Source organism: Streptomyces sp. NBC_00726, from assembly GCF_045161735.1.
Lineage (GTDB): Bacteria > Actinomycetota > Actinomycetes > Streptomycetales > Streptomycetaceae > Streptomyces.
Genome location: NZ_CP108983.1, coordinates 1,761,078 through 1,991,763 on the forward strand (window position 1 = coordinate 1,761,078; position 230,686 = coordinate 1,991,763).

At 72.0% G+C, this 230,686-nt stretch carries 177 protein-coding genes, 5 tRNA genes and 1 pseudogene (2 of these 183 only partly in view); 64 read left to right on the top strand and 119 right to left on the bottom strand.

Translation table 11 applies throughout. The features are described from left to right. The 5 genes from dnaG to OG338_RS07925 all read right to left on the bottom strand — a co-directional run. A protein-coding gene (gene dnaG / locus OG338_RS07905; protein ID WP_405936638.1) for a DNA primase crosses the window boundary here: on the bottom strand, window positions 1-946 show its 5' portion. 959 nt of this gene lie to the left of the window's left edge; 946 of the gene's 1,905 nt are visible here — the first part of the coding sequence; its start codon is at window positions 944-946; its stop codon lies off the left edge, out of view. 106 nt (window positions 947-1,052) lie between these two features. After that, window positions 1,053-2,312, bottom strand: a complete 1,260-nt coding sequence (locus OG338_RS07910; protein WP_405936639.1) for an NAD(P)/FAD-dependent oxidoreductase — start codon at window positions 2,310-2,312, stop codon at window positions 1,053-1,055. Between the two features lie 89 nt (window positions 2,313-2,401). Further along, complete coding sequence (locus tag OG338_RS07915; protein ID WP_405936640.1) at window positions 2,402-3,724, bottom strand: deoxyguanosinetriphosphate triphosphohydrolase; 1,323 nt, start codon at window positions 3,722-3,724, stop codon at window positions 2,402-2,404. Window positions 3,725-3,762: 38 nt separating this feature from the next. Then, window positions 3,763-4,542, bottom strand: a complete 780-nt coding sequence (locus OG338_RS07920; RefSeq protein ID WP_405936641.1) for a sirohydrochlorin chelatase — start codon at window positions 4,540-4,542, stop codon at window positions 3,763-3,765. A gap of 98 nt (window positions 4,543-4,640) precedes the next feature. Further along, window positions 4,641-5,444 carry a Cof-type HAD-IIB family hydrolase gene (locus tag OG338_RS07925; RefSeq protein WP_405940352.1) on the bottom strand — a complete coding sequence of 268 codons (804 nt, stop codon included), beginning with the start codon at window positions 5,442-5,444 and terminating at the stop codon, window positions 4,641-4,643. 132 nt (window positions 5,445-5,576) lie between these two features. On the opposite strand from OG338_RS07925, the gene OG338_RS07930 reads away from it, so the two are divergent. After that, window positions 5,577-6,350: a vancomycin high temperature exclusion protein gene (locus OG338_RS07930; protein ID WP_405936642.1), complete on the top strand. Its 774-nt coding sequence runs from the start codon at window positions 5,577-5,579 to the stop codon at window positions 6,348-6,350. Between the two features lie 95 nt (window positions 6,351-6,445). Here OG338_RS07930 and OG338_RS07935 read toward each other — a convergent pair whose 3' ends face one another. Next, the gene (locus OG338_RS07935; RefSeq protein ID WP_405936643.1) at window positions 6,446-7,069 is read right to left on the bottom strand and encodes an NADPH-dependent FMN reductase; all 624 of its coding nucleotides are present in this window, start codon (window positions 7,067-7,069) and stop codon (window positions 6,446-6,448) included. Between the two features lie 83 nt (window positions 7,070-7,152). Here OG338_RS07935 and OG338_RS07940 point away from each other — a divergent pair, with 83 nt between their 5' ends. The 4 genes from OG338_RS07940 (at window position 7,153) to OG338_RS07955 (ending at window position 10,333) form a co-directional block, all read left to right on the top strand. Next, entirely contained in the window at window positions 7,153-7,953 is an 801-nt protein-coding gene (locus tag OG338_RS07940) for an aminotransferase class IV (protein WP_405936644.1), read from the top strand. 2 nt (window positions 7,954-7,955) lie between these two features. After that, on the top strand, window positions 7,956-8,429 hold the full coding sequence (locus OG338_RS07945; protein ID WP_405936645.1) for a DUF5990 family protein: 474 nt from the start codon (window positions 7,956-7,958) through the stop codon (window positions 8,427-8,429). A gap of 360 nt (window positions 8,430-8,789) precedes the next feature. Further along, window positions 8,790-9,608: a hypothetical protein gene (locus OG338_RS07950; RefSeq protein WP_405936646.1), complete on the top strand. Its 819-nt coding sequence runs from the start codon at window positions 8,790-8,792 to the stop codon at window positions 9,606-9,608. A gap of 101 nt (window positions 9,609-9,709) precedes the next feature. Beyond that, on the top strand, window positions 9,710-10,333 hold the full coding sequence (locus OG338_RS07955) for a class F sortase (protein ID WP_405936647.1): 624 nt from the start codon (window positions 9,710-9,712) through the stop codon (window positions 10,331-10,333). Window positions 10,334-10,336: 3 nt separating this feature from the next. On the opposite strand, the gene OG338_RS07960 is transcribed toward OG338_RS07955, so the two are convergent. Then, complete coding sequence (locus OG338_RS07960) at window positions 10,337-11,125, bottom strand: sulfite exporter TauE/SafE family protein (RefSeq protein ID WP_405936648.1); 789 nt, start codon at window positions 11,123-11,125, stop codon at window positions 10,337-10,339. Window positions 11,126-11,407: 282 nt separating this feature from the next. On the opposite strand from OG338_RS07960, the gene nirB reads away from it, so the two are divergent. The 3 genes from nirB (at window position 11,408) to OG338_RS07975 (ending at window position 15,376) form a co-directional block, all read left to right on the top strand. Next, window positions 11,408-14,002 (top strand): nitrite reductase large subunit NirB, encoded by a 2,595-nt coding sequence (gene nirB / locus OG338_RS07965; RefSeq protein WP_405940353.1) that lies wholly within the window; start codon window positions 11,408-11,410, stop codon window positions 14,000-14,002. A 5-nt stretch (window positions 14,003-14,007) separates the two neighbouring features. Then, the gene (nirD, locus tag OG338_RS07970; protein ID WP_405940354.1) at window positions 14,008-14,367 is read left to right on the top strand and encodes a nitrite reductase small subunit NirD; all 360 of its coding nucleotides are present in this window, start codon (window positions 14,008-14,010) and stop codon (window positions 14,365-14,367) included. 85 nt (window positions 14,368-14,452) lie between these two features. After that, window positions 14,453-15,376, top strand: a complete 924-nt coding sequence (locus OG338_RS07975) for an oxidoreductase (RefSeq protein ID WP_405936649.1) — start codon at window positions 14,453-14,455, stop codon at window positions 15,374-15,376. A 36-nt stretch (window positions 15,377-15,412) separates the two neighbouring features. On the opposite strand, the gene OG338_RS07980 is transcribed toward OG338_RS07975, so the two are convergent. The 3 genes from OG338_RS07980 to dusB all read right to left on the bottom strand — a co-directional run bounded on the left by OG338_RS07980 (window position 15,413) and on the right by dusB (window position 21,185). Beyond that, window positions 15,413-16,399, bottom strand: a complete 987-nt coding sequence (locus tag OG338_RS07980) for an ArsR/SmtB family transcription factor (RefSeq protein ID WP_405936650.1) — start codon at window positions 16,397-16,399, stop codon at window positions 15,413-15,415. 506 nt (window positions 16,400-16,905) lie between these two features. Next, window positions 16,906-19,617 carry a pyruvate, phosphate dikinase gene (gene ppdK / locus OG338_RS07985; RefSeq protein ID WP_405936651.1) on the bottom strand — a complete coding sequence of 904 codons (2,712 nt, stop codon included), beginning with the start codon at window positions 19,615-19,617 and terminating at the stop codon, window positions 16,906-16,908. Between the two features lie 419 nt (window positions 19,618-20,036). Then, complete coding sequence (gene dusB, locus OG338_RS07990) at window positions 20,037-21,185, bottom strand: tRNA dihydrouridine synthase DusB (protein ID WP_405936652.1); 1,149 nt, start codon at window positions 21,183-21,185, stop codon at window positions 20,037-20,039. A 70-nt stretch (window positions 21,186-21,255) separates the two neighbouring features. On the opposite strand from dusB, the gene OG338_RS07995 reads away from it, so the two are divergent. Then, window positions 21,256-22,743 (top strand): MFS transporter, encoded by a 1,488-nt coding sequence (locus OG338_RS07995; RefSeq protein ID WP_405936653.1) that lies wholly within the window; start codon window positions 21,256-21,258, stop codon window positions 22,741-22,743. On the opposite strand, the gene OG338_RS08000 is transcribed toward OG338_RS07995, so the two are convergent. Beyond that, complete coding sequence (locus tag OG338_RS08000) at window positions 22,713-23,603, bottom strand: helix-turn-helix domain-containing protein (protein ID WP_405936654.1); 891 nt, start codon at window positions 23,601-23,603, stop codon at window positions 22,713-22,715. The two genes, OG338_RS07995 and OG338_RS08000, sit on opposite strands and share 31 nt — an antisense overlap. Before the next feature lie 164 nt (window positions 23,604-23,767). Here OG338_RS08000 and OG338_RS08005 point away from each other — a divergent pair, with 164 nt between their 5' ends. Beyond that, a complete protein-coding gene (locus OG338_RS08005; protein WP_405940355.1) occupies window positions 23,768-25,189 on the top strand; it encodes an MFS transporter in 1,422 nt (473 codons plus the stop codon). A 91-nt stretch (window positions 25,190-25,280) separates the two neighbouring features. On the opposite strand, the gene OG338_RS08010 is transcribed toward OG338_RS08005, so the two are convergent. Then, window positions 25,281-25,508, bottom strand: a complete 228-nt coding sequence (locus tag OG338_RS08010; RefSeq protein ID WP_405936655.1) for a DUF6243 family protein — start codon at window positions 25,506-25,508, stop codon at window positions 25,281-25,283. Between the two features lie 250 nt (window positions 25,509-25,758). Next, window positions 25,759-27,141 (bottom strand): glycine--tRNA ligase, encoded by a 1,383-nt coding sequence (locus OG338_RS08015; RefSeq protein WP_018103277.1) that lies wholly within the window; start codon window positions 27,139-27,141, stop codon window positions 25,759-25,761. A 143-nt stretch (window positions 27,142-27,284) separates the two neighbouring features. Between OG338_RS08015 and OG338_RS08020 the strand changes: the two genes are divergently transcribed. The 4 genes from OG338_RS08020 (at window position 27,285) to OG338_RS08035 (ending at window position 30,482) form a co-directional block, all read left to right on the top strand. Then, complete coding sequence (locus tag OG338_RS08020) at window positions 27,285-28,238, top strand: metal ABC transporter substrate-binding protein (protein WP_405936656.1); 954 nt, start codon at window positions 27,285-27,287, stop codon at window positions 28,236-28,238. 65 nt (window positions 28,239-28,303) lie between these two features. After that, window positions 28,304-29,086 (top strand): metal ABC transporter ATP-binding protein, encoded by a 783-nt coding sequence (locus tag OG338_RS08025; protein ID WP_405936657.1) that lies wholly within the window; start codon window positions 28,304-28,306, stop codon window positions 29,084-29,086. A gap of 2 nt (window positions 29,087-29,088) precedes the next feature. Next, window positions 29,089-29,982, top strand: a complete 894-nt coding sequence (locus tag OG338_RS08030; protein WP_405936658.1) for a metal ABC transporter permease — start codon at window positions 29,089-29,091, stop codon at window positions 29,980-29,982. A gap of 65 nt (window positions 29,983-30,047) precedes the next feature. Beyond that, window positions 30,048-30,482: a Fur family transcriptional regulator gene (locus OG338_RS08035; RefSeq protein ID WP_405936659.1), complete on the top strand. Its 435-nt coding sequence runs from the start codon at window positions 30,048-30,050 to the stop codon at window positions 30,480-30,482. 39 nt (window positions 30,483-30,521) lie between these two features. Here the strand turns inward: OG338_RS08035 and OG338_RS08040 are convergent, their stop codons facing one another. The 4 genes from OG338_RS08040 to leuA all read right to left on the bottom strand — a co-directional run bounded on the left by OG338_RS08040 (window position 30,522) and on the right by leuA (window position 34,852). Then, a complete protein-coding gene (locus OG338_RS08040) occupies window positions 30,522-31,340 on the bottom strand; it encodes an isoprenyl transferase (RefSeq protein ID WP_405936660.1) in 819 nt (272 codons plus the stop codon). A 21-nt stretch (window positions 31,341-31,361) separates the two neighbouring features. Then, entirely contained in the window at window positions 31,362-32,108 is a 747-nt protein-coding gene (gene recO / locus OG338_RS08045; RefSeq protein WP_073965270.1) for a DNA repair protein RecO, read from the bottom strand. Window positions 32,109-32,177: 69 nt separating this feature from the next. After that, window positions 32,178-32,855 (bottom strand): TerB family tellurite resistance protein, encoded by a 678-nt coding sequence (locus OG338_RS08050; RefSeq protein ID WP_405936661.1) that lies wholly within the window; start codon window positions 32,853-32,855, stop codon window positions 32,178-32,180. A 209-nt stretch (window positions 32,856-33,064) separates the two neighbouring features. Then, a complete protein-coding gene (gene leuA, locus OG338_RS08055) occupies window positions 33,065-34,852 on the bottom strand; it encodes a 2-isopropylmalate synthase (RefSeq protein ID WP_405936662.1) in 1,788 nt (595 codons plus the stop codon). A 315-nt stretch (window positions 34,853-35,167) separates the two neighbouring features. Here leuA and OG338_RS08060 point away from each other — a divergent pair, with 315 nt between their 5' ends. Next, window positions 35,168-36,244 carry a M4 family metallopeptidase gene (locus tag OG338_RS08060; RefSeq protein ID WP_405936663.1) on the top strand — a complete coding sequence of 359 codons (1,077 nt, stop codon included), beginning with the start codon at window positions 35,168-35,170 and terminating at the stop codon, window positions 36,242-36,244. Window positions 36,245-36,258: 14 nt separating this feature from the next. Next, window positions 36,259-36,525 carry a protealysin inhibitor emfourin gene (locus OG338_RS08065; RefSeq protein WP_405936664.1) on the top strand — a complete coding sequence of 89 codons (267 nt, stop codon included), beginning with the start codon at window positions 36,259-36,261 and terminating at the stop codon, window positions 36,523-36,525. Between the two features lie 18 nt (window positions 36,526-36,543). Here the strand turns inward: OG338_RS08065 and era are convergent, their stop codons facing one another. The 7 genes from era to OG338_RS08100 all read right to left on the bottom strand — a co-directional run bounded on the left by era (window position 36,544) and on the right by OG338_RS08100 (window position 43,555). Then, window positions 36,544-37,518, bottom strand: a complete 975-nt coding sequence (gene era / locus OG338_RS08070) for a GTPase Era (RefSeq protein WP_405936665.1) — start codon at window positions 37,516-37,518, stop codon at window positions 36,544-36,546. Window positions 37,519-37,592: 74 nt separating this feature from the next. Then, window positions 37,593-37,955, bottom strand: coding sequence for a cytidine deaminase (locus OG338_RS08075; protein WP_405936666.1), 363 nt, complete (start codon window positions 37,953-37,955; stop codon window positions 37,593-37,595). A 93-nt stretch (window positions 37,956-38,048) separates the two neighbouring features. After that, on the bottom strand, window positions 38,049-38,402 hold the full coding sequence (locus OG338_RS08080; protein WP_405936667.1) for an MmcQ/YjbR family DNA-binding protein: 354 nt from the start codon (window positions 38,400-38,402) through the stop codon (window positions 38,049-38,051). Continuing rightward, complete coding sequence (locus OG338_RS08085) at window positions 38,399-39,691, bottom strand: hemolysin family protein (RefSeq protein WP_405936668.1); 1,293 nt, start codon at window positions 39,689-39,691, stop codon at window positions 38,399-38,401. Before OG338_RS08085 ends, OG338_RS08080 begins: the two co-directional genes overlap by 4 nt. Beyond that, a complete protein-coding gene (ybeY, locus tag OG338_RS08090) occupies window positions 39,688-40,185 on the bottom strand; it encodes an rRNA maturation RNase YbeY (protein ID WP_405936669.1) in 498 nt (165 codons plus the stop codon). Before ybeY ends, OG338_RS08085 begins: the two co-directional genes overlap by 4 nt. A gap of 9 nt (window positions 40,186-40,194) precedes the next feature. Continuing rightward, complete coding sequence (locus OG338_RS08095; RefSeq protein WP_405936670.1) at window positions 40,195-42,327, bottom strand: PhoH family protein; 2,133 nt, start codon at window positions 42,325-42,327, stop codon at window positions 40,195-40,197. Window positions 42,328-42,448: 121 nt separating this feature from the next. Continuing rightward, a complete protein-coding gene (locus OG338_RS08100) occupies window positions 42,449-43,555 on the bottom strand; it encodes a PfkB family carbohydrate kinase (RefSeq protein WP_405936671.1) in 1,107 nt (368 codons plus the stop codon). 348 nt (window positions 43,556-43,903) lie between these two features. On the opposite strand from OG338_RS08100, the gene OG338_RS08105 reads away from it, so the two are divergent. Further along, complete coding sequence (locus OG338_RS08105; RefSeq protein ID WP_405936672.1) at window positions 43,904-45,265, top strand: MFS transporter; 1,362 nt, start codon at window positions 43,904-43,906, stop codon at window positions 45,263-45,265. Here the strand turns inward: OG338_RS08105 and OG338_RS08110 are convergent. The 9 genes from OG338_RS08110 to hrcA all read right to left on the bottom strand — a co-directional run bounded on the left by OG338_RS08110 (window position 45,229) and on the right by hrcA (window position 55,628). Continuing rightward, window positions 45,229-46,221, bottom strand: coding sequence for an adenosine deaminase (locus tag OG338_RS08110; protein WP_405936673.1), 993 nt, complete (start codon window positions 46,219-46,221; stop codon window positions 45,229-45,231). The genes OG338_RS08105 and OG338_RS08110 overlap by 37 nt on opposite strands. 30 nt (window positions 46,222-46,251) lie before the next feature. Further along, complete coding sequence (locus OG338_RS08115) at window positions 46,252-47,160, bottom strand: ribonuclease Z (protein WP_405940356.1); 909 nt, start codon at window positions 47,158-47,160, stop codon at window positions 46,252-46,254. Beyond that, entirely contained in the window at window positions 47,160-47,519 is a 360-nt protein-coding gene (locus OG338_RS08120; protein ID WP_143615728.1) for a histidine triad nucleotide-binding protein, read from the bottom strand. The genes OG338_RS08115 and OG338_RS08120 overlap by 1 nt, the downstream gene beginning before the upstream one ends. A 77-nt stretch (window positions 47,520-47,596) precedes the next feature. Beyond that, complete coding sequence (locus OG338_RS08125) at window positions 47,597-50,836, bottom strand: PDZ domain-containing protein (protein ID WP_405936674.1); 3,240 nt, start codon at window positions 50,834-50,836, stop codon at window positions 47,597-47,599. A 110-nt stretch (window positions 50,837-50,946) separates the two neighbouring features. After that, window positions 50,947-51,474 (bottom strand): hypothetical protein, encoded by a 528-nt coding sequence (locus OG338_RS08130; protein ID WP_405936675.1) that lies wholly within the window; start codon window positions 51,472-51,474, stop codon window positions 50,947-50,949. A 72-nt stretch (window positions 51,475-51,546) separates the two neighbouring features. Then, a complete protein-coding gene (locus OG338_RS08135) occupies window positions 51,547-52,293 on the bottom strand; it encodes a 16S rRNA (uracil(1498)-N(3))-methyltransferase (RefSeq protein ID WP_405936676.1) in 747 nt (248 codons plus the stop codon). After that, the gene (locus OG338_RS08140; protein WP_405936677.1) at window positions 52,290-53,363 is read right to left on the bottom strand and encodes a nitronate monooxygenase; all 1,074 of its coding nucleotides are present in this window, start codon (window positions 53,361-53,363) and stop codon (window positions 52,290-52,292) included. The genes OG338_RS08135 and OG338_RS08140 overlap by 4 nt, the downstream gene beginning before the upstream one ends. A gap of 111 nt (window positions 53,364-53,474) precedes the next feature. Further along, window positions 53,475-54,611, bottom strand: a complete 1,137-nt coding sequence (dnaJ, locus tag OG338_RS08145; RefSeq protein WP_018103248.1) for a molecular chaperone DnaJ — start codon at window positions 54,609-54,611, stop codon at window positions 53,475-53,477. Then, a complete protein-coding gene (hrcA, locus tag OG338_RS08150) occupies window positions 54,612-55,628 on the bottom strand; it encodes a heat-inducible transcriptional repressor HrcA (RefSeq protein WP_405936678.1) in 1,017 nt (338 codons plus the stop codon). Between the two features lie 183 nt (window positions 55,629-55,811). Between hrcA and OG338_RS08155 the strand changes: the two genes are divergently transcribed. From OG338_RS08155 to OG338_RS08165, 3 genes are all read left to right on the top strand, one after another. After that, window positions 55,812-56,534 carry an MBL fold metallo-hydrolase gene (locus OG338_RS08155; RefSeq protein ID WP_405936679.1) on the top strand — a complete coding sequence of 241 codons (723 nt, stop codon included), beginning with the start codon at window positions 55,812-55,814 and terminating at the stop codon, window positions 56,532-56,534. 24 nt (window positions 56,535-56,558) lie between these two features. Beyond that, window positions 56,559-57,377, top strand: a complete 819-nt coding sequence (locus OG338_RS08160; protein WP_405936680.1) for a DUF3097 domain-containing protein — start codon at window positions 56,559-56,561, stop codon at window positions 57,375-57,377. A gap of 117 nt (window positions 57,378-57,494) precedes the next feature. Next, window positions 57,495-60,365, top strand: a complete 2,871-nt coding sequence (locus OG338_RS08165) for a hypothetical protein (protein WP_405936681.1) — start codon at window positions 57,495-57,497, stop codon at window positions 60,363-60,365. A gap of 60 nt (window positions 60,366-60,425) precedes the next feature. On the opposite strand, the gene hemW is transcribed toward OG338_RS08165, so the two are convergent. From hemW to lepA, 4 genes are all read right to left on the bottom strand, one after another. Then, entirely contained in the window at window positions 60,426-61,658 is a 1,233-nt protein-coding gene (gene hemW, locus OG338_RS08170) for a radical SAM family heme chaperone HemW (RefSeq protein ID WP_405936682.1), read from the bottom strand. Between the two features lie 64 nt (window positions 61,659-61,722). Continuing rightward, window positions 61,723-63,615: a SpoIIE family protein phosphatase gene (locus OG338_RS08175; protein WP_405940357.1), complete on the bottom strand. Its 1,893-nt coding sequence runs from the start codon at window positions 63,613-63,615 to the stop codon at window positions 61,723-61,725. Window positions 63,616-63,836: 221 nt separating this feature from the next. Then, entirely contained in the window at window positions 63,837-65,726 is a 1,890-nt protein-coding gene (locus OG338_RS08180) for an AMP-dependent synthetase/ligase (protein WP_405936683.1), read from the bottom strand. Between the two features lie 215 nt (window positions 65,727-65,941). Then, a complete protein-coding gene (gene lepA, locus OG338_RS08185) occupies window positions 65,942-67,816 on the bottom strand; it encodes a translation elongation factor 4 (RefSeq protein ID WP_405936684.1) in 1,875 nt (624 codons plus the stop codon). A 214-nt stretch (window positions 67,817-68,030) separates the two neighbouring features. On the opposite strand from lepA, the gene rpsT reads away from it, so the two are divergent. Continuing rightward, on the top strand, window positions 68,031-68,297 hold the full coding sequence (gene rpsT / locus OG338_RS08190) for a 30S ribosomal protein S20 (RefSeq protein ID WP_018103239.1): 267 nt from the start codon (window positions 68,031-68,033) through the stop codon (window positions 68,295-68,297). Window positions 68,298-68,572: 275 nt separating this feature from the next. On the opposite strand, the gene holA is transcribed toward rpsT, so the two are convergent. Continuing rightward, complete coding sequence (holA, locus tag OG338_RS08195) at window positions 68,573-69,568, bottom strand: DNA polymerase III subunit delta (protein ID WP_405936685.1); 996 nt, start codon at window positions 69,566-69,568, stop codon at window positions 68,573-68,575. Window positions 69,569-69,651: 83 nt separating this feature from the next. Between holA and OG338_RS08200 the strand changes: the two genes are divergently transcribed. Then, the gene (locus tag OG338_RS08200; protein ID WP_198957026.1) at window positions 69,652-69,897 is read left to right on the top strand and encodes a hypothetical protein; all 246 of its coding nucleotides are present in this window, start codon (window positions 69,652-69,654) and stop codon (window positions 69,895-69,897) included. 38 nt (window positions 69,898-69,935) lie between these two features. Here the strand turns inward: OG338_RS08200 and OG338_RS08205 are convergent, their stop codons facing one another. Continuing rightward, the gene (locus OG338_RS08205) at window positions 69,936-70,820 is read right to left on the bottom strand and encodes a YceI family protein (RefSeq protein ID WP_405936686.1); all 885 of its coding nucleotides are present in this window, start codon (window positions 70,818-70,820) and stop codon (window positions 69,936-69,938) included. 146 nt (window positions 70,821-70,966) lie between these two features. Further along, window positions 70,967-71,776: an arylamine N-acetyltransferase gene (locus tag OG338_RS08210; RefSeq protein WP_405936687.1), complete on the bottom strand. Its 810-nt coding sequence runs from the start codon at window positions 71,774-71,776 to the stop codon at window positions 70,967-70,969. A gap of 122 nt (window positions 71,777-71,898) precedes the next feature. Between OG338_RS08210 and OG338_RS08215 the strand changes: the two genes are divergently transcribed. After that, window positions 71,899-72,354 (top strand): pyridoxamine 5'-phosphate oxidase family protein, encoded by a 456-nt coding sequence (locus OG338_RS08215; RefSeq protein WP_405936688.1) that lies wholly within the window; start codon window positions 71,899-71,901, stop codon window positions 72,352-72,354. 80 nt (window positions 72,355-72,434) lie between these two features. Here the strand turns inward: OG338_RS08215 and OG338_RS08220 are convergent, their stop codons facing one another. From OG338_RS08220 to OG338_RS08255, 8 genes are all read right to left on the bottom strand, one after another. Next, on the bottom strand, window positions 72,435-74,708 hold the full coding sequence (locus OG338_RS08220) for a ComEC/Rec2 family competence protein (RefSeq protein ID WP_405940358.1): 2,274 nt from the start codon (window positions 74,706-74,708) through the stop codon (window positions 72,435-72,437). A 305-nt stretch (window positions 74,709-75,013) separates the two neighbouring features. Continuing rightward, a complete protein-coding gene (locus OG338_RS08225) occupies window positions 75,014-75,775 on the bottom strand; it encodes a helix-hairpin-helix domain-containing protein (RefSeq protein ID WP_405936689.1) in 762 nt (253 codons plus the stop codon). Window positions 75,776-76,199: 424 nt separating this feature from the next. Next, window positions 76,200-77,045: a DegV family protein gene (locus tag OG338_RS08230; RefSeq protein ID WP_405936690.1), complete on the bottom strand. Its 846-nt coding sequence runs from the start codon at window positions 77,043-77,045 to the stop codon at window positions 76,200-76,202. 153 nt (window positions 77,046-77,198) lie between these two features. Next, entirely contained in the window at window positions 77,199-77,933 is a 735-nt protein-coding gene (locus tag OG338_RS08235; RefSeq protein ID WP_405936691.1) for a hypothetical protein, read from the bottom strand. A 137-nt stretch (window positions 77,934-78,070) separates the two neighbouring features. Continuing rightward, window positions 78,071-80,938 (bottom strand): leucine--tRNA ligase, encoded by a 2,868-nt coding sequence (leuS, locus tag OG338_RS08240; RefSeq protein ID WP_405936692.1) that lies wholly within the window; start codon window positions 80,936-80,938, stop codon window positions 78,071-78,073. A gap of 312 nt (window positions 80,939-81,250) precedes the next feature. Then, window positions 81,251-81,323, bottom strand: a tRNA-Ala gene (locus OG338_RS08245). Between the two features lie 114 nt (window positions 81,324-81,437). Further along, on the bottom strand, window positions 81,438-81,671 hold the full coding sequence (locus OG338_RS08250; protein WP_018103228.1) for a hypothetical protein: 234 nt from the start codon (window positions 81,669-81,671) through the stop codon (window positions 81,438-81,440). Between the two features lie 133 nt (window positions 81,672-81,804). Beyond that, window positions 81,805-83,196, bottom strand: coding sequence for an MFS transporter (locus OG338_RS08255; RefSeq protein WP_405940359.1), 1,392 nt, complete (start codon window positions 83,194-83,196; stop codon window positions 81,805-81,807). Between the two features lie 303 nt (window positions 83,197-83,499). Here OG338_RS08255 and OG338_RS08260 point away from each other — a divergent pair, with 303 nt between their 5' ends. After that, window positions 83,500-84,291, top strand: a complete 792-nt coding sequence (locus OG338_RS08260; protein WP_405940360.1) for a helix-turn-helix transcriptional regulator — start codon at window positions 83,500-83,502, stop codon at window positions 84,289-84,291. A gap of 75 nt (window positions 84,292-84,366) precedes the next feature. On the opposite strand, the gene OG338_RS08265 is transcribed toward OG338_RS08260, so the two are convergent. The 7 genes from OG338_RS08265 to OG338_RS08295 form a co-directional block, all read right to left on the bottom strand. After that, window positions 84,367-84,439: transfer RNA gene (locus OG338_RS08265), tRNA-Ala, on the bottom strand. Window positions 84,440-84,560: 121 nt separating this feature from the next. Further along, window positions 84,561-85,214: a histidine phosphatase family protein gene (locus OG338_RS08270; RefSeq protein ID WP_405940361.1), complete on the bottom strand. Its 654-nt coding sequence runs from the start codon at window positions 85,212-85,214 to the stop codon at window positions 84,561-84,563. Continuing rightward, window positions 85,211-85,642, bottom strand: coding sequence for a ribosome silencing factor (gene rsfS / locus OG338_RS08275; protein ID WP_405936693.1), 432 nt, complete (start codon window positions 85,640-85,642; stop codon window positions 85,211-85,213). The genes OG338_RS08270 and rsfS overlap by 4 nt, the downstream gene beginning before the upstream one ends. A 147-nt stretch (window positions 85,643-85,789) precedes the next feature. Beyond that, a complete protein-coding gene (locus tag OG338_RS08280) occupies window positions 85,790-87,526 on the bottom strand; it encodes an LCP family protein (protein WP_405936694.1) in 1,737 nt (578 codons plus the stop codon). Window positions 87,527-87,545: 19 nt separating this feature from the next. Continuing rightward, the gene (gene nadD / locus OG338_RS08285) at window positions 87,546-88,163 is read right to left on the bottom strand and encodes a nicotinate-nucleotide adenylyltransferase (RefSeq protein ID WP_405936695.1); all 618 of its coding nucleotides are present in this window, start codon (window positions 88,161-88,163) and stop codon (window positions 87,546-87,548) included. A 38-nt stretch (window positions 88,164-88,201) separates the two neighbouring features. After that, the gene (locus OG338_RS08290; RefSeq protein ID WP_266778681.1) at window positions 88,202-88,363 is read right to left on the bottom strand and encodes a hypothetical protein; all 162 of its coding nucleotides are present in this window, start codon (window positions 88,361-88,363) and stop codon (window positions 88,202-88,204) included. 83 nt (window positions 88,364-88,446) lie between these two features. Further along, a complete protein-coding gene (locus OG338_RS08295) occupies window positions 88,447-88,599 on the bottom strand; it encodes a hypothetical protein (RefSeq protein WP_018103219.1) in 153 nt (50 codons plus the stop codon). Between the two features lie 113 nt (window positions 88,600-88,712). On the opposite strand from OG338_RS08295, the gene OG338_RS08300 reads away from it, so the two are divergent. Next, window positions 88,713-89,831, top strand: a complete 1,119-nt coding sequence (locus OG338_RS08300) for a M48 family metallopeptidase (RefSeq protein ID WP_405936696.1) — start codon at window positions 88,713-88,715, stop codon at window positions 89,829-89,831. Here the strand turns inward: OG338_RS08300 and OG338_RS08305 are convergent. The 5 genes from OG338_RS08305 to proB all read right to left on the bottom strand — a co-directional run bounded on the left by OG338_RS08305 (window position 89,782) and on the right by proB (window position 94,873). Then, entirely contained in the window at window positions 89,782-90,885 is a 1,104-nt protein-coding gene (locus OG338_RS08305; protein ID WP_405936697.1) for a hypothetical protein, read from the bottom strand. The genes OG338_RS08300 and OG338_RS08305 overlap by 50 nt on opposite strands. Before the next feature lie 216 nt (window positions 90,886-91,101). Continuing rightward, window positions 91,102-91,695, bottom strand: coding sequence for a hypothetical protein (locus OG338_RS08310; protein WP_405936698.1), 594 nt, complete (start codon window positions 91,693-91,695; stop codon window positions 91,102-91,104). A 64-nt stretch (window positions 91,696-91,759) separates the two neighbouring features. Beyond that, window positions 91,760-93,043 carry a glutamate-5-semialdehyde dehydrogenase gene (locus OG338_RS08315; protein WP_405936699.1) on the bottom strand — a complete coding sequence of 428 codons (1,284 nt, stop codon included), beginning with the start codon at window positions 93,041-93,043 and terminating at the stop codon, window positions 91,760-91,762. A gap of 81 nt (window positions 93,044-93,124) precedes the next feature. Further along, window positions 93,125-93,625: a hypothetical protein gene (locus tag OG338_RS08320; protein ID WP_405936700.1), complete on the bottom strand. Its 501-nt coding sequence runs from the start codon at window positions 93,623-93,625 to the stop codon at window positions 93,125-93,127. A gap of 141 nt (window positions 93,626-93,766) precedes the next feature. After that, window positions 93,767-94,873 carry a glutamate 5-kinase gene (proB, locus tag OG338_RS08325; protein WP_405936701.1) on the bottom strand — a complete coding sequence of 369 codons (1,107 nt, stop codon included), beginning with the start codon at window positions 94,871-94,873 and terminating at the stop codon, window positions 93,767-93,769. A gap of 225 nt (window positions 94,874-95,098) precedes the next feature. On the opposite strand from proB, the gene rfbC reads away from it, so the two are divergent. Next, window positions 95,099-95,752 (top strand): dTDP-4-dehydrorhamnose 3,5-epimerase, encoded by a 654-nt coding sequence (rfbC, locus tag OG338_RS08330; protein WP_405936702.1) that lies wholly within the window; start codon window positions 95,099-95,101, stop codon window positions 95,750-95,752. Here the strand turns inward: rfbC and rfbD are convergent. The 5 genes from rfbD to galE all read right to left on the bottom strand — a co-directional run bounded on the left by rfbD (window position 95,671) and on the right by galE (window position 100,611). Then, window positions 95,671-96,636 (bottom strand): dTDP-4-dehydrorhamnose reductase, encoded by a 966-nt coding sequence (gene rfbD, locus OG338_RS08335; protein WP_405936703.1) that lies wholly within the window; start codon window positions 96,634-96,636, stop codon window positions 95,671-95,673. The genes rfbC and rfbD overlap by 82 nt on opposite strands. After that, entirely contained in the window at window positions 96,633-97,622 is a 990-nt protein-coding gene (gene rfbB, locus OG338_RS08340) for a dTDP-glucose 4,6-dehydratase (RefSeq protein WP_405936704.1), read from the bottom strand. Before rfbB ends, rfbD begins: the two co-directional genes overlap by 4 nt. Continuing rightward, window positions 97,619-98,689 carry a glucose-1-phosphate thymidylyltransferase gene (locus tag OG338_RS08345; protein ID WP_405936705.1) on the bottom strand — a complete coding sequence of 357 codons (1,071 nt, stop codon included), beginning with the start codon at window positions 98,687-98,689 and terminating at the stop codon, window positions 97,619-97,621. Before OG338_RS08345 ends, rfbB begins: the two co-directional genes overlap by 4 nt. Window positions 98,690-99,003: 314 nt before the next feature. Then, window positions 99,004-99,183 carry a hypothetical protein gene (locus tag OG338_RS08350; RefSeq protein WP_405936706.1) on the bottom strand — a complete coding sequence of 60 codons (180 nt, stop codon included), beginning with the start codon at window positions 99,181-99,183 and terminating at the stop codon, window positions 99,004-99,006. Between the two features lie 456 nt (window positions 99,184-99,639). Then, complete coding sequence (gene galE, locus OG338_RS08355; RefSeq protein ID WP_405936707.1) at window positions 99,640-100,611, bottom strand: UDP-glucose 4-epimerase GalE; 972 nt, start codon at window positions 100,609-100,611, stop codon at window positions 99,640-99,642. A 191-nt stretch (window positions 100,612-100,802) separates the two neighbouring features. On the opposite strand from galE, the gene OG338_RS08360 reads away from it, so the two are divergent. Next, the gene (locus OG338_RS08360) at window positions 100,803-103,025 is read left to right on the top strand and encodes a CDP-glycerol glycerophosphotransferase family protein (RefSeq protein WP_405936708.1); all 2,223 of its coding nucleotides are present in this window, start codon (window positions 100,803-100,805) and stop codon (window positions 103,023-103,025) included. 76 nt (window positions 103,026-103,101) lie between these two features. Here OG338_RS08360 and obgE read toward each other — a convergent pair whose 3' ends face one another. The 19 genes from obgE to OG338_RS08455 form a co-directional block, all read right to left on the bottom strand. Beyond that, window positions 103,102-104,541 carry a GTPase ObgE gene (gene obgE, locus OG338_RS08365; protein WP_405936709.1) on the bottom strand — a complete coding sequence of 480 codons (1,440 nt, stop codon included), beginning with the start codon at window positions 104,539-104,541 and terminating at the stop codon, window positions 103,102-103,104. A gap of 138 nt (window positions 104,542-104,679) precedes the next feature. Beyond that, the gene (gene rpmA / locus OG338_RS08370) at window positions 104,680-104,937 is read right to left on the bottom strand and encodes a 50S ribosomal protein L27 (RefSeq protein WP_018103204.1); all 258 of its coding nucleotides are present in this window, start codon (window positions 104,935-104,937) and stop codon (window positions 104,680-104,682) included. 14 nt (window positions 104,938-104,951) lie between these two features. After that, entirely contained in the window at window positions 104,952-105,272 is a 321-nt protein-coding gene (gene rplU, locus OG338_RS08375) for a 50S ribosomal protein L21 (protein WP_014045903.1), read from the bottom strand. Window positions 105,273-105,468: 196 nt separating this feature from the next. Continuing rightward, a complete protein-coding gene (locus tag OG338_RS08380; protein ID WP_405936710.1) occupies window positions 105,469-106,530 on the bottom strand; it encodes an iron-containing alcohol dehydrogenase family protein in 1,062 nt (353 codons plus the stop codon). Beyond that, the gene (locus tag OG338_RS08385; protein ID WP_405936711.1) at window positions 106,518-107,270 is read right to left on the bottom strand and encodes a sugar phosphate nucleotidyltransferase; all 753 of its coding nucleotides are present in this window, start codon (window positions 107,268-107,270) and stop codon (window positions 106,518-106,520) included. The genes OG338_RS08380 and OG338_RS08385 overlap by 13 nt, the downstream gene beginning before the upstream one ends. 65 nt (window positions 107,271-107,335) lie before the next feature. Continuing rightward, window positions 107,336-108,226, bottom strand: coding sequence for a UTP--glucose-1-phosphate uridylyltransferase GalU (gene galU / locus OG338_RS08390; RefSeq protein ID WP_405936712.1), 891 nt, complete (start codon window positions 108,224-108,226; stop codon window positions 107,336-107,338). A gap of 97 nt (window positions 108,227-108,323) precedes the next feature. Then, window positions 108,324-112,526, bottom strand: coding sequence for an Rne/Rng family ribonuclease (locus tag OG338_RS08395; protein ID WP_405936713.1), 4,203 nt, complete (start codon window positions 112,524-112,526; stop codon window positions 108,324-108,326). A 230-nt stretch (window positions 112,527-112,756) separates the two neighbouring features. Then, on the bottom strand, window positions 112,757-113,539 hold the full coding sequence (locus OG338_RS08400) for a TIGR03936 family radical SAM-associated protein (RefSeq protein ID WP_405936714.1): 783 nt from the start codon (window positions 113,537-113,539) through the stop codon (window positions 112,757-112,759). A 121-nt stretch (window positions 113,540-113,660) separates the two neighbouring features. Beyond that, window positions 113,661-114,770, bottom strand: a complete 1,110-nt coding sequence (locus tag OG338_RS08405) for a hypothetical protein (protein ID WP_405936715.1) — start codon at window positions 114,768-114,770, stop codon at window positions 113,661-113,663. An 89-nt stretch (window positions 114,771-114,859) separates the two neighbouring features. Further along, window positions 114,860-116,785 (bottom strand): TIGR03960 family B12-binding radical SAM protein, encoded by a 1,926-nt coding sequence (locus OG338_RS08410; RefSeq protein WP_405936716.1) that lies wholly within the window; start codon window positions 116,783-116,785, stop codon window positions 114,860-114,862. A 106-nt stretch (window positions 116,786-116,891) separates the two neighbouring features. Then, a complete protein-coding gene (gene rodA, locus OG338_RS08415; RefSeq protein ID WP_405936717.1) occupies window positions 116,892-118,082 on the bottom strand; it encodes a rod shape-determining protein RodA in 1,191 nt (396 codons plus the stop codon). Then, window positions 118,082-120,247: a penicillin-binding protein 2 gene (gene mrdA, locus OG338_RS08420; RefSeq protein WP_405936718.1), complete on the bottom strand. Its 2,166-nt coding sequence runs from the start codon at window positions 120,245-120,247 to the stop codon at window positions 118,082-118,084. Before mrdA ends, rodA begins: the two co-directional genes overlap by 1 nt. 49 nt (window positions 120,248-120,296) lie before the next feature. Further along, window positions 120,297-120,962, bottom strand: coding sequence for a rod shape-determining protein MreD (gene mreD / locus OG338_RS08425; RefSeq protein WP_405936719.1), 666 nt, complete (start codon window positions 120,960-120,962; stop codon window positions 120,297-120,299). 11 nt (window positions 120,963-120,973) lie between these two features. Continuing rightward, on the bottom strand, window positions 120,974-122,008 hold the full coding sequence (mreC, locus tag OG338_RS08430; RefSeq protein ID WP_405936720.1) for a rod shape-determining protein MreC: 1,035 nt from the start codon (window positions 122,006-122,008) through the stop codon (window positions 120,974-120,976). Between the two features lie 100 nt (window positions 122,009-122,108). Then, on the bottom strand, window positions 122,109-123,128 hold the full coding sequence (locus OG338_RS08435; protein WP_018103191.1) for a rod shape-determining protein: 1,020 nt from the start codon (window positions 123,126-123,128) through the stop codon (window positions 122,109-122,111). A gap of 293 nt (window positions 123,129-123,421) precedes the next feature. After that, window positions 123,422-123,835 (bottom strand): nucleoside-diphosphate kinase, encoded by a 414-nt coding sequence (gene ndk / locus OG338_RS08440; RefSeq protein WP_359142651.1) that lies wholly within the window; start codon window positions 123,833-123,835, stop codon window positions 123,422-123,424. 93 nt (window positions 123,836-123,928) lie between these two features. Beyond that, window positions 123,929-124,276 carry a DUF4233 domain-containing protein gene (locus OG338_RS08445; protein ID WP_405936721.1) on the bottom strand — a complete coding sequence of 116 codons (348 nt, stop codon included), beginning with the start codon at window positions 124,274-124,276 and terminating at the stop codon, window positions 123,929-123,931. A 2-nt stretch (window positions 124,277-124,278) separates the two neighbouring features. Next, the gene (gene folC / locus OG338_RS08450) at window positions 124,279-125,799 is read right to left on the bottom strand and encodes a bifunctional tetrahydrofolate synthase/dihydrofolate synthase (protein WP_405936722.1); all 1,521 of its coding nucleotides are present in this window, start codon (window positions 125,797-125,799) and stop codon (window positions 124,279-124,281) included. 130 nt (window positions 125,800-125,929) lie between these two features. Next, on the bottom strand, window positions 125,930-128,551 hold the full coding sequence (locus tag OG338_RS08455; RefSeq protein ID WP_405936723.1) for a valine--tRNA ligase: 2,622 nt from the start codon (window positions 128,549-128,551) through the stop codon (window positions 125,930-125,932). Window positions 128,552-128,690: 139 nt separating this feature from the next. Between OG338_RS08455 and OG338_RS08460 the strand changes: the two genes are divergently transcribed. Further along, window positions 128,691-129,674 carry a hypothetical protein gene (locus OG338_RS08460; protein ID WP_405936724.1) on the top strand — a complete coding sequence of 328 codons (984 nt, stop codon included), beginning with the start codon at window positions 128,691-128,693 and terminating at the stop codon, window positions 129,672-129,674. Window positions 129,675-129,741: 67 nt separating this feature from the next. On the opposite strand, the gene clpX is transcribed toward OG338_RS08460, so the two are convergent. The 5 genes from clpX to OG338_RS08485 form a co-directional block, all read right to left on the bottom strand. After that, on the bottom strand, window positions 129,742-131,040 hold the full coding sequence (gene clpX / locus OG338_RS08465) for an ATP-dependent Clp protease ATP-binding subunit ClpX (RefSeq protein WP_405936725.1): 1,299 nt from the start codon (window positions 131,038-131,040) through the stop codon (window positions 129,742-129,744). Window positions 131,041-131,403: 363 nt separating this feature from the next. After that, on the bottom strand, window positions 131,404-132,087 hold the full coding sequence (locus tag OG338_RS08470; protein ID WP_018518168.1) for an ATP-dependent Clp protease proteolytic subunit: 684 nt from the start codon (window positions 132,085-132,087) through the stop codon (window positions 131,404-131,406). Window positions 132,088-132,165: 78 nt separating this feature from the next. Further along, the gene (locus OG338_RS08475; RefSeq protein WP_203601903.1) at window positions 132,166-132,771 is read right to left on the bottom strand and encodes an ATP-dependent Clp protease proteolytic subunit; all 606 of its coding nucleotides are present in this window, start codon (window positions 132,769-132,771) and stop codon (window positions 132,166-132,168) included. Between the two features lie 266 nt (window positions 132,772-133,037). Then, a complete protein-coding gene (gene tig, locus OG338_RS08480) occupies window positions 133,038-134,411 on the bottom strand; it encodes a trigger factor (RefSeq protein WP_405936726.1) in 1,374 nt (457 codons plus the stop codon). A 166-nt stretch (window positions 134,412-134,577) separates the two neighbouring features. Beyond that, window positions 134,578-134,654: transfer RNA gene (locus tag OG338_RS08485), tRNA-Pro, on the bottom strand. 156 nt (window positions 134,655-134,810) lie between these two features. Between OG338_RS08485 and OG338_RS08490 the strand changes: the two genes are divergently transcribed. Continuing rightward, a tRNA-Gly gene (locus OG338_RS08490) sits at window positions 134,811-134,884 on the top strand. An 81-nt stretch (window positions 134,885-134,965) separates the two neighbouring features. Here OG338_RS08490 and OG338_RS08495 read toward each other — a convergent pair. Then, window positions 134,966-135,160 carry a hypothetical protein gene (locus OG338_RS08495; protein ID WP_018103181.1) on the bottom strand — a complete coding sequence of 65 codons (195 nt, stop codon included), beginning with the start codon at window positions 135,158-135,160 and terminating at the stop codon, window positions 134,966-134,968. 445 nt (window positions 135,161-135,605) lie between these two features. On the opposite strand from OG338_RS08495, the gene OG338_RS08500 reads away from it, so the two are divergent. Beyond that, window positions 135,606-136,757, top strand: a complete 1,152-nt coding sequence (locus tag OG338_RS08500; RefSeq protein WP_405936727.1) for an acyltransferase family protein — start codon at window positions 135,606-135,608, stop codon at window positions 136,755-136,757. Window positions 136,758-136,829: 72 nt separating this feature from the next. On the opposite strand, the pseudogene OG338_RS08505 reads toward OG338_RS08500, so the two are convergent. After that, window positions 136,830-136,979 (bottom strand): annotated as a pseudogene (locus OG338_RS08505) (phosphohydrolase); the annotation flags it as partial. Window positions 136,980-137,086: 107 nt separating this feature from the next. On the opposite strand from OG338_RS08505, the gene OG338_RS08510 reads away from it, so the two are divergent. Continuing rightward, window positions 137,087-138,277, top strand: a complete 1,191-nt coding sequence (locus OG338_RS08510) for a cation:proton antiporter (protein ID WP_405936728.1) — start codon at window positions 137,087-137,089, stop codon at window positions 138,275-138,277. Here OG338_RS08510 and OG338_RS08515 read toward each other — a convergent pair. The 4 genes from OG338_RS08515 to OG338_RS08530 all read right to left on the bottom strand — a co-directional run bounded on the left by OG338_RS08515 (window position 138,263) and on the right by OG338_RS08530 (window position 141,624). Further along, window positions 138,263-139,408 (bottom strand): PP2C family protein-serine/threonine phosphatase, encoded by a 1,146-nt coding sequence (locus OG338_RS08515; protein ID WP_405936729.1) that lies wholly within the window; start codon window positions 139,406-139,408, stop codon window positions 138,263-138,265. The genes OG338_RS08510 and OG338_RS08515 overlap by 15 nt on opposite strands. Before the next feature lie 105 nt (window positions 139,409-139,513). Beyond that, window positions 139,514-140,323 carry an Fpg/Nei family DNA glycosylase gene (locus OG338_RS08520; RefSeq protein WP_405936730.1) on the bottom strand — a complete coding sequence of 270 codons (810 nt, stop codon included), beginning with the start codon at window positions 140,321-140,323 and terminating at the stop codon, window positions 139,514-139,516. A 91-nt stretch (window positions 140,324-140,414) separates the two neighbouring features. Then, window positions 140,415-140,903 (bottom strand): ribose-5-phosphate isomerase, encoded by a 489-nt coding sequence (locus tag OG338_RS08525; RefSeq protein ID WP_405936731.1) that lies wholly within the window; start codon window positions 140,901-140,903, stop codon window positions 140,415-140,417. Window positions 140,904-141,030: 127 nt separating this feature from the next. Further along, window positions 141,031-141,624: a biotin transporter BioY gene (locus OG338_RS08530; RefSeq protein ID WP_405936732.1), complete on the bottom strand. Its 594-nt coding sequence runs from the start codon at window positions 141,622-141,624 to the stop codon at window positions 141,031-141,033. Between the two features lie 387 nt (window positions 141,625-142,011). On the opposite strand from OG338_RS08530, the gene OG338_RS08535 reads away from it, so the two are divergent. From OG338_RS08535 to OG338_RS08550, 4 genes are all read left to right on the top strand, one after another. Further along, window positions 142,012-143,424 carry an amino acid permease gene (locus tag OG338_RS08535; protein WP_405936733.1) on the top strand — a complete coding sequence of 471 codons (1,413 nt, stop codon included), beginning with the start codon at window positions 142,012-142,014 and terminating at the stop codon, window positions 143,422-143,424. Window positions 143,425-143,563: 139 nt separating this feature from the next. Further along, window positions 143,564-144,205, top strand: coding sequence for a superoxide dismutase (locus OG338_RS08540; protein WP_018103172.1), 642 nt, complete (start codon window positions 143,564-143,566; stop codon window positions 144,203-144,205). Window positions 144,206-144,371: 166 nt separating this feature from the next. Continuing rightward, window positions 144,372-145,211, top strand: a complete 840-nt coding sequence (locus OG338_RS08545; RefSeq protein ID WP_405936734.1) for an MOSC domain-containing protein — start codon at window positions 144,372-144,374, stop codon at window positions 145,209-145,211. A 90-nt stretch (window positions 145,212-145,301) separates the two neighbouring features. Next, window positions 145,302-146,267, top strand: a complete 966-nt coding sequence (locus tag OG338_RS08550) for an aldo/keto reductase (RefSeq protein ID WP_405940362.1) — start codon at window positions 145,302-145,304, stop codon at window positions 146,265-146,267. Here OG338_RS08550 and OG338_RS08555 read toward each other — a convergent pair. The 3 genes from OG338_RS08555 to OG338_RS08565 all read right to left on the bottom strand — a co-directional run bounded on the left by OG338_RS08555 (window position 146,258) and on the right by OG338_RS08565 (window position 148,882). After that, complete coding sequence (locus OG338_RS08555; protein ID WP_405936735.1) at window positions 146,258-147,166, bottom strand: DUF4232 domain-containing protein; 909 nt, start codon at window positions 147,164-147,166, stop codon at window positions 146,258-146,260. The two genes, OG338_RS08550 and OG338_RS08555, sit on opposite strands and share 10 nt — an antisense overlap. Before the next feature lie 89 nt (window positions 147,167-147,255). Beyond that, window positions 147,256-148,101, bottom strand: a complete 846-nt coding sequence (locus tag OG338_RS08560) for a hypothetical protein (protein WP_405936736.1) — start codon at window positions 148,099-148,101, stop codon at window positions 147,256-147,258. A 130-nt stretch (window positions 148,102-148,231) separates the two neighbouring features. Beyond that, window positions 148,232-148,882 carry a DsbA family protein gene (locus OG338_RS08565; protein WP_405936737.1) on the bottom strand — a complete coding sequence of 217 codons (651 nt, stop codon included), beginning with the start codon at window positions 148,880-148,882 and terminating at the stop codon, window positions 148,232-148,234. 133 nt (window positions 148,883-149,015) lie between these two features. Between OG338_RS08565 and pepN (OG338_RS08570) the strand changes: the two genes are divergently transcribed. From pepN (OG338_RS08570) to pepN (OG338_RS08590), 5 genes are all read left to right on the top strand, one after another. Continuing rightward, window positions 149,016-151,607, top strand: coding sequence for an aminopeptidase N (gene pepN, locus OG338_RS08570; RefSeq protein WP_405936738.1), 2,592 nt, complete (start codon window positions 149,016-149,018; stop codon window positions 151,605-151,607). Between the two features lie 104 nt (window positions 151,608-151,711). Beyond that, the gene (locus OG338_RS08575; protein ID WP_405936739.1) at window positions 151,712-152,755 is read left to right on the top strand and encodes a hypothetical protein; all 1,044 of its coding nucleotides are present in this window, start codon (window positions 151,712-151,714) and stop codon (window positions 152,753-152,755) included. Between the two features lie 219 nt (window positions 152,756-152,974). Beyond that, entirely contained in the window at window positions 152,975-156,283 is a 3,309-nt protein-coding gene (locus OG338_RS08580; RefSeq protein WP_405936740.1) for a S8 family serine peptidase, read from the top strand. A 178-nt stretch (window positions 156,284-156,461) separates the two neighbouring features. Further along, on the top strand, window positions 156,462-157,490 hold the full coding sequence (locus tag OG338_RS08585; protein WP_405936741.1) for an aspartate-semialdehyde dehydrogenase: 1,029 nt from the start codon (window positions 156,462-156,464) through the stop codon (window positions 157,488-157,490). 99 nt (window positions 157,491-157,589) lie between these two features. Next, the gene (gene pepN / locus OG338_RS08590) at window positions 157,590-160,163 is read left to right on the top strand and encodes an aminopeptidase N (protein ID WP_405936742.1); all 2,574 of its coding nucleotides are present in this window, start codon (window positions 157,590-157,592) and stop codon (window positions 160,161-160,163) included. A gap of 67 nt (window positions 160,164-160,230) precedes the next feature. Here pepN (OG338_RS08590) and alc read toward each other — a convergent pair whose 3' ends face one another. The 5 genes from alc to OG338_RS08615 form a co-directional block, all read right to left on the bottom strand. Further along, window positions 160,231-161,370, bottom strand: a complete 1,140-nt coding sequence (gene alc, locus OG338_RS08595) for an allantoicase (RefSeq protein ID WP_405936743.1) — start codon at window positions 161,368-161,370, stop codon at window positions 160,231-160,233. 59 nt (window positions 161,371-161,429) lie between these two features. Continuing rightward, the gene (locus tag OG338_RS08600) at window positions 161,430-162,368 is read right to left on the bottom strand and encodes a LysR substrate-binding domain-containing protein (protein ID WP_405936744.1); all 939 of its coding nucleotides are present in this window, start codon (window positions 162,366-162,368) and stop codon (window positions 161,430-161,432) included. A gap of 47 nt (window positions 162,369-162,415) precedes the next feature. Continuing rightward, entirely contained in the window at window positions 162,416-162,646 is a 231-nt protein-coding gene (locus OG338_RS08605) for a hypothetical protein (RefSeq protein ID WP_026171913.1), read from the bottom strand. Between the two features lie 62 nt (window positions 162,647-162,708). Beyond that, entirely contained in the window at window positions 162,709-164,853 is a 2,145-nt protein-coding gene (gene malQ, locus OG338_RS08610; RefSeq protein ID WP_405936745.1) for a 4-alpha-glucanotransferase, read from the bottom strand. Continuing rightward, window positions 164,854-165,120: a hypothetical protein gene (locus tag OG338_RS08615; RefSeq protein ID WP_405936746.1), complete on the bottom strand. Its 267-nt coding sequence runs from the start codon at window positions 165,118-165,120 to the stop codon at window positions 164,854-164,856. Between the two features lie 314 nt (window positions 165,121-165,434). Between OG338_RS08615 and OG338_RS08620 the strand changes: the two genes are divergently transcribed. Continuing rightward, a complete protein-coding gene (locus tag OG338_RS08620) occupies window positions 165,435-168,473 on the top strand; it encodes a beta-N-acetylglucosaminidase domain-containing protein (protein ID WP_405936747.1) in 3,039 nt (1,012 codons plus the stop codon). Window positions 168,474-168,557: 84 nt separating this feature from the next. On the opposite strand, the gene OG338_RS08625 is transcribed toward OG338_RS08620, so the two are convergent. After that, complete coding sequence (locus OG338_RS08625) at window positions 168,558-169,094, bottom strand: HNH endonuclease (RefSeq protein WP_405936748.1); 537 nt, start codon at window positions 169,092-169,094, stop codon at window positions 168,558-168,560. A gap of 193 nt (window positions 169,095-169,287) precedes the next feature. Between OG338_RS08625 and OG338_RS08630 the strand changes: the two genes are divergently transcribed. From OG338_RS08630 to OG338_RS08720, 19 genes are all read left to right on the top strand, one after another. Further along, entirely contained in the window at window positions 169,288-170,343 is a 1,056-nt protein-coding gene (locus tag OG338_RS08630) for a mechanosensitive ion channel family protein (protein ID WP_405936749.1), read from the top strand. A 127-nt stretch (window positions 170,344-170,470) separates the two neighbouring features. Continuing rightward, a complete protein-coding gene (locus OG338_RS08635) occupies window positions 170,471-171,688 on the top strand; it encodes an ROK family transcriptional regulator (RefSeq protein ID WP_405936750.1) in 1,218 nt (405 codons plus the stop codon). Between the two features lie 53 nt (window positions 171,689-171,741). Then, window positions 171,742-173,079: an ABC transporter substrate-binding protein gene (locus OG338_RS08640; RefSeq protein WP_405936751.1), complete on the top strand. Its 1,338-nt coding sequence runs from the start codon at window positions 171,742-171,744 to the stop codon at window positions 173,077-173,079. A 10-nt stretch (window positions 173,080-173,089) separates the two neighbouring features. Further along, entirely contained in the window at window positions 173,090-174,031 is a 942-nt protein-coding gene (locus OG338_RS08645; RefSeq protein ID WP_405936752.1) for a carbohydrate ABC transporter permease, read from the top strand. Window position 174,032: 1 nt separating this feature from the next. Beyond that, window positions 174,033-174,935: a carbohydrate ABC transporter permease gene (locus OG338_RS08650; RefSeq protein WP_405936753.1), complete on the top strand. Its 903-nt coding sequence runs from the start codon at window positions 174,033-174,035 to the stop codon at window positions 174,933-174,935. Between the two features lie 3 nt (window positions 174,936-174,938). Next, window positions 174,939-176,204 (top strand): 6-phospho-beta-glucosidase, encoded by a 1,266-nt coding sequence (locus tag OG338_RS08655; protein ID WP_405936754.1) that lies wholly within the window; start codon window positions 174,939-174,941, stop codon window positions 176,202-176,204. Then, window positions 176,195-177,169: an N-acetylglucosamine kinase gene (locus tag OG338_RS08660; RefSeq protein WP_405936755.1), complete on the top strand. Its 975-nt coding sequence runs from the start codon at window positions 176,195-176,197 to the stop codon at window positions 177,167-177,169. The genes OG338_RS08655 and OG338_RS08660 overlap by 10 nt, the downstream gene beginning before the upstream one ends. 403 nt (window positions 177,170-177,572) lie before the next feature. Then, window positions 177,573-178,898, top strand: coding sequence for a hypothetical protein (locus OG338_RS08665; protein ID WP_405936756.1), 1,326 nt, complete (start codon window positions 177,573-177,575; stop codon window positions 178,896-178,898). Between the two features lie 11 nt (window positions 178,899-178,909). Further along, the gene (locus tag OG338_RS08670; protein ID WP_405936757.1) at window positions 178,910-179,941 is read left to right on the top strand and encodes a glutamate ABC transporter substrate-binding protein; all 1,032 of its coding nucleotides are present in this window, start codon (window positions 178,910-178,912) and stop codon (window positions 179,939-179,941) included. Between the two features lie 79 nt (window positions 179,942-180,020). Further along, window positions 180,021-181,361 (top strand): hypothetical protein, encoded by a 1,341-nt coding sequence (locus tag OG338_RS08675; protein WP_405936758.1) that lies wholly within the window; start codon window positions 180,021-180,023, stop codon window positions 181,359-181,361. Beyond that, window positions 181,358-184,105, top strand: coding sequence for a tetratricopeptide repeat protein (locus tag OG338_RS08680; protein ID WP_405936759.1), 2,748 nt, complete (start codon window positions 181,358-181,360; stop codon window positions 184,103-184,105). Before OG338_RS08675 ends, OG338_RS08680 begins: the two co-directional genes overlap by 4 nt. A 2-nt stretch (window positions 184,106-184,107) precedes the next feature. After that, window positions 184,108-185,304 carry a protein phosphatase 2C domain-containing protein gene (locus OG338_RS08685; protein WP_405936760.1) on the top strand — a complete coding sequence of 399 codons (1,197 nt, stop codon included), beginning with the start codon at window positions 184,108-184,110 and terminating at the stop codon, window positions 185,302-185,304. 139 nt (window positions 185,305-185,443) lie between these two features. Next, entirely contained in the window at window positions 185,444-186,772 is a 1,329-nt protein-coding gene (locus OG338_RS08690) for a vWA domain-containing protein (RefSeq protein ID WP_405936761.1), read from the top strand. 106 nt (window positions 186,773-186,878) lie between these two features. Then, window positions 186,879-188,123 carry an FHA domain-containing protein gene (locus tag OG338_RS08695; protein WP_405936762.1) on the top strand — a complete coding sequence of 415 codons (1,245 nt, stop codon included), beginning with the start codon at window positions 186,879-186,881 and terminating at the stop codon, window positions 188,121-188,123. 86 nt (window positions 188,124-188,209) lie between these two features. Further along, on the top strand, window positions 188,210-188,614 hold the full coding sequence (locus OG338_RS08700; protein WP_405936763.1) for a globin: 405 nt from the start codon (window positions 188,210-188,212) through the stop codon (window positions 188,612-188,614). 172 nt (window positions 188,615-188,786) lie between these two features. Next, window positions 188,787-192,110, top strand: coding sequence for an FtsX-like permease family protein (locus tag OG338_RS08705; RefSeq protein ID WP_405936764.1), 3,324 nt, complete (start codon window positions 188,787-188,789; stop codon window positions 192,108-192,110). A gap of 1 nt (window position 192,111) precedes the next feature. Beyond that, a complete protein-coding gene (locus OG338_RS08710) occupies window positions 192,112-194,919 on the top strand; it encodes an FtsX-like permease family protein (protein WP_405936765.1) in 2,808 nt (935 codons plus the stop codon). Beyond that, a complete protein-coding gene (locus tag OG338_RS08715) occupies window positions 194,916-195,878 on the top strand; it encodes an ABC transporter ATP-binding protein (protein ID WP_405936766.1) in 963 nt (320 codons plus the stop codon). Before OG338_RS08710 ends, OG338_RS08715 begins: the two co-directional genes overlap by 4 nt. Before the next feature lie 42 nt (window positions 195,879-195,920). Then, window positions 195,921-196,970 carry a DUF2804 domain-containing protein gene (locus tag OG338_RS08720; protein WP_405936767.1) on the top strand — a complete coding sequence of 350 codons (1,050 nt, stop codon included), beginning with the start codon at window positions 195,921-195,923 and terminating at the stop codon, window positions 196,968-196,970. Between the two features lie 30 nt (window positions 196,971-197,000). Here the strand turns inward: OG338_RS08720 and OG338_RS08725 are convergent, their stop codons facing one another. The 7 genes from OG338_RS08725 to OG338_RS08755 form a co-directional block, all read right to left on the bottom strand. After that, window positions 197,001-197,687: a hypothetical protein gene (locus tag OG338_RS08725; RefSeq protein ID WP_405936768.1), complete on the bottom strand. Its 687-nt coding sequence runs from the start codon at window positions 197,685-197,687 to the stop codon at window positions 197,001-197,003. Then, complete coding sequence (locus tag OG338_RS08730) at window positions 197,684-198,106, bottom strand: thioesterase family protein (protein WP_026171908.1); 423 nt, start codon at window positions 198,104-198,106, stop codon at window positions 197,684-197,686. Before OG338_RS08730 ends, OG338_RS08725 begins: the two co-directional genes overlap by 4 nt. Window positions 198,107-198,111: 5 nt before the next feature. Then, entirely contained in the window at window positions 198,112-199,776 is a 1,665-nt protein-coding gene (gene ettA, locus OG338_RS08735) for an energy-dependent translational throttle protein EttA (RefSeq protein WP_405936769.1), read from the bottom strand. A gap of 216 nt (window positions 199,777-199,992) precedes the next feature. Next, the gene (locus tag OG338_RS08740) at window positions 199,993-201,441 is read right to left on the bottom strand and encodes an LAETG motif-containing sortase-dependent surface protein (RefSeq protein WP_405936770.1); all 1,449 of its coding nucleotides are present in this window, start codon (window positions 201,439-201,441) and stop codon (window positions 199,993-199,995) included. A 211-nt stretch (window positions 201,442-201,652) separates the two neighbouring features. Continuing rightward, on the bottom strand, window positions 201,653-202,276 hold the full coding sequence (locus tag OG338_RS08745) for a single-stranded DNA-binding protein (protein WP_405936771.1): 624 nt from the start codon (window positions 202,274-202,276) through the stop codon (window positions 201,653-201,655). 100 nt (window positions 202,277-202,376) lie between these two features. Then, on the bottom strand, window positions 202,377-204,290 hold the full coding sequence (locus tag OG338_RS08750; protein WP_405936772.1) for a GTPase: 1,914 nt from the start codon (window positions 204,288-204,290) through the stop codon (window positions 202,377-202,379). Beyond that, a complete protein-coding gene (locus OG338_RS08755; RefSeq protein WP_405940363.1) occupies window positions 204,287-205,939 on the bottom strand; it encodes a dynamin family protein in 1,653 nt (550 codons plus the stop codon). Before OG338_RS08755 ends, OG338_RS08750 begins: the two co-directional genes overlap by 4 nt. 318 nt (window positions 205,940-206,257) lie before the next feature. Here OG338_RS08755 and OG338_RS08760 point away from each other — a divergent pair. After that, window positions 206,258-206,330, top strand: a tRNA-Arg gene (locus tag OG338_RS08760). A gap of 409 nt (window positions 206,331-206,739) precedes the next feature. On the opposite strand, the gene OG338_RS08765 is transcribed toward OG338_RS08760, so the two are convergent. From OG338_RS08765 to OG338_RS08780, 4 genes are all read right to left on the bottom strand, one after another. Beyond that, on the bottom strand, window positions 206,740-209,808 hold the full coding sequence (locus tag OG338_RS08765) for a pPIWI_RE module domain-containing protein (protein ID WP_405936773.1): 3,069 nt from the start codon (window positions 209,806-209,808) through the stop codon (window positions 206,740-206,742). Between the two features lie 82 nt (window positions 209,809-209,890). Beyond that, a complete protein-coding gene (locus tag OG338_RS08770; RefSeq protein WP_405936774.1) occupies window positions 209,891-213,652 on the bottom strand; it encodes a hypothetical protein in 3,762 nt (1,253 codons plus the stop codon). Continuing rightward, window positions 213,645-214,916: a hypothetical protein gene (locus OG338_RS08775; RefSeq protein ID WP_405936775.1), complete on the bottom strand. Its 1,272-nt coding sequence runs from the start codon at window positions 214,914-214,916 to the stop codon at window positions 213,645-213,647. The genes OG338_RS08770 and OG338_RS08775 overlap by 8 nt, the downstream gene beginning before the upstream one ends. Further along, on the bottom strand, window positions 214,909-216,705 hold the full coding sequence (locus tag OG338_RS08780) for a PD-(D/E)XK nuclease family protein (RefSeq protein ID WP_405936776.1): 1,797 nt from the start codon (window positions 216,703-216,705) through the stop codon (window positions 214,909-214,911). The genes OG338_RS08775 and OG338_RS08780 overlap by 8 nt, the downstream gene beginning before the upstream one ends. A gap of 197 nt (window positions 216,706-216,902) precedes the next feature. Between OG338_RS08780 and OG338_RS08785 the strand changes: the two genes are divergently transcribed. Beyond that, entirely contained in the window at window positions 216,903-218,468 is a 1,566-nt protein-coding gene (locus OG338_RS08785) for a serine/threonine-protein kinase (RefSeq protein ID WP_405936777.1), read from the top strand. 31 nt (window positions 218,469-218,499) lie between these two features. Here the strand turns inward: OG338_RS08785 and OG338_RS08790 are convergent, their stop codons facing one another. Together OG338_RS08790 and OG338_RS08795 are read right to left on the bottom strand one after the other, a co-directional pair. Further along, entirely contained in the window at window positions 218,500-220,521 is a 2,022-nt protein-coding gene (locus tag OG338_RS08790; protein WP_405936778.1) for an N-6 DNA methylase, read from the bottom strand. 125 nt (window positions 220,522-220,646) lie between these two features. Further along, the gene (locus OG338_RS08795; protein ID WP_240799011.1) at window positions 220,647-220,964 is read right to left on the bottom strand and encodes a 3'-5' exonuclease; all 318 of its coding nucleotides are present in this window, start codon (window positions 220,962-220,964) and stop codon (window positions 220,647-220,649) included. Between the two features lie 304 nt (window positions 220,965-221,268). On the opposite strand from OG338_RS08795, the gene OG338_RS08800 reads away from it, so the two are divergent. Beyond that, window positions 221,269-223,326: a GNAT family N-acetyltransferase gene (locus tag OG338_RS08800; protein WP_405936779.1), complete on the top strand. Its 2,058-nt coding sequence runs from the start codon at window positions 221,269-221,271 to the stop codon at window positions 223,324-223,326. Beyond that, window positions 223,323-223,802, top strand: a complete 480-nt coding sequence (locus OG338_RS08805; protein WP_405936780.1) for an ASCH domain-containing protein — start codon at window positions 223,323-223,325, stop codon at window positions 223,800-223,802. The genes OG338_RS08800 and OG338_RS08805 overlap by 4 nt, the downstream gene beginning before the upstream one ends. 372 nt (window positions 223,803-224,174) lie before the next feature. Here the strand turns inward: OG338_RS08805 and OG338_RS08810 are convergent, their stop codons facing one another. After that, window positions 224,175-228,332, bottom strand: coding sequence for an Eco57I restriction-modification methylase domain-containing protein (locus OG338_RS08810; protein ID WP_405936781.1), 4,158 nt, complete (start codon window positions 228,330-228,332; stop codon window positions 224,175-224,177). Continuing rightward, window positions 228,329-230,686, bottom strand: the 3' portion of a protein-coding gene (locus OG338_RS08815) for a helicase-related protein (RefSeq protein WP_405936782.1). It continues 606 nt past the right edge of the window; 2,358 of the gene's 2,964 nt are visible here — the last part of the coding sequence; the start codon falls outside the window, past its right edge — the gene reads right to left on this strand; the stop codon is at window positions 228,329-228,331. The genes OG338_RS08810 and OG338_RS08815 overlap by 4 nt, the downstream gene beginning before the upstream one ends.

Genomic DNA, 230,686 nt, shown 5'->3' on the forward strand with positions numbered 1-230,686 from the left:
CGAAGGTGAAGATCACGCGGGCGCTGCCGTTGTCCATGAGGAGGCGGCGGAGGATCTTGATGTGGTCGCCGCCGAAGGCGGTGCCGCAGGTGGCGATGGCGGTGGTGACCCCGGCGAGATGGCAGGCCATCACGTCGGTGTACCCCTCGACGACGACGGCCCGGCTGGACTTGGCGATCTCCTTCTTGGCCAGGTCGATGCCGTACAGCACCTGGGACTTCTTGTAGATCGGGGTCTCGGGGGTGTTGAGGTACTTCGGGCCGTTGTCGTCGTCGCGGAGCTTGCGGGCGCCGAAGCCGACGACGTCCCCGGCGGTGTCGCGGATGGGCCACATCAGGCGGCCCCGGAAGCGGTCGATGGGGCCGCGCCTGCCGTCCTGGGAGAGGCCGGAGGTGATCAGCTCCTTGTCACTGAAGCCCTTGCCGCGCAGGAAGCGGGTGAGGTGGTCCCAGCCGGCCGGGCTGTAGCCGACGCCGAAGTGGGCGGCGGCGGCCTGGTCGAAGCCCCGGTCCGCGAGGAACTTGCGGCCGATCTCGGCCTCGGGGCCGTTCAGCTGGTCCACGTAGAACTGGGCGGCCGCCTTGTGCGCCTCGACCAGCCTGATCCGCTCGCCGCGCTGGTGGGAGGGGTTGTAGCCGCCCTCCTCGTAGCGCAGGGTGATGCCGGCCTTGGCGGCCAGCCGCTCGACCACCTCCGCGAAGGTGAGGTGGTCGATCTTCTGCACGAAGGCGATCGTGTCGCCGCCCTCCTGGCAGCCGAAGCAGTGGAAGAGGCCCTTGCTCGGACTGACCTGGAAGGAGGGGGACTTCTCGTCGTGGAAGGGGCAGAGGCCCTTGAGGTTGCCCCCGCCCGCGTTGCGCAGCTGGAGGTACTCGGAAACGACGGCGTCGATCGGGACCGCGTCCCGTACCGCCTTCACATCGTCGTCATTGATCCTGCCTGCCACGCGTTGAAGTCTACGGGTGGGCTCGGACAGGAACGGCCGGGGCGGGGGTCGGGCCCGGGCCGGCGCGGAGGCGGGAGCGGGGTCCCGCCGCCGCGCCGGGGGCGGCTCAGACCAGGGTTTCCAGGGGGACCGAGGGGTCGGCCAGGGCGTCCGGGTCGACGGGGCGGCCGGCCCGGATCAGCTTCTGGACGGGCTCCGTGACGTCCCACACGTTGACGTTCATTCCGGCCAGTACGGTGCGGTCCTTCAGCCAGAACGCGATGAACCGGCGCTTGCCCGCGTCGCCCCGGATGACGACCTGGTCGTAGGAGCCGGGCGGGGCCCAGCCGGAGTATTCGAGGCCCAGGTCGTACTGGTCGGAGAAGAAGTACGGCACCCGGTCGTAGGCGACGTCCTGGCCGAGCATGGCGCGGGCCGCGGCCGGGCCGCCGTTCAGCGCGTTGGCCCAGTGCTCGACCCGCAGCCGGGTGCCGAGCAGCGGATGGGCGGCGTTCGCCACGTCACCGGCGGCGTAGATGTGCGGGTCGCTGGTGCGCAGCGAGGCGTCGACGGCGATGCCGCCGCCCTGCTCGCGCGGGGCGATGTCCAGACCGGCCGCCTCGGCGAGCGCGGTGCGCGGGGCGGCGCCGATGGCGGCGAGGACGTCGTGGGCGGGGTGCTCCTCGCCGTCGTCGGTGCGCACCGCGAGGACCATGCCGTCCTGGCCGACGATCTCGGTGAGCCGGCCGCCGAAGTGGAAGCGGACGCCGTGGTCGCTGTGGAGCTCGGTGAAGATCTGGCCGACCTCCGGTCCGACGGCCCGGAGCAGCGGGGTCGCCTCCGGTTCGACCACGGTGACCTCGGCGCCGTAGCCGCGGGCGGCGGCCGCGACCTCCAGGCCGATCCAGCCGGCCCCGGCGATGACCAGGTGGCCGTTGTCGCGGCCGAGGGCGGCGAGGACGTTGCGCAGCCGGTCGGCGTGGGCGAGGCGGCGCAGGTGGTGGACGCCGGCCAGGTCGGTGCCCGGGACGTCGAGGCGGCGGGGTTCGGCGCCGGTGGCGAGGAGCAGCTTGTCGTAGTGGATGACGGTGCCGTCGCCCGTCTCGACGGTGCGCGCCTCGCGGTTCAGGCAGGTGACGGACTGGCCGAGGTGGAGCTCGATCTCGGCGCCCGCGTACCAGGCGGTCTCGTGGACGAAGACGCTGTCGCGGTCCTCCTTCCCGGTCAGGTAGCCCTTGGACAGTGGCGGGCGTTCGTACGGATGGTCGCGCTCGTCGCCGATCAGGATGACCCGGCCGCTGAATCCCTCCGACCGGAGCGTCTGGGCTGCCTTCGCCCCGGCCAGCCCTCCGCCGACGATGACGAACGTCCGATGTGCGTCGACCACGTGATGCCTCCTCGGTGCTTGCTGCGCGGCGCCAACTGCGAGCGTCCCGCACGCAGCGTAGTGGGGGAAGGGGGTGTGGCCCGATCAGGTCACTCCGGGTGGCGGACGCCCCCTCGGGTGAGGTGGGCGTGGAGGGTGCGGGCGGAGGCGTCGGTGAGGGCGGCGATCTGGTCCACGAGGACCCGCTTGCGGGCGCGGTCGTCGGGCGCCGCCTCGTACAGCGCGCGCAGCTGCGGTTCGAGCCCTTCGGGGGCGCGGGCGGTGAGCGCGGCGGCCAGCTCGGCGATGACGACGCGCTGGTCGGCGCGGATCTCCTCCTGCTCGGCGCGCTGCATCACGTAACGGTCGGCGATGGCCTTGAGCACCGCGCACTCGTTGCGCGCGTCGCGCGGGACGACCAGCTCGGCGGCGTAACGGGTGAGGCGTCCGGTGCCGTATCCCTGGCGGGTGGCGGTCTCGGCGGCGAGGCAGAAGCGGCCGATGAGCTGGCTGGTGGCGTCCTTCAGGCGGGCCTGGGCGACGGCGGACCCGTCGTAGCCGTGCGGCCACCACTCCTGGGCGATGAGCCGGTCGAGCGCGTCGGCCAGCTCCTGCGGGTCGGTGTCCGCGGGGACGTAGCGGCCGATGGCGACGTCCCAGATGTCGCGGCGCTCCGGCTCGGCCTCCAGGCAGTTGGGGTCGATGTGGCCCGCGTGCAGCCCGTCCTCGAAGTCGTGCACGGAGTACGCCACGTCGTCGGACCAGTCCATGACCTGGGCCTCGAAGCACTTGCGGTCGCGGGGCGCGCCCTCGCGGAACCACCGGAAGACCGGCAGGTCGTCCTCGTAGACCCCGAATTTGGGCGAGCCGGGGTCGGTGGGGTGGGCGCCCCGGGGCCAGGGGTACTTGGTGGCGGCGTCCAGCGCGGCGCGGGTGAGGTTGAGGCCGACGCTGACCAGGTCGCCGGTGCGGGTGTCGGGGACGAAGCGCTTGGGTTCGAGGCGGGTGAGCAGCCGCAGCGACTGGGCGTTGCCCTCGAAGCCGCCGCAGTCGGACGCGAAGTCGTTGAGCGCCTGTTCGCCGTTGTGGCCGAAAGGTGGGTGTCCCATGTCGTGGGACAGGCAGGCCGCCTCCACCAGATCGGGGTCGCAGCCGAGGGCGGCGCCGAGCTCGCGGCCGACCTGGGCGCACTCCAGGGAGTGGGTGAGCCGGGTGCGCGGGCTGGCGTCCCAGGCGGGGCCGCGGGTGCCGGGCGTGACGACCTGGGTCTTCCCGGCGAGCCTGCGCAGCGCCGCGGAGTGCAGCACGCGGGCCCGGTCGCGCTGGAAGGCGGTGCGACCGGGCCGTTTGTCCGGCTCGGGATCCCACCGCTCGGCGTCGGCCGGGCCGTAGGGGGCGGTGCCGGGGTGCTGCGTGCCGTTCGTGCCGTTCATGCGTCCGAGATTAGACCGACCGGCGAATGGGGGTCGGGTCAGGCGGAGGCCGCGAAGTGTGAGTTCACAGGTATGCCGTACGCGACCGCCCGTGCCTGGTCGTAGCGGTGCAGGAGCAGCCGGGCCAGTGCGGGGTGGGCGCCGAGCGGGGCGGCCGCGATCCACGGCGCGTGGGCGGCGGCGGCCGAGGCGAACCGCCCGGGCGCGGTGAAGTACGAGGCGACGGCGATCCGGCGGTGGCCCCGGGCGGCGAGTGCGCGTACGGCGGCGGGCACGGTGGGCGAGGCGGCGGAGGCGTACGCGGGCACGACGGGCACGCCGCCGAGCCGTTCCCCGAGGAGCCGTGCGGTATGCCGGGCGTCGGCGGCCGATTCGGGGTCGCGCGACCCGGCGGCGGCGAGGACGACGGCGGTGCCGCCGTCCGACTCCTTCCAGCCGGCCTCGGTGAGCCGGTCGTGCAGCGCCTCCACCAGCAGCGGATGCGGCCCGAGCGGCGCGGCGACCCGGGCCCGCAGCGCGGGGGCGGCGGCGACGGACGCGGGGATGTCGTGCTTGACGTGGTGCCCGCGCCCGAGCAGCAGCGGTACGAGAACGGCCTCGCCGGCACCGAGGGCGTCCAGGGCGTCCGGCAGGAGCGGCGCGTTGAGCTCTATGTGCCCGAGCCGGACATCGAGCCCGGGCCGCAGTTCACGGACCCGGTCCAGGAGTGCGGCCACGGCCTGCGGGGTACGCGGGTCCCGGCTGCCGTGCGCGACGGCGACCAGAGCGGGGGCGGCGGACGCCGGACGGTTCGCGGGAAGGTGCCGGATGCGGTGCATGGGGTGATGGTGGCGGACGCACGTTGCCGGGGCGTTGCATGGCGGTGACGGGGGTTTTCGGGCGGCTCACGGGGGAAGCGCGGCGGCCGGGAGAGCTCTCAGCCCCTTCCCCGCCCCGCGAACACGCGCTCGATGACCTGGGCCACCCCGTCCTCCTCGTTGGTCCGGGCGTGTGCCGGCACGGCGGCCAGGACCGCTGGGTGGGCGTTGGCCATGGCGTAGCCGGTGCCGGCCCAGGCGAGGACCGTGAGGTCGTTGGGCATGTCGCCGAAGGCGATGACGTCCGCCGCCTCGATGCCCCGCTCCGCGCAGAGGAGGGAGAGGGCGCCGGCCTTGGTGACGCCGGGGGCGCTGATCTCCAGCAGCCCGTGGCCGCCGGAGTGGGTGAGCTGGACGGTGTCGCCGGCGCCCTGCCGGGCGGCGGCGAGCAGGGTGTCCGCGTCGAGCTGTTCGGTCCAGGCGAGGAGCTTGGTGACGGGGGCCTCGGTGAGCCACAGGTCGGCCAGGGACGCGACGGGGAGTTCGGCGCCCTCGTCCTCGGACAGGCGCAGCCGGTAGGCCGGTTCGTAGAAGACCTGGTTGCCGGTCTCCAGGGCGAAGCCGACGCCGGGGACGGCGGCGGCGAGCGCGGTGGCGACCTGTCGGGCGACGGTGAGGGACAGCACCTGCGAGGAGACGACGCTGCGGCTCGCTATGTCGTAGACGAGGGCCCCGTTGCTGCACACCGCCGTGCCCACGAGGCCGGTGGCCTCGGCCAGCCGGTCCACGAAGCGGGGCGGCCGGGCGGTCACGATGACGATCTCCGCCCCGGCCTCCTCGGCGGTGCGCAGGGCGCGCAGGGTGCGGGGCGAGAGCGAACCGTCCCCGCGCAGAAGGGTGCCGTCGAGATCGGAGGCGATCAACCGTGGAAGCGACATCGCCCGATGGTACGCGGACCACCCGGGCCGGTCCGAGAACCCTTTGGGCCGCCGGATCGTCCAGTGGGGCAGGGGCGGTCGGGCCCCGGAGGCGGGGGCGGGCGTGTGAGGGTACGGATGCGGCGGACGCCGGCGGGTGAACGGGCGCGGGGCGCCCGGCTGCTGAGGGCCGTACGCCGGCTGCGGCCGGGGCGGCGGCGGGCCGTGCAGGGGGTGATGGCCGCGTGTGTGCTGGCCCTCGCGCCGGCGACCTGGCTGCATGTGGTGGCCGATGCCCGGATCAGGACCGTCGCGGACGTGCCCGCGCGGCAGGTCGCGGTGGTGTTCGGGGCGGGGCTGTGGGACGGGAAGCCGTCCCCGTACCTCACGAACCGGCTGCGGACGGCCGCCGCGCTCTACCGGGACGGGAAGGTCAAGGTCGTCCTGGTGACCGGGGACAACAGCCGCGTGGAGTACGACGAGCCGGACGCGATGCGGGCGTTCCTGGTCGGGAAGGGCGTGCCGGACGACCGGATCGTCAGCGACTTCGCGGGCTTCGACACCTGGGACTCCTGCGTGCGGGCGAAGAAGATCTTCGGCGTCGACCGGGCGGTGCTGGTGAGCCAGGGCTTCCACATCCGCCGGGCCATCGCGCTGTGCCGGGCGGCGGGCATCGACGCGTACGGGGTCGGGGTGGACGCCGAGCACGACGTCACCTGGTACTACGGCGGTACGCGGGAGGTGTTCGCGGCGGGGAAGGCGGCGTTCGACGCCCTGTTCGAGCCGGACCCGCACTTCCTGGGCCCCCGGGAACACGGCGTGGACGACGCGCTGGCGGCGGCCTCCCGCGACCGCGCCGGTCCTCGGACCGAGGTGACCGGGGCGGTCTCGGCCGAGACCCGGCCCAGGTAGCGGGCGCTGCCCCGGAGGATCGGCAGGGCGATGATTCGGGTTCTCCTCGGTCGGCGGTTCCCCACGATTGTGGGGTCCCGCCTCCCGTCGCGCCATCAGCCGCCGTACGGGTGGACCCTCTTCGCGTCCCGCAGGGCGCGGCCCCACCAGACGAGCTGGTCGAGCAGCGTCTTCACGGCGGCGTCCGGTCCGGCCGGGTCGCGGTGCCTGCCCGCGTCGTCGAACTGGGCGCCGGCGTTGTGGAAGGAGACGGTGTCGCGGATCGAGACGGAGTGCAGCTCGGCGAAGACCTGGCGCAGGTGTTCGACCGCGCGCAGTCCGCCGGAGACCCCGCCGTAGGAGACGAAGGCGACGGGCTTGGCCTGCCACTCGTCGCGGTGCCAGTCGATGAGGTTCTTCAGGGGCGCCGGGTAGGAGTGGTTGTACTCGGGGGTGACGACGACGAAGGCGTCCGCCTCGGCCAGCCGGGCCGAGACGCCGGCCAGCAGCTCCCGGGCGTCGCCCTCCAGGCGGTAGGAGAGGGCGGTGGGCAGATCGAGGCCGGCGACGTCGACCACGTCCGTGCCGATCGCGGTATGGGCGTCGGCGTGGGCGAGGAACCAGTCGGCGATGACGGGGGCGAACCGGCCCTCGCGGTTGCTGGCGAGGATGACGGCCACCTTCAGGGGGGCGGTCCGGGGCAGGGCGGATGCGGTGGAATCCATGGTGTTGAGGTCCATGGCGAAGACGTTCGTACATCAACCATGGTTGAGGTCAAGCGCGGCGGGGAACGCGCCTCCCGGCGGCCGCATACTGTGGCCGTATGACGACTCCAGCAGCGGCGGCCCTCCCGTACGCAGAGTTCGACGGCCGGCCCGCCACCGCGGACGATCTGGGCCGGGCGCTGTTCTTCAACTACGGCCACTTCACGGCGATGCAGGTACGCGAGGGCCGGGTGCGCGGTCTCGGTCTGCACCTGGCCCGGCTGGACGCGGCCAACCGCGAGCTGTTCGGACTCCCGCTGGCCGGGGAGCTGGTGCGCCGGCTGGTCCGGCACGCGCTGGAGGGCGCGGGCACGGCGGACGCCTCGGTGCGGGTGCACGCGTATCTGCCGCCGGGGAACGCCGCGACGACCGTCATGGTGACGGTACGGGGACCGGGCGGGATGGACCCCGGGCCGAAGAGCCTGAAGTCCGTCCCGTTCGCCCGGACCGCCGCGCACCTCAAGCGGCCCGGCGAGTTCGGCCAGACCTACTACGCGGACCTGGCCCGCCGCGCCGGTCACGACGACGCGCTGCTGACCCTGCCCGACGGCTCGGTGACCGAGGGGGCGTTCACCAACATCGGCTTCTGGGACGGCACTGCGGTCACCTGGCCGCAGGCCCCGGCCCTGTCCGGCGTGACCATGGGCGTCCTGGACCGCGAACTCCCGGGCGCGGGCCTGAAGTCACTGCGCCGGCCGGTGACCCTGGACGGCCTCGGGGCGTTCCGCTCGGCGTTCCTCACCAACTCGCTGGGCATGGCCCCGGTCGCCCGCATCGACGACACCGCGTTCACGGTGGACGCGGAGCTGATGCGACGGCTGGCGGCGGCCTACGAGGCGGCACCGGGCGAGGAGGTCTGAGCATGGGGGCTCCTCTGCTGCTCCGCATCGAGGGATCGCGCCTGCCGGGGCGCTCCTGCCCGGCCGGGCCCGGCTTCCCCGGCTACGAGAACATCCACGTGGGCGTCCAGCGCAAGGACCGCCCCGGTGAGATCCTCGGCCCGACCCCGGGGGACGCGCCGGGCGCCCACTGGCCCCTGGAGTGCACGGCGGCCGAGGACGCGGACGGGATCGCGGTCCGGGGGCCGTATGTGCAGAACCGGCTCGGCGGGCGCTTCGTGTACCTGTCCTGGGGGACGGTCGACGCGGGCGGCCTGTTCACGATGTTCCGGCGGGCCAAGCTGATGTTCGCCGACGTCGACCCGGCCGTGCTTGCGGCGGCCGTGCGCTCGGGGTGTCTCACCGCCCGGCTGCCGCTCTCGGACGCCGAGGCGCGGCCGCTCTGCGCGCGCGTCCGGCCGCCGGTGGTCGAGTGGTCGGCCTCGGGGCGCCCCTGAAGCGGTCCGCCCCCTCCGGGCCCAGGGGGGAGAGGTCCGGAGGGGGCGTCGGCCGGGGGCGGCTGCGTGCACCGTCCCGTGGGGGGTTGAGATGCGTTTTCCCGCTCAGCGGCGGCTCACGCATGTGATGTACGCCACACTGCCCGACGGGTCCGTCACCCGAACGGCACCGGTGCGCGACGGAGCGCGCATCCCACCCGCCGCCACCGCCGTGACCTGCGACGACGTCGTTCGGCAAGGGGGCCACGCCGGGCCGGACGGGTGAGAGCTGACTCGGTGTCAGCAGGCATGGGGGCCGGTCCGGCTGTTGGCTCGGAGCCAGGACACACCCGCCAGCGCCCCCGCCTCGGAGGAAACCCCATGCGCCGTCCTGCCCGACTCGTGACCGGCACCGCCGCCGCGGCCCTGGCCGCCGCCGCGCTCGGCCTCAGCGCCGCCGCCCCGTCCGCGTACGGGGACCAGCCGGCGCCACTGAGGATCACCCCCGCCAGCGCGGCGCCGGGCGCCACGGTCACCGTGGACACCACCGCCTGCGGCGGCGACAGCACCGCCACCGGCGACGCGAGCGCACTGGACGCGCCGGAGTTCCCGCTGGCGCCCGTCTCCCTCGAAGAGGCCCTGGCCGGCTCCTTCCGGGTGCCCGGCGGCGTCGCGCCCGGTTCGTACGGCATCGGCGTGGACTGCGCGAACGGCGCCAGGGCCACCGGCGAGATCGAGGTGAAGCCCGCGGACCGGGCGGCCGGCGCCGAGGACCCCGCCGCCCCCGCCGGGGCCTCCGACTCACCCACGTACGACTTCTCCGACCTCGACGGCCTGGGCGGCGACGAGGACACGGAGGGCCTGGACGGTCTCGGCGCCGCGTCCGCCGGGTCCGCCCGCGTCCCGGACGCCCCCGCCGAGGCCGGCCGCTCCACGCCCACCGAGCGGCCGAGCGGGTCCGGACGGGACGAGACGGGGTCCGGCCGTGACCAGACCGGGTCCGGCCGGGAGACGCCCTCCGGGCACTGGGCCTCGGCCGCGCCCACCGCCCCCTCGGGGCACGTGAAGACCGGAGTCGGCGGCAGCGTCGGCCCGGACACCACCCAGATCGCGGCGGGAGCCGGCGTACTCGCCGCTGCCGCCGTCGGCGGAGCCTGGCTCCTGCGTCGCCGGGCGAGCGGCACGCGGGACGCCGGCTGACGGAGGCATCCACCCCTCCGTACCGCCCGGTGTCCGTCCCGGTGGCCCCGCGCCACCGGGACGGGACCGTTCCCCCCTCTTCCGCACCCCGGAGGACCACCGTGTCCCAGAAGGCCAAGGGCTGGCTGCTCGTCGTCGTGGCGCTGGCCGGTGTCTGGCTGATCCAGAACGGCGCGGGCACCCTGCTCACCCCGCCCGGACCGGCCGCCGCCCAGGCGTTCGCCGCCGGGCCCGCCCTGCTGCCCGGCTCCCCGGTCGCCGAACCGCTGCGCCCCTCCGCACCGGTCCGCATCCGGATTCCCGCCATCCGGGTCGATGCGCCGATGATGCGGCTCGGGCTGGGGTCCGACGGCAGCCTGGACGTGCCGCCGGCCGGGAACACGGACATCGTCGGCTGGTACAAGGACGGCACGCCGCCGGGCGCCAAGGGCACCGCGATCGTCGCCGGCCACGTCGACAACGCGGAGGGCCCTTCGGTCTTCTACGACCTGGGCTCGCTGAAGAAGGGCAGCACCGTCGAGGTGGACCGGCAGGACGGCCGTACCGCCGTCTTCACGCTCGACGCGATCGAGGTGTACGAGAACGACGACTTCCCCGACCAGCGGGTCTACGGCGCCTCCGAGCACGCCTCGCTGCGCCTGATCACCTGCGGCGGCGGCTACTCCGAGGCGACCGGCTACCGGGGGAACGTGGTGGCGTACGCCCACCTCACAAGTGTCCGCTGACGCTCAGCCCTGCCACTGGTCGAACCCGAGCTTCGCCACCAGCGAGAACACCACCACCAGCAGCACCCCGCGGACGAACTCGCTGCCCTTGCGCAGCGCCATCCGCGCGCCCAGCAGACCGCCCGCCAGATTGAACACAGCCATCAGGGCCGCCAGCTGCCACAGCACATTGCCCTGGTGGGCGAACATCGCGAGCGCCCCGGCGTTGGTGCAGACGTTGACGATCTTCGCGGTGGCCGAGGCGGTCACCAGGTCGAGGTGGAGCACGGCGGTCAGGGCGAGGACCAGGAAGGTGCCCGTACCGGGTCCGAACAGTCCGTCGTACAGGCCGATCCCGCCGCCCACCAGGACGATCGCGGTGACCGTGCGGGCCCGGGTGACCCGCGGCGGGACGCCTTCCCCGGCGGCGCGGCCGAACTGCGGCCGCAGCATCACGAACGCGGCGACCGCCAGCAGCACCACCATGATCACCGGCCGCAGCACCTCGCTGCTGATCCCGGCCGCGAAGAACGCGCCGGTCATCGACCCGGCCAGGGCCGCGAGCCCGATCCGGACCGCCGTGCCCACCTTCACGGGCGCCTTGCGCGCGTAGGTGACGGCGGCGCCCGAGGTGCCGACGATGGCGACCGCCTTGTTGGTGCCGAGGATCTGCGCGGCCGGCAGCTGAGGCAGGCCGAGCAGCAGCGCGGGCAGCAGAAGCAGTCCGCCGCCCCCGACCACCGCGTCGACCCAGCCCGCCGCGGCGGCGGCGAGGCACAGCACGACCAGGGTGGTCAGGGTGATGTCCGGCATGAGCACGACCCTACGAAGCGGATACGTGCACCGTCCAACCGTTCCGGGGCAGCACCGGGAAAGTTGAGCCAACTCTGAGGTTTCCGCAGGACAACGCCCCCTTTCCGGCCTCCGGCGGCCGCCTCACAGACCTTTCCGGCGGGTGCTGAGCGCAAGGTTCCTCCCGGGAAACAGCGGGGAACCGGCCGGGTAACACCGCCCGGACACGCTTGTGGTCATGAGCACACAGGCCCGGCGCCTGTGGCCCTGCCGAATCTGCTCACCGACGACGGAGGCCCCGAGATGCCGGTGTCCACTCCCCCGACCGCCCCCACCTCAGGCCCTGCCGCCCTGCCGACGCTCGTGGTCGTCGGGCACGGCATGGTCGGCCAGCGCTTCCTGGAGGCCCTGGCCGAGCGCGGACTGACCGGCGCCGCCGGGACCGCCCGGGTCGTCGTCCTGTGCGAGGAGCCCCGCGCCGCCTACGACCGGGTCCAGCTGACCTCGTACTTCGCCGGGAAGACCCCGGACGGCCTGTCGCTGGTCGAGGACGGCTTCATGGAGCGGCACGGCTTCGAACTGCGGCTCGGCGACCCGGCGGTGGCCGTGGACCGCGCCGCCCGTACGGTCACCGCACGGTCCGGCGAGGTCTTCGCGTACGACACGCTGGTCCTCGCGACCGGGTCCTACCCGTTCGTGCCGCCGGTCCCCGGCAAGGACAGCACCGGCTGCTTCGTCTACCGGACGATCGAGGACCTGCTCGCCATCGAGGAGTACGCGAAGAACGCGACGACCGGCGCGGTGGTCGGCGGCGGACTGCTCGGCCTGGAGGCGGCCGGTGCGCTGAAGGGCCTCGGCCTGGACACCCACGTCGTGGAGTTCGCGCCCCGGCTGATGCCCGTCCAGGTGGACGAGGGCGGCGGCGCGGCGCTGCTGCGCACCATCGAGGACATGGGCCTGACCGTGCACACCGGGGTCGGTACGCAGGAGGTGACCGCGGGCAAGGACGGCGCGGTGACCGGGATGGCGCTCTCCGACGGGTCCGCGCTCGCCACGGACCTGGTGGTGTTCTCGGCCGGGGTGCGTCCGCGCGACCAGCTGGCCCGGGACTGCGGGCTCGCGGTCGGCGAGCGCGGCGGGATCGTGGTGGACGAGGAGTGCCGGACCTCCGACCCGGCGGTCTTCGCCATCGGCGAGTGCGCGCTCGCCTCGGACGGCCGGGTGTACGGGCTGGTGGCGCCGGGTTACGAGATGGCGCTGACGGCCGCCGAGGTGATCGCCGGCAAGGCGGCCGCGTTCACCGGCGCCGACCTGTCGACCAAGCTGAAGCTGCTCGGCGTGGACGTGGCCTCGTTCGGCGACGCGCACGGCACCGCCGAGGGCTGCCTCGACGTCGTCTACTCGGACGCCCGCTCCGGTGTGTACAAGAAGCTGGTGATGGCGGCGGACGGCACCCTGCTGGGCGGGGTCCTGGTGGGCGACGCCGACCAGTACGGCACGCTGCGCCCGATGACCGGGAGCGTGCTGCCGGTCGCCCCCGAGCAGCTGGTGCTGCCGGCCGGAGCGGGCGGCCCGGTGGCGCTCGGCCCGTCCGCGCTGCCCGACGAGGCGGTGATCTGCTCCTGCCACAACGTCACCAAGGGCGCGATCTGCGAGCACACCACGCTCCCCGAGGTGAAGAAGTGCACCAAGGCCGGCACCGGCTGCGGCAGTTGCGTCAAGGTGATCGGCCAGCTGCTCCCGCAGAGCCAGGACGCGGGCCTGTGCGGCTGCTTCGCGTACACCCGCAGCGAGCTGTACGAGATCGTCCGCACCCTGCGCATCACCTCGTACGCGGACCTCCTCGACTCCCACGGACGGGAGGAGGCCCGGGGCGGCGACGGCTGCGAGGTCTGCAAGCCGACGGTCGGCTCGGTCATCGCCTCGCTCGCCCCGACGGTCGGCGCCAGCGGCTATGTCCTGGACGGCGAGCAGGCGGCCCTCCAGGACACCAACGACCACTTCCTCGCCAACCTCCAGCGCAACGGCTCGTACTCCATCGTGCCGCGCATACCCGGCGGCGAGATCACCCCGGACAAGCTGGTCGTGATCGGCGAGGTGGCCCGCGACTTCGGGCTCTACACCAAGATCACCGGAGCTCAGCGCATCGACCTCCTCGGCGCCCGGGTCGACCAGCTGCCGCTGATCTGGACCCGGCTCGTCGACGCGGGCTTCGAGTCCGGGCACGCGTACGGGAAGTCGCTGCGCACGGTCAAGTCCTGTGTCGGGCAGACCTGGTGCCGCTACGGGGTGCAGGACTCCGTGAAGATGGCGATCGACCTGGAACTGCGCTACCGGGGCCTGCGCGCCCCGCACAAGCTGAAGTCGGCGGTCTCGGGGTGCGCCCGGGAGTGCGCGGAGGCCCGGGGCAAGGACTTCGGGATCATCGCCACGGCCGGCGGCTGGAACCTCTACGTGGGCGGCAACGGCGGCGCCACCCCGCGCCACGCCGACCTGCTCGCCCAGGACCTGTCCGACGCCGAACTGATCCGGCTGATCGACCGGTTCCTGATGTTCTACATCCGCACCGCGGACCGGCTGGAGCGCACCTCGGCCTGGCTGGAGCGCGTCGAGGGCGGCCTGGAGCACGTCCGGGACGTCGTCGTGCACGACAAGCTCGGGCTCTGCGAGGAGCTGGAGCGGCTGATGGCCGACCACGTCCGCGGCTACCGCGACGAGTGGGCCGAGACCATCAACGACCCGGAGCGGCTGCGCCGGTTCGTCACCTTCGTCAACGCGCCCGACGCGCCCGACCCGTCCGTGAAGTTCGTCCCGGAACGCGACCAGGTCAAGCCGGACCTGGACATCCTCGCGGGCCCGGTTCTCGCCATCCGCACTCTTGAAGGGACCGCCTCCTGATGACCATGACCACGCAGACGCCGGCGACCGCACAGGACACCCGGACCGTCCGGCTCGCCGCCGGGAACGGCTGGCTCACGGTGTGCGACCGCTCGCTGCTGACCCCCGGCCGCGGGGTCGCCGCCCTCCTCCCGGACGGCCGGCAGGTCGCGCTCTTCCTGGACCGGGCGGGGCGGACGTACGCCATCGACAACCGCGACCCGTTCACCGGGGCCTATGTCCTCTCGCGCGGCCTGATCGGCTCGGACGGCGGGCAGCCCTTCGTCGCCTCGCCCCTGCTCAAGCAGCGCTTCGACCTGGCGACGGGGGCCTGCCTGGACGACGACGAGGTCTCCGTACCCGTCTTCGAGGTACGCGCGGACTGAGCGCCTCCGCTCACGCGGCGACGGCCGGAGGCACCCCCGAACGGGTGCTTCCGGCCATTCGTATGGCCGGTCGTAGGCTTGATCCATGACCCAGGGCTGGAGCGCGCGCGACATACCCGACCAGAGCGGACGGACGGCCGTGGTGACGGGGGCCAACAGCGGGATCGGCCTCGTCACCGCCCGCGAGCTGGCCCGTTGCGGGGCCAGGGTGCTGCTCGCCTGCCGCGACGAACGGCGCGGCGAGGAGGCGGCGGCCCGCATCCGGCACGCGGTGCGCGGCGCGGACGTGGAGTTCGCCCCGCTCGATCTGGCCGACCTGTCCTCGGTGCGCGCGTTCGCCAAGGGCCTCCGGGCGGACCGGCTCGACCTGCTGATCAACAACGCCGGGGTGATGGCCCTGCCGTACGGGCGGACCGCCGACGGCTTCGAGACCCAGTTCGGCGTCAACCACCTCGGGCACTTCGCGCTCACCGGGCTGCTGCTGCCGAGGCTGCGGGCCACCGGGGGCGCCCGGGTGGTGACCGTCTCCAGCGGGCTGCACGCCCTGGGCAACATCGACATGGGCGATCTCAACAGCGAGCGGAACTACCGCCGCTGGACCGCCTACGGCCGCTCGAAGACCGCGAACCTGCTCTTCGTCCACGAGCTGGCCCGGCGGCTCGCGGCGGCCGGCAGCGCGCTGGTCGCCGCCGCCGCGCACCCGGGCTACGCCTCGACCAACCTCCAGACGGCGGCGGCCCGGATGGAGGGCCGCAGGGCGGCGGAGCGGGTCATGGGCCTCGCCAACCGCGTCGTCGCCCAGTCCGCGTCGGCCGGGGCCCTGCCCACGCTGTACGCGGCGACCGCGCCGGGCGTGCGGCCCGACTCGTTCACCGGCCCCCGGGTGCTGGGCTGGCGCGGCGCGCCCGGCCCGTCCTGGCGGGCGGGCTGGACGCGCGGCGATGTGGCGGGCGAACGGCTGTGGGTGGCCTCGGAGCAGCTGACCGGGGTGACGTACGCGGGGCTGTAGCGTCTCTCGTCCGGCCCGGGCCCGGCGGCGGACGGGTCACGGCACCGCGACCGGCGCCCCGCCCCTCAGCAGCGAGCCGCCCAGCGGGGTCAGGGTGTGCTGGACGGAGCTGCCGTGCCGCAGGGTGTGGACGAGCCCCGCCTCGCGCAGGACGCAGGCGTGCTGGCTGGCCGAGGCGAGGGAGATCCCGGCGCGCCGGGCCAGTTCGCTGGTGGTGCAGCCGTCGCCGATGGCCCGCAGGACCGTGGAGCGGGTCTGCCCGAGGAGCCGGCCGAGCGAGGGGCCCGGGTCGGCGAAGGCGGGCGCCGCCCGGTGGGCGACCGGGTAGACCAGGACCGGCGGGAGCAGGGGGTCGCGCAGCACCACGGGGGCGCCCCGGCAGAAGTAGGAGGGCTGGAGGAGCAGTCCGCGCCCGTCCAGGCGGAGGTCGCGGTCGACGGGGTAGTCCGCCTCCAGGACGGGAGCGCGCCAGCGGATGACCGGGGGCAGCGAGGCGAGCAGTTCGTCGGTGCCGCCGTCCAGGAGGGCGCGGCCGCGGATCGCCCGGTCGGCCTCGACGGCGGAGCGGATGTGCGGCCAGTATGGCTCGACGGCGGCGCGGTGGTAGTCCCGTAAGGCGGCGACGAGGCGGCCCACGGGTTCGGCGCCGCCCTCGCGCAGTGCGTCGAGGCGGGCGGCGTGCCGGGCGCCGGGGTCCCCGAGGAGGGCGATCTCGGCGCTCAGGCGCTCTGGCGGAGTGGCGCGCACGGCTTCCATTCCGGCGTCGGCTCCGAGCGGTTCGGCGCTTTCCTGAGAAGGCGTCAGGAAGTCGGGAAAATATCCGCGCTGCGGGACCACCGCGGACAGCAGACGTACTTCACCGCTCAACCGTGGGCGGGTTTCGGTACGCCATTTCCCGAAGACCGCGGAAGCCCTCCGGTCCCTCAGCCGGTGAAAGCTGAGAATGGTCTCCCACAGCGCGTCCGGCCCGGAGGCCATCCGCACCCTGGAAAGGTCCCATCCGGAGACATGGATACGCAGCACCGAACTCCCACCCCTTGCACCTGCAATTTCCCCCCTCGCAAGAGTATGCGAATCGTAACAGCACGTCACCACGGGGTTTCGGCCAGAGGTGAAACGCCTCGCCGGGACCGCCCGCCGGACGAAAAGCTGTACGGCGTCGGGTGCGATTCCGGAGCCACCGGAAGAGCGAGTGAAGGCCGTGGGGGGTTTTGCTCGTTCGGCGGCGGTTGGCAAAGGTGCGGCTCCGCACTCGATGGGGGTAAGCCGGGTGCGGCCCGTGGATGGGGATCCACGGGCCGCACCCCGGTCCGTTCAACTCGATTTCTTTGCGCATTAAACGAAGCAATGGACCCCGGTCATCTTATTTACCGGGACATGACAACGTTGTGTGCCGCCCGGCCGCGTACGACAAGACGGCGGCACCCCCGCACAGGGTGCCGCCGCCTCCGGAATTCCGCCTCCGCCGCCGGTTCGGGTGAGGGTGGGATCACCGGCGGGCGTAAGCGGAATCGGTAAGGGGTGGTGCGTCAGCGGCTGTCGCTCGCCCGCGCCCCGGCCGCCGCCCGGCCCGCCTCAAGCCGCGCCACCGGAATGCGGAACGGCGAGCAGGAGACGTAGTCGAGACCGGCCTCGTGGAAGAAGTGCACCGATTCGGGGTCGCCGCCGTGCTCCCCGCAGATGCCCAGCTTCAGGTCCGGGCGGGTGGCCCGGCCGGCCGCCACGGCGCTCTTGACCAGCGAGCCGACGCCGTCCTTGTCGATCGTCTCGAACGGCGACACCCCGAAGATGCCCTTCTCCAGGTAGGCCGTGAAGAAGGACGCCTCCACGTCGTCGCGGGAGAAGCCCCACACCGTCTGGGTCAGGTCGTTGGTGCCGAAGGAGAAGAACTCCGCCGCCTCCGCGATCTGCCCGGCGGTCAGCGCGGCGCGCGGCAGCTCGATCATGGTGCCGATCTTCAGCTTGAGGTCGGTGCCGGTGGCGGCCTGGACCTCGGCGATGACCCGGTCCGCCTCCTCGCGGACGATCTCCAGCTCCTGGACCGTGCCGACGAGCGGGATCATGATCTCGGCGCGGGGGTCGCCCTTGGCGTTCTTGCGGGCGGCGGCCGCCTCGGCGATGGCCCGCACCTGCATGGCGAACAGGCCGGGGATGACCAGGCCGAGGCGCACCCCGCGCAGCCCCAGCATCGGGTTCTGCTCGTGCAGCTTGTGCACGGCCTGGAGGAGCCTGAGGTCGTTCTCGTTGGCGTCCTTGCGGGCCTCGGCGAGGGCCACGCGTACCGAGAGCTCCGTGATGTCCGGCAGGAACTCGTGCAGCGGCGGGTCGAGCAGCCGCACGGTGACCGGCAGTCCGTCCATCGCCTCGAACAGCTCGATGAAGTCCGCCTTCTGGAGCGGCAGCAGCTGCTCCAGGGCCGTCTCGCGCTCCTGGTCGGTGTCGGCCAGGATCAGCTTCTCGACCATCTCGCGGCGCTCGCCGAGGAACATGTGCTCGGTGCGGCACAGCCCGATGCCCTGGGCGCCGAAGCGGCGGGCGCGCAGGGCGTCCTCCGCGCTGTCCGCGTTGGCCCGCACCCGCAGCCGGCGCACCCGGTCCGCGTACGCCATGATCCGGTGCACGGCGGCGACCAGCTCGTCGGCGTCGTCGGCGCCCGCGTGCATCCGGCCCTCGAAGTACTCGACCACGGGGGACGGCACGACGGGGACCTCGCCGAGGTACACCTTGCCGGTGGAGCCGTCGACGGAGACGATGTCGCCCTCCTCCACGACGATGTCCCCGACCGTCAGGCGGCGGCGCTTGGTGTCGACCTCGATCTCCTCGGCGCCGCAGACACAGGTCTTGCCCATGCCCCGGGCGACGACGGCGGCGTGCGAGGTCTTCCCGCCGCGCGAGGTCAGGATGCCCTCGGCGGCGATCATGCCGTCCAGGTCGTCCGGGTTGGTCTCGCGGCGGATCAGGATGACCTTCTCGCCGGACCGGGACCACTTGACGGCGGTGTACGAGTCGAAGACCGCCTTGCCGACCGCCGCGCCGGGCGAGGCGGCGATGCCCCGGCCGAGCCGCTGGGTCCTCGCGGTGTCGTCGAAGCGCGGGAACATCAGCTGCGCGAGCTGGGCGCCGTTGACCCGCTGAAGGGCCTCGGCCTCGTCGATCAGCCCCTGGTCCACCAGCTGGGTCGCGATGCGGAAGGCGGCACCGGCGGTGCGCTTGCCGACCCGGGTCTGGAGCATCCACAGGTGGCCGCGCTCGATGGTGAACTCGATGTCGCAGAGGTCCTTGTAGTGGGTCTCCAGCGTCTCCATGATCGCCAGCAGCTGGTCGTACGACTGCTTGTCGATCGACTCCAGCTCGGCGAGCGGGACGGTGTTGCGGATGCCCGCGACGACGTCCTCGCCCTGCGCGTTCTGGAGGTAGTCGCCGTAGACGCCCTGGTGGCCGCTGGCCGGGTCGCGGGTGAAGGCGACGCCCGTGCCGGAGTCGGGGCCGAGGTTGCCGAAGACCATCGAGCAGACGTTGACGGCGGTGCCGAGGTCGCCGGGGATGCGCTCCTGGCGGCGGTAGAGCTTGGCCCGGTCGGTGTTCCACGAGTCGAAGACCGCGTTTATGGCCAGGTCCATCTGCTCGCGCGCGTCCTGCGGGAAGTCTCGGCCCGCGTCCCGCGCGACGATCTTCTTGAACTCCTCGACCAGCTTCTTCAGGTCGCCCGCGTCGAGGTCCACGTCGACCTTGACGCCCTTGGCGTCCTTCGCGGCCTCCAGCGCCTCCTCGAAGAGCTCGCCGTCCACCCCGAGCACGGTCTTGCCGAACATCTGGATCAGCCGGCGGTAGGAGTCCCACGCGAACCGCTCGTCGCCGGCCTGGGCGGCGAGGCCCACCACGGAGGCGTCGGAGAGGCCGATGTTGAGGACGGTGTCCATCATCCCGGGCATCGAGAACTTGGCGCCGGAGCGCACGGAGACCAGCAGCGGGTCGTCGGCCTGGCCGAGCTTCTTGCCCATCCGCGTCTCCAGGGCGCCGAGGTGCGCACTCACCTCGTCGCGGAGGGCGGCCGGCTCCGCGCCGCTGTCCAGGTAGACCTTGCACGCCTCGGTGGTGATCGTGAAGCCGGGCGGGACGGGGAGCCCGAGGTTGGTCATCTCGGCGAGGTTGGCCCCCTTCCCGCCGAGGAGGTCCTTCAGCTCCTTGTTGCCTTCGGTGAAGTCGTAGACGAACTTCTGCACATCTTTGTTTTCCGACACGGTCTCGACTCCTCGAAGACGCGGTGGCTGCCCTGACGGCGAGGAACATACCCAGATCGAAGGTGCCTGGGTACGTCCACTTGCGCGTCGTACGGCCGTAACCACCCGTCCGCCAGCAGATCGAAAGTCGGCCGCCCGGAAGCCATCCGGAACGGTGCGTTCAGGAGTCGTACGCAGAATGACGCAGCGCACACCGGAACCCCTGGTTCGGTGGCTGAAAGTGATCGAAGCGTCGATCGATCAAAGTACGGCCAGGTGGCACCCAGTGCCACCCTTTGAGAAGTGCAGCCCTCGATTTTGCGCTCATCTGAGCGCACTGCTTCTCAAGGTGGCGAGAATCACTCGATGGAGGGGCCGCTCGGATGAGCGAAAACGACGTGTGGGGGCACTCAGTGCCCCCACACGTCGGTCGCTTTTGCTCAGCCCCCCGAGGTGTCCAGCTCCGCGTCGGCGCTCACGCCCGCGCAGTCGTACGGGTCCTTCAGCCAGCCGTCCGGGAGGGCCACCCGGTTGTTGCCCGAGGTGCGGCCGCGCGGGCCGTCGGCGCCGTCCGGCCAGGGCTGGTCGAGGTCCAGCTCCTGGAGCTGGGAGCCCAGCTCCTCCAGCGAGGAGGTGATCGCCAGCTTCTTGCGCATCTCGGAGCCGACCGCGAAGCCCTTGAGGTACCAGGCGACGTGCTTGCGGAAGTCGATCACGCCCCGTGCCTCGTCGCCGATCCACTCCCCCAGCAGCGTCGCGTGCCGCAGCATCACGCCGGCGACGGTGCGCAGGGTGGGCGCCTGCCTCGTCCCCGTACCCTCGAACGCGCTCACCAGGTCGCCGAAGAGCCAGGGGCGGCCCAGGCAGCCGCGCCCCACGACCACGCCGTCGCAGCCGGTCTCGCGCATCATGCGCAGGGCGTCGTCCGCGCACCAGATGTCGCCGTTGCCGAGCACCGGGATCTCCGGGACGTGCTCCTTGAGCCGGGCGATGGCGTCCCAGTCGGCGGTGCCGCCGTAGTGCTGGGCGGTGGTCCTGCCGTGCAGGGCGACCGCCGTGACGCCCTCCTCGACGGCGATCCGGCCGGCGTCGAGATAGGTCAGGTGGTCGTCGTCGATGCCCTTGCGCATCTTGATCGTGACGGGCAGGTCCCCGGCCCGGGAGACCGCCTCGTGCAGGATCGCGCGCAGCAGCGGCCGCTTGTACGGGAGGGCCGAGCCGCCGCCCTTGCGGGTGACCTTGGGGACCGGGCAGCCGAAGTTGAGGTCGATGTGGTCGGCGAGGTTCTCGTCCACGATCATGCTGACGGCCTTGCCGACCGTGTCCGGGTCCACTCCGTACAGCTGGATCGAGCGCGGGGTCTCGGTCGCGTCGAAGTGGATGAGCTGCATGGTCTTCTCGTTGCGCTCGACCAGGGCCCTCGTCGTGATCATCTCGCTGACGAACAGCCCCTTGCCGCCCGAGAACTCCCGGCACAGGGTGCGGAAGGGAGCGTTGGTGATGCCGGCCATGGGCGCGAGGACCACCGGCGGCTGCACGGTGTGCGGGCCGATGCGGAGCAGCGAGGGCGAGGGGGCGAGCGTGGTCATGGCCCCATTGTCCCGTACCCGGCGACCGGCCCCGGCGACGGCGGTCGTTAGTTAGCCGTACTATCGATGGATGCCTGAGCTCAGCCACCGACGGCGGATGCTGGTGCTGGCGATCTGCTGCATGAGTCTGCTGATCGTCAGCCTCGACACCACCGCCCTGAATGTCGCCCTGCCCGCCATGCGCCGGGAGCTGGACGCGAGCGTCGCGGGGATGCAGTGGACGATCGACGCGTACACGCTCGTCCTCGCCGCCCTGCTGATGCTCGCCGGTTCGACCGCCGACCGGATCGGCCGGCGCAAGGTCTTCATGGCCGGGCTGGTCCTGTTCACCCTGGGTTCGGCGCTCTGCTCGCTGGCACCGAACCTGGAGGCCCTCATCGCCTTCCGGATGGTGCAGGCCGTGGGCGGTTCGATGCTCAACCCGGTCGCGATGTCGATCATCACCAACACCTTCACCGATCCGCGCGAGCGCGCCCGGGCGATCGGGGTCTGGGGCGGGGTCGTCGGCATCTCGATGGCGGCCGGTCCGGTGGTCGGCGGCGGTCTGGTCGACTCGGTCGGCTGGCGGTCGATCTTCTGGGTCAACCTCCCGGTGGGCCTCGCCGCCCTGCTGCTGACCTGGCGTTACGTCCCCGAGTCGCGCGCCCACCGGGCCCGCCGCCCGGACCCGGTGGGCCAGCTCCTGGTGATCACGCTGCTGGGCTCGCTGACGTACGCGATCATCGAGGCCCCGCAGAAGGGGTGGACCTCCGCGGAGATCCTGGTCTTCGCCGGGCTCGCGGCGGCCGCCCTGGCGGGGCTGCTGGTGTACGAGCCCCGGCGCGCCGATCCGCTGATCGATCTGCGGTTCTTCCACAGCGTTCCGTTCAGCGGCGCCACGGTCATCGCGGTCAGCGCCTTCGCCGCGCTCGGCGGCTTCCTCTTCCTCAACACCCTCTATCTCCAGGACGTCCGGGGGCTGAGCGCGCTGGAGGCCGGTCTGTACACGCTGCCGATGGCGGCCATGGTCTGCGTTCTGGCGCCGCTCTCGGGGCGGCTCGTGGCCGCGCGCGGGCCGCGCGTCCCGCTGCTGGTCGCGGGCTGCGCGATGGCGGTGAGCGGGCTGATGCTGGCGGCGTTCGACGCGGAGACCGGGACGGTCTCGATGTTCGCCGCGTATGTGCTGTTCGGCCTGGGCTTCGGCTCGGTGAACGCGCCCATCACCAACACCGCGGTCTCCGGCATGCCCCGCTCCCAGGCGGGCGTGGCGGCCGCCGTCGCCTCCACCAGCCGGCAGATCGGGCAGACCCTCGGGGTCGCCGTGATCGGCGCGGTCCTGGCGGCGGGGATGGCGGACCCGGGCGGCTCTGACGGCCTCGGCGGCTCGGGCGGCTTCGTGGCGGCCAGCCGGCCCGGCTGGTGGATCGTCACCGGCTGCGGGCTCGCCGTCCTGCTGATCGGCGCCCTGAGCAGCGGCCGCTGGGCCCGGTCCACCGCCCGCCGGACGGCGGAGCGGCTGGCGGAACCGGTGGCCGGGCAGCCGGCCGTTCAGCCCTCGGAAGCCCGCACCAGTTCCTGAAGGCGGGCCAGCCGCTCGTACGTCTCGCCGTCCCGGGGCGCGTAGCTGACCAGGCGCGGTCCGGCCGAGGGGCCGAGCCAGAGGTCGGTGGCCTCCACCCGGAGCAGCCCCACCCAGGCGTTGCGGAAGACCTTGGACCGGCTGCCCGCCCCGACGACCTCGTGCCGGGCCCAGTTCTCGCGGAACTCCCCGGACGCCGCCTCCAGCCGCCCCAGCAGCTCCTTCCAGGCGGGCTCCGCGAGGTGTTCCGCCATCTCGGCGCGGAATTTGGCGGTGATGTAGCGGGTCACCTCGGCGGTGTCCATGACGGAGCCCCGCCACTGCTCGTTGGTGTGGGCGAGCAGCATGAGATTGCGGTCCTCGGGCGCGACCTCCTCCAGGTCGCAGAGCAGCCGCCCGTACGTGCGGTTGTGGGCGAGGATGTCGTACCGGCTGTTCTGCACGCAGGCGGGGATCGGCTCCAGCTGCCGCAGCATGGTCCGCAGCGCCGGGGTGACGTGCGGGCAGTCCGTACCGGGCGCCGGGTCGACGGCCGCGGCGAGCGAGAAGAGGTGGCTGCGCTCGCTGCGGTCGAGCAGCAGGGCGCGGGCGAGGGCGTCGAGGACCTGGGGCGAGACCTGGATGTCCCGGGCCTGTTCGAGCCAGGTGTACCAGGTGACGCCGACGGCGGAGAGCTGGGCGACCTCCTCGCGGCGCAGCCCCGGGGTGCGCCGGCGGCGGCCCCGGACAAGGCCGACCTGCTCGGGGGTGATCCGTTCGCGGCGGCTACGCAGGAAGTTCGCCAGCTCGTGCCGCCGGATGTCGGGCTCGCTCACACCGGGGGCGGCCGGCTGCGTCAGGGGCGTCGCCATCGTCGTCATTCCTCCAGAGTGCGGGCCCGGGTACCGGCACCGGGCGGCCGGTGCCTGGTGGTCCTTGTACCAGGATAAGGACACTCTGGTACCAGGCTGCGGGCGGAGAGATCGTCGGTGCCGTGAGTGAATCCTCTGTACGTACGTCAACGGCGGGCGCCACCACCTCCCCGGTGGTGCGGCACGACCATCCCGCCCCGGTGCTCGGCACACTGGGGCTGTTCACCGTGCTGCTGGGCGCGGCCCTTCCCCTGATCGACTTCTTCATCGTCAACGTGGCCCTGCCCGCCATCGACCACGACCTGGCGGCCGGCCCGGCCCTGCTGGAGCTGGTCGTCGCGGGCTACGGCCTCGCCTACGCCGTGCTGCTGGTCCTCGGCGGGCGGCTCGGTGACATGGCGGGCCGGCGCCGGCTCTTCCTGACCGGCATCGCGGCCTTCGGGCTCACCTCGCTGGCCTGCGGGCTCGCCCCGACCGCCTGGACCCTGGTCGGGGCGCGGGTGGCGCAGGGCGCGTCGGCCGCGCTGATGCTGCCGCAGGTGCTGGCCACCATCCAGGCGGCCACCTCCGGCCACCGCAGGGCCCGGGCGATGAGCCTGTACGGGGCGACGGCCGGGCTCTCCATGGTCGCGGGCCAGATCCTGGGCGGGGCGCTGGTCGCCGCCGCGCCGCTGTCCTCGGTGTTCGGCGAGGGCGCGGGCTGGCGGTCGGTGTTCCTGGTCAACGTGCCCGTCGCGGCGCTCGGTCTGGTGCTGGCGGCGCGCGCGGTCCCGGAGACGCGGGCGGACCGGCCCGCGCCCGTCGACGTACCGGGCACGCTGCTGCTCGCGGTGTCGCTGCTGACGCTGCTGGCCCCGCTCACCGAGGGCCGGGCTGCGGGCTGGCCGCTGTGGACCTGGGTGTCCCTCGCGCTGTTCCCGTTCTCGGCGGCGGCCTTCTGCCGGGTGGAGCGGCGGGCGGACCGGCGCGGGCTGATCCCGCTGGTGCCGCCGAGCCTGCTGCGCCTGGAGTCGCTGCGGCGCGGGCTCGCCCTGGTGGTGCCGTTCTCGGTGGGCTTCGGCGGCTTCATGTTCGTCATCGCGGTCGCCCTCCAGCAGGGCCTGGAGCTGGGCCCGGCGCGGTCCGGACTGTCGATCGCCCCGATGGCGGTGGCCTTCTTCGCGGCCTCGCTGGCCGGTCCCCGGCTGGTGCGGCGGTACGGCAGCCGGGTCGTGACGGCGGGCGGGGTGATCCAGGCGGTGGGCGTGGCGGTGCTCGCGTTCACCGTGTGGCGGGGCTGGCCGGACCTGGGCATGGCGGGGCTGCTGCCCGGGATGGCGGTCGCCGGTTTCGGTCAGGGCCTCCAGCTGCCCGTCATCTTCCGCATCATCCTGTCGGACGTACCGCCGGAGCGGGCCGGGGTGGGCGGCGGGGTGATGACGACGACCCAGCAGGCGACGCTGACCCTGGGCGTGGCGACGCTCGGCTCGCTGTTCCTGGCCCTGGTGCCGGGGTCGGGGATGCGGGACGCCCTGATCGTGACGTTGCTCGTCCAGCTGGCGGCGGTCGCCCTGACGACCGCGCTGAGCCTGCGGCTGCCGCGCGCGGTGGGGTGAGGGGCGCCCGGCGGGCGCGGGGTGGACGGAGAGGCCCCGGCGGGCGGACCCGGTGGTCCGCCCGCCGGGGCCTCGGTGTGTGCGCGGGCGGTCAGCTCTGCGCCGGGGCCTCCGGGGCCTGCGCCTCGGCGTCCGCGGCGTCCGGCTGCTCGGTGCCTGCGGCCCGCTCCCGCATCTTGCGGAGCAGCTCCTGCTTCTGGTCGGCGGCCGTCCTGCGGTCGGCGGCCTCTCCGGCGGGGCCGGCCCCCTGGGCCCCGGAGCGGGACAGCTTCTTGCGCTGTCCGCCGACGCCGAGGAGGTTGTTGCGGCTCTTGGCCATGGGGTTCTCCCAATTGTGTGGTCTCGGTGAGGTCTCTCGCGACCTCGGATCGATCCGGGGGGGGGCGGCGGGTGGTCGGGCCCGCCGCGCTCTCACTCGTAGATCTGGAAGAACGAATACATGGGCAGGACGGTACCCATACCGGGCGCCCGGCTCACCCGTTTTTCCATCCTCCGGTCCCCCGGACGCACGAGGCCCCCGGTTCCGCGGCGGGCGCGGAAGCGGGGGTCTCGTGCGGCGGGTGCGGGCGTCAGCAGCCGAGCAGGCGGGAGGCGAGGTAGCCCTGGATCTGGTCCAGGGAGACGCGCTCCTGCTTCATCGTGTCGCGCTCGCGGACGGTGACCGCGTTGTCGTCCAGGGTGTCGAAGTCGACGGTGACGCAGAACGGCGTACCGATCTCGTCCTGGCGGCGGTAGCGGCGGCCGATGGCACCGGCGTCGTCGAACTCGATGTTCCAGTTCTGCCGGAGGTCGGCGGCGAGGCCCTTGGCCTTCGGCGAGAGCTGCGGGTTGCGGGAGAGCGGGAGGACCGCGACCTTGACGGGCGCCAGGCGCGGGTCGAGGCGCATCACGGCGCGCTTCTCCATGACGCCCTTGGCGTTCGGCGCCTCGTCCTCGCTGTACGCGTCGAGGAGGAAGGCCAGCATCGCGCGGCCGACACCGGCCGCGGGCTCGATGACGAACGGGGTGTAGCGCTCGCTCTTCTCCTGGTCGAAGAAGGAGAGGTCCGTGCCCGACGCCTTGGAGTGGGCGTTGAGGTCGTAGTCGGTGCGGTTGGCGACGCCCTCCAGCTCGCCCCACTCGCTGCCGCCGAAGCGGAAGCGGTACTCGATGTCAGCGGTGCGCTTGGAGTAGTGGGAGAGCTTCTCCTGCGGGTGCTCGAACCACCGCATGTTCTCCTCGCGCAGGCCGAGACCGGTGTACCAGTTCCAGCGCTGCTCCATCCAGTACTCCTGCCACTGCTCGTCCTCGCCCGGCTTGACGAAGAACTCCATCTCCATCTGCTCGAACTCGCGCGTGCGGAAGATGAAGTTGCCCGGAGTGATCTCGTTGCGGAAGGACTTGCCCATCTGCGCGATGCCGAACGGGGGCTTCTTGCGCGCGGTGGTCAGCACCTGGGAGAAGTTGGTGAAGATGCCCTGGGCCGTCTCGGGGCGCAGATAGGCGACCGAGCCGGAGTCCTGGGTCGGGCCGAGGTGCGTGGAGAGCAGGCCGGAGAACTGCTTGGGCTCGGTGAAGGTGCCCTTGTTGCCGCAGTTGGGGCAGTTGAGGTCGGCGAGGCCGTTCGCGGGCGCCTTGCCGTGCTTCTCCTCGTACGCCTCCTCCAGGTGGTCCGCGCGGTAGCGCTTGTGGCAGGAGGTGCACTCGGTCAGCGGGTCCGAGAACGTGGCGACGTGGCCGGAGGCCACCCACACCTCGGGGGCCAGGATGACCGACGAGTCGATGCCGACGACGTCCTCGCGGGAGGTGACCATGTAGCGCCACCACTGGCGCTTGAGGTTCTCCTTGAGCTCGACGCCCAGCGGTCCGTAGTCCCAGGCGGCCTTCTGACCACCGTAGATCTCGCTACAGGGATAGACGAAGCCACGGCGCTTGCTCAGGCTGACGATGGTGTCGATCTTGTCGGCGGCCACGGTGCTCTCTTCATTACGACGGAACGGGCGGGCGAAGAGCCCAGATTACCGGCGGCGGCGCCCCTTCGATCAAATCGGTACCGGTCCCGGTCGCGAACCCCGCTTGTTGACAATCGTTTCCACTTTTGTTGAAAATGAGTGTCATGAACATACGCCGCCTCATACCGGCCGCCGCCGTCACCGGCGCGGTCGCGCTCGGTCTCACCGCCGTCACCGCCTGCTCCTCGTCCGACAGCTCCGACCACAAGAGCGACGGCCGGCTGGACGTGGTGGCGTCCTTCTATCCGATGCAGTTCCTGGCCGAGCGCATAGGCGGCGACCACGTCTCGGTCACCAGCCTCACCAAGCCCGGCGTGGAGCCCCACGACCTGGAGCTCAGCCCCCGGCAGACCGGCCGGCTCGCCGACGCGGACTTCATCCTCTACCTCAAGGGCCTCCAGCCCGCCGTCGACGAGGCGATCAAGCAGTCCGGCGCCTCCCACACCCTCGACGCCGCGACGCTGACCACGCTGGAGGACCACGGCACCGAGGCCGGCGGCGAGGAGCACGGCCACGAGCACGAGGGCGACGAGCCCGGCGCCGACCCCCACATCTGGCTCGACCCGGTGAAGTACACCGAGGTCGCCAAGGGCGTCGGCAAGTCCCTGGAGAAGACCGACCCGGACCACGCGGCGGACTACCGCAAGAACACCGACACCCTGGTCAAGGAGCTCGGCGCGCTCGACACCGCGTACCGGACCGGGCTGAAGAACACCGGGACGAAGACCTTCATCACCACGCACTCCGCCTTCGGCTATCTCGCCGAGCGCTACGGCCTCGTCCAGGAGGGCATCGCCGGCATCGACCCCGAGGCCGAGCCCAGCCCCGCCCGCATCAGCGCCCTGCACTCCATCGCCGAGGAGAAGAAGGTCACCACCGTCTTCTTCGAGACGCTGGCCAGCGACAAGACCGCGAAGACCGTCGCCCGCGACACCGGCCTGAAGACCGGCGTCCTGGACCCGCTGGAGGGAATCACCGACAGCTCCAAGGGCGATGACTACATCGAGGTCATGAAGTCCAACCTCACCGCCCTGCGCTCGGCGCTCGGCGCGAAGTGAGCGACGACCCCACCGGCCCCACCGCACCCCTCGGCCCGAACCCCGCAGCAGCACCGGAGGCGCTCATGCCCGAGCCCCAGCACCCCACCCGCGAACCCGTGATCGCCGTACGCGAAGCGACCGCCACGCTGGGCGCGCGCCCCGTGCTGCGCGGCGTCGACCTGACCGTGCGCCGGGGCGAGGTCGTCGCCCTGCTCGGCGCCAACGGCTCCGGCAAGTCCACCGCCGTCCGCTCGGTCATCGGCCAGGTCCCGCTGACCGGCGGCACCGTCGAGCTCTTCGGCACCCCGCTGCGCCGCTTCCGCGACTGGGCCCGGGTCGGCTACGTACCGCAGCGCACCACGGCGGCCGGCGGCGTGCCCGCCACGATCCGCGAGGTCGTCTCCGCCGGGCGGCTCTCCCGCACCCGGCTCGGCCTGCTCCGTAAGGCCGACCGCGCCGCCGTAGACCGGGCCATCGCGCTCGTCGGCCTCGCCGACCGCGCCAAGGACTCGGTGAACGCCCTCTCCGGCGGCCAGCACCAGCGCGTGCTGATCGCCCGCGCGCTCGCCGCCGAACCGGAGCTCCTGATCATGGACGAGCCGATGGCGGGCGTGGACCTGGCCAGCCAGGAGATCCTGGCCGCCACCCTGCGCGAGCAGGTCGCCGCCGGCACCACCGTGCTCCTCGTCCTGCACGAGCTGGGCCCGCTGGAGCCCCTGATCGACCGGGCGGTCGTGCTGCGCGACGGCTGCGTCCTGCACGACGGACCGCCCCCGAAGGCCGTCGGGCAGCACGCCCTGCCCGGCCACGACCACGTACACCCCCACGCGGCTTCCGAGCCCGTCCGGACGGGACTGCTGAGCTGATCATGGAATTCCTCCACCCCGCCTTCATGCAGCGGGCCCTGCTCGCCGCCGTGCTGGTCGGCGTCATCGCGCCCGCCGTCGGCGTCTACCTCGTGCAGCGCCGGCAGGCCCTGATGGGCGACGGCATCGGCCACATCGCGATGACCGGCGTCGGCCTCGGCTTCCTGCTCTCCACCAGCCCGGTCTGGATGGCCACCGCCGTCGCCGTCGTGGGCGCGGTCGTCATGGAGCTGATCCGCTGGTACGGCCGCACCCGCGGCGACATCGCGCTGGCCATGCTCTTCTACGGGGGCATGGCGGGCGGTGTCCTGCTGATCAACCTCTCCGACACCGGCTCGAACGCCAACCTGACCTCGTACCTCTTCGGCTCGCTGTCCACGGTCTCCTCCGAGGACATCACCGCGATCTCGCTGCTCGCCGCGTTCGTGCTGCTGGTGACGGTGGGGCTGCGGCGGCAGCTGTTCGCGGTCAGCCAGGACGAGGAGTTCGCCCGGGTGACCGGGCTGCCGGTGCGGATGCTGAATCTGCTCGTCGCGGTCACCGCCGCCGTGACCGTGACGGTCGCGATGCGGGTCGTGGGGCTGCTGCTGGTCAGTGCCCTGATGGTGGTCCCGGTCGCCGCCGCGCAGCAGATCACCCGGTCCTTCAAGGTGACGTTCGTGCTCGCCGTCGTCATCGGCGTCGGCGTCACCCTGTCCGGCACCATCACCTCGTACTACCAGGACGTCCCGCCCGGCGCGACGATCGTGCTGCTGGCCATCGGCGTCTTCGTCGTCCTGACGCTGCTCGCCGCCCCGCTCGCCCGCGGCCGCGCCCGGCGCGGCGAGACCGAGGCGGAGCGGTGCACCCTGGAGGTACCGGGGGCCCGTCCGGCACCGGACGACGTCCGAGTCTGAACCCCCGGAAGGGGCGGGCTGGCACAATGGCCCGACAGATGTACGGGCGACACGAGGAGGCTCCTGTGGCGACGGCGCCGATCAGCGGTACGAATGCGGCTCCGGTACGCGGCCGCTCGACCCGGCAGCGGGCGGCCGTCGCGGCGGCGCTCGACGAGGTGGACGAGTTCCGCAGCGCCCAGGAGCTGCACGACGTCCTCAAGCACCGGGGGGACTCGGTCGGCCTGACGACGGTCTACCGCACCCTCCAGTCCCTCGCGGACGCCGGTGAGGTGGACGTCCTGCGCACCACGGAGGGCGAGTCCGTCTACCGGCGCTGCTCGACCGGCGAGCACCACCACCACTTGGTCTGCCGCATGTGCGGCAAGGCGGTCGAGGTCGAGGGCCCCGTGGTCGAGCAGTGGGCGGAGACCATCGCCAGCCAGCACGGCTTCGTCAACGTGGCGCACACCGTCGAGGTCTTCGGCACCTGCGCGGACTGCGCGGGCGGCGAGAGCTGAGCGGCGGGCCGGCGGGAACACCCCGGCCGGCCCTTCCGCTCACTTCCCCGGGGCCGCGATCTCCTCGGCACCGCCGAACCGGCGGTCGCGCTGGGCGAATTCCAGACAGGCTCGCCACAGGTCGCGGCGGTCGAAGTCCGGCCACAGCACGTCCTGGAAGACCATCTCGGCGTACGCGCTCTGCCAGATCAGGTAGTTCGAGGTGCGCTGCTCACCGCTGGGCCGCACGAACAGGTCCACGTCCGGCATGTCCGGGTAGTAGATGTACTTCGCGAACGTCTTCTCGTTGACCTTCGACGGGTCGAGCCGGCCGGCGGCGACGTCCTGCGCGATCCGCTGCGCGGCGTCCGCGATCTCGGCCCGCCCGCCGTAGTTGACGCAGAAGTACAGCGTCATCCTGTCGTTGTCCCTGGTCTGCTCCTGGGCGACCTGGAGCTCCTGGACGACGGACTTCCACAGCTTGGGCATGCGGCCCACCCAGCGGATGCGGATGCCCAGCTCGTCCATCTCGTCGCGGCGGCGGCGGATGACATCCCGGTTGAAGTTCATCAGGAACTTCACCTCCTCCGGGGACCGCTTCCAGTTCTCCGTCGAGAAGGCGTACAGCGAGAGGTTCTTGACGCCCATCTCGATGCAGCCCTTGAGCACGTCCATGACGACGCCCTCGCCGACCTTGTGGCCCTCGGTGCGCGGCAGGCCGCGCTCCTTCGCCCAGCGGCCGTTGCCGTCCATCACGATGGCGACGTGCTTGGGCACCAGCTCACCGGGGATCTTCGGGGGCACGGCACCGGACGGGTGCGGCTCCGGGGTCTTGTAGTCGCGCCGGTTACGGCCGCCGAGCATCCCGCGTACTGCCATGAGCTTCTCAGTCTCCCTGTGTCACTTCTCTACGTACCGCAGTGAACGCAGCCCGCGCTCCAGATGCCAGTGGAGATACGCGGACACCAGCCCGCTCCCCTCCCTGACATGACGCGCCTCGCACGCGTCCGCCGTCTCCCAGTCGCCGGTGAGCAGGGCACTCAGCAGGGCGACGGCCTCAGCCGAGGGTACGACGCTGCCGGGCACCCGGCAGTCGCCGCATACGACTCCGCCCGCCGCCACCGAGAAGAATCGGTTCGGGCCCGGCAGCCCGCAGCGGGCGCAGTCGTCGAAGCTCGGGGCGTAGCCGTTGACCGCGAGGGAGCGCAGCAGGAAGGCGTCCAGGATCAGATGGGGCTCGTGCTCGCCCCGGGCCAGCGTGCGCAGCCCGCCCACCAGCAGCAGATACTGCTGGACCGCGGGCTCACCCTCGTGGTCGGTGAAGCGCTCGGCGGTCTCCAGCATCGCGGTCCCCGCCGTGTAGCGCCCGTAGTCGGTGACGATCCCGCCGCCGTACGGGGCGATCGTCTCGCTCTGGGTGCACAGCGGCAGCCCGCGTCCGACCAGCTCGCTGCCGCGCGCGAAGAACTGCACGTCCACATGGGAGAACGGCTCAAGCCGGGCCCCGAACTTCGACTTGGTGCGCCGCACCCCGCGCGCGACGGCGCGCACCCGACCGTGGCCCCGGGTCAGTATCGTGATGATCCGGTCGGCCTCGCCCAGCTTCTGCGTGCGCAGCACCACGCCGTCGTCCCGGAACAAGCTCATGCGTCCCATTGTCGGGTACGCCACCGACACCCGGGGCCCGCCCCCGTTCGAGGGGCCGTTCCTCCCGGCTCAGGAGGGCGTACGCGCCGCCTCGGCGAGCAGCCGGGCGGTGTCCTCGGCGCGCAGCCGCAGCGCCCCGCCGACGGTGGTCAGCACCTCGCGCTCAGCGGTGCTGTACGCGCCGTCGGCGAGGGCGATCCGGGCGCCCTGGAGCAGAATCGATTCACGCCCGGTGGGGGCGAGGTGCGGGGCGAGCGGTTCCAGCGCCTCGTGGAGCTCGATGGCGAGGGCCGCGCCGCACGCCTCGGCCGCCGGGTCGAAGGCGGAGCCGTGGCCGATGTCGGCGGACAGCACCTCGACCACGGTGGCGAGCTGTTCGGGCGTGCAGTCCTCGATCCCGGCGCCGCGCACGGTCTCGGCGGCGCTCTCCAGGACCGTACGGGAGGTGCTGCCGCCCGCCGCGAGGACGCCGAGGGCCACGGTGTGCACGGCGTCCCTGAGCATCGCGGAGAACCGGGTGGTGGTGGGGTGGTCGAGCGTTTCCGGGTCGAAGTGCTGATGGCAGGCGGCGCATTCCACCACCGGGCCCGTGGTGCCGCGCCGCAGCAGCGGCACGCCCAGCACGGCGAAGCGGCGGCGGCCGGTGAGGCGGCGGTAGTTGCGGTCACCGCCGCAGCCGGGGCAGAAGAACTCCCCGTCCCCGGTGGTGTCCCACAGCGTACGGATGCCGCAGATACGCAGCTTCATGGCGCGTTGTCCCAGGGCTGACCGCACGTCGCACACCTCCGTAACACTCCGGCAACACTGCCGTGTCGACGTGATGTTAACCACATCCCCGTTGCGCCGTCAGCACCCTGCCGGTCACAACCCCCCGGAGAATGGCCGAACCCCGCCCCCCGGAAGCGGGTGGGCGGGGTGTGCGGACCGTACGGCTGCGGGCCCTTTCGGGCGCCGGGTCAGCGGGTGGCGCGGTTGACGGCCGAGACGACCGCCTTCAGCGAGGCGCGGGTGGTGTTGGCGTCGATGCCGATGCCCCACAGCACCTTTCCGTCGATGGCGCACTCGATGTACGAGGCGGCCTGCGCGCTCGCGCCCTCGCTCATGGTGTGCTCGGTGTAGTCCAGCAGCCGGGCGTCGATGCCGATGGCCTGCAGCGCTTCGAAGAACGCGGAGATCGGACCGTTACCGGTGCCGGTCAGCACGGTGTCGGCGCCGTCCACGGTCGCCTCGACGGTGATCATGTCGCGGCCGTCGGAGCCGGTCGTGCTCTGGCCGGAGCGGATCTGCACACGGCCCCACGCGTTGTCCGGGTTGGGCAGGTACTCGTCCTGGAAGACGCTCCAGATCTGCGTCGGCGTGACCTCGCCGCCCTCGGCGTCGGTCTTGGCCTGAATGATCCGGGAGAACTCGATCTGCATCCGGCGGGGCAGGTCCAGCTTGTGGTCGTTCTTCAGGACGTACGCGATGCCGCCCTTGCCGGACTGCGAGTTGACGCGGATGACCGCCTCGTAGGAGCGGCCGACGTCCTTCGGGTCGATCGGCAGATACGGCACCGCCCACTCGATGTCGTCCACCGTCCTGCCCTGGGCGGCCGCGTCGGCCTCCATGGCGTCGAAGCCCTTCTTGATGGCGTCCTGGTGGGAGCCGGAGAAGGCGGTGTAGACCAGGTCGCCCGCGTAGGGGTGGCGCGGATGGACCTCCATCTGGTTGCAGTACTCGCTGGTGCGGCGGATCTCATCGATCTGCGAGAAGTCGATCTGCGGGTCGACACCCTGCGAGAACAGGTTCATGCCCAGCGTCACCAGGTCGACGTTGCCGGTGCGCTCGCCCTGGCCGAACAGGCAGCCCTCGATCCGGTCCGCCCCGGCCATCAGGGCCAGTTCGGCGGCGGCGACGGCGGTGCCGCGGTCGTTGTGCGGGTGGACGGACAGGCAGACGAACTCGCGGCGCGACAGGTTGCGCGACATCCACTCGAACCGGTCCGCGTGCGTGGACGGCGTCGAACGCTCCACGGTGGCGGGCAGGTTGAGGATGATCTCGCGGCCCTCCTCGGGCTGCCAGACGTCACAGACCGCCTCGCAGACCTCCAGGGCGAAGTCCAGCTCGGTGTCGGTGAAGATCTCGGGGCTGTACTGGTAGCCGAAGATCGTCTCGTCGCCCAGGATCTTCTCGGCGTACTCCATGACCAGTCGGGTGCCGTCCACCGCGATCTGCTTGACCTCCTCGCGGGAGCCGCGGAAGACCACGCGGCGGAAGGTCGGGGCGGTCGCGTTGTACAGGTGGACGGTGGCGCGGTGCGCGCCGCGCAGTGATTCGACGGTCCGCTCGATCAGTTCCTCGCGGGCCTGCGTCAGGACGGAGATCGTCACGTCCTCGGGGATCGCGCCCTCTTCGATGATGGACCGGACGAACGCGAAGTCGGTCTCGCCGGAGGACGGGAAGCCGACCTCGATCTCCTTGTAGCCCATGCGTACGAGCAGGTCGAACATCTCGCGCTTACGGGCCGGCGACATGGGGTCGATCAGGGCCTGGTTGCCGTCGCGCAGGTCGGTGGAGAGCCAGCGGGGCGCCTTGGTGATCCGCTTCTCGGGCCAGGTGCGGTCGGGGATGTCGACGGCCTCGTAGCGGCCGTACTTGTGGACCGGCATCCCGGACGGCTTCTGGAGCACCGTGGCGTTGGTGATCGGCGTGGGGCGGCCGACGGCGTGCGAGGCGGGGGTCTGGGCGGGATTCACTTCGGTCATGGCGCAGGGCTCCTCGGGTGTCCTTCTCCGGGACGGCCGACTGTGTTACTGCAACACCAGACTCCGCGGGGAGGGGGTCGGCCTCGACTACAGGCCCTCGCCGCGGCAGCTAAGAAGAAGCAGCCCGAAACGCATGATGCGTCGAGACTAGCCGAGGGGCGCCCGAGACGTGGGTGCTGTTCCAGTATGCGGGATCGGCGTCCACTCTTACCCGTACAGGACGACCTAAACGCCCAACAGTGACCAACCACTCCATTTCATCAACCACGGTTGCGAGCAGTGACATTGCGCTCACGGAGTGCCACAGTCGTGAGTATGCAGCCTCATTCACAGCAGGGGTTCCACCCCGTCTTCTGCACCATCGTCCCGCCCCACGTCCTCGACAAGCTGTCCCAGTCCGACGATCCCGCGCTCGCCGATCCGGCCCGCCGCACCCTGGAGTCCGACGCGGCCCGCCGCACCCGTCGCCAGATGACGGCCGTCGTCCGGCCCACCACCCCCGCCGAGCCGGACGACGAGGGCACCGCCAAGCCCCGCCGCACGCTCTACGACTGCCGCCACGGCACGCGCCTGCCGGGCACCAAGGTCCGCGGCGAGGGCGAGAAGCCCACCCAGGACGCCAGCGTCAACCGCGCGTACGCGGGCCTGGGCGCCACCTTCGACCTGCTGCTCACCGCCTACGGCCGGCGTTCCATCGACGGCCACGGCCTGCCGCTCATCGGGTCCGTCCACTACGACGAGAAGTACAACAACGCCTTCTTCGACGGCGAGCAGATGGTCTTCGGCGACGGGGACGGGGAGATCTTCCTCGACTTCACCGTCGCCATCGACGTGATCGCCCACGAGCTGGCCCACGGGCTCACCCAGTACACGGCCAATCTGAGCTACTACGGCCAGTCCGGCGCGCTCAACGAGTCGGTCTCGGACGTCTTCGGCTCCCTCGTGAAGCAGTACGCACTCGGCCAGACCGCCGACCAGGCGGACTGGCTGATCGGCGAGGGGCTGCTCGCGCCCCGGGTGCAGGGCGTGGCGCTGCGCTCGATGAAGGCGCCCGGCACGGCGTACGACGACGACGTGCTCGGCAAGGACCCGCAGCCGGCGTCCATGGACGACTACATCCACACCGGCGACGACAACGGCGGCGTCCACCTCAACTCCGGCATCCCCAACCGCGCGTTCTACCTGCTGGCGACCGCGCTCGGCGGCAGCTCCTGGGAGCGGGCGGGCCGGCTCTGGTTCGATGTGCTCACAGGTGGTGAACTGGCGGTGGACGCGGACTTCGCGGACTTCGCCCGGCTGACCGTGGCGGCGGCGCGCAGCCGCTTCGGTGAGGGCGACGAGGTGGAGGCCGTCCTCAAGGCGTGGTCGGAGGTGGGCGTTCCGACCGACTAGGAGGGACACACCGCATGCGGATTCAGGTGAGCAGGACCGGCGGCTTCGCCGGCATCGCGCGCCACCGCGAGATCGACACCTCCGGACGGGCCGACGCCCAGGAGTGGGAGGCCCTGGCCGGCTCGGCACTCGCCGACGGCCGGGCCACCGCGCCCCGGGGCGTCCCGGACGGCTTCAACTACCGGATAACGGTCGACGGCACGACCGTGCACTGCGCGGACCCGCGCCTGACCGACGCCCAGCGCGCCCTGATCTCACGCGTCCTGAAGGAGGGCGCGTGAGACGGGGCGCGGCGCGCCTCAGAAGCCGAGCTTGCGCAGCTGCTTCGGGTCGCGCTGCCAGTCCTTGGCGACCTTGACGTGCAGGTCGAGGAAGACGGGGGTGCCGAGCAGGGCCTCGATGTGCTTGCGGGACTTGGTGCCGACGTCCTTCAGGCGCTTGCCCTTCGGGCCGATGATGATGCCCTTCTGGCTGGGGCGCTCGATGTAGACGTTGGCGTGGATGTCCAGCAGCGGCTTGTCCGCCGGCCGGTCCTCGCGCGGCAGCATCTCCTCCACGACGACCGCGATGGAGTGCGGCAGCTCGTCGCGTACGCCTTCGAGCGCGGCCTCGCGGATCAGCTCCGCGACCATCACCATCTCCGGCTCGTCGGTGAGGTCGCCCTCGGGGTAGAGCGGCGGGCTCTCCGGCAGGAGCGGGGCGATCAGGTCGGAGAGCAGGTCGACCTGCTGGTCCTTGACGGCCGAGACTGGGATGATCTCCGCCCACTCGAAGCCCAGCTCCTCGCCGAGCCGGGAGACGGCCAGCAGCTGTTCGGCGAGCTGCTTGGAGTCGACCAGGTCGGTCTTGGTGATGATCGCGATCTTGGGCGTCTTCCGGATACCCGCGAGCTCCTTGACGATGTACTTGTCGCCGGGGCCGAGCTTCTGGTCGGCGGGCAGGCAGAAGCCGATCACGTCGACCTCGGCCCAGGTGGTGCGCACGACGTCGTTCAGCCGCTCGCCCAGCAGGGTGCGCGGCTTGTGGAGCCCGGGAGTGTCGACCAGGATCAGCTGGGCGTCCGGCCGGTGCACGATGCCGCGCACGGTGTGCCGGGTCGTCTGCGGCCGGTTGGAGGTGATGGCCACCTTCCGCCCGACCAGAGCGTTCGTCAGGGTGGACTTGCCCGCGTTGGGGCGGCCCACGAAGCAGGCGAAGCCGGCCCGGTGGGGGGCGGGGTTCTCGGCCTGCCGCGCGGCGGCTTCAGGGTTAGGTCGAACGCTCATGGCGCCCATTGTCCCCGATCCCGGGGGCGGCGGGGCACCGAGGCCGTGTCCGGCGGATCAGGACCCCTCCCCCGTACGGGGGGTCAGCCGGCGGTGACGCTGAGCCGCAGCTGTCCGTCCGGCCCGGCGAGCAGCACCGGCGTGCCGGCCCCGCCCAGGTCCCGTACGGCGGCCCGGTCCTCGTCGGAGGGGGCGTCCGCCTCCGAGACGACCGCGGCGGCCTCCAGGGACTTCGCCCCGCTGGCCACCGCCATCGCGACGGCCGTCCGCAGCGCGCTGAGCTTCAGCGACTCCAGCTCCACGGTCCCGGCCACATAGGTGCGCCCGGTCTCGTCGCGGACGGCCGCGCCCTCGGGGACGCCGTTGCGGGCGCGGGCGCTGCGCGCCAGGGTGACGATCTTGCGGTCCTCGGCGCCGAGGTCGGTGGTGCCGGTGCTCTCAGTCATGTGCCGAGCATACGAAGCCCGGCGCGGACCGGGTCGGGCGGGAGCCTCCGGCCGGTGCGGTCCAGGGACAGCCGAGCCCCGGCCCGGTGCGCCTCAGGGGCGGTCGAGCCGCAGCCGGTCCGCCTTCGGCAGGCCCGCCACCACCAGGTCGTAGCTGTCCTCGATCAGCTCGCGCAGCTTCGCGTCGGGCAGCCCGGCGACCGTGACGGTGTTCCAGTGGCGCTTGTTCATGTGCCAGCCGGGCACCACCGCCTCGTACTCCTCGCGCAGCCGCACCGCCTCGTCCGGGTCGCACTTGAGGTTCACCGTGAGCGGCCTGCCGTCCAGCGCGCTGAGCGCGAACATCTTGCCGAGCACCTTGAAGACGGACGCCTCGGGCCCGAACGGGAACTCCTCGGCACTCGCGTTGAAGCTCAGGCAGAAGGCCCTCAGCTGCTGCGGGGTCATTCCGGCGTCTCCTCCCCGGGAGCCACCGGCTCCACCAGCACCGTGACGATCTTGTTGCGCCGGCCCGCCGGGGACTCCGCGGTCAGCCGCAGCCGCCGCCCGTCGGGCAGTCCGACCTCCGAGGACGCGCCGGCGATCGGGACCCGGCCCAGCGCCTTCGCGAGGAGCCCGCCGACCGTCTCGACGTCCTCGTCGTCGTACTCGTCGAGGCCGAACAGCTCGCCGAGGTCGCCGATGTCGAGCCGGGCGGTGACCCGGAAGCAGCCGTTCTCCAGCGCCTGGACGGGTGGCAGCTCGCGGTCGTACTCGTCGGTGATCTCGCCGACGATCTCTTCCAGGATGTCCTCGATGGTGACGATGCCCGCCGTGCCGCCGTACTCGTCGATGACGACGGCGACGTGACTGCGCTCTTGCTGCATCTCGCGCAGCAGGTCGCCGGCGTTCTTCGTGTCGGGCACGAACGACGCCGGGCGCATCGCGGTGGAGACCGGGTCGGCCTCCGATTCCCGGTTGATGTGCGTCTTGCGGACGAGGTCCTTGAGGTAGACGATCCCGACGATGTCGTCCTCGTTCTCGCCGGTGACCGGGATGCGGGAGAAGCCGGAGCGCAGGGCGAGGGTGAGTGCCTGGCGGATCGTCTTGTAGCGCTCGATGCAGACGAGGTCGGTGCGCGGGACCATCACCTCGCGCACCAGCGTGTCGCCGAGCTCGAAGACGGAGTGCACCATGCGGCGCTCCTCGTCCTCGATCAGCGACTCCTGCTCGGCGAGGTCCACCATGGCCCGCAGCTCGGCCTCGCTGGCGAACGGGCCCTTGCGGAATCCCTTGCCGGGGGTCAGCGCGTTGCCGAGGAGGATCAGCAGCTGCGGGATCGGGCCCATGATCCGGGCCAGCGGCAGCAGCACGTACGCCGAGGCGGTCGCCGTGTTCAGCGGGTGCTGGCGGCCGATGGTGCGCGGGGAGACGCCGATCGCGACGTACGAGACGAGGACCATCACGCCGATGGCGACGGCCAGCGCTTCCCAGGTCTCCGGGAACTCCTTCAGACAGGCGTACGTGACGAGCACCCCGGCGGCCATCTCGCAGGCGACCCGAACCAGCAGGGCGACATTGAGATAGCGCGTCGGGTCCGCCGCGACCTGCTCCAGCCTGGCGCTGCCACGCCGGCCCGAGCGGACCGCCTCGGCGGCCCGGAAGCTCGACGTACGGGCGATGCCCGCCTCGGCGCAGGCGGCCAGCCAGCCGACGACGACCAGCAGGACGACGCCGAAGATCAGGGGCAGGCTCACGAGACGGTCGGGGCGGGGGACGGCCCGGTCAGCCCGCGCTCACCGCGCCAGCCGTCCACGATGGCCGCCTGGAGGCCGAACATCTCGGCCTTCTCGTCCGGCTCCTCGTGGTCGTAGCCCAGCAGGTGCAGCACCCCGTGGACGGTGAGCAGCTGAAGTTCCTCGTCCATGGAGTGCCGGGTCTCGGCCTCCTCGCCCTGCCGCTTGGCGACCTCGGGGCAGAGCACGATGTCACCGAGGAGCCCCTGCGGAGGCTCCTCGTCGTCCTTGGCCGGCGGACGCAGCTCGTCCATCGGGAAGGACATGACATCGGTCGGGCCCGGGAGGTCCATCCACTGGATGTGCAGCTGCTCCATGGCCGCGGAGTCCACCACGATCACCGAGAGCTCGGAGAGCGGGTGAATCCGCATGCGCGCGAGCGCGTAGCGGGCGATGTCGAGGATCGCCTGCTCGTCGACCTCGGTTCCGGACTCGTTGTTGACGTCGATCGACATGGTGCGCTGCTACTGCTTCCCGTTGTGACGGCCGCGGCCCCGATGGCCCCCGCCGTCCTGCTCGCCCTTGCTGTTGTCGTACTTCTCGTACGCGTCGACAATACGGCCGACCAGCTTGTGCCGGACGACATCCTGCGAGGTGAGCCGGGAGAAGTGCACGTCGTCGATGCCCTCCAGGATGTCCTGCACCTGACGCAGACCGCTCTTGGTCCCCGTCGGCAGGTCGACCTGGGTGATGTCACCGGTGACAACGATCTTCGAGTCGAAGCCGAGCCGGGTGAGGAACATCTTCATCTGCTCGGCACTGGTGTTCTGCGCCTCGTCCAGGATGATGAAGGCGTCGTTCAGGGTGTTGTGCGTCAGCAGGTAGTCCTGCGTCACGTACAGCGAGTCCTCCGCCGCGACCTGAATGCACACCGCTTCCTCACGGCCCGCCGGTTCGATGCTGTCGATGAAGCGCATGGGCCGTCCGCCGCCACCGGCGGCCCGGTACTTCTCGGCCTTGCGAGTGAGACGGAAGGGCTCGATGCCCTCCGGCAGGCGGATGTCGACCACGTGGGCGTCATAGCGGTGATGGACATCGCGGCCGCGAGCGCGTCCCGGCGTACGCCCTTCGGCAGCCCGGCGGCGTGTGTAGGCGACCCCGCCCAGCGACTGCACCAGGGCGATGACGTCGTCACGCAACATGACCGACGCCGTCGTGTACTGGACACGGCATGTGCGGTCCTTCTGGGTGACCGGGCCCCCATCGGCGTCGAGCAGCCCTTGAAGGACAGCGAGACGGACGTCGGCGGAGTTGAAGAGGTACGCGTCTGGAACGAACTTGGAGTGGGAGCGCGTGCCCACCAGATCGAGTTCACGCAGCGCACGCGTGACCGGGTTCTCCAGCGTCACCACGTCGCCCGGGGCCTTCACCCGGTTCAGGATGTAGTCGGGCCCGCCCTTGTGACGTACGGAAACGCCCGGCAGCGAGCCTTCCAGGGCCTCGGCCAACTCGGGGTCCTGGGTGGCGAACGACGGGGTCGTCGTCCCCGTCAGGCACCCGTCGCCCAGCAGCAGCCCCAGCGCATACGGGTCCATCGGAACCTCGCGCTCGGGAAAGCTGACCGGGGCGGTGAGCATCGGCAGTTCGTAACGGCGCGCGTGGGCCGCGCGGAGGTTGCCGATCATCTCCTTGGTCTCCAGGACCCGCCACGGCTTGTCCCGCCGTTTGTCCGACGCGGTACGAACTGTCCACAGGTGGTCACCACAGCACAGGGTCCAGGAGCCGTCCTGGGCGCTGACTCGGTAGATGTCCTTCTCGCCCTGCGGGTACACACCGAGTACGGGCGTGGGGGCTCCATCGGAGCCGATGACGAGGTCACCGACCTCCAGAGTGCCGATGGGGCGCCAGCCGTCCGGCGTCAGCACGTTGGTGAAGACAGGTTGGGCGCGACCCCTCATATAAGCCAGAGGCGCGACCTCGATCGTGCCCGCTGCCATCAGGCGGGGGATCGAGTCGGGGTCGAGCATGTCGTGCAGGGCGTCGTAGAGCGGGCGCAGGTATGGGTCGATCTTGTCGAACAGGGTGCCGGGGAGGAAGCCCAGGCGCTCGCCCGCCTCGACGGCGGGGCGGGTCAGGATGATCCGGCTGACCTGCTTGGACTGGAGGGCCTGAACCGCCTTGGCCATGGCCAGGTAGGTCTTGCCGGTGCCGGCGGGGCCGATGCCGAAGACGATGGTGTGCTGGTCGATCGCGTCGACGTACCGCTTCTGGTTGAGCGTCTTGGGGCGGATCGTGCGACCGCGGCTGGAGAGGATGTTCTGCGTCAGCACCTCGGCCGGGGTCTCCGTGCCGTCCGCCTGGCCGTTGTCGGTGGCCTTGAGCATCGCGATCGACCGTTCCACGGCGTCCTCCGTCATCGGCTGCCCGGTGCGGAGCACCAGCACCATCTCGTCGAACAGGCGCTGGATCAGGGCGATGTCCACCGCATCGCCCGTCGCGCTTATGTCATTGCCCCGGACGTGGATGTCGGCCGCCGGGAACGCCGCTTCGATCACGCGCAGCAGCGAGTCGCCCGCTCCCAGGAGCATCACCATCGGGTGAGCGGCCGGGATGCTGATGTGGGCACGCGCCTGCGGCTGTGTGGGTGACTGAGTCATGGGTCGGCCCTCGGGCCTGCGCATACCTCCTGTTGCAGGGTTCTCGCTGCTCGAAAACCTCGTGTGACTCAAGCCTACGACTCCGCACCGACAACACCAGAGGTTTTACGGAGCGGTGGGCTCAGGCGCGGAATCCGATCGTGGGCAGGGCCCGGCGCAGCGGCCAGGGCCGGGCGGCGGCCGGCAGCAGGTCGTCCAGGAAGGCGTAGCGCCGCAGCGCGGCCGGGTCCTGTCCGGCGCAGGTGCGCACCCGCTGCCACCAGGCGGCGACCTCCGCCCAGCCGGGGGCCGAGAGGGAGCCGCCGAACTCCTGGACGGAGAGGGCCGCGGTCAGCCCGGCGAACGCCAGGCGGTCGGCGAGCGGCCAGCCGGCCAGGGTGCCGGTGACGAAGCCGGCCACGAAGACGTCGCCGGCGCCGGTCGGGTCCAGCGCCTCGACCTCGATGGCGGGGACCTCGGCGGTGGTGCCGGTGGCGGCGTCGACCGCGTAGGCGCCCTCGGCGCCCAGGGTGACGACGGCGAGCGGTACGCGTTCGGCGAGGGCGTGCGCGGCGGCGCGGGGGCAGTCGGTGCGGGTGTAGCGGGTCGCCTCGTCGGCGTTGGGCAGGAAGGCGTGGCAGTGCTCCAGGCCGCTGAGGGCGTCCAGGTCCCAGCGCCCGGTGTCGTCCCAGCCGACGTCCCCGAAGATCAGGGCCCCCCGGTGGGCGGCCTCGGCGACCCAGGGTTCGGTGCGGCCGGGCACCAGCGAGGTGACGGCGGCCCGGGCCCTGGGCGGGCAGCGGGGGAAGGCGGGGGCCTCGGGCGAGGCGGTGGCGGGGAGCGACGGGGCCTCGTGGCCGTGCGAGACCATCGTCCGCTCGCCCTCGTACGCCATGGAGACGGTCACCGGGGAGTGCCAGCCCCGGACCGTGTGCGAGCGGGAGAGGTCGATGCCCTCGCCCTGTTCGAGCGCGTCCCAGCAGTATTCGCCGTAGTGGTCGTCGCCGAACGCGGCGGCCAGGGAGGTGCGCAGGCCGAGGCGGGCCAGCGCGGTGGCCATGTTGGCGACGCCGCCGGGGCTGGAGCCCATGCCGCGCGCCCAGGACTCGGTGCCCCGCACGGGGGCGCTGTCCAGGCCGGTGAAGATGATGTCCAGGAAGACCGTGCCGGTGAGGAAGACGTCGCAGTCGGGGTCCTGCGGGACGCGCAGCCCGTCCAGCGGGTCGATCTGCGGAATGTCAGCGCTCACCTTGCACTCCCCGGTCGCGTCGGTTGCGGCCAGTGTGCCCGAAACGCGGCGGTGATGGACGGGTGCGCGCCGCGCGTGTGTTCACGGTCGCTGACCTGCGTAAACATGCGCAGTTACCCATCCACGGGCCGGGTAAACACAGAAGTGGTCCAGATCACAGAACTCCGGCTTTCGGCGGGCCGGGAGCACTTGATACAAATTGGCCCGCGAGCACCGTTGGAGACGTACCCGACGGAAGCGCTGATTTCTCGTATTTCCTGCATTTCCCCCCTGCTCAGCCCTCTGCTCAGCCCTCTGTTCGGCCCCCTCCGCCTTCTGCCGTATCCCGGCATGTCTTCAGGAACGCCCATGTCCTCGCGCCCTCGCGCCGCGTGGCCCCTGGTCGCCGTGTTCACCGCCGGTTACCTCGCCGCCTATCTCCTCCCCACCATCGTGGGACGGCTCTCCGTCTATCTGGGCCTGAGCACTGCTCAGGCCGGGCTCGTGGGCAGCGCGCTGCTGCTCAGCTCGGCCTCCGCCGGCTTCTCCCTGGCGGGACGCGTGGAGGCGTACGGGCCGTGCAGACCGGCCCGGGTGGGGTTGGTCCTGTGCGTGGTGGGGTACGGCTGTGCGGCGCTGGCCGGCACCGTGCCGCTGGTGGTCGCGGGCGCGGTGGTCGGCGGCTTCGGTTCCGGTACGGCGACCGCCGTCGCGGCGGCGGGCATCGCCGCCCAGAGCGACCCGCACCGCACCTCGTCCCTGGGCCTGTTGAGCGTCTCGGCGACCGCGGGCGCCCTGTATCTGACGGTCCCGCACCTGGGCGGCGGCCACCGGCTGCCGTTCGCCTCGATCGCCCTGGTCGCGCTGCTGGTCTGGCCGGCCGCCTCCCGGCTCGGCGGCTCCGCACGCGAGGATCAGGCCGGACCGGCCGTCCCGGCGCAGGGCCGGCTGCCGCACCGCCGCTCCGGGCTGGTGCTCGCGGGCGGCATGCTGATCTGGTCGATGGCGCAGAACGCGCTGTGGGGCGTCAGCAGCCGGATCGGCGTGGATCAGGTCGGGCTGTCCGAGGTGACGATCGGCGCCGTCTTCGCCGCCGCGCTCGGGGCCGGGCTGCTCGGTGTGATGGGCGCCGGGGTGCTCGGCTCGAAGCTGGGGCGCGCGGTGCCGATCGGGGTGGGGACCGCGGTCATCGCGGGGAGCATCGTGCTCAGCTCGTCCGCCGGAAGCCTCGGCTCCTTCGCGACCGGCGAGATCCTGTGGAACACCGTCTACCCGGTGGTCCTGTCGTATCTGATCGGTCTGGCCGCCTCGCTCGATGTACGCGGCCGCTGGGCGGTCCTCGCGGGGTCCGCCTCGTCGGTGGGCGTCGCCTGCGGGCCGGTGCTCGGGAGTGTGCTGTCGGAGGAGGCCGGGTTCGCGGGGATGGGCCTGGTGCTGGGCGCGGCGACGCTGCTGGTCGCGCTGCCGGTGACGGCCGTGGCCCTGCACATCGGCGGCCGTCCGCTGGTGCCCGGTTCGGTACGCCGCCGGGGCGGTGCGCCGGCGGCCCTCCTCGCGGTCACCACGGGCGCGGTGCCGGGGGCGGTGCCCAAGGTGGGCGCGCCCGAGCAGGCCGTCGCGGAGATCAGCATCCCGGCCCTGCGCCGCAGGCGCCTCGGCAGGAACGCGTTCCGGGCGGCCGGCCCGGAGAGCGGTCAGTCGAACGCGTACGCCTCGACCTCGGACAGATAGCGCGCTCTGCGCTCCTCGTCGTGGTCGAGGAAGGCCGCCTCGAAGGAGTTGCGGGCGAGGGTGCGCAGCTGTTCGTGGTCCAGGCCGAGCGCTTCGTGAACGGCGTGGAAGGTGTCTCCGACGTATCCGCCGAAGTAGGCGGGGTCGTCGGAGTTGACCGTGCAGAGGAGCCCGGCCTCCAGCATCGCGGGCAGCGGGTGCTGTTCCAGGGTGTCGACCGCGCGCAGCCGTACGTTGGACAGCGGGCAGAGCGTGAGCGGGACGCGCTCCGCGACGAGCCGTTTCACCAGGTCCGGGTCCTCCATGCAGCGCAGCCCGTGGTCGACGCGCTCCACGCCGAGGACGTCGAGCGCCTCGCGGATGTACGCGGGCGGCCCTTCCTCGCCCGCGTGGGCGACCTTGCGCAGACCGAGTTCCCCGGCCCGTTCGTACACCTCGCGGAACTTCGCGGGCGGGTGGCCGACCTCGGCGGAGTCCAGGCCGACGGCGCTGATCCGGTGCAGGTGCGGCCGGGCCGCCTCCAGGGTCTCCAGGGCGGATTCGGCGGACTGGTCGCGCAGGAAGCACATGATCAGCCGGGTCGAGATGCCGTGCTTCTCCTCGCTGCGCTCCAGCGCCCGGCTCAGGCCCTCGATCACGGTGGCGATGGGTACGCCGCGCGCGGTGTGGGCCTGCGGGTCGAAGAAGATCTCGGCGTGACGGACGCCCTGGGTCGCGGCGCGGGCGAGGTAGGCGTCGGCGAGTTCCGCGAAGTCGTCCTCGGTGCGCAGCACGGTCATCAGCGCGTAGTAGAGGTCAAGGAAGCTCTGGAGGTCTTCGAAGAGGTACGCGGTGCGCAGGGCTTCGGTGTCCGCGTGGGGCAGGGTCACGCCGTTGCGTGCGGCGAGCGCGAAGGCCAGTTCCGGTTCGAGGGTTCCCTCGATGTGAAGGTGGAGTTCGGCTTTGGGGAGGTGCACGGTGATCTCAATCGTGTGGGGAGGGTGGTGCTACGGGTGCCGGCTGGGGACCGGTACGCGTGTGAGGTCCTGGGCGACGGTCAGTTCGCCCTCGTAACCGGCGGCCCGGGCCTCGGCCTCGAACGCCTCCGGTTCCGGATAGCGCTGGGAGAAGTGCGTCAGGACGAGGTGCCGTACGTCCGACTCCCGGGCGGCCCGGGCCGCCTGGGCGGCGGTCAGGTGGCCGTGGTCGGCGGCCAGCTTCCGGTCGGCGTCGAGGAACGTCGACTCGATGACCAGCAGGTCACAGCCCTCGGCGAGGGTGTACACCCCGTCGCAGAGCCTGGTGTCCATGATGAACGCGAACCGCTGTCCGCGCCTGTGCTCGGACACGTCGGCGAGCGTGATCCCGCCGAGGGCGCCCTCGCGCTGGAGGCGTCCGACGTCCGGCCCCCTGATGCCGTGCTCGGCGAGCTTGGCGGGCAGCATCCGCCGCCCGTCGGGTTCGATGAGCCGGTAGCCGTACGACTCGACGGGGTGCGAGAGCCGGTGGCTGTCGAGGGTGTACGCGGCGGTGGTGGCGAGCGGTCCGTCGGCGGCGACGGGGGCCTCGGTCAGCCGCACGGTCTCGCGGTAGGCGGTGGCGTACCGCAGCCGGTCGAAGAAGCGCTGCCCGCTCGCCGGGTAGTGGGCGGTCACCGGGTGCGGGACCTGGTCGAGGTTGATCCGCTGGATCACCCCGGCCAGGCCCAGCGAGTGGTCGCCGTGGAAGTGCGTGACGCAGATCCGGTTGATGTCGTGCGCGGCGACCCCGGCCCGCAGCATCTGGCGCTGGGTGCCCTCGCCGGGGTCGAAGAGGATGCCCTCGCCGTCCCAGCGCAGCAGATAGCCGTTGTGGTTCCGGTGCCGTGTCGGGACCTGGCTGGCGGTCCCGAGCACGACGAGTTCGCGGGCGGACATTATCCGGGCGGCCATTCCAGACCCCGGCCGCCCAGGACGTGTGCGTGTGCGTGGAACACGGTCTGGCCGGCGCCGGCACCGGTGTTGAACACGACCCGGTACCCGGTCCCGTCGATCTTCTCGTCGGCGGCGACGTTGCCCGCCTCGCACAGCACGTCGGCGAGCACCTGCGGTTCGGCGGCGCCGAGCGAGGCGGCGTCCGGGTGGTGCAGGCGCGGGATGACGAGTACGTGGGTGGGGGCCTGGGGGTTGATGTCGCGGAACGCGACGGTGGTGTCGGTCTCGCGGACGATGGTGGCCGGGATCTCCCCCGAGACGATCTTGCAGAACAGGCAGTCGGGCTGCGGTTCTCCTGCCATTCGCTTACGCGCTCCTTGGTCTGGGTGATCCGTTGCGGGCCAGCCTATCGGGGGCTCTGCCCCCGTACCCCCGCTCCTCAATCGCCGGAGGGGCTTGATTTCGCCGGCAGGCCCGGCAGTTCCGGTGCCGCCTTCGCCGGGACCCGGTCCAGCGACTCCAGCCCGATCCGGATCGCCTCGTCCAGCTGAGGGTCACGCCCCTCCGCGTGGTCCCGGGGCGTCATCACGACCTCCACATCCGGGTCCACGCCGTGGTTCTCGACGCCCCACCCGTATCCCTCCATCCAGAACGCGAACTTCGGCTGCGTGACCAGCGTCCCGTCGACCAGCCGGTACCGGCTGTCGATGCCGACCACGCCGCCCCATGTCCGTACTCCAACCACGGGACCGATCTTCAGGGCTTTGATCGCCGCGTTCACGATGTCGCCGTCCGAGCCGGAGAACTCGTTCGCGACGGCGACCACCGGGCCGCGCGGCGCGTCGCCCGGGTAGCTCGCGGGGCGCATGCCGCGCGGCAGGTCCCAGCCGACGATGCGGCGGGCCAGCTTCTCGATCACGAGCTGGGAGGTGTGGCCGCCCCGGTTCTCCCGGATGTCCACCACCAGGCCCTCGCGCACCATCTCGGTGCGCAGGTCGCGGTGGATCTGGGCCCAGCCGCCGACCCCCATGTCGGGGACGTGGAAGTAGCCGAGCCGGCCGCCCGACCGCTCGTGGACGTACGCCCGCCGGCCGGCGACCCACGCGTGGTAGCGCAGGGCCTCCTCGTCGCCGACGGGCACGACGACGACATGGCGCCGGTCGCCCCCGTCGGCCGGTGACACGGTCAGCTCGACGGGCTTGCCGGCCGAGCCGGTGAGCAGCGGCGCGGGCCCGGCCAGCGGATCGACCGGGTGCCCGTCGACGGCCACGATCGCGTCGCCGGCCCGGACCGCGACGCCGGGCGCGGCGAGCGGCGAGCGGGCGGCCGGGTCCGAGGTCTCGGAGGGCAGCACGCGGTCGATGCGCCAGCTGCCGTCGTCCGCCCGGGAGAGGTCCGCCCCGAGCAGCCCCTGCCGGGCCGCGTCGTCGCGCCACCCGCCGGGCGGGGTGACATAGGCGTGCGAGGTGCCCAGCTCGCCCTGGACCTCCCAGAGCAGGTCCATGAGGTCGTCGTGGGTCGCGACGCGCTCCAGGACCGGGCGGTAGCGGTCGAGGACCCCGGCCCAGTCGACGCCGCCCATGTCGGGCCGCCAGAAGTTGTCCCGCATGATGCGCCCGGCCTCGTCGTACATCTGGCGCCACTCGGCGGCCGGGTCGAGGGTGCGGCGGACGCGCGAGAGGTCGACGGTGACGGCGTCGTCGTGGTCGTCGTCACCGGCGGGCACCCGGCTGTCGGAGGGGACGACGGACAGCTTGCCGTGGTGGACGATCGCCAGCCGCTTCCCGTCCCCGCTGACCGCGAAACGGCTGACATCCGACGACAGCTCCTCGCAGCGCAGCTTCTCCAGGTCGTACCGCTCCAGGACGGTGTCCGGCCGGCGGGCGTCCGGGCCGGCACCGCTGGTGCCGAGGACCCCGGTGAGCGGGTGGCGCAGCCAGAGCAGCCCGTCCCGCGCGGTGCGCAGCGAGGAGTAGACGGCGGCCTCGACGGGAAGGGGCACGATCCGGTCGGCGAGGCCGTCCAGGTCGATGCGGGTGATGGGGAGCGCGGTGGGGTTGTCCTCGCCGTCGCCGCCCTTCTCCTTCTCGGTGGGCCGGCCGTGCAGCTGCGGTCCGAACGGGGAAGGCGTGGTCGCCGCGAGGGTGAGCAGGTGCGGCCGGCAGGAGCCGATGAACGCCAGGTCGAAGACGTGGGCGTCGTAGACCGGGTCGAAGGCGCGCTCGGAGAGGAAGGCCAGGTGCTTTCCGTCGGCGGTGAAGGCGGGCGCGAAGTCCCGGAACCGCAGGGGCGTCGCCTCGGAGACCGACAGGTCGGCGATGTGGGCCAGCTTGAGCTGGCTGAGCGGCTCGGGGCCGGGGTGCGACCAGGCGAGCCAGGCGGAGTCGGGCGACCAGGCGAGGCCGGAGGCGTCGCCGTTCTCGCTGCGGTCCACCTCGTGGATCTCGCCGCTCTCCCGCTCGACGATCAGGACCCGCCCGTCGTGCGCGGCGACCGCGAACCGGCTGCCGTCCGGGGCGGGGGCGAGGGCCAGGACGCGGCCCAGCCGGCCGGCCGCGAGGCGGCGGGGCGCGGCGCCGGGGGCGGTGCCGGTGGCGGGGGCGATCTCCAGCGCGTCGTCTCCCTCGGCGTCGGTGACCCAGACGACGTGCTGGTCGCCGTCGGCCTGGAAGGTGCGCGGCAGCCTGGCCCGTACACCGGGCTCGGCGGCGAGGGCTCGGGCCGGGCCCTCGCGGTGGGTGACCCAGTGCACGGCGCCCCGCGACAGGACGGCGCTGCCCCGGCCGGTGCGGTCGGGCGAGGCGCTGGTCAGGTGGCTGTCGGCGTGCAGCGGGTAGGGCTGGAGGTCGGCGCGTTGGCCGCCGAGCCGGATCTCGACGCGGCGGGGCTCGTCGTTCTCCAGGCTGTCCAGGAGCCGGAGTTCGCCGGCGGAGGCGTAGGCGACCCGGGTGCCGTCGGTGGTGGCCTGCCGGGCGTAGAAGCCGTCGGCGGGGGTGTGCCGGCGCAGGTCCGTGCCGTCGGGCAGCGAGGAGTAGAGGGCTCCGGTGCCCTCGTGGTCGGAGAGGAACGCGATGCGCTCCCCCACCCACATCGGGCACTCGATGTTGCCGTCGATCTCCTCGTGGAGCCGGGCGAACTCCAGCGGGTCGTCCTCCGCCGCGATCCAGAGCCTGCCGGCCGCGCCACCCCGGTAGCGCTTCCAGCTGGCGGCCTCGCGGCCCATCGTGGCCGAGAGCAGCAGGACGCGTCCGCCGGGCCCGTACGCGAGGGAGCCCACGGGGCCGTACGGGAGGGTCCGCGCGGGACCGCCGTCGGCCGGGACGGCCCGGGCCCAGGTGCGGCGCAGCGAGACCTGGCCCTGAGTGCTGGTGACCAGCACGTCGCCTTCGGGGGTCCAGCCGCGCACGGTGGTGCGGGCGTCGCCCCAGTAGGTGAGCCGCCGGGAGAGCCCGCCGTCGGCGGGGGCGATGTGCACCTCGGGCGCCCCGTCGCGGGTGGACGTCCAGGCGACGAGGGTGCCGTCGGGGGATATGCGCGGCTGGGTGACGGGACGGTTGTCTGCGCTGACCCGCCATGCCCGGCCACCGTCGAGCGGGGCGAGCCAGACGTCGTCCTCGGCGGTGAAGGCGATCAAGTCACCCTGGACATGGGGGTACCGGAGGTAGGAAGGCTGTGTCACACGATCACCCTAGGCCGCGGGTGTGCCCGGTGGCACGGGGTTGGCCGGAGTACGTCCCCGCCACCGGCGCCCCGGACGCGTGCCCACCGGAGATTCCGTCGACCGCCCGGCTACTTGCCGGGGTAAGCGGTGACCGTGACCGTCACGGTGGCGGTGGGGCCGTTGCCCGGGCCGGGGGCTCCGGCGGGCGGCGCGGTCGTGGCGGGGGCGGTGCAGTCGCCGAGGAGGGTGGCCCGGAAGACGGCGCGTCCACCGGTCTTCGCGGTCATGTCGCCGCGTACGCACCGGCCTTCGACCGCGTAGGTCACCTGCCCGTCCAGGGCGATGTCGCCGCCGGACTTCGTCCTGCCGTCGCAGTGGACCTCGGCCGCCCGGCGGGTGGCGGAGGGGGTTGCGGAGCGGGCGCCGCCTCCGTCGAGCGAGGCGGTGCAGGTCAGCCAGCGCACCTGGACGCCTTCGTGCTCCAGGGCGCGGGTGGCGGTCCGGTCCGTGGTGAAGGCGACGGACGCGGTGTTCAACGCGCCGGTGGCGTCGCCGGGTTCGCAGGCGGTGAGTCCGGCGACGGCGGCCGCGGCGAGGCAGAGCGCGGCCGGAAAACGACGGGCCGCACGACGGCCCCCTGCCCTTGATGTCCCCATACGGGCAGCTTCCCACCCCGTCTGACGGTGCGGTAGACCGGTTCCGGGCACAACCACCCCATCGGGGACGGTTTACGACCAGCGCCCCGTGCGTCCCAAGAGCAGCGCCGTCGCCGCGGTGCCCGCCGTGGAGGTGCGCAGGACCGAGCGGCCGAGGCGGCAGATGCGGGCGCCGGCGGCGGCGAACACGGTCAGCTCGTCCGGGGACACCCCGCCCTCGGGGCCGACGACGAGCACGATCTCGCCCTCGTCGGGCAGCGCGACGGTGGCCAGCGCTTCGCTCGGGTGGTCGCGGTCCTCGTGCAGGACGGCCGCGAAGTCCGCCCCGGCGAGGAGGCCGGCGACCTGCTTGGTGGTGGCCAGGTCCGCCACGTCCGGGAAGAGCACCCGGCGCGACTGCTTGCCGGCCTCCCGGGCCGTGGCGCGCCATTTGGCCAGGGACTTGAGGCCGCGGTCGCCCTTCCACTGGGTGATACAGCGGGCTGCCTGCCACGGGACGACCGCGTCGACGCCGGTCTCCGTCATCGTCTCCACGGCGACCTCGCCCCGGTCCCCCTTGGGCAGGGCCTGGACGACGGTGATCCGCAGCGCGGGGCGCGGCTCCTCCTGGACCGGGGCCAGGTCGCCGACGACCAGCCGGTCCTTGCCCTCGGCGGTACGCACGACGCCCCGGGCCCACCGGCCGCGGCCGTCCGTGAGGACGACCTCCTCGCCGGTGCGCAGGCGTTTCACGGAGACGGCGTGGCGTCCCTCGGGCCCGTCGAGGACGAACTCGGGGGTGTCCGGGAGGTGTCCGACGACGAAGACGGGTGCCGTCACTGTGCGCTCCTTGTGCTCACTGCCGTCCGTGCGGCGTCCAGTTCGTCCGCGAGCAGCCGGACCAGCCGGCCGGCGGGCAGCTCGCGGGCCATGCGGTGGCCCTGCCCGGCCCACAGCGCCATGCCCTGGGCGTCCCCGACGCGGGCGGCGGCCTTGCGCAGCACGGAGGTCATGTGGTGGACCTGGGGGTAGGCGGCGGGGGCGTACGGTCCGTTCTCGCGCACGAAGCGGTTGACCAGGCCGCGTGCCGGGCGCCCGGAGAAGGCCCTGGTCAGGGTGGTCCGGACGAACAGCGGGTTGGTCAGGGCCTGTTTGTGCAGGGCGTGGGCGCCGGACTCCGGGCAGGCCAGGAAGGCGGTGCCGAGCTGGGCGGCGTCGGCGCCCGCCGCGAGGACGGCGGCGATCTGGGCGCCGCGCATCAGGCCGCCCGCGGCGACGACCGGTATCTGCACGGTCTCGCGGACCTGGGCGACCAGGCTGAGCAGCCCGGTGCCGCCGTCCTCGGTCGCCGGGTCGTCGTGGAACGTGGAGCGGTGGCCGCCCGCCTCGGTGCCCTGGGCGCAGACGGCGTCGGCCCCGGCCCACTCGGCGGCCTGGGCCTCCTCCGGCGAGGTGACCGTGACGACGGTGTACGTACCGGCGGCCGCGAACGCGTCGAGCGTGTCGCGGGAGGGGCAGCCGAAGGTGAAGGAGACGACCGGGACCGGGGCGTCGAGGAGGACGGCGAGCTTGTCCTCGTAACCGTCGTCGCCGGGCACGTCCGGGTCGCCGACCTCGGTCTCGTAACCACGGGCCTCGCCCGCGAGCCGGCGGCGGTACTGCTCCAGCACGGCGGGGTCGGCCGGTTCGCACTGCGGCATGAAGAGGTTGACGCCGAAGGGCTGCCCGGTCAGGGCGCGCACCTGGCGGACCTCGTCGCGCAGGGCGTCCGCCGTCTTGTATCCGGCGGCCAGGAAGCCCAGCGCGCCGGCCTCGGAGACGGCGGCGGCGAGCTGCGGGCAGGACGGACCGCCGGCCATGGGGGCCTGCACGAGGGGATACCGGCAGAGAGCGGTCAGCGCGGAGGGCATGACCGCATCGTGTCATGTCCTTCCTGTCCCGTGATGCCCGCCCCGCGACAGGGTCCGGCCCGGCGCGGTACGGACCCGGAGCCCGGGCCCGTACCGTGTGCGCGCAAGCCGTCAGCGGCCGTTGAAGGCGTCCTTCAGGCGGGAGAACAGGCCCTGCTGGCCCGGCTGGAACTGGCCGGTGGGCCGCTCCTCGCCGCGCAGCTTGGACAGTTCGCGCAGCAGGCGTTCCTGCTCGGGGTCGAGCTTGACCGGGGTGGTCACCTCGACGTGCACGATGAGATCGCCGCGGCCGCCGCCGCGCAGGTGGGTGATGCCGCGCCCGTGCAGCGGGACGGACTGGCCGGACTGGGTGCCCGGCCGGATGTCGACCTCCTCCAGGCCGTCCAGCGTCTCCAGCGGCACCTTGGTGCCGAGGGCCGCCGCCGTCATCGGGATGGTGACCGTGCAGTGCAGGTCGTCGCCGCGGCGCTGGAACACCGCGTGCGGCAGCTCGTGGATCTCGACGTAGAGGTCGCCGGCGGGGCCGCCTCCGGGGCCGACCTCGCCCTCGCCCGCGAGCTGGATGCGGGTGCCGTTGTCGACACCGGCGGGGATCTTCACGGTCAGCGTGCGCCGCGAGCGGATGCGGCCGTCGCCGGCGCACTCCGGGCACGGGGTCGGCACGACCGTGCCGAAGCCCTGGCACTGCGGGCAGGGCCGCGAGGTCATGACCTGGCCGAGGAAGGACCGGGTGACCTGGGAGACCTCACCGCGGCCGCGGCACATGTCGCAGGTCTGCGCCGAGGTGCCCGGGGCCGCGCCCTCGCCGCTGCACGTGGTGCAGACGACGGCGGTGTCGACCTGGATGTCCTTGGTGGTGCCGAAGGCCGCCTCGGCGAGGTCGATCTCCAGCCGGATCATGGCGTCCTGGCCGCGCCGGGTGCGCGAGCGGGGCCCGCGCTGCGACGACGTACCGAAGAACGCGTCCATGATGTCGGAGAAGTTTCCGAAGCCGCCCTGGCCGAAGCCGCCCGCGCCGGCGCCGCCGGACTGCGAGAGCGGGTCTCCGCCGAGGTCGTAGACCTGCTTCTTCTGCGCGTCCGACAGGACCTCGTAAGCGGCGTTGATCTCCTTGAACCGCTCCTGGGTCTTCGGATCGGGGTTGACGTCCGGGTGCAGCTCGCGGGCGAGCCTCCGGAATGCCTTCTTGATCTCGTCCTGGGAAGCGTCGCGGCGCACGCCGAGTACGGCGTAGTAGTCCGTGGCCACTTACGACTCCGCCAGGATCTGTCCGACGTAACGTGCCACTGCGCGTACCGCTCCCATCGTTCCGGGGTAGTCCATGCGGGTCGGTCCGACCACGCCGAGTTTGGCGACTGCCTCGTCGCCCGAACCGTAGCCGACCGCGACGACGGACGTGGAGTTGAGGCCCTCGTGGGCGTTCTCGTGCCCGATGCGTACGGTCATGCCCGAGTCCTTGGCCTCGCCGAGCAGCTTCAGCAGCACGACCTGTTCCTCCAGTGCTTCGAGCACCGGCCGGATCATCACAGGGAAGTCGTGTCCGAAGCGGGTGAGGTTGGAGGTGCCGCCGATCATCAGCCGCTCCTCCGTCTCCTCGACGAGGGTTTCGAGCAGGATCGAGAGGACGGTGGACACGGTTCCCCGGTCCTCGTTCTCGAAGGATTCCGGCAGGTCCTGCACCAGCTGCGGGACATCGGCGAACCGGCGCCCCACCACCCGGCTGTTGAGCCGGGCCCGCAGATCGGCGAGCGAGGTCTCGCCGAACGGCGCCGGGCAGTCCACCAGCCGCTGTTCGACCCGTCCGGTGTCCGTGATCAGCACGAGCATCAGCCGGGCCGGGGCCAGGGACAGCAGCTCCACATGCCGCACCGTCGAACGGGTCAGCGAGGGGTACTGCACGACGGCGACCTGCCGGGTCAGCTGCGCGAGCAGCCGTACGGTGCGGCCCACGACGTCGTCCAGGTCGACCGCGCCGTCGAGGAAGTTCTGGATGGCGCGGCGCTCGGGCGAGGAGAGGGGCTTGACGCCCGCCAGCTTGTCCACGAAGAGCCGGTAGCCCTTGTCCGTCGGGATGCGCCCGGCGCTGGTGTGGGGCTGGGCGATGAAGCCCTCCTCCTCCAGCACCGCCATGTCGTTGCGGACCGTCGCCGGGGAGACCCCCAGCCTGTGCCGCTCCGTGAGCGCCTTGGAGCCGACGGGCTCCTCGGTCCCGACGTAGTCCTGGACGATCGCGCGCAGCACTTCGAGTCTGCGTTCGCTGAGCATCGCGCACACCTCCAGCTGTCCACGTCGGTGTTCCCGGGCCGTTCCCGGGATTCCTCCTGGCACTCGGTGCGTACGAGTGCCAGCGATCCCCGGCCAGTGTACGGCGACGGGGTGGTGCCCTAGCAAGGGCGACCGGCCACGCTACCGCGCGACCGCGCAGGTCGCTGCGGATAGCGTCGCCGTATGGATGCCTGTTGGGAAGAGTTCGGATGGGAGCGGCTGGGTCACGGAACGGGCCGGCGGCGCCTTCCGGTCTGGGACGCGACGGCTCTGCTGGTGGCCGGTCCGGACGGGGCGCTGCTCTGTGACACCGGTTCGTCACTGCGCGAGGGCGCGGAACTGCGCACCCAGGCGGAGGCGCTGCTCGGCCGGAGGGTGACGCACATCGCACTCAGCCACCCCCACTTCGACCATGTGCTGGGCACGGCCGCGTTCGCCGGTGCACGGGTGTACGGCTCCGAGGGCACGGCGGAGCTGCTGCGGCGCGGGGCCGGCGAGCTGTACGCGGACGCGGTGGCCCAGGGTCTGCCCGAGGCGGACGCGGCCGGGTCCGTCGATGTGCTGGTGGCCCCGCGCCACGAGGTGCGCGGGGAGCTGACGGTGGACCTGGGCGGTAGCCGGGAGGCGGTCCTGGTGAACGTGGGCGCGGCGCACAGCGGCCACGATCTGGCGGTGCTGGTGCCGGGCTCCCCCGCGCTGGTGTTCTGCGGCGACCTGGTCGAGGAGTCCGGCGAGCCCCAGGCCGGCCCGGACGCCAGTCCGGCGCGCTGGCCGGCCGCGCTGGACCGGCTGCTGGAGCTGGGCGGGGAGGACGCGCTGTACGTGCCGGGGCACGGGGCGGTGGTGGACGCGGCGTTCGTCCGGGCCCAGCGGGCGGCGCTGGCGGGCCGGTTCGGCGTGTCGTAGGTCTTCCCCGCTTATCGTCGTGCGATGCGCAGCTACCAGCCCGATCTGACCCCGCCGTGGAAGAAGTCCGCCCCCGCCCCGGAGGTGCCCGCCGAGACCGATCTGGTCGTGGAGGAGGCGGTCACCGGTTTCTGCGGCGCGGTCATCCGGTGCGAGAAGACCGCCGAGGGGCCGACGGTGACCCTGGAGGACCGGTTCGGCAAGCACCGGGTCTTCCCGCTGGCGCCGCGCGGCTTCCTCCTCGACGGCCGGGTCGTCACGCTGGTGCGCCCGTCGGCCGGGGGCCCGGTGCGGCCCGCGCGTACGGCCTCCGGTTCGGTGGCGGTGCCCGGGGCGCGGGCGCGGGTGGCGCGGGCCGGGCGGATCTATGTGGAGGGGCGGCACGACGCGGAGCTGGTCGAGCGGGTCTGGGGCGACGACCTGCGCGTCGAGGGCGTGGTCGTGGAGTATCTGGAGGGCGTCGACGACCTGCCGGCGATCGTGCGGGAGTTCGCGCCCGCGCCGGACGCCCGGCTCGGGGTGCTGGTCGACCATCTGGTGCCCGGTTCCAAGGAGTCCCGGATCGCGGCCCAGGTGTCGGGCAGCGATGTGCTGGTGGCCGGGCATCCGTACATCGACGTGTGGGAGGCCGTGAAGCCGGCGTCGGTGGGGATCGCGGCGTGGCCGGTGGTGCCGCGCGGGCAGGACTGGAAGACGGGGGTGTGCCGGGCGCTGGGCTGGCCGGAGAACACCGGAGCTGCCTGGCAGCGCATCCTGTCCTCGGTCCGCTCCTACCGGGACCTTCAGCCCGAACTCCTGGGCCGCGTCGAGGAATTGATTGATTTCGTCACCCTTCCGGACTGATGTCCGGCCGGTCCTCCCGTCGATCCGGCACCGATCCTGGGAACTGGCTGCGCCTCGCACGCATCATCGGTTATTGAGTGGGGCCAGGCTCTTTTCGCGAGGGAAGGCACGGGGGCGATGGCACGCGAGGTCTGGCGGGACACTGCGGAGAACGAGGCGGCCTCCGCCGTCTTCCACTTCGTGCAGCAGCTCATCGACGACTACCGCGACAACCGGCCCGTGATGCCCCTGGTGGTCCTCCAGGCCGCCGACGCCGACGTGCCGGCCGATGTGGACGCCCGGGTCGAGCAGATCGTGCACCAGGTCCACCGGGCCAACCAGCCGCGCCGCGTCCCCCTGCGGCTGCTCGACGGGCACGGCGACTCCCCGTACGACGCGGCGCTCGACATGGTCCGCACGCTGACCGAGAAGCCGTGGGAGACCCGGGGCGGGTCGCAGTACAAGCCGTTCGCCTTTCCCCGTTCCCGGCTGCTCGGCGCCATCGAGCAGGCCACCGATGCCGTGCTGCGGGACCCGGACCCGGGCGGCTCCCGGGACCAGCGCGACGAACGCATCCTGGAGGAGCTGAGCGCGCTGCGCTGGCGGGCCGGGCGGCGCGGCCGGGGCACCTGGTGGACCGCGCTGCGCGAGTCGGTGCGGCCGGAGACCTTCGTGGGGGCCGTGGTCATCGCGGTCCTGGGGGTGCTGCTCGGCGAGATCGGCTGGCTGCCGACCGTGCTGGTGGCCGTGGGCGCGGTGCTCGGGCTCGCGGTGGTCCGGCTGGTGACGACGTCGGCGCCGCCGCTGCTGTGGCTGCGCCGGGCCAGCAGGTGGTTCGCGACCACCTCGTCGCTGGCCGCCGCCAGTACCGGCTATCCGTCGGACGGCTGGTCCCGTCTCTCGCCCAGCGGCTCGTGGCGGGTGATCCGGGCGCGGGCGGCGGTGGTCGCGGGGCGGGTGGCCGACGCGGCGGCGGGCGACGAGCGGTCGCGCCAGTTCCACCTGGAGCTGAGGGTGCAGGCGTTGCTGGAGGACCTGCGCGACAGCTACCGGCCGCACGCGCCGGACTGGCGGCGCGGCAAGCGGACCGTACCGCCGGTGGTCTTCCTGCCGAGGGCCGTCCAGAGCAACGGCGGCGTGCAGCTGATCAACGCCGTCAACAACGTCCGCTCCCGGCGCAGCGAGGTCGATCCGCTGCTGCTCCTGGCCTCGCTGCCGGCGGCCGAGATCCTGCGGCACACCCCGCCGCTGCCACCGGACCCGCCGCCCGTGCACACGGGGGCGGCGCGGGCCCGGTACGAGGACTGGGTCGGCCATCTCAGCGTGGGGCAGTCGCCGTCCGGCACGGCCACGCCCGCCTGGGTGCTGCGGCTGCCGCTGTCGACGGACCAGCTGACCCATGAGCACGCGCACACGCGGCTGTCCACGCGGCGGGTCCGCCGGACGTGGGTGTGGTGGGTGATGTCGCGGACGACGCTCGCCGCTCTGATGGCCGGTGCGCTGCTGGGCACGATGCTGCTGAGCAACCACCTGGCGAACCGTTACTGCCATGGTCCGCTCACGGACGTCGACACGGACTCGGTGCGGCTGGCCGGGCCGGGCGGCGACAAGGAGTGCATCGGCGTGGCGACATCGCCCCGGGTGCGCTTCGCGGAGGGCAACGACCTGGAGCTGGACGGGGCCGGGGCGGGCGTCACCTTCGACCGGATCGAGCGGGCGGTGGCCGAGGAGAACGCCTCGATCGAACCGGGCGACAAGTACGTCACGCTGATCTACGCGGGTCCGTTCACCGCCCCGTCCCCGGAGCGCACCCGCAAGGCCATGGAGGAGCTGGCCGGCGTCTACCTCTACCAGCACCACACCAACACGCTGGACTTCTCCGTGAAGCTGCGGGTGCTGACCGCCAACGGCGGACAGGACATGCTCCAGCAGATACCCGCGGTGAAGAAGATCATCGAGGTGGCCGGAAGAGATCCCTCGGTCGTCGGCGTGGTCGGGCTCGGCCGGGACACCACCGACAGCCCGGAGGCCACCGCGCTCCTTCAGCAGGCGGGCCTGCCCGTGGTGGACACCACCAACTCCGGCGGCTATCTGGCGACGGACTACTCCAACTACTTCGGCCTGGCCGCCACCGACCAGGAGCAGACGGACACCCTCGGCCTCGTCGCGAAGCAGGTGGCGGCCGCGGCGCCCGGCAAGCAGAAGCCCCGGGCCCTGGTCCTGTCGCGCAAGCTCGGCAACAACGACAAGGACCGCTACACGGTGGAGCAGCGCAAGGTGGGCGGCGCGATGCTCGCCAAGGCGGGTTTCGCGCTGTCGGACCCGGTGGAGTACGACCTCGGCCGCCGCAGCAGCGCCGACCTGGACCGGCCCGTGCAGCAGATCTGCGCGGCGGACCCGGCGCCGGACGCGCTGTACTTCGCGGGCCGGGTCGAGGATGTCGCCAACCTGATGAGCCGCCTCGCGCACAGCTGTTCGCGCCGCCCCATCACCGTCTTCACCGGCGACGACCTGACCAAGACCCGGCTCGACGCGAGCACGGACACCACGAAGAACGTCACGCTCTACCACACGGCCCTCGCCCCGATGAGCCGCGGCCGCGCCGACGGTTTCTACGGGGAGTCGCACCGGGCACTGGGGAAGCTGCTGCCCGAGGGCGTGACGCTTCCCCGCCTGCCGGTGTCGAAACCGTACGAGGACCCGCTCTTCGCGAGCGGCCAGTCGGTGATGTCGTACAGCGCCACGGCCGCGCTGTACGACGCGGCGAGCCACGGCGACGCGGTGAACAGCGCGGCGGAGACCTGGGCGAACCTGTACGCGGTGCACCTGCGGACGATGCCCACGGGGACGATCACCTTCCGCGGCTTCATCCCGTACGAGGCCCAGGCGGGCCACGGTCTGGACGTCGTGCAGATCACCTACCCGGACGGCCGCAGCCACGCCCGGATCATCTGCGGCCGGGCGGCGGGGGCGCGGACGGTGACACCGGCGGGCTGCCCGCTGAGGTGAACGGGGCCGGCTCGGGGGCGTACGCCTTGATCCGCGTACGCCCCCGAGCGCGCGCCCCGCTCAGTCGACCAGGTCGCGCACCACCGCGTCGGCCAGCAGCCGGCCGCGCAGTGTCAGCACGGCCCGGCCGTCGGCGAACGGTGCCGGGTCCAGGAGGCCGTCGTCCACCGCCCGGCGGGCCGCCGCGAGGCCGGCGGGGGCCAGCAGGGTGAGCGGGCAGCCGTCCACGAGGCGCAGTTCCAGCAGGATGCGCTCGACGCGGCGGTCCTCGGCAGACAGGATCTCGCGCCCGGCGCCCGGCGAGCGCCCCTCCGCGAGCGCCTGCGCGTACGCCCCCGGGTGCTTCACGTTCCACCAGCGCACGCCCCCGACGTGGCTGTGCGCCCCCGGTCCGGCGCCCCACCAGTCGGCGCCCCGCCAGTACAGCTCGTTGTGCAGGCAGCGGCCCTCGGGCGTACGGGCCCAGTTCGACACCTCGTACCAGGAGTAGCCGGCGGCGGCCATCGCCTCGTCCGCGATGAGGTAGCGGTCGGCGTGCGCGTCGTCGTCGGTCATCGGGATCTCGCCGCGCTTGATGCGGCGGGCGAGGCCGGTGCCCTCCTCCACGATCAGCGCGTACGCGGAGACATGGTCGGGCCCGGCGCCGATCGCCGCGTCCAGGGACGCGCGCCAGTCGTCGTCGGACTCGCCGGGGGTGCCGTAGATCAGGTCCAGGTTGATGTGTTCGAAGCCGGCCGCCCGCGCCTCGGCCACGCACGCCTCGGGCCTGCCCGGGGTGTGCGTGCGGTCGAGGATCTTCAGGACATGCTGCCGGGCGCTCTGCATGCCGAAGGAGATCCGGTTGAAGCCGCCCGCGCGCAGCTCGGCCAGGTAGGCCGGGTCCACGGACTCCGGATTGGCCTCGGTGGTGATCTCGGCGTCCTCGGCGAGCCCGAACTCCTCGCGGACCGCCGCCAGCATCCGGACCAGGTCGGCCGCCGCGAGCAGGGTCGGGGTGCCGCCGCCGACGAAGACCGTGCGGACCGGGCGCGGGTCGTCGCCGAGGATCTTGCGGGCCTGGCGGACCTCACCGATCAGATGGGAGGCGTAATTGTCGCGGGAGGCCAGCGCACCGCCGGAGCCGCGCAGCTCGGTCGCGGTGTAGGTGTTGAAGTCGCAGTAGCCGCAGCGGGTCGCGCAGTACGGCACGTGCAGGTAGAAGCCGAGCGGGCGGCCGGCGGCGCCTTCCAGGGCATGGCGGGGCAGCGCCCCGTCGTCGGGCACGGGTTCACCATCGGGCAGTACGGAAGGCATACCGCCCATTGTCGCGCGCCGCCCGGCAACCGGACGCCACGCCTCTTCCCCTCCCCGCCCGCTCCTACTCGGCCTGGAGCACCAACAGCGCCAGGTCGTCGTCCGGCGGGCGCTCGGCGAAGTCGTGCACGGCGTGCTTGATGCGCTCCGCGATCCCCTCCGCGCTCAGCCCCGCGCACCCCGACAGCGCCTTCGCCAGCCCGTCCCCGTCATCGAACATCAGGGTGCCCGAGCGCCGCTCCGTGACCCCGTCGGTGACGCAGAGCAGGCTGTCGCCGGGCGCCAGGTCGAAGCTCTGGGTCTCGTAGACGGCGTCGTCCAGCAGCCCGAGCAGCAGCTGCGGCTCGGCGGCGGGGCGCACGCTGCCGTCCGGGCGCAGCAGCAGCGGCAGCGGGTGCCCGGCGCTGGCCAGGGTGCAGCGGGCGCCGCCGCCGGGCAGCGGCACCAGCTCCCCGTACAGCAGGGACAGGAAGCGGGACTGCCCGCCGTTGTCCTCGGAGTGCTGGCCGCCGGCGGCGGCGACCATGAGCGCGGCGGCCTCGGCGGCCTCCATGGCGTCGTCCAGCAGCAGCCGGTTGAGCCGGACCAGGACCTCGTCGGCCTGGAAGCCCTCACGGGCCAGCAGCCGCAGCCAGGGGCGGGCCAGGCCGGTGACGACGGCGGCTTCCGGGCCGCTGCCCTGGACGTCGCCGAGGACGAAGCACCAGCGGTCGCCGGGGCACGGGAAGATGTCGTAGAAGTCACCGCCCACGACGCCGTCGTCGCTCGGTTCGTAGACCAGGGAGCTGACCACGCCCGGTATCTGCGCGACCTTGCTGGGCAGCAGCCCGCGCTGGAGGATGCGGCTGATGGTGGCCTGCCGGGTGTAGGCGCGGGCGGCGCCCACGGCGAGGCCGACCCGGCGCACGAAGTCCTCGATGAGGGCCGTCAGCTCGTCGGGCAGCCGGTCGGTGGACTCGCGGCCCAGGAGTACGGCTCCGAGGGTGCGGCCGCCCGAGGTGATCCGGTAGGCGAAGGCGACGCCCTCCTGCTCGTCCGGCGGCTCGCCGTCCTCCGCGCTGCCGGGCCACGGCATGGTGACGGCGCCGGTGCCGACCCGCTCCGGGAGCCGGAGCGGGTCGCCCTCCAGCAGGGCGCGGAGCGTGCCGATGCACTCCTCGTCCACATGCCAGACCTTGGCGAGGCGGGGGACGGCCGCGGGGCCGCCGCTCTCGGGCTCCAGCCAGATCGCGCACCAGTCGGCGAGGCGGGGGACGAGTAACTGCCCGGCGAGGGCCGCCACGATGTCCTCGTCCAGCTGCCCGGCCAGCAGATCGGACGCCTCGGCGAGGAAGGACAGCGCGCCGCGCCCGGCCCAGTCCCCGTCGTCGCGGCCGGTGCGCCGGGCGGTGGGGGCGAGCAGTTCGGCGGCGCGCAGGCCGCGGTCGAGCCCGGTCTCGCCACGCCCCTCGGGGAACGGATTCCAGTCGTCCACGGGGAGCCGGGCCCAGACGGTCTTCGTACCGGTGCGGTAGGTGATGCCCCAGCGCTCGGCGAGGGCGGCGACGATGTCCAGGCCGCGCCCGTAGTCGGCGGGCTCGCCCATGCCCTCGGAGCTGTGCGCGTGGTCGCCGCGGACCGTGCGGCGGGGGTGGTGGTCGGAGACCTCCAGGACGAGGGCGGACTCCTCGTCCTCGGTGGCCTCCTCCAGCCGGAAGAGCAGTTCGACCGCGGTGCCCGCGTGGACGACGGCGTTGGTGACCAGCTCGCTGACGATCATCGCGGCGTCATCGGACAGCCGCTCGCTGAACCCGACCGCGGCGGGCAGCCCGAGCCCGGTCCACTCGTCCAGCGCGGCGGTGACGAACCGCCGGGCCGCCGCGGGCGCGAGGAGGTTGCCGGGCAGGCTGGTCCGGGCGACCGGCTGTGTGCCTGTGGCGGCGGTGGTTCCGGGACGCTGCACGATGTCCCGCTGCAAGGGAATGGACCCCACAGGGCGGCTCCTGACCTGTTCTCGCTCTGCCTGTTTCTCCGTGGTGCGCCGCTGACGACACGGACAGAGTGACAGATCGGCCCTTCACATACGCGCCGAGTTACCGAACTGGGTGGTCAAGACGTTACGTCGAGAACGCGCCGGCCCCCCGCGCCGGTGTGCGCGGGGGGCTTTCGGGGGGCGTACGGAGGTGGCGCGGGCGCTGGTCAGACTTCGCGGGAGCCCGCGTACATCTCCTCGATCAGATCCTTGTAGGCGCGCTCCACGACCGGCCGCTTCAGCTTGAGGCTGGGCGTGACCTCGCCGTGCTCGATGTCGAGGTCGCGCGGGAGCAGCCGGAACTTCTTGATGGTCTGCCAGCGCTGAAGGCCCTCGTTGAGCCGCTTCACGTAACCGTCGATCAGCTCGACGGTCTTCGGGGAAGCCACGACATCCGCGTACGACTTGCCCGCCATGCCGTTCTCGGCGGCCCAGCCGAGGATGGCGGGCTCGTCCAGGGCGATCAGCGCGGTGCAGAAGTTACGGTCCGCGCCGTGCACCAGGATGTTGGAGACGAACGGGCACACGGCCTTGAACTGGCCCTCGACCTCGGCGGGCGCGATGTACTTGCCGCCGGACGTCTTGATCAGGTCCTTCTTGCGGTCGGTGATCCGCAGGTAGCCGTCCACGGACAGCTCGCCGATGTCGCCGGTGTGGAACCAGCCGTCGGCCTCCAGCACCTCGGCGGTCTTGTCCGGCAGGCCCTGGTAGCCCTGCATGATGCCGGGGCCGCGCAGCAGGATCTCGCCGTCGTCGGCGATCCGCACCTCGGTGCCGGGCAGTGGTTTGCCGACCGTGCCGGTGCGGTAGCTCTCGCCGGGGTTGACGAAGGAGGCGGCGCTGGACTCGGTGAGGCCGTAGCCCTCCAGGATGTGGATGCCGGCGCCGGAGAAGAAGAGCCCGATGTCGGGGGCGAGCGCGGCGGAGCCGGAGACGCAGGCGCGGAGCCGGCCGCCGAACGCCTCACGGATCTTGGCGAAGACCAGTGCGTCGGCGACCTTGTGCTTGCTGCCGAGCGCGAGGGGCACGGACGCCTTGCCGGTGCGCCGGAAGTTGTCCTGGGAGACCCGGGCGTGCTCGCGGGCGACGCCGGCCGCCCACTGGAAGATCCTGTACTTGGCCGCGCCGCCCGTACGGGCCTTGGCCGCGACCCCGTTGTAGACCTTCTCGAAGATGCGCGGCACGGCGGCCATATAGGTCGGCTGGACGACCGGCAGATTCTCGATGATCTTGTCGACGCGGCCGTCGACGGCGGTGACGTGGCCGACCTCGATCTGCCCGGAGGTGAGGACCTTGCCGAAGACATGGGCGAGCGGCAGCCAGAGGTACTGGACGTCGTCCTTGGTGATCAGGCCCGTGGAGACGGTGGCCTTGGCCATGTACGACCAGTTGTCGTGCGGCAGCCGTACGCCCTTGGGGCGGCCGGTGGTGCCCGAGGTGTAGATGAGGGTGGCCAGCTGCTCGGATGTGATGGCGTCGACGCGCTTGCGGACCGCCTGCGGGTTCTTCGCCAGGTGCTCGGTGCCCAGGGCCTCCAGCTCGGCCAGGGTGAGCACCCAGCCCTCGGGGTCACCCTCGGCCGGTCCCGCGCCCTCCGCGTCGATGACCACGACGTGGGCGAGGTTCGGGAGCTCTGCGCGGCGCTCGCGGGCCTTGGCCAGCTGGGCGGCGTCCTCGGCGATCAGGACCCGGCTCTCGGAGTCGGCGAGGATGAACGCCGACTCCTCGGCGTTGGTGGAGGGGTAGACCGTGGTGGTCGCGGCGCCCGCGCACATGACACCGAGGTCGGCGAGGATCCACTCGACCCGGGTGGAGGAGGCGAGGGCGACGCGCTCCTCCGGGTTCACGCCGAGCGCGATCAGCCCGGCGGCGACGGCGTACACCCGCTCGGCGGCCTGCGCCCAGCTGAGCGACTTCCACTCGTCGGGGCCCTCGCCGCCGGCCGCGGGCACCGGGTAGCGGTATGCCTCCCCGTCCGGGGTGGCCGCCACCCGGTCGATGAAGAGGGTCGCCACGGAGGGCGGACGGTTCTCGATCATGGTCTGTGTGTCGCTCACGACATCCTCCGGGCCTGCGGCGGTGGTGCTTGCTGCTGTCTGCGTCTGCGTGCTGCGATCCCGCTTGCTTAACTGGCGAGTAACTAAGAAGTCGTGATCAGGGTAGAGCGCCCGCGCGCCCCGCGTAAGGGGCAATCGGACGCCGCTTGATAACGAACGGGCCCCCGTGTCGCGGCGTGCTGCGACACGGGGGCCCTTCGGTCTGCCTGCGGGGACTACTTCTTCGTCTTGCCTTCCCCGGCGGACTCGTCGGTCGACAGCACGGAGATGAACGCGTCCTGCGGCACCTCCACGTTGCCGACCATCTTCATCCGCTTCTTGCCTTCCTTCTGCTTCTCCAGCAGCTTGCGCTTACGGGAGATGTCGCCGCCGTAGCACTTGGCGAGGACGTCCTTGCGGATGGCGCGGACGGTCTCGCGGGCGATGACCCGGGAGCCGATGGCCGCCTGGATCGGCACCTCGAAGTTCTGCCGGGGGATCAGCTTCTGCAACTTGGCGACGAGGCGTACACCGTACGCGTACGCCTTGTCCTTGTGCGTGACCGCGGAGAAGGCGTCGACCTTGTCGCCGTGCAGCAGGATGTCGACCTTGACGAGCTGGGCCGACTGCTCGCCGGTGGGCTCGTAGTCGAGGGAGGCGTAACCCCGGGTCTTGGACTTCAGCTGGTCGAAGAAGTCGAAGACGATCTCGGCGAGCGGCAGCGTGTAGCGGATCTCGACGCGGTCCTCGGAGAGGTAGTCCATGCCGAGGAGGGTGCCGCGGCGCTGCTGGCACAGCTCCATGATCGCGCCGATGAACTCGCTGGGCGCCAGGACCGTGGCCCGGACGACCGGCTCGTGCACCTTGTCGATCTTGCCCTCGGGAAATTCACTCGGGTTGGTGACGGTGTGCTCGGTGCCGTCCTCCATCTCGACCCGGTAGACCACGTTGGGCGCGGTGGCGATGAGGTCGAGGCCGAATTCGCGCTCCAGCCGCTCGCGGACCACGTCCAGGTGGAGCAGGCCGAGGAAGCCGACGCGGAAGCCGAAGCCGAGCGCCGCGGAGGTCTCCGGCTCGTACACCAGGGCGGCGTCGTTGAGCTGGAGCTTGTCCAGGGCCTCGCGCAGGTCGGGGTAGTCCGAGCCGTCCAGCGGGTAGAGCCCGGAGAACACCATCGGCTTGGGGTCCTTGTAGCCGCCCAGTGCCTCGGTCGCGCCGTTGTTCAGCGAGGTGATCGTGTCACCGACCTTGGACTGCCGGACGTCCTTCACGCCGGTGATGATGTAGCCGACCTCGCCGACGCCGATGCCGTCGGAGGGCGTCATCTCGGGCGAGGAGACACCGATCTCCAGCAGCTCGTGGGTGGCGCCGGTGGACATCATCCGGATGCGCTCGCGCTTGTTGAGCGAGCCGTCCACGACACGGACGTACGTGACGACGCCCCGGTACGAGTCGTAGACCGAGTCGAAGATCATCGCGCGGGCGGGGGCGTCCGCGTCGCCGACCGGGGCCGGGACGTCCCGGACGACGCGGTCGAGCAGCGCGTCCACGCCCATGCCGGTCTTCGCGGAGACCTTCAGCACATCCTCCGGCTGGCAGCCGATCAGGTGGGCCAGCTCCTCGGAGAACTTCTCGGGCTGCGCGGCCGGCAGGTCGATCTTGTTGAGCACCGGGACGATGGTGAGGTCGTTCTCCATCGCCAGGTAGAGGTTGGCCAGGGTCTGGGCCTCGATGCCCTGGGCCGCGTCCACCAGCAGGATCGTGCCCTCGCACGCCGCGAGCGAGCGGGAGACCTCGTAGGTGAAGTCGACGTGTCCCGGCGTGTCGATCATGTTGAGGACATGGGTGCTGCCCTGGCCCTCACCGGTGGTCGGCGCCCAGGGCAGCCGGACCGCCTGGGACTTGATGGTGATACCGCGCTCGCGCTCGATGTCCATCCGGTCGAGGTACTGAGCGCGCATCTGCCGCTGGTCGACCACCCCGGTGAGCTGAAGCATCCGGTCGGCAAGGGTCGACTTGCCGTGGTCGATGTGCGCGATGATGCAGAAATTGCGGATCAGCGCCGGGTCGGTACGGCTCGGCTCGGGCACGTGGAGAGGAGTCGCGGGCACGCAGGGTCCTGATTCTTGAGACGCCGGACGCCGTGTCTCGGGTCGGTTCGGGTCGGGGCGGATCTGTACGTAGCCTCCATCGTCCCACGCCTGCGGGGCGGCGCCCGGTTTGGGCCGGTCGGACCGGTCCTGCTACCGTGGACAGCTGTGCCATGTGGCTCTCGGGCCGCACGGACACACATCGAAGATCCAACGAACCTGAAAAGGCTCTTTCGTGGCGAACATCAAGTCCCAGATCAAGCGGAACAAGACGAACGAGAAGGCGCGCCTGCGCAACAAGGCCGTCAAGTCGTCGCTCAAGACCGCGATCCGCAAGGCCCGCGAGGCCGTCGCCGCCGGCGACGTCGAGAAGGCCACCGTCGCCGTGCGCGCCGCGTCCCGTCAGCTGGACAAGGCCGTCTCGAAGGGTGTCATCCACAAGAACGCCGCCGCCAACAAGAAGTCGGCGCTGGCCTCCAAGGCTGCCACCCTCCAGGGCTGAGCGATCTGATCCCACCGCCGGAACGGACCAAGCGGGCCCTCTACCCCGCTCCTGCCCGGCCCCCGCGCCGCACACCGAACCTGCGTTCGCCACGCGGGTGCGACGCACCCATCTGAACCCGAGGCCCCGCCACCCTTTCCCCAGGGAGCCGGGGCCTTCGGCATGAGCTTTCGGCCGTGTCCGGCCGGTCCGGCGCTTGAGGACGCCCGAACCGACACGTTCAAGCCTGCCCGGCTTGAGGGCCACCGCAGCACACGGGGCCCACCGCACCGCGACTACCGCGGGCTGCGCCCGCCCCGCGCTGCCCCCGCCACGGCCACCACCGCCTTCTCCAACGCGTACTCGGGGTCGTCCCCGCCCCCCTTCACGCCCGCGTCCGCCTCCGCGACCGCCCGCAGCGCCACGGCGACGCCGTCCGGCGTCCACCCCCGCATCTGCTGCCGCACCCGGTCGATCTTCCACGGCGGCATCCCCAGCTCACGCGCGAGGTCCGCCGGCCGCCCCCCGCGCGCCGAGGACAGCTTGCCGATCGCCCGGACGCCCTGCGCCAGCGCGCTGGTGATCAGGACGGGCGCCACGCCCGTGGAGAGCGACCAGCGCAGGGCCTCCAGGGCCTCCGCCGCCCGCCCTTCGACCGCCCGGTCGGCGACCGTGAAGCTGGACGCCTCGGCCCGCCCCGTGTAGTAGCGCCCGACGACCGCCTCGTCGATCGTGCCCTCGATGTCCGCGACGAGCTGCGACACCGCACTGGCCAGCTCCCGCAGGTCACTCCCGATGGAGTCGACCAGCGCCTGGCACGCCTCGGGCGTCGCGGACCGCCCCAGCGCCCGGAACTCACCCCGTACAAAGGACAGCCGCTCGGCCGGCTTCGTCGTCTTCGGGCACGCGACCTCGCGGGCCCCCGCCTTGCGGGCCGCGTCGAGCAGCCCCTTGCCCTTGGCGCCACCGGCGTGCAGCAGGACGAGGGTGATCTCCTCGACCGGGTCGCCCAGATACTTCTTGACGTCCTTGACGGTGTCCGCGCTCAGATCCTGCGCGTTGCGCACGACCACGACCTTGCGCTCGGCGAACAGCGAGGGGCTGGTCAGCTCGGCCAGCGTGCCCGGCTGGAGCTGGTCGGGGGTGAGGTCCCGGACGTCCGTGTCGGCGTCGGCGGCGCGCGCGGCCGCCACCACCTGCCGCACGGCTCGGTCGAGGAGCAGGTCCTCCTGCCCCACGGCGAGCGTGAGCGGGGCGAGCGGGTCGTCGGTGGAATTCCTTCTGGTGGCCATCGCCGTCCAGCATCCCACGGGCCACTGACAGCCCGGTTCCGGCCGGGTCCGCCGCACCCTCCCCCGTATCCGAGAATGAGCACGTGAGCGATGAGAGACACGTGCTGGTGCTGCCCGACCGCGACGCCGCCGAGGACGCGGCGGAGGAGCTCGCCGACCGCTTCGGCGTCACCGACGAACCGCAGCTCGTACGGGACGCGCTGGCCGGCGAGGACGACGCCGAGGACGCCCAGTGGCTGGTCGTCGTGGAGGACCCGGACCACCGTCTCGACCCGGCGGCGCTCGACGCGTTCGCCGCGGAGTACGAAGGGTGGCTGGAGGCGCCGTAGGACCGGCGCCCCCGGGGCCGGCCCCACGGGTCTAGGGCTCAGCCCTTCGGGACGATCTGGACGTCCATCTCGATGGAGATGCTCGGGCCGACGACCGCGATGCCGCGCGCCAGCATCGTCTGCCAGGTGAGCGTGAAGTCCTCGCGGTGCAGCTGAGTGGTGGCGCGGCAGGCGGCCCGGGACTCGCCCTCCATCCCGTTGCCGAGCCCGAGGTACTGGGTGTCGAGCGTCACCGTGCGGCTCACCCCGTGCAGCGTGAGCGCACCGCTCACACCCCAGCGGGTCCCGCCCCGGTGCACGAAGCGGTCGCTGTAGAACTCCAGCGTCGGGTAGCGGCCGACGTCCAGGAAGTCGCTGGAGCGCAGGTGGTCGTCGCGCATCTGCACGTTCGTGTCGATCGACGCGGCGTCGATGATTACGTGCATCGCCGAGTCCTCCATGCGGTCGGCGATCCGCACCGCTCCCGCGAAGGTGTTGAACCGGCCGTGGATGCGGGCCATCCCGATGTGCCGGGCGGTGAACCCGATCTGGGAGTGCATCGGTTCGATCTCCCAGTCGCCCGGTTCCGGCAGCTGCGGCGGCGCGGCGACCTGGAGGGTCACATCGCCGAGGCTCGCATGGCCGCCCGCGGTGACCGTGGCCGAACCGTGGAAGGGCGTGAACCCCTCCGCCGTGACCGCCAGCCGGTACTCCCCCGCCGGAACCGTGGCCATGACACTGCCGTACGGGTCGGTCTCGCCCCCGACCATCTTGCGCCCCGCCCGGTCCGTCAGGACGAACTCCGCCTGCGTCACGGGCTCGTTGACCGGGTCGAGCACCCGGCAGCTGAGGACGCCCGCCGAGTCCGGCACCACCAGTCCGGCCAGGGCGTTGCCCCGAGCGGCGCCCGTCGCACCTTTGTTTCCGAACCAACGGCCGAACATCTCCACACACTCCCGGGCACTCGCTCACCTCGGGCCGTAGGGCAGACGTCGTTGTCGGAGCAGCGGCCCGCCGACGAGCATGCATTCGACCACCAATGAGGCGTTCGAGGCAAACAGAGCGGGTCGCGACGGCTTGGGCGCAGGTGTTACCGAAGGTCCGATTTTCCGGGCAGCCGGTCCAGGCGCAGTCCGAAGTGGTCCCGATAGGCCGCCAGCACCTCGTCGTCGCTGCCGAGCGGTGTCTCGTGCCGCTCGCCGCCCACCGTCGTGAGGAGCTTGCGGCCGCTGAGGGTGATCCGGCCCTCGTCCGTGCTGCGTGAGCAGACCGGGGCCCGGGTGAAGTGGGAGTCGGGCGAGGTGCGGTGGTACCAGGCGCCGGCCCGGAAGTCGGCCAGCTCCCTGGGCCGCCGCTCCAGCCGGAGCTGGGGCTTGCCGTCGCGGAGGACGTCGAGGTCCCCCGCCCCGTCGCCGCCCGCCTCGGCCGGGGCGATCCGGAAGACGCCGGCCGGGTCCCGCTGGTCGGCGCGGTCGTCGAGCGCGAGCGGGTGCCGGGCGTGGTCGCCGAAGCCGACGTCGGCGAGCCACGGCCCGGTCCCGTCCGCCGTCCCGACGCACAGCGCCAGATGGTCGTACGGGATGCCGAGCCGTCCCCCGTCGCCGTGGACGCGGGCCTGGAGGAGGGTGACGCGGAAGCCGAGCGCCCGCAGCAGCACGGCGAACGCGCCGTTGAGTTCGTAGCAGAAGCCGCCGCGCTCGCGGGCCACGATCTTGTCCAGGAGCGGCCCGTCCTCCAGCACGATGTCCTCGCCGAGGTGGATGGACAGGTTCTCGAAGGGCACGGCGACGAGATGGCGCAGTTGCAGCTCGCGCAACGCCGAGGCGTCGGGGCGGGCGGGCCTGGCCGCGCCGATGCGGTCCAGATAGGCGTCGACGGTCTGCGGCAGCTGCGGGTCCATGCGGCCAGTCTGTGCCGCCGCCCCTGCCGCGCGCCATGCACCACTGGTCCTAGGTCGTGTCCGGCGCGTCCTAGGTCCGGCGGCGGTGTTACGGGGCCGGGGCGCCGGTTAGCGTGCGCGGCATGGCCTTCTCGGAACCGGCGCGCAGCCGGGAACAGCGCAAGCAGGACGTACTCGACCGCCTGGAGAAGGACACGGACGCCTGGGTGTCGACGGCTTCCGCCGACGGGGCGCCGACCCTGGTGCCGCTGTGGTTCGTGTGGGACGGGGCGACCCTGCTGATGGCGACCCGGCGCACCAACCCGACGGCGGTCAACCTGACGCCGGACGGCCGGGCCCACATCGCCCTGGGCCACACCCGCGACGTGGTCATGATCGAGGCGACGGCCGAGGTGGTGGAGGGCACGGACCTGCCGCCGGCGTCGGGCGACGCGTTCGCCGCGAAGTTCTCCTGGGACCTGCGGGGGCGCCCCGCCTGGGTGTACCTCCGCTTCACCCCGTACGCGGTCCGGGCCTGGCGGGAGTCCAACGAGCAGCCCGGCCGCGACCTGATGGCGGACGGGCGCTGGCTGGTCTGAGGCCGGGGCCCCGGGGGCCATCGTGGCTGCCACCCGGTCCGGGGCGGGGCGCGCCGCCCGCCGCCTCGCGTCGTATCCCGTCATGACCGCCCCACCGCCCGCAGCCCGCTTCCCGTGCCGGTCACCGCGATCGCCCCGTCCCTGTCGGTGCGCAGCACCACCGCCCCCGCCGCCGTCAGTGCGCCGACGGTCCGGGGTGCCGGGTGTCCGTACGGGTTGTCCCGGCCCACGCTCACCAGCGCGAACCGGGGCCGGACGGCCCGCAGCAGGGCGCTGTCCTGGTACGCGGATCCGTGGTGGGCGACCTTGAGCACGTCCACCCGGGGCAGCTCCGGGTGGCTGAGCAACAGTGCCTGCTGGGCGGGCGGTTCCAGATCGCCCGGCAGCAGCAGGGTGAGCCCGCCGGTCCGCACGAAGAGGGTGACGCTGGCGTCGTTCGGATCCTGCGGAACGTCGTACGGGACGGGGCCGGCCGCCGGCACCGCGCCCACCGGGCCCGCCTCGCCCGGAGGCCACAGCACCCGCCAGTCCAGCTTGCCGATCCGCCGCCGTTCGCCGGGGGCGGCCCGCAGGACGGGCACCCCGGCCCCCGCGGCCGTTCTCCGGACGAACGCGGCCTGCTCCGCCGGCTCGTCCAGGCTCGTCGTCTGGATCGCGCCCACCACCCTGCCGCGCAGCACCCCGGGGAGCCCCCGCACATGGTCGGCGTGGAAGTGGGTGAGCAGGAGCAACGGGACGCGGCTGATGCCCAGTTCACGCAGACACCGGTCGGCGATCCGGGGATCGGGGCCGGCGTCCACGACCACGCCGGAGCCGGGCCCGGCCGCGAGCACCAGGGCGTCGCCCTGTCCGACGTCGCACATGGCGAACGTCCAGCCGGGCGGCGGCCACCCGGTCAGCACCCGCGTCAGCGGTGCCGGCCGGAGCACCGCGAGGACCAGCAGCAGCGCGGCGGCCGAGCAGACCCAGGGCCGCCGTCCGGCCCAGCGCGCGGCCGGCACCAGGACCAGGATCACGGCGGCCAGCAGCGCGGCCCCCGACAGCCCGTCGGGCCAGTCGGCCTCCGCCCCGGGGAACGCCGCTCCGGTCCTGGCCACCGAGGCGATCCACCCGGCCGGCCACCCCGCCACCCTGGCGAGCAGCTCGGCCGCCGGCATCGCCACCGGCGCCACGGCCAGCGCGGCGAACCCGAGGACCGTGGCCGGCGCCACGGCGAACTCCGCCAGCAGATTGCACGGCACCGCCACCAGACTCACCCGGGAGGCGAGCAACACCACCACGGGCGAGCACACCGCCTGCGCGGCGGCCGCGGCGGCCAGCGCCTCCGCGAGCCGTGGCGGCACCCGGCGCCGGCGCAGTGCGTCGCCCCAGCGCGGGGCGAGGGTCAGCAGGGCGCCGGTGGCCAGCACCGACAGCACGAAGCCGTAACTGCGCGCCAGCCACGGGTCGTAGAGCACCAGCAGCAACACCGCGGCGCACAGCGCGGGAATCAGCGTCCGGCGCCGCCCCGTACCGATGGCCAGGAGCGTGATCAGCCCGCACGCGGCGGCCCTCAGCACACTCGGCTCGGGCCGGCAGACCAGGACGAAGGCGAGCGTGAGCCCACCACCGAGCAGTGCGGTCATCCGCAGGGAGATCCCGAGCCTGGGCGCCAGTCCCCCGCGTTCGACGCGCAGTGCGCGACCGGGCGGCCCGATGAGCAGAACGAGCAGAATGCCGAGATTCGATCCGGATACGGCCATCAAGTGCGTGAGATCGGTCGCCCGGAACGCGTCGTGCAGTTCGGGGGTGACCCGTGACGTGTCACCGATGACCAGGCCCGGCAGCAACGCCCGCGCGTCGGGGCCCAGTCCGTCGGTGGCCTCGCGCAGCCCGGCGCGCAGCCGGCCCGCCGTGCGCTGGAGGAGGCCGGGCGGCCCGGTCACCCTGGGCGGGGCCTTGCCGTCGGGCCGCAGCACGGCCGCGACCCGTTCGCCCTTGTGCAGCGGGGGCGCCAGTCGCCCGGCGATCCGCAGGCGGGTGGAGGGCAGCAGCCGCTGCCAGGCCGCCGTCGCGCCGCCCGGCGGGACGATGACCAGGACCGGCGTCCGCAGCCGTACGGCCGTGCCGTCGGCCCGTGTCAGCCGGGTGACCTCCGCGTCGAGGAGCAGGGAGACGGGCGTGCTGTGGTCGCCGCGCACCCGGGGAAACGTGCGCCGGGCGTCGGAGGTGAGGGTGATGTCCGCCTGGACGCGCGCGTACTGCCGCGCCAGTCCGGGCACGGGCCCCCGGCGCGCGTCGGCACCGTGCAGAGCGGCGGACGCCGCCCCGGCCGCCGCGCAGAGCAACACCGCCGCGACAGCAGCGGCCCGCAACCGCCACCGCGCCCACCCGGCACGGAACACGGCGGCGCCCTCACCCCCCGTCCGGCGCCTCCGCAGACCCACCCCGAGCAGCACCATCGCCGTCCCCAGGCAAAGGACCACCCCCATCGCCGCCCAGCGCGCCGGAGCGCCCAGTGCGAGGCCGGCGCCTGCCCAGGCCGCCGCTGCCGGGGCGAGCAAGCGGAGGTCGGCCGGGCCCTCCTGGCGGGGGTCGGAGAGGCCCAACCGCTTGCCCGATGCCGCGTGGATGTCGGGGACCTCACGGGCGCCCGCCGCCCCGAGGGCGTCCCCCGTGTTCACGGGCGCACCCGGGGCCGCAGGTCCGCGAAGCGGCGGGCGCCGATTCCGTTGACCTCGCGGAGTTCGTCCACGGACCGGAAGCCCCCGTGCTGCGTGCGGTAGTCCACGATGTGCTGGGCCAGGACGGGGCCGACGCCCGGCAGCGTCTCCAACTGGTCCGCCGTCGCGGTGTTCAGGCTCACCGGCCCGCCTCCATCGGTGGTGGGACCGCCCACGCCGGGGACCGGGCCCGGGGCCGAAGCCGGCGGGGCGCCCACCACGATCTGCTCGCCGTCCATGAGCACCCGGGCCCGGTTGAGCCCCGCCAGGTCCGTCCCGGGCCTCGCCCCGCCCGCCGCCGTCAGCGCGTCGTCCACCCGCGAGCCGGAGGGCAGCCGGCGCAGCCCCGGGTTCCGCACCTTCCCGCTGACGTCCACCACGATCTGCCCGCCCGGACCGGCAGCGGGACCGGCAGCCGGACGGGGAGACGGCTCGGGCCGACCACCGCCGTCCGCGTCCGCATCCCCCTCCGCAGCCGCCTCCGGCGCAGGCGCGTGCACCGCCTCACCGACCATGTCCGGAGCCCGCACGCCCTCCGGCCGGGCGGACCAGAAGTGCATCCCGGCGAACACCGCGGCCGCGACCAGGACCACGGCGAGCGCCGCAAGGGTCTTCGGCTCCAGGCCGCATCTGAGCTGCACCCACATCGGCAGCCGCTCCCGCACGGCGAACACGGCCGCCGCCCACCGCCCCACGGGCGCCGCGCCCACCACACCCACGGGCGCTTCCTCATCACCTCCCCCGGTTCGGGGCGCCGCAACAGGCGGCGCCGAAACCGGCACCGCCGCCCCGGCACCCGCACCCCACCGCGCGACGCGTCCCCCGGACCCGTCGGCCATCAGCGCGTCGGCCCGGCTGCGCGCCGCCGCGACCGCCTCCGCGCGGGCCGTGGTCCGGCGCCGGCGGCCCGGTCCGGAGCGCGCCGTTCGTCGCAGGCGCCCGTCGGAGTCCGGGGCGCGGCCGGGGCCCGCACCCGGTCCGCCGGGTCCGCTGGTTGCACGATGTGATCGGGAAGCCATGGACCAGGACGCTAGGCAGTCCCGCCGAACCCCGCTGACCACAGCCGATTTCCGTGGACAACGGGCTCATTGTGTATAACTCGACCACTCCGCAGAGTGACGTTCTCGCCGGCCGGCAGGAGCCTCAGCGCGGCGAGACCACCGCGCCCAGCAGCCCCGGCCCGGTGTGCGCGCCGATCACCGCGCCGACCTCGCTGGCGTGCAGGTCCGCCAGGCCGGGCACGCGTTCCCGCAGCCGCTCGGCCAGCCGCTCCGCGCGCTCGGCCGCCGCGAGGTGGTGCACCGCGATGTCCACAGGCCCGCTGCCCGCGCGCTCGACGACGATCTCCTCCAGCCGGGCGATGGCCTTCGAGGCCGTCCGGACCTTCTCCAGCAGCTCGATCCGGCCGCCGTCGAGCTGGAGCAGCGGCTTGACCGCGAGGGCCGAGCCCAGCAGGGCCTGCGCGGCGCCGATCCGGCCGCCCCGGCGCAGGTAGTCCAGGGTGTCGACGTAGAAATACGTGGAGGTGCCCGACGCGCGCTTCTCGGCCGCCGCCACCGCCTCGTCCAGGCCGCCGCCCGCCTCGGCCGTCTCGGCGGCGGCCAGGGCGCAGAAGCCGAGGGCCATCGCGACCATGCCCGTGTCGACCACGCGCACCGGCACCGGGGCGTCCTTCGCCGCGAGCACCGCAGCGTCGTACGTACCGGAGAACTCCGACGACAGATGGAGTGAGACGATGCCGCTCGCACCAGCCTCCGCGACGGCCCGGTAGGTGGCGGCGAAGACTTCGGGGCTGGGCCGGGACGTCGTCACGGAACGGCGCTTCTGGAGGGCCAGGGCCAGCGAACGGGCCGAGATCTCGGTGCCCTCCTCCAGGGCCTGATCGCCCAGCACCACTGTCAGCGGCACCGCCGTGATGCCGTGCCGCCGCATCGCGTCGGGCGGCAGGTAGGCCGTTGAATCGGTGACGATCGCGACATGGCGGGACATGCCCCGGAGGTTACCCGCAGCCGCCCGGGGCGGGCAGTCCGACCCCGCGCGAGCGGTCAGTCGTGGTCGCTTCGCATCGCATCCTGCCACCCTCGGTCACCGGTGGTCGCCGCCACCCCGGCGCGTCCCGGCCGGCCGCCGGGCGTGCACCGCTCAGTTGGTGGTCTCGGGCCGGGCCGCCTTCTGCCACGGGTAGGCGGTGCTCCGCCGGGGATCCCGGGCGGCGATGGCCTCGGGCGCCTTCCGGCGGTCCTCGTCCGGCGCATCGGACGCCGGCTGCCGGTCCTCGGCCGGCGCGGCCGTCCCGCCGTCCCACTCCGGCGCCGGACCCGGGGCCGGGTCCGCCGTGGTCCAGTGCCGCAGGGCCCCGGCCTCCATGTCGATCTGCTCGTTCAGCGCCGACAGCTCGTCGTCGGCGAACTTGCGGGCCCGGTCCCGGGCGGCCCAGCGCAGCGAGTCGGCGGACCGGATGACCCGCTCGGTGCGCTCCTTCAGACCGGGCAGTCGCGAGGACACCGTCGCCTTGTCGGGCTCGCGCTCCAGCGCCTTCAGCTCCGCGTCCAGCTCAAGTCCGTGCACGCTGAGCCGGTCGAACAGGCCCAGGGACTCCGACAGCGACGCGTCCTCGGCCACGCCCGCCCGCAGCGCGTCCTGGGTGGCGCGCATCGACGTGCGCAGCGAGAGGCGCAGCTGTGCCAGCTCGCCGCCGACGCCCAGCTGCCCGTAGCTCTTGGCCCGCAGGGTGGTGTCCTCGACGGTGCGGCGCGCCTGCGAGATCGTGCGGTCGACGCCGCGCCTGGCCGCCCCAACGACTTTGACCGCCGCATAGACGCCCAGGGCCATGAAGGCGACGACGAGCAGCCCCAGAATCAGGATCACGGCTTCCATGAGCGCCCCTCGAATGGTGTGACGGCCTCCGGTACACGTACACCGGTCCTCTCCACCGTAAACGGAACGGGCAGGTTGGGGGTTCCGCCGGAACCCTCAACCTGCCCGTAGGGGAAAGCCCCCACCCGCATCCGCGACTAGGCGGGAACGATGTTCACCAGCTTCGGCGCGCGGACGATCACCTTGCGGATGCCCGCGCCGCCCAGCGCGGCGACGACGGCCGGGTCGGCCAGGGCCAGCGCCTCCAGCTCCTCGTCGGTGATCGACGGGGAGATCTCCAGACGCGCCTTGACCTTGCCCTTCACCTGCACCACGCAGGTCACGGTCTCGTCCACGACGTACGCCGGGTCGGCCACAGGGAAGTCCTGGTGCACGACCGACTCCGTGTGGCCCAGCCGGCGCCACAGCTCCTCGGCGATGTGCGGGGCCAGCGGCGCCACCAGCAGCACCAGGGCCTCGGCGACCGGGCGGGGCAGCGGGCCGCCCGCCTTGGTCAGGTGGTTGTTCAGCTCGGTGACCTTGGCGATCGCCGTGTTGAAGCGCATGCCCGCCATGTCGCCGCCGACGCCGTCGATGGCCTTGTGCAGCGCGCGCAGCGTGTCCTCGCCGGGCTCGGAGTCGACCACGGTGACCTCGCCGGTCTCCTCGTCGACGATGTTGCGCCACAGCCGCTGCAACAGCCGGTACTGGCCGACGACCGCACGCGTGTCCCAGGGCCGCGACACGTCCAGGGGACCCATGGCCATCTCGTACAGGCGCAGCGTGTCCGCGCCGAACTCGGCGCAGATCTCGTCCGGAGTGACGGCGTTCTTCAGGGACTTGCCCATCTTGCCCAGGACGCGGGAGACCTTCTCGCCCTGGTGGTAGAACGCCCCGTCGCGCTCCTCGACCTCGGCCGCCGGGACGGCGATGCCGCGGCTGTCCCGGTAGACGAACGCCTGGATCATGCCCTGGTTGTACAGCTTGTGGAACGGCTCGGCGGAGGAGATGTGGCCCAGGTCGTGCAGGACCTTGGACCAGAAGCGCGCGTACAGCAGGTGCAGCACGGCGTGCTCGGCACCGCCCACGTACAGGTCGACGCCGCCGGTCGGCCGGCCCTCGCGCGGGCCCATCCAGTACTCCTCGATCGCCGGGTCGACCAGCTTCTCGGAGTTGTTCGGGTCCAGGTAGCGCAGCTCGTACCAGCAGGAACCGGCCCAGTTGGGCATGGTGTTGGTCTCGCGGCGGTATTTCTTCGGGCCGTCGCCCAGGTCCAGCGTGACGTCGACCCACTCGGCATTGCGCGACAGCGGGGTCTCGGGCTGGGTGTCGGCGTCGTCCGGGTCGAAGGTGCGCGGCGAGTAGTCGTCCACCTCGGGCAGTTCCAGCGGCAGCATCGACTCGGGCAGCGGGTGGGCGATGCCCTCCTCGTCGTACACGATCGGGAAGGGCTCGCCCCAGTAGCGCTGGCGGCTGAACAGCCAGTCGCGCAGCCGGAAGTTGACGGTGCCCTCGCCGACGCCGTGCTCCTTCAGCCACTCGGTGATGCGGGCCTTGGCGTCGGTGACGCCCAGGCCGTTCAGCGAGATCTCGTCGTTGGCGGAGTTGACCAGCTTCGCGTCGTACGAGGCGAAGGCGTCCTGCCACGTCGAGGCGTCGGTGCCGCGGTCGTCCGACGGCTCGACCACGCAGCGCATCGGCAGCTCGAAGGCGCGCGCGAACGCGAAGTCGCGCGCGTCGTGCGCCGGTACGGCCATGATCGCGCCGGTGCCGTAGCCCATCAGGACGTAGTCGGCGATGAAGACGGGGATCTGCTCGCCGCTGACGGGGTTGGTGGCGTACGCACCGGTGAAGACACCGGTCTTGTCCTTGGCCTCGGCCTGGCGCTCGACGTCCGACTTGGCGGCGGCCTGCTTGCGGTACGCGGTGACCGCCTCGGCCGGGGAGGCGTGGCCGCCCGTCCAGACCGGGTGGGTGCCCTCGGGCCAGGCGGCGGGGATGATCCGCTCGACCAGCTCGTGCTCCGGCGCCAGCACCATGTAGGTGGCGCCGAACAGGGTGTCCTGGCGGGTGGTGAAGACGGTGACGCTGCCCGCGCCGTCGACCGGGAAGTCGACCCGCGCGCCCTCGGAGCGGCCGATCCAGTTGCGCTGCTGGAGCTTGATCGCCTCGGGCCAGTCCAGCCCGTCCAGGTCGTTCAGCAGCCGGTCCGCGTAGGCGGTGATGCGCATGTTCCACTGGCGCAGCTTCGCCTTGAAGACCGGGAAGTTCCCGCGCTCGGAGCGGCCGTCGGCGGTGACCTCCTCGTTGGCCAGGACGGTGCCCAGGCCGGGCGACCAGTTGACCGGCGCGTCGGAGGCGTAGGCCAGCCGGTACCCGCCCAGGACGTCGGCGCGCTCGGCGGCGCTCAGCGCGGACCAGTCACGGCCGTCGGGGGTGGCGCGCTCACCGCTCTCGAACTGGGCGACCAGCTCGGCGATGGGCCGGGCGCGGTCCGCCTCGGTGTCGTACCAGGAGTTGAAGATCTGCAGGAAGATCCACTGGGTCCACTTGTAGTACTCGGACTCGATCGTGGCGAACGAGCGGCGCTTGTCGTGACCCAGGCCCAGCCGGCGCAGCTGCGCCGTCATGTTCTCGATGTTGGCCTCGGTGGAGACCCGCGGGTGCGTGCCGGTCTGCACGGCGTACTGCTCGGCGGGCAGGCCGAAGGCGTCGAAGCCCAGGGTGTGCAGGACGTTGTGCCCGGTCATCCGCTGGTGGCGGGCGAAGACGTCGGTGGCGATGTAGCCCAGCGGGTGGCCGACGTGCAGCCCGGCGCCCGAGGGGTACGGGAACATGTCCATGATGAACTTCTTGGGCCGGGCGGCCAGCTCCGGATCGCCCGCCAGGTCACCGGCCGGGTTGGGCGCCTCGTACGTGCCCTCGGCGTCCCAGAAGTCCTGCCAGCGTGCCTCGATGTCGGCGGCCATCGCTGCCGTGTAGCGGTGCGGCGCAGCGGCGTCCGCTGCGGTATTCGTCTCGCTCATGATCCTCAAAGCTCCATCGATCGTCATCTGCCGGCATCCACGTCTACGGACACACGTCCTTGGAAACGAAAAATCCCCTCGCACAGGAGGGGACGCCGCGCTGATGCCGACCAGGCGTTCTCACCGGTCGGGACTGATCAGCGCGGCTCGCTAAGCAGAAGGGCTACGGCACGCATGGCGTCAGGGTACCGCACCGAGCCGGTCCCCCTCCGGGCAATAGCCACTGACCGGTCGCCGCACACAGCACGGCGGCCCGTGCACACAGAACGGCGGGCCATCCGATTGGGATGGCCCGCCGTTCCTTCTTCACTGTGGAGCTAAGGAGAATTGAACTCCTGACCTCTTGCATGCCATGCAAGCGCTCTACCAACTGAGCTATAGCCCCTCGTTGCGCCGCCCGGTCTCCCTGGCGACATCGAGAACAGTACCGGTCACCCGGGCCGTCCACCAAATCGATTCCGGTCCGTCCGGTTTTCCCCCGCCGGAGGCGGGGAAGCGGTCAGGCCGTGGCGAAGGAGTAGAAGCGCTTGAGGGTGCAGTGCTCCTCAAGGAGCCGGCCGTAGATCGGCTCCCCTTCGAGCTCCCGGTAGGTCTCGATGGGGTCGCCTTTTATGATCAGCGCGCGTGCGCATTCCTCGCACCAGTACTGATAGTCCGCGTTGACCGGGTCCATGTCCCTGACGATGGGCGTACCGCTGCCGCACCAGTCGCACTTCCGCCTGTGTGCACCCATGGATCAGCTCCGGCCCCGGCGGACGAAAGGCGATTGCGGGACCTCGTGGCGGCTCCCAGGCATCGCGCACACCCTCCCGTTCGGTCCGTCGCCCCCTCCGACGGTCCGATTCTGCCATGACCCCGCAAGGGGGTCAGCCGACCGCCGTTCCCGCCCGTCGCCACCGTCGTACGAGCCCCGCCGCAGCCCCCGCGCACGCCACCGCGGCCAGGGCCAGCTCGCAGACCCACAGTGCGTGCCCCGACCCCCGCGGCCCCGGCGTGCCGAGGCGGTTGAGGTAGAGGGTGCCGACGGCGGCGACGCCGATGACCTGCCCGAGCTGGGTCACGGTCACCAGCACACCACTGGCGTCGGCGGCGTCCTGGGGCCTTACGTCCGCCAGGGCGCCCGCGAGGTTGGGGCTGAACGCGAGAGCCATACCCGTGCCGATCAGCACGAAACCCGTGTACAGCGCGACGCTCCCGCCGTCCCCACCCCGCAGCACGAAACCGGTCACCGTCACACCGGCGGCCAGCACCGCGAACCCGCCGGGCACCAGGTACCGATGGAGCCGTGCCGGCCACCGCCGCCAGGTCAGCCCGGCCGCGCCGAAGGCCACCGCGGTCGGCGCGCACATCAGCCCGGCGTGCAGCGCCGAGTATCCGAGGCCGCCCTGGAGGTGCAGGGTCAGCGTGAAGAGGAAGCCGGCGTTGGCCGCCATCACCAGCAGGATGCGCACCGCCGCCACGGCGATCCCGGGCAACCGGAGCACTCGGGGCGCGATCAGGGGCGCACCCCCGCGCGCGGCGAGCCGTGTCTCGTACGCCACGAAGCCGGCGAGGGCCGCCACGCAGGCGAGCAGGCAGATCCACGTCCAGTCCGGCCGGCCCAGCTGCTGGCCGAGCACCAGCGGCACGGTCAGCAGCGTGACGGCCACCGCGAGGAGGACCAGCCCCACCGGGTCGAAGCCGCGCGCCCGCGCCTCCCGCCGGGCCTCCCCGGTGCGCGGTTCGCCCGGCAGCACCCGCGCGCCGAGCACCAGCAGGACGAGCCCGATCGGCACGTTGACCAGGAAGACCGGCCGCCAGCCCGCCCCGAACAGGTCGACGCTCACCAGCACCCCGCCCACGACCTGCCCCGCCGCGGCCCCGGTGGCCAGCACCGCGCTGTAGGCGCCGATCGCGCGCACCCGCGCCGCCCCGGTGAAGTGCTGCTGGATCAGGCTGAGCACCTGCGGGATCATCACCGCCGCGCCCGCCCCCTGGATCACCCGGAAGGTGATCAGCTGCCCCGAGCCCGCCGCCAGTCCGCAGGCCAGCGAGGCCGCGGTGAAAACCGCGAGCCCGGCCAGATGCGCGCGGCCGTGTCCGAGCAGGCCGCCGAGCCGGGCTCCGGCCACGAGGAGGACGGCGTACGAGATGGTGTATCCGGCCACCACGAGCTGCAATTGGGCCCCGGAGGCGTCGAGTTCGGTACGGATCGTGGGGGCTGCGACGTTCACGATGAAGATGTCGAGCATGGCCATGAACTGGGCCGTGAGCACCACGGCGAGCAGCCGGGCGGGGGTCTTGTCAGTGGTGGGGGTTTTACTGGTGACGGAGCGTGAGGCCGTCGTTTCGGATGTCGCGGTCATGCGTTCCAGGCTGGTGCCGGACGCATACGGGTAACGAGAGCCCGCTGATGCTGGTACTGGCAGCACCTGGCAACAGCCGGGCGCAGCACCGACGATGGGGGCGTGACGGTGACGACACAGCGGACGGCGACGGCACGACAGCAGACGCGGCGGAGCGGACCGGCGACGGGCAGGCGTCCGGAGCTCGCCGCCTTCCTCCGAGGCCGCCGGGCCCGGGTGACCCCGGCCGACGTGGGCATGGCCCCGGGCTTACGGCGGCGCACCCCCGGTCTGCGGCGCGAGGAGGTCGCCCAGCTCTCCGGCGTCGGTGTGACCTGGTACACCTGGCTGGAGCAGGGCCGCCCGATCAACGCATCGCCGCAGGTCCTGGACGCGGTGGCGAGGACGCTGCGGCTGGACCCGCCGGAGCGCGAGCATCTGTACGAGCTGGCGGGCGTCGCCTTCCTGCCGGGGAGGGAGTCCGACGCCTTCGAGGTCGGCGAGGAGATCCAGGGCATCATCGACGCGCTCGACCCGCTCCCCGCCGTCGTCTACAACGCGCGCTACGACGTGCTGGCGACCAATCCGGGCTACCAGGACCTCTTCGGCATCCCCGCCATGCGGGGCACCAAGGTCCGCAACGCGCTGTGGTCGCTGTTCACGGCGTGCGAGAAGGACTGTCCGGTCGTGCACCGCACCCAGGAGCTGCCCCTGATGGCGGCGACCCTGCGCAGCGGCTACGGGCGCCATGTGGGCGAGCCCGCGTGGGAGTCGTTCATCGCCGCGCTGTCGGAGGCCAGCCCCTACTTCGCGGAGCTGTGGCGCAGCGGGGACGTCGTCCCGCCGGGGCGGCGCGTGAAGACCTTCCGGCACTGGGCGGTGTCCGGTGAGATACGGATGACGTCGGTGTCGCTGACGATCAACGGGCTGCCGGAGTGCCGGATCGTCACGTACACCCCGGCCGACGAGGAGAGCAGGGAGCTGCTCGCCGCGCTGCGGAAGCACCGCCGGGGCGACAAGGACCGTTGACCGCGCGTGTGGAAGCGGGGCGGGAGTCCCGGCATGGAGAAATCCCGCCCCCTGGTGGGGACGGGATTTCGATTGTGGAGCTAAGGAGAATTGAACTCCTGACCTCTTGCATGCCATGCAAGCGCTCTACCAACTGAGCTATAGCCCCGCTGTCCGCTGTGTTTCCCTGCGCTCCCGCGCTGCGAACAAGAAGAACTTTAGCCTGTGACCAGCCGGAAAGTGAAATCCGGCCCCCGCCGCCCCGGAGAGGGCGGCCGGCGACGACCGGATCAGGTGTCGTCGCCGAGCACCGGTTCGGGCAGGGTGCCGGCGTTGTGCTCCAGCAGCCGCCAGCCGCGGGCGCCCTCGCCGAGCACGGACCAGCAGCAGTTGGTCAGGCCGCCGAGCCCTTCCCAGTGGTGCGCCTCCAGGCCGAGCAGCCGGCCGATGGTGGTCCGGATGGTGCCGCCGTGGCTGACGACGACCAGCGTGCCGTCGTCGGGCAGCTTTCCGGCGTGACCGAGGACCACGGGCGCGGCCCGGTCGGCGACCTCCGTCTCCAGCTCGCCGCCGCCGCGCCGCACGGGCTCGCCGCGCTTCCAGGCGGCGTACTGCTCGCCGTACCGCTCCACGATCTCCTCGTGGGTCAGGCCCTGCCAGGCGCCCGCGTAGGTCTCACGCAGACCCGCGTCGTGCACCACGTCGAGCCCGGTGATCGCGGCGAGCTCGGCGGCCGTGGCCGCGGCCCGCCGAAGGTCGGAGGCCACGATCGCGTCCGGCTTCAGCGAGGCGAGCAGCCTGGCGGCCCTGGCCGCCTGCGCGAGGCCCGTCCCGGTCAGCTCGATGTCCGTGGAGCCCTGGAACCGGCGTTCCAGATTCCATGCCGTCTGGCCGTGGCGCCAGAGGACGATCCTGCGGCCCCTGCCGCTCCTGCTGCCGTTCAGCTCCGCTCACCTTCCGTACCGCCGTTGAGCTGCGCGTGCTCGGCGGCCTTGCCGCGGGTCTTCACCGCGTCCTCGGGCAGGTCGAGCTCGGGGCAGTCCTTCCACAGGCGCTCCAGCGCGTAGAAGACGCGCTCCTCACTGTGCTGGACGTGGATGACGATGTCGACGTAGTCGAGGAGGATCCACCGGGCGTCGCGGTCGCCCTCGCGGCGGACCGGCTTGGCGCCGAGCTCCTTCTGGAGCCGCTCCTCGATCTCGTCGACGATCGACTTGACCTGGCGGTCGTTGGGGGCCGAGGCCAGCAGGAAGGCGTCGGTGATCGACAGCACGTCGCTGACGTCGTAGGCGATGATGTCGTGCGCGAGCCGGTCGGCGGCCGCCTGGGCGGCGGCGTTGATGAGCTCGATGGAGCGGTCAGTGGCGGTCACAAGCAGGCTTTCGTCGTCGGTCGGATAGACCTCTAGGGTCTCACGGGGAACCGTCCGGCCACGCAGCCATATTCCGTGACCCGCTCGCGGGCCGCGCGGGGAGGTCCGGGGCCGCTCGGCTCCGGACCTCCCGCGACCGCTCCGCGGCTACTCGGGCTTGTAGTCCTGTCCGAGGAGGACGGACACGTCCGCGTTCCCGGCCGGCTTGCCCTTCTTGACCGCGCTCGTCGGCAGTCCGAGGGTCTTGGCGACCTGGGTCGCCTTCTCCTTGTCGGCCGCCTCGGCGTAGACCACCTGCGAGGAGGCGACCGCGTCGGCCTTCCCGCTGTTGACGAAGGCAAAACCGCCGTTGACCAGCTTGCCCCGGGCGGACTCGGTGGAGCCGGTGTCACCGGTGGCGTTCTTGATCCCGACCCGGACCACCCCGTCCGCCGACGGCGCCTTGACCGTGCCGCCGAGGATGTCCTTGACCACGCTCTCGGTGGCCGCGTCGGTGAGGGTGCCGTCGTCCTGCACGGGCAGCAGCGCCGTCTTGTAGTCGCCGATCTTGGCATGCTCGGCCAGCTTCGCCAGCGAGGCGCCGAGGTCCTTCTCGGGCAGCGACGGGTCGAGGATCTGGGCCAGCGTCTCGACGGTGACCGTGGCCGCCTGCGGGTCGCCGGACATCTTGCGCAGCACCCCGCGCATGACCTGCCCGAACCGCATCAGCTGCTTGGTCTCGGCCTCGCCGGGCCCCCGGTACGTGGCGTACGCGACGGCCATCTGGCCGCTGAGGGTCTGCGCCTCGCCCTTCTTCACCAGGTCGCCGGAGCCCTTCTTGGTGCCCGGCACCGCGGTGTCGGTGTCGACCTCGATGTTGCCGACGAGGTCGACCAGGTTCTCCAGGTACGGGGTGTCGAGCCGCCAGGTCCCGCTGATGTCGGTGCCGAGCAGGGTGTCCAGGGACTCCCGGGTTCCGGACGTGCCGTCGTCGTCGACCGACTTGCCGAGCGTGGTGGTGGTGCCGTCCTCGTCGGAGACGGCGAGGGAGTTGGGGAGCAGGACCGTGGTGCCCTGCTTGGTGGTGACGTTGTCGACCAGCAGGGCGGTGGACGTGCCGCCGGACTTGGTGTTGTGGAGGTGGACCACGATGACGTCCCGGCGCTGCGGACCGGTGGTCGCGGTGTTCTCCTTCTCCCCGTCGGACAGGCCGGGGATCTTGTCCGCCGACCACAGGTAGCCGACGCCGCCGAGCACGGCCAGGACGCCGACGACGATCAGCGCGACGATCCGGTTGCGGCCCCGGCGGCGCGCCTCCTCGCGGCGCTCGCTGCGGCTCTCGGTGAATTTGAGCCAGTCGATGACGTCCTCGGAGTCCTCGTCGGGCTCCTCGATGAAGGCGAACTGCTCGGTGCGGTAGTCGTCGCCGCCCCGGCGCTGCCCGGGCACGGACGCGTCCGGCCCCGGACGCGGCGCGGGCTCACGGGTCGGGGCGGGCGCGGGGGCCGGGGCGGGGGTCGCGGCCTGCTGCGGAATGTTCCACTGCTGGGTCGTGTCGACCGCGGCGGGCTGCTGCCCGGTGTCGTGGACGGGCTGCTGCTGCCCGGTGTCGTACCCGTACCGGTCGTAGCCGTAGTCCTGCTGCGGGGTCTGCTGGGGCTGGGCCGCGTAGGGGTCGTACGGCTGCGGCGGCGCGGGGGGCCGCTGCTGGGCGTACGGGTCGTAGCCGTACCCCTGTCCACCGTAAGGGTCGGGCTGCTGCTGCGGCGGCTGCGGCTGCTGCCCGTACGGGTCGTACTGCTGCTGGCCCGGCTGCTGCTGGTACACCGGCTGCCCGTACTCGTCGTAGCCGATGATCTGCGGCTGCTGGTAGTACGGGTCGTACGGGTTCTGTCGGTCGTTCACCGGTGCCCCTTTCCGTGGCTCACTCGCCGCGGTACAGCTGGCGCTTGTCGATGTAGCGGACCACGCCGTCGGGCACGAGGTACCAGACCGGATCGCCCTGGGCGACCCTCTCGCGGCAGTCCGTCGAGGAGATCGCGAGCGCGGGGACCTCCACCAGGGAGACGCCCCCCTTCGGCAGCCCGTCGTCCGTGAGCACATGGCCCGGCCGGGTCACGCCGATGAAGTGGGAGAGCGAGAACAGCTCGTCGGCGTCGCGCCAGGTGAGGATCTGGGCGAGCGCGTCGGCACCGGTGATGAAGAAGAGGTCCGCCTCGCCGTGGGCCTCGCGCAGGTCCCGCAGGGTGTCGATCGTGTACGTGGGACCCTTGCGGTCGATGTCGCTGCGGCTGACCGAGAACTGCGGGTTGGACGCCGTCGCGATGACCGTCATCAGATAACGGTCCTCCGCCGGGGAGACGTGCTTGTGACTCTTCTGCCACGGCTGCCCGGTCGGTACGAAAATCACCTCGTCGAGGTGGAACTGGGCGGCCACTTCACTGGCCGCCACCAGGTGTCCATGATGAATCGGGTCAAACGTCCCGCCCATCACGCCGAGTCGGCGTTTTCCGCGGCCGGTAGGCACTTCCTGCTCTCCCATGCGTGCAGAGCCTACTGGCACAGCTGTACGCCTCGGCCTCAGCGGTCGCGGTTGAAGCGCGTGGTGATCCACAGAAGAAGGAGAAGCGCGACAAAGGCACCGCCACCGGTGAGGTAGGGGCTGAGGCTTTCGTGATTGCCGCCGTGCTCGCCCTCGGCGGCGACGGTGACCAGCTGGTGTGCGGTGCTCGTGAGGCTCATCTTCGGCAGGACCTATCGATCGGGAGTCGGGGGAAGACGTCGCGGACATCGTATGCGGGTGCCCCGGGCACGCTCACGCCGACTCAGTCGTTGTTGTCGTCGTTGCGGTATCCACGGAGCAGGAACCAGGCCAGCAGGGCGGCTCCCAGCAGGGAGACGACCAGCACGATGCGGATCGTGTTGCCCGGCCCCTGATCCTCGGATGCGGCGGCGAACAGAGCAACGGTGTGCGGCATGTCGGGCGTCTCCTCAGTTATCCACAGCCCCCCGCACACCGTAGCCCCAGCGCCTAGGCTGGACGGCGTCAGGGGGCGAGCGACGTCTCGTACGAACACAGGGGGCCCATGTCATGACCAGCAGCCACGAGAGTCAGGACCGCGTACCGAGCAGGCAGCGCAAGCGTTTCCCGGGGATCTCCTCCCGGGCCTACGAGCACCCCGCGGACCGCTCCGCACTGGTCGCGCTGCGCAAGCTGAGCGGCTTCGACACCGTCTTCAAGGCGCTGAGCGGACTGCTGCCCGAGCGCAGCCTGCGACTCCTCTTCCTGTCGGACTCCGTCCGGGTGAGCGACGCCCAGTTCGCGCACCTCAACGACATGCTGCGGGACGCCTGTTACATCCTGGACCTGGAGAAGGTCCCGCCGATGTACGTCAACCAGGACCCCCGGCCCAACGCCATGTGCATCGGGCTCGACGAGCCGATCATCGTGGTGACCACGGGCCTGGTGGAGCTGCTGGACGAGGAGGAGATGCGGGCGGTCGTCGGCCACGAGGTCGGACACGCCCTGTCGGGCCACGCGGTGTACCGCACGATCCTCCTCTTCCTCACGAGTCTGGCGCTCAAGGTCGCCTGGATCCCGCTGGGCAATGTCGCGATCATGGCGATCGTGACGGCGCTGCGCGAGTGGTTCCGCAAGTCGGAGCTGTCGGCGGACCGGGCCGGGCTCCTGGCCGGCCAGGACATACAGGCGTCGATGCGCGGCCTGATGAAGATCGCCGGCGGCAACCACCTCCACGAGATGAACGTGGACGCGTTCCTCGCCCAGGCCGACGAGTACGAGAAGTCCGGCGACCTGCGCGACTCGGTGCTCAAGATCCTCAATGTGCTGCCCCGCTCGCACCCGTTCACCACGGTCCGCGCCGCCGAGCTGAAGAAGTGGTCGGAGACCCGCGACTACCAGCGGATCATGGACGGCCACTACCCGCGCCGGGACGAGGACAAGGACACCTCGGTGACGGACTCGTTCAAGGAGTCCGCCTCGCACTACGCCGATTCGGTGCGCAACAGCAAGGATCCGCTGATGAAGCTCGTCGGCGACATAGCGGGCGGCGCTGGGGACCTGGGCGGCAAGCTGCGGGACAAGTTCACCGGCGCGGGCGGCGCCAAGGGCGGTGCTACGGACGGCGCTGCGGGCGGTGCTACGGGCGGCCCTGAGGACTCGCAGGGGCCGTCGGCGGAAGGGAGCTGACCGCCAGCGTCCCGCAGAGCGCGGCGACCGGCCGGCCCGTGGCGTACGGGTCGGTGCCCGCCGGTCCGCGCGAGACCGCCCGCTCACCCGCGAGCAGCGGCCGCAGGGCGCCCGAGGCGTCGGCCGGGCAGGACTGCGGGCCCGCCTGGAGGTAGCTGGTCCGCACCTCCAGCCGGTGCAGCCGCAGGTCCTCCCGGTCGAACCGGAAGCGCATCTCCCGTCGCACGGTGAAGAGGGAGGCGCCGCCCTTCGGCTGGGGGCCCGACACGGCGGGGCGCAGGGCGTACGTGAAGGTGTGGTCCGAGACGACCTCCAGGGCGTCGGAGCCCGTCTGGGTGTAGCTCAGGGTGCCCCGGACCCGGACCTCGGGGTCCGGGGTGACCCGGGCCGGGTCGAAGCGGACGAGCCAGCCTGTCGCGGCGTGCTGCCCGTCGTCGTAGGGCTCGTTGACGCTGCGGTCGAACTGCTCCATCTGGTCCGGGTCGAGCAGCGCTTCCACCGGGCGCACGGCGTTCCCGCTGAGCACGTCGGGGTCGAGCGAGGAGGCCGCCAGATAGTCCTTCACCGTGGCCAGGGCGGCGCTCACCTCGCTCTCCGAGAAGTCGGCGGTGTGCCGGGCGGGCGGCGGGCTGATGCCGTCCCGGCCCTTCGGGTGGTGCGCGGCGGGGCTGCTCGCGAAGAGGGCGGCGGGGGTGCCCGCGGGGACGACGCCGCGCGGGGCGAGCGGGACGACGGTCATCCGCAGCGGTTCGGGCTTCCGGGCGGCGGCCGGGGTCTCGTAGGGGTGGCTCAGGCCCATGAAGACGGCGGTGCCGAAGGCCAGGGCGATGAGGATCAGCAGGGCGAGGGCGATCCGGGAGCCGTTGCGGTAGGCCCGTCCGGGCAGGCTGCGGACGGCGCGGGCGTGCTCCCCCATCCGTTCCTGGGCGGAGAACTCCTGGAGCCGGGCGGCCCGCACGAAGGACTCGTCGAAGACGAGTGAGCCGTACTCGTCGTCCGGACCGTGCGCGCCGTTCTCCGCCGGGCCGTCGGGTGGATCTCCGCGGTGTGCCATGACTTCTCCCGACTCCGTGAGAAGTCCCCTCTTCGGGCGGAGGAGGGGTCATACATTCAGGGTGGGTCGATCACGACGACGGTAAACGCGGTGACGCCCGGCAACCACCGGGGAGTTCCACCGGACCGCCGGACGGGGGACCCGGAAACGGGCCGGGGGCGGCCGGGACGGGGCCGGCCGGGCAGGGGGTGGCCGGGTCGGCCGGGGCGCGGGAAGTCAGGGGGTGCGCGGGACCGCGGAGACCATCGGGCGGGAGTAGTCGTCCGCGTCCGAGGGGGCGGAGCCGGGGCCGGGCCCGGGCGCGCTGTCCACACCGGTGGAGGCGGGCGGCGGGACCTGGTCCTGCCGGTCCCCCGAGCTGTTGCGGTAGACGGCGCTGAAGGCCAGGGCGACCATGCCGACGCCCATCAGGACGGCCAGCAACCAGGCGACCGGCCGGTGCCAGCGGGCCGCCCCCCGGTACGGGCGGAGCGCGCCGCCGTGGCGCCCGTAGGGCCCGTCCTCGTGGAAGTCGTCCGCGTCCAGCGGGTCGTAGCCGTCCGGGCCGCCGCGGCCGCCCGGACCGTAGCCCTCGTCGTACAGCTCGCCGTCGTAGGGGCCGCCGCGGGCTCCGGCGCGCCGGGCATCGGCCTCCGCGCGCGCCTCGGCCGCGGCCAACAGCCGCTCGACGGCGGTCGGTTCGTGGAATTCGGCGGCCCGTACGAAGTCCTCGTCGAACACCACGGAGGCGAAGTCCTCGTCCGCGCCCCCGCGGTCGTCGTCGGGCTCCCAGCCGTTCGGATACGGCCTGCCCCCCACGTCGTCCGCCACGGTTTCAGACTAGCCCCGGCGGACCGCTTTGGGCAGGGAGACGGCGCATTCGCCTGTCACCGGGTCACCGCACGTGGCCGTCACCGGTGACGATGTACTTGGTCGACGTCAGTTCGGGCAGGCCCATCGGGCCCCTGGCGTGCAGCTTCTGCGTGGAGATGCCGATCTCGGCACCGAAACCGAACTGGCCTCCGTCGGTGAACCGGGTCGAGGCGTTGACGGCCACCGTCGTGGAGTCCACCAGCTGGGTGAAGCGGCGAGCGGCGGCCTGCGAGGTGGTCACGATGGCCTCGGTGTGGCCGGAGGACCAGAGCCGGATGTGTGCCACGGCCGCGTCCAGTGACTCCACGACGGCCGCCGCGATGTCGTACGAGAGGTATTCGGTCTCCCAGTCCTCCGGGGTCGCCGCGACCACCGTGGCCTTGGTCCCCTCGGCGTACCCCAGCACCCGTTCGTCGCCGTGCACGGTCACGCCGGCCTCGGCCAGGGCGTCCAGGGCGCGCGGCAGGAAGGCGTCGGCGACGTCCTTGTGGACCAGCAGGGTCTCGGCGGCGTTGCAGACACTGGGGCGCTGGGCCTTGGAGTTGACCAGGATCTCCACTGCCATGTCCAGGTCGGTCTGCGCGTCGACGTACACATGGCAGTTGCCGGTGCCGGTCTCGATGACGGGGACGGTGGACTCCTCGACCACCGTGCGGATCAGCGAGGCGCCGCCGCGCGGGATGAGCACGTCCACGAGGCCCCGGGCGCGCATCAGCTCGCGCACCGAGTCCCGGCTCTCGCCCGGGACCAGCTGGACCGCGTCGGCCGGCAGGCCGGAGCCGCCCACCGCGTCGCGCAGCACCCGCACCAGGGCGGTGTTCGACGCGAAGGCGGAGGACGAGCCGCGCAGCAGGACGGCGTTGCCCGACTTCAGGCAGAGGGCGGCGGCGTCCACGGTCACGTTGGGCCGGGCCTCGTAGATGATCCCGACGACGCCGAGGGGCACCCGGACCTGGCGCAGGTCGATGCCGTTGGGCAGGGTCGAGCCGCGGACGACCTCGCCGACCGGGTCGGGCAGGGCGGCGACGTCCCGTACGTCGGCGGCGATGGCGCGGATGCGCTCCGGGGTGAGGGTCAGCCGGTCCACGACGGATTCGCTGGTCCCCGCCTCACGGGCGCGCGCCACGTCCTCGGCGTTGGCCGCGAGGATGTCGCTCGTCCGTACCTCCAGCGCGTCGGCGATGGCCAGGAGCGCGTCGTCCTTCGCCGCGCGCGGAAGTGGCGCGATGTCGGCGGCGGCGGAACGGGCCCGGTAGGCGGCCTGGGCCACCGGAGACATGTTGTCGTACGGCGAGAGCGTGGTCATGCCCGCAGAGTAGTGCGCGCCCTGCGGGCATTCCGCACGCATCCCGTGATGCGAGACGGCCGTTTCACCGGCGGCGGGCGGTCAGTAGGGGTGGACTCCGACCGGGGCGGCCGGCGGCGGTCCGTATCCCTCGGCGACGCGTTGGTGGTAGGTCTCGCGGTCGATGACTTCGAGGCCGACGATCGCCCAGGGCGGCAGACCGGCGGTGGAGCGGTGCTCGCCCCAGAGCCGCAGGGCGACGGCCGCCGCGTCGTGCAGGTCGCGGGCCTCCTCCCAGTAGCGGATCTCCGCGTGGTCGTTGGCGTAACGGCTGGTCAGCAGGAAGGGGTGGTCGTGCGCGAGCTGTTCGAGGCCGCGCCTGACCTCCTTCAGCGGGAACTCGTTCCCGGAGACGCAGAGGGTGACGTGCCACAGTTTCGACGGGGTGTGTTCCTGACCGGCCGGTCTCGGCTCCGGCCGCCCGGGACGCTCGTCCCGCCGGTCCGCGGGGCCGCTCCCGTCGAAGCCGGCCCCCGCTCCCACACTGGTCAGGGTGCGGCCACCCGTTCCTCGGGGCGGCGCCCCCGGGCGCGCTCGTCTCACCGGCGGCCTCCTGTGATGTGTTGCTTTTGCTGTACCCCGCAGTTTCCCTGCTACAAAGTGGACCAGCCCGCGGCCCGGTGTGGGGTGGTTTTCGTGAAGGTCTCGGTCCGATGGCTGGACTTTCAGCCGTTTCGGGGGGCGTCAGCCGTGCAGGAGGACGAGATCGTCCCTGTGTACGACCTCGCGTTCGTAGGCGGGGCCGAGGTCCCGGGCGAGGTCGCGGGTGGAGCGGCCGAGGAGCTGCGGCATCTCCTTGGCGTCGAAGTTGACGAGCCCGCGCGCCACGGGCCGCCCCCGCAGATCGCGGAGTTCGACCGGGTCGCCCGCGGTGAATTCGCCCTCAACCGCCGCGATCCCGGCCGGCAGCAGCGAGCTGTGGCGCTCCACGACCGCCTGCACCGCCCCGTCGTCCAGGGTCAGCGCGCCGCGCGGGGTCGAGGCGTGGGCGAGCCAGAGGAGCCGGTCGGCGGAGCGGCGTCCGGTGCGGTGGAAGTAGGTGCCGGTGTCGCGGCCGGCGAGGGCGTCGGCGGCGTGGCTGGCGGAGGTGAGAACGACGGGGATGCCCGCGGCGGTGGCGATCCTGGCGGCCTCGACCTTGGTGACCATGCCGCCGGTGCCGACGCCCGCCTTGCCGGCGCTGCCGATGCTGACCCCGGCCAGGTCGGCGGGTCCGGTGACCTGGGCGATGCGGGTGGTGCCGGGGATGCTCGGGTCGCCGTCGTAGAGGCCGTCCACGTCGGAGAGGAGGACCAGCAGGTCGGCGCGGACCAGGTGGGCGACGAGGGCGGCGAGCCGGTCGTTGTCGCCGAACCGGATCTCGTCCGTGGCGACGGTGTCGTTCTCGTTGACGACGGGCAGCGCGCCCATGTCCAGGAGCTGGTCGAGGGTGCGGTAGGCGTTGCGGTAGTGGGCGCGGCGGCTGGTGTCGTTACTGGTGAGCAGGACCTGGCCGACGCGGATGCCGTAGCGGGCGAAGGAGGCGGTGTAGCGGGCGACGAGAAGTCCCTGGCCGACGCTGGCGGCGGCCTGCTGGCGGGCCAGGTCCTTGGGCCTGCGGTGCAGTCCGAGCGGGGCGAGTCCGGCGGCGATGGCGCCGGAGGAGACGAGGACGACCTCGCGTTCGCCGCCGTCGCGGACCTTGGCCAGCACGTCGACCAGGGCGTCGACGCGGTCGGCGTCGAGGCCGCCGGCGGCGGTGGTGAGGGAGGAGGAACCGACCTTGACCACGATCCTGCGGGCTTCCGTCACGCCCTGCCTTGCCCCTGACACCCGGTCCCCCGCATTCGCTCGCTGGACCCCGCAATCTACGCGAGAGCGGAATCCGGCGCCTTCGCGTTCCGCACCGTGGAAACGCCGGGGCGACCTTTTCATCGCCTTATGTACCGTTCCGTGTCTGTTCGGTCCCCGGACTCGTTGGGCAGAGACACCGGGGCCGGCAGGTGGCCCCGCGGAGTGCGAACAGGATGTGATCGCATGCGCCGGCTCTCCGTTCCCGGGGCCTGGGTGCACGAGCCCACGGTCTTCCCGGACGGCCGCGGAAGCTTCCACGAGTGGTTCCGGGCGGCGGACCTGGGGGCCGCGGCCGGGCACACGCTGGGGCTCGCGCAGGCCAACTTCTCCAGCTCGCGGCGGGGCACGCTGCGCGGGATCCACTTCGCGGACGTGCCGCCGGGCCAGGCGAAGTACGTGAAGTGCGTGCGGGGCGCGGTGCTGGACGTGATCGTGGACGTACGCGCCGGCTCGCCCACGTACCAGCGATGGGAGGCGGTCCGGCTGGACGACACCGACCACCGGGCGGTCTACCTCGCGGAGGGGCTCGGCCACGGCTTCATGGCGCTGACCGACGACGCGTGCGTGCTGTACCTCTGCTCCGAGGGCTACGCGCCGGAGCGGGAGCACGGCATCGACCCGCTCGACCCGGAGCTGGGCATCGAGTGGCCGGCGGACATCGCGCCGCTGCTCTCCCCGAAGGACGCCTCGGCCCCGAAGCTCGCCGAGGCCGCGGGGCGCGGGCTGCTGCCGTCGTACGCGGAGTGCGAGGCGTACTACGCGCGGCTGCGTGCGGACGGTCCGGCGGTGCCGGGGGTCCGGGCGGGCGAGCCGTCGTTCAGCCCGGCGGCCGGCTGACCGGGGCGTTCGGCGGCGAGCAGCGCGGGGAAGGCCGCGTGCAGTGCCGTACGCCAGTCGCGGAGGGGCTCGATGCCGGCGGCCCGGAAGCGGTCGTGCGCGAGCACGCTGTACGCGGGCCGGGGCGCGGGTCTGGCGAAGGCGGCGCTGCCGACCGGGCGGACGCGGTCCGGGTCGGCGCCCAGCAGCCGGAAGACTTCGCGGGCCAGGCCGTACCAGGTCGTCGCGCCACCGCTGGTGCCGTGGTAGACGCCCGCCGGGGCGGTGCCGTCGAGCGCGGCGCGGCCCAGCAGGACCAGCCGGGAGGCGAGATCGGCGGTCCAGGTGGGCTGGCCGCACTGGTCGTCCACCACGTCGAGGGTGTCCTTGACGGCTTCCAGCCTGATCATCGTACGGACGAAGTTGGCGCCGCCCGCGCCGTAGAGCCAGGCGGTCCGCACGACGTGGCCGGTGTCCGGCAGGGTCTCCAGGACCGCGCGCTCCCCGGCGAGTTTGGTGCGGCCGTACGCGCTGCGCGGGGCGGTCGGGGCGTCCTCCGGATACGGCCGGTCCGCGTCGCCCGCGAACACGTAGTCGGTGGAGATGTGCAGCAGGACGCTGCCGTGGGCGCGGCAGGCACCGGCGAGGACGGCGGGTCCGGTGCCGTTGACGCGCAGCGCCTCGGCCTCCCGGCTCTCCGCGTCGTCCACGGCGGTCCAGGCGGCGCAGTTCACGACGACGGCGGGCCGCTGGGCGTCGAAGACGTCACGGACCCCGGCCGGGTCGGCGATGTCCAGGGCCGCGCGGTCCGCCGCGACGACGGTGGCGCCCTCGCGGGCCAGCGCGGTCGTCAGGTCCCGGCCGAGCATGCCGCCGGCCCCGGTGACCAGCCAGCGCGGCCTCACAGGGCGGCCCTTTCCTTGAGCGGTTCCCACCAGGAGCGGTTTTCCCGGTACCAGCGGACGGTTTCGGCGAGGCCGGCCGCGAAGTCCTTGCGGGGCGCGTAACCCAGCTCCTCGCGGATCTTCGTGCAGTCGACGGAGTAGCGCCGGTCGTGGCCCTTGCGGTCCTGGACGTGGACCACGTCGGTGTCCCAGTCGGCTTCGCACGCCTCCAGGAGCAGCCGGGTGAGCTCCTTGTTGGACAGCTCGGTGCCGCCGCCGATGTTGTAGACCTCGCCGGGGCGGCCCTTCGTGCGGACGAGCTCGATGCCCTGGACGTGGTCGTCGATGTGCAGCCAGTCGCGGACATGGGCGCCGTCCCCGTACAGCGGGACGGGCAGCCCCTCCAGCAGGTTGGTGACGAAGAGCGGGACGACCTTCTCGGGGAAGTGGTGGTGCCCGTAGTTGTTGGAGCAGCGGGTGACGCGGACGTCGAGGCCGTGGGTGCGGTGGTACGCCAGGGCGATGAGGTCGCCCGACGCCTTGGAGGCGGAGTACGGGGAGGTGGGCGCGAGGGGTTCGTCCTCGGTCCAGGAGCCCTCGTCGATGGAGCCGTAGACCTCGTCGGTGGAGACGTGGACGAAGGTGCGGACGCCCGCCTCGTGCGCGGCGTGGACCAGGGTGTGGGTGCCCATGACGTTCGTACGGACGAAGGCGGCGCCGCCGTCGATGGAGCGGTCCACATGGGACTCGGCGGCGAAGTGCACCACCTGGTCGTGTCCGGCCATGAGCCGTCCCACCAGCTCCGGGTCGCAGATGTCGCCGTGCACGAAGGCGAAGCCCGGACGGCCCCGGACCTCGTCCAGATTGGCCGGGTTGCCCGCGTAGGTGAGGGCGTCGAGCACGGTGACGGAGACGTCGCCGGGGCCGTCCGGGCCGAGCAGCGTACGGACGTAGTGGGAGCCGATGAAGCCGGCGCCTCCGGTGACGAGGATGCGCGTACCGGTCATGAGGAGATCTGCACCTTGCTGTGGTCGCCGAGGACGAGTCGGTGGGCGGAGGGGCTGCGGGGCGCGGGCGTCACCTCGACGTCGTGGCCGATCAGCGATGCCTCCACGCGCCGCACCCCGTCGATGGAAGCGCCCCCGAGGACGATGGAGTATTCGATCTCACTGTCCTCGATGCGGCAGTTCTGGGCGACCGAGGTGAACGGGCCGACATAGGCGTCGCTGATCACCGACCCGGTCCCGATGACGGCGGGCCCGACGATCCGGCTGCGGGTGACCCGGGCGCCCGGTTCGATCAGCACCCGGCCGATGATCTCGCTCTCGCCGTCGACGTACGCGCCGTCGGTGCACGGCTCGACGCCCTCCAGGACGGTCCGGTTGACCTCCAGCATGTCGGTGACGTTGCCGGTGTCCTTCCAGTAGCCGTGGATGATCGTGGAGCGCACATCGCGTTCGCGGTCGATGAGCCACTGGATGGCGTGGGTGATCTCCAGCTCGCCGCGCCAGGAGGGGCGGATCGAGCGGACGGCCTCGTGGACGGCCGGGGTGAAGAGGTAGACGCCGACGAGCGCGAGGTCGCTCTTCGGGTGCTCCGGCTTCTCCTCCAGGGCCACCACCCTGCCGTCCCCGTCCAGCTCCGCGACGCCGAACGAGGCCGGGTCGGGCACCCGGGTCAGCAGGATGCGCGCGTCGGGCCGGTCCTCGCGGAACTCCTCGACCAGGTCCGCGATCCCGCCGACGATGAAGTTGTCCCCGAGGTACATCACGAAGTCGTCGTCGCCCAGGAAGCGCTGGGCGACCAGGACCGCGTGGGCGAGGCCGAGGGGTTCGGCCTGCGGGATGTAGGTGACATCGATGCCGAAGCGCGAACCGTCGCCGACCGCCGCACGGATCTCCTCCTCGGTGTCGCCCACGATGATGCCGACCTCGGTGATGCCGGCCTCCGCGATGGCCTCCAGGCCGTAAAAAAGCACCGGCTTGTTCGCCACCGGCACCAGTTGTTTGGCGGAGGTATGCGTAATGGGACGAAGCCGGGTGCCGGCCCCACCGGAAAGTACGAGAGCCTTCACAGTTTCTGCCCCCACGATGAGATGTGGCCGTTGAGATATGGCCGATGAGATGGCGGTCCTGTCGCAGCCGTGACCTCCGGCCGACCTTACTGAGAATCGTCCGCACTTCTGTGACAAAACGGCCCGGGCCCCCTTCTTGACGTCACATCCGGGGCGTTGTCGCACCTTTTCCTGCTCCGGGCGAGTGAATTCATGAACATGGCAAAGGGTTGTGGCTGACCTGCGATTTCCTGCTGCTCGTCGGAATGGTCAGGATGCCGGGCGACCAGAGCGAGGCGGTCTGCCTCCCCCTCGTACTCGGCCTGCTTGCTCTGTTACGCCCCGCACTTCGCCGCCCACGCGGCGGCGATCCGGGTACGCCAGTCACGGATCGACGCCTCCGCGCTGCGCATCACCCCGGCGCCGCCCGCCCTGCTGACCCGCCACCACGGCCCCCGCGTACTGCTGTCCGGCCTGCCGGCCACCGCCGGCATGTACTTCTCGGGCGGCGCCACCGGCCTCCCCGTCGTCTGCCTCCCGAAGGTCGCGCAGCTGCTGCGCCTGGACCACTCCACAGCGATGTGTCGAGCGTGGTCAGCGACTTCCTGGCCGGTGAGAAGCCGTACGCCGTGGCGAACACCGGCGGCCTGGCCGACGCGGTGTTCCGGGAGACCTTCCCGACCGTGTCGGCGGCGACGGTCCTCACCCGGGGGCGACGGGCTCGCCTAGGCGCGGGCGGCCCTGAAGCTCCGCCTCCTCGGCCCGTCCGGCCCGCCGTCCGGTTCGGCGACGCGGCGCGCGCTGTGCGAGGCGGCGGACGCGCACCGCGTGCGGGTGGCGGAGCGGCTGCTGTCCGGCATCCCCGCCCAGCGCCGCACGGATGCGGCACAACCGGCGCGGGAGGCATGAGCCGAAGGGCCCGGCACCGCTCTCCGTCGAGCGGTGCCGGGCCCTTCCGCGTACGACCGTGCCTACGGGTGGCGCAGGCGCCAGCCCTGCCACGCGGACTCGATCATCTCGTCCACGCCGTACCGCGCCGACCAGCCCAGCTCCGCGCTGATGCGCTCGGCGGAGGCGACCACGCGGGCCGGGTCGCCGGGGCGGCGGGCGGAGACCTCGGCGGTGGCGTCCTCGTTGCCCGTGACCTTGAGGATGCGGTCGACCATCTCGCGCACCGAGCTGCCCTCGCCGCGGCCGATGTTCAGCGTGAGGTCCGTGCCGGCCTCGGCCTCCTCCAGCCGGCGGGCGGCGGCGAGGTGGGCGGAGGCGATGTCCTCGACGTGGATGTAGTCGCGGACGCAGGTGCCGTCGGGCGTGTCGTAGTCGTCGCCGAAGATGCGCGGGGCCTCGCCGGCCTCCAGGCGCTCGAAGACCATCGGGACGAGGTTGAAGACGCCCTCGTCGGCCAGCTCCGGCGCGGCGGCGCCCGCCACGTTGAAGTAGCGCATCGAGGCGGCGCGCAGCCCGTAAGCCCTGGCGGCGGCGTGGATCAGCCACTCGCCGACCAGCTTGCTCTCGCCGTACGGGCTCATCGGCGCGCACGGGGTCGTCTCGGTGACGAGGTCGACGTCGGGCATGCCGTAGACGGCGGCCGACGAGGAGAACACCAGCCGGTCGACGCCCGCGGCGACCATGCTCTCCAGCAGGACCTCCAGACCGGTGACGTTCTCCTTGTAGTAGTAGAGGGGCCGCTCGACGGACTCGCCGACCTGCTTCTTGCCCGCGACGTGCACCACACCGGTCACCCCGTGCTCGCGGATCGCCGCGTCCAGGGCCTCGCGGTCGAGGACCGTGCCGGTCACCAGGGGGACGCCCGCGGGCACCTTGTCGGCGCTGCCGGTCGACAGGTCGTCGAACACGACCACCCGCTGACCACCGGCGAGCATCGCGCGCACCACGTGCGCCCCGATGAACCCCGCCCCACCCGTAACCATCCAGGTCATGTCGTGCGTCTCCTGTCAGCTGCTGTGCCCCCGTCGGCGTTCCACCCTACGTGGAAGGGCCCGAGGCACCCTCGGGGAGCGGCCGGGGCGATCAATTACGCTGTCCGGGTGCCGGACGCCGACCACTGTCGCACGGTCCGACCGCGACCCTCGTAGAACCCCTGCGGACAGCCCTCTGGAACTGGTGGACGATGCCTCGACTGACGCTCATCGTGCCTGCGTACAACGTGCAGGGGTACATCGGGGAGTGTCTGGACTCCGTGCTCGGGCAGGACTTCGCCGACTTCGAGGTCATCGGGGTGGACGACTGCTCCCCGGACGGCTCCGGTGCGATCCTCGACACATACGCGGCCCGCGACGACCGGCTGCGTGTGCTGCACCTCACGGAGAACGTCGGCCTGGGCCGTGCGCGCAACGCCGGGCTCGCGCGGGCGACCGGTGACTACGTCCTCTTCCTGGACAGCGACGACACCCTGGCACCGGGCTCGCTGTCGGCCATCGCGGCCCGGCTCGACGCGACCGGCGACCCGGACATCCTGGTCTACGACTACACCCGGACCTACTGGGACGGGCAGCTGCTGCGCAACAAGCGCACCGACCTGCTGACCGAGGAGGGCCCGGCCGTCTTCTCGCTGGCCGAGCGCCCGCAGCTCCTGGACCTGCTCCAGATCGTGTGGAACAAGGCGTACCGCCGCGACTTCGTCACCCGGCACGGCCTCCAGTTCCCGCCGGGTTATTACGAGGACGCGCCGTGGACGTACAGCTCGCTCCTCGCGGCGGAGCGCATCGCGGTGCTCGACCGCTCCTGCGTGCTGTACCGGCAGCGGCGTGAGGGCGGCAACATCCTCAGCACGGTCAGCCGGAAGCACTTCGACGTCTTCGACCAGTACGACCGGGTGTTCGCGTTCCTGGACGGGCGGCCGGACCTCGACTCCTGGCGCCCGGCGCTGTTCCGGAAGATGGTCGACCACTTCCTGACCGTGCTGGAGAAGCCGGGCCGGCTGCCGCGCAACGCACGCGCCGAGTTCTTCCACCGGGCCGCCAAGGACTACCGCGCACGGCTCCCGGAGGGCTTCGAGCGGCCGCCGGGCGGGCGCGGCTACAAGTACGCGCTGCTCGGCGTCGACTCGGCCTCCGCGTTCTTCGGTCTGACCCGCGCCAACAACGTCCGCCACCGCGCCCGGCTGGGCGGCAGGGCCCGGATCGGCCGGGCGAAGCGGGCGGCGCTCGGCATGTTCTACCGCTCCCAGCTGCGGCTGCCGGTGGACGAGAACCTGGCCGTGTTCTCCGCGTACTGGGGCCGCGGCTACTCCTGCAACCCGGCGGCCATCGAGGCCGAGCTGGGCCGGCTGGCGCCGCGGATGCGCCGGGTCTGGGCGGTGCGCGCCGAGCACCGCGACCGGGTGCCCGAGGGCGTCGAGAAGGTGATCGTCGGCTCCCGCGAGTACTGGGCGGTCATGGCCCGCGCCAAGTACCTGACGAACAACGTCAATTTCGGCGACACCATCGTCAAGCGCGACGGTCAGATCCACCTCCAGACCCACCACGGCACCCCGCTGAAGACGATGGGCCTCGACCAGGCGCAGTATCCGGCGTCCACCGACATGGACATGGAGAAGCTGCTCCGCCGCTGCGACCGCTGGGACTTCAGCCTGTCCTCCAACCGGTTCACCACCACCGTCTGGGAGCGGGTCTACCCCTGCCGGTACACCACCCTGGAGACCGGCTACCCGCGCAACGACGTGCTGGTCAACGCCACCGCGGCGGACGTCGTGGCGGCCCGGCGGGAGCTCGGCCTCGCGGACGGCACGACCGCCTTCCTGTACATGCCGACCCACCGCGAGTACGAGAAGGGCTTCGCGCCCCGGCTGGATCTGTCGAAGCTGGCCGAGGACCTGGGCCCGGACGTCACCCTGCTGGTGCGCGGGCACTACTTCTACAAGCCCACCGGCCGGCTCGCCGAGCTCCAGGCGGGCGGCCGGATCATCGACGTCTCCGGCCACGGCAACGTCGAACAGCTCTACCTCGCCTCCGACGCCCTGATCACCGACTACTCCTCGGCGATGTTCGACTACGCCGATCTGGACCGGCCGATCGTCATCCACGCGGACGACTGGGACACCTACCGGGTCGTGCGCGGCACCAACTTCGATCTGATGGCCGAGCCCCCGGGCGCCGTCGCGACGACCCAGGAGCGGCTGACCGCGATCCTGGGCTCGGCGGAGTGGCGCGACGAGAAGGCGGCGGCGCTGCGCGCGGCGTTCCGGGAGCGGTACTGCGACTACGACGACGGGCGGGCCGCGGAGCGCGTGGTGCGCCGGGTGTTCCTGGGCGAGGAGACCCCGCTGCCGGTGATCCCGCTCGCGGAGCGCACCCCGGTCCCCTCCCCCGCCGAGGCCCTGGCCCAGATCTGAGGTTTCTGGGAAACGACTGCGGGCCCGGTCCCCTCCGCCGTTCGGAAGGGACCGGGCCCGCAGTCGTCTTTCGTGCTTACGAGAACGGGTCGAAGTCCCGGTACTCCTCGGCGACCTCGTCGCGCTCCGCCTCACGGTCGCGGCGCCGCTGGGTGGCCGGACGCGGCGCCTCCAGACGGTGGTCCTCGCCACGGCGGCCCAGCATCTCCGCACCGGCGGTCACGGTCGGCTCCCAGTCGAAGACGACCGCGTTGTCCTCGGCGCCGATCGCCACGCCGTCGCCCGCCCGGGCCCCGGCCTTGCGCAGCTGGTCCTCGACACCGAGCCGGGCGAGCCGGTCCGCGAGGTAGCCGACGGCCTCGTCGTTGTTGAAGTCGGTCTGGCGCACCCAGCGCTCCGGCTTCTCGCCGCGCACCCGGTAGATGCCGTCCTCCTCCAGGGTGACGGTGAACCCAGCGTCGTCCACGGCCTTGGGCCGGATGACGATGCGGGTGGCCTCCTCGACCGGCTTGGCGGCGCGCGCCTCGGCGATGATGCCGGCCAGGGCGAACGACAGCTCCTTGAGCCCGGTCCTGGCGACGGCGGACGCCTCGAAGACGCGGTAGCCGCGCGCCTCCAGGTCGGGGCGGATCATGTCCGCGAGGTCCTGCCCGTCCGGGATGTCGATCTTGTTGAGGACGACGATGCGGGGCCGGTCCTCAAGACCCCCGTACAGCTTCAGCTCCTCCTCGATCATGTCGAGGTCGGAGACCGGGTCGCGGTCGGACTCCAGCGTCGCCGTGTCCAGGACGTGGACGAGCACCGAGCAGCGCTCGACGTGGCGCAGGAACTCCAGGCCGAGGCCCTTGCCCTGACTGGCGCCCGGGATCAGGCCGGGGACGTCCGCGATGGTGTAGACGGTCTCGCCGGCGGTGACCACGCCCAGGTTCGGGACGAGGGTGGTGAAGGGGTAGTCCGCGATCTTCGGCTTCGCGGCCGAGAGGACCGAGATCAGCGAGGACTTGCCGGCGCTCGGGTAGCCCACGAGGGCCACGTCGGCGACGGTCTTGAGCTCCAGGACGATGTCGCGGGCCTCGCCGGGCTCGCCGAGCAGCGCGAAGCCGGGGGCCTTGCGGCGGGCGGAGGCCAGCGCGGCGTTGCCGAGGCCGCCGCGGCCGCCCTGACCCGCGACGAAGGCGGTGCCCTGGCCGACGAGGTCGGCGAGCACATTGCCCTGGCGGTCGAGGACGACGGTGCCGTCCGGGACGGGCAGGACCAGGTCCTGGCCCTCCTTGCCGGTGCGGTTGTCGCCGCCGCCGGGCTGGCCGTTGGTGGCCTTGCGGTGGGGGTGGTGGTGGTAGTCGAGGAGCGTGGTGACGGACTGGTCCACGACCAGGGTCACATCGCCGCCGCGGCCGCCGTTGCCGCCGTCCGGACCGCCGAGCGGCTTGAACTTCTCACGGTGAACGGAGGCACAGCCGTGGCCTCCGTTACCCGCGGCGACATGCAGTTCGACGCGGTCCACGAAGGTGGTCATGGATGGAACCTCCAGTTGCATACCTGCGGAAAAACTTCGCTCGCCCCCGTAAGGGCAACACGCGAAAGGCGGACCCACTTCCCTTCTCGGGAAGTGAGGTCCGCCTCCACGTCATACCGCTCTACGAGCGCCGGGAATTCAGCCGGCGATCGGAACGATGTTCACGACCTTGCGGCCACGGTGCGTGCCGAACTCGACCGCACCGGCGGCGAGGGCGAACAGCGTGTCGTCGCCGCCACGGCCGACGCCCGTGCCCGGGTGGAAGTGGGTGCCGCGCTGGCGGACCAGGATCTCACCGGCGTTGACGGCCTGGCCGCCGAAGCGCTTCACGCCGAGCCGCTGAGCATTGGAATCGCGCCCGTTCCGGGTGGACGATGCGCCCTTCTTGTGTGCCATGTGTTCTCAGTCCCTTACTTCGCAGCCGCGGGAATACCGGTGACCTTGATCGCCGTGTACTGCTGGCGGTGACCCTGGCGACGGCGGTAGCCGGTCTTGTTCTTGTAGCGAAGGATGTCGATCTTCGCGCCCTTGTGGTGGTCCACGACCTCGGCCTGGACCTTGATGCCGTCGAGCACCCACGGGTCGCTGGTCACGGCGTCGCCGTCGACAACGAGCAGGGTAGAGAGCTCTACCGTGTCGCCAACCTTGGCAGTGGAAATCTTGTCAACCTCAACGATGTCACCGACAGCAACCTTGTGCTGGCGGCCACCGCTGCGCACGATGGCGTACACGCGGATCTCACTCTCACTCGAAACGGAAACCCCTGATGCCAGCCGCTCACACGGGTCCGGGGACCCGTGATGATCCGGAGTGGATGAGCGGCCTCTCCCGTACGAGCGGGAGGTCGGTGCTCAGAGGTGTGGCGAACAAACGCCGACGGTCAAGGTTACGGGGCCCGGCACAGCCGGTCAAACCGGGCCCGGCCCCTCAGACCGCGGCGGTTCTGACGTACTCGGCGTACGCGTCCCGGATGCCGTCCTCGGACAGATTCAGGTGCTCCAGGATCGTGTAGCGGCCCGGCCGGGTCTTCGGCGCGTACGCGACCACCCGGACGAACTCGTCCACGTCGAAGCCCATGTCCTCGGCGGTGACCGGCAGCCCGTGACGCCGCAGCACCCGGGCCATGCGTACGGACTCCTGGACGGCGCCGCGCAGATGCATGGCGAACGCCGCGCCGAGCCCGCACTGCTCGCCGTGGCTGGCGGCCCGCCGCGGGAAGAGCAGGTCGAAGGCGTGGTTGATCTCGTGGCAGGCGCCGGAGGCCGGGCGGCTGTCACCGGCCACCGACATCGAGATCCCGGTGAGCACCAGGCCCTCCGCCAGCACCTTGAGGAACGCGTCGTCGGCCAGGCCGCCCGGGTGGCGCAGCACGGCCTCGCCGGCCTGCCGGGCCATCGCGGCGGCCAGGCCGTCGATGTCCTCGCCGTTGACCCGGTGGGCCAGCTCCCAGTCGGCCACGGCCGAGATGTTGGAGAGCGCGTCCCCGATCCCGGACCGCACGAAGCGGACGGGGGCCTCGCGGATGACGTCCAGGTCGATGACCACGGCGATCGGGTTCGGCACGCCGTACGAGCCCCGGCCCGCGTCGTTGTCCAGCGTCGCGACCGGGGAGCACAGCCCGTCGTGGGACAGGTTCGTCGCCACGGCGACCAGGGGCAGCCCGACACGCGCCGCGGCGAACTTGGCGCAGTCGATGATCTTGCCGCCGCCGAGGCCGACCACGGCGTCGTAGCGCCCGGACTTCATGGCCTCGGCGAGCTTGACGGCGTCGTTCAGCGTGCCGCCGCCCACCTCGAACCAGGAGGCGCCCGGCAGGCTGTCCGCGAGCCGTTCCCGCAGGGCCCGGCCGGAACCCCCGCTGATCGCCATCGCCAGCTTCCCGGAGCCGGAGATCCGCTGATCGGCGAGGACACCCGCCAGATCCGCGAGCGCCCCGGCCCGGATGTCGACGGCGACCGGCGCGGGTATCAGCCGGGTCAGTACTGGCACGCGATCTTCCTGCCCTTGGCGAGGTCGTCGTGGTTGTCGATCTCTACCCACTTGACGTCGCCGATCGGCTCCACGTCGACCTTGAAGCCGCGGTTGACGAGCTCCTGGTAGCCGTCCTCGTAGTAGAGGTCCGGGTCGCGCTCGAAGGTGGTCCTCAGCGCGTCGGCCAGCTCCTCGGCCGCCTCGGCCTCGATGAGGGTGACGCCGATGTACTCACCGGTGGCCTCGGCCGGCTCCATCAGCTTGGTGATCCGGCGCACGCCCTTGCCGTCCTCGACGACGACCTTCATCTCCTCGTCGGCGAGGGACTTCACCGTGTCGAGGGCGAGGATGATCTTCTTGCCGTCGCCCCGCGCGGCCAGCAGGGTCTTCTCGACGGAGACCGGGTGCACGGTGTCGCCGTTGGCGAGGATGACGCCGTTCTTGAGGGCGTCCCGGCCGCACCACAGGGAGTAGGCGTTGTTCCACTCCTCGGCCTTGTCGTTGTCGATCAGCGTGATGCTGACGCCGTACTTGGCCTCCAGCGCCGCCTTGCGCTCGTACAGGGCCTCCTTGCGGTAGCCCACGATGATCGCGACCTCGGTCAGGCCGACCTCGGCGAAGTTGCCGAGCGTCAGGTCGACCACGGTCAGGCTCTCCTCGTCGCCCTCGGGGCCGACGGGCACGAGCGCCTTGGGCAGCGTGTCGGTGTAGGGGCGCAGACGACGGCCGGCGCCGGCGGCCAGAATCATGCCGATCATGGGGTTCTCCTCGGTGCGGTGGTGCGGGTGTCTGGGATCAGGAGTGCGGGTGCCCGGCGGGCGGGTCAGAGTTCCGACGCCACGTAGTCGCGCAGCCAGCCGCGGAAGTCCGGGCCCAGGTCCTCGCGCTCGCAGGCGAGGCGGACGATGGCCCGCAGATAGTCGCCGCGGTCGCCGGTGTCGTAGCGCCGGCCCCGGAAGACCACGCCGTGCACCGGGCCGCCGAGCTTCTCGTCGGCGGCGAGCTGCTGGAGCGCGTCGGTCAGCTGGATCTCGCCGCCCCGGCCCGGCTCGGTCTCGCGCAGCACGGCGAAGACGGCGGGGTCCAGGACATAGCGGCCGATGACCGCGAGATTACTGGGCGCGTCGCCCGGCTCCGGCTTCTCGACCAGGCCGGTGACCCGGACGATGCCGTCCTCGGCGGTGGGCTCCACCGCCGCGCAGCCGTAGAGGTGGCTCTGTTCGGGCGCCACCTCCATCAGCGCGACGACGCTGCCGCCCTCGCGCTCCTGGATCTCGGTCATCCGGGTCAGCAGCGGGTCGCGCGGGTCGATCAGGTCGTCGCCGAGGAGCACCGCGAAGGGCTCGTCGCCCACATGGGGCTCCGCGCACAGGACGGCGTGGCCGAGGCCGCGCGGGTCGCCCTGGCGGACGTAGTGCATGGTCGCGAGGTCGCTCGACTCCTGGACCCGGACCAGCCGCTCGGCGTCGCCCTTACGGGTCAGCGCCGACTCCAGCTCGTAGTTCCGGTCGAAGTGGTCCTCCAGCGCGCGCTTGTTGCGCCCGGTGATCATCAGGACGTCGTTCAGCCCCGCGGCGGCGGCCTCCTCCACGACGTACTGGATCGCCGGTTTGTCCACGACCGGCAGCATCTCCTTGGGAGTCGCCTTCGTCGCCGGCAGGAACCGGGTACCGAGCCCGGCGGCCGGTATGACGGCCTTCTGGATCTTGCGCATGTGGGGGCTTTCGTGTCGGGGGCGGGCGGGCCCGGCGCCGCGACGCGGCCGGCCGGTCCCGGAGCGGGACCGGCCGGACCGCGTCACATGAGGCGGATCAGTCCTCGTCGGCCGTGGCCGTGACGGCCGGGGCGGTCTGCTGCTCCGCCGCCACCGTCTTCTTCGCCGCCGCCTTCTTGGCCGTCGTCTTCTTCGCGGCCGTCTTCTTGGCCGCGGTCTTCTTGACCGCCGCCTTCTTGGCGGTGGCCTTCTTGGCGGTCTTGCGGGCCGCCTTCTTGGCCGGAGCCGCCTCGGGCTCCGCCTCGGCCTCGGGGGCCTCGGGGGTGTCCACCACGACGACCGCGGCGTCCTCGGCACCCGTGGGGGAACCGGCGGGCGCGCTGACCTTACGGGTGGCGCGGCGCCGGACACGCGGCGGCGCGGCCGGCTCCTCGGCCGGGGCCTCGGCGTGCGACGCCTCGACCACCGGGTCCTCGGCGGCCACCGGGTCGGGGCCGGGCTCGGCGGTGACCGGCTCGGCGGTGACCGGCTCGGCGGCCGGCGCGGGCTCGGCCGGGGCTGCCTCGGCCACGGCCGGCTCGGTCACGGCCGGCTCGGCCGGGGCCGGCGAGCCCGCCGGGGCGGTCGCCTTCCGGGTCGCCCGGCGGCGCGTGCGGCCCTGCGGGGCCTCGGCGGGAGCCTCCTCGGCCACCGGCTCCGGAGCCGCGACGGGCTCCGCGACCGGCTCGGCCACGATCTCCTCCGCCGGGGCGGCGGAGGACTTCGGGGCGCCGGCCGGGGCCGATGCCTTGCGGGTGGCCCGGCGGCGGCCGCGGCCGCGTGCGACGGCGGCCTCGGCCTCGGCGGCGCTGCTGTACAGCTCCTCGTCCGGGACGAACTCGGGCTCGGGCAGGGCCACCGGTGCGGCGACCTCCGCGGCGACCTCGGCCTCGGTCTCGGCCTCGGTGTGCTCCTGAGCGTGCTCGTGGCCGTGGTCGTGGTCCTGACCGCCGCCGCGCCGCTTCTTCGAGCGCTTGCCGCCGCCACCGCCGCCCGCGGACGCCGGCTGCTCCATGTGGACGATGACACCGCGGCCGTTGCAGTGGACACAGGTCTCGGAGAAGGACTCCAGCAGCCCCTGGCCGACCCGCTTGCGGGTCATCTGGACCAGGCCCAGCGAGGTGACCTCGGCGACCTGGTGCTTCGTACGGTCGCGGCCCAGGCACTCCAGCAGGCGCCGCAGCACCAGGTCCCGGTTGGACTCCAGCACCATGTCGATGAAGTCGACCACCACGATGCCGCCGAGGTCGCGCAGCCGCAGCTGGCGCACGATCTCCTCGGCCGCCTCCAGGTTGTTCTTGGTGACCGTCTCCTCCAGGTTGCCGCCCTGGCCGGTGAACTTGCCGGTGTTGACGTCGACCACGACCATCGCCTCGGTCTTGTCGATCACCAGCGAACCGCCGCTCGGCAGGTAGACCTTGCGGTCCAGCGCCTTCATCAGCTGCTCGTCGATGCGGTACGTCGCGAAGATGTCGACCTCGGAGGTCCACCGCGACAGCCGGTCCGACAGGTCGGGCGCCACGTGCGACACGTAACCGTGGATGGTCTCCCACGCGTCGTCGCCGCTGACGATGACCTTGGAGAAGTCCTCGTTGAAGATGTCCCGGACGACCCGGACGGTCATGTCCGGCTCGCCGTAGAGGAGCGTCGGCGCGTTGGAGCTGCCGGTGCCCTTCGCCTTCTTCCGGATGTCCTCCCACTGCTGCTGGAGCCGCTCGACGTCACGGCGCAGCTCGTCCTCGCTCGCGCCCTCGGCGGCGGTGCGCACGATGACGCCCGCGTCCTCGGGGACGATCTTCTTGAGGATGGTCTTGAGCCGGGCGCGCTCGGTGTCGGGCAGCTTGCGGCTGATCCCGGTCATCGAGCCCTCGGGCACATAGACCAGGTAGCGGCCGGGCAGCGAGACCTGGCTGGTCAGGCGGGCGCCCTTGTGGCCGATCGGGTCCTTGGTGACCTGCACCAGGACGGACTGGCCGGACTTGAGGGCGGTCTCGATACGACGGGGCCCGTGGGCCATGCCCAGCGCCTCGAAGTTGACCTCACCGGCGTACAGGACGGCGTTGCGGCCCTTGCCGATGTCCACGAAGGCGGCCTCCATGGACGGCAGCACGTTCTGGACCTTGCCCAGGTAGACGTTACCGACGTAGCTGGTGGCCTGCTCCTTGTTGACGTAGTGCTCCACGAGCACGTTGTCCTCAAGGACGCCGATCTGGGTGCGCTCGCCGCTCTGGCGGACGACCATGACGCGCTCGACGGCCTCGCGGCGGGCCAGGAACTCGGCCTCGGTGATGATCGGCACCCGGCGACGGCCCTGCTCGCGGCCCTCGCGGCGGCGCTGCTTCTTGGCCTCCATGCGGGTCGAGCCCTTGATGGACTGGACCTCGTCGAAGCCGGTGCCGGGCTCCCGCTCCTCCTTCTTGCGGGGCTCGCGGACCTTGACGACGGTGCGCTCCGGGTCGTCCGAGCCGTTCTCGCCCTCGGCCACCGCGTCACCGCTGCGCCGGCGGCGGCGCCGGCGACGGCGGCTGCTGCTCGATCCGGAGGCGCCGGACTCGCGCTCGTCGTCGTCCTCGTCCGCCTCGTCGGCGGACTCCTGGGCGGCCTCGGGCTCGTCCTCGGCCCGGTCGGCGTGCTCGTCGTCCGTCTGCTGCTCGGCGCCCTCGTCCTCGGCGGCCTCGCCCCGGCGGCGGCGACGGCCGCCCCGGCGACGGCGGCGCGACGGGCGGTCGCCGTACTCGTCGGTGTCCTCGCCGTCCTGCTCGGCCTCGGCCGCGGCCTCCGGCTCCTGCTCGTCCTCGGCCTGTTCCTGCGCCGGGGCGGCGGTCACGGTCTCGGCGGTGTCGGCCTCGGCGGCCTCACCGCGCCGGCGGCGACGGCGGCGCGAACCGCCCTGCGACACGGTCTCGGCGGGCGCGGGCGCCTCTTCGCGGACCGGGGCGACCTCGTCCTCGGGCTCCTCGTGCGTGGCGGCGGCGGCAGCGGCCGCGGCGGTCTCCGGGGTCTGGAACATCGGCTCGGCGAACACCGGCGCCTGGAAGACGGCGACGGCCGGGCGGGTGGCCCGGCGGCCCCGGCGCGCGGGCTCCTCCGGCTCGGCGGTGAACTCGGGGCGGCCGGCGGCGGTGGCCCGGCGGCGCTGGCGGCCGCGCGGGGCGGCCTCCTCGACCTCGACGGGCTCGGCGGCCAGCTCCTCCACGGCGGCCTCGGGCAGGCTCTCACCGGTCTGGGCCTCGGCGGGCTGCTCGTCGGCGGCCTTCGGCGCACCGGCCGGGGACGAGGCCCGGCGGGTCGCGCGGCGGCGGCCGCGGGGGGCCTCGACGGGCTCGGCGACCGGCTCGGCGGCCTGGGCCGTCCCGGTGACCTCGTCGGTCTCCTCGGCCTCTTCGGTCTCGTCCGCCTCGGCGACGGGCTCCACCGGGGCGGCCTGCGGGGCACCGGCCGGGGCGGAGGCCCGGCGGCGGGTGCGGCCACGCGGGGCCTCGGCGGGCTCGGGGGCCGGCTCTGCGGCGGTGCTGGGGATCTCCTCGGCCTCCGCCACGATCTCGGCGGCCTTGGGCGCACCGGCGGGCGACGTGGCCTTACGGACCGCGCGGCGACGGCGGGGCGCCTCGGCGGCGGGCTCGGCGGCCGGCTCCGTGGTGACGGGCTCGGCGGCGGCCTGCTCGGCCTCCGCCACGGTCTCGGCGGTCTTGGGCGCACCGGCGGGCGACGTGGCCTTGCGGACGGCGCGGCGGCGCGGGCGCGCCGGAGCGGCGCTCTCGGCGGTGGGCTCGGGGCTCTCCACGACGGGGGCCTCCTCAACGATCTCGGCCGGCTCGGCGGTCTTCGGCGCACCGCTCGGGGAGGTGGCCTTGCGGGCGGCGCGGCGACGGCGGGGGGCCTCGGCGACGGGCTCGGCGGCCGGCTCCGTGGTGACGGGCTCGGCGGCGGGCTGCTCGGCGGCGGCCGGTTCGGGGGTCACGGGCTCCACCGGCTCCGCCTGCCCGGCGGTCTTCGGCGCGCCGGCCGGGGACGTGGCCTTGCGGACCGCGCGGCGGCGGGGGCGGGCGGGGGCGGCCTCGGCGGCCGGCTCCGTGCTCGGGGACTCTGCGGCGTCAACGGCCGGTATGGCCGACGTGTCGGCGGTGGCCTGCGCCCCGCCCGACGGCGGACCGGCGGGGCGGGAGGCGGCGCGGCGCCTGCGGCGCGGGGGGAGCTTGTCCCCGGGGGTGTTGTTGTCTTCGGCGTTCCCGGCGGTGCCGGGTTCGTTCGGCTGGGGCATGCGGGCGTTTCTCCCGTCGCGCTCCCGGGCGCCGCACCTGATTCCGGTCCGGCTCGGTCCGCGGGTGGCCGCGGCACCGCCGTCCGGGGCGCGGGCGCCGCACGGGAGCTGAATCTTGGCTCGCCGGTTCCGTACGCGGTGTGCGGACGGCCTGGCGAAAGTCTTATGGGTCAGCGCGCGGCCCGGCCCAGGTGGCTCCCGAGCGCGAGGGCTGCGCTACGACGACCGCCTTACGCGGAACCTGCACCTTCGGGCGCCGTCGCGACGGCGGTCCCGGTGGCCGTGGTGGACACGGCCGGGGCTGCCTCGCGGTCGGGCGCGAGCGGGTCGGTCACCGTGCCGGACTCCTCGTCGAAGAGCCCCTGCGCCAGCCTGGTCACCGCTGCGGGGACCGGCGGCGCCAGGTCGGCCACAACGCGGAGACCGGACAGGACGTCGTCAGGCCGTACGACAGGTGTCACGTGCCGAACAACCAGCCGCAGTATCGCACAGGCCCTGTCACCGGGCCTATCAGCCGGAAGATCAAGGGTCTGGAGGCCGACCACGGCGGCACGGGCGTCGAAGGTCCGCATGCCGTTCTTGGTACGGCGCTCGACCTCGACGGTCTCCGCCTCGTTGAACGCGGACACGGCCTTCTCCGCGTCCTCCCGGGTCACCCCGTCGAGGCGGATCTCCCAGACGGAGGCGGTCAGCCGGTCGGCGAGGCCCGAGGTGCGGGCCTCGACGGCGTCCGTGATGTCCAGGCCGTCCGGCATGGAGTCGTTGAGCAGCTCACGCAGGACACCCGGGTCGCGGGGCTCGGTGAGGGCGATCTCCAGGAACTCGGCCTCGCTGCCCGTACCGGTGGGGGCGGCGTTGGCGTACGACACCTTGGGGTGGGGGGTGAAGCCCGCCGAGTAGGCCATGGGCACCTGGGAGCGGCGCAGCGCCCGCTCGAAGGCACGCTGGAAGTCGCGGTGGCTGGTGAACCGGAGGCGGCCGCGCTTGGTGTAGCGCAGTCGGATGCGCTGCACCGCCGGTGCGGGCGGCGGGCCTTCGGGCTGTCGCTTGCCCAGTGGTTCTTCTCCTCGGTGCGGGGCGGGCGCGGTGGCGCGCCGCCCTCGAAATGCGGGTGGCCCGGGGGCCCGGCCCGGCTCACCCCTGCTGTGCGGATTTCTCCGGGAGCGGGGAGAACTCTGGTCCTGGCACCGCGCTGGGCACGGTCGTTGCACTACCCAGAGTACGCGCAAGGGGGCTTCCGGGTTCCCCGGGCTCGGGTTCGGCGGGCGCGCCGACCAGGGCACGCCAGGCGTCGCGCCTGGCCCGGCGCACCGTTTCCCGGGCCGCGCGCAGCGTCTGGCGGGCCGTACGGCCCATCGCGCGCAGGGCCCGCCCGGCGGGTGCCAGGAAGGCGTCGCGCACGAAGTGGCCGACCGGGACGCACACCGTGCGGTACGCCCAGCGCACCGGCGCGGCGATCAGATTCCGGGCGAGCCAGGCGAGGGCCCGGCCGACCGCCCGGGAGAGGTATCCGGCGATCCGCCAGGCGATGCCGAGCGCGGCGGCGATCTCCCGGCCGACCGGGGTCAGGATGTGCCGGTACACCCAGCCGACGGGCGTGACGAGAAGCACGACGACGAGCCACCGCAGCGCGATCCCGAGGCCCCGGAAGAACCCCTCGATCCCCCGGATCACCAGCTCCAGCGTCCAGGCGATGGCATGGCCCAGCGGGGTGAGCACCCACCGGTACACCCAGCCGAGCGGGATCACCACGAGATACCGGGCCAGCCGGGCCGCGGCGAGCCCGACGGGCACCAGGACGTAACGCCACAGCAGCACCACCGGCATCACTAGCACGAGGGTGAGCAGCCACTTCAGGGCGGAGCCCAGCCCTCGCACCGCCGGGACCAGCACCTCGCGGTACAGCCACCGCAGCCCGTGTCCGAGCGGGGTGAGCAGCCGCGCGTACGCCCATTGGAGCGGCAGCACGATCCCGTACCGCACCACGGGCACCACGACATGGCGCCAGAGCACGACCGCCGGCCGGACGAGCAGGGCCAGGAGCAGCCAGGCCAGGGCGCGTCCGAGCGGGCGGAGCAGCAGCCGTTCGGCGGCCCGGGCGGTGACGACGAGGGCGTCCCAGACCATCCGGACCGGCAGGACGACGAGGAGCACCACGATCCGGACCGGGACGCGGATCACCGCGGTGAGGCAGCCGTCACCGCCCTCGTAGTACGCGGGCACCTGGTGCTTTCCCTGTTCCATGCACTCCATGACGCGAAGGCCCGGCCGGGGGTTTCCCCGGACCGGGCCTTCGTCACCGAGCTGTCACACGTCCGCGATCACTTCGCGGCTCACTTCACGACCGTCAGCGGCAGGAGCTTCTTGCCGGTCGGGCCGATCTGGATGCTGGTGTCCATCTGGGGGCACACCCCGCAGTCGAAGCACGGGGTCCAGCGGCAGTCCTCGACCTCGGTCTCGTCCAGCGAGTCCTGCCAGTCCTCCCAGAGCCAGTCCTTGTCCAGGCCCGAGTCCAGGTGGTCCCAGGGCAGGACCTCCTCGTAGGTCCGCTCGCGGGTGGTGTACCAGTCGACGTCCACGCCGTACTCCGGCAGGGTGGCCTCGGCGCTCTTCATCCACAGGTCGTAGCTGAAGTACTCGCGCCAGCCGTCGAACCGGCCGCCGGCCTCGTAGACCTCGCGGATGACGGAGCCGACCCGGCGGTCGCCGCGCGAGAGCAGGCCCTCCACGATGCCGGGCTTGCCGTCGTGGTAGCGGAAGCCGATCGAGCGGCCGTACTTCTTGTCGCCGCGGATCTTGTCCCGGAGCTTGCCGAGGCGGGCGTCCGTCTCCTCGGCGCTGAGCTGCGGCGCCCACTGGAACGGGGTGTGCGGCTTGGGCACGAAGCCGCCGATGGAGACCGTGCAGCGGATGTCGTTCTGGCCGGAGACCTCGCGGCCCTTGGCGATGACGTTGACCGCCATGTCGCCGATCTGGAGGACGTCCTCGTCGGTCTCGGTGGGCAGCCCGCACATGAAGTACAGCTTCACCTGGCGCCAGCCGTTGCCGTAGGCGGTGGCGACCGTGCGGATCAGGTCCTCCTCCGAGACCATCTTGTTGATGACCTTGCGCATGCGCTCGGAGCCGCCCTCGGGGGCGAAGGTGAGACCGGAGCGGCGGCCGTTGCGGGTCAGCTCGTTGGCCAGGTCCACGTTGAACGCGTCGACGCGGGTGGAGGGCAGCGAGAGGCCGACCTTGTCCTCGGTGTAGCGGTCCGCGAGGCCCTTGGCGATCTCACCGATCTCGGTGTGGTCGGCGGAGGACAGCGAGAGCAGGCCGACCTCCTCGAAGCCGGTCGCCTTGAGGCCCTTCTCCACCATCTCGCCGATGCCGGTGATGCTTCGCTCCCGCACGGGGCGCGTGATCATGCCGGCCTGGCAGAAACGGCAGCCGCGGGTGCAGCCGCGGAAGATCTCCACGGACATCCGCTCGTGGACGGTCTCGGCGAGCGGGACCAGGGGCTGCTTGGGGTAGGGCCACTCGTCCAGGTCCATGACGGTGTGTTTGGACACCCGCCACGGCACGCCCGACCTGTTCGGTACGACGCGGCCGATGCGGCCGTCCGGGAGGTACTCCACGTCGTAGAAGCCGGGGACGTACACGCCGCCGGTCCGCGCGAGGCGGAACAGCACCTCCTCGCGGCCGCCGGGGCGGCCCTCGGCCTTCCAGGCGCGGATGATCTCGGTGATCTCCAGGACCGCCTGCTCGCCGTCGCCGATGACCGCGCAGTCGATGAAGTCCGCGATCGGCTCCGGGTTGAACGCGGCGTGGCCGCCGGCGAGCACGATCGGGTCGTCGATATCCCGGTCCTCGGCGGCCAGCGGGATGCCGGCCAGGTCCAGGGCGGTGAGCATGTTGGTGTAGCCCAGCTCGGTGGAGAAGCTGAGCCCGAAGACGTCGAACGCCTTGACCGGGCGGTGGCTGTCCACGGTGAACTGCGGCACCTGGTGCTCGCGCATCAGCGCTTCGAGGTCCGGCCAGACGCTGTAGGTGCGCTCGGCGAGGACGCCCCGGCGCTCGTTGAGTACCTCGTACAGGATCATGACGCCCTGGTTGGGCAGCCCGACCTCGTACGCGTCCGGGTACATCAGCGCCCAGCGGACGTCGCACTCGTCCCACGGCTTGACGGTGGAGTTCAGCTCACCGCCGACGTACTGGATGGGCTTCTGCACATGCGGGAGCAGAGCTTCGAGCTGTGGGAAGACCGAATCGACAGACATCGCGAACTTTCGAGAGCCGGCAGGGGTGACCATCCAGCGTACCTCGCTGCTCAGCCTCCCCGTGCCCGCCGGACATCGGTTCGGGCCCCACGCCGGGCGTGACCGCTCAGGCCGTTATCGGCCGTTGCACCCGGATCGACTGGAGCAGGCCGATGGCCACCCAGACGGCGAACATCGAGGAGCCGCCGTAGGAGACGAACGGCAGTGGGAGCCCGGCGACCGGCATGATGCCGAGCGTCATGCCGATGTTCTCGAAGGACTGGAAGGCGAACCAGGCGATGATCCCGGCGGCGACGACCGTGCCGTACAGCTCGGTGGTCTCGCGGGCGATGCGGCAGGCGCGCCACAGGACGACGCCGAGCAGCACCAGGATGAGCCCGGCGCCGAGGAAGCCCAGCTCCTCGCCGGCGACCGTGAAGACGAAGTCGGTCTGCTGCTCGGGGACGAACTGGCCGGTGGTCTGGGTGCCCTGGAAGAGGCCGGTGCCGTGCAGGCCGCCGGAGCCGATCGCGATGCGCGCCTGGTTGGTGTTGTAGCCGACGCCGGCCGGGTCGAGCGCCGGGTTGGCGAAGGCGGCGAAGCGGGCGATCTGGTAGTCGTCCAGCAGTCCGAGCTGCCAGACGGCGACCGCCCCGGCCGCGCCCGCGCCGAGGAGTCCGAAGACCCAGCGGTTGGACGCGCCGGAGGCCAGCAGCACGCCGAGCACGATGACGACCATGACCATCACGGAACCGAGGTCCGGCATGCCCATGACGATGATCATGGGGAGCGCCGCGAGGCCGAGGGCCTTGGCGACGCTCCGGTGGTCGGGGTGGATCTGGTCGCCGGCGTCCACCCGGGCGGCGAGGATCATCGCCATGCCCAGGATGATGGTGATCTTGGTGAACTCGGAGGGCTGGAGGGAGAAGCCGCCGGGCAGCAGGATCCAGGCGTGCGCGCCGTTGACGGTGGCGCCCAGCGGGGTGAGGACCGCCAGCACGAGGAGCACGGACAGGCCGTACAGGACGGGCACCGCGCCGCGCAGCGTGCGGTGGCCGAGCCAGATCGTGCCGATCATCAGCGCCATGCCGATGCCGGTGTTGAGCGCGTGCCGGAACAGGAAGTAGTACGGGTCGCCGTGGGTCAGCGAGTCGCGTCCCCGGGTCGCCGACCAGACCAGCATCGAGCCGATGAAGGAGAGCGCGACCGCCGAGCCGAGGAGCGGCCAGTCGAGCCGGCGCACGACGGAGTCGCGGGCCAGGAGCCGGCCCCAGCCGGACCGCTCGGGGCCGTAGCGCGGGACGGAGAATCCGGCCATCAGTCACGCCTCCCCAGCACCGCGGCGAGCGTCTGCTCGGCGGCGGGCTTCTCCGAAGCGGGGTCGTACGGCTTGATCGTCGGGGCGTCGATGGTGCCGTCCGTCTGGATCTTCGGCAGCCCCTTCTGCGGCGTCGGCAGGAGGGCCTTCTTGAGGTCCTGCTCGCCGGTGGCGTCGAGCCCGTAGAGCGCGTTGTAGATGTTGCGGACGGCGGGCCCGGACGCGCCGGAACCCGTACCGCCCTGGGAGATCGTCATGACGATCGAGTAGTCCTTGGTGTACGTGGCGAACCAGGAGGTCGTCTGCTTGCCGTAGACCTCGGCGGTACCCGTCTTGGCGTGCATCGGGATCTTGTCCTGCGGCCAGCCGCCGAATCGCCAGGCGGCCGAACCGCGGGTCGCGACACCCGCGAGGGCTTCGTCTATCTGGTTGCGCGTCTTCTTGGTGAAGGGCAGCTTGCCGTGCGACTTGGGCTCGATCGTCTGGACGGTCTTGCCGTCGGCGCTGACGATCGCCTTGCCGACGGTGGGGTCGTAGAGCGTGCCGCCGTTGGAGATGGCCGCGTAGATGGTGGCCATCTGGATCGGCGTGACGAGGGTGTCACCCTGGCCGATGGAGTAGTTGACGGAGTCACCGGCGCGCATCCTGTCGCCTTCGAGGCAGTTCTCGTAGGCGATCTTCTCGACGTACGTGCCGTCCTTCTTGCCCTGCTTGCACCAGGCGTCGTGGTTGGCCTTGGCGAAGTCCTTCTTCCACTGGCGGTCGGGGACGCGGCCGGTGACCTCGTTGGGGAGGTCGATGCCGGTCTCCTTGCCCAGGCCGAACTGGTGGGCGGTCTTGTAGAACCAGTCGTTGGGGTGCTTCTTCGGGTTGTTGCCGCCGTCCTTCAGCCACTCCTTGTGCGCGATGCCGTAGTAGACGGTGTCGCAGGAGACCTCCAGGGCGCGGCCGATGGTGATGTCGCCGTAGCCCTGGGACTCGTAGTTGGTGAAGGTCTGCCCGCCGATGGAGTACGAGCTGGGGCAGGGGTAGTGGCCGTCGAAGGGGTATCCGGCGTTGACCGCGGCGGTCGAGGAGATGACCTTGAAGATCGAGCCGGGGGCGGCCTGGCCCTGGATGGCCCGGTTCAGCAGCGGGAAGTTGCTGTTCTTGCCGGTGAGCTTGGCGTAGTCCTTGGCGGAGATGCCGCCGACCCAGGAGTTGGGGTCGTAGTTGGGCAGGGACGCCATGGCGACGACGCGTCCGGTCTTGGCCTCCATGACGACGACCGCTCCGGAGTCGGCCTTGTAGTTCTCGCCGGTGTTGTGGTCGAACTCCTTGCGGGCCGCCTTCATGGCCTCGTTGAGCTCGTACTCCGCGACGCCCTGGACGCGGGCGTCGATCGAGGTGACGACGCTGGCGCCGGCCTCCGCCTTGTCGTTCTTGGCCTGGCCGATGACCCGGCCCAGATTGTCGACCTCGTAGCGGGTGACGCCCGCCTTGCCGCGCAGCTCCTTGTCGTACGTACGCTCCAGGCCGGAGCGGCCGACCATGTCGGAGCGCAGATACGGCGACTCGCTGTCCTGGGCCTTGGTGATCTCCTCGTCCGTGACGGGCGAGAGGTAGCCGAGGACCTGGGCGGTGTTGGCCTTGCCGGGCGCCGGGTAGCGGCGGACGGCGGTGGGTTCCGCGGTGATGCCCGGGAAGTCCTCGGCGCGCTCGCGGATCGTCAGGGCCTGCTGGGTGGTGGCCTCGTCGGTGACCGGGATCGGCTGGTAGGGCGACCCGTTCCAGCAGGGCTGCGGGGTCTTGGCGTCGCAGAGCCGGACCTTGTCGAAGACATCCTGCGGCTTCATGTCGAGTACGCCGGCGAGCCGGGTCAGCACGGCCTTGCCGTCGTCGTCCATCTTCAGCAGCTCGGTGCGGCTGGCGGAGACCACGAGGCGGGTCTCGTTGTCGGCGAGCGGAATGCCGCGCGCGTCGAGGATGGAGCCGCGGGCGGCGGGCTGGACGACCTGCTGTACGTGGTTGTTCTTCGCCTCGTCCGAATACTCCTGGCCGTTGCGGATCTGGAGGTACCAGAGGCGGCCGCCGAGGGTGAGGAGCAGCGAGAACACCAGGACCTGGATGACGATCAGCCGGATCTGGACGCGCTGGGTGCGGCCCGTCTCGGGGATGTTGCTCACGGGGCGCCCCCGGTGGTGGTCCGGGGGCGGGGCCCGGCGGAATGCTGCGTCACAGTCGCTTGACTCCCTTGATCCGTCCGGCGCGTGCCGCCCGGTTGCGGGCCGCCTTCACGCGCAGTCCGCCGCGCTGGCTGCCGATCCGCAGCCCGGTCCCGGCCGCCAGCCAGCCGGCCGCCACGTCGCCGCGCCCCGATGAGGACTCGGTGACGGGGTCGTTCACGGTGCGTCTGGCGAGCGCCATGATCAGCGGCACAGTGAACGGCGCCAGGAGGAGGTCGTACACCGCGGCGGTGAACAGCAGGTTGCCGAGGCCCACGTGCCGGGCAGCGGTGTCGCCGACGAGGGCGCCGACGCCCGCGTACAGCAGGGTCGAGCCGATCGCCGCCGCGACGACCACGGCCATCGGCAGGAACGCGGACTTCAGCTGGCCGTTCTCCGGGCGGGCCAGGCCCGCGAGGTAGCCGATGACGCAGAGGACCAGGGCGTAGCGTCCGGCGGCGTGGTCGGCCGGGGGTGCCAGGTCGGCGAGGAGGCCGGCGCCGAAGCCGATGAGGGCGCCGCTGACGTGCCCGTACACGAAGGCCAGGCCGAGGACGACCATGAGCAGCAGGTCGGGCACGGCGCCGGGGAGCTGGAGGCGGGCGAGTACGGAGACCTGGACGACGAGGGCGAAGACGACCAGAACGATGGAGAGCAGGGTCCGGTTGACGTGCATGGGGATCAGCTCTACCTCTGTTCGTTGACCGCGTTGTCGGCGTTCGGAGTGGCGTTGCCGCTGGGGTCCGGGGTGGGGCTCTCGTGGATGTTGCCGACCACGTTGCCCTCGGTGTCCACGATGTCGCCGTTGGGCGAGATGGTGACGGTGACGGTCGGGGTGGGCTTCGGCTTGGCGGGTGCCTTCGGCTTCTTCGGCAGGACCGAGTCGCGGGGGTCCTCGCGCGGGGCCTGGACGACGATGCCGACGATGTCCAGCTTGGTGAAGGAGACGTACGGGCGGACGTAGACGGTCCGGGTGAGGCCGCCGCCCGAGGGGTCGACGCGGACGACCTCGCCGACCGGGACGCCGGGCACGAACGGCTTGTCCTTGCTGGAGCCGAAGGTGACGAGCCGGTCGCCCTTCTTCACCTTGGCCTTGCCGTTCAGGAACTGCACGGACAGCGGGCGGGAGCCCTGGCCGGTGGCGAAGCCGAGCTCGTCGGTGGACTCCATCCGGGTGCCGACGGTGAAGTCGGGGTCGTTGGCGAGGAGCACCGTCGCGGTGTCCGGGCCGACGGTGGTGACGCGGCCGACCAGCCCGTCCCCGTTGATGACGGTCATGTCGCGCTTGACGCCGTCCCGGGAGCCCGCGTCGATGGTGACCGTCCAGGAGAAGCCCTGGGCCGCTCCTATGGCGATGACCTCGGCGGCCGCGATGCCGTACTGGCCGGTGGCCGACTTCTTCAGCATCGCGTCCAGCTGGCGGACCCGGCTGCGGTTGCGGTCGTCGCTGCCGAGCTTGGCCTTCAGCTCGGCGTTCTGCTTCTCCAGCGCGGCGATCTTGTCGTGCCGGGCGCCGGAGGCGCGGACCGCCCCTATGGCGTTGCCCACCGGGTCGACCGCCGACGCCACGCCGTTCTCCACGGGTCCGAAGACCGTGGCGGCGGCCTGCCGGGCGCCGTCCACCGGTGACGCCTCACCGCCGCGGATGTCCACCGTGATCAACGCGAACGCGATGGCGATCAGCAGCACCAGGAGCAGCCGGCTCTCTCGTGTGTCCCTCACAGTGCGGCGGCCGTGCCTTCCTCGTAGGAATGATCGTGCCTGTATGTCACGCGGTCCCCCGCACGGAGCGGCAGCGTCCGCGCGGAGGGCCGTGGGGTTGCTAGCGTCGGGGCTGGGCGTCCAGGACCTGCTGGAGCGCCTCGAACTCCTCGACGCACTTGCCGGAGCCGAGCGCCACCGAGTCCAGCGGGTCCTCGGCGATGTGGATCGGCATGCCCGTCTCGTTGCGCAGCCGCTCGTCCAGGCCGCGCAGCAGGGCGCCGCCGCCGGTGAGGACGATGCCGCGGTCCATGACGTCGCCGGACAGCTCCGGCGGGCACTTGTCGAGCGTCGTCTTGACCGCGTCCACGATCGCGTTGACCGGCTCCTCGATGGCCTTGCGGACCTCGCCGGCCGAGATGACGACGGTCTTGGGCAGGCCCGAGACCAGGTCGCGGCCGCGGATCTCGGTGTGCTCGTCCTTCTCCAGGTCGTACGCCGAGCCGATGGTGATCTTGATCTGTTCGGCGGTGCGTTCCCCGAGGAGGAGCGAGTACTCCTTCTTGATGTGCTGGATGATCGCGTTGTCCAGCTCGTCCCCGGCGACCCGGATGGACTGGGCGGTGACGATCCCGCCGAGCGAGATCACCGCGACCTCGGTGGTGCCGCCGCCGATGTCGACCACCATGTTGCCGGTGGCCTCGTGGACCGGGAGGCCCGAGCCGATGGCCGCCGCCATGGGCTCCTCGATGATGTGCACCTGGCGGGCGCCGGCCTGCGTCGACGCCTCGATCACGGCGCGTCGCTCGACCCCGGTGATGCCGGAGGGCACGCAGACCACGACCCGGGGGCGGGCCAGGTAGCGGCGCTTGTGGATCTTCAGGATGAAGTAGCGGAGCATCCGCTCCGTGATCTCGAAGTCGGCGATGACGCCGTCCTTCAGGGGCCGTACGGCGACGATGTTGCCGGGCGTACGGCCGATCATCTTCTTGGCCTCGGCGCCGACCGCCAGAATTCCGCCGGTGTTGGTGTTGATGGCCACGACGGACGGCTCGTTCAGAACGATGCCGCGCCCCCTGACGTACACCAGCGTGTTGGCAGTCCCGAGGTCGATAGCCATGTCACGGCCGATGAACGACATTGAGTTCCCCTTGTTCCCCATGAGGATGCGTCGGGCCTTCCCAAGTGAAAGCGGTAATGGCTTGTTTTGGTAGGCAGGATGGGCGCTGCAAGCGTGGAAGGTTCCATCGTAGTGCCGGATGTGCCGGCACAGCGCGAGGGTACGCCGCCTTGCTGGGCAGAACGGGTGGCCGTTCCACTCATGGTGACGTTACGTCGGGGGGATGCGTTCCCGCGATCGGACACCCTATGCCGAAGGGCGACCGAATTAATTCGGTCGCCCCAGGTGGCGAGCGCTGTTCGGCTGATCCCGGTTCAGGAAAGTCCGGGGAAGAACAGCTTCATTTCCCGCTCCGCGGACTCCTCGGAGTCCGAGGCGTGGATGAGGTTCTCCCGGGTGATCGTGCCGAAGTCACCGCGGATCGAGCCGGGCGCGGCGGCGATCGGGTCGGTGGGCCCGGCCAGGGCGCGGACGCCCTCGATGATCCGCTCGCCCTCGGCCACCAGGGCGACGATCGGACCCGACTGCATGAATTCGACCAGCGGCTCGTAGAAGGGGCGGCCCACGTGCTCGGCGTAGTGCTGCTCCAGCGTGGCGCGGTCCAGGGTACGCAGCTCCAGCGCCGTGATCTTCCAGCCGGCCTTGCGCTCGATGCGGCCGACGATCTCGCCGACCAGACCGCGACGGACGGCGTCGGGCTTGAGAAGAACGAGGGTGCGCTGGGTCATGTGCGGCTCCTTGCAGGCATACGGGTGCGGTGAGGCGACATTACAGGGGCCCGGCGACGGGCCCGCCGCCGGGTTTGCCGTGGTGGGCGAGGGTCAGGCCGTGTCCGCCTCGGCCTGGGCGGCCCAGCGGGCCTTCACCTCGTCGATGCGGCGGCCGTAGTGCACCGAGGCCCACCACAGCGCGCCGAAGGCGACGCCCAGGATGAACATCACCGGGATCACGAAGCCGCTCGCGACCAGCGCGACCTGGAGGGCCCAGCCGAGCTGGACGCCGCCCGGGCGGGTGAGCATGCCGCAGAGCAGCACGGAGAGGAGCATCCCGATGCCGCACACCGTCCAGACCGTGGCGTTCGTCAGGTCGTCCGACTTCATCGCGACGAGTCCGGCGAACCCGATCACGAAGAACTCGCCGATCAGTGTGGACGCACAGAGCATGCGCATGGTCAGCGCCTTCCCAGGAGCAGCCGGGCCTCGCCGACCGTGATCACGGAGCCGGTCACCAGGACGCCGGCGCCCGCGTACTCGTCCTCTTCCTCGGCGAGGGTGATCGCCGCCTCCAGCGCGTCGTCGAGGCGGGGTTCGACCTGCACCCGGTCGTGGCCGAAGACCTCGACGGCGACGGCCGCGAGGGCGTCGGCGTCCATGGCGCGCTCGGTGGAATTCTGGGTGACGACGACCTCGGCGAAGATCGGCTCGAAGGCTTCCAGGAGCCCCCGCACGTCCTTGTCGCCGCTGGCGCCGACCACCCCGATCAGCCGGGAGAAGCCGAACGCCTCGGACAGGCCGTCGGCGGTGGCGCGGGCGCCCGCCGGGTTGTGCGCGGCGTCCAGGACGACGGTGGGGCTGGAGCGGACGACTTCGAGGCGGCCGGGCGAGATCACCGAGGCGAACGCGGCGCGCACGATGTCGGCGTCCAGCGCGCCGGGCTGCTCGGCGCCGACGCCGAAGAACGCCTCGACCGCGCAGAGCGCCACCACCGCGTTGTGCGCCTGGTGGGCGCCGTACAGCGGCAGGAAGACATTGTCGTATTCGCCGCCGAGGCCGCGCAGCGTCAGCAGCTGGCCGCCGACCGCGATCTCCCGGGAGACCACGCCGAACTCCATGCCCTCGCGGGCCACGGTGGCGTCGACCCCGACGGCCTTCTTCAGCATGACCTGGGCGGCGTCGACGGGCTGCTGGGCCAGGATGACCGTGGCGCCCTGCTTGATGATCCCGGACTTCTCGGTCGCGATCTCGCCCGGCGTGGAGCCCAGCCGGTCGGTGTGGTCCAGCGAGATGGGGGTGACGACGGCGACCGAGGCGTCGATGACGTTGGTCGCGTCCCAGGTGCCGCCCATGCCGACCTCGACCACGGCGACGTCGACCGGCGCGTCGGCGAAGGCCGCGTACGCCATGCCGGTCAGCACCTCGAAGAAGGACAGCCGGTAGGGCTGCTGGGCGTCGACCATCTCGACGTACGGCTTGATGTCCTCGTACGTGGAGATGAACCGCTCCGGGTCCACCGGGGCGCCGTCCAGGCTGATCCGCTCGGTGATCGACTGGACGTGCGGCGAGGTGTAGCGCCCGGTGCGCAGGTCGAAGGCGCCGAGCAGGGCCTCGATCATGCGGGCGGTGCTCGTCTTGCCGTTGGTGCCGGTGATGTGGATCGAGGGGTACGCGCGCTGCGGCTCGCCGAGCACGTCCATCAGGGCGGCGATGCGCGTGACGGACGGCTCCAGCTTGGTCTCGCCCCAGCGGCCGGCGAGCTCCTGCTCCACCGCGCGCAGCGCCTTGTCGACCTCGGGGTCGGCGGGGCGGGCGGGCAGCTCCTCGGCGCGGGGCGGCCCCGAGGCGGCGCGCAGCGTGCGGCTGCCGGCCTCGATCACCGCCAGGTCGGGGTCGCGCTGGGTCGCTTCGTCCACGATCTCCGCGAAGGTGTCGTCGGGGTCGGACGCGTCGGGCCGGTCGGGGCGGGGCTCACTCACGGGCCCCAGTCTACGGATGGCCTCGGACATCGCGCACAGCCGCCCGGAGGCCGGACACGGCCCGGTCACGGCGGAGCCCCCGCGCCCCTCGGACGAGGGTGCGGGGGCTCCGGGGCGGTCCGGTGGCCGGTCAGCTCTGCGGCAGGGCCGCCAGCTGGCCGCTGATCCGCTCGATGTCGGCCTCGGCCTTGGTGAGCCGGCCGCGGATCTTGTCGACCACGTTGTCCGGGGCCTTGGCGAGGAACGCCTCGTTGTTCAGCTTGCCGTGCGCCTGGGCCTTCTCCTTCTCGGCCGCGGCCAGGTCCTTCGTCAGCCGCTTGCGCTCGGCGGCCACGTCGATCGTGCCGGACAGGTCCAGCGCGACGGTCGCCCCGGCGACGGGCAGCGAGGCGGTGGCGTGGAAGCCGTCCCCGGCCGGCTGGAGCCTCAGCAGCTGCCGCATGGCCGTCTCGTGCGGGGCGAGCGGGGTGCCGGTCAGGGTCAGCTCGGCCGGGACCTTCTGGCCGGGCTGGAGGCCCTGGTCGGAGCGGAAGCGGCGGACCTCGGTGACGACCTGCTGGACGAGCTCGATCTCCCGCTCGGCGGCGTCGTCGCGGAAGCCCGAGTCCTTCGGCCAGTCGGCGATGACGACGGACTCGCGGCCGGTGAGCGCGGTCCAGAGGGTCTCGGTGACGAAGGGGACGACGGGGTGCAGCAGGCGCAGCAGCTTGTCGAGGACTTCGCCGAGGACCCGCGCGGAGACCCGGGCCCCGTCGCCGCCCGCGAAGAACGTCGTCTTCGACAGCTCGACGTACCAGTCGAAGACCTCGTCCCACGCGAAGTGGTAGAGGACGTCGGCCAGCTTGGCGAACTGGTAGTCGTCGTAGTACGCGTCGGCCTGGGCGACGACCTTGTTGAGGCGCGACAGAATCCACCGGTCGGCCGCCGACATCTCGTCGGCGGACGGCAGTTCGCCCTGGACGGTGGCGCCGTTCATGAGCGCGAAGCGGGTCGCGTTCCAGATCTTGTTGGCGAAGTTACGGGACGCCTTGACCCAGTCCTCGCCGATCGGGACGTCCGCGCCCGGGTTGGCGCCGTTGGCCAGCGTGAAGCGGACGGCGTCGGAGCCGTACGCGTCCATCCAGTCGATCGGGTCGACGGCGTTGGGGTTGGACTTCGACATCTTCTTGCCGAACTCGTCGCGCACCAGGCCGGTCAGCGCGACCGTCTTGAACGGAACCTCGCCGTCCATGGCGTACAGGCCGAACATCATCATCCGGACGACCCAGAAGAAGATGATGTCGTGGCCGGTGAGCAGGACGTCGGTCGAGTAGAACTTCGCCAGGTCCGGGGTCTCTTCGGGCCAGCCCAGTGTGGAGAAGGGCCACAGGCCGGAGGAGAACCAGGTGTCGAGGACGTCCTCGTCCTGGGTCCAGCCCTCGCCGCTCGGGGGCTCCTCGCCGGGACCGACACAGACGACCTGGCCCTCGGGGCCGTACCAGACCGGAATGCGATGGCCCCACCACAACTGGCGCGAGATGCACCAGTCGTTGAGGTTGTCGACCCAGTCGAAGTACCGCTTCTCCATCTCCTTGGGGTGGAGCACGACCCGGCCGTCGCGGACCGCGTCGCCGGCAGCCTTGGCCAGCGTCTCGACCTTGACCCACCACTGAAGGGAGAGCCGGGGTTCGACGGTCGTCTTGCAGCGCGAGCAGTGACCGACGGCGTGCGTGTACGGGCGCTTCTCGGCGACGACGCGTCCCTGGTCGCGCATTGCCTCGACGATGGCGGACCGGGCCTCGAAGCGGTCGAGTCCCTGGAACGGGCCGGGCACGGTGATGATGGCCCGCTCGTCCATGATCGTGAGCATTTCGAGCCCGTGCCGCTGCCCGATGGCGAAGTCGTTCGGGTCGTGGGCCGGGGTGACCTTGACCGCGCCGGTGCCGAACTCCGGGTCGACGTGGGCGTCGGCGACGACCGGGATGGTCCGGTCGGTCAGCGGCAGCTTGATCCGCTTGCCGATGAGATGGGCGTAGCGCGCGTCGTCGGGGTGGACGGCGACGGCGGTGTCGCCGAGCATCGTCTCGACGCGGGTGGTGGCGACGACGACGGTCTCGTCACCCTCGCCGTACTTCAGCGAGACCAGCTCGCCGTCGTCGTCCTGGTAGTCGACCTCGATGTCGGAGATCGCGGTCAGACAGCGCGGGCACCAGTTGATGATGCGCTCGGCGCGGTAGATCAGGCCGTCGTCGTAGAGGTTCTTGAAGATCGTCTGGACGGCCTCGGACAGGCCCTCGTCCATGGTGAAGCGCTCACGCGACCAGTCCAGACCGGCACCGAGGCGTCGCAGCTGGCCGAGGATCCGGCCGCCGTACTCCTCCTTCCACTGCCAGGTCTTGGCGACGAATGCCTCACGGCCGACGTCGTGCCGGGACTTGCCCTCCTCGGCGAGCTGCTGCTCGACCTTGTTCTGCGTGGCGATGCCGGCGTGGTCCATGCCGGGCAGCCACAGCGTCTCGTAGCCCTGCATGCGCTTGCGGCGCGTGAGGGCGTCCATGAGCGTGACCTGGAAGGCGTGCCCCAGATGCAGGGCACCGGTGACGTTCGGCGGCGGGATGACGATCGTGAACGGCGGCTTGTCGCTCTTCGCGTCCGCCTCGAAGTACCCGCGCTCCACCCAGCGCTCGTACAGCTTCCCCTCTACCTCGGCCGGCGTGTACTGGGTCGGCAGTTCGGGGTTGCTGGCTGGCTGCTGCGCTGGATTCTCGGTCACGCGGACAGTTTAGAGCCGTCACAGTCATGCACTGAAACCGGTTTGTTCCGTAACGGTGTGCCTCCCGGTGGTCCGCGCGCGCGGGCCTTCCGTCAGGATGTTCGCAACGCGTAAATATCACGAACAGGGGACACCGCAGATGAGCTACAACCAGCCGGGGCCGTACGGTGGCCAGCCGCCGCAGGGCCAGCCCGGACCGTACGGCCAGCAGCCGGGCCCGTACGGCGGTCAGCCGCCGCAGGGCCAGCCCGGCTACGGCTACCCGCAGCAGGCCCCCCAGGGCGTCCCGCCCCAGCCGGGTTACGGCTACCCGCAGGCGCAGCAGCCGGGTCCGTACGGCCAGCAGCCGCCCACTCCCCCGTACGGCGGCCAGCAGGTCTACGGCCAGCAGCCGGGCTTCCCCCCGCCGGCCCCGCAGAAGAAGAAGTCGGGCCTGATCGTGGCGGCGGCGGTCGTGGCGCTGGCGGTCGTCGCGGGCGGCGTCTACTACTTCACCTCGGACGGCGGCAGCACCTCCGTCGCGGCCTCCACCAAGGGCTACAAGCTGGTGCCGCCGGAGTCTGTGGGCGAGTACAAGCAGGACAAGACCGACTCCGACAACAAGACCGGGCCGCTGACCGGCAAGGACAAGACCGAGACCGAGGCGATGGGCGTCAAGTCGCCCGTCGAGGCCAGCGCCGTCTACGGCAGCGGGGACATCGAGAAGAACCCGCTCACGTCGAAGATGCTCATGCTCAAGGGCGTGTGGGGCGAGGTCGAGGACCCGGCGAAGACGCTGGACGCCGCCTTCGCCAGCGCCAAGGAGGCGATGGTCAAGGACGAGGGCGACGACGACACCGAGGTCTCGCTCGTCGGCTCGCCCGAGGCCGCCAGTCCGAAGGACTTCGAAGGGGCGCTGATGAAGTGCCAGACCTTCAAGACCGTCAACAAGAAGGCAGACGGGACCGTGCAGAACGGGCCCAAGGAGATCCTCACCCCGGTGTGCATCTGGACCGACTACAGCACGGTCGGCATCGTCATCGCCGTCGACCTCGGCGCGGCCATGACCAACAAGAGCATGCCGACCGACGAGGTGGCCGACCTCGCCGCCAAGCTCTACAACGCCTCCCGCACCAAGATCTGACCCGCAACGCCGAAGGGGCGCCCAGTCGCTGGGCGCCCCTTCGCGTGCGTACGACTACCGCACCGCGCTACGCGGACTTCTCGTGGCGGCCCTCGTCGCCCTTGCCGATGGTGCGCGGCTCGCGCGGGACCAGGGTCGGGTTGACGTTGTTGCGGACCACGTCGGCGGTGATGACCACGCGGGCGACGTCCTTGCGGGACGGGACCTCGTACATCACCGACTGGAGGACCTCCTCCATGATCGCGCGCAGGCCGCGCGCGCCGGTCTGGCGGAGGATCGCCTGGTCGGCGATGGCCTCCAGCGCCTCGCGCTCGAAGTCCAGCTCCACGCCGTCGAGTTCGAAGAGGCGCTGGTACTGCTTGACCAGGGCGTTGCGCGGCTCGATGAGGATCTGGAGCAGGGCCTCGCGGTCCAGGTTGTGGACCGAGGTCAGGACGGGGAGGCGGCCGATGAACTCGGGGATCATCCCGAACTTCACCAGGTCCTCCGGCATGACCTCCTGAAACTGGTCGCTGGCCTGGATCTCCCGCTTGGAGCGGATCGTGGCGCCGAAGCCGATGCCCTTGGCGCCGGCCCGGGACTCGATGATCTTCTCCAGGCCGGAGAACGCGCCGCCCACGATGAACAGCACGTTCGTCGTGTCGATCTGGATGAACTCCTGGTGCGGGTGCTTGCGGCCGCCCTGCGGCGGCACGGAGGCGGTGGTGCCCTCCAGGATCTTCAGCAGGGCCTGCTGGACGCCCTCGCCGGAGACGTCACGGGTGATCGACGGGTTCTCGCTCTTGCGGGCGACCTTGTCGATCTCGTCGATGTAGATGATCCCGGTCTCGGCCTTCTTGACGTCGTAGTCGGCGGCCTGGATCAGCTTCAGCAGGATGTTCTCGACGTCCTCGCCGACATAGCCGGCCTCCGTCAGCGCCGTCGCGTCGGCGATGGCGAACGGGACGTTGAGCATGCGGGCCAGCGTCTGCGCGAGCAGCGTCTTGCCGGAGCCGGTGGGGCCCAGCAGCAGGATGTTGGACTTGGCGAGCTCGATCGCGTCCTCGCGGCCCGCCCCGCCGCCGTTCTCGCCGGCCTGGACCCGCTTGTAGTGGTTGTACACAGCGACCGAGAGGGCCTTCTTCGCGGGCTCCTGCCCGACGACGTACCCCTCGAGGAACTCGTAGATCTCGCGGGGCTTGGGAAGCTCTTCCCAGCGGACCTCGCTCGTCTCGGCGAGCTCCTCCTCGATGATCTCGTTGCAGAGATCGATGCACTCGTCGCAGATGTACACACCGGGACCCGCGATGAGCTTCTTCACCTGCTTCTGGCTCTTTCCGCAGAACGAGCACTTGAGCAGGTCGCCGCCATCACCGATGCGTGCCACGAGGTGCTTCCCCTTCGCCTGGGAGACGCCTGGTTCAGCGGCTCCTGTGCCTCTATCCGACGGTACCTTGCCCGGCCCCCCATTCGGGCCCCCCTTGGCACGGTTCACACGGCCGGAGCCGGGTGCCGCAACCGTGCCAAGGGGCCGGGGCGTGTTTCGAAAGTAGCGCCGTCCGCCCGGAGGGCGGGCCTGGCGGCGTCTGGTGCGTGCGATCGCAAGGCGCCGGGAAGTCCTCGGATGGGGCCTCCCCTGCTCGTCAAGAGCTTGGGGAAGGAGCTACTAGGGCTTCTCGGCAACGCCGCGAGCGTGCGTGCCAGACGCCGCCAGGCAGGCGGGACTTTCGAAACGCGCCCCGGGCGCAGGTCAGGCGAGCGCGCCGGCCGCGCTCTTGCGGGTCGACACGATCTGGTCGACCAGGCCGTAGGCCAGGGAGTCCTCGGCGGTGAGGATCTTGTCGCGCTCGATGTCGTCGCGGATCTTCTCGATCGGCGTGGTCGAGTGCTTGGCCAGCAGCTCCTCCAGCTGGGTCCGCATGCGCAGGATCTCGTTGGCGGCGATCTCCAGGTCGGAGAGCTGCTCGCGGCCGGTCTGCGAGGACGGCTGGTGGATCAGGACGCGGGCGTTCGGCAGGGCCATGCGCTTGCCCGGGGTGCCGGCGGCGAGCAGGACCGCGGCGGCGGAGGCCGCCTGGCCCATGCAGACCGTCTGGATGTCCGGCTTCACGAACTGCATCGTGTCGTAGATCGCGGTGAGCGCGGTGAACGAGCCGCCGGGGCTGTTGATGTAGATGGAGATGTCCCGGTCCGGGTCCATCGACTCCAGGCACAGCAGCTGCGCCATGACGTCGTTGGCGGACGCGTCGTCGATCTGCACGCCGAGGAAGATCACGCGCTCCTCGAAGAGCTTCGCGTATGGGTCGTACTCGCGCACGCCCTGCGAGGTGCGCTCCACGAAGCGCGGCACGATGTAGCGGTTGTCCACCTGCGGGCCCGTGTAGAGGCCGCTCGCGGAGGCGCCGGGGAAGTTGTTCATGTGGGTGTTCACCATCCTGGTGGCGTTCTGTGGCTGGGTGTCTCGGCGTACGAGAGATGCGCGGGGCGGTACGTCGCTGTCCGGGGGTCCGGATCAGGCGCCGGTGCCGCCGCCGCCCGGAACGCCCGACGCGATCGAGATGATCTCGTCAATGAGGCCGTACTCCTTGGCCTCCTCCGCGGTGTACCAGCGGTCGCGGTCGCCGTCGCGGATGATCGTCTCCACGGTCTGGCCGGAGTGGCGGGCGGTGATCTCCGCCATGCGCTGCTTGGTGCGCAGCAGGTACTGGGCCTGGATCTTGATGTCCGAGGCCGTACCGCCGATGCCGGCCGATCCCTGGTGCATGAGGATGTCGGTGTTCGGGAGCGCGAAGCGCTTGCCGGCGGTGCCGCCGGTGAGCAGGAACTGGCCCATCGAGGCCGCCATGCCCATGCCGATGGTGACGACGTCGTTCGGGATGTACTGCATGGTGTCGTAGACCGCCATGCCGGCCGTCACCGAACCGCCGGGGCTGTTGATGTAGAGGTAGATGTCCTTCTCGGGCTCGGCCGCGAGAAGGAGCAGCTGCGCGGTGATCTTGTTGGCGATGTCATCGTCCACCTGCTGGCCGAGGAAGATGATGCGCTCGCCGAGCAGCCGGCTGTAGACCTGGTCACCGAGGCCACCACCGAGGGACGGCTCTCCGGCGGCGTAGGGCATCAGATTCGTCACGTATCCACCTGCTCGTCTCTGACGGCTCCGGCCGTCTCAGCGTCTTCGTACCGGGTGGGCCGGGACTACCCGACCCTTCCTCTTCATGGACCCTAACGCGCAGGTGGAACAACGCCATCCCGCTTCCGCGACTGTTCGCTGGGAGCGCAAGGTCCGCAGTTGGCACAAGGGTTGTGGCGAAACGTCCGCCGGTACGACGACGGGCTCCGGACGCGGTGGCGTCCGGAGCCCGTCGTACGGGGTCAGCGCGAGGGTCAGCCCTCGGTCTTCTCCTCGGCGGCGGCCTCGGTGGCCTCAACGGCCTCCGTGGTCTCCTCGTCGTCCTCAAGCTCGACGGCCTCGCCGTTGGTGTCCACGACCTTGGCGGCCTCGACCACGACGGCGAGCGCCTTGCCGCGGGCGACCTCGCCGACGAGCATCGGCACCTGGCCGCCCTCGACGACGGCCTGGGCGAACTGGTCCGGGCTCATGCCGGAGGAGGCGGCACGCCGCATGAGGTGCTCGGTGAGCTCCTCCTGGTTGACGTTCAGCTTCTCCTTGTTGACGAGCTCGTCCAGGATGAACTGGGTCTTGATGCCCTTGACGGCCTGCTCGGAGGTCTCGGCCTCGAACTCCTCGGCGGTCTTGCCCTGCATCTCCAGGTACTTGTCGAGGGTGAGACCCATCTGACCGAGCTGGTGGTGCTCCAGGTTGTGCTTGCGGGTCTGGACCTCGTCCGCGAGCAGCTTCTCCGGGATCGGGACCTCGGCGAGCTTCAGCAGCTCTTCGAGGACGCGCTCCTGGGCCTGGGTGGCCTGGTCGTACTGCTTGGTGTTCTCAAGGCGCTTGCGGCTGTCGGCCTTCAGCTCCTCCAGCGTGTCGAACTCGCTGGCCATCTGGGCGAAGTCGTCGTCCAGCTCGGGGAGCTCGCGGGCGGCGACGGCGCTGACCTTGACGGTGACCTCGGCGTCCTTGCCCTCGGCGGAGCCGCCCTTCAGCTGCGAGGTGAAGGTGGCCTCGCCACCGGCCTCCAGACCGGTCACGGCCTCGTCGATGCCTTCGAGGAGCTCACCGGAACCGATGGTGTACGAGACACCCTCGGCCACGCCGTCCTCCAGCACCTCGCCGTCGACCTTGGCCTCCAGGTCGATCGTGACGACGTCGCCGTCGGCGGCGGCGCGCTCGACCGGGTTGGTGGAGGCGAAGCGGCCGCGCAGCTGCTCGACGGCCTTCTCGACCTCCTCGTCGGTGACCTCGATGGCGTCGACGGTGACCTCGATGCCGGAGTAGTCCGGGATCTCGATCTCGGGGCGTACGTCCACCTCGGCGGTGAAGGCCAGCAGCTCGCCGTCCTTCAGCTCCGTGATGTCGACCTCGGGCTGGCCGAGGACGTTCAGCTCACCCTCGTTGACGGCCTCGGTGTAGAACTTCGGGAGCGCGTCGTTGACGGCCTCCTCCAGCACAGCGCCACGGCCGAACCGCTGGTCGATGACCCGGCTGGGGATCTTGCCCTTGCGGAACCCCTTCACCGTGACCTGCTGGTTGATCTTCTTGTACGCCGCGTCGAGGCTGTCCTTGAGCTCCTCGAAGGGCACCTCGATGCTGAGCCGAACCCGGGTCGGGTTCAGGGTCTCCACGGCGCTCTTCACGGTTCGGTCTCCTTGGTGGCTGACTTCTTGGGGTTCTGCTCCGCCGCACGGGGGGCGGCTTCGCGGACCGAGCCCGGTACATCAGACACACGGGCACGCATTTTGCATAGTAACGGCAAGGGGGAGGACTCCCGTAACGCGATCTTGCTCCACGCGATCTTGCCAGTGGTCGGGGTGGCCGGATTCGAACCGACGACCTTCCGCTCCCAAAGCGGACGCGCTACCAAGCTGCGCCACACCCCGTCGGTGCGACACGTAGGGTACATGCAGTAAGGCACCACGCCGGCCGCTTTCGGCGGGGCCGGCCGGGGCGGGGTCGTCAAGGGTGTGCGGGCAGCGCCCGGGACCCGCTACGATGCTTTTCGTGCCGCGGTCCGCGTGACCTGCGGTGCCGTGCTCGCGGGCGTAGCTCAATGGTAGAGCCCTAGTCTTCCAAACTAGCTACGCGGGTTCGATTCCCGTCGCCCGCTCCAACCGCCGAAGGGCCCGGTCCACTGGACCGGGCCCTTCGCGTCGTGTCCGGGCCGCTCATCGGGGCGGCGTCATCCGGCGGCTCAGAAGTTGATCTGGCCCACCGAGTCGATGATCGAGTGCATGAAGCGGTTGATCGACGGCCCCATGCCGGTCGGCGCCAGGAAGAAGCCGAAGAGCGCCGCGACGATCGCGGGGCCCGCCTTTATGGAACCGCTCCGGATCATGACGACCAGGACGATCCCCAACAGAAGCACCACAGACAGCGAAATGGCCACGACTGCTCACACCCTCGGTCGGTCCGCCTTGCCGGCCCGGAGATGTGCGGCCCTGCACCCTCCGTCGCCTCCATCGTGCCACCAACTCCCGTATGGGTGTGGCCGGGTGACGTATCGACCTGTCGATATCGCGCCATCCTGCGCCCCTTGCGCCCCCCGCGCTCCCGGGGCCGGGCCCGTACGCGGACCAGGGCACGGCCACACGGGCTCCGGAAATATGCAACGGTGATCGTTTCCGTACCCACACACTTCATTCACAGGTGAATTCAACACCGAAAGCGAGGTAATTCACTTCGGCCAACTGCCTGATGAATTGCACCATTTGATGGGGATTAAACAGGTCATAACGGGCGCATTCTGGTGGTTTGCCATTTGATATGCAGGGAAGACGCGCTATTCAACGGCGGTTTTACGAATGGCAATCGAGACGTCTAGGGTGCCTGAGATGTTCCACGCTCCGAACGCGATGCAGAGGGCCACACTCCCCCCGGTGACCGAGGGGGCGGAGCCCAGACACGCTGCGCCGGCGGCGGCCCCGGAGCCTCCCTCACCAGCGGCGGAACGGCCTGCCGGGAGCGGTGGGGCCAAGAAGCGCGACCCCTTCTTCGACAACGCCAAGTACCTCGCCATCGTGCTCGTCGCGGTGGCTCATTCGTGGGTTCCGGTCATGGACGGGAGCCGGACGGCCCGGGCGCTGTACATGGTCGTCTACACGTTCCACATGCCCGCCTTCATCCTCATCTCGGGCTACTTCTCACGGTCGTTCGACCTGACCCCCGCCAAGGTGAAGCGGCTCGTCACCGGTGTCGCCGTGCCGTACGTGGTGTTCGAGACGGCGTACTCGCTGTTCCGGCGGTACGCGAACGACCAGCCGGACGCGGCCGTCAGCCTGCTGGAACCCTGGTATCTGACCTGGTTCCTGGCCGCCCTGTTCATCTGGCGGCTCACCACGCCGATCTGGCGCAACCTCCGCCATCCGCTGGCCGTTTCGCTGGTGATCGCCGTGCTCGCCTCGCTCGCGCCGAGCATCGGGGACGACCTCGACCTGCCGCGCGTCCTTCAGTTCCTGCCGTTCTTCGTGCTCGGACTCCAGCTGAAGCCCGAGCACTTCGAGCTGGTCCGCCGCCGTGAGGCCCGGCTGTTCGCGCTGCCGCTGTTCGCCGGTGCGCTGGTCTTCGCGTACTGGGCGGCGCCCCGGATGCAGCTGGGCTGGTTCCTGCGGGACTCCAGCGCCCAGGACATGGGGGCGCCGTGGTGGTCGGGGGCGGTGATGACCCTGGCGATGTTCGGCTGCGCGACGCTGCTGACGGCCGGGTTCCTCGCGCTGGTCCCACGCCGCCACATGTGGTTCACGGTGCTCGGCGCCGGCACCATCTGCGGCTACCTGCTGCACGGCTTCCTGGTGAAGGGCGCCGATTACGCGGGCGTCTTCGACGCCCATGACTGGCTGATCGGTCCGGCGGGCCTGGTGATCGTGACCGTGGTCGCCGCCACCGCCGTCACGCTGCTGTGCACGCCGCCGGTGCGGCGCGTCCTGCGCTGCGTGACCGAGCCGGACATGAACTGGGCGTTCCGCCGGGACGCCGCCAGGCTCTGACCGCCCCACGCACCTCACGCACCCCACGAAGCCCGGCCCCGGCGGCCGGGCTTCGTCGTGCCATCGGGCGGTGTTGGCCGAATCCCGACGTTCCGGGGGCGGGTTCGGCGCGGTGAGCCCCGGCAGCTCCCGTACGCGCGCATATTTCGCGGTCAGCCGGGTACGGGTGGCCGGCTCCAGCACCGCGAGGCGGGCCGGGTCGGCGTTGTGGGCGAGATCGGAGAGTTGCAACGTCAATCGTTCGGTAAACTAACCTCTGACCATTTCTTGACGATCTCTTGACTCTTTGAAAGGCCAGGCTCATCGGACACGCAGACACGCTCATCGCCATGGGCGGCGCCTTCCTCGCCGCCGCGGTCCTCGCCCGCGCCGGCCGCCGCATCGGACTGCCCACGATCCCCCTGTTCATCCTGGCCGGAATCCTCCTCGGCCCACACACCCCAGGCATCGTCCTCGTCGCCGATCCGCACGAGCTGGAGATGCTCTCCGCGCTCGGGCTGGTGCTGCTCCTCTTCTATCTGGGCCTGGAATTCCATCTGGACGACCTCAAGGCCGGCGGCCGCAAGATGGCCGTCGCCGGGGGCACCTATCTCGCCCTGAACGTCGGCGCCGGGCTCGGCTTCGGCTTCGCGCTCGGCTGGGGCACCTCCGAGGCGCTGGTGCTCGCCGGGGTGCTCGGGATCTCCTCCTCGGCCATCGTCACCAAAGTGCTGGTGGACCTCGGCCGGATCGGCAATCCGGAGACCCGGCCCATCCTCGGCATCATCGTCGTGGAGGACGTCTTCCTCGCCCTGTATCTGGCGGCCCTCCAGCCCATCCTGTCCGGCGCCGACAGCCTCGCCGCGGCGGTGACCGACGGCGGCAAGGCGTTCGGCTTCCTGCTGCTGCTCGCCCTGGCCGCCCGCTTCGGCACCCGGGTCGTCGGCAAGCTGATCCGGACCAAGGACGACGAGCTCCTGGTCATCTCGTTCCTCGGCGCCGCCGTCCTGGTGGCCGGGATCTCGGAGTGGTTCGGCGTCGCGGACGCGATCGGCGCCTTCATGGTCGGGCTGATGCTCGGCAGTACGTCGTCGGGCGAGCGCATCCTCAAGCTGGTGCACCCGCTGCGCGACGCGTTCGGCGCGATCTTCTTCTTCGCCTTCGGGCTCTCCATCGACCCGGGCGACCTGCCCACCGTGCTCTGGCCGGTGCTGGCCGCCGTCGCGGTCACCCTCGCGATGAACGTGTGCGCCGGAATCGCCGCCGCCCGGGTGTACGGCTTCGGCCCGCAGGCCACCGCGAACATCTCGACCACCCTGGTGGCGCGCGGCGAGTTCGCCCTGATCCTCGCCACGATGGCGGCGGGCGCCGGCCTCGACGAACGGCTCTCCCCGTTCATCGCGGGTTACGTACTGGTCCTCGCGGTCCTGGCCCCGCTGGCGGCCGGGCGCTCGCACTGGCTGGCGCGCTTCCTGCCGGGCAAGCCGGAACCGGCGCTCCGCGAGCCCGACCCGGTCGGCGCCGGCTCAGGACTTCCGTGACAGGAGCAGCAGGGCCCGGTCGTCGTTGACGTCCTTGGCGCACGCCTCGATGAGGTGCCAGGCGGCGCCCTCGAAGCCGGTGCTGACATAGCGGTCGGCCTCGCCGGTGAGCCGGTCGATGCCCTCCGCGATGTCCCGGTCGGACGCCTCCACCAGCCCGTCGGTGAACAGCATCAGCACGTCACCGGGGGCGAGGTGGCCCTTGACCGCGTCGAACTCGGCGCCGTCGTACACCCCGAGCAGCGGGCCCTCCGCCGCCTTCTCCTCCCACTGGCCGCTGCCGGCGTGGAGCTGGAGGGCCGGCGGGTGGCCCGCCGAGAGGAGTTCGTAGTCGCCGGTCTCCAGGTCGAGGACCAGGTGGATCGAGGTCGCGAAGCCCTCGTCCCAGTCCTGGCGCAGCAGATAGCCGTTGGCGGCGGGCAGGAAGCCGTGCGGGGGCAGTGAGCCGAGGAGCCCGCCGAAGGCTCCGGACAGCAGCAGGGCGCGGGAGCCGGCGTCCATGCCCTTGCCGGAGACGTCGGTGAGGACGGCTTCCAGGGTGCGGCCGCCGTGGGTGCGGGCCGCGACGACGAAGTCGCCGGAGAAGGACTGCCCGCCGGCCGGCCTCAGCGCCATCTCGCGGTGCCAGCCCTGTGGGAGGCGGGGCAGCGAGCTCTGGACGCGGATGCGTTCGCGCAGGTCGAAGAGCATGGTGCCGCCGCGCCGCCAGGGCACCCCGACCCGGGCGCGGAACTGGGCGAGGATCAGCCCGAAGAACCCGCAGGCGGCGACCGTGAGCACAGTGCCGGGAGTGACCCCGGCCGGGCCGTCCTCGTAAGGGCCGAGCCGGATCGACTCCACGATGAGGGCGACGGCGACCCCCGCGTACAGGCCGAGGAGGCTGGCCGGGCGCAGCAGCAGGCCGCCCGCGACGATCGGCAGGACGAGCATGGTGGGCGCGCACCAGACCGGGTCGAGCAGGGTGAGGCAGGTGATGACCGGGATGACCAGGAAGAGGCCGGCCAGGGCGATCCAGTCGGAGCCGTCGCCGCGGAAGTAGTCGACCCCGGAGCGGCGCAGCGTGGTGTAGACCCGGTGCGCCGATTTCCGCCATCGGGCCGGGTATGTCTCTGCTCCTGCGCGTCGGGCCATTGCGGGGACCTTATCCACCCGGCGGCCTCCGGTGCAGGGGGACCCCATGACAATGTGTTCGAAATCGGCGCGCTCGGTGTCGTACCGGCGGGTAAGGACCGCCGGTTACGCGGACTGGCAGCCGGGGCACCAGAAGAGGTTGCGGGCGGCCAGGTCGGCGGTGCGGATCCCGGTGCCGCAGATGTGGCAGCCCTGACGGGCGCGCCGGTAGACGTAGACCTCGCCGCCGTGGTCGTCCACACGGGGCGGGCGGCCCATCGCCTCGGGCAGGTGCTCGGGGCGGACGGTGTCGATCCGGTTGTTCCGTACGCCTTCGCGCATCAGCTCCCGCAGGTCCGCCCAGATCGCGTCCCATTCGCGCCGGGTGAGGTCCTTGCCCGCCCGGTACGGGTCGATGCCGTGCCGGAACAGCACCTCGGCACGGTAGACGTTGCCGACGCCGGCGATGACCTTCTGGTCCATCAGCAGGGCGGCGACCGTGATCCGGCTGCGGGAGATCCGCTGCCAGGCGCGTTCGCCGTCCTCGTCGGTGCGCAGCGGGTCGGGGCCGAGGCGGTCGTGTATCGCGCGCTTCTCGGCGTCCGTGATCAGGGCGCAGGTGGTCGGGCCGCGCAGGTCCGCGTGGCGCGCGTCGTTGACCAGGCGCAGCCGGACGGTGTCGGTGGGCGGCGGGGCCGGCACCGTACCGAAGTTCAGCTTGCCGAACAGGCCGAGGTGGATGTGGACCCAGCCGGTGCCGCCGAAGCCGAGGAAGAGGTGCTTGCCGTGGGCGTCGGCCGTGTCCAGGACCTGGCCGTCGAGCAGGGCGGCGCTGTCGGAGAACTTGCCCTGCGGGCTGCTCGTCCGCACCGGCCGGCCGGCGAAGCGCTCGCGGTGGTCCGCGGCGAGGCGGTGGATCGTGTGTCCCTCGGGCACGGCGGCGGGTCTCCTGGTGGTGCGGGGCCTGGTGGTACGGGGGGCCGGACATGGCTGTGCCGCCGGGCGGGGCCGGCGGCACAGGAGCGGGTCAGCCCTGCTGCGGGTGGTGGGCCGGGACCGGGGGGAGCTCGCCGGTGTTCTCGTATGCCGTGAGCATGTCGATGCGGCGGGTGTGCCGCTCCTCGCCGGAGTACGGGGTGGCGAGGAAGATCTCCACGAACTTGATGGACTCCTCGACCGTGTGCATCCGGCCGCCGATGGAGATCACGTTGGCGTCGTTGTGCTCGCGGCCGAGCGCGGCGGTCTGCTCGCTCCAGGCGAGTGCGGCGCGGACGCCCTTGACCTTGTTGGCGGCGATCTGCTCGCCGTTGCCGGAGCCGCCGATCACGATGCCGAGGCTGTCCGGGTCGGCGGCCGTCTTCTCGGCGGCGCGGAGGCAGAACGGCGGGTAGTCGTCCTGGGCGTCGTAGATGTGGGGACCGCAGTCGACGGCCTCGTGGCCCTGGGCCTTGAGCCACTCGACGAGGTGGTTCTTGAGTTCGTAACCGGCATGGTCGGATCCGAGGTACACGCGCATGGGAGGAGTGTGGCACGTGCGGGGCCCGGGCGCGGAGGAAGGGGTGGCGTGTGCCCGGTGCCGGGCAGACGCAGAAACCCGCCGGTCCGTGTGCGGTCCGGCGGGCCTCCCGAGAGGTCGTGCGGTGTCAGCCCCGGCGGCCCAGGAGCTTCCAGGAGGTGGGCAGTGCGCCCATGGCCAGCGCCGCCTTCAGGGCGTCGCCGAGCAGGAACGGCGTCAGGCCCGCGGCGATCGCGGCGCCCGCCGGCATGCCGGTGGACAGCGCCAGGTACGGCACGCCGACCGCGTAGATGATCGCCGAGCCGAGGACCATCGTCCCGGCCGTGCGCAGCACCGAGCGGTCGCCGCCGCGCCGGGCCAGGCCGCCGACGACGGTGGCGGCGAGCAGCATGCCGAGGACGTAGCCGAAGGAGGCGCCGCCCGCGCCGGAGCTGCCGGCCGAGAACCACGGCATGCCCGCCATGCCGACGAGCGTGTACACGGCGAGGGAGAGGAAGCCGCGGCGGGCGCCGAGCGCGGTGCCGACGAGGAGTGCGGCGAAGGTCTGGCCGGTGACCGGGACCGGGGAGCCCGGGACGGGCACGGCGATCTGGGCGGCGATGCCGGTGAGCGCGGCGCCGCCGAGCACCAGGGCGGCGTCCACGGCGTAGCGGTGCCGGGCGGCGGGCAGCAGGTCGGCGAGGACCGCTCCGGTGCGGGCGGGGGCGGCAGCAGTGCTCATCGGGGACTCCGCGGGGGTGAGGATGGCGAGGGACTGCCCGTGACGCTATCCGACCGGACCGAGCCCGATCACCGTCGGCGGCCCACAAAGCGGCGATCGGGGCGTTGGTGGGGTTCGCACAAGAAGTGCGGCGCAATCATCCCGGAGCGTGATGCTTGTCACGGAGGTGAGCGGGGATGTGTCCGGGGCGGGCCGGGAAGCCGCGCGGAAGCGGGACTGTGAACTCCCTCTAAAAGCGCGGTACGTGACGGTGGCCCACCGTCCGCCGCCGTGTGTACGCCCGGCGTGGACCCGGTGACCGTATAGCGGACGGTGGTTACCGGCGAGCGGATCACGTGTCCAGACTGGGCGGACGTCCCCGTCTCACCGACCGAACAGAGCTCGTCCATGTCCCGGACCTCCGCGCCCTCCCCCACCGGCTCCCCGGCCGCCGCGCCGGACGCCGGCCCCGGCTCGTCCCTGTCGCACGGGCTGAAGCAACGCCATCTGTCGATGATCGCCCTGGGCGGTGTCATCGGCGCCGGGCTGTTCGTCGGCTCCGGCGCGGGCATCGCGGCCGCGGGCCCTTCGGTCGTCGTCGCGTATGCCGTCTCGGGGCTGCTGGTGATGCTCGTGATGCGGATGCTCGGCGAGATGTCGGCGGCCCATCCGGCGTCCGGCTCGTTCTCGGTGCACGCCGAGCGGGCGATCGGGCCGTGGGCCGGGTTCACGGCGGGCTGGGCGTTCTGGGTGCTGCTCTGCACGGCGGTGGGCCTGGAGGGGATCGGCGCGGCGAAGATCGTGACGGGCTGGCTGCCGGGGACCCCGGAGTGGGCCTGGGTGGCGCTGTTCATGGTGGTGTTCCTGGGGACGAACCTGGCCTCGGTGACGAAGTTCGGCGAGTTCGAGTTCTGGTTCGCCGCGCTCAAGGTCACCGCGATCACGCTGTTCCTGGTGCTCGGCGTGCTGGCGGTCCTGGGGGTGCTGCCGGGCACGGACGCGCCGGGCACCGCCAACCTCAGCGGCGCGGGCGGCTTCCTGCCGAACGGCCCGGACGGCCTGGTCATCGGGCTGCTCGCCTCCGTCTTCGCGTACGGCGGTCTGGAGACGGTCACCATCGCCGCCGCGGAGTCCGAGGACCCGGTGCGGGGCGTCGCGAAGGCCGTGCGGACGGCGATGTGGCGGATCGCGCTGTTCTACGTGGGCTCGATGGCGGTCGTCGTCACGCTGGTGCCCTGGGACGACCCGGAGGTGGTGGAGGTGGGGCCGTTCTACGCGGCGCTCGACCACCTCGGCATCGGCCAGGCCGCGCAGATCATGAACGTCGTCATCCTGGCCGCCCTGCTCTCCGCGATGAACGCCAACATCTACGGCGCCTCGCGCATGGCCTGCTCGCTGGTGGCGCGCGGCCAGGGCCCGAAGCGGCTGGGCCGGGTCTCCGGCGGGGTGCCGCGCACGGCGGTCCTGGTCTCGTCCGTCTTCGGCTTCCTGTGCGTGCTGCTGAGCTACTGGCGGCCGGACGACGTCTTCCCCTGGCTGCTGAACATGACCGGTGCGGTGATCCTGGTCGTCTGGATCTTCATCGCCGTGTCCCAGCTGATCCTGCGCGCCCGCCTGGAGCGCGAGGCGCCCGGGAAGCTGGTGGTGCGGATGTGGCTGTTCCCGGGGCTGACGGTGGTGGCGCTGCTCGCCATGGCCGGCATCTTCGTCCTGATGCTCCGCCAGCCCTCGACCCGCGACCAGCTGCTGGCGTCGGGTGCGCTGACGGTGGCCCTGGCGGCGATCGGGGCCGTACGCCAACGGCGGCGCGCCGGAGCCTGAGCCGTAACCCCGTAAAACCGTACGAAACACCGGGTCCTAAGCCGAAGGGCTGACCCGGTGTTTCGCATTCCTGCTGTTAGCCTGCTGTTGCATAGAGGTTGCAATAACAACTTGTCAGCAGTTGGAGGGTTCGAAACCAATGGCCACGTACACGCTCCCGGAACTCCCGTACGACTACGCCGCGCTCGAACCGGTCATCAATCCGCAGATCATCGAGCTCCACCACGACAAGCACCACGCCGCTTATGTGAAGGGCGCCAACGACACCCTGGAGCAGCTGGAGGAGGCGCGGGACAAGGAGGCGTGGGGAGCGATCAACGGCCTCCAGAAGAACCTGGCCTTCCACCTGTCCGGCCACATCCTGCACTCGATCTACTGGCACAACATGACCGGTGACGGCGGCGGCGAGCCGCTGGCCGCGGACGGGGTCGGCGACCTCGCGGACGCGATCACCGAGTCGTTCGGCTCCTTCGCCGGCTTCAAGTCCCAGCTGACGAAGGCCGCGGCCACCACGCAGGGCTCCGGCTGGGGCGTCCTCGCGTACGAACCGGTCAGCGGCAAGCTGATCGTGGAGCAGGTCTACGACCACCAGGGCAACGTGGGCCAGGGCTCCGTCCCGGTCCTGGTCTTCGACGCCTGGGAGCACGCCTTCTACCTCCAGTACAAGAACCAGAAGGTCGACTTCATCGAGGCGATGTGGGCCGTCGTCAACTGGCAGGACGTGGCGAAGCGCTACGCCGCCGCCAAGGAGCGCGCGGACGTGCTGCTGCTCGCCCCCTGAGCCGACGTCCCGCGCGCGGGACACACCGGACGTCCTGCCTCGTGATCGTCTTCTCAACCTTCACCGGCAGGCGGATGAAGGGGAGGCCCCCGCCTGGACGTGACAGGCGGGGGCCTCTCTGTGGTCCGGGCCCGGCTGCCATGATGTCCGGCATGAGGACCACGTCATGACGATCACCGTCCACGAGCTGGTGTACTACCCCGTCAAGGGCTGCGCCGGGACCCGGGTCGACTCGGCGCGGGTCACCGTCACCGGCCTGGAACACGACCGGATGTTCATGGTGGTCGACGCGGCCGACGGCGCGTTCCGCAGCCAGCGCACCCATCCCGCGATGGCGGCGATCGGGGTCCGGGTCCGCGACGCCGGGGCGGCCCTCGACCTGTCCTCGGAGACCGCCGGGCCGCTGCGCCTGGAGGTGGCGCCGGACGGGCCGCGCCGCGAGGTCAGCATGTTCGGCCGGGACCTCGGGGAGGCCGTCGACCAGGGCGACGAGGCCGCGCGGTGGTTCTCCGACGCGCTCGGGGCCGCGTGCCGGCTGGTCCGGGTGGTCCCCGGCTTCGACCGGGACGGCTGGGGCGAGACCCCCGGCAAGGTCAACTTCGGTGACGCGCACGCGGTCCTGGTCACCTCGACCGCCTCGCTCGCCGGGCTCAACGCCCGCATCGCGGCCCGGAGCGACGCCGCGCCCGTACCCATGGACCGCTTCCGGCCCAACATCGTGCTGACCGGTGACGACGAGCCGCACTTCGAGGACCGGGTGGCGCGGATGACCGTGGGCACCGCGGAACTCGCCTACTCGGTACGGGCGATGCGGTGCAACGTCCCGCTCGTCGACCAGCGCACCGGCCGCCGCGCCGGCCCGGAGCCGGTGCGCACCCTGGCCACGTACCGCAGGGAGCCGGAGTTCGGCAACAAGCTCAGCTTCGGCGCGAAGAACGCGGTGGTCCGCGAGGGCGTGATACGGGTCGGCGACCCGGTCTCCGTGCACAGCCCTGCGGCCGGCTGAGCACCCCGTAAAACCAGCTGCCCGCTTCCCGCAACTCCCCTATCGTCGTGCTGATTTGCCCGGAACGGGACGACGACGTGGAGGATGGCTGTGCGCTATCGCGAGCTGGGACGCAGCGGGCTTTCGGTGTCCGAGATCGGCTATGGGGCCTGGGGCATCGGGGAGTCCAGCTGGGTGGGGGCGACGCGGGACGAGTCGCTGCGGGCCCTGCACCGGGCCGTCGATCTCGGGGTGAACCTGATCGACACCGCGCGCGGCTACGGGGAGAGCGAGCGCATCGTCGGGCAGCTGGTCCGCGAGCGGGCCGGTGACGAGGTGCTGGTCGCGACCAAGGTGCCGCCGAGGAACGGGGAGTGGCCGGCGGCGGACGGGCTGGACCCGGCGGACACGTTCCCCGGGGAGCACATCCGCAGCAGCCTGGAGACCAGCCTCGCCGCGTCCGGCCTGGACCACTTCGACGTGCTCCAGTTCCATGTCTGGAACGACGAGTGGCTGGGGCGCGGGGACTGGCTGGAGACCGTCGCGGCGCTGAAGCGGGAGGGCAAGATCCGCCTGTTCGGGGTCTCCGTCAACGACCACTCCCCGGAGAGCGCGGTCGCGCTCGTGCGCAGCGGGGCCGTGGACAGCGTGCAGGTCATCTACAACGTGTTCGACCAGGCGCCCGCCGAGGAGCTGCTGCCGGCCTGCGCGGAGCACGGGGTCGGCGTGATCGTCCGGGTCGCGCTGGACGAGGGCGGGCTGACCGGGCGGATCACCGCCGGCACGACGTTCCCCGAGGGCGACTTCCGCAACCGCTACTTCCGGGGCGACCGCCCGGCGCAGGTCGAGCGGCGCGTGGCGGCGATCGTGGCGGACCTGGGCATCGCGCCGGACGCGATCGCGGAGCACGCGCTGCGGTTCGTCCTGAGCCACCCGGCGGTGTCCACGGTGATCCCGGGGATGCGCAGCGTCCGGAACGTGGAGCGCAACACCGCGCTCAGCGACGGGCGGCCGCTCACCGCTGAGCAGCTGGCGGTCCTGGCCGAGCACGCCTGGCCGCGCGACTTCTACTCCTGACCGGGGCGTTCGCCGGTCTGTCCGGCCGTGTCCGCCGGGGTCTTCGTCCAGGGGCCGACGCCGAGCCGGCCCGTGGTGCCGAGGTCCAGTTCCGGGGTGACCGTCACGGGCTCGGCGCCGGGCTTCGCGGTGACCTCGGCGTAGGGGGCGTTCACCGGGTCGCCGTCCGTGGTGGTGTTGCGCCAGGCGAGGTTGGCGTACGCGCTCTCGCCGGGGCGCAGCGTGACGGGGCGGGGTTCGGCGTCGCCGCCGATGCCGGTGGAGATCGCGGTGGTGCCGTGCAGGATCTCGACCCCGCGCACCGGGTCGCGGTCCTCGTCGAGGAGCCGGAGCGCGGGGTAGCCGTTCAGCTCGTAGTCGGCGGTGGAGCAGTTGGTGAGGTGGATGCCCACGACGCGCAGCCCCATCGCGGCGTCGCCCCGGTCGTTGGTGATGCGGACCCCGGAGGACGGGCAGCCGCCGCCCGCCGCCCCGTCCGCCGGGACGGCCCGGACCTTCATGATCCTGGCCCGGTACGTGCGGGCCGAGCCCGGTCCGTCCGCCGCGTCCAGGGGCCGCCGCACGGTCTGGCCGGGCTTGACCGCCTCCACGGTGCGCGTGATGGTGTCCATGGCCTCGCCGAACCCGTTGACCAGGGAGAACGTGAGGGTGAAGGTGAGCGGTTCCTTCTCGGTGTTGGTGACCTCGAACCCGGTGGACGGGGCGCCGGAGGGCCCGCACTTGCCGCTGACCACCCGGGCGTTGTCCCAGGTCCGCCCTTCGGGGTCGGGGAGCGGGGCGAGGGAGGCGCAGGTCGCGCCGGGCGAGGCGGCGGCTCCGGCGGTCTCCTTCCCGCATCCGGTGAGCAGCGCGGTGCTCGCGAGGGCGGCACACAGGATGAGGGCGGAGGCGGGGCGCATCCGCCCAGAAGATCAAAGGGCGCCCGGGGTGTGCTGTGTGCCAGGTCACATATCGCGTCACGGTGGCGTCACAGCCGCGCGGGTACGGCTCAGCCGGGCAGCGGCCCGCCGAGCATCGACAGCGGGACGGTCTCCGCCTCGTCCGGCGCGGCTGCCTCGACGGCGAGCCCGTGCTTCGCCAGGTCCATCGTCGCCCGGACGCTCGCCCCGGCCAGCGGCCAGTCGAGCCGGGTGCGCACGATCCGGCCCCGGGCGTCGATCCAGACGTCCGCGTCGACGGCCACCTCACCGGTGAGGTCCCGGATGGTGTCGACCTTCTCGCGCATGTCCTGCGCCATCCGCAGGGTGACGGCCTCCTGGTCGAGGGTGCCCCTGTAGCGGACGGCGGCGACGCCGTTCACGCGCTCCTCGCCGGCCTTGGCGACGTCCCGCATCCGCGCGATCTGTGCCAGGACGTGCCGGGGGTCATTGCCCGGGGCGCGCAGCGCGTAGTGGGCCTCCAGCTCGTCCTCGGGCATCGCGCCCCAGGAGCCCTCCTCCAGCTGGGCGAGTCCGGTGACGTAGACGGTGCCGTCGCGGAAGACCTCGTCCATCCGGGGCGACGTCTTGTCCGGGGTGTCCTCGCCGCGGAGCCGGACCGTGAGGCGCCCCCGGTCGGCCGCCCAGTCGAAGTCACCGTCGACGGAGAGGACGAAGGAGTTGATCCCGTCGCCCACCTCGATCTCCTCGGTGATCCGGGCACTGCTCCGCTTCGTCTTCGTCACCGCGGCCCGTACCGCTGCCCCGTGGTCCGTTTCGAGGCTGTCGATCGTCGCGGGCTCCTCCGTGGCGCGGGCGGCCGCCGGTGCCGGTTCCGGTGCGGAGGAACAGCCCGCGCAGAGCAGCGCCGTGAGCAGGACGAGGGGTATGAGGGGGCGCCGCACTGTCGTCTCCATGGGATGGTCACCTGTCGCCGGCGTCCAGCGACGCCGACGGGTGATCGTACCAATGGGCCCCCTTCTGACCTGGGGGTTCGCCGAGTCGCGGGGGCCGGCCGGGAACCGGCCCCCGCGACGGAGCGGACGGTCAGTCGAAGATCGGGCCCTGAGTGCGGGTGCGCTTGATCTCGTAGAAGCCGGGGATCGAGGCGACCATCAGGGTGCCGTCCCAGAGCTTCGCGGCCTCCTCGCCCTTGGGGGCCGGGGTGACGACCGGACCGAAGAAGGCGATCTGCTCGCCGTCGGCGCCGGGGACGGCGATGACCGGGGTGCCGACCTCCTGGCCCACCTTCTCGATGCCCTCCTTGTGGGAGGCGCGCAGCTCGGTGTCGTAGGTGTCGGAGTCCGCGTGGGCGGCGAGCTCGACGGGCAGGCCGACGTCCTTCAGCGCGGCCTCGACGGCCTCGCGGGTGACGCCCTCGCCCCGGTTGTGGAAGCGGGTGCCGAGCGCGGTGTAGAGGGGGCCGACGACCTCGTCGCCGTGCAGCTGCTGGGCGGCGATCACGACGCGGACCGGGCCCCACGCCTTGTTCTCCAGCATGTCGCGGTACTCGGCGGGCAGCTCTTCGAGCCGGTCCTCGTTGAGCACGGCCAGGCTCATGACGTGCCAGCGGACCTCGACGTCCCGGAGCTTCTCCACCTCCAGCATCCAGCGGGAGGTCATCCAGGCCCAGGGGCAGAGCGGGTCGAACCAGAAGTCGACGGGGGTCTTGCCGGTTGCCGTGCTGTTGTCAGACATGTCTCTCCTCAAGCGGACCGATCTCACTCCGTGCGCGAGAACGCCGCGGGGCGCCCCGGCCATTCCCGAGTGCCCGGCCGGGAGGCGGCATGCGAGGATCAAACTATTCGAACGTGACACAAAGGAGTGTGCCGTGCCCGGCGAGAACCTGTCCCGAGACGAGGCCCATGAGCGGGCCGAGCTGCTGACCGTCGACGGTTACGACGTCGAACTCGACGTCCGTTCCGCGACCGGCGGACCCGGCGGGGACGACACGGCGGACGGTCCGCTGACCTTCCGCTCGGTGACGACGATCCGGTTCCGCGCGGCGCGCGGCGGCGCGTCGACCTTCGCGGACCTGATCGCCCCCTCGGTCAGCGCGGTGACGCTGGACGGCACCGCGCTGGACCCGGCGGCCGTGTTCGACGGGGCGCGGATCGCGCTGGCGGACCTGGCGGAGGGCGCCCACGTCCTGGTGGTCGACGCGCAGTGCGCGTACAGCCGGACCGGCGAGGGCATGCACCGCTTCGTGGACCCGGAGGACGGCGAGGTCTACCTCTACACCCAGTACGAGCCGGCGGACGCGCGCCGTGTCTTCGCCAACTTCGAACAGCCCGACCTCAAGGCCCCGTACCGCTTCCGCGTGACGGCGCCCGCCGAGTGGACGGTGTGGAGCAACGGCGCGGAGGAGTCCCGCGAGGGCGGGGTGTGGCGGTTCGCGGAGACCGAGCCGATCTCGACGTACATCACGGCGGTCGTCGCCGGTCCGTACCACTACGTCACCGACTCCTACCGCCGGACCTTCGAGGACGGCACGACGCTGGACATCCCGCTCGGCGCGATGTGCCGCAAGGGGCTCGCCAAGCACTTCGACTCCGACGACGTCTTCCTGATCACCAAGCAGGGCCTGGACTTCTTCCACGACAACTTCGACTACCCGTACCCGTTCGGGAAGTACGACCAGGCGTTCGTGCCGGAGTACAACCTCGGCGCGATGGAGAACCCGGGCTGTGTCACGTTCCGCGAGGAGTACATCTTCCGCGGCAAGGTGACGCAGGCGGCGTACGAGGGCCGGGCCAACGTCATCCTGCACGAGATGGCGCACATGTGGTTCGGGGACCTCGTCACCATGCAGTGGTGGGACGACCTGTGGCTGAAGGAGTCCTTCGCGGACTTCATGGGCGTCTTCGCGATGACCGGCGCGACCCGCTTCGAGGACGGCTGGATCACCTTCGCCAACAACCGCAAGTCCTGGGCGTACCGCGCCGACCAGCTGCCGTCCACCCACCCGATCACGGCCGACATCCGTGACCTGGAGGACGCCAAGCTGAACTTCGACGGGATCACGTACGCCAAGGGCGCCTCCGTCCTCAAGCAGCTCGTGGCGTACGTGGGCCGGGAGGCGTTCCTGGAGGGCGCCCGGCGCTACTTCAAGAAGCACGCCTACGGGAACACCCGGCTCGGGGACCTGCTGTCGGTGCTGTCCGAGACGTCCGGCCGGGACATGACCGCGTGGTCGCGCTCCTGGCTCCAGACCGCGGGCGTCAACTCGCTGACCCCGGTCGCCACCTACGACGCGGCCGGCCGGATCACCGAGCTCGCCGTCCTCCAGGAGGCCGCCGAGTCCCACCCGGAGCTGCGCCCGCACCGGGTCGCCGTCGGCCTGTACCGCCGCAACACCGAGGGTGAGCTGGTGCGTTACGCGCGTGCCGAGGCGGATGTGTCGGGTCCGCGCACCGTGATCGGGGAGCTGGCGGGGGCCGAGCGGCCCGAGCTGATCCTCGTCAACGACGACGACCTGACGTACTGCAAGGTGCGGTTCGACGAGGTGTCGCTCGCCACCCTGCGCGCGCACCTGGGCGACATCACGGACCCCCTGGCCCGCGCCCTGTGCTGGTCCGCACTGTGGAACCTGACCCGCGACGGGCTGATGCCGGCCCGTGACTTCGTCGCGCTGGTCCTGGCCTTCGCCGGGCGCGAGACGGACATCGGCGTCCTCCAGATGCTGCACGCCTGGACGCGCGGCGCGCTCGTGCACTACGCGGCTCCCGGGTGGCGCGAGGAGGGCGGCCGGGCGCTGGCCGAGGGCGCGCTCGGCGAACTGCGGCTGGCCGAGCCGGGCAGCGAGCACCAGCTCGCCTGGGCCCGGTTCTTCGCGTCGGTCGCCGCGTCGGACACCGACTTCCAGCTGCTGGCCGGGCTGCTCGACGGCACCGCCCGGATCGACGGGCTCGACGTCGACCAGGAGCTGCGCTGGGCGTTCCTGTCGCCGCTGGTCGCCCACAGCGCGGCCGACGAGGCGGCGATCGACGCGGAGCTGGCCCGGGACGACACGGCGTCCGGCAAGCGGCACCAGGTGCGGTGCCTGGCATCGCGGCCGTCCGCCGAGGTGAAGGCCCGGGCGTGGGCGGACGTCGTGGAATCGGACGCGCTGTCCAACGCGCTGGTGGAGGCGACGATCGCGGGCTTCGCGCAGTCCTCCCAGCGAGAGCTGCTGGCGCCGTACGCCGCGCGGTACTTCGAGGCGATCGAGCGGGTCTGGGCCGAGCGGTCGATCCAGATCGGGATGGCCGTGGTCAAGGGGCTGTTCCCGTCCCTCCAGGACGACCCGGCGACGCTGGAGGCGACCGACGCGTGGCTGACGGCCCGGGCGGACGCGGCGCCGGCGCTGCGGCGGCTGGTGCTGGAGGCCCGGGACGACCTGGCGCGTGGCCTGCGGGCGCAGGCGGCGGATTCGGTGGCGTAGGGCGCCCGGCCGGGCGGCGATGCAGAACGGTGTTCTTGTCCGGGTATGTCGACGGCCCTGTAACAGGGGTTAAGGTCACGCCAGTCGGCGGGATACACCGGAGCATGACCCAGAACACCCCGCTCCAGTCCGGCCGCCCCGCTCCCGCCCATGGGCGTCAACGCGTTGTCTCCGCCGCCCAGTTGAAAGCCATGGGGGTGCCCGTCGGGCGGGCGGCGGAGCGGTGCCGGGACGGCGGGCCTTGGCAGCAGCCGCTGCCCGGGGTCTTCGTGCTGCACCCCGGTCCGCTCAGCGGCCGGGAGCGGCTGCGGTCCGCCCTGCTGTACGCGGGCCGCCCGCCGGCCTCCGGGCGGCGCGCGGCCCCCGCGCGCACCGCGGACCCGGCGTACGGCGACGCGGTGCTCACCGGGCTCGCCGCGCTCTCGCTGCACGGCTTCGCCGCCGCGCCGCCCGCCGTCTCCATGGCGCGGGTCGATGTGCTGGTGCCCCGGGTACGGCGGCTGCGCTCGGCCGGATACGCCCGGCTGCTGCGGACCGCCGAGCCGCCGGGCCCGGAGTGGGTGGACGGGCTGCCGGTGGCCCCGGTGGCGCGGGCGCTGGCGGACGCGGTGGCCGGGCTCGGGGACGCGGTCACGGTGCGCCGGCTGCTCACCGAGGCGGTGCGCGGCGGCCACTGCGAACCGGCCGTGCTGGTGGGCGAGCTGCACCGGGCCAAGGTGCTCGGCCGGCCCCAGGTGGTCGGCGCGGTCGACTCGCTGCTCGCCGAGGGCCGGGCGATGGCGGAGGAGCGGCTGTACGCCATGGTGCGCGCGCACGGGCTCAAGGAGCCGCTGTGGAACGTGGACCTGAGGCTGCCCGGCGGCCCGCATCTGGGCCGGGTGGACGCCTACTGGCCCGACGAGGCGGTCGCGGTGGAGCTGGACGCCCGGGCCCCACGCCACAGCCGCCATGACCGGGAGCACGAGGCCGAGTGGTCGGCGTACGCGGCGCGGCGCGAGCATCTGGAACGGCTCGGCGTCACCGTCGTACACCTCTCGCCGCGGAAGCTGCGGGACGCGCCCGGGCAGCAGGCGGCCGTGGTCCGGACAGCGCTGATGGCCGCGGCGGACCGGGAGCCGGCGGCGTACGTGATGATCCTTCCCCGCTGAACCGGGGCCCCACACCTCACGCCTCGGCCCCTCACGTCACATGGCTGAATTTGTGTCCCGTATCAGCCCGTTCGTCCCTGCTGACGCTTCCGCACCGGTGGCGGAATTCCGCCATGTACTCAACAAGCTCCCCACAACTCTCCACAAAGCCCTGTCATTTACGAAAGGGTGAGCGGTCATCCGGTACCGATTTCCGGACTCTCTCTTTCACATACAGGGATGCTGATGACCTCCGAATCCCCCGGCTCCATATCCGGAGCGAGACGAGCGGCCCGGGTGGCGGCCGCCGCCGGTCTGGTGGCCGCACTGGCCGCCACCGGTGTCGCCCCCGTCTTCGCCGCCGACGATCCGGCCTCCGCCCCCGTCAAGGCCGCCGGCACCGCGCCGGCGGACAAGCTGGGCACCGCCGACGCCGAGGTCCTGACCAAGGCCAAGGCCAAGGGCGAGAAGAACGTCACGATGATGGTCGCGACCGCTCCCGGCGCGACCGAGCAGGTCACCAAGCAGCTGGACGCCGTCAAGGGCTCCGTGCTGGGACGTGCGTACGACAAGCTGGGTTACGTACGGGCGACCGTGCCGACCGCGACCGCCGAGGCCACCATCAAGGCGGCCTCCAAGCTCGGCTCCGTCCACGGCATCGATCTCAAGCAGGAGATCGTGCTGGACGACCCGACGCCCGCGGCCGACCGGGCGACCGGCGCCAAGAGCAAGGCGAAGTCCACCGGCAGCTACCCGGCCCCCGGGAAGAAGACGCCGGCGAAGAACCCGTACAACCCGTCCTTCGAGACGGGCGCGGTCGACTTCGTGAAGCAGCACCCGAAGGCGGACGGCCGCGGGATCACCATCGGCGTCCTGGACGCGGGGGTCGACCTCGGTCACCCCGCGCTCCAGAAGACCACCACCGGTGAGCGCAAAATCGTCGACTGGGTGACCGCCACCGACCCGGTGAGCGACGGCGACGGCACCTGGCTGCGGATGACGGACGCCGTCTCCGGCCCGGTGTTCACGTACAAGGGGCGTACGTACAACGCGCCCAAGGGCTCGTACCGGATCGCCCTGTTCGCCGAGTCCGCCACCAAGGGCGGCGACATGGCGGGCGACCTGAACCGCGACGGCGACACCACCGACACCTGGGCCGTGCTCTACGACCCGGTCAGCGGCGCCTCCCGGGTCGACCTGAACGACAACGGCGACTTCCGCGACGACACCGCCCTCAAGCCGTACAAGGAGAAGCACCAGGTCTCCTACTTCGGCAAGGACGACCCGCGCACGGACGTCGTGGAGCGCATCCCGTTCGTCGTGGAGAACCGCGAGGACGTCGTCTACGACGCGGCCGGCGACACCTCCGACTACGTCAACATCGGGGTCATCGAGTCCGAGCACGGGACGCACGTCGCCGGCATCACCGCCGCCAACGGCCTGTTCGGCGGCAAGATGAACGGTGCCGCGCCCGGCGCGAAGATCGTCTCCTCGCGCGCCTGCACCTGGTCCGGCGGCTGCACCAACATCGCGCTCACCGAGGGCATGATCGACCTCGTCGTGAACCGCGGCGTCGACGTCGTCAACATGTCGATCGGCGGTCTGCCGCCGCTGAACGACGGCAACAACGCCCGCTCCGAGCTGTACAAGCGGCTGGTCGACATCTACGGCGTGCAGCTGGTCATCTCGGCCGGCAACGACGGCCCCGGCGTCAACACCATCGGTGACCCCGGCCTCGCCGACCACGTCATCTCGGTCGGCGCGTCCATCTCCAAGGAGACCTGGGCCGCCAACTACGGCTCCAACGTCACCAAGAAGTACGACATGCTGCCCTTCTCCTCGCGCGGCCCGCGTGAGGACGGCGGCTTCACGCCGACCCTGACGGCACCCGGCGCGTCGATCAACTCGACGCAGACCTGGCTGCCCGGTTCGCCGGTCGCCGAGGCGGGCTACTCGCTGCCGGCCGGCTACTCCATGCTCCAGGGCACGTCGATGGCCTCGCCGCAGGCCGCCGGCGCGACCGCGCTGCTGCTGTCCGCCGCGAAGCAGAAGCACATCGAGCTTCCCCCGGCCGACCTGCGCACCGCGCTGACCAGCACCGCGACCAAGATCAAGGACGTGCCCGCGCACGCCCAGGGCGCCGGTCTGATCAACATCGTGGACGCCTGGAAGCTGATCAAGAAGCAGGGCGCCCCGGCCCACGAGTACACGGTCAAGGCCCCCGTCGACACCGCGATCGACTTCGCGCTGAAGACCCCGGGCTTCGGCACCGGCCTGTACGACCGCGAGGGCGGTCTCCAGGCCGGCCAGAAGAAGACCTACGACGTCACGGTCACCCGCACCACGGGCCCGGACAAGAAGGTCGCGCACAAGCTCTCCTGGAAGTACAACGACGGCACCTTCAAGATCGTCGACGCCAAGAAGGTCTCGCTGCCGCTCGGCAAGCCGGTCACGGTCAAGGTCCAGGCGAAGCCGCGGACCGCGGGCGTGCACAGCGCGATCCTCCAGCTGGACGACAAGAAGACCGCCGGCACCGACCAGCAGATCCTGACGACCGTCGTCGTCTCCAAGGCCCTGGCGAAGCCGTCCTACGCGTTCAAGGCGTCCGGCTCGGTGCAGCGCAACGGCACCACGTCGTACTTCGTGACCGTGCCGGAAGGGGCCAGGACCCTTGAGGTCGCGATGAGCGCCCTGCGCTCGGGCAGCCAGACCCGCTTCATCTCCATCCACCCGTACGGAGTGCCGGTGGACGACAGCGGTACGCCGTTCTGCTACCCGAACTACGAGAACCCGGCCAACACCTGCCGCCCGGACGCGCGCTCCTACGCCGACCCGCAGCCCGGTGTCTGGGAGATCGAGGTCGAGGCCCGGCGCACGTCGCCGCTGCTGGACAACCCGTACAAGCTGGACGTGGCGCTGCTCGGCGCGACCTTCGACCCGGCGGTGCGGACCATCGCCGAGGCGAAGATCGGCACCCCTGCGGCGGTCGACTGGACGGTGACCAACGACGCGGGCGCCCTGGAGGGCAAGCTCAAGGGCGGTTCGCTGGGCTCGGCCGCGGTCGAGCGCCCGTCGATCTCCACCGGTGGCACGTACACCAAGGAGGTCACCATCGGTGAGGGCGTCGAGAAGCTGGACGTCGCCATCGGCGGCACCACCGACGCCAACGCCGACCTCGACCTGTACGTGTACAAGGGCACCGCTCAGGTCGGCGCCTCCACCACGGCCGGTTCCGAGGAGTCCGTCAGCCTGGCGAAGCCGGCCGCCGGCACGTACACCGTCGTCATCGACGGGTACGACGTCCCGGCCGGGACCACCGAGTACGACTACCGCGACGTGTACTACTCCGCGTCGCTCGGCACGATCTCCGTGGACGAGTCGAAGGCCGTGAACCTGGCCGCCGGCGCGTCGGCCGAGGTCGCCGCCGAGGTCGAGGTGGCCGGCGCGGCTCCCGAGGGGCGGCAGTTCTTCGGCGAGGTCAGCCTCGTGAACGCCCGGGGCACCGCGGCGGGCACCGGCAGCGTCGTGATCGAGAAGGTCACGCCGTAACCACACGGTGCCGGACATGTGATCCGTAAAGCAGTGGGGCGGGTGCTCACCGGGCACCCGCCCCACTGTGCTGAGCGCCACTCGTCCGCAGGCCGGACAATGGATTGGACAAGGCGGGCGTGGACATACGCATCATGGACCGGCAACCGTGCCCGTTCGTACGTCTGAGGGAGTTCCTGTGAAGGTCGGAATCGTCGGCGCCACCGGTCAGGTAGGCACAGTCATGCGCAGCATCCTGGCCGAGCGGAAGTTCCCGGCCGACGAGCTGCGGCTGTTCGCCTCCGCGCGCTCGGCGGGCTCCGTCATCGAGTGGCAGGGCCGCGCGATCACCGTCGAGGACGCCGCCACGGCCGACTACACGGGCCTGGACATCGTGCTGTTCTCGGCCGGCGGCGCCACGTCCAAGGCACTCGCCGAGAAGGTCGCCGCGCAGGGTGCCGTCGTGATCGACAACTCCTCCGCCTGGCGCAAGGACCCCCAGGTCCCGCTGGTCGTCTCCGAGGTCAACCCGCACGCGATCGCGGACCGCCCCAAGGGCATCATCGCCAACCCGAACTGCACCACGATGGCCGCCATGCCCGTGCTGCGCCCGCTGCACGAGGAGGCGGGGCTCGAAGCGCTGACCGTCGCCACGTACCAGGCGGTCTCCGGGTCCGGCCTGGCCGGCGTCGCCGAGCTGCACGGCCAGGCGGCCAAGGTCGTCGCCGACGCGGACAAGCTCACGCACGACGGCTCGGCCGTGGACTTCCCGGAGCCGGGTGTCTACAAGCGCCCCATCGCCTTCAACGTGCTGCCGCTGGCCGGGTCCATCGTGGACGACGGCTCCTTCGAGACGGACGAGGAGCAGAAGCTCCGCAACGAGTCCCGCAAGATCCTGGAGATCCCGGAGCTGAAGGTCTCCGGCACCTGCGTCCGCGTCCCGGTCTTCTCCGGCCACTCCCTCCAGGTCAACGCCCGCTTCGCCCGGCCGGTCTCCGTGGAGCGCGCGTACGAGCTGCTGAAGGACGCGCCGGGCGTCGAGCTGTCCGAGATCCCGACGCCGCTCCAGGCCGCGGGCAAGGACGCCTCGTACGTGGGCCGCATCCGCAACGACGAGACCGCGGAGAACGGTCTCGCCCTGTTCGTCTCCAACGACAACCTCCGCAAGGGCGCGGCGCTGAACGCGGTCCAGATCGCGGAGCTGGTCGCGGCGGAGCTCGCCGGCTGACACCGGGATTCCGCGGGGCCCGGGGCACTGCCCCCGGGCCCTCGGCACGCGTCCCGTGGAAGGATGGCGGGAAACATCACAGAGCAAGGAGATGACCGCGTGCCTGGCACGAATCTGACCCGCGAAGAGGCACAGGAGCGGGCGCGCCTGCTGACCGTGGACGCGTACGAGATCGATCTCGACCTCTCCGGGGCGCAGGAGGGCGGGACCTACCGGTCCGTCACCGTCGTGCGCTTCGACTCCGCCGAATCCGGTGCGGAGACCTTCATCGACCTGATCGCCCCCGCGGTGCACGAGGTCGAGCTGAACGGCAGGGCGCTGGACGTCGCGGCGGTGTTCCGCGACTCGCGCATCGCACTGCCGCACTTGCAGGCCGGCTCCAACGAGCTGAGGGTCGTCGCGGACTGCGCGTACACCAACACCGGCGAGGGCCTGCACCGCTTCGTCGACCCCGTCGACCAGCAGGCGTATCTGTACACCCAGTTCGAGGTGCCGGACGCGCGCCGCGTCTTCGCGAGCTTCGAGCAGCCCGACCTGAAGGCGACCTTCCGGTTCACCGTGAAGGCCCCGTCCGGCTGGACCGTGATCTCCAACTCGCCGACGCCGGAGCCGCAGGACGACGTCTGGTCGTTCGAGCCGACGCCGCGCATCTCCTCGTACATCACCGCGCTGATCGTCGGCCCGTACCACTCGGTGCACAGCAGCTACGAGAAGGACGGCCGGACCGTCCCGCTGGGCGTCTACTGCCGGCCCTCGCTCGCCGAGTACCTGGACGCGGACGCGATCTTCGACGTGACCCGGCTGGGCTTCGACTGGTTCCAGGAGAAGTTCGACTACGCGTACCCGTTCGCCAAGTACGACCAGCTCTTCGTGCCGGAGTTCAACGCGGGCGCGATGGAGAACGCGGGCGCGGTCACCATCCGCGACCAGTACGTCTTCCGGTCGAAGGTGACGGACGCGGCGTACGAGACGCGCGCCGAGACCATCCTGCACGAGCTGGCCCACATGTGGTTCGGCGACCTCGTCACGATGGAGTGGTGGAACGACCTCTGGCTGAACGAGTCGTTCGCCACGTACACCTCGATCGCCTGCCTGGCGTACGCCGAGGGCTCGGGGTGGCCGCACTCCTGGACCACGTTCGCCAACTCCATGAAGACGTGGGCCTACCGGCAGGACCAGCTGCCGTCGACCCACCCGATCATGGCCGACATCCGCGACCTGGACGACGTCCTGGTCAACTTCGACGGCATCACGTACGCCAAGGGCGCCTCGGTCCTGAAGCAGCTGGTGGCGTACGTCGGCATGGACGAGTTCTTCAAGGGCGTGCAGGCGTACTTCAAGGCGCACGCCTTCGGCAACACGCGTCTGGCCGACCTGCTGGGCGCGCTGGAGGAGACCTCGGGCCGCGACCTGAAGACCTGGTCGAAGGCGTGGCTGGAGACGGCCGGGATCAACATCCTGCGCCCGGAGGTCGAGACCGACGAGAACGGTCACGTCACCTCGTTCACCGTGCTCCAGGAGGCGCCCGCGCTGCCCGCCGGGGCCAAGGGCGAGCCGACGCTGCGCCCGCACCGGATCGCCATCGGCTGCTACGACCTCGATGCCGAGGGCAAGCTGGTGCGCACGGACCGGATCGAGCTGGACGTCGACGGCGAGCGCACCACCGTGCCGTTCCCGGCCGGCCGGGCGCGTCCGGCCGTCATCCTGCTCAACGACGACGACCTGTCGTACGCGAAGGTGCGCCTGGACGAGGAGTCGCTGCGGGTCGTCACCGGGCACCTGGGCGACTTCGCCGAGTCGCTGCCGCGCGCGCTGTGCTGGGCGTCCGCCTGGGACATGACCCGGGACGGCGAGCTGGCCACCCGCGACTACCTCGCGCTGGTCCTGTCGGGGATCGGCAAGGAGTCGGACATCGGCGTCGTGCAGTCGCTGCACCGCCAGGTCAAGACGGCGATCGACCTGTACGCGACGCCGGAGTGGCGCGAGGCGGGCCTGACGCAGTGGACCGAGGCGACGCTCGCGCACCTGCGCGCGGCCGAGCCGGGCAGCGACCACCAGCTGGCCTGGGCGCGCGCCTTCGCGGCCACCGCCCGCACCCCCCAGCAGCTGGACCTGCTCCGCTCGCTGCTCGACGGCACCGAGGCGGTCGAGGGCCTGACCGTGGACACCGAGCTGCGCTGGGCGTTCGTCCAGCGGCTCGCCGCGACCGGGCTCATGGACGAGGAGGAGATCGACGCCGAGTACGCGCGGGACCGGACGGCGGCGGGCGAGCGGCACGCGGCCTCCGCCCGTGCGGCGCGGCCCAGCGAGGAGGCGAAGGCCGAGGCGTGGGCGTCGGTCGTGGAGTCCGACAAGCTGCCGAACTCGCTCCAGGAGGCGGTCATCGCCGGCTTCGTGCAGACGGACCAGCGCGAGCTGCTGGCCCCGTACACGGAGAAGTTCTTCGCCTCGGTGAAGGACGTCTGGGACTCGCGGAGCCACGAGATGGCCCAGCAGGTCGCGATCGGCCTGTACCCGGTGCTCCAGGTCTCGCAGGAGACCCTGGACGCCACGGACGCCTGGCTGGCCTCGGCCGAGCCGGGCGCGGGGCTGCGCCGGCTGGTCTCGGAGTCCCGCTCGGGCGTGGAGCGCGCGCTGCGGGCCCGCACGGCGGACGCGGCGGCGACCGCGTAACGAAGCTGGAAACCGCCCGGCGGACAGGCGCTGAAGCGCAGCCGTCCGCCGGGCGGGGCGGGGGGGGTTACGAGGCGGACGCCTCGTAGCGGGCTCTGAGGTCCGCCGCGCCGGACTCCGTCAGGGAGCCGTGCAGGCGCATCCTCGCGACGCCGCCGTCCGGGAAGGCGTCGAGCCGTACATGGGTGACCACGGCCTCGTCCGGCAGCGGGAAGCGGTGCGGGGTGTCGGGCTGGAGGCGGGTGCGCGGGATGATCTCGAACCACTCGCCGCTTTCGCCGTCCCGGCCCTGGAGGGCGATCCAGCCGGCCGCGTTGCCCTTGAGGTAGGCGGTGTCGATCTCGACCGCGCGGACGGCGCCCTGGGCGGGCAGCCGGAAGCGGACCCAGTCGTTGGTGTCGCGGACCCGGCGGCGGCGGTTCTCCCAGCCGTCGTCCATCTTGCGCGAGGTGCCGGGCAGGATGATCTGGGTCGGCGAGGAGTAGAACCGGTCCGAGGCGTCCTCGTAACTGCCGCCGTTCAGGACCGAGATCAGGTCGAACGTGGAGAGCGTGGCCAGCCAGGACGGGTCGGGGACGACCTCGCCGTGCACGCGGAGGCGGGCGATGCCGCCGTCGGGGTGCTGGCAGAGGCGGATGTGGGTGTAGCGGCGTCCGCCGGTGATCTCGAAGCCGTTGGCGGCGTGGCCGCGCACGGGGGTCGGGGGGACGATCTCCTCCCACTTCACGTCGTCGGCGAGCAGCTGCTCCGGGCCGGGCGCGCCCTCGACGCAGGTGGCCTGGACGGAGACGCGCTGCGGGTAGTTGCCGCGGAAGTGGGCGGTGTCCACGACGATGCCGCGGATGATGCCGGGGGCGCCGAGCCGGATCAGCGCCCAGTCGTGCGCGTCGGGGGCCGGGAAGGGGTGGTCCGCGTCGGCGCCGCGCCGGCGGCGGGTCTCCCAGCCGTCCATGATCTTGCCCTTGTGGCCGAAGTGCTCGGGGTCGAAGACCGCGCGCTCCCGGACGAGCAGGTTCTCGCGCTGGGCGAAGAACTCGTCGTTGGCGGCGATCACGCCCGCGCCGAGCCGCCGGTCGGCGAGGTCCACGAGGCCGGTGAAGGGGAGGTCGGCGGTGCGGTAGTCGGCGTAGGGGTCACCGCCGCCGTACGGGGCCGCGTCATTGGCGTGGGGGTCGTCGTGCCGGATCTCATCCTGTTCGGTGGTCATGCGTTCACTGTCGTACGCCGGAAGCCGGTAGGTCCATCGAAAGTTTCCGCATGAATCATTCAGCCAGGCTGAACGGTCGTGCTGTCCCCGTGCGGTTCGGCCGCCTCGCGCAGCGCCGTGAGAACCCGGGCCACCGCCGGGGCGTCCGCTCCCCCGCGCCGGACGGCGGCGACGACATGGCGGCGGGGCCGGTCCGCGTCGAGGACCCGCATCACCACACCCTCCCGGCCGTGCCGTTCCACCGAGGCCATGCGCGGGACCAGGGCGACCCCCAGGCCGGCGGCGACCATGGCGAGGATCGCGGTCCAGCCGGACGCGCTGTGCGCCTGCTCGGGTACGAAGCCCGCCGCCCGGCACGCGGAGACGGTGATCTCCGACCAGGGGCCCGAGCCGCCGTAGATCCAGGGCTCGGCGGACAGGTCGGCGAGGCGCAGCCCGGGCGCGTCCGCGAGGCGGTGGCCGGCCGGGAGCGCCACGTCGAGCGGGTCGGCGAGCAGCGGCAGGACGGTGAACCGGGGGTCGCGGGCCGTCGGAGCGTCGGCGGCCAGCGACAGGGCGAGGTCGACCTCGGCGGCGGCGAGCAGTTCGTACGCCTGGGCGGCCTCCGCCTCGCACACCCGGATCTCGGGGCCGGGGCGGGGGTCGGCGCGCAGCCGCTGCACGGCCGGGACGACGAGGGCGGGCACGGCGGTGGCGAAGGCGGCGACCCGGACCTCGCCCGCCTCACCGCGCAGATAGCCGGTCAGTTCGGCGTCGGCGCGCTCCAGTTGGGCGAAGACCGCCTCGGCGTGGCGCAGGACGAGATGGGCGGCGTCGGTGAGGCGGACGCGCCGGCCCTGGGCCTCCAGGAGGGGGACGCCGAGCTGCTTCGCCAGGTTGGAGAGCTGCTGCGAGACCGCCGACGGGGTCATCAGCAGGGCGTCGGCGGTCGCGGTGACCGTGCCCCGGTCGCGCAGGGTGCGCAGGATGCGGAGCTTCTTGACGTCCCACTCGGTCATGGGCGCAACCTACCGCCGGGCGGGGCCCCGGTCGCCGGGCGGCTGGGTCAGACCTGCTTCTTGGACTTGTCGAGCACCATGACCAGGCCCGCGATGACGCCGAAGAGAACGAGGGGCGCCAGGACGAACAGGCCGAGCGTGTCGATCACGCTCAGGCCGGTACCCGGGTCGTCGCCGTCGTCGCGGGTGAGCGCGAGCGCGGGGGACGACATCAGCAGCATCATCAGCGTCGTTCCGGCGGCGACGGCGCCGGCGCGCATAGCGTTCTTCTTGTCCACGGTGCAAACGTAGCGAACGCCCGCGCGGGCCGCGCGCCCGGGGGTGCCGTACGGGGTCCGGCTCACGGCATACGGACCTCCGGGGGCTCCTGCGGGGCGCGCAGGACGGCCATCAGGCGGTGCAGCCGGGGTGAGGCGGCCAGTTGCTCCAGCGTGACCGGGACGCCCTCCGCGTCGGCGACGGGCAGCCGCCAGTTGGGGTACTGGTCCCAGGTGCCCGGGAGGTTCTGCGGGCGGCGGTCGCCGATGGTGTCGGGCAGCCAGATGCCGGTCATCCGGGCGGGGGTGCGCAGCAGGAAGCGGTGGACGGCCCGGACGGCCGCCTCCTCGTCGGCGCCGGGAAGCGGCCCGCCGCCGGGGAGCACGCCGCCCTCGGGGAGCAGGCCGAGCCGGGTGAGGAGAGCCAGCCACTCGGCCGTGTCCGCGCCGTCCTCCCGCAGCTCCTCGTCCAGGGGGCGGGCGAGCAGGCCGAGGCGGTGGCGGAGCGTCACATGGTCACCGGTCAGCCGGGCGGCGGTGGAGGGCAGGTCGTGGGTGGTCGCGGTGGCCAGGCAGTCCCGGCGCCACCGCTCGGGGGCCAGCGGGCGCCCGTCGCCCGCCCAGTCCCGCTCGAACCAGAGCACCGAGGTGCCGAGGACGCCGCGCCGGGCCAGCGCCTCGCGGACGCCGGGCTCGACCGTGCCCAGGTCCTCGCCGACGACGACGGTGCCGGCCCGGTGCGCCTCCAGGACCAGGACGGCGAGCATCGCCTCCGCGTCGTGCGAGACGTAGGTGCCCTCGGTGGGCGGGCGGCCCCCGGGCACCCACCAGAGCCGGAACAGCCCCATCACATGGTCGATGCGCAGGGCGCCCGCGTGGGCGAGGAGGCCGCGCAGCAGACCGCGGAACGGGGCGTATCCGGAGGCGGCGAGGGCGTCGGGGCGCCAGGGCGGCAGGCCCCAGTCCTGGCCGCGCGCGTTGAAGGCGTCCGGGGGCGCGCCGACGGACATGCCGTGGGCGAAGGCGTCCTGCTGGGCCCAGGTGTCGGCGCCGCCGGGGTGCACGCCGACCGCGAGGTCGTGGACGACGCCGACGGGCATCCCGGCCTCCCGGGCGGCGCGCTGGGCGTCGGCGAGCTGGGTGGCGGTCAGCCAGGCGAGCCGGCAGTGGTGGTCGACCCGGTCCAGCAGCTCGGCCCGGGCGCGGGCGGTGGCGTCGGAGCGGGGGTCGCGCAGCTCCTCGGGCCAGCCGTGCCAGTCGGGGCCGTGCACCTCGGCGATCGCGCACCACAGGGCGTGGTCCTCCAGGGGGCGGCCCTGGGCGGCGAGGAAGTCGCAGTATTCGGCGTGCCGGCCGGGGGTGAGGGGGACCGCGAGGACCAGGTCGAGGGCCTGCCGCTTGAGGGCCCGGACCGCGTCCCGGTCGATGAGGGCGCCCTTGTCCAGAACGGCTTCCCGCAGCTCGGCACCCTTGCGGCGGAGCGCGTCCAGCGCGACCGGGTCGGTCACCTGCCCGTACTCCGGGACGGACTCGACGCGCAGGTGCACCGGGTCGGGGAAGCGGCGGGACGACGGGCGGTAGGGCGAGGGGTCGGTGGGGTCGCCGGGCACCGCCGCGTGCAGCGGGTTGACCTGGACGAAGCCGGCGCCGAGCCGGCGGCCGGACCAGGCGGCGAGGTCGGCGAGGTCACCGAGGTCGCCCATGCCCCAGGAGCGGGCGGAGAGCAGCGAGTAGAGCTGGACGAGGAAGCCGTGGGTGCGGGCGGGCGGCTGCGGCGCCCGGGCCGGGGCGACGACGAGCGTGCAGTGCTGCGGCTCGCGGTCCGGGGTGCGGGCGGTGAGCCGGTGCACCCCGAGCGGGGGCTCGGCCCACCAGGCGCTTCCCGGACCGGCCGGATGCGCACCCGTCCGGGCGCCCCCGGGGCCCTCCGCCTCCTCCTCCGTCTCCTCCGGCCGGACGGTCAGCTCCGTGCCGGGCGGCAGTCCGGTCAGCGCGGGCGGCAGCGGTTCGCCGGACCACACCACCAGGGTGTCCGGGAGGAGCCGGGTGCGGGCGGCCGACTCGGCGGCGGCGAGGGCGTCGCGTACCGCTTCGGGCGTCGTGGCGTCGACGCCGAGCGCGCCGAGCACGGCGACGACCGTGGTCTCGGGGACGGGCCCGGTGACGCCGGCGGACGGGGAGAAGGAGGTGGCGACGCCGTGCAGTGCGGCGAGCCGGGACAAGCCCATTCAGACTCCTGGGGACTCCGTGCCCCACGCGCAGCCGGACGCGGCCGGTTCGCTGGTCAGCGGGGCGAGGACGGCGAGCGGCGGCTCGCTGGTCAGGGGGGTGGCCTCGGCGAGCGGGGGCTCGCTGGTCAGGGGTATGGCGTCGGCGAGCGGCGGTTCGCTCGTGAGCGGGCCGGGCAGGGTGGCGGGCGACGCGCTGATCAGCGGGGCGGGACCGGATGCCTGTTTGGAGAGGGCGGAGAGCGGGCGCTGCGCGATGGCGGGCATGGTGGCCTCCTGGCCGTGGAGAACAGGACAGTGACGGCCTACCCAGCGGACGCCGCCGCAGACGTAGGCGTTACAACAACGAGTTCAACGTGCTCCGGGTCACATTCCGTTCCCGAAGAGCCCGTTGCCCGTAAGACGTTCGTCTTTTTCGGCCATTCGGCGCTGTCTTTCGCGTATCGCCCCGTCGCACGCACCCCGCTCATCACACGGGTCGTATCAGGTCATTTCCGTACCGAACGCCTCGCGCATTGACACCCTCGCGCGCGGGGTGGTGGGCTCGGAGGCCATCGGCCGGGGCGAGGGGAGAGACAGGGATGCGGCTCAGTGGGAGGACACGGGCGACGGCCGTCGCCGTGGCCGTGCTCGGCGGGCTGCTCGCCGCCGGGGCGCCGCCCGCGCTCGCCGCTCCCCCGGACCCGGCCTCCACGTCCGCGGCGGACCGGAGCCGCACGCTGAGCTCCGCGCTCCCCGCCGTGTGGCCGCGCCCGCAGAGCATGGCGGCGGCCGGGCCCGCCGTGGCCCTCGGCCGCGAGGTCACCCTGATCGCGGACACGGCGGCCGATCCGTACGCGGTGAAGGCGCTGCGCGCGGTCCTGGCGGACGCCGGGGTGCGCACGGTCCACGAGACGCTGCCGGGCGCCGGTCCGGTCCTGCGGCTGGGCGGCGACGGGGCGGCGGACGCGCTGCGCGGTCTGGGCGGCGACGGGGCGGCGGACGCGCTGCGCGGTCTGGGCGCCCCGGACCGCGCGGATCTCCCGGCGGGCGGTTACCGGCTGGCGGCCGGGCGGGTCGCGAAGCGGGACACGGTGGCGGTCGAGGGCGTCGGCGAGGACGGGCTGTTCCACGCGGTGCAGACGCTGCGCCAGCTGGTCCGGGACGGGAAGGTCGCCGGGGTCACCGTCCGGGACTGGCCGGCCACCGCCGTACGCGGGCTGACCGAGGGGTTCTACGGGCAGCCGTGGAGCCAGGAGGACCGGCTGGCGCAGCTCGGCTTCCTGGGCCGCACCAAGCAGAACCGCTATCTGTACGCGGCGGGCGACGACCCGTACCGGCAGGCCCGCTGGCGCGACCCGTACCCGGCGGCCCGGCAGGCCGGTTTCCGGGCGCTGGCCGAACGGGCCGCGGCCGAGCATGTGACGCTCGGCTGGGCGGTGGCGCCGGGCCAGTCCATGTGCCTGTCGTCGGACCGCGACCTCAAGGCGCTGACCCGCAAGATCGACGCGATGTGGGACCTGGGGGTGCGGGTCTTCCAGGTGCAGTTCCAAGACATCAGCTACAGCGAGTGGCACTGCGCGGCGGACGCGGACGCCTTCGGCAGCGGCCCCGGGGCGGCGGCCCGGGCGCAGGCCCGCGTCGTGAACGGGGTGGCCCGGCACCTGGCGGAGCGCCACCCGGACGCCCCGCCGCTGTCGGTGATGCCGACCGAGTACTACCAGGACGGCGCGACGGCGTACCGCACGGCGCTCGCCCGGGAGCTGGCGGCCGGGGTCGAGGTCGCCTGGACGGGCGTCGGCGTCGTACCGAGGACCATCACCGGCGGAGAACTGGCCGGGGCGCGCGCCGCGTTCCGGCACCCGCTGGTGACCATGGACAACTACCCGGTCAACGACTACGCGCAGGACCGGATCTTCCTCGGCCCGTACACCGGCCGGGACCCGGCGGTGGCGTCCGGTTCGGCGGCGCTCCTCGCCAACGCGATGGAGCAGCCCGCCGCATCGCGCATTCCGCTCTTCACGGCAGCCGACTTCGCGTGGAACCCGAGGGGCTACGACTCCGCGGAGTCCTGGGAGGCCGCGATCGACGACCTCGCGGGCGGCGACGGCCGGAGCGGCGGCGCGCTGCGGGCGCTCGCGGGCAACAGCGCGGGCTCCGTGCTCGGCTCCACCGAGTCCGCGTATCTGCGGCCGCTGATCGCCGCGTTCTTCGCGGCGTACGCGGACGGCGCGGGCAAGGCGCTCGACGCGGCGGCGGACCGGCTGCGGGACGCGTTCGACGGGATGCGGGCGGCCCCGGCGCGGCTCGCGGGCGTCGCCGGGGGCCGGTTCGGGGACGAGGTCCGCCCGTGGAGCGAGCAGCTGTCCCGCTACGGCCACGCGGGCGGGCTGGCCGTGGACCTGCTGTGCGCCCAGGCCCGGGGCGACGGGGCCGCCGCCTGGCGGGCGTCCCTGGCGCTGGAGCCGGTCCGCGAGGACATCGCGGCGGGCGGCGCGAAGGTCGGCGAGGGCGTGCTCGGCCCGTTCCTGGACCGGGTCCGCGAGGAGGCCCGCTCCTGGACCGGCACGGACCGGCCGGGCGGCGAGGTGTCGGAGGCTCCGGGCAGCTATACGGTGCGGCTCGGCCGGGCCCGTCCGCTGGAGGCGGTCACCGCGACGACCGTGCCGGCCGACGGGGCGGCCGCGGGCGCGACGGTCCAGGCGCATGTCCCGGGCGAGGGGTGGCGCGCGCTCGGCCCGCTGTCGGCGAGCGGGTGGACCCAGGCGGCGGGCGCGGGGGTGCGGGCGGACGCGGTCCGGATCAGCTGGCCGGCCGCGACCCCGCTGGCGGGCGGCGCCCCGCCCCTGATCATCCCGCCGCTGGCCGGCGCGTCCATCCGCGCGGGGACCGCCCCGGACGTGCGCTCCCTGGTGCCCTGGTTCGGCGACGAGCCGGCCGCCCGGCTGGACCTGGCGCGCGGCGAGACGGACGCGGTCATCGGCGGCGGGCCGCAGGAGGTCCGGGCCCGGCTGTCCGGCCGGCGCCCGGCCGAGGTGCGCGGCCGGCTGACCGCGGAGGCGCCCGAGGGCATCGAGGTCCGGGTGCCGAAGCGTACGACCGTGCCGCGCGGGACGCGGACCGAGGTCCCGGTGGAGATCACAGTCCCCGAGGACACCCCGGCCGGCGAGTACGAGGTGCCGTTCGCCTTCGGGGACGAGCGGACCACGCTGACCGTGCGGGCCTACCCGCGCACCGCCGGGCCGGACCTGCTGCGCGGGGCCACCGCCTCCTCGTCGGGCGACGAGACCGCGGACTTCCCGGCGGCCGCCGCGTCCGACGGCGATCCGGAGACCCGCTGGTCCTCCCCGGCGGAGGACGGGTCGTGGTGGCAGGCGGAACTGCCCGCCCCGGTCCGCCTCGGCAAGCTGGAGCTGCGCTGGCAGGACGCGTACGCCTCGCGCTACCGCGTCCAGGTCTCCTCGGACGGCCGCACCTGGCGCACCGCCGCGACCGTCCGCGAGGGCCGGGGCGGGCGCGAGTCGGTGCGGATGGACGCGAAGGACACCCGGTTCGTGCGCGTGGTGGGCGACGAGCGGGCCACGAAGTACGGGATCTCGCTCTGGTCGGCCGAGGCTTACGCGGTGGCGGAGGACGGCTGAAGGACGGCTGGGAGGGCCGGGGCGCGGGCAGGCCGGGGCCCCGGCGCGGCTGCGGGCCGCCCCGGGAAGCGGACGGGCCCGGTCTCAGGCTGAGATGCCGTCGATCCGGGCCATCGCGTCGTCCGCGCCGAACGGTTGCAGATAGGGCAGCCAGCGCGGGTCGCGGTGCCCCGTGCCGATGATCCGCCAGGCCAGTCCGGTCGGCGGGGCGGGCTGCTGGTGCAGCCGCCAGCCGAGCTCGGGCAGATGGCGGTCGGCCTTGACGTGGTTGCAGCGGCGACAGGCCGCCACCACGTTGTCCCAGGCGTGCTGTCCGCCCCGGCTGCGCGGGATGACGTGGTCGACGCTGGTCGCGGCGGCCCCGCAGTACATGCAGCGGCCGCCGTCCCTGGCGAACAGGGCCCGCCGGGTCAGCGGCACCGGGCCCCGGTAGGGGACGCGGACGAAGCGCTTGAGCCGGACGACGCTGGGGGCCGGGACGGCCAGGGTCTCGCTGTGCATGAGGGCGCCGGACTCCTCAAGACAGATGGCCTTGTTCTCCAGGACGAGGACGAGTGCGCGGCGGAGCGGTACGACGCCGAGCGGCTCGTACGACGCGTTGAGAACCAGGACATGCGGCACGTATGCCTCCTTGTACGCCGGCGGCGCGTGGCTCGCGCCGGGACGATCTCCGCTCTCAGTCTCCCCTCACGCCTGGTCGGAGCGCCACCACGTACGGGTAACGGGCAGGAAGGAATTTTTCCCGTACGGGTCCCCCGTTAGTGTGGTTGTTCAGCGCTCTGCCGCTCAGCGCCCGCCCCCTGGAGGTTTCGCCGTGTCCCTGTCCGCCCTGTTGGCCGCAGCTCCGTCACCGGAGCCGGGGGGCTCGCTGGACGAAGCCGCGAAGCAGGCGGGAGACGCCGCGGGCTGGGTGGAGGAGAACTGGTCCACCTGGCTGAACACCGGGCTGCGGATCGTCCTCATCGCGGCGGTCGCGGTCGTCCTGCGCCATCTGGTCCGCCGCGCCCTGAGCAAGTTCATAGAACGGATGAACCGCAGCGCGCAGGCCGTCCAGGGCACCGCGCTGGGCAGTCTCCTGGTCAACGCGGAGCGCCGCCGTCAGCGGTCGGAGGCGATCGGCTCGGTGCTCCGTTCGGTGGCCTCGTTCCTGATCCTGGGCACCGCGGCGCTGATGATCCTGGGCGCGTTCCAGATCAATCTGGCCCCGCTGCTCGCCTCCGCCGGGGTCGCCGGCGTCGCGCTCGGCTTCGGCGCCCGCAACCTGGTCACCGACTTCCTGTCCGGGGTCTTCATGATCCTGGAGGACCAGTACGGGGTCGGCGACCAGATCGACGCGGGCGTCGCCTCCGGCGAGGTCATCGAGGTCGGCCTGCGCGTCACCAAGCTGCGCGGCGAGAACGGCGCGATCTGGTACGTCCGCAACGGCGAGGTCAAGCGCATCGGCAACCTCAGCCAGGGCTGGTCCACGGCCCACGTCGACGTCCAGGTCCGCCCGACGGAGGATCTGGAGAAGGTCCGCGCGGTGATCGACGAGGCCGCCCGGGGGATGGCCAAGGAGGACCCCTGGACCGAGCGGCTGTGGGGCCCGGTGGAGATCCTGGGCCTGGACACGGTGCTGCTGGACTCGATGACGGTCCGGGTGAGCGCGAAGACCATGCCGGGCCAGGCGACCGGCGTGGAGCGCGAGCTGCGCTGGCGGATCAAGGTGGCGCTGGACGCGGCCGGCGTCAGCATGGTGACCGGCGCCCCGGAGGAGGCCCCGGCGGCCGCCGACCCCACGGCCGGGATGGCCGCCCCGTCCGCGTACGCCTCCGCGATCTCCCCGCAGTCCCTCGCGGCGGCCCCGATCCCGCCGAGCACCACGAAGTAGCCGGCCCGGCCCGGTAACGCTTTGGTAGCCACCGGGGGTCAGGTCATTGACGCCCCGGTGGCCCGGGCCCTACCTTCCTTCCCACCAGATAGGAAACTTTCCTAACAGAGGGGCAGGTGCCACGCTCATGGCCGGAAACACGCCGGGCACACCCAGCGTTCTGCGCGCCATGAACGACCGGGCCGCCCTGGATCTGCTCCTGGCGCACGGCCCCCTGTCGCGGACCCGGATCGGGAAGCTCACCGGGCTCTCCAAGCCCACCGCCTCCCAGCTGCTGGCCCGCCTCGAAACCGCCGGGCTCGTCGTCGCCACCGGGACCGCCGCCGGGCGCCCCGGACCCAATGCCCAGCTGTACGCGGTCAACGCCTCGGCCGCCCATGTCGCCGGGCTCGATGTGAACGCCCACCGGATCGTCGCCGCCGTCGCCGATGTGACCGGCGAGACGGTCGGGGAGTTCGAGCTGCGGACCCCCGGGCGGCGCGCCGACAGCGTGGTGCGCGGGGTGACCGAGGCGCTGGACGGCGCGGTCGCGGCCGCCGGGCTGACCCGGGCCGACGTGCACCGGGTGGTCATCGGCACCCCGGGCGCCTTCGACCCGAACACCGGCCGGCTGCGGTACGCCTCGCATCTGCCGGGCTGGCACTCCACCACGCTGCTCGACGAGCTGGCGGCGGTGCTGCCGATGCCCGTCGAGTACGAGAACGACGTCAACCTCGTCGCGGTGGCCGAGCAGCGGCGCGGCGCGGCCCGGGGCCACGACGACTTCGTGCTCCTGTGGAACGAGGAGGGCCTGGGCGCCGCCCTCGTCATCAACGGCCGGCTGCACCGGGGCTTCACCGGGGGCGCCGGCGAGGTCGGCTTCCTGCCGGTGCCGGGGGCGCCGCTGGTCCGCCAGGTCACCAAGGCCAACGCGGGCGGCTTCCAGGAGCTGGCGGGCGCCCAGGTGCTGGCGCGCCTCGCCCGGGAGCTGGGCATCGAGGACGCGCCGGGCTCCGGCACCCATCACGAGATCGCCGCCGAGCTGGTGGGCCGGGCCGCCGAGGCCGCGGAGCGGGGCGAGGCGGGGCCGTACGCCGCGCTGCTCGACCGGTTCGCCACCGGCCTCGCGACCGGGCTCGCCTCGCTGGTCGCCGTCCTCGACCCGGAGATCGTCGTGCTCTCCGGCGAGCTGTTCGCGCGCGGCGGGGAGCCGCTGCGCGCCCGGGTCGCGGCCGAGCTCGCCGAGCTCGCCGCGTCCAGGCCCCGGCTGCTCGCCGGGGACGTCACTCAACGGCCCGTTCTGCGCGGCGCGCTGGAGAGCGCGCTCGCCACCACCCGCGACGAAGTGTTCGACACCTCGCGCTGACCGACCTCTCACCTTCCGTCCCTCCGCCCACCGCTTCACCGGGAGACACCACCATGTCCGGAAACCGCCGGAAGCCGGCCGTCGCGCTCGCCGCGACCGCCGCGATAGCCCTGTTCGCCTCCGCCTGTACCGGGCAGAGCGGTTCGGGGGCCAACGATGACGCCTCCAAGGACACGACCATCACGTTCTGGCACGGCTGGAGCGCGCCGGGCGAGGTGAAGGGCATCGAGGCCACTATCGCCGCCTTCGAGAAGGCCCACCCCAACATCCATGTGAAGGTCGTCGGCAACATGACCGACGACAAGATCAACCAGGCGCTGCGCGCCGGCGGGTCCAAGGCGCCGGACGTGGTCTCGTCGTTCACCACGAACAACGTGGGCAAGTTCTGCTCGTCGAAGGCGTTCGTGGACCTCAACCCGTTCCTGAAGAAGGACGGCATCGACCCCGAGGCGACCTTCCCGAAGGCGATGAACGAGTACACCCAGTACGACGGGGTGCGCTGCACGGTCCCGCTGCTGGGTGACGCGTACGGGCTCTACTACAACAAGGACGCCTTCGAGGCGGCCGGGATCGCGAACCCGCCGAAGACCTGGTCCGAGTTCGCGGCCGACGCCAAGAAGCTGACGAAGACCAAGGGCGACTCGTACGAGCAGCTGGGCTTCATGCCGAACTACCACGGCTACGAGTCGACCACCGAGCACTACCTCGGCGCCTGGAACCCCACCTACTTCGACGCGGACGGCAAGTCGAACATCGCGAAGGACCCGGCGTTCGCCGCGCTGCTCACCAACCAGAAGAAGCTGGTGGACTCGCTCGGCGGCTACGCGAAGCTGGAGAAGTTCCGTACCGGCTTCGGTGACGAGTGGGGCGCCAAGCACCCGTTCCACACCGGGCAGGTCGCCATGCAGCTGGACGGCGAGTGGCGGCTCGGCATGGCCGAGGAGACCAAGCCGGGCTTCGAGATCGGGGTGGCCCCGATGCCCGTCGCGGACGACGAGGCCGACACGTACGGCAAGGGCTATCTGACCGGCACCATCGCGGGCATCGCCGCCACTTCCAGCAAGCAGAACGCGGCCTGGGAGCTGGTCAAGTTCATGACGACCGACACCGACGCGGTGGTGAACTTCGCCAACGCCATCCATAACGTGCCGTCCACGCTGGCGGCGCTGAAGTCGCCGAAGCTGAAGTACGACCCGCGCTTCAAGGTCTTCCTGGACATCGCGGCCAACCCGAAGTCGACCACCACCCCGCCCTCGGTGAACGGCGGCGCGTACCTGACCTCGCTCCAGAACCTCGGCTTCGACGTCGAGAAGGGCAAGCAGAAGGACATCCAGGCGGGTCTGGAGAAGACCGCGAAGGAAATCGACGCGGCGATCGACCAGGCGAAGTAGAGCCGACGCGATGAGCACGTACACACTCCGTTCGAAGCGCCGCAGGTCGGCGCTTCGGACGGCGGCCTTCATGTCGCCCTGGCTGATCGGGTTCTGCGTCTTCTTCGCCTACCCGCTGATCTCCACGGTCTACTTCTCCTTCACCAGCTACGACGGGTTCGCCGCCCCCGAGTTCAGCGGCTTCAAGAACTGGGCGTACGTCTTCGACGAGTACCCGATGTTCTGGCCGGCGCTGCGCAACACGCTGTGGCTGGTCGTGGTGATGGTGGCCTGCCGGGTGGTCTTCGGACTCGGTGTCGGGATGCTGATCACCAAGATCAAGACGGGCACCGGCGTCTTCCGGACGCTGTTCTACCTGCCCTATCTGGCGCCGCCGGTCGCCGCCACGCTGGGCTTCGTCTTCCTGCTCAACCCCGGTACCGGGCCGGTCAATTCGATCCTCGGCGACCTGGGTCTCGGCACCCCCGGCTGGTTCACCGACGCCACCTGGTCCAAGCCCGCGCTGACCGCGCTCGCGGTGTGGGGGGTGGGCGACCTGATGGTGATCTTCATGGCCGCGCTGCTCGACGTACCGAAGGAGCAGTACGAGGCGGCGGAGCTGGACGGGGCGACCGCGTACCACCGGTTCCGGTACGTCACGCTGCCGAACATCTCGCCGATCATCATGTTCGCCGTGGTCACCGGCATCATCCAGACGATGCAGTACTACACCCAGCCGCTGGTGGCCGGGAAGGTCGCGTCCGGGGTCATGGGCGGGTCGGGCCAGCAGTTCGAACCCGGCTATCCCGACAAGTCGACACTGACGCTTCCGCAGCTGGTCTACAACCTCGGTTTCCAGCGCTTCGACTACGGCTCCGCCTGTGTGGTCGCGCTCGTACTCTTCGTCCTCGCCATGGCGTTCACCGCACTGCTGATGCGGCGCCGCAGCGGACTGATCCAGGCAGGTGAGTGACATGGCGCAGGTTCTCGACCACCCGAAGGCCGCCGGACCGGTGAGTGACCCCGTCACCCCGGCCCAGCGCGTCGCGCGCCGCAAGGCGCTGCTGAACTGGATCGCCGTGCACGCGCTCGGCGTCGCGGCGGCCCTGTTCTTCGTACTGCCGTTCGTCTTCCTCGTGCTCACCTCGCTGATGAGCGACCAGCAGACCCTCACCCGGGACCTGTGGCCGCACCCCTTCGAGTGGGCCAACTACAAGAAGGTGTTCGACACCCCGGGCTTCCTGACCTGGTGGCGGAACACCCTGCTGTACGCGGGAGCCGGCACCGTCCTCACGGTGGTGTCCTCGCTGCCCGTGGCGTACGCGCTCGCCAAATTCCGCTTCCGCGGCCGGCGGCTGTCGCTGATGCTCGTCATCTCGATGATGATGCTGCCGCCGCAGGTCGTGGTCATCCCGATGTACCTGTTCTGGGCCAAGCAGCTGGACCTGTCCGGCACGCTCTGGCCGCTGATCATCCCGATGGCGTTCGGCGACGCGTTCTCCATCTTCCTGCTGCGGCAGTTCCTGCTGACCATCCCCGACGAGTACCTCGACGCGGCGAAGGTCGACGGCTGCGGCGAACTGCGCGCCCTGCTGCGCGTGGTGGTGCCGATGGCCAAGCCGGGAATCGCCGCGGTCGCCCTCTTCCAGTTCTTCTACGCCTGGAACGACTACTTCGGCCCGCAGATCTACGCCTCCGAGAACCCGGGGGCCTGGACGCTGAGTTATGGACTGGAGTCCTTCAAGGGCGCACACCACACCGACTGGAACCTGACCATGGCCGCGACCGTTCTGGTCATGGCCCCTGTGATCGTCGTCTTCTTCTTCGCACAGAAGGCTTTTGTCGAGGGCGTCACACTGACCGGAGTAAAGGGCTGAACCATGAAGCTCGCTGTAGTGGGTGGCGGGTCCACCTACACCCCCGAACTGATCGACGGATTCGCCCGGCTGCGTGACACGCTGCCGGTCGAGGAGCTGGTCCTCGTCGACCCGGCCGCCGACCGGCTCGACCTCGTGGGCGGCCTCGCCCGGCGGATCTTCGCCAAGCAGGGCCACCCGGGCCGCATCGTCACCACCTCGGACGTCGACGCGGGCGTCGCCGGAGCGGACGCCGTCCTGCTCCAGCTGCGCGTCGGCGGCCAGGCCGCCCGCAACCAGGACGAGACCTGGCCACTGGAGTGCGGCTGCGTCGGCCAGGAGACCACCGGGGCCGGCGGCCTCGCCAAGGCCCTGCGCACCGTCCCGGTCGTTCTGGACATCGCCGAACGGGTCCGGCGCACCAACCCGGACGCCTGGATCATCGACTTCACCAACCCGGTCGGCATCGTCACCCGCGCCCTGCTCCAGGCCGGGCACAAGGCCGTCGGCCTGTGCAACGTGGCGATCGGCTTCCAGCGCAAGTTCGCCCGGCTGCTCGATGTGGCCCCCGGCGAGGTGCATCTCGACCACGTCGGGCTGAACCACCTCACCTGGGAGACGGGGGTGCGCCTCGGCGGCCCGCAGGGCGAGAACGTACTGCCCCGGCTGATCGCCGAACACGGCGACGCCATCGCGGACGACCTGCACATGCCACGCGCGATCGTGGACCGGCTCGGCGTCGTCCCCTCGTACTACCTGCGGTACTTCTACGCGCACGACGAGGTCGTCCGCGAGCTCGGCACCAAGCCCTCCCGGGCCGCCGAGGTCGCCGCCATGGAGAAGGAGCTCCTGGCGATGTACGGCGACCCGGCCCTGGACGAGAAGCCCGCGCTGCTCGCCAAGCGCGGCGGCGCCTTCTACTCGGAGGCGGCCGTGGACCTGGCGGCGGCCCTCCTGGGCGGCGGCGGCTCGGCGCACCAGGTGGTCAACACGTACAACGACGGCACCCTGCCGTTCCTCCCGGACGACGCGGTGATCGAGGTCCAGGCGAAGGTCGACGGCTCGGGCGCGGCCCCGCTCGCCGTGCCCGCCCTGGACCCGCTGTACGCGGGGCTCATCGCCAATGTCACGGCGTACGAGGACCTGGCGCTCAAGGCCGCGCTGCACGGCGGCCGGGACCGGGTGTTCAAGGCGCTGCTGGCGCACCCCCTGATCGGCCAGTTCGAGTACGCCGAGGCGCTGACCGACAAGCTGATCGCGCACAACCGGGAGCACCTCGCGTGGGCGTGAACGGTTCCGTCCTCGCGATCGACGCGGGGAACAGCAAGACCGATGTGGCCCTCATCGGTGCGGACGGCACGGTGCTGTCCACGGCCAGGGGCGGCGGGTTCCAGCCGCCCGTGGTCGGCGTGGAGACGGCCGTCGACGTGCTCGGCGCGGCGGTGCGGCGGGCGTTCACCGAGGCCGGGGCGGACGCCGGGCAGGTCGCCCATGTGTCCGCCTGCCTCGCCAACGCGGACCTGCCGGTCGAGGAGGAGCAGCTGACGGCGGCACTGGCCGCGCGCGGCTGGGGCCGGACCGTCGAGGTGCGCAACGACACCTTCGCGATCCTGCGGGCCGGGGTGGACGAGCCGCGCGGCGTGGCCGTGGTGTGCGGCGCGGGCATCAACTGCGTCGGCATGGTCCCGGACGGGCGCACCGCGCGCTTCCCGGCGATCGGGCGGATCTCCGGTGACTGGGGCGGCGGTTCGGGCCTGTCCGAGGAGGCGCTGTGGTTCGCCGCGCGCGCCGAGGACGGCCGGGGCGAGCCGACCGAGCTGGCCCGGACGCTCCCCGCGCACTTCGGGCTCGGCTCGATGTACGCGCTGATCGAGGCGCTGCACCTGGGCCGTATCGCGCCGGAGCGCAGGCACGAGCTGGCCCCGGTGCTCTTCGCGACGGGCGCCGCCGGCGACCCGGTCGCGCGGGCCCTGGTGGACCGGCTGGCCGACGAGGTCGTGGCGCTGGCCTCGGTCGCGCTGACCCGCCTCGGGCTGCTGGCCGAGGAGGCGCCGGTGCTGCTCGGCGGCAGCGTGCTGGCGGCGCGCCATCCGCAGTTGGACGACCGCGTCCGCGAACTCCTCGCGGCGCGGGCCCCGAAGGCCGTGGTGCGCGTGGTGCGGGAGTCGCCGGTCCTCGGCGCCGGGCTCCTGGGCCTGGACCACACGGGCGCGGCGCCCGCGGTGCACGCGCGGCTGCGTGCGCAGTACGCCTGACCGCCGGGCCGTCAGGGGCGTCCCGTAGCCTGCGGGTTGCGGGGCGCCCTTCTCGTACGGGAACCGAATGGCCGTCCCAGTCGTGTTGTTGATGGGGAGGACGGTCCGGAGGGGGATCGTGCCGTCCGCCTTGATCAACGGCGCCGGTCTTGATCCAATGCGGTTGACCGCGGCCGGTCATGGCCGGCCGTTGTGCGGTCCGGTGTCCGATCCAGGCGTTCTGGATGTGGGTGCCGGTCCCTGAGGCCATACTTCTTGGCCGGGCACCAGTCCCCCGATCGGCCGGGGGCGGGCCGCCGTCAGTGACCGAGGGGGAGGCCGAGTGACACACCCGCCGAGTGCGCGTGAGGCGCTGCGAAGCGCGCCGGGGCAGCCACCCGCGCCGGAGGCCACGCCCGCGCCGGTGCCGCGGCAGCCGAGCGCCCGGGCCGCCGTCGTGGGGCGGCTGCGTGCCGCCGCGACCACCGAACCGGGCCGGCTGCGCGTCATCGGGGCCGTCCTGGCGCTGCTGGTCCTCGCGTTCGGGGCGGTGACGGCGGTCGAGATCAACGGCCGGGCCGCCTCCGCCGACGACGTGGTGGAGCGCAGCCAGCCGCTCAGCGCGGACGCGGCGGGCATCTACCGCTCGCTCGCGGACGCGGACGCGGCGGCGGCGAGCGGCTTCCTGGCCGGGCCGCAGGAACCGCGCGCGGTGCACGAGCAGTATGTGAAGGACATCGAGGAGGCGTCCCGGCTGCTGGTGAAGGCTGCGGCGAACACGGACGCGGGCTCCGCGTCCGGCCGCGAGATCACCACGCTCAACGAGGGACTCCCCCGCTACACGGGCCTGATCGAGCGTGCCCGCGCCAACAACCGCCAGGGCCTCCCGCTGGGCGGCGCCTATCTGCGGTACGCGAACCAGACGATGTCCGGCGAGCTGCTGCCGGCCGCCGAGCGGCTGTACGCGGCGGAGACCGGCCGGCTCGGCGAGGACCAGAGCTCCGCACGGTCCTGGCCGCTGTTCGCGCTCGGCACCGGTGTCGTCGCACTGGCCGCGCTGGCCTGGGCGCAGCGCCGCAACTACCGGCGGACGAACCGGGTGTTCAACCACGGTCTGCTGGCCGCGACGGCCGCGACGACGGTGCTGCTGCTGTGGCTCGCGGTCGGGCACACGGTGGCCAGGTCCGGCCTTGCCGAGGCCGATTCGCACGGACAGCGGCCCATGGACGTGCTCAACCGGGCCCGGATCGACTCGCTGAAGGCGCGCGCCGACGAGAACCTGACGGTGGTCGCCCGGGGCGCGGTGCTCACCGCGGACGGCAAGAACGACAAGTACGAGACCGACTACGCGGCGGGCATGAAGGCGCTCGGCGGCGAGCTGGCCGCGGCGGCGAAGCTGGCCGACGAGACCGGGGACGGCGCGGGCGGCAAGCCGGTCGCCGCGGCGGCCGAGGCGGTCGAGGAGTGGCGGGGCCGGCACCGTACGGCCCGCAAGACCGACGACGCCGGGGACTACGAAGCGGCCCTGGAGCAGATCATCGGCCAGGAGAACTCCACGGGCGAGTCCTTCAAGAAGGTGGACGACGCGCTGCGCGACGCCCTGGCGCACGAGCAGGACGACTTCACCCGGGCCGCGCGGGACGGCCGCGGCGCGCTGGGCGGCCTGCCGGTCGGCGCGGTGATCCTGGCCGTGCTGGGCGCGGTCGCGGCGATCGTCGGGGTCAACCGCAGGCTCTCGGAGTTCCGGTGACAGGGGGAGCGATGACAGCGAAGGACCCGAAGGGCCTCGGCCGGCTGCGCGGCTGGGGCGGGGTGACCGCGATGGCCGCCGCCTGCGCGCTGACCGCCGCGCTGACCCTGCTGCCCCTCTCCCACCCGGGCGACGACGTCTTCGGCCCCCAGGTGACGGGGCCGGGCGCGGCGCACGCCCTCCAGGCGAAGGCCGACGCCTGCACGGACCCGGAGGCGAGCCTCCGGCCGGGCAGGGTGGACGGGGACGCGGTCCGCAAGATCAAGGAGCGCGGCAAGCTCATCGCGGGCGTCGACCAGAACAGCTTCCAGTGGGGCTTCCGCAATCCGGAGACCGGGGACCTCGAAGGCTTCGACATCGACCTGGTCAGGGCCCTCGCGAAGGACATCCTCGGCGACGGCGACAAGGTGATCTTCCGGGCCGTCCCGACCAACCAGCGCATCGCCGCGCTGGAGAACGACAAGGTCGACGTGGTCGTGCGGACGATGACGATCAACTGCGCCCGGCTGAAGCAGGTCTCGTTCTCCACGGCCTACTTCCAGGCCGGGCAGCAGGTCCTCGCCGCGAAGGAGGACCACTCGATCACCGGTTTCAACTCCACGCTGGCCGGCAAGCGCGTCTGCACCGCCGAGGGCTCGACGGCGTACGAGGCGCTGGAGAAGGAGTCGTTCGGCTCGGTCTTCAAGGACGAGCACGACGGCACCCCGGCCGACGAGGACCGGCTGACCGTCCCCAACCAGCTGGACTGCCTGGTACGGCTCCAGCTGGGCGAGGTCGACGCGGTCGTCACGGACAACGCGCTGGCCGCGGGCCAGGCCGCGCAGGACCCGGCGGTCGAGCTCAAGGGCGACCCGTTCACCACCGAGTTCTACGGCGTGGCCACGAAGAAGGGCGCGGACGACCTGGTGTCCCGGGTCAACAAGGTCCTGGTCGGCTACCGGGCCGGCGGCGCGGACAGCCTCTGGATGAAGTCGTACCGCACCTGGCTCCAGGACGGCCTGCCGGGGGTCCAGGCCCCGCCGGAGCCGAAGTACCGGGACTAGGGTCCTTCCTTTGGCGCGGCCTGCGGGCAGCACTGATCCCGCGGGCCGAGGCCCGGCGGGGAGAGCGGAGAGGTGATCGATGGGCGTCGCTGGCCCCTTCCCCAGCTACGCGGCCCGGCCCCCCGGTCCGGTCATGGACCGGGACGAGGCCGACCGCGCGCTGTCCCGGCTCGGCGCGGAGCACGAGGCGATCGAGACCTCGCTCCTCGCCCTCCAGGACCACGCGGGCCGCAGGCTCCTGGAGGGCGCCGAGCTGTCCGGTGTCACCGGGGAGCGATGGGCCGTCACCGAGCGGTCGGTCACGCTGCTGTGGAGCTATTTCGACGCGTATACGAGGGTGCTGGAGCGGGCCCGTGAGGTGCGGGCGCGGCGCCGCCACCCCAACCGCGAGGATCTGACGGCCCTGACCGAGCTGCTGCGCGGCCAGGGTGTGACCGTGGCGCACGGCGCCGCCGGGCACGACCCGTCCGTCTCCGGCCCGGCCCGGCTCTCCGAGCGGTTCACGCTGGAGGAGCTGGTCTCCCGGATGAACGGGCTGTACGCGAGCGCCCTGGACATGGTGGTGGCCTCGGACGCCGTGTGGTCGGCGATGCCCGCCCGGATAGACCTGCTCGCCGCCGAGCTGCGCCGCACCCACTCGCTGGCGCACTCGGTGGGCGTCCGGCCCGGTGAGCACCCGGCGGGTGACGAGCTGGAGGCGATCACCGCGGAGCTGGCCACGCTGCGGGAGCAGGTGATCTCGGACCCGCTGGCCTTCTGGCTGCCGGGCCCCGGGAGCGCGGCGCCCGGTGGCGGGCGCCCCGACACGGCGCGCTACGACCGGGCGGCCCGGGCGCTGGAGGAGGTGCGGCGCGAGGTCGAGGCGGTGCTCGCCGTGCGGCAGGACGCCGAGCAGCGGCTGGTGCATCTGCGCGACGTGCTGTCCCGGGCCGACCGCACGCTGGCCGAGGCCCGGCTGGCGCGCGGCGAGGTGCTGGCCAAGATCGCCGCCTCGGAGGTGCCCGTGGTCAGCGGACCGCCGACCGTCCTCCAGGAGCGCCTGGCCGCCGCTTCGGAGTACCGCAGGCACGCCCGCTGGCATCGGCTCTCGCCGCTTCTGGAGACCCTGGAGCGGGAGGCCGAGGAGGAGTTGCTGCGGGCCCGCGAGCAACTGACCGCGGTGACCGCGCCGCTGGCCGTCCGGGCGGAGCTGCGCGGCCGGCTCGACGCGTACAAGGCGAAGGTGGCCCGCAACGGCCTGGCGGAGGACCCGGTCCTGATCGAGCGGTACGACGCGGCGCGCCGGATGCTGTGGAGTGCCCCGTGCGATCTGCGGGTGGCGGCACAGGCGGTGCAGCGCTATCAGGACGCGGCGCTGGACCTGCTGGGCAGAGGTGACAATCCGTCGTGGCGGCGGGGCGAAGAGGGGGAACGGACATGAGTACGCAGTGCCAGCGCCCCGCGTGCGAGGGCAGTTACGAGGACATGGGCGGCGGTGAGCTGTACTGCGACACTTGCGGTCTGGCGCCCGTCGTTTCTCCGAACGGCATGGTGAGTTCACCGCCCACCGGGGTCGCGGCCGGCGGCCGGGGCAGCCGGGGGTCCAGCAGCGCTTCGGCGCGCAGCAGTTCGCAGTCCTCCTCGCGGGCGTCCGCACGGTCCTCGTCGCGTTCCTCGACGTCGCGGCGTTCGGTGTCGGGGCGGCTCTCGCGGTCGCTTTCGGTGTCCGGCCGGACCGGCACGCACTCGGTGTCGGTGCGCTCCTCCGCCAAGTCGACCAACGCCTCGGGCCGCAACCGGCTGGGCGCGGGTCTGGTGCAGGTGCCGGACGTGCCGCGGCCCGATCCGCGTACGGCCGTGATGGAGAACCCGGAGGTGCCCGAGCGCAAGCGGTTCTGCTCGCGCTCCGACTGCGGGGCACCGGTGGGGCGGTCCCGGGGCGACCGGCCGGGCCGTACCGAGGGCTTCTGCACCAAGTGCGGCCACCCGTACTCCTTCGTGCCGAAGCTGGAGGCGGGCGACGTCGTCCACGGGCAGTACGAGGTCGCGGGCTGTCTGGCGCACGGCGGGCTCGGCTGGGTCTACCTCGCGGTGGACAAGGCGGTCTCGGACCGCTGGGTGGTGCTCAAGGGCCTGCTCGACACGGGTGACCAGGACGCGATGGCGGCGGCGATCTCGGAGCGGCGGTTCCTCGCGGAGATCGAGCACTCCAACATCGTCCGGATCTACAACTTCGTGGAGCACCTGGACCAGCGGACCGGGTCGCTCGACGGCTACATCGTCATGGAGTACGTCGGCGGCAAGTCGCTCAAGGAGATCGCCAACGAGCGCCGCACACCGGCCGGGAAGCGCGATCCGCTGCCGGTCGAGCAGGCGTGCGCGTTCGGCATCGAGGCCCTGGAGGCGCTGGGCCATCTGCACAGCCGCAATCTGCTGTACTGCGACTTCAAGGTCGACAACGCGATCCAGACCGAGGACCAGCTGAAGCTGATCGACATGGGCGCGGTCCGCCGGATGGACGACGAGGAGTCGGCGATCTACGGCACCGTCGGCTACCAGGCGCCCGAGGTCGCGGAGGTGGGCCCGTCGGTCGCCTCCGACCTGTACACGGTGGCCCGCACGCTCGCGGTACTGGCCTTCGACTTCCAGGGGTACACGAACGTCTTCGTGGACTCGCTGCCGGACCCGGACAACATCGAGGTGTTCCGGAGCTACGAGTCGTTCTACCGGCTCCTGGTCCGCGCCACCGACCCCGACCCGGCGCGCCGGTTCGCCTCGGCCGCGGAGATGGCCGAGCAGCTGACGGGCGTGCTGCGCGAGGTGGTCTCGCTCCAGTCGGGGCGCCCGCGCCCGGCGCTGTCCACGCTGTTCGGGGCGGAGCTGCGGGTCACCGACACGGAGCTGTTCGCGGACGGGGCGGGCGAGGTGTCGCGCCTGGGGGCGCGGGCCGCCGCCGGGTCCGGGGGCCGCTTCGGCCGCCGCCGCGGCGGTACGGGCGGCGCGGCGCCCGCCGCCGCGACCCCGCCCGGGGGCATACCGGGGGCACTGCCCGCCGGACCGCCTCCGGCCTCGCCCACGGGTGCGGCGCCGGTGCCCTCGGCCGCCACCCATGTCCGTACGCCGGGCGGGGCGGGCACCGGATCGGGCCCCCTGCCGTACGCACCCGCCGCGAGCATCCCCGCGCCACGCGGCCCGGTCCCCTCGCCCGGCGCCGCTCCGGTGCCGGCGCGTTCCGGGGCGCCCCGGCCGGCCGGGCTCGACGTGCGCGGGACCTCGCTGGCGCTGCCCGTGCCCCGGGTCGACGCGAGCGACCCGAACGCCGGCTTCCTGGCCGGGGTGATGGCCTCGGCGCCCGCCGAGCTGATCGCCGCGTTGCAGGCGGTGCCGGCCGCGTCGCTGGAGACCCGGCTGCGCGAGCTGCGCGCGTACCTGGAGATGGGCGACCTCGCCGCCGCCGCGCGGACCCTGGCCGAGCTGGAGGGGCAGCACGCCGACGACTGGCGGGTCGTCTGGTACCGGGGCCTCACCTCGCTGGTGACCGGCGACAAGGAGAACGCGGCGCTGTCGTTCGACGCGGTGTACGACGCGTTCCCCGGGGAGCCCGCGCCGAAGCTGGCCCTCGGCATCTGCGCGGAGGTGCTGGGGCAGCTGGACAACGCCGCCGAGTACTACCGGCTGGTGTGGCTGACCGACCCGAGCTTCGTGAGCGCGGCCTTCGGTCTGGCCCGGGTGCAGATCGCGGCCGGCGACCGGACCTCGGCGGTCCGGACGCTGGAGTCGGTGCCGGAGGCGTCGATCCACTACACGGCGGCCCGGATCGCCGCCGTCCGGGCCCGGTTGCGTGAACGGGCCCCGGAGGAGCCGCTGATGGCGGACCTGACGGCCGCTTCGGCCCAGGTGTCGGCCCTGTCGGGGCTGGGGCTCGACGCGGTCCGGCGGGAACGCCTCTCGACCGAGGTGCTGGGTATGGCGCTCGACTGGGTACTCTCCGGTAGCCCTTCGGGCCCGCAGCCGGCCGGGACGCACGGCCCGGGGACGCTGCTCGGCAGCGAGCTGGACGAGCGCGGACTGCGGTTCGGCCTGGAGCGTGCGTACCGGATGCTCGCCCGGCTCGCGGAGCCCGGGGCCGAGCGGATCGAACTGGTGGAGCGGGCCAACCGCTTCCGCCCCCGAACGTGGGTGTGAACATGTCGCAGAACGACCAGGAGACCGCCTTGCCGAGGTGCCCCGGCTGCGAGGAGCCGCTGGAGCGGGGCGACCTGTTCTGCGGTGCCTGCGGGTACGACCTGTCGGCCGTGCCCGAGCCGCCCCGCGACCGCCCGACGGTCGCCATCGCGGCCCCGGGCGCGGCGGCCGCCCCGGCGGTGCGGCACGACGGGCCGGGTGCCTCCGGCGACTTCGAGCTGGCGGCTCCGGACGCGGCGCCCGATCCCCGTGCGGTCGCCGAGCCCGCGCCGGCCCCGGCGGCCGGCGGCAAGGTGTGCGTGGCCTGCCGGGCCGGGCGGGTCGACGGCGACGGCTACTGCGAGAACTGCGGCCACGCGCAGCCGCGTGAGCGCGACCACATGGAGCAGGAGCTCGGCGCGGTCGCCGCGGTGAGCGACCGGGGGCTGCGCCACCACCGCAACGAGGACTCGTTCGCGGTGTCCACGACGGCCCTGCCGGACGGCTCCCCGGCCGTCGTGGCGATCGTCTGCGACGGGGTGTCCTCGGCCAGCCGGCCCGACGAGGCGTCGGCGGCGGCGGCGAGCACGGCCAACGAGTCCCTGCTGGCGTCGCTGCCGCGCGGTACGCATCCGCAGCAGGCGATGCACGAGGCGATCGTGGCGGCCGCGGAGTCGGTCAACCGGCTGGCCCAGAAGCCCGGGGCCCCGGAGCGGGACCCGCACCGCCACCAGAACGCCCCGGCGTGCACCCTGGTCGGCGCGGTCATGGCGAGCGGGCTGCTCGTCGTCGGCTGGGTCGGCGACAGCCGGGTGTACTGGGTGCCCGAGGACCGCTCGACCGCGCCCGCCCGGCTCACCGAGGACGACTCGTGGGCCGCGCAGATGGTGGCGACGGGCCTGATGAACGAGGCGGAGGCGTACGCGGACGAGCGCGCCCACGCCATCACGGGCTGGCTCGGCGCGGACGCGTACGAACTGGAGCCGCACACCGCCTCGTTCAAACCGGACCGGCCGGGCATCGTGGTGGTCTGCACGGACGGCCTGTGGAACTACGCGGAGTCCGCCGCCGAGATGGCCGCCGCAGTGCCCGAAGACGCGTACGCCCGCCCGCTGCACGGCGCCCAGGTGCTGGTCGGTCACGCCCTGGACGGCGGCGGCCACGACAACGTAACAGTGGCCCTGCTGCCGTTCGCCGTGTCACCGCAAGGGGGTGCCTGACAAATGCCCGTGACTCCGCGGGGATTTGCCAGGCACCCCCTGGGGGCAGGCTCCGCCTGATACCGGGTCATTCACCCCGCTACGACTTGTCCGTACCGCTGGCTTCATCCGAGACGTGGAGCCTCAAGGAGCCGATCAGATGGCCAACTTCTCCAAGTCGAACGTGCCGCAGTTCTCCGTCGAGGTGTACCAGAACGAATACCTGCCCGAGGGCGGCCGCGAGGTCAACGGCATCATCACGGTCACCTCGACCGGCGGTGGCACCACCGGGGGCGTACCGCTGCCCGGGGCGGCCGCCGGGGCCGCCGTGGTGATCATGGTGGACTGCTCGGGTTCGATGGACTACCCGCCGACCAAGATGCGCAACGCCCGCGACGCGACGGCGGCGGCCGTGGACACCCTGCGCGACGGCACCTCGTTCGCCGTGGTCGCCGGGACGCATGTGGCCAAGGAGGTCTACCCGGGCAACGGCCGGCTCGCGGTCGCCGGCCCCCGGACCCGGGCCGAGGCCAGGGAGGCGCTGCGCCGGCTGAGCGCGGGCGGCGGTACGGCGATCGGGACCTGGCTGCGGCTGGCGGACCGGCTGCTCGGCGCGGCGGACGTGGACATCCGGCACGGCATCCTGCTCACCGACGGGCGCAACGAGCACGAGTCGCCCGAGGACCTGCGCGCGGCGCTGGACGCCTGTGCGGGCCGGTTCACCTGTGACGCCCGCGGGGTCGGCACCGACTGGGAGGTGAAAGAGGTCACAGGGATCGCCTCGGCGCTCCTCGGCACCGCCGACATCGTCGCGGACCCGGCCGGGCTCGCGGCGGACTTCACGCAGATGATGGAGAACGCCATGGGCAAGGAGGTCGCGGACGTGGCACTGCGGCTGTGGACCCCGGTCGGCGTGGAGATCCAGTTCGTGAAGCAGGTGGCGCCGACGGTCGCCGACCTGACCGGCCGCCGCACCGAGGCGGGCCCGCGCGCCGGGGACTACCCGACCGGTTCCTGGGGCGACGAGTCCCGCGACTACCACGTGTGCGTCCGGGTGCCGGAGGCCGGCATCGGACAGGAGATGCTCGCCGCCCGGGTCTCGCTGATCCTTCCCGACCCGTCGGGCGGGGTGCCGCAGACGCTTTCGCAGGGGCTGGTACGGGCGGTGTGGACGGACGACATGGTGGCGTCGACCTCCATCAATCCGCAGGTGGCGCACTACACGGGCCAGGCCGAACTGGCACAGGTCATCCAGCAGGGGCTCGATGCCCGCAAATCGGGAGACTTCGACGGCGCCACGGCCAAACTGGGCCGAGCGGTGCAGTTGGCGTCGGCGTCCGGGAACGAGGACACTGCGAAACTGCTTTCGAAGGTGGTAGACGTGGTCGATGCGGCGACGGGTACTGTGCGACTGAAGGCGAAGGTCGCGGAAGCGGACGAGATGACTCTCGAAACGCGCTCCACGAAGACGGTCCGCGTCAAGAAATAACCACATATCCGCAACGGTCAGCCGCCCGCCGGTTCAGGTCCGCCGGGCGGCGGAGCACGCCACATGACGGCCTCCGGGCCGGAGAAGGAGAGGGGGAAGCGCCGACATGCCGACCTGCCCGAACGGACACCAGTCGGGTTCCGAGGACTGGTGCGAGGTCTGCGGCCACCGCATGACCGGGCCGGGCGCGCCTGCGGGTGCGGTCCCCCCGCCACCTCCTCCACCGCCCGCCCACGGTTACGGATATCCCCGGCCGCACGACCCGGACGCGACCGCCCAGGCCGAGCTGTGCCCGCAGTGCCGCACGCCGCGTGAGGCGATGGCGCCGTTCTGCGAGGAGTGCCGCTGGAACTTCCTCACGAACACGGCGACGTCCTACACCCCGCTGGCGCCCCGGCACAACGTCCCGGGCGACCCCGGCCCCGCCGGCAGCCGGCCGCAGGGCTTCCCGGGGCAGCAGCCGCCCGGTCCGCCGCAGGCGCACGACCCCTTCGACTACCAGAGCTCCCGCCCCTCGCAGGTGAACCGGTCCGCCGAGCCCCTGTCCACGGGCCCGGGCCAGTCCGGCCACCAGGGGCAGCCGCCGTTCGGCCAGGGCGGCCCCGGACCGCAGGGCCCCGGCCCCGGACCGCAGGGCCGGCAGGGGCCTCCGCCGCCCCCGTCCCCGTACCAGCAGGGTCCGCAGGGCGGCCCGCAGAGCTCGCCGCCGCCGTTCCAGCAGCAGGGCGCGCCGCCCGCCTTCCAGCAGCAGACGGCGCCCCCGCCGGCCCCGCCGCGCACCGACGGCGACGACTGGCTGCTGTCCCCGCCCTCGCAGCCCGCGCCCCCGCCGGGCCCGGGCCCGCAGCCGTCGTTCCCGGGCCAGCAGGGCCCCGGACCGCAGGGCCCCGGACCGCAGGGCCACGCCCCCGGACCGCACGGCCCCGGCCCCGGCCGGCCGCTGTCCAACAACTGGACCGCGTTCATCGCGCCCGACCGTGAGTACTTCCTGGCGATGATGCAGCGCAGCGGCCCCGAGGCGACCGGGCTCAATCTGCCCGCGTACTCCCCGGAGCAGCAGCTCGCGCTCACCGGCGGGCAGATCACGATCGGCCGCCGCCGGCACAGCACGGGCGAGTCCCCGGACATCGACCTGGCGGTGCCGCCGGAGGACCCGGGCGTCTCCCACCAGCACGCGGTGCTGGTGCAGCAGCCGGACGGCAGCTGGGCCGTGGTCGACCAGAACTCCACCAACGGCACTACGGTCAACGGCTCCGAGGAGCCGATCCAGCCGTACGTCCCCATCCCGCTCCAGGACGGCGACCAGGTGCACGTCGGCGCGTGGACGACGATCACGGTCCGCCGGGACTGATCAACGAGGCGCGGCGGAGCGGCCGGTGAGGGGGCAAGCCCTTCACCGGCCGCTCCGCCGCGTCGCGCGTCTGCGACCATGGACGGGTGACTGAGAATCCGCGCGACACGGTGCAGGAGCTGACCTTCTACGAGCAGGTCGGCGGCGAGGAGACCTTCAGGCGCCTGGTCCACCGCTTCTACCAGGGCGTCGCCGATGACCCGCTGCTGCGGCCGATGTATCCGGAGGAGGACCTCGGGCCCGCCGAGGAGCGGTTCGCGCTGTTCCTCATGCAGTACTGGGGCGGGCCGCGCACCTACAGCGACCGGCGCGGGCACCCCCGGCTGCGGATGCGGCACGCGCCGTTCCGGGTGGACCGCGCCGCGCACGACGCCTGGCTGCACCACATGCGCGTCGCGCTGGACGAGCTGGGTCTCGCCCCGGAGCACGAGCGCCGGCTGTGGGACTACCTCACCTACGCGGCCGCCTCCATGGTGAACACCGACGGCTGACCGCCGGTCACCGACCGCCCACATCCGTGCGGAATCCGGTACTCCGTGGCCGGATAGCGGTCACGAATGCATCAAGTTGTGCCCGTAAGCGGTTTCCACGGGCACGGGCCGTCTGACAGCATCCAGACAACGCCGGGGGGCGCGCATGCGGTGAGTGGTGACGGGGGGACATGTGACGGGGTTCGTCTTTCTGCGGGTGAGGGCGCACCGGCTCCTCCTCGCGGCGGCCGTGCTGGCCGTGCTCCTGACCACCTCGGTCCTGGCCGCGCTCACCGCGTTCTCCGGTTCCGTCGGCGACGCCGCGCTGCGCCACACGCTCGCCCACCGCTCCGCCGTCCCCGCCTCGCTCGTCGTCTCCGCGCAGCTGGAACCGGACGAGCGGCAGCCGGCCGACGCGGCGGCGCGCAAGGCCGCCCGGGAGACCTTCGACGGGCTGCCGGTGACCGTGCGGAAGCTGGAGGCGTCCGGCCCGTACGCGCTGCCGCGCAGCCTCCAGGACCCGGCCGCCCGGCACGGTGACCCCGATCTCACGCACTTCGCCTCGCTGGACCGCAGCCGTGTCCGCCTCACCGCCGGACGCATGCCCGCCACCGGGGCGGGGAAGAGCGGCGCCCCCGTCGAGGTCGCCCTGCCCGCGACCGCCGCCGAGGCGCTGTCGCTGAAGCCCGGCGCCCGGCTGAAGCTCACCGACCGGCTGGCCGGCAAGCCGGTGGACGTCGTGATCACCGGGCTCTACCAGGCCGCCGACCAGGCCGACCCGTACTGGCAGCTGGACGCGCTCGGCGGGCGCGGCGTCCGCAAGGTCGTCTTCACCACCTACGGTCCCCTGCTCACCGACCCCGCCGTGCTCGGCACCGGCCGGACCAGCCCGGGCGAGACGTCCTGGCTGGCGTCCGCCGACTTCGGCACGGTCACCACGGACCGGATGGCGGCGCTGCGCGACGCGGCGACCGCCGGCCCGAAGAAGCTGCTGACCGAGCCCGGGTTCACGGACGGGGCCACCGCGCGGACCTCGCTGCCCACCGTCCTGGAGGAGGTCGACCGGGCCCTGCTGGTCTCCCGCTCGACGCTCACCATCGTGGCCGTGCAGCTGGTCCTGCTCGCCGGCTACGCCCTGCTCCTGGTGGCCCGGCTGCTCAGCACCGAGCGCGCGGGCGAGACCGAGCTGCTGCGGGCGCGCGGCGGCTCGCGGGCCCGGATCACCTGGCTGGCGTCCGTCGAGGCGTTGCTCCTCGCGCTGCCCGCGGCCGTCGTCGCGCCGCTGCTCTCCGGCCCGCTGACCCGGCTCCTCGTGGACCGCAGCGAGCTCTCCCGGATCGGGCTCCGCCTGGACACCGGGGTCACCGGACAGGTGTGGCTGGTCGCCGCCGGCACCGCGCTGGCCTGCGCGCTCGCCGTCGTGGCGCCCGCCCTGGCCGCGGGCGGCGGGAAGCGGCGCGGTACGCGGTCCGCCGCGCTGCCGGGCCCGGTGCGGGCGGGCGCCGACCTCGCGCTGCTGGTCGTCGCGGCGGTGGCGTACTGGCAGCTGGACCGGCAGACGAAGGGTTCCGGGAGCGGCGCGCTCAGCGGGGACCGGGCGGGCGGGCTCGGGATCGACCCGCTGCTGGTGTCCGCGCCCGCGCTGGCCCTGCTCGCCGGCACCGTGCTGACGCTGCGGCTGCTGCCGCCCGCCGCCCGGCTCGCGGAGCGGCGCGCCTCCGGCGGGCGGGGGCTGACGACCGCGCTGGCGGGCTGGCAGTTCAGCCGCCGGCCGCTGCGGGGCGCCGGGCCCGTGCTGCTGCTGGTCCTCTCGGTGGCGATGGGCATGCTGGCGATCGGGCAGAGCGCGTCGTGGAACCGCTCGCAGAGCGACCAGGCCGACTTCAGGGCCGGCGCCTCGGTGCGCGTGAGCGCCGGCGCCACCACGGACCCGGCGAAGGCACCCGCGTACGGGCGGCTGCCGGGGGTACGCGGGGTGGCGCCCGCCTTCCGTACGACGGCGGGTCTCTCCGGCGAGCGCACCGCCGAGATCCTCGCCCTGGACACCGCGCACGCCGACGAGCGGATGCTGATGCGCGACGACCTCGGCAACGGCCCGGTGGCCGGGCTCTTCGACACGCTGACCCCGCCGAAGGCCGCCCGCGTCGGGCTGCCGCTGCCGGAGCACAGCACCCGTCTCCACTTCGACGTACGGATATCCGCCGAGGGCGCCCCCGGCAAGGTCTCGCCGTCCGGCACGACCTCCCGGATCTCCGTCCTCCTGGAGGACCGCTACGGGCTGCCCTACCAGGTGGCCGCCGGGTCCGTCCCGGCCGACGGGAAGGCGCATCCGCTCTCCGTCGCCGTGGAGCCCGCCGGCGGGTTCGCCGTCACCGGGATCGAACTGAGCGCCGGCCGGCCCCTGGAGGCGGAGTCGCACCGGCTGGCCGTGACCGCGCTGCGGACCACCACCGCCGACGGCACCGAGCACCCCGTCCCGGTCCCGGACGGCCTGCGCTGGCAGGGCGAGAAGACCGAGGACTCCGCCCTGGAGGAGCCGAAGCCGGGCGTGCCGCTGCTTCCCCCGGCCGCGTCGGCCGAAACTCCCCTCGCCGTGAACTACTCCACCGGATCGGTCAGCGCCGAGACGGCGGCGTACTCGATTCCCACGATCGGCGTGCGGCTCACCGCGGTCCGGCCCGAGGCACCGGCTCTGAACGCCGTGGCCACGGACGCGTACCTCAAGGCGACCGGTGCCGAACCCGGCCGGCAGACCGATGTGACCGTGGCCGGCGAGACGGTACGGGTGACGATCACCCGGGTCGTGCACCGGCTGCCCACCACCGGACCCGGCTCCGGCTCCTCCACCGCGTCGGCCGAGTCCCAGCGGGCCAGGGACGGCGGGGCGCTGCTGCTGGACCTGCGCGCCCTCGGCGAGGTCTTCGCCGGCCGCCCGACCGCCCGGCTGACCGCCACCGAGTGGTGGCTGAGCACCGAGCCGGGCCGCACGGCGGAGGTGGCCGCCGCGCTGCGCGCACAGCCCGACACCGACCCCGCGCAGGTCCGGGTGCGCGACGAGATCGCCGACGAGCTGGTCACCGACCCGCTGGGGGCGGGCCCGCAGTCCGCGCTGCTCGCCGTCGCGGTGATCGCCGCCGCGCTGGCCGCGGTCGGCTTCGCGGTGTCCGCGGTCGGCTCGCAGCGGGAACGTTCCGCCGAGTTCGCCGTGCTGCGGGCGCTGGGCACCCCGCGCCGCAGACTGGCCCGGATGACCGCCGCCGAGCAGGGCGTCCTGATCGCGGTCGCGCTGCTCGTCGGGGCCCTGCTCGGGGCCCTGCTGACCCGGGCGGTCGTGCCGTTGATCGTGCTGACCGGGCAGGCGGCCCAGCCGGTGCCGCCGGTCCTGGTCCAGCTGCCGCCCGGCCAGGTCGCCGCACTGCTCGCCGGAGTCGCCGCACTCCCTCTGCTCATCGTCGCCGTGCTGACCCTGCGCCGCGCCGACCCCGCGGTCTCGCTGCGCACCCAGGGGGACAACTGACATGAGCATCCGGACCCCCCGCGCCGCGGCCCCCTGCGCCCCCTGGGTGCGCACCCGGCTGCGCACCGCGCCCGGCGCCGCCTGCGCGTTCGCGCTGCTGGTGCTGGTGACCGCGTTCCTCGCCGCCGCCTTCCCGCGCTCCGTCGACTCGTACGAGACGAAGGGGCTGCGCCACGACCTCGGCACGGCGACCCCGGCACACAGCGTGCTGGAGCTGAAGGGCCCCCAGCCCGGCCTGGAGCTGCGCCCGGCGGCACGCGAGCTCGCGGTGCGCGAGGACACCATGGCCTCCGTCCACACGCAGGTCCTGGAGCGGCTTCCGGCGCCGCTGCGCGCCGACCCCGCCGAATCGGCGTACGGGGTGCGCACCTCGACCCCGATCGCGGCCCGGGAGCCGTGGTTCCCGCGCCCGTTCGGCCTGGACCCGACTCTGACGTACATCACCCAGTCCGGGCTGTCCTCCCACGCCACCCTGCGCACCGGCAGCTGGCCGGCCACGCACGGCACGGTGTCCATGACCACCGGGGAGGTCGAGGCCGCCGTCACCGAGGAGACCGCGAAGGCGCTGCGGATCAAGGCCGGCGCGACCATCGCCGTCCCCACCCGGGGCGAGGACACCCTGACCGTACGGGTCACCGGCATCGTCGCCCCGAAGAACCCGGCGGGCTCCTACTGGTCGTCCGAGCCGCTGCTGCGGACGCCCTCGCTGGTCGCCAAGCCCACCAAGGACACGCCCCGCTACTACTGGATCGCCGCACTGCTGCTGCCGCCGGACGCCGCGCCCGCCCTGCTCGCCACCCCCGGGCAGCCCGAGCTGTACTGGCGGATCGCGCCGGACGTCTCGCACCTCACCGCACGGGACGTGCCGCGGCTGCGGACCTCGGTGGCGTCGCTGGAGGGCGGCCCGGGGCTGCTGGCCATGCGCGACGTGGCCGGTTCCACGGTGAACCTGGCGACGGACCTGGACGAGATCCTGACCGGGTACGACGGGATGCGGACCGCGATCCAGCCGGTCGTCACGGTCGCCGCCGTGGGCATCGGCGCGGTCGCCGTCGTCGTCCTGCTGATGACCGGCGGGCTGCTGGCCGGCCGCAGACACGCCGAACTCGCCCTGCTGCGGGCCCGGGGCGGCTCCCTGCGGGGCATCGGCGGCCGGCTCCTCGCCGAGACCGCGGTCACCGCGGTGCCCGCCGGGGCGCTGGGCCTGCTGCTCGCCGTGCTCACCGTGGACCGGGCCCGGCTGTGGCCCCCGGTGTGCGGCGCCGGCGCGGTCGTCGTCCTGGTCTGCGCCGTGCTCCCGCTGCACACCGCCCTGCGCCACCGCACCCCGCAGACCCACATCGGCCGGCACGACCTGGCGACCGCCCGCCCGTCCCGGCGGCGCACCGTCGCCGAACTCACCCTGCTCGTCCTGGCCGTCGGCGCGGTCTTCGCACTGCGCCGGCGCGGCACGGACGCCGGGGGCGGCACCGACCTGCTGGTCAGCGCCGCGCCGGTGCTGGTCGGGCTGATCGCGGCGGTGGTGCTGGTGCGGCTCTACCCGCTGCCGCTGCGCCTGGCGCTGCGCGCGGTGTCCCGGCTGCGCGGCGTGGTCGGCTTCCTGTCCCTGGCCCGGGCCGGCCGCACCTCGGCCGCCGCCACCCTGCCGCTGCTCGCCCTGCTGGTCGCGCTGACCACGGCCGCGTTCGGCGGTTCGGTGCTCGCGGGGGTCGCGGACGCCCGCGACGACGCCGCCGTCCTGGCCACCGGCGCGGACGCCCGGATCACCGGCGAGGCCGACTCCGCACCGCTGTCGGCCGGTCTGGTCCGGGCGGTGGAGAAGGCCGGCGGGGTACGCGGATCGGCCCGGGTACAGATCGAGTACGGGGTGGCCCTGCCGGCCCCGGACAACGGCACCCAGGACGCCAAGGGGACGACCCTGGTCGGCGTCGACCCCGCCACCTACGCCGCGCTGGCCCGCTCCACCGGGATCGGCCCGTTCTCCGCCGACCGGCTGCGGGCGAAGGGCGCGGCGGTCCGCGCGGGGACGGCGCCGGACGAGGACCGGGTCGTGCCGGCCCTGGTCTCGCCGTCCGTCGCCGAACGCCTCGGCGACCGGCCGCTCGCCCTCCGCTCGTTGGCCGGCACCTTCAAGGTGAGGGCCGCCGCCACGGTCACGCGTACACCCGCCGTGGACGGCAGCTCCTTCATCGTCGTGGACGCCGCCGCGTTCACCCACCGGCAGACCACGGCGCTGCTGCTGACCGGGGACGGCCTCGACGCGAAGGAACTGCGCGCGGCGGCCCGGCACTCGGGCGAGAAGGCCGCCGTACAGCTGCGCTCCGAGGAGCGGGCCACGTACGTCGACACCCCGATGCAGTCCGGGGCGGAGCGGATCTATCTGGCGGCGATCATCGCCGGCGCCGGATACGCCCTGCTCGCCGTCCTGCTCTCGCTGCTCCAGACCGCGCCGGAGCGCACCACCCTGCTGGCCCGGCTGCGCACCATGGGCCTGACCTCCCGGCAGGGCGGGCGGCTCCTGGGCTTCGAGGCCCTGCCGCAGGCGCTGCTCGCGGCCGGCGGCGGGCTGCTCGTCGGCTGGGCGACCATCGCCCTGCTGGCCCCGGGCGTGGACCTCGTACGCCTGGCACTCTCGTCCGGTCCCGGCACCGCCCTGCTGGACACCGCACCGCTGCGCACCGATCCGTGGTCGCTGGTCCTCCCTGCGCTCGGCGTCATCGTGCTGACCGGGGCGGTGGCCGGGGTGCAGGCGTGGTGGGCCGGCCGCCGCGGATCGATCACCGAACTCAGGGCAGGAGACTCCCGATGACGACGCCGTCGACCGATTCCACGCTGGCCGAGCTCGAACAGCGGGCCGCCGCCCGGCGCGACCGGCCCTCCTACGGCCATGACGCGCTGATCGCCTGCGACCGGCTGGTGCGCATCTTCACCACGGACGGGGTGGAGGTGCAGGCCCTCCAGGGGCTCGATCTGCTGGTGGAGGAGGGCGAGTTGCTGGCCCTGGTCGGCGCGTCCGGCAGCGGCAAGTCGACGCTGATGAACATCCTGGCGGGGCTGGACGAGCCGACGGCCGGGGCGGCGAAGGTGGCGGGCTGCGACCTGCTGTCCATGGGGCAGAAGGAACGCCTCCGCTACCGCCGGGACGTGGTCGGCTTCGTCTGGCAGCAGACCGCCCGCAATCTGCTGCCGTATCTCACCGCGATCCAGAACGTCACCCTGCCCATGCAGCTGCGCGGCCGGGGCCGGAGCCGCGAACGGGCCGCGCGCGCCGAGGCGTTGCTGAGGATGCTGGAGGTCGAGGACTGCCGCGACCGGCGCCCGCGGCAGATGTCGGGCGGCCAGCAGCAGCGGGTGGCCATCGCCGTCTCGCTCGCCAACTCCCCCTCGGTGCTGCTCGCCGACGAGCCGACCGGCGAACTCGACTCGGCCACCGGCGAGCAGGTCTTCGCCGCGTTCCGCCGCGCCAACGAGGAGCTGGGCACGACGATCGTGATCGTCACCCATGACCAGGCGGTCGCCGACGAGGTGCGGCGTACGGTCGCGATCCGCGACGGCCGCACGTCCTTCGAGGTGCTGCGCCGCACCGAGGTGGACGCGGCGACCGGCCAGGAGTCCCAGGTCGCCCGCGAGTACGCGATGCTCGACCGCGCCGGCCGGCTGCAACTGCCCGCCGACTACACCGAGGCGCTGGGCATGGAGCACCGGGTGATGCTGGAGCTGGAGCAGGACCACATCGGGGTGTGGCCGGACGGCCCGAAGGGCGGCTGACCGGCCCCGGGACGCGGTGTGACCGGCCGTTAGGATCCGGCCATGACGACGTTCGAACGCGAGATCACCGAGCCGGCCGACCTGTGCCTGCCGGACGGCCGCCTCGACCCGGCGGCGGTCGGCTGGTCGCGGACCCCGCTGCACCGCGCCAACCTGCGCGGCTGGGGCCGGACGAAGCGCTGGGAGTACTGGTGCGTGACGACGCCCACCCATCTGGTGGCGCTGACCGTCAGCGATCTGGACTTCCTCGCCCTGAACAGCGTCTACCTGCTGGAGTACGCGCCCGGCGGCCTTGAGCTGGAACGTACGGCGATCCTCCCCGCCGGTCTCGGCGCCCGCCTGCCCGACACGGTGGCCGGCTCCCCCGGCGCCCCGGACGTGGTGACGGGCCCGGCGCGCCCGACGGGCGGCAAGGTGCGCGTGGAGATCCGCGACGAGCCCGGCGGCACCCGGCTGCGGGCCCGCTGTCTGACCCCGGAGCGGGTGCCGGTGGAGGTGGACCTCCTGGTCGCCCGCCCGGCGGACCACGAATCGCTCTCGGTGGTCGTCCCGTGGGACAGCCGGCGCTTCCAGTACACCTCCAAGCAGACCGCGCTGCCCGCGTCCGGCCGGGTCCGGGTGGGCGGCGAGTTCCTGGACTTCGACGGGGACGACACCTGGGCCGTCCTGGACCACGGCCGGGGCCGCTGGCCGCGTACGGTCCGCTGGAACTGGGGCGCCGCGTCCGGCCGCACCGACGGGCACACCCTGGGCGTCCAGCTCGGCGGGCAGTGGACGCTGGGCACCGGCGCCACGGAGAACGCGCTCTGCGTGGACGGCCGGCTCAGCAAGATCGGCGAGGAGCTGGACTGGCGCTGGTCCGCCGCGGAACCGCTCCGTCCGTGGACGGTCCGCACCCCGCTGACCGGGCAGGTCGACCTGACGTTCACCCCGTTCCACAACCGCCGGGTCCGCACCGAGGCGGGGGTGCTGGCCAACCGCACCGACCAGCTGTTCGGCCATTACGACGGCACGGTGCGCGCGGACGACGGGACGCGGATCGCGGTGGAGCGGCTGCTGGGGTGGGCGGAGGATGTGCGGATGCGGTGGTGAGCGGGCCTTTACGGCGTAAAGGCCCGGCTTTCAGCCGTTCACGGAGACCGCGAGGTTCCCCAGGCCGCCCGCCGCGCCGGCCCGGCGCAGGGCGACGGAGCCGTACGGGGTGCGCAGGCGCAGCCAGCTGCCGGCCGCCAGGAGGGCGACCGGGAAGGCGGGGTCGGCGCGCAGGAAGCCGAGGGACTGCGCGGCGTGCACCGCGCGCAGCGGGAGTTCGGTGCTCGCGAGGGTGCGCGACCAGATGTCGTGGCCGATGCGGTCCCGCTCCTCGCGGGTGCGCCGGTCCTCGGGCAGCGCCTCGTCGCGGTCCCGGAATTCGGTGACGGCGGCGGTGAGCGCGGCGCGCAGGGCGACGGGTCCGGGCAGCCCGGGCCGCTCCCGCCAGCCGGCGCGCGGCGGGAGGACACCGGCCCAGGGCGGTCCGGTGACCGGCGCGGGCAGGACGGCGGCGCCCGGTCCCTCCTCGGGCAGGGCTTCCAGGAGGTCGCCGGCCGACACGGTGACGTCGAGGTCGTACGGGTCGGCGAGCCGGGCCGTGCGGATCGCCAGCACGTCGAAGGACGGCGGCCTGCCGAACACGGCGAGCGCGCCGCCGCCCGCCTGGAGGCGTACGGCGGCGGCACGGTCGTAGTGAAGCAGCCGCCCGAGGAAGGCGCCGAGATCGGCGGCCTCCCTCGCGTCGGCGAACCGCAGCGACTGTACGGACACGGTCATACCGCGGCGGGCTCCTCGGCCAGATACTCCTGGAGGAACCGCTTCTCCTCCGGGGAGATGCGCCGGGGGCGCTCGGCGGCCAGGTCGTAGGGCACGACGACGGTCGACGCGCGTACGTAGACCTGGTCCGGGTCCTTGATCTCGTAGGCGATCGTCAGGGACGCGGCGCCTATCTTCGTGACCCAGGACTCGACGGTCACCGGCCGGTGCCGGTGGACCAGGGGCCGCACGTAGTCGATCTCGTGCCGCGCCACGACGGAGCCGCCCGCGAAGGACGGCGAGCCGTCCCCCGGCGCCAGCCGGAACATGAAGTCGATCCGCGCCTCCTCCAGATAGCGGAGGAAGACCACGTTGTTGACGTGGCCGAAGGCGTCCATGTCCGACCAGCGCAGCGGGCAGCTGTAGATGTGACGAGCCAAGACGATCAGCCTCGCGTGAGCTTCTTGTACGTGGCGCGGTGCGGGCGGGCCGCGTCCGGGCCGAGGCGGTCGATCTTGTTCTTCTCGTACGACTCGAAGTTGCCCTCGAACCAGTACCACTTGGAGTCGCCCTCGTACGCCAGGATGTGCGTGGCGACGCGGTCCAGGAACCAGCGGTCGTGGGAGATGACCACGGCCGCGCCCGGGAACTCCAGCAGCGCGTTCTCCAGCGAGGACAGGGTCTCGACGTCGAGGTCGTTGGTGGGCTCGTCGAGGAGCAGCAGGTTGCCGCCCTCCTTGAGCGTGAGCGCCAGGTTGAGGCGGTTGCGCTCACCACCGGAGAGGACCCCGGCCGGCTTCTGCTGGTCCGGGCCCTTGAAGCCGAAGGCGGAGACGTACGCCCGCGAGGGCATCTCGACCTGGCCGACGTTGATGTAGTCCAGCTCGTCCGAGACGACGGCCCAGAGGGTCTTCTTCGGGTCGATGTTGGCGCGGGACTGGTCGACGTAGCTGATCTTGACGGTCTCGCCGACCTTGATGGAGCCGCTGTCCGGCGTCTCCAGGCCCTGGATCATCTTGAACAGCGTGGTCTTGCCGGCGCCGTTCGGGCCGATGACGCCGACGATGCCGTTGCGCGGCAGCGTGAACGACAGGTCCTCGATGAGGACCTTGTCGCCGAACGCCTTCGACAGGTTCTCGACCTCGACCACGATGGAACCGAGGCGCGGCCCCGGCGGGATCTGGATCTCCTCGAAGTCCAGCTTCCGCATCTTGTCCGCCTCGGCGGCCATCTCCTCGTACCGGGCGAGACGGGCCTTGGACTTGGTCTGGCGCCCCTTGGCGTTGGACCGCACCCACTCCAGCTCTTCCTTGAGCCGCTTCTGGCGCTTCTCGTCCTTGCGGCCCTCGACCTTGAGGCGGGCGGCCTTCTTGTCGAGGTACGTGGAGTAGTTGCCCTCGTACGGGAGCGCGCGGCCGCGGTCCAGTTCGAGAATCCACTCGGCGACGTTGTTGAGGAAGTAGCGGTCGTGGGTGACGGCGACCACGGCGCCCGCGTACTTGGAGAGGTGCTGCTCCAGCCAGTTCACCGACTCGGCGTCGAGGTGGTTGGTGGGCTCGTCGAGGAGCAGCAGGTCGGGCGCCTCGATGAGGAGCTTGCAGAGCGCGACGCGGCGCTTCTCGCCACCGGAGAGGTTGACCACGGGCCAGTCGCCGGGCGGGCAGCCCAGGGCGTCCATGGCCTGCTCCAGCTGGGCGTCCAGGTCCCACGCGTTGGCGTGGTCCAGGTCCTCCTGGAGCTTGCCCATCTCGTCCATGAGCGCGTCGGAGTAGTCGGTCGCCATCAGCTCGGCGACCTCGTTGAAGCGCTTGAGCTTGCCCATGGTCTCGGCGGCGCCGTCCTGCACGTTCTCCAGGACCGTCTTGCTCTCGTCCAGCTCCGGCTCCTGCATGAGGATGCCGACGCTGAAGCCGGGCGACAGGAACGCGTCACCGTTGGACGGCTGCTCCAGACCCGCCATGATCTTCAGCACCGTGGACTTACCGGCACCGTTGGGCCCCACGACACCGATCTTCGCGCCGGGCAGGAAGTTCAGGTTGACGTCATCGAGAATCACCTTGTCGCCGTGCGCTTTGCGCGTCTTGCGCATGGTGTAGATGTACTCAGCCAAGAGAAACCGTCCGGCAATCGATGTGTGGGCAGATACACCCCATCTTGCCTGACGGCCGCCGCTTGACGGAAACCGGTCCGGTGCGCGATACCCACGGTCCGGGTCCCGGTACGTGCGGGCCGGGCGGGGTGGTGCGGCGGGGGTACGCGAAGGCCCCGGCGGGCTGGTGCCTGCCGGGGCCTTCGGTCAGTGCGTGTGGCGGTGTGCTACCGCTGGTCACTCACTGGCGGTGCCGCCCTTGCGGCGAAGGAGCACGACCGCGCCGCCGCCGACGACGACCAGGGCGATGGCGATGCCCGCGATCATCGGGGTGGCGCTGGAGCTGCCGGTCTCGGCGAGGTTGGTGTCGTCGCCGCCCGAGGTGCTGCCGCCGGCCGTGGCCGTGGTCGGGGTGGGCTCGTCACCGGTCTGGGTGTCCGTGCCGCCGGTGCCGCTGCCGGTGGTCTTGCAGTCCAGGACGCCCTTGAAGGTCTTGGAGAAGCCGTTCGGCCCGGTGACCGTGATGTCGTACGCCTGGTCCTCGGCGACCGGGACCGTGACGGTCACGGTCTTGCCGGCCTCGACGGTGTGCTCCTTGCCGTCGAGCTCGAAGGTGAACGACTCGTCGCCCTTGTTGCCGACGGTGATGTCGACGCCGCCCTTGTCGCAGTTCTTCTCGGCGGTGGCGGTCGGGATCGGGCCCTGCTTGGCCCAGGTGGCGGTGGCGGTCGCGGAGACCGTCGACTCGCTGGAGCCGGCCAGGATCTGGGTCTGGCTCTTGGTGACCCCGGCGAAGGCGCGACCGACCGGGACGGAGGTGGACGCCTGGACGGTCAGCGAGGCGGTGCCCTCCTCGGAGCCGGCGGGCACGTCGAAGTAGAGCTGGTCGCCGTCGGCCGCCGTGGTGACGGGCTTGCCCGCCTTGTCGGTGACCTTCACGCCGCTGGCGGTGTCCGCCGGCGGGGTCACCGTGGCCTGGCCGGCGTTGGTGTGGACGGTGACCGGGCCGAGGCGCTCACCGGAGCGGCCGGAGACCGCGACCGGGTCGAGCGCCAGGGACGCCTTGGGCTCGGCGGTGTCGGTGGCGGAGTCCTCCAGCCAGTCCGCGAGCTTCTCCGCCTGCTCGTCCTGGGCGGTCACGTCGGCGTGGTCGGAGAACCGCCAGATCGCGACCTGGGTGCCGGCCGCCGCGGTCTTCTCGGTGAGCGGCCCGGTCTTGGCGGCCTCCGCGAGCTTCGCGAGGTCGTTCACCTGCGGGTAGGAGTGCTGGAGGATCCAGAGGATCTTGCCGGCGTCGTTGTTGCCGCCGAGCGAGGTCTGGTCCCAGGGGGTCTCCAGGTACTTCGCCCGGTCCTGGGTCGGGTTGTGGATGTCGATGCAGTACGTCTTGAGCGTGCCGCCGCCGTCGACGTTCATCTCGAACAGACCCGCGGACACCTTGCGCGTCCGGCCGCCGTCGTGCAGGAGGGCGGTGTCATAGGTCTTGAGGCCGTCCAGTACGGCGGTGGCCCCGCCCTGGTGCGCGGGCACCTCGTCGGCCGTCGCGGTGCCGGCGCCGACGAGGGCTCCGGCCACGACCAGGCCGGACGCCATCGCGGAAGCGGTCAGCCGGGCTATGCGCCCGCGCCGTGCGGTCGGGGCCGTCGCCTTGGAAGACGAAGCGGTCGCTGAAGAAGCAGAAAACACTTATTTCCCCTCTGGGCGAGACCCTCGCGCCCGGTACGCGTGTGGGGATTGTCCCGCCTGCTACTCAAGTGCCGTGTGAGTACGGGGAGATCCTATGGAGCAAGCCAAGAACAGTCCCCCGTCATACCATCCGACAACCATTCCGAATCGCAATCGTTATCCCGGGCAACGCGCGTCCCGTTGCGACCCCCCGCCCCGGCACGCTTGGTCGTCACGCGGTGACCAGATCGGAGTCGGGCTTCCGGGGTGCCGCGCCGTCCTTCTGACGTGCCGTCCGCCGCCGCACCGGCGTCCGCTCCCGCGCCGGCACCTCCTCCGACGCCTCCGCACCGCCCGCCGGTTCACCCCCGCCCACCGCTCCGCCCGCGCCCACCGGCTCCCCGGCCACCGGCCGTTCCGGCGCCTCCCGCACCGCCCACGGATCGGCCCCCGCCGCGACCGGCGCCGGGCCGTACCGCGAGGTCAGCCCCGGCTCGCCCCTCACCACCCGGCGGAACGCCGCCGTGCCCCGGGTCAGATCGTGGCCCACCGCCACCGCCTCGATGTCCACGAAGGTCCGGCGCTGTCCCTCCAGCTCCTCCTCGCGCACCTTCAGCCTGCCGTGCACCACCAGCGGCTCCCCCACCGCGACCGAGCCCGTCAGATTCATGGCCAGCGTGCGCCACGCCCACACGGTGTAGAAGCTCGTGTGCCCGTCGGCCCAAACCTCCTTCACCCGGTCCCACCGCCGGGGCGTCACCGCGAACCTGAACCGGGCCATGCCCCCGCTCGCCGTCTCCCGGAACTCCACCGCCGTCGCCGCGTTTCCCACCAGCGTCACCAGGGTCTCGTTCATGACTCCGCCTCCCCTTCACCCGGATCCCGTGGCCGCGCCATGTGCGCGGTCACCGGTCCCATGCTGGAGGGGAGGCGGAAATCCTGCCGGGGGCTGTGGACTAACGGCCCGTTGTGGAAAACTCCGTCACCGTCACATAGCGTTCCCGCACTTCGCGGTAGCGCATCAGCTCCGCCGCGACCGGGTCGAGCACCCGGGCCCGCCCGCAGGCCGCCGCCGCCTCGCGCAACCGCCGTTCGGCCTCCTGCCCGTACCGCCGGGCCGGCCCCCGGGCCGCCACCGCGCACGACCACTCGACGAGCGGGCCGCCCACGATGCCGCCGAGCATCACCAGGGCGGGCGTCAGCAACCCCGGCTCCAGCACCCCGATGATCTGGCCGGCCAGCCACAGGCCGCCGAAGATCTGCAACAGCGTCATCGCGACCTGCGCCAGCACCGCCGCCGGCCACCACGCGGGACGCGGCGGCTTCCCTGCCGCGCGCCCGACCCGGCCCTCAACAGCGCCGCCGGGCAGAGCCGCGCCTCCCGTGGCAGGCGCACCGGCGTCCGGCTCGCCGGACACCCGCCCCGCCAGTTCGTCCAGCGCGTCCGGCAGGCCCTTCGCGCCGTGCACCGCGGCCTCCCGCACCGCCTGCGCCCAGGGGCCGGGCAGTCCGGCCGCGGCGTCGTCCGCGACCGTGCGCACGGCCTGCTCGACGCGCTGGCGTGCGGTGAGCCGTTCCTCGGGCGGGGCGGCGAGCGGGACCCGGTCCCGGCTGCCGGGCTGCCGGGTGGTCTCGTACCAGCGCCACAGCCGCAGCCACGGCGTGCCGCAGGCCCGTCCGGCGTTGCGGCGCCACTCGCGCTCGGCCGCCTGGCCCGCCGCCGCCGCGCCCACGGCCTCCGCGAGCCGGTCCGTGAACTCCTCCCGGGCCCGCTCCCCCAGACCCGGCCGCCCCTCGGCGACGTACACCGGGCGGAGCCTGGCCGCCGCCGCGTCCACATCGGCGGACAGGCGACGGGTGGCCGCCGTGCGGTCCTGGACGAACCGGCCCAGCAGCTCGCGCAGTTCACCGACGCCCTCGCCGGTGAGGGCGGACAGCGGCAGGACAGTCGCGCCGGGCTCGCCGTGCTCGCCGAGCGCCATGCCGTCCTCGTCCAGCAGCCTGCGCAGATCGTCCAGGACCTGGTCGGCGGCCTCGCCCGGGAGCCGGTCGATCTGGTTGAGCACGACGAAGGTGACCTCGGCGTGGCCGGCGAGGGGGCGCAGATAGCGTTCGTGCAGGGCGGCGTCCGCGTATTTCTCCGGGTCCACCACCCAGATCACCGCGTCGACCAGCGCGAGCACCCGGTCCACCTGGTCGCGGTGGCCCTTCGCCGCCGAGTCGTGGTCGGGCAGGTCGACCAGGACCAGGCCCTGAAGCGCCTCGTCGGCCGCCGCGCCCGGTGCCGGCCTGCGCCGGAGCCGGCCGGGCACGGCGAGGCGGTCCAGCAGTCCGGCGGCCCCGTCGGTCCAGGAGCAGGCGAGCGGGGACGAGGTGGTGGGGCGGCGCAGGCCGGTCTCGGAGAGCGGGGCGCCGGCCAGCGCGTTGAAGAGGGCCGACTTCCCGCTGCCGCTGGCCCCGGCGATGGCGACGACGGTGTGCCGGGAGGAGAGCCGCTGCCGGGCCGCCGCCTCGTCCAGCACCCGGCCCGCCTCGGCGAGCGCGGCCCGGTCCAGGCGGGCGCGGGAGAGGCCGACGAGTTCGCGCAGGGCGTCCAGCCGGGGCCGGAGCGGACTGCCGGAGTCCACATACGCCTCGACCTGCGGCCGCCCGTCGTCCTCTTCCTCCTCGGGGGCCTCGTCCGGGGTCTGTCCGGCCTCCTTCCGGGCGGCCTGCGCCCGCCGCGCGATCAGCCCGTCGTCCCAGCCGGTGCCGGAGCGGGAGGGGCCGGAGGGGGCGGCGCCGGAGCGGGAGGGGCCGGTGCTGGAGGGGTCGGACAGTTGCTCCCCGGTCCCGCCCTGCCCCGGGTTCTCGTCAGTGACGGCAGTCATCGCTGCCACCTCTCCTTCTGCAATAGGGACAGCGCGGCGATGAGTTCGGCCTGTGGCTCGGGGGCCACGTCGAGGGCGTCCAGGGGGGCGAGCCGCCGGTCGCGTTCGCCGTTCAGCACGTGGTCGAGGCAGTTGGTGAGCAGCGCGCCGCCCTTGTCGCGCAGCCGCAGCGCGCCCTGCGCCCCCATGCGTTCGGCGAGTTGTTCGCCGGCGGTGCGGGCGCGGCGTCCGCCGAGCAGGGCGGCGGCCAGCAGGGCGGCGACGGTCTCGGGGTCCGGGGCGGTGTTGCGCTCCATCAGGCGCAGTTCCTCCTCGGCCAGTTCTTCGAGGATGCGGCGCCATCTGCGTACGGTCATGTCGATCCGGCCCCGGATGTCCTCGGCCGGTCCCCAGCCGCCCTCCTCGCGGCCCGCCGCCTCGAAGGCGAAGGCCGTGGCGGCGGGTTCCCTGCGCCAGACGGCGCGGATCTGCTCGTCGGCGGCGGCGACGCCGCACTCCAGGAGCGCGGCCAGGCTCTCGACCAGCGCGTCGAGGACTTCGTCGGAGGTGCTGTACGTGGGGTAGCCGCGCCACCTGGTCCGGGCGTCGCCGGCGAGCGCGCCGCCGTTCTTCAGCCTGCGCCGGAGCCGGGCGCCCTCCTTCCCGTACGCCTCCTCGACCACACCCGTGAGCCGTACGGCGGCGGCGTACTGCGCGGCGACGGCTCCGGCGAGCGCGGGCATCCGGACGTCGAGGGAGTCGATGACGCCGGCGGCGGTCCGGCCGACGGCCTGCTGGCGGGCGGCCGGGTCCTGGGCCCGGTGCGCGAGCCAGGCGCGGAGCGGGGCGACTGCGGTGGTGGGCAGCAGGCCGCTGCCGCCGCCCGCCGATTCGGGCAGTTCGGGGATGGTGAACCGGGGCACCTCGCCGAGCCCGGCCTTGGTGAGCAGCGCTCCGTACTGGCGGGAGACCTCGGTGATCACCTGGTGCGGGACGCGGTCCAGGACGGTGACGAGCGAGGCATTGTACTCCTTGGCGGTACGCAGCAGATGCCAGGGCACGGCGTCGGCGTACCGGGAGGCCGTCGTGACCATGACCCAGATGTCGGCGGCGCAGATGAGTTCGGCGGCCAGGACCCGGTTGCGGACGACGAGGGAGTCGATGTCGGGGGCGTCGAGCAGGGCGAGCCCGCGGGGCAGTCCGGGGGCGGTCTCGACGCGCAGCGCGGTGCCCTCCCCGGCCGCGTGGCCGTCGGGTCCGTCGAGGTCGTCGCACTGGCCGGGCTCCGCGTACTCCTCGGGCGGCAACCAGACCCGGGTGAGCTGCGGCAGCACCCGTACGCCCGTGAACCAGTGCTGGTCGTCCGGGTGGCAGACGAGGACGGGCGTGCGGGTGGTGGGCCGCAGCACCCCGGCCTCGCTGACCCGGCGCCCCACCAGGGAATTGACGAGCGTCGACTTGCCGGCGCCGGTCGAGCCGCCGATGACGGCGAGCAGCGGCGCCTCGGGGTCCTTGAGCCGGGGCAGCAGATAGTCGTCCAGCTGGGCGAGCAGCTCGGTCCTGGTCTGCCTGGCGCGGGCGGCGCCCGGGAGCGGGAGTGGGAGACGCACGGCGGCGACACGGTCGCGCAGGGCGGAGAGTGCGTCGATGAGCTGAGGCCGTACGTCCAAGGTCACCACATGCGAAGAATGCCCAATTTTGGAGCCTTTTTGAAGCGTATAGCCACCTCTGCGCGCCGGTTCCTCCGTCCGGACAGAGGGGATGAGTGGGGCGCAGGCATAACGAGTGCACAACACCCGTGGCGTGAAGCGTCAAAAGCGGTGCGTGATCCGGGCCTACCTGCGATTATCGTCTCGCTTCACCGAACCTCCACATCGTGCCACGCAGGTGAAGCAACGAGGTCGAGCCGATCGGAGCCCTATCCTTGACCCGGCAAGGTCACGGACCGCCCGGGTCCCGGGGCTCCTGACCACCGCAGCCACCACCCGGCCCCCGTAGCTCAGTGGATAGAGCAGGTGCCTTCTAAGCACTTGGCCGCAGGTTCGAGTCCTGCCGGGGGCGCACGTTTGTGCAGGTCAGAGGCCATTTTCAGCCCTCCGCAAGATCACTTGCGGAGGGCTTTTTCGTTGCCCAGGAGCGCACTTTGCCCGGTTTTCCACCCTCTTCTTGAGCTCCTCGTCCCACATACGTCCCCCAGTTCGGAAGGCGTCCCACGGTCTGCCCGCAGCCGCATGAGAGTAATACCTGTTCAGAGCCATTCTGACGGCCCTTCGGGTTCACACAGAGCGGGCGTCAAAGCGGCGCCTGCTCTGTTCGTGATCGCTGACTCAAGCTGCTTCACCTCGGCGCCAACCACCCGACGTGGCGCCGCCGCCGAACCACGCAAGTCACGGAGCCTGCGGCTGTGCATCGGCCGCTCCCCCGGAGAAGTGCTTCGTCCCATAGCCCAAGGCCCCGCCAGAGACGAGACTTACCCCTCGTCATCTTCCCCTTCGGGTTCCGTGGTCAGCCCCGCCGCGTCCATGAGGTCCGGGTCCGAATCGTTGTCCGCCGTGCCCCCCTGCTCCTGCTCCGCAGTTGGCCCCGCCGTCACTTCTGCTGAATTCTCATCACTCTCCACGAGCATCGGGAGAACGTATGCCTGCGCCAGCCCGGCCAGGTGAAGCGGGAGCGGCAGGGACAGCGCCGCCGCATAGTCCGGTGCCTGGCGCAATTGGTGTACGGCGAGGGCCAGAGCCTCGGCATCGTCCGGCTTCCCCAGGGCGACGGCGCCCGGGGAGTCGTCCGCGTGACAGCCGAGCACCGCAATCTCGAGCAAGGTCGGGTTCCAGGCACTGGTGCCCGCCTGCGAGGTGAGGTTGCCCGCGGCGTTGACCCTGGTGGTCAGGCGGTCGAGGGCGGGCGACACGGCATGGGTACCCGGGCGTTCCGTGGTGCTGTAGAAGATCCGCTCAGTTGCTGGGCCCCCGCCCTGCGACGGGGTGGTCTGGGCCCAGAAGCCGGCCGGCTGGCCGTGCGGCTTACCGGGGTCCGCCAGGCCCCACCACTGCGCGGACTCCCGCCCCCCACATCCTCGGACGCGCACAAGGCGGAGTTCGTCGTCGAGCCGCCCCTTGGGGGCGTGGCCCGTCCGAATCAGATCCCGCTCGATCCGGCCGTCCTGCAGCCACGGCCAGTGCAACCTGCTGTTCTGTGCGTGAGTGATCAGCACGGTGGACTGGCCACGGAGTGAGTGCAGTACGCGCTGGAGAAATGCCGCTGTCTCCTTGCGCTGCTGGGCGAGGTTGGCACGCCATTGTTGGCCGGTCACCCGAGGTGCACCAGATTGCAGGCCGTCGCCTTGCGGGTCGGGCTCCGCACATGCCTCGGGATCGATCTCGGCCTGTTTCACCAGGCCAAGGAGGAAGCGCGGATACGGCACCCATTCCCCCGCGGCGTCGTCCCAGCCCCGTACGGCAGCCTGACCTGTGGCGTGCGGCAGCGGGGTGGCCAGGACGGCCACGGGCAGGTGCTTGGGCAGCCGGGTCGGGCCGTCCTTGCGGCGCTTCACCATCCAGACCGCGGCGTACTGAAGCCGGTCGGGCAGGTCATCGCCGAGGGTGTGCTGCGGCAGTACGCGGACGCCGAGCTGACGCAGCCCATCGAGCCAGGAGCTGTGGGTGCGATGCCCGATGCTGTCCGCATTGTCGATCTGCCGGTCGGTGGACGGGGTCACAACGAACTGGGTCAGTACGCCTGCGTCGGCGCACCCCAGTCGAACGGCGAACTTGGGGTCCGTCATCGACGGGCGGAAGGTGCTGCGGTGAGCGATCTCCACCAGGGCGAGTTCAGGGCGGCCGGGGTCCGCGCCGTCCGCGCGCAGCCATGAGTCCAGGGCTTTGCGGCGCTCGACGATGGCTGCGGAGAAGGCCGCTCCCTTGCGTTTGACGGCCGGGTCGGGCACCAGCCGATCTCCGAGTCCGTCGGCCAGGGGCAGGCACCGCAGCCGCAGGATGAGTTCCTCCGTCTGCCATTCGAGGACGACCGGTGCCCCGGGCCGGGCTTCGTCGAAGTCCCGGTCCGTGATCGCGGCTGCGGAGGCGCCGCCGTCACCGTCAAGACCCAGGGCGTGCGTGAACTGAGCCACTGCTTCCTTGCGTACTTCTGATGACTGCCACAGCAACCGGATCTCGACCAGCGGTGGATCACTGTGGTGCGGGGCCGAGCTGGCGATTCGCGCCTGCGCCGCGAGGTTCGCCCTGCGCGCCTGGGTCTCGCGCAGCAGCTCGGTCTTCTTGGCCTCGTCGGTCCTTGGTTTGGGACGCCTGTTCTCCGGTGCGCCGATGCCCTTGCCGCGCCCCCGCTTCAGATCCGGTACCCGCACCACCGGTCCCGGAAGGGCCTGTTCGGCCCATTCGGTCAGCTGGGCGCGCTGGTTGGGCATGAAACCCGTGCCGATCTCGTGCTTTCCCATCCGGGTGCTGTGCACCACTGCGGCGCGGACCCCTCCCCCCTCGCCGATCCAGGAGCCCGGTTCGGCGAGGAGTTGTTCGGGGTCGGGGAAATTGCCGGCGAGACTGAGTCCGCGCAGGATGCCGGCCGTGTCGTTCTCGGACCAGGTGAAGGTGTCGGCTGCCCGGTCCCGGCGCAGTCGGGCGAGCGCGTAGCACTCGGTGGCCGGCGCTCCGGGGAGCCATGGGATGGTGGGCCTCAAGTAGACCGTGGTGGCTTCCCGATAGGAGAGGTTGAGGCGTTTGGTGGTGACCCGCGGATGCGTCGCCCATCGTCGTACGCCCCAGTGCAGGTGCAGACGCGGCCTGGCATCGAACGGCGTGGTGTGCAGGGAGATGTTAAGTACGACGGAGAACCACCACTCCTTACGTTTGACCGTCCGGAGCAGGGGCTGCGACATGAGCTCGGCCCCCTGGTCGCGGGGCCCGCGAGGTACAGCCCGAAAGCGCAGCTCTCCTCCTTCGAAGCGGTAGGGGTCGAGGGACAGGATGCGGCGGGCCAACGCATCGGTGGCGAGCTGGAACTGCCGGGGGTCGGGGGCGGCGGTCCCGCCGAGGGTGATGGGGCCGGTGAGCAGGTCGACGCCGGTGACCGGCTGCCACTTTGGCAGGTTCTGCTTGAGGTCGGTGCTGCTCGCAAGCAGCAGTGAACGGAACGCGGGGTCCTGCCCCGCGCCCTTGGGACCGAGAGTGCGCAGCCATGAGTCCAGGAGCTGCCGCAGGGAGCGCTCTGGGAGGGGGTCGGTCGCTGAAGCGGGGACGTACATCCAGAAGTCCTCGGCGGTCGGGGAGCGCTGCTCCGGCCCCGGCTCGACGGGGACACGGGGGCGAGGGCGCACGATCACGTCGGGAGCGAGGGTCTGCAGGACGCCGTCGAGCCGGCGCGTGGGCAGGGTCAGCTGCCTCTTCTCCTCGTCGCGCCCGTGGTTGTGCAGCTCGAGAAGGTCCGCGTGCCAGTGTTCGGGAAAGGCGAGGGCGTGGTAGTCCTCGGTCCAGGGCTCGCTGCCCTCGGCGAGGTAATACGCGGATCGGCGGATGTGCTGGTACATGTCCGTTCTCCCTGCGATGTCGTACGTGGTCGGCGGCACGGGATGTCTTCGGCAGCCTTGGCAGCAGCGGCGTCCCGGTGTGTCAGTCGGTGCCGCCCGGCGCGGACGGAGCGCCAAGGCCGCACAGCGCTTCGTACAGCGGCCGGTAGAGCAGCTTGACGAGTTCGATGTCGGCGGGGTCGGGCCCGCCGGCAGTGTTCTCGGTGCTGCTGAAGTACGGGGCAAGAACGTCCCGGAGGCGAACCAGCAGTCCCGGGTCACTGGTACGGGACCGCCTGTTTCTGCCTGCGACGGGTGCCTGTGCCGCGGCCAGCCGCGGTGCGAAGGCGGCGTCGACGAACACGACACGGGCCGGCACACCACCGCGGACAAGGCGGCCGATGACCTGCCAGATGGTGACGAGCTGGTCCCAGACGAAGGACTCCTTCTCGTCCTCGGAGAGCGAGGAGTAGATGTAGGGACGGGACAGGACGTGCCGCCAGACGCGGCGGGCGACGGTGCGGAAGGTGCCGCCTGCCGAGTCGAGACCGTCGGCTTCCGCCACCAGATCATCGAACGTCGCCCCCTCGCTGGGCAGTTGCCCTCGTACGAACCGGCTCGCCCAGTCGTTGATGGCGAACACAGCCAGGGACAGGTCATCGGGGCGGGGGTGGGGGCGGACCAGGAAAAACACCGTTCCGAACGCTGCCACCCTTTCCTCGCCGGGACGCTGCGGGGTGGTGAGGATGTTGTGCCCGCGCTCGACGGCGAGCAGAGGAGCGACGAGCAGTTCGGCGTCCGGGTCCTCAGCGAAAGAGGCGAGGTCACCGCGCCGCACCGCTCCGGTGCTCCGTGTCCGGCTCCCACCTGGCGCCGTGCCGTCGACCGCGGCTTCGAGCTCCGCGTCGTCGGCGGCCAGGACACGTACCCGGCCGCGCCAGCGCGGGATCTCGTCCAGGGCCGTGGCAGCCACCCCGGCCTCTGCGTAGCTGCCCACCAGAAGCAGGGCGCGCCTGCGGCGCTGGTCGGGGATTTGCGCAAGTTCGCTCTGCAGCGGAGAGGTGGTTCCGTCCCTGCGGGGACGGGCCAGACGGTCGATCATGAGGCGAAGGACGTCCTCGCGTTTGTCAGGGTCCTGCCCGGAGAGGCGGATCGGCTGCCCGGCCGCGTCGTAGAGGAACTCGGTGCGAAACACAGTGTCCCGGATGGACCGCAGCGCCTTGCTCTGCGGTTTCAGGACCGCTCGGACGGGAGCGAGGACATGGGCGCGGGTGGACGTGCCGGCCCAGCTGGTGCCGGACATCAGCAGAACGTGCGGGCCGGCCTCTCCCCGGGCGGGATCGGCGCCGAGCTGGGGAAGGCCGAGGAGCAGTTCGCGGCCCACCCCCGCGCAGCGGAAGAAGCGCAGGGTTCCGGTGCGACGACCGTCCTTGTCGCGGGCGGCCGCCCGTTCGTCGATGAGGTACTGGAAGCCGAGGACGTTGCCCATGGGCGCCTCGGGCAGGAGCGGCGCGTAGTCGAGCGGCGGCCGACGGGTCAGTTCGTGGCTCGCCGCGTCGAGCCGCAGCGCCGCCTCCACCTGGGGCCACAGGAAGGTCACCCGGTCCAGACGCTGGTGCAGCGCGGCGAGCACAAGGGTGAACTCCAATCTCCGCGCGTTCAGTTCGCGCCATTCCTCGGTAAGCGGCACCTCATCGCGCGCCGGGTCCCTGTCCTGACGGACGGTGGACGGCGACCGCTGCTGGGGCCCCGGCGCTCCGACGAGGAAGGAATCGAGGAGCGCGCGGACCCGGGCGCGCGTCCGCTTCTCGTCGAGGGTGTGCAAAACGTCGTGGGCGAGGACGGTGAGCTCGTCGGCGGGCGTCAGGTAGGGACCCCGCCCGCCGAGCGGATCGTCCCGGAACATGTCGAAGAATCCGGTGATCTCACTGCGGCGGGGCGCCCAGGGCGCCTCCGACTCAGGGAGATCCGTCTCACCCGGGCCGTCCGCGCCGTCCCTTTCCCCGTCCTCCTCGTCCTCGTACAGCGCAGTCTCGTCCTCGACGTCCCCCGTCTCCGTGCCATCCGGACGTCGGACGGACCGGCCGGACGTCAGCGGATACCAGGCGTTCAGCAGTTTCTCCTGAAGAGTCCATGCGCTGAAGTAGTCGATCTGTGCCCAGTTCCGCAGCCCCTCGTCGTCGATGAGCATGGCGTACAACCGGTCCGCCGCGGTACCGACGATGTCAAGGGCGGCCGACCACCGCTCCACGTCCTGGTCGGAGAGCGGCAGTCGTCCCTGCCGAGCGAGTTCGGCGATCTCATGGGTCTGCAACTGGTCGAGCCAGGAATCGGAGACACCGGTGGTGACGAGGGTGGCCGACGGCGCGAACATCTGGTCCAGCTGCATCTGTACGCGGTCGGCCTCGTCGACGATCACGATGTCACTGCGCAGACAGGCCAGTTCCAGGTAGCGCAGGCGTTCGGCGTTGAGCTGGCGTGGAACAGCCGTCTGGACGAGGCTGGCGGGGTTCGCCACCCAGATGAGCGCGTCGACGAGGTCGCGCGCGGCAGAGTGCCGGGGGCAGGCGCTCCACAGCGGGCAAGCGTGCGGAGTGCCCCATTCCTCCTCTTCCTCGGCACCGTCTTCGGGAGTCTGCCTGTCGGCAGCGCCGCGGGCTCGTTCGAGTGCGCGCAGGGCGTTCTCGGCCGCCACCTCGTCTCCACCCTCGCCGGCTCCGGCCCTCCTCACGGGGTGCAGGCCGCCGCACGGTGCGTCGTTGTAACGCAGCGGCTCTGATGTGTCGAGTGCGCGCAGCGCGTCCAGGGGGCAGGCGGTGCTGAGGTGTCTAAAGGTCGCGTCAGTATGGGCGAGTAGTGAGTGCGCTCCGCGCGCGGCGAGCCTGCGGTGCAGCCGCTGGGTGTGCTGGGGACGCGTGGTGCCGCCCTGGATCAAGGCGGCGCTCAGACCGAGTCCGCGGAAAAGTTCGGTCAGGGTGAGCTGTTCGGCCACATCACCGACGACGAGTGTGGTGCGCAGGCCATGGTGGTGCGCCCAGACGGCGAGCAGCGTCATCAGGGTTGATTTACCTGCGCCGACCATGCCAACGAGGTGTGTGAGCCGGTTCAGAGGCAGCGCGGACGCCGGCGCAAAGGCGGTCCCGTCGGGGCTACGGGTGTCGAGATCGAGGTCGTCGAGGCGCTGGGCCCAGTTTCCCTCCTTGCGACCGCGCCGCCGTTCCTCCTCGTCCATCCACCGCGCCACGTCGTCGAGTTCGTCGAGTGGGACGTCCAGAGGTCCTGCGGTGGCCGGGCGTCCTGCGGTGAGAGGGTGACCCGGGAACGGGTCCCGTACGAGGTCGGCCGGGATGGTGACGGAGGTGCGCCGGTGGCGGCGGTCCATGAATCGATGCTCGCCCGCCTCCGCCTGATCCATCGGTTTGACGGCGAAGCCCGGCAGGCTCGCCAGTGCCTCGTCGTACACGGCGAAGCGGTCGGCGGCGACCATGGGAGCAACCCGGTATGCCGCCTCCCCCTGTGCCGGGACGCGGTAGGCCCGCAGCCGTTCCGGCAGTTCCAGGTACGTGTTCAGGGACTGCCGCCACATCCGGCCGCGGCGCATCGGCCACAGCAGGTGTCGGGCGGCGGCCAGCGCGGCCTGCTCCGCGGCCCCCACGGGCAGCTTCGCGGCACGTGCGAAGGCGAGGCCGTAGCCGCCCAGCAGTGTCCATGCCCCGTCGGCGGCGTGGCCGGGCGCCACGGTCTCCATCAGACGCAGGGCCAGCTCGACCTGGCAGAGCAGCGCGGGGCGGGTCCTGGCGTGTTCCTCGGGCCAGGGCCCGAGCGCGGCCACGACCGGCTGGTACCAACTGCTGCGGTCACGCATCGTCCGCTCCGTCCTCCTGCCCGGCATCCTCGGCCGGGAGCGTGTTGTCCATGGGGCAGCGTCCGGCGGCCCCTCGGCCGGGGCCCAGCGGTTTGTCCGCTCCACCGCGGAGCGGACAAATGGAGGCGTCCGGCCCTTGCTCACCAGCCAGTCGCAGCCGGGCCGCCCGCACGAATTGGCGATCTGTCAGGAGTCTGAGCCCATCCGCCTGAGCGCCCCGCTCCTTGGCGTAGCTGTCGAGATAGTCGCGGCGTGCGCGGACCCTGAACTCCGGTACGACCCAGCACGCCTCGTCGTAGGGTGGTTCGGCCCGCACCGCGGTCGCGCTGCGGCCGAGGAAGGCGGGATGCGCCCAGTCCTTGACGTCCACGGCCCACACATGACCGTCGGGGAAGATGACTCTCACGTCGTACGAGTCGAAGTTGGGCCACATCTCAACGGTGAGCCCCAGCGCCCGCAGCTCACCCTCCAGGGAAGTCTCCGCCTGCCCCGGCCCGGTGACGAACAGCCGCAGCGGTTTCCGCAGTTGGCGCAACTCTCCGGTCTCAGCCGCAACGAGCGCCCGGCCGTGCGGCGCGGGGCCCCGGTGGCGGCATTGATCCCGCTCGCACCACCACTCGGTGTCGGACACCGGATGCAGCAGGGTCAGGCAACGGTGACAGCACAAATACGAACCGTCGCGCCGGAACCCAGCGGGGACGCGGGCGTAGATCTCCTCGACGAGGAAGCGGACCGGGTCCAGGAAGAGGTCGCAGCTGATCTCGGCCCAGTCGTCCTCCGTGAGTACGGGTCGGGTGACCAAGAGGCGGCGGAAGGCCGTGTACGACTCGGGCGCCGACATCGCACGGCAGACCCGCAGGGCCTCGTAAATGACCATGCGGTCGTACTGTCGCCCGGTGCTGTCACCGTGTCCGCGCACAGAAAGTTCATGGCAGAGCTGGGAGGGTTCTCCCGAGCCCTCGTCGATCAGCCGGTCCGCGGCGTCGAACAGGTCTGCGGGCAGCTGATCGAGAGGCCAGCTGCTGAGCGGCCGGGCGCGGGCCCAGCGGACCATCTCAGGTACGCCGGTCGGAGGCGTGGCTCCGTTGCGCAGGCACTGGAGGGTCAGGGCGTCGAGGGCACGCTGCGCGCCGGCCGGATAGGGCAGGGCGAAGGCGTCGAGGTCGTCGACGGTCGCCAGGTGCAGGACGGCGGTGGCCACGTCCCTCAGCAGAACGACGTCCCGGTTGGACATCCAGTCCGGAGAAGCCTGTTGGTCAGTCATCGGAAGCGACGCCCCCTCTCGGCGCCAGGTCGGCACTAAGCTCGGACTCGTCGGCGGAAGACGACGCATCGGGGCGGTACGGCAACAGATGATCGGTGACGTAGGCGCTGCCGGGACGGCACCAGGTGCGCGCCAGGCATCCGTGGCAGTGGCGCCCGGTCCTCGGTTCGTACGTGGTGTCCTCGATGAGCGGCTGGGCGAGAGAAGCGATGACATCCCGGGCTTCATTTACGATCTCAGCGCGCCCGGGATCGACGCGTTCAAGCCTGCTATCCCCGCGACCCTCGCGCAGGTGCTCCAGCTCGATCCAGGAACGGCGCGGGTCGTCGCCCACGGCCCTCGCGTGCAATAGCAGTACGCCGAGAGCCAGTTGCGGATACGTACGCAGCAGTGAATCCCGCTCCCACAGCGGGCGGGAGGATGTCTTCGTCTCGCGCCAGATCCACCGGCCACGATGGGTGTACACGAGATCGGGTACGGCGAGGACGACGACATCGAGTTCAGGAATGTAGGCCGTAACCCGATGCTGCACGAGGACGCGCTCGTCGGCGCCGAGTCCGTCGAGCGGGCACAGCAGCCGGTGCCCGGCCATCATTCCGGCGGCCGCACGCGCGGACGCCTCGTCCAGACCGTTTTCGGATCGCAGCGCGTCCGGCTCGGGGGCCGCACGATCCCGGCAGCCGCGCACCGGCTTTTCACTGTGGAGCGCGTCCAGCCGGGAGTCGACGAACCTGCCACGCCGCGCCCCCTCGTTCTCGCCAGAAAGGTCGTTGAGACGCAGACGCCGCACCAGGTGGTACTGGGCGGGGCATTCCGCGTACAGGCGCAGATCCCAGGCGGAGACGGAACGCCGCTTGCGCGCGACAGACGCGGGCCGCCCTCCCCACAAACTCGGGGCGCGCTTCAGGTCCGTGCAACCGGCGATGGCCTTGCAGTCGACGCAATTCTCCCCGGGCCTGGCACCGGTCGCGGTCGCGGCGGAGAGGAAGGCCGGCACGGCGTCGCCCTCGAACCGCTCCTTCACCTCGGCGGGCCCCTCGCCGAACAAAGGCGGCGCACCGAGCAGCGGTTCCATCACACCGTCGGCGCACCCGACGTCGAAGACGCGCACCAGGGCAGGCGGCCGACTGGTGTCGGACGCCACTGCCGGGGGTTCGTCCCGCACCCTGCGCCGGGGCGTCGGCGCCCCATGGGCCATCACCTGTGCCACGGCTCCGAGTTCGGCGGCGGGGCGGCTGGTCTTGGCCCGGCCCAGCGAGGGCAGCCAGAGGTCGCGCACGGTCCCGTCGGCGGAGGCGTACATGCGGCCCCACAGAGTGTGCTCGTACTGCCGGGCACCGCGCGCGTCGGGTGCGTGCAGTCGGCGGGTGCGCCACGTCCACGGCTGCTTGACCGCCAGGGTGGGCGGCAGCCCTGCTTCCGCGGCGGCGGCCTGCTCCCGGGCGCGGGCCGCGACGTACCGCTCCAGGGCGTGCGCGGTCCATGCGAGATGCACAGGGTGGACCGGGGCACCCCTGCCTCGGAACGGTCCGCGGGTGTTCCGCAGCTCCTCGCGCACCTGCTCGACGGACCGGCCGTCATGCTCCACACGATCGAGCGCCGCAAAAAGCGGGCCGAATCCGAACTCCTCGTACGGCGTGGGCAGGAACGGCACGGCCGGTTCGGCGACGAGCTGGGGCCGCATCGCGATGCGGCGGTGTGTGGGGCAGGCCGCGGCGTCGGGCCGGGCCATCCGGGGACTCGCCTTGATCAGCCAGTCCTCTCCGACTACACCCGGTGGGTTTTGCATGATGACCCCCGTTGCAAGGCGGCAAGGGCAAAGTGGACGTCCAGGATCAAGGGGCCTGGCAGGCTACGAACGGGACCCTGGACGCGATCCAGCATGCCACACATCTGTGAACTGAGTCCATGAAGATCTAATAAGTTAGCCACTTCACGCTAGTCTGTTGTGCCGGATGGTGCGGAAGGACGAAGGGGCGGCGCGACGTGGACGTGGATTCGTACGCGGGGATGTACAGGCCCAGCACGGGTGACCTGATCGACGGGCGCTACGAGTTGAAGGAGTCGCTCGGCAAGGGCGGGATGGCCCACGTCTGGCAGGCCCGCGAGATCTCCACGGACAACGAGGCTTCCGAAGGTCGCACGACGTCAGCGGGTCGCGAGGTCGCGGTGAAGTTCCTGCGCCACGACTCTGAGGCCCTGTACGCCCTGGACCCCGAGGAAAGGGAGGCCGAACTCGCCGTCAGAAACGCCCGGTTCCGGCGCGAGGCCACACTTCTGGGCACACTCGACCACCCGGGCATCACGGAGCTGTACGGCAGCGGAACGCACCAGGGCGTGCCCTACATCGCCATGCGGCTGGTGACCGGGGTGAGCCTGCGAACCTTCCTCGACGAGCACACACCGCTGCCACTGGCGACAGCGATCGCGGTCGCCGTGCAGATGGCGAGAGCGCTGGCCTGCGCGCACACGCTGCCTGTCGTGCACCGGGACCTCAAGCCGGCCAACATCATGATCGACGATGAGGGGGCGGTCGTCCTGATCGACTTCGGCATCGCCAAGCCGCTGTGGTCCGACGCCACCCGGTACACGGCGCACGGTTCCACCCTCGGCACCCGCGGCTATCTTGCGCCCGAGCAGCTGCTGGAGCGCGAGCCCACCGCGCGGACGGACGTGTACTGCTTCGGTTGTGTCTTCTACGAACTGCTCACCGGGCGCCCACCGTTCCCGCGAGGCTCGGACTCCGGACTGACCGAAAGGCATCTCTACGAGGAGCCGCTGCCGCCGAGTGTGTACGCTGCGGGCATCCCCGAGGCAATCGACGATCTCGTGCTGCGCATGCTCGCCAAGCAGCCCGGACAGCGACCGCCTGTGGACGAGGTCTTGGCGGTCCTCGAACCACTCGGTCCGCAGCCCGGTGACCCCGGGCCCCGTCCGCGCACCCACCCCGACGCCACGGCGCCGCTTCGCCGGCCCGCTGACCGGGCCGTACGCACACTCCGCGCTCCCGCCGCGTCCCCTGTCCCGTCATTGGCGGAGGGCCAGGCGGAGTGGCTGGACGCCCGCTCGGTGGAACTGCTGTGCGCGCGGGCCGAGTCAGAGATCGCCACCCGCGAACCCGGTGACGCGATCGATCGTCTGAGTGCGCTGACGGAACGGGTGCGCGGGGAGTGGGGAGCGCGCCGCCCGCTGGTGCGCCGCGTGTGGCGAGGAGCGGCGGACGGGCTCCGCCTGGCCGGGGACTTCGGCTCCGCGGCACGTCTCTACGAAGGGATCGACGACGCGCTCCTGCACGGCGACGGTCCGGCCGAGCGGACGGAGCGCGCGGTGATCCGGCTGCGGCTGGCCGAATGCCGACTCGCCTTCGGTGAATTGGAGGTCGCCGTCGCCGCGGTCGACGCCGCGGGCCGCACAGCTGCGGGCCTGCCTCACGAGCACGCCGTACAGGTCGAGTCCGTACGATGTGAGGTCGACGCACAGCTCTCAGCACGGCTCGCGGACGCGGACGATCATGGCGCCTCGCAGGTCCGGACGGACGGCGAGGCGCCGTGACACGCACCGCCTCCTCGCACCGCCGGACGTGCTACGCCCCGCCCGCGAGACGCCCGGCTGCCAGTTCGTCACCGAGGTCGTGGACGAGGTCCGCACCGAGCTCGGCGGTGCGTCGCGCCAGCTGTTCGAAGGCGGCGAGCTCACGAAACGCCTCACCGTAGCGCCGCTGTTCGCGCAGCGGCACCTGGCGGACCTGGAGGCGGCGGACATCGATGCGGGAGGAGCTCGTCGCATGGGTCCCGGCCTGCCGGACGTTGGCCGGGGAGCGCAGCGAACCGGCGAGGAACCAGGCGTCCAACTGCTCGGGCTGCACGCGCACGGCGTGCAGCTGAGCTCCCAGGGCGGTGGGTACTCCTTCGTGGACCCAGGCAGAGAAGGCCCGCGCCACTCCCACCACGACGATGTCTCCGGGTTGGGCGATCACGGCTTCGCGCAGCGCCGGGTCGTCGCCGGCGAGGTGTCCCCTGGGTGCGCCGCCCGACAGGAGGTCGGGAACCGTCAGGAGCGGAATGTCCTCGGCGGACGGCATCTCGGTGCGGACCGCCGTCTCTGGTGGCTGCTGGCCGCCGCGCAGGGTGAGCGCCCCCGCCCGCGCCAGTTCGGCGACGGTGGTGGCCGTGGGTGTGTCGTGTGCCGCAGAGGTGAGTTCGAGCGCCGCGAGCAGCCGGGCGGACTTGGTCACCTTGGCAGTGAGGTCTTTGAACTCCCGCCAGGAAGCCGCCAGTCGGGGCGCACTGTCCGCCGGGGACGGGGTGATGTGGCGTCCCGGTGTAAGGTCGACCTCGTCGTCGAGCAGCTCGATGACGGGCACGCACCGCACATAGGCAGACCCTTCCGTCGAGTTCTTCCCCCCCACGGCCTCGCGCAAGAAATCACCGATCGCCGCCCAGTCGGGGGCCCATTCACGGCCCGGATCTCGGGGGAAGCGGGACACTCCGTCGGCCACCGTCAGGTGACCGCCCACGGGTGGCTCCTCACCCGCCGCGGGCGCCCGTAGCACCCACAGGTGCAGGGAGACGCTGTGCGGCGCGGCGCACCCCGGCGGCAGCGCCACGACTGCCTTCAGCTGGCCGGTGCGCAGCAGGGACCCACGGATGCGCCGCCCAGCCTTGCGCGCCGCCACTGCGGGAGGCAGCAGCAGCACGGCCGCACCTCCCGGCCGCAGCCCCGCCAGACAGTGCTGGACCCAGGCGAGTTCGGGCTCAGTACGCGGCGGCAACCCGTGGCTCCAGCGGGTGTCCGTGGCCAGCTCCTCGTACCCCCAGTCCCGTTCGTTGAACGGCGGATTGCACAGCACGACGTCGGCGGGGACGTCGGCGAAGGGGTCGTCTCGCAGAGTGTCCCCCGCGCGTACGTCGATGGAGGCGGGCTCTGTCCGCAGTGCCTGCCCGACAAGGTTCAGGCGTGCTTCGGCGAGCGCGGCGAGGATGGGGTCGCGATCGCCGCCGAGCAGGGTCGGCGCCCCACCGCCCCGCTCCTCGGCCACCTCGGCCGCAGCCGTCAGGAGGTGGCCAGTGCCGCAGGCGGGGTCCATCGCCGTAATACTGCCGTCGACGGCTGCGACGCGGATAGCGATGTCCACCATGAGCGCGGCGAGCGGCTCGGGGGTCGTGGCGATCTGGCGTACGTGGACGTCGAGCCAGCGGCGCAACAGGAAGGCGAAGGTCTCCGGGCCTCCTTCGCGCTGCCCGAGATCCACGGCCCGTTCGATGAGGGCCGCCGTCTCTTTCGAGTACGCCGACTGCCCCGTCCCATCCCGCCCGGCGAGCCGTCTGCCCACCTCGGCGACCGCCACCCCTGTCTCGTCCCGTCCGCCGATCGCCTCGAAGCGCGGCCAGAGCCATTCGCGCTCGACGGACTTCTTGAGCTTCTTGTTCTCGCGCAGCCAGTTCTCGATGTCGGTGAGTGAGAACTGGGGATTGACGTCCGTGCCAGCGATCCGGACGGGGAACGACGGATGACGCCGCCGCCAGTTGCTGACGGCGGCCCGCCCGACGCCCGCGAGACGAGCGATTTCCGCCAGGGACACGGGTACGGCACGCGGTGTGGACATCTGAACTCCCTGGATGCTTCTCGATGAATGCGGATGCTCCCCCGCCTAAAGGCGCGTGATCAAGCCACTCTTTCCCTCCCGCGCGCCCCGCAGACTACTACGCCCACCACAAGCATTGACAGAGTTCACAGGGCAATGGGGCGTCGCTCTTCCTGCTGTCTCACGCCGTCGAGGAAGTTGCCCGGCCGACCGCTGTACGACATGTACAACGCCTCTCTCGCCCGGGTGCTCGCGACGAACAGCAGGCACCTTTCGGCCGCAAGATCGGTCGCGTTCTGCAACGGGTCGACGTCGGCGGATGTCACCGCGGCCGCGAAAGGGAACGCCGACGCGGTCACCCCTGCCACGACCACGCAGCCGAACTCAAGACCCTTCATGCCGCACAGGCTCGACACCCACACCCCGGCCACATCATCGGACCGCCTGTCCTTGACCCGCACCACGGGCAGCCCGGCACCGGTGCCCGGCAGCTACTGGGACTTCCCCATCGCCTCATGAACGCGGGCGCGAGACGGCTTGTCGAGCCGGTCCACACCCTCTCAGAAGGAGTTGGTGATCGCGATCTGCGGCATACACGCCTCGCCCTCCTTCGCCAAGCCCCGCCCCAGAATGAAGCATTGACTGAGTTTACAATGCCGCATATTAGGCGCGGCCTCATTTGATCAATCCATGGTCTGTAGCTGGCTTCGCTTGGCAAGATTCACTCGGGACGTTGTCCGGCCGGACAAGTGACCACGGAGGGGGAACATGGCGATCGAGGTGCTGCCGGTGTCCGGGGAGGAGTCGGAGCTGATGGCCCCGGTCATCGCCCTAGGCGACAGGTACACGAGGAATCTGGGCCTGCTCACGCCGCCCGCTTACCACAAGCACGCAGAGGAGGGCGGCCTGCTCGCGGCCGTGGAAGCCGGGGAAGTCGTCGGCTACGCGCTCTTCGGGCTCCCGAAACGGAATCTCCACGTGCGCCTCGCCCACTTGTGTGTGGCCCAGGAGCACCGGAAGAAGGGAATCGCACGCCGACTGATCGAGGCCATTCGGGTGCGACACGCGCACCGGCTCGGAATCCGGGCCAAGTGCCGTCGCGACTACGGCCTCAGCGGCATGTGGGCGGGCCTCGGCTTCGTCCCCAAGGGAGAGAGCGTGGGCCGGGGCAAGGACAGGGAGATCCTGGACACCTGGTGGCTCGACCTCGGCCATGAGGATCTGTTCACCGAGGCTCGGAGCGAGGCTCTGCTCGTGGTGACCGTCGACCACAGCGTCTTCGCCGGGCTCCGCGGCGCGGGGTCGGAGCAAGCGGTCAAGGAGTCGCGGGCCCTCGAAGCGGGGTGGCTCGCCGACCTGATCGAACTCGCTTACACACCGCAGCTGCTGCACGCCGTACGCGACGTGGAGAAGGCCGAAGAGCGGCAGCATCAGCGCACAGGCTTGGCCGGGCTGCGGTCGCTGTCCCCCGACACCGCCGCAGTCTCGGTCCGCCTGACGGAGTTGGTCGCGGCCGTACGGAAAGAGTCGCCCGACGCACCACTCACCGCTGGGCAGCGCGCCCGCCTGCAGTATGTGGCCGAGGCGTCCTGCGCCGGCCTTCAGGTACTGGTGACTCGCGATCCCGGACTCGCCGCCCTGGCTGATGTCGCTTGGGGCGTAGCGCGCGTCAAGGTCGTCTCCCCCGCAGTGGTCACCCTGCATGTCGACGAACTGCACCAGGCCCAGGTGTACCGGCCGGCCGATCTCATGGGTACCGCCTTCTCCGCCGAGGCGGTCACACCCGGCACCGAAGGCGAGCTGGTCGCCTTCTTCGACCAAGCCGACGGCGAAAGGGGTTCCGCCTTCGCGGAGCGATTGAGATCCCTCGCCAGGGACGGTGTGCTGTGGCACAGGGAACTGCTGCGGGACGGAGCGGGACACCCCGTGGCTCTGAACGTCTGGGCGTTGGACGGCCGCACACTCAACGTCGCCTTCCTGCGTACGGCCTCGCACCCTCTAGAGGAGACACTCGCAAGGCAATTGCTCTTCATGCTGAAGAAGCTCGCCCGGGAGAGAGGCGCACAGGCGGTCCGCATCGCGGATCCGTACATGTCCGCGGCCGCCAAGGCCGCGGCTGGCAGCGACGGCTTCATCGCCGACGAGAGCGGCTTCACTGCGGTCCTCGTCGATGTGTGCGGCCCCGCAGCCGCCGTATCCGCGGCGGCCGCCGAGATCGGAAATCGCCTGGGGCGCGTGATGCCTGCCCTGGATCCTCGGGTGCCGCCGGAGATCGCGAGCGTGGCCGAGCGGGTGTGGTGGCCGGTGAAGCTCATCGATTCGGCACTGCCGTCCTTCATCGCCCCCATCAGACCGCGTTGGTCGACGGAGCTGTTCGACGTTCCGGCCATGCTCGTTCCCCGGGCTGACGTGCTCGGCATCAGCCGCGAGCACGTCTACTACCGGTCACCAGGGGGCCGAGGGGAGTCAGTCCCCGCCCGGATCCTCTGGTACGTCAGCGGGGGCGGCTCCAGGCAGCAGGGGAAGATGGTGATCGGCTGCTCGCGCCTGGACGAAGTGATCGTCGACGAGCCCGACACCCTCTTCTCGAAATTCGAACACCTGGGCGTATATGGTCGTGCCGACGTGCGCGCGACAGCCGACAGCTCGGGAAAGGCCATGGCCTTGAGGTTCTCCGACACGGAGCTCTTTCCCGCACATGTGACGCATACCCGGTTGACCACATTGGCCGGGAAGCTGCGGCTACCGTTGCCGCTGACGTCACTGTCGAAGATCAGCAACGCGCTGTTCCAGGCTGTTTATGAAGAGGGGCACCGAACACCGTGAACGATCCGGAGCGCACGATGCTGCTGTCCGTCCACCCCCGGTTCGCCACGGCGATCCTGGCCGGGACGAAGACGGTGGAGGTCCGCCGCCAGCGCGTCGCCGCCCCGCCCGGAACTCTGGTCCTGCTCTACGCGACCGCCCCCACCATGGCCATCGTGGGCCTCGCGCGCATCGCCTCGGTCCGGGTGGCCTCTCCCCGCGAGGTCTGGACCGCCAGTCGGACGAAGGCCGGAATCAGTCGACGCGAGTATGACGAGTACATGAGCGGGGCGATCCAGGCGAGCGGGCTCGCGCTGGAAGCACCCGTGGCCTTCGATGCTCCGGTGCCACTGGCGTCCCTGCGAGCTGCCGGGCCGTTTCATCCACCGCAAAGCTACCGGTACTTGACGAAAGACAGCCTGCGGAAGGTACTGGTAGCCGCACCGGACGGTGGTGCGGCCCTGCGCGACTCGCTGAGCGAGCTCGCCCGTGCCTGAACGGTCCGCGACCACCGGCTCACCGGCGGCACACGGCCCACACCGTCTTGCCACCGGGGTGGTGCGGGCGTACACCTCAGTCGCCGGCGAGGAGTAGGCCGCGGGCGTCGGTGACCTCGGCGCGCCTTCCGCACGCGTCCAGGCGGACGGCGAGGCGGGTTTACTGGCCGCGTACCCGGCCGTGCAGGGCCGCGTTCGCTGTCAGTTAGGCGATGAACACGGTGGCCGTGGTGATCAGGCCGCCTTCTCGGGAGTCCTGCCCGGCGACAGGTGCGTCGCCAACAGGTCCTCGGCAGCGTGGCGTACGGAGAGCACGCCGTGAGGCCGGATGGAGCCGCTTCAACTGACCGACTCCGTCAGCAACTTCCTGGTTCAGCCCTCGTGGCGGGGACCCTTGCCCGGCGGCGGGTCCAGAACAGTCCGGTACGCGCGACCGGCTTCGCGGGCCTCCGCCATGCGGTCGTAGAGGTCGAGGATGAGGTCCTTGGTGCGGTAGGTGCCGCCTAGGGCCTCCTCCCTCTTCTTGACCGTGGAAAACGTCTCCATCACGTATTCCACGTCATCGCGGTTGAGCCCGTATGCGTGGAATAGGGCGGCGTCCAGCTCGGCACGCAGCAGTTCACGACGGTCCGCTTTCCAGCGGAAGGGGGCTCCTCCATCCCCGTGACTCCTGGCGAAGGGCGCCATGTCCCTGGACGTGTATGACAGCTCCAGCACACGAGGGGTGATCCAGTCCGCGAAGCTCCCCTCCTCCGCTGTAGTAAACGGCAAGGCAGCCTCCCGCGCCAGAACAGGGAACTGCATCACGTAGCCGTAGGTCATTGATGTTCCGGCAACTTTCTGCCGTGCCACGTAGTCGAAGACGTACGATGCCAGAATGCCGCTCAAGGCCGCCGCCCCGACTCGGACGAACATCAGCGGAAACTTGTGACCCACGCCGTATGCGGGAAGAGACGTGCTGATCACCGTCCTGGTGTCTGTGGAGCGGGCAACATCCCTCCACCCCATCAACCACCCGTTCTCCCATTCCCGCTCCGCGAGCCGCGAGGCCACCCCCGGCCACATGATCCGGTTGCCCTTGTTGTCCCGCTTCCCCGAGTCCACGTCGAACTCCGGCACCCAGTACCGGGGCATCGGCGCGAACTCCGGATCATCATGCTGCTCCGCCGTGGCCCTCGGCAGCGTCCCCACGTTCGCCTGCGCTTGCGTCTGCCTCTCGTACGTGCCAAGCCGGTGGTCGAAGTGGTGCAGCATCTTCGCCTCGTACAGCGGCAGATAGCGGTGCCCGTCGGATGGGTGCGTGAAGATGTTGCCCTTCAGCTTCCAGCCCTCGCCCTCCAGTTCCGCCCTGCCACGGAACAGGTGCGAGTCGTTGGACATGTCGAACATGCGCATGAAGGTCAGGCCCCACGGGTCCGTACCGCCCCTGCCGTCCGCGCCCGGCTCCCTCCTGAGGACCGGAACCCGGCGGTAGATCCCCAGTGTGATCTCCGCGTCCCTGCGGGTGCGGAACACCGGCAGCGTGCCAGTGTTGGGGTTGACCAAGAGGATCTCCTCGGGCGGCATCGCGAAGCGCCGCTCGTCGAGGTCCGCCATGTAGCGGGTACCGAAGGCGAAGGACGCGGAATTCACCCGCTCACCCCGACCGGTGACGGTCAGCAGCGAGAAGCGGACCCGATGGTCCACGTCCCGGCTGAGGATGAACGCCTCGTTCTCGAAGTCCAGGAACGATGCGAGCCGTGAGCTGCGCACCAGGTTGGAGAAGAAGGGCGCGGTCGTCGCGTCGGTGGCGATGCCGGTCGGCAGGACGAGGCCGAAGCGCCCCTCGGGAGCGATGCCGAGCGAGGCGGCCTCGGCGAAAACCGCATACGTGTTGACGTCGCCGCGCCCGGCCAGCGGGAAGCGGCCCGAGTCGCGCAGCAGGTGGCTGACGCCCTCGGAGAGGCGGCGCGCCGCGATGAACTCGGCGTGCAGCGCCCGGTCGGCCTCCTCTTCGCTGGTGGCCAGCGCTGCGATCCGGCGCTCGCGGGCGGCCTTGTTCGCGGCTTTCGCGACCGAGGCGTCACGGGTGGCGAAGAACTCCTGCTCCTGGAGCTTGACTCGCTCCCACGGAGGGTTCCCCAGCACACAGCTGAACCCACCCTTCCACCCGGTCCGCTCGTCCACGCCCGGCGCCGTCGGGTCGGCCGGCACTCGGAACACCTCCGGGAACTCAAGATGCCAGTGGAAAAAGTGGTACTCCTGGCGCAGCTCCCGCACGGTGCGCGCGGTGCCGCCGGGCAGGTGCGCGTCGGTGTCGACCTTGGCGTCCGTGTCGCCCTCGGCGGAGTGCAGGGCGAGGAGGGAGTCGGTCGTAAGGGCGGGCGGCGAAGCCGCCTCTACCTTCGTCCACACGAACGCTGCACACCAGGCGTCGGCAAGTCTGCGAGCCCTGATGTAGTCCTTGGACGTCGTCAGTTCGTGGTAAGCGCGAATCTGGTCCTGAACGTCCTCTAGTTCCATCGACCGGGCATCCGTGATCGCGGAGGTGGCTTTAACGAAAGGTGCGTTGGACACAGCGATGGCGTACTCCCTGGAGAACAGAGCACCCTGGTCCACGCCCTTACGGACCGCCGCCAGCCACCGCTCGCGCTCGCTCGCGTTGCGAGACTTCAGGTTCCTGACTGCCTTGGACTCGTCGCCCTCCAGGACCTTGAACGCCTCGTCGGGCAGACCGGACGCGAGGAGCTTCGGTGTCGTGCCGAGCAGGCCGTTGCCGTGCTTGATGTGCGCGTCGAGGAAGGTGAGCGGGCGGCCAGGTTTCATGGCCTCAATCCACAGGGAGACCTTGGCCAGCTCCACGGCCATCGGGTTGAGATCGACGCCGTACACGCAGCGGCTGATGACCTCGCGTAGGGCGTCCCGTACGGCCTCGGCGGTCGGCTCTGGGTCGTCGGTATCGATCTCGGCGAGCCGGCGGGCCACGCGGCGGGCCGCCGCGACCAGGAAGTGGCCACTTCCGCAGGCCGGGTCGCACACGGTCAGGGCGAGCAGCGCCGCCTTCCGTTCCTGCTTCGTCGTGCCAGAGCGTACAGCCCGCTCGATGACCGGGTCGAGGGTGGAGTCCAGGAGGCAGTCGATCAGGGGCGAGGGTGTGTAGTACGAGCCTGAGGTCTTGCGATCGTTGCCGTCCAGCTTCGCCAGAACGTACGAGCCGTCCTCTTCCTGGCGGGGTTCGAGTTCGAGGAGCGACTCGTAGACCGAGCCGAGTTCGTCCGCGCCAAGGTGCCGGTAGTCGACCTTGCGGGGCCGACCGAGCTTGGCGTCGAAGATCACGGCGAGGGCTCGCACCGCCTCGTACAGTGACTCGTTGGTGAGGGCGAGACCGTCCAGCCGCTCGTCCACAGTAGTGGGTTCGAAGAGGCCGCCGAGGGCGGGCAGACCCAGTTCGGGGCGCCCGCCGGGCTCGCCGAGGCCCTTGATGACGAGGGTGAGAGCCTCCCACTGGTCGCCGTGAGGGCTGCCGGTGCGGCGGGCGAGGCGGCGCAGGCGGCTGGTGGAGAAGTACTTCTCGTAGCGGTCACGTGCGGCCTTGTCCGCGTCGGGGTGCAGAAGCAGGCCGCGGTCCTCGGTGACAAAGAGGAAGAGGAGCCGATAGACGAGGCGCAGCAGGGCGGGATGCAGGTCGCGGACGGTGAGCGTGCGGGCGTGCAGGGCCTCGCGCAGCTCCGCGTTGTCGGGGTGGGCAATAAGTCCGCCGCCGATCACCGTGAGGGCTTTCTCGACGCCCTTGCGGAGCTCCTTGAGAGCGCGGGTGCCGGAGTCGATGGCCTCGGTGCGCCACTTCTCCAGCAGGCAGGAGGCGGCGGGGGCACCCTCGAAGCGGGTGCGGTGCAGCAGGCGCCACAGGAGGACGAAGTCGTCGGACCGCTTGCCCTCGAAAATCGCCTGGAGGTCGAACTCGATGAACGCAGCACCGGTCAGTGATGCGGACTCGCGCAGCAGCCGCAGCTGGCGGCCGTTGGACAGGACACCCCACAGAGCCTTGTCACCTGAGCGGTTCAGGTACTCCTGCACCATGGACTGCGGGGCCTGCGGCGCCACGTGCGGGGTGCGGACGTCCAGCGGGACGTTCCAGCCGGTGAGGTGCACGGGCACGTGCGCCCACGCGTGACTGACCGGGAAGTCCTTGGTGTCGTCGTGGGCGGGCAGGCCGGGCTCCGGCACAGCGGACAGTGCGCCGAAGCCGAGCTGCTCGAACAGGGGCAGCAGCCAGCGTTCGGTGGTGAGCCCCACCGCGTGCACACCGGTGTCGTCGTCCGCTCCGTCGCGGGCGAGAGCGTCCTGGTAGGCGGCCCAAACGCCGCAGAGATATCCCCAGGAGCGCTCGGCGGCGTCCCGTACGGACTCGCCCTTGGCGAACAGCCGGTAGTCGGCGGGCTTCGAGCCGGACTGCTCCTTGCCCTCCTTGATACGGACGAGAAGGTCGTAGGGCAGCAGCCCGCCGACGGTGGCGACGGTGTCGGTGACCAGGGTTCTCGCGGTGCTCACGCGTCGGCTCCCAGCTGGATCGTGGCGGCTGGCCGGTAGAGGAAGACACCGAGGACGTCCGGATCGCCCTGCGGGACGGCCTTCAGGCCGGCGAGACGGGCCCGAGCCGCGGTGCGGACCCGGTGGTGCGAGGCTTCCAGCTCCGTCGCGGCCGCCTCGGAGCGCAGTCGCAGTTCGTCCATGAGACCGGTGTCCAAGGCGGCAAGGATCGACGCGATGTGGTCGGTGGCGAAGCCCGGGTCGGAGTTTCCGGTGGCACGGGCGTCCAGGAGGGCCAGCGCCTCCTCGTCCGGCAGCCACTGCGGGGCTTCGGGCCTGCCCTGGAAGGCCACCACCCGTGCCTCCTCGGCGAGTTGGGGGCGGATTTCGCCGTCGCGGGTGGGCAAACTGAGCTGGAAGCGGTGGCGTACGAGAAGCATGGTGGTGGGCCGTCCCACGGCGTTCGTACGGATCACGCCGCAGCGGCGGGCCGGACGCTGCCAGGCCGGGAACTTCTCGTCCAGGGCGGTGTCCAGAACGAAGCGGGCCGTCGCGGCCACCACCGGGTCGGTGCGGGTCAGCGCCACCTCGCCGCGCGGAGCGCTCGGCGCGTCGTGGAAGACGACCGGGCGCGGATGGCGGGGGCCGAGCGCCGCGGTCACGGCATCGCGCAGGCCCTGTGGAAGCGCGTCGGTGTGGGCGGTGAATCCGCCCTGCTTACGGTCTGCGGGCACCCCGCGCAGTGCGCCGAGCGCGCGGCGGGTGAACTCCCTGACCTCCTCGCCGGTGCCGAGTGCGGCACGGATCTCGGCGACCTCGGTGGCCACGTCCTCCTTCTTGATCCGGTTCTGGGCGTAGAGGGACCGGGAAGCCTTCTCGCGCTCGGCGGAGGACTCCCAGGCGAGCTCCAACTGCTCAGCGGCGGGCAGCTGTTCCCGCTCAAACAGTCCCTCCTGCTCGAAGGAAGGGGTGTCGCTGCGCAGGATCAGCTCTTCGAATACCGCTTGCATGGCGCTCTCCGCCTGCTGCGGCACGGGGACGGAGATGCCGATGGCGCGGCGAATGCGCTCGTGCTTGCGCAGCAGCACCTTCAGGACGATGTCGTCGACCGGGTTATCCGCCCCGTACAGAGTCAGCGCCTTCACTGTGTCGGTACGCTGCCCGAAGCGGTCGACGCGACCCTCGCGCTGCTCGTGGCGGGTCGGGTTCCAGGCCAGGTCATAGTGGATGACAGCGTCGAAAGACTCCTGGAGGTTGACGCCCTCGGACAGGCAGTCGGTGGCCACCAGGACCCGCCGCTCGGGGGCAGGCTCTCCGTGCTCGTCCGCGCCGGTGAGTTCGGCGATGCGGTTCAGGCGCATGTCGGGCGAGAGTTCGCCAGTGACGGAGGCCACCGCTACCGGGTGTTGGGTGCCTCTCTTGTTGAGCACCTTCTTCAGGTGGTCGGCGACGTAGTCGGACGTGGCGATGTATCGGCAGAACACGATCGGCCGGTATCCGGAATCGAGGAGGTCGGTCACCGTCGCCACCAGCTTCTTCAGCTTGGTGTCGCGGGTGGGACCGGCGAGTTTGCCCGCGGCCTCGGCCATGGCGACTAGACGGGCCTTCTCCTCGGCGTCGAGATCGTCGGAGCCGGTCTCTTCGGTCGTGGACGTGGCGGTGGGCAGCAGGCTGCCCGGTACCTCGTCCGCGGACTGGACGCTGTCGGTGTCCGCCGGGTCCGAGACGGTCACCTGCCCGGTACGGTCCACCTCGTCAGGGCTGTCCGCCTCCTGGACACCGGCCCTGGTGTTCAGCGACCGTACAGCGGCGGCGGGCGAGGAGGAAAGGGTGCGCAGCAGCGCCAGGGTCGACCACCAGCGCTGCCGCTGCTGCAACGCGCCGTCGGCGGAGCGCACCGTCTCCCGGGCGTATGCGAGGACCTCGGCGAGCAGGGCGCCGTAGTCGCGGTGCAGGGTGTAAGAGACCTCGGCGGTGTCCCGGCTGGAGGGGAAGTGTGCGCCGTCCTGGAAGTCCTCACGAATGTCGGCGCGGCGGCGCTGCACGAAGAACTGGGCGAGCAGCTCACGGCCCGCGCGGGATTCGAAGCCAACGGTGGCGAGGCGGGTATCAAGCAGCCCGAGCAGCCTTCGGAAGGGCTCCTCCTTGCCGCTGTGCGGGGTCGCGGTGACCAGGAGGAGGTGGCGATCGGGGACGTCGGCGAGCGCACGCAACAGTCCGTAGCGCTGCTGCGACGTGCGTGCCGAGACCTGCGCCGTGGAGTCCGCGACGCAGGTGTGCGCCTCGTCGACGATCACCAAGTCGGGGCAGTTGTTCAAGAAGTCCTCGCGGTAGCGGGGCGACTTAATGAAGTCTGTGGAGACGACGTAGGCGCC

Bases quoted from the DNA above. Each gene is read 5' to 3' on its own strand.
- leuA (WP_405936662.1), bottom strand. From the start codon at position 34,852: ATGACCGAAGTGAATCCCGCCCAGACCCCCGCCTCGCACGCCGTCGGC.
- OG338_RS08155 (WP_405936679.1), top strand. From the start codon at position 55,812: ATGGATGCCTGTTGGGAAGAGTTCGGATGGGAGCGGCTGGGTCACGGA.
- OG338_RS08560 (WP_405936736.1), bottom strand. From the start codon at position 148,101: ATGGAGACGACAGTGCGGCGCCCCCTCATACCCCTCGTCCTGCTCACG.
- OG338_RS08025 (WP_405936657.1), top strand. From the start codon at position 28,304: ATGCCCGAGCCCCAGCACCCCACCCGCGAACCCGTGATCGCCGTACGC.
- OG338_RS08565 (WP_405936737.1), bottom strand. From the start codon at position 148,882: ATGTCTGACAACAGCACGGCAACCGGCAAGACCCCCGTCGACTTCTGG.
- era (WP_405936665.1), bottom strand. From the start codon at position 37,518: ATGGGCGCCATGAGCGTTCGACCTAACCCTGAAGCCGCCGCGCGGCAG.
- OG338_RS08675 (WP_405936758.1), top strand. From the start codon at position 180,021: ATGGGCGTCGCTGGCCCCTTCCCCAGCTACGCGGCCCGGCCCCCCGGT.
- OG338_RS08745 (WP_405936771.1), bottom strand. From the start codon at position 202,276: ATGAACGAGACCCTGGTGACGCTGGTGGGAAACGCGGCGACGGCGGTG.
- OG338_RS07930 (WP_405936642.1), top strand. From the start codon at position 5,577: ATGCGGCGGACGCCGGCGGGTGAACGGGCGCGGGGCGCCCGGCTGCTG.
- OG338_RS08160 (WP_405936680.1), top strand. From the start codon at position 56,559: ATGCGCAGCTACCAGCCCGATCTGACCCCGCCGTGGAAGAAGTCCGCC.
- OG338_RS08140 (WP_405936677.1), bottom strand. From the start codon at position 53,363: ATGCCCTCCGCGCTGACCGCTCTCTGCCGGTATCCCCTCGTGCAGGCC.
- OG338_RS08295 (WP_018103219.1), bottom strand. From the start codon at position 88,599: ATGCCGCACACCGTTGCTCTGTTCGCCGCCGCATCCGAGGATCAGGGG.
- hemW (WP_405936682.1), bottom strand. From the start codon at position 61,658: ATGCCTTCCGTACTGCCCGATGGTGAACCCGTGCCCGACGACGGGGCG.
- OG338_RS08750 (WP_405936772.1), bottom strand. From the start codon at position 204,290: ATGACTGCCGTCACTGACGAGAACCCGGGGCAGGGCGGGACCGGGGAG.
- OG338_RS08555 (WP_405936735.1), bottom strand. From the start codon at position 147,166: ATGCGCCCCGCCTCCGCCCTCATCCTGTGTGCCGCCCTCGCGAGCACC.
- OG338_RS08765 (WP_405936773.1), bottom strand. From the start codon at position 209,808: ATGTACCAGCACATCCGCCGATCCGCGTATTACCTCGCCGAGGGCAGC.
- galU (WP_405936712.1), bottom strand. From the start codon at position 108,226: ATGCGCAAGATCCAGAAGGCCGTCATACCGGCCGCCGGGCTCGGTACC.
- OG338_RS08130 (WP_405936675.1), bottom strand. From the start codon at position 51,474: ATGGGGACATCAAGGGCAGGGGGCCGTCGTGCGGCCCGTCGTTTTCCG.
- leuS (WP_405936692.1), bottom strand. From the start codon at position 80,938: ATGAGCGAGACGAATACCGCAGCGGACGCCGCTGCGCCGCACCGCTAC.
- OG338_RS08360 (WP_405936708.1), top strand. From the start codon at position 100,803: ATGCCTCGACTGACGCTCATCGTGCCTGCGTACAACGTGCAGGGGTAC.
- alc (WP_405936743.1), bottom strand. From the start codon at position 161,370: ATGACCACCGAACAGGATGAGATCCGGCACGACGACCCCCACGCCAAT.
- holA (WP_405936685.1), bottom strand. From the start codon at position 69,568: ATGGCCACCAGAAGGAATTCCACCGACGACCCGCTCGCCCCGCTCACG.
- OG338_RS08250 (WP_018103228.1), bottom strand. From the start codon at position 81,671: ATGGGTGCACACAGGCGGAAGTGCGACTGGTGCGGCAGCGGTACGCCC.
- OG338_RS08205 (WP_405936686.1), bottom strand. From the start codon at position 70,820: ATGTTCGGCCGTTGGTTCGGAAACAAAGGTGCGACGGGCGCCGCTCGG.
- OG338_RS08460 (WP_405936724.1), top strand. From the start codon at position 128,691: ATGAGCTACAACCAGCCGGGGCCGTACGGTGGCCAGCCGCCGCAGGGC.
- OG338_RS07915 (WP_405936640.1), bottom strand. From the start codon at position 3,724: ATGAACGGCACGAACGGCACGCAGCACCCCGGCACCGCCCCCTACGGC.
- OG338_RS07935 (WP_405936643.1), bottom strand. From the start codon at position 7,069: ATGGACCTCAACACCATGGATTCCACCGCATCCGCCCTGCCCCGGACC.
- OG338_RS08780 (WP_405936776.1), bottom strand. From the start codon at position 216,705: ATGCAAAACCCACCGGGTGTAGTCGGAGAGGACTGGCTGATCAAGGCG.
- OG338_RS08615 (WP_405936746.1), bottom strand. From the start codon at position 165,120: ATGCCCGCCATCGCGCAGCGCCCGCTCTCCGCCCTCTCCAAACAGGCA.
- OG338_RS08515 (WP_405936729.1), bottom strand. From the start codon at position 139,408: ATGGCCCGACGCGCAGGAGCAGAGACATACCCGGCCCGATGGCGGAAA.
- OG338_RS08580 (WP_405936740.1), top strand. From the start codon at position 152,975: ATGCTGATGACCTCCGAATCCCCCGGCTCCATATCCGGAGCGAGACGA.
- OG338_RS07975 (WP_405936649.1), top strand. From the start codon at position 14,453: ATGACCCAGGGCTGGAGCGCGCGCGACATACCCGACCAGAGCGGACGG.
- OG338_RS08020 (WP_405936656.1), top strand. From the start codon at position 27,285: ATGAACATACGCCGCCTCATACCGGCCGCCGCCGTCACCGGCGCGGTC.
- OG338_RS07940 (WP_405936644.1), top strand. From the start codon at position 7,153: ATGACGACTCCAGCAGCGGCGGCCCTCCCGTACGCAGAGTTCGACGGC.
- OG338_RS08050 (WP_405936661.1), bottom strand. From the start codon at position 32,855: ATGAAGCTGCGTATCTGCGGCATCCGTACGCTGTGGGACACCACCGGG.
- OG338_RS07995 (WP_405936653.1), top strand. From the start codon at position 21,256: ATGCCTGAGCTCAGCCACCGACGGCGGATGCTGGTGCTGGCGATCTGC.
- OG338_RS08775 (WP_405936775.1), bottom strand. From the start codon at position 214,916: ATGACTGACCAACAGGCTTCTCCGGACTGGATGTCCAACCGGGACGTC.
- OG338_RS08445 (WP_405936721.1), bottom strand. From the start codon at position 124,276: ATGCGCATGCTCTGTGCGTCCACACTGATCGGCGAGTTCTTCGTGATC.
- OG338_RS08770 (WP_405936774.1), bottom strand. From the start codon at position 213,652: ATGCGTGACCGCAGCAGTTGGTACCAGCCGGTCGTGGCCGCGCTCGGG.
- nirB (WP_405940353.1), top strand. From the start codon at position 11,408: ATGCCGGTGTCCACTCCCCCGACCGCCCCCACCTCAGGCCCTGCCGCC.
- rpmA (WP_018103204.1), bottom strand. From the start codon at position 104,937: ATGGCACACAAGAAGGGCGCATCGTCCACCCGGAACGGGCGCGATTCC.
- OG338_RS08645 (WP_405936752.1), top strand. From the start codon at position 173,090: ATGAGCACGTACACACTCCGTTCGAAGCGCCGCAGGTCGGCGCTTCGG.
- OG338_RS08710 (WP_405936765.1), top strand. From the start codon at position 192,112: ATGAGCATCCGGACCCCCCGCGCCGCGGCCCCCTGCGCCCCCTGGGTG.
- OG338_RS08690 (WP_405936761.1), top strand. From the start codon at position 185,444: ATGGCCAACTTCTCCAAGTCGAACGTGCCGCAGTTCTCCGTCGAGGTG.
- OG338_RS08475 (WP_203601903.1), bottom strand. From the start codon at position 132,771: ATGCCCTACGCCGCCGGAGAGCCGTCCCTCGGTGGTGGCCTCGGTGAC.
- hrcA (WP_405936678.1), bottom strand. From the start codon at position 55,628: ATGCTCAGCGAACGCAGACTCGAAGTGCTGCGCGCGATCGTCCAGGAC.
- OG338_RS07945 (WP_405936645.1), top strand. From the start codon at position 7,956: ATGGGGGCTCCTCTGCTGCTCCGCATCGAGGGATCGCGCCTGCCGGGG.
- ybeY (WP_405936669.1), bottom strand. From the start codon at position 40,185: ATGTCGATCGACGTCAACAACGAGTCCGGAACCGAGGTCGACGAGCAG.
- OG338_RS08695 (WP_405936762.1), top strand. From the start codon at position 186,879: ATGCCGACCTGCCCGAACGGACACCAGTCGGGTTCCGAGGACTGGTGC.
- OG338_RS08685 (WP_405936760.1), top strand. From the start codon at position 184,108: ATGTCGCAGAACGACCAGGAGACCGCCTTGCCGAGGTGCCCCGGCTGC.
- galE (WP_405936707.1), bottom strand. From the start codon at position 100,611: ATGACCTGGATGGTTACGGGTGGGGCGGGGTTCATCGGGGCGCACGTG.
- rodA (WP_405936717.1), bottom strand. From the start codon at position 118,082: ATGGCCGGATTCTCCGTCCCGCGCTACGGCCCCGAGCGGTCCGGCTGG.
- OG338_RS08640 (WP_405936751.1), top strand. From the start codon at position 171,742: ATGTCCGGAAACCGCCGGAAGCCGGCCGTCGCGCTCGCCGCGACCGCC.
- OG338_RS08030 (WP_405936658.1), top strand. From the start codon at position 29,089: ATGGAATTCCTCCACCCCGCCTTCATGCAGCGGGCCCTGCTCGCCGCC.
- OG338_RS08530 (WP_405936732.1), bottom strand. From the start codon at position 141,624: ATGAGCACTGCTGCCGCCCCCGCCCGCACCGGAGCGGTCCTCGCCGAC.
- OG338_RS08535 (WP_405936733.1), top strand. From the start codon at position 142,012: ATGTCCCGGACCTCCGCGCCCTCCCCCACCGGCTCCCCGGCCGCCGCG.
- OG338_RS07920 (WP_405936641.1), bottom strand. From the start codon at position 4,542: ATGCACCGCATCCGGCACCTTCCCGCGAACCGTCCGGCGTCCGCCGCC.
- OG338_RS08395 (WP_405936713.1), bottom strand. From the start codon at position 112,526: ATGCCCCAGCCGAACGAACCCGGCACCGCCGGGAACGCCGAAGACAAC.
- OG338_RS07950 (WP_405936646.1), top strand. From the start codon at position 8,790: ATGCGCCGTCCTGCCCGACTCGTGACCGGCACCGCCGCCGCGGCCCTG.
- OG338_RS08620 (WP_405936747.1), top strand. From the start codon at position 165,435: ATGCGGCTCAGTGGGAGGACACGGGCGACGGCCGTCGCCGTGGCCGTG.
- OG338_RS08680 (WP_405936759.1), top strand. From the start codon at position 181,358: ATGAGTACGCAGTGCCAGCGCCCCGCGTGCGAGGGCAGTTACGAGGAC.
- OG338_RS08315 (WP_405936699.1), bottom strand. From the start codon at position 93,043: ATGACCACGCTCTCGCCGTACGACAACATGTCTCCGGTGGCCCAGGCC.
- OG338_RS08715 (WP_405936766.1), top strand. From the start codon at position 194,916: ATGACGACGCCGTCGACCGATTCCACGCTGGCCGAGCTCGAACAGCGG.
- OG338_RS08300 (WP_405936696.1), top strand. From the start codon at position 88,713: ATGACCAGCAGCCACGAGAGTCAGGACCGCGTACCGAGCAGGCAGCGC.
- OG338_RS08600 (WP_405936744.1), bottom strand. From the start codon at position 162,368: ATGACCGAGTGGGACGTCAAGAAGCTCCGCATCCTGCGCACCCTGCGC.
- OG338_RS08500 (WP_405936727.1), top strand. From the start codon at position 135,606: ATGTTCCACGCTCCGAACGCGATGCAGAGGGCCACACTCCCCCCGGTG.
- dusB (WP_405936652.1), bottom strand. From the start codon at position 21,185: ATGACCACGCTCGCCCCCTCGCCCTCGCTGCTCCGCATCGGCCCGCAC.
- OG338_RS08540 (WP_018103172.1), top strand. From the start codon at position 143,564: ATGGCCACGTACACGCTCCCGGAACTCCCGTACGACTACGCCGCGCTC.
- OG338_RS08545 (WP_405936734.1), top strand. From the start codon at position 144,372: ATGACGATCACCGTCCACGAGCTGGTGTACTACCCCGTCAAGGGCTGC.
- OG338_RS08215 (WP_405936688.1), top strand. From the start codon at position 71,899: ATGGCCTTCTCGGAACCGGCGCGCAGCCGGGAACAGCGCAAGCAGGAC.
- OG338_RS08790 (WP_405936778.1), bottom strand. From the start codon at position 220,521: ATGTCCACACCGCGTGCCGTACCCGTGTCCCTGGCGGAAATCGCTCGT.
- ndk (WP_359142651.1), bottom strand. From the start codon at position 123,835: ATGACCCAGCGCACCCTCGTTCTTCTCAAGCCCGACGCCGTCCGTCGC.
- OG338_RS08210 (WP_405936687.1), bottom strand. From the start codon at position 71,776: ATGGACCCGCAGCTGCCGCAGACCGTCGACGCCTATCTGGACCGCATC.
- OG338_RS08635 (WP_405936750.1), top strand. From the start codon at position 170,471: ATGGCCGGAAACACGCCGGGCACACCCAGCGTTCTGCGCGCCATGAAC.
- nadD (WP_405936695.1), bottom strand. From the start codon at position 88,163: ATGGGAGAGCAGGAAGTGCCTACCGGCCGCGGAAAACGCCGACTCGGC.
- OG338_RS08435 (WP_018103191.1), bottom strand. From the start codon at position 123,128: ATGTCGTTCATCGGCCGTGACATGGCTATCGACCTCGGGACTGCCAAC.
- OG338_RS08410 (WP_405936716.1), bottom strand. From the start codon at position 116,785: ATGTCTGTCGATTCGGTCTTCCCACAGCTCGAAGCTCTGCTCCCGCAT.
- OG338_RS08470 (WP_018518168.1), bottom strand. From the start codon at position 132,087: ATGGTGAACACCCACATGAACAACTTCCCCGGCGCCTCCGCGAGCGGC.
- OG338_RS08010 (WP_405936655.1), bottom strand. From the start codon at position 25,508: ATGGCCAAGAGCCGCAACAACCTCCTCGGCGTCGGCGGACAGCGCAAG.
- OG338_RS08120 (WP_143615728.1), bottom strand. From the start codon at position 47,519: ATGGCAGGAGAACCGCAGCCCGACTGCCTGTTCTGCAAGATCGTCTCG.
- OG338_RS08095 (WP_405936670.1), bottom strand. From the start codon at position 42,327: ATGACTCAGTCACCCACACAGCCGCAGGCGCGTGCCCACATCAGCATC.
- OG338_RS08800 (WP_405936779.1), top strand. From the start codon at position 221,269: ATGGCGATCGAGGTGCTGCCGGTGTCCGGGGAGGAGTCGGAGCTGATG.
- OG338_RS08000 (WP_405936654.1), bottom strand. From the start codon at position 23,603: ATGACGACGATGGCGACGCCCCTGACGCAGCCGGCCGCCCCCGGTGTG.
- malQ (WP_405936745.1), bottom strand. From the start codon at position 164,853: ATGGGCTTGTCCCGGCTCGCCGCACTGCACGGCGTCGCCACCTCCTTC.
- OG338_RS07960 (WP_405936648.1), bottom strand. From the start codon at position 11,125: ATGCCGGACATCACCCTGACCACCCTGGTCGTGCTGTGCCTCGCCGCC.
- OG338_RS08720 (WP_405936767.1), top strand. From the start codon at position 195,921: ATGACGACGTTCGAACGCGAGATCACCGAGCCGGCCGACCTGTGCCTG.
- OG338_RS08230 (WP_405936690.1), bottom strand. From the start codon at position 77,045: ATGTCCCGCCATGTCGCGATCGTCACCGATTCAACGGCCTACCTGCCG.
- OG338_RS08575 (WP_405936739.1), top strand. From the start codon at position 151,712: ATGACCCAGAACACCCCGCTCCAGTCCGGCCGCCCCGCTCCCGCCCAT.
- OG338_RS08290 (WP_266778681.1), bottom strand. From the start codon at position 88,363: ATGAGCCTCACGAGCACCGCACACCAGCTGGTCACCGTCGCCGCCGAG.
- OG338_RS08115 (WP_405940356.1), bottom strand. From the start codon at position 47,160: ATGTCCGCCCGCGAACTCGTCGTGCTCGGGACCGCCAGCCAGGTCCCG.
- OG338_RS08165 (WP_405936681.1), top strand. From the start codon at position 57,495: ATGGCACGCGAGGTCTGGCGGGACACTGCGGAGAACGAGGCGGCCTCC.
- rfbB (WP_405936704.1), bottom strand. From the start codon at position 97,622: ATGACCGGTACGCGCATCCTCGTCACCGGAGGCGCCGGCTTCATCGGC.
- OG338_RS08670 (WP_405936757.1), top strand. From the start codon at position 178,910: ATGACAGCGAAGGACCCGAAGGGCCTCGGCCGGCTGCGCGGCTGGGGC.
- OG338_RS08405 (WP_405936715.1), bottom strand. From the start codon at position 114,770: ATGGAACAGGGAAAGCACCAGGTGCCCGCGTACTACGAGGGCGGTGAC.
- OG338_RS08060 (WP_405936663.1), top strand. From the start codon at position 35,168: ATGCAGCCTCATTCACAGCAGGGGTTCCACCCCGTCTTCTGCACCATC.
- rfbC (WP_405936702.1), top strand. From the start codon at position 95,099: ATGCGCCGGCTCTCCGTTCCCGGGGCCTGGGTGCACGAGCCCACGGTC.
- OG338_RS08040 (WP_405936660.1), bottom strand. From the start codon at position 31,340: ATGGCAGTACGCGGGATGCTCGGCGGCCGTAACCGGCGCGACTACAAG.
- OG338_RS08725 (WP_405936768.1), bottom strand. From the start codon at position 197,687: ATGACCGTGTCCGTACAGTCGCTGCGGTTCGCCGACGCGAGGGAGGCC.
- OG338_RS08510 (WP_405936728.1), top strand. From the start codon at position 137,087: ATGGGCGGCGCCTTCCTCGCCGCCGCGGTCCTCGCCCGCGCCGGCCGC.
- OG338_RS08650 (WP_405936753.1), top strand. From the start codon at position 174,033: ATGGCGCAGGTTCTCGACCACCCGAAGGCCGCCGGACCGGTGAGTGAC.
- OG338_RS08305 (WP_405936697.1), bottom strand. From the start codon at position 90,885: ATGGCACACCGCGGAGATCCACCCGACGGCCCGGCGGAGAACGGCGCG.
- OG338_RS08105 (WP_405936672.1), top strand. From the start codon at position 43,904: ATGTCCTCGCGCCCTCGCGCCGCGTGGCCCCTGGTCGCCGTGTTCACC.
- nirD (WP_405940354.1), top strand. From the start codon at position 14,008: ATGACCACGCAGACGCCGGCGACCGCACAGGACACCCGGACCGTCCGG.
- obgE (WP_405936709.1), bottom strand. From the start codon at position 104,541: ATGACCACCTTCGTGGACCGCGTCGAACTGCATGTCGCCGCGGGTAAC.
- OG338_RS08525 (WP_405936731.1), bottom strand. From the start codon at position 140,903: ATGCGCGTGTACCTCGGATCCGACCATGCCGGTTACGAACTCAAGAAC.
- OG338_RS08075 (WP_405936666.1), bottom strand. From the start codon at position 37,955: ATGACTGAGAGCACCGGCACCACCGACCTCGGCGCCGAGGACCGCAAG.
- OG338_RS08385 (WP_405936711.1), bottom strand. From the start codon at position 107,270: ATGATCGGCATGATTCTGGCCGCCGGCGCCGGCCGTCGTCTGCGCCCC.
- OG338_RS08655 (WP_405936754.1), top strand. From the start codon at position 174,939: ATGAAGCTCGCTGTAGTGGGTGGCGGGTCCACCTACACCCCCGAACTG.
- mreD (WP_405936719.1), bottom strand. From the start codon at position 120,962: ATGCACGTCAACCGGACCCTGCTCTCCATCGTTCTGGTCGTCTTCGCC.
- recO (WP_073965270.1), bottom strand. From the start codon at position 32,108: ATGAGCTTGTTCCGGGACGACGGCGTGGTGCTGCGCACGCAGAAGCTG.
- OG338_RS08235 (WP_405936691.1), bottom strand. From the start codon at position 77,933: ATGGAAGCCGTGATCCTGATTCTGGGGCTGCTCGTCGTCGCCTTCATG.
- OG338_RS08080 (WP_405936667.1), bottom strand. From the start codon at position 38,402: ATGACCCCGCAGCAGCTGAGGGCCTTCTGCCTGAGCTTCAACGCGAGT.
- OG338_RS08065 (WP_405936664.1), top strand. From the start codon at position 36,259: ATGCGGATTCAGGTGAGCAGGACCGGCGGCTTCGCCGGCATCGCGCGC.